General features: G+C 33.2%; 157 protein-coding genes, 2 other RNA genes and 1 pseudogene. 69 read left to right on the forward strand and 91 right to left on the reverse strand.

Annotated elements, in window-relative coordinates; translation table 11 throughout:
- Positions 1-235: 235 nt before the first annotated feature.
- The 3 genes from capB to HM984_RS09360 form a co-directional block, all read right to left on the reverse strand.
- Positions 236-1495, reverse strand: coding sequence for a cysteate-C-fatty acyltransferase (gene capB / locus HM984_RS09350; protein ID WP_115808607.1), 1260 nt, complete (start codon positions 1493-1495; stop codon positions 236-238).
- Positions 1496-1741: 246 nt separating this feature from the next.
- Positions 1742-2779: a cysteate synthase gene (gene capA, locus HM984_RS09355; RefSeq protein ID WP_115808606.1), complete on the reverse strand. Its 1038-nt coding sequence runs from the start codon at positions 2777-2779 to the stop codon at positions 1742-1744.
- Between the two features lie 73 nt (positions 2780-2852).
- Complete coding sequence (locus HM984_RS09360; RefSeq protein ID WP_179348985.1) at positions 2853-4916, reverse strand: S9 family peptidase; 2064 nt, start codon at positions 4914-4916, stop codon at positions 2853-2855.
- A 74-nt stretch (positions 4917-4990) separates the two neighbouring features.
- Here HM984_RS09360 and HM984_RS09365 point away from each other — a divergent pair, with 74 nt between their 5' ends.
- Positions 4991-5314 carry a YbaB/EbfC family nucleoid-associated protein gene (locus HM984_RS09365; protein ID WP_115808604.1) on the forward strand — a complete coding sequence of 108 codons (324 nt, stop codon included), beginning with the start codon at positions 4991-4993 and terminating at the stop codon, positions 5312-5314.
- Here HM984_RS09365 and HM984_RS09370 read toward each other — a convergent pair.
- Entirely contained in the window at positions 5307-6323 is a 1017-nt protein-coding gene (locus tag HM984_RS09370; protein WP_179348986.1) for a threonine aldolase family protein, read from the reverse strand. The two genes, HM984_RS09365 and HM984_RS09370, sit on opposite strands and share 8 nt — an antisense overlap.
- Before the next feature lie 209 nt (positions 6324-6532).
- Here HM984_RS09370 and prfB point away from each other — a divergent pair.
- The 4 genes from prfB (at position 6533) to HM984_RS09390 (ending at position 11229) form a co-directional block, all read left to right on the forward strand.
- Positions 6533-7643 (forward strand): peptide chain release factor 2 gene (gene prfB, locus HM984_RS09375; protein ID WP_115808602.1). Its coding sequence is split into 2 segments (ribosomal slippage): positions 6533-6595 and positions 6597-7643, totalling 1110 coding nucleotides; the frame shifts between segments, so codons are not numbered across the junction.
- A 32-nt stretch (positions 7644-7675) separates the two neighbouring features.
- Positions 7676-8017, forward strand: coding sequence for an arsenate reductase (glutaredoxin) (gene arsC / locus HM984_RS09380; RefSeq protein WP_115808601.1), 342 nt, complete (start codon positions 7676-7678; stop codon positions 8015-8017).
- 97 nt (positions 8018-8114) lie between these two features.
- Complete coding sequence (locus HM984_RS09385; RefSeq protein ID WP_179348987.1) at positions 8115-8564, forward strand: hypothetical protein; 450 nt, start codon at positions 8115-8117, stop codon at positions 8562-8564.
- 121 nt (positions 8565-8685) lie between these two features.
- Positions 8686-11229: a TonB-dependent receptor gene (locus HM984_RS09390; RefSeq protein WP_179348988.1), complete on the forward strand. Its 2544-nt coding sequence runs from the start codon at positions 8686-8688 to the stop codon at positions 11227-11229.
- A 75-nt stretch (positions 11230-11304) separates the two neighbouring features.
- Here HM984_RS09390 and HM984_RS09395 read toward each other — a convergent pair whose 3' ends face one another.
- The gene (locus HM984_RS09395) at positions 11305-13893 is read right to left on the reverse strand and encodes a zinc-dependent metalloprotease (RefSeq protein WP_179348989.1); all 2589 of its coding nucleotides are present in this window, start codon (positions 13891-13893) and stop codon (positions 11305-11307) included.
- A 242-nt stretch (positions 13894-14135) separates the two neighbouring features.
- The gene (locus HM984_RS09400) at positions 14136-14798 is read right to left on the reverse strand and encodes an HAD family hydrolase (protein WP_179348990.1); all 663 of its coding nucleotides are present in this window, start codon (positions 14796-14798) and stop codon (positions 14136-14138) included.
- 127 nt (positions 14799-14925) lie between these two features.
- Here HM984_RS09400 and HM984_RS09405 point away from each other — a divergent pair, with 127 nt between their 5' ends.
- Positions 14926-15081 carry a hypothetical protein gene (locus HM984_RS09405; protein ID WP_020897871.1) on the forward strand — a complete coding sequence of 52 codons (156 nt, stop codon included), beginning with the start codon at positions 14926-14928 and terminating at the stop codon, positions 15079-15081.
- Between the two features lie 78 nt (positions 15082-15159).
- Here the strand turns inward: HM984_RS09405 and acs are convergent, their stop codons facing one another.
- The 3 genes from acs to HM984_RS09420 all read right to left on the reverse strand — a co-directional run bounded on the left by acs (position 15160) and on the right by HM984_RS09420 (position 19375).
- Entirely contained in the window at positions 15160-17067 is a 1908-nt protein-coding gene (acs, locus tag HM984_RS09410; RefSeq protein ID WP_179348991.1) for an acetate--CoA ligase, read from the reverse strand.
- Positions 17068-17101: 34 nt separating this feature from the next.
- Entirely contained in the window at positions 17102-17458 is a 357-nt protein-coding gene (locus HM984_RS09415) for a DUF779 domain-containing protein (protein WP_115808594.1), read from the reverse strand.
- A 417-nt stretch (positions 17459-17875) separates the two neighbouring features.
- A complete protein-coding gene (locus HM984_RS09420) occupies positions 17876-19375 on the reverse strand; it encodes an aldehyde dehydrogenase family protein (RefSeq protein WP_115808593.1) in 1500 nt (499 codons plus the stop codon).
- 172 nt (positions 19376-19547) lie between these two features.
- On the opposite strand from HM984_RS09420, the gene HM984_RS09425 reads away from it, so the two are divergent.
- Complete coding sequence (locus HM984_RS09425; protein ID WP_115808592.1) at positions 19548-20462, forward strand: AraC family transcriptional regulator; 915 nt, start codon at positions 19548-19550, stop codon at positions 20460-20462.
- Here HM984_RS09425 and HM984_RS09430 read toward each other — a convergent pair whose 3' ends face one another.
- Positions 20463-21839, reverse strand: a complete 1377-nt coding sequence (locus HM984_RS09430) for an alanine/glycine:cation symporter family protein (protein WP_179348992.1) — start codon at positions 21837-21839, stop codon at positions 20463-20465.
- A 177-nt stretch (positions 21840-22016) separates the two neighbouring features.
- Between HM984_RS09430 and HM984_RS09435 the strand changes: the two genes are divergently transcribed.
- The 8 genes from HM984_RS09435 (at position 22017) to HM984_RS09470 (ending at position 28739) form a co-directional block, all read left to right on the forward strand.
- Complete coding sequence (locus HM984_RS09435; RefSeq protein WP_115808590.1) at positions 22017-22856, forward strand: helix-turn-helix domain-containing protein; 840 nt, start codon at positions 22017-22019, stop codon at positions 22854-22856.
- A gap of 210 nt (positions 22857-23066) precedes the next feature.
- Positions 23067-24569, forward strand: coding sequence for an aldehyde dehydrogenase family protein (locus tag HM984_RS09440; RefSeq protein WP_179348993.1), 1503 nt, complete (start codon positions 23067-23069; stop codon positions 24567-24569).
- Between the two features lie 101 nt (positions 24570-24670).
- Positions 24671-25189 (forward strand): YqhA family protein, encoded by a 519-nt coding sequence (locus HM984_RS09445; protein WP_179348994.1) that lies wholly within the window; start codon positions 24671-24673, stop codon positions 25187-25189.
- Positions 25186-25686 carry a GreA/GreB family elongation factor gene (locus HM984_RS09450; protein WP_115808587.1) on the forward strand — a complete coding sequence of 167 codons (501 nt, stop codon included), beginning with the start codon at positions 25186-25188 and terminating at the stop codon, positions 25684-25686. The genes HM984_RS09445 and HM984_RS09450 overlap by 4 nt, the downstream gene beginning before the upstream one ends.
- Before the next feature lie 229 nt (positions 25687-25915).
- Positions 25916-26452, forward strand: coding sequence for a hypothetical protein (locus HM984_RS09455; RefSeq protein WP_179348995.1), 537 nt, complete (start codon positions 25916-25918; stop codon positions 26450-26452).
- 84 nt (positions 26453-26536) lie between these two features.
- The gene (locus tag HM984_RS09460) at positions 26537-27634 is read left to right on the forward strand and encodes a heparan-alpha-glucosaminide N-acetyltransferase domain-containing protein (RefSeq protein WP_179348996.1); all 1098 of its coding nucleotides are present in this window, start codon (positions 26537-26539) and stop codon (positions 27632-27634) included.
- Positions 27635-27669: 35 nt separating this feature from the next.
- A complete protein-coding gene (locus HM984_RS09465; protein ID WP_179348997.1) occupies positions 27670-28122 on the forward strand; it encodes a hypothetical protein in 453 nt (150 codons plus the stop codon).
- Positions 28123-28265: 143 nt separating this feature from the next.
- Positions 28266-28739 carry a nuclear transport factor 2 family protein gene (locus tag HM984_RS09470; RefSeq protein WP_115808583.1) on the forward strand — a complete coding sequence of 158 codons (474 nt, stop codon included), beginning with the start codon at positions 28266-28268 and terminating at the stop codon, positions 28737-28739.
- A 36-nt stretch (positions 28740-28775) separates the two neighbouring features.
- Here HM984_RS09470 and HM984_RS09475 read toward each other — a convergent pair whose 3' ends face one another.
- From HM984_RS09475 to HM984_RS09510, 8 genes are all read right to left on the reverse strand, one after another.
- Positions 28776-29816, reverse strand: a complete 1041-nt coding sequence (locus tag HM984_RS09475; protein WP_179348998.1) for a hypothetical protein — start codon at positions 29814-29816, stop codon at positions 28776-28778.
- Between the two features lie 317 nt (positions 29817-30133).
- Positions 30134-30682, reverse strand: coding sequence for a 1-acyl-sn-glycerol-3-phosphate acyltransferase (locus HM984_RS09480; protein WP_115808581.1), 549 nt, complete (start codon positions 30680-30682; stop codon positions 30134-30136).
- Positions 30683-30790: 108 nt separating this feature from the next.
- Positions 30791-31873, reverse strand: a complete 1083-nt coding sequence (locus HM984_RS09485) for an iron-containing alcohol dehydrogenase family protein (protein ID WP_257018484.1) — start codon at positions 31871-31873, stop codon at positions 30791-30793.
- Positions 31874-31914: 41 nt separating this feature from the next.
- A complete protein-coding gene (locus tag HM984_RS09490; protein ID WP_179348999.1) occupies positions 31915-32538 on the reverse strand; it encodes a CatA-like O-acetyltransferase in 624 nt (207 codons plus the stop codon).
- Between the two features lie 4 nt (positions 32539-32542).
- Positions 32543-33247 (reverse strand): HAD family hydrolase, encoded by a 705-nt coding sequence (locus HM984_RS09495; protein ID WP_179349000.1) that lies wholly within the window; start codon positions 33245-33247, stop codon positions 32543-32545.
- The gene (gene kdsB, locus HM984_RS09500) at positions 33238-33966 is read right to left on the reverse strand and encodes a 3-deoxy-manno-octulosonate cytidylyltransferase (RefSeq protein WP_115808578.1); all 729 of its coding nucleotides are present in this window, start codon (positions 33964-33966) and stop codon (positions 33238-33240) included. The genes HM984_RS09495 and kdsB overlap by 10 nt, the downstream gene beginning before the upstream one ends.
- Positions 33967-34012: 46 nt before the next feature.
- Positions 34013-34588 carry a DUF4126 domain-containing protein gene (locus tag HM984_RS09505; RefSeq protein ID WP_179349085.1) on the reverse strand — a complete coding sequence of 192 codons (576 nt, stop codon included), beginning with the start codon at positions 34586-34588 and terminating at the stop codon, positions 34013-34015.
- A 56-nt stretch (positions 34589-34644) separates the two neighbouring features.
- Positions 34645-36078, reverse strand: a complete 1434-nt coding sequence (locus HM984_RS09510; RefSeq protein WP_115808576.1) for an ATP-dependent DNA helicase — start codon at positions 36076-36078, stop codon at positions 34645-34647.
- A 155-nt stretch (positions 36079-36233) separates the two neighbouring features.
- On the opposite strand from HM984_RS09510, the gene HM984_RS09515 reads away from it, so the two are divergent.
- The 3 genes from HM984_RS09515 to rsmD are packed head-to-tail and all read left to right on the forward strand — an operon-like array spanning position 36234 to position 38315.
- Complete coding sequence (locus HM984_RS09515; protein WP_115808574.1) at positions 36234-36959, forward strand: hypothetical protein; 726 nt, start codon at positions 36234-36236, stop codon at positions 36957-36959.
- 1 nt (position 36960) lies between these two features.
- Positions 36961-37767, forward strand: a complete 807-nt coding sequence (locus tag HM984_RS09520) for a DUF3822 family protein (protein WP_115808573.1) — start codon at positions 36961-36963, stop codon at positions 37765-37767.
- The gene (gene rsmD, locus HM984_RS09525; protein ID WP_179349001.1) at positions 37767-38315 is read left to right on the forward strand and encodes a 16S rRNA (guanine(966)-N(2))-methyltransferase RsmD; all 549 of its coding nucleotides are present in this window, start codon (positions 37767-37769) and stop codon (positions 38313-38315) included. Before HM984_RS09520 ends, rsmD begins: the two co-directional genes overlap by 1 nt.
- Before the next feature lie 54 nt (positions 38316-38369).
- Here rsmD and rnpB read toward each other — a convergent pair.
- Positions 38370-38705: RNase P RNA component class A (rnpB, locus tag HM984_RS09530), an RNA gene on the reverse strand.
- Between the two features lie 101 nt (positions 38706-38806).
- On the opposite strand from rnpB, the gene dnaX reads away from it, so the two are divergent.
- The 4 genes from dnaX (at position 38807) to HM984_RS09550 (ending at position 41972) form a co-directional block, all read left to right on the forward strand.
- The gene (gene dnaX / locus HM984_RS09535; protein ID WP_179349002.1) at positions 38807-40531 is read left to right on the forward strand and encodes a DNA polymerase III subunit gamma/tau; all 1725 of its coding nucleotides are present in this window, start codon (positions 38807-38809) and stop codon (positions 40529-40531) included.
- 77 nt (positions 40532-40608) lie between these two features.
- Positions 40609-40779, forward strand: coding sequence for a hypothetical protein (locus HM984_RS09540; RefSeq protein ID WP_179349003.1), 171 nt, complete (start codon positions 40609-40611; stop codon positions 40777-40779).
- Between the two features lie 24 nt (positions 40780-40803).
- Positions 40804-41388, forward strand: coding sequence for a hypothetical protein (locus HM984_RS09545; protein WP_179349004.1), 585 nt, complete (start codon positions 40804-40806; stop codon positions 41386-41388).
- 2 nt (positions 41389-41390) lie between these two features.
- Positions 41391-41972 (forward strand): MiaE family protein, encoded by a 582-nt coding sequence (locus tag HM984_RS09550; RefSeq protein WP_179349005.1) that lies wholly within the window; start codon positions 41391-41393, stop codon positions 41970-41972.
- A gap of 74 nt (positions 41973-42046) precedes the next feature.
- Here HM984_RS09550 and HM984_RS09555 read toward each other — a convergent pair whose 3' ends face one another.
- The 4 genes from HM984_RS09555 to HM984_RS09570 all read right to left on the reverse strand — a co-directional run bounded on the left by HM984_RS09555 (position 42047) and on the right by HM984_RS09570 (position 46129).
- Complete coding sequence (locus HM984_RS09555) at positions 42047-42577, reverse strand: porin family protein (RefSeq protein WP_115808568.1); 531 nt, start codon at positions 42575-42577, stop codon at positions 42047-42049.
- 104 nt (positions 42578-42681) lie between these two features.
- Positions 42682-43587: a Ppx/GppA phosphatase family protein gene (locus HM984_RS09560; RefSeq protein ID WP_115808567.1), complete on the reverse strand. Its 906-nt coding sequence runs from the start codon at positions 43585-43587 to the stop codon at positions 42682-42684.
- 2 nt (positions 43588-43589) lie between these two features.
- Positions 43590-45644, reverse strand: a complete 2055-nt coding sequence (gene ppk1, locus HM984_RS09565; protein ID WP_115808566.1) for a polyphosphate kinase 1 — start codon at positions 45642-45644, stop codon at positions 43590-43592.
- Entirely contained in the window at positions 45641-46129 is a 489-nt protein-coding gene (locus tag HM984_RS09570; protein ID WP_179349006.1) for a SixA phosphatase family protein, read from the reverse strand. Before HM984_RS09570 ends, ppk1 begins: the two co-directional genes overlap by 4 nt.
- A 327-nt stretch (positions 46130-46456) precedes the next feature.
- Between HM984_RS09570 and HM984_RS09575 the strand changes: the two genes are divergently transcribed.
- The 5 genes from HM984_RS09575 to HM984_RS09595 all read left to right on the forward strand — a co-directional run bounded on the left by HM984_RS09575 (position 46457) and on the right by HM984_RS09595 (position 56107).
- Positions 46457-46717, forward strand: coding sequence for a hypothetical protein (locus HM984_RS09575; protein WP_147298323.1), 261 nt, complete (start codon positions 46457-46459; stop codon positions 46715-46717).
- Positions 46718-46742: 25 nt separating this feature from the next.
- On the forward strand, positions 46743-52196 hold the full coding sequence (locus tag HM984_RS09580; RefSeq protein WP_179349007.1) for a DUF6923 family protein: 5454 nt from the start codon (positions 46743-46745) through the stop codon (positions 52194-52196).
- Between the two features lie 15 nt (positions 52197-52211).
- Positions 52212-53147: a PorP/SprF family type IX secretion system membrane protein gene (locus HM984_RS09585; protein ID WP_115808563.1), complete on the forward strand. Its 936-nt coding sequence runs from the start codon at positions 52212-52214 to the stop codon at positions 53145-53147.
- A 12-nt stretch (positions 53148-53159) separates the two neighbouring features.
- Entirely contained in the window at positions 53160-55082 is a 1923-nt protein-coding gene (locus tag HM984_RS09590; RefSeq protein ID WP_179349008.1) for an OmpA family protein, read from the forward strand.
- Between the two features lie 407 nt (positions 55083-55489).
- On the forward strand, positions 55490-56107 hold the full coding sequence (locus HM984_RS09595) for a hypothetical protein (protein ID WP_179349009.1): 618 nt from the start codon (positions 55490-55492) through the stop codon (positions 56105-56107).
- Positions 56108-56130: 23 nt separating this feature from the next.
- On the opposite strand, the gene HM984_RS09600 is transcribed toward HM984_RS09595, so the two are convergent.
- Positions 56131-56628, reverse strand: coding sequence for a CAP domain-containing protein (locus HM984_RS09600; RefSeq protein WP_115808560.1), 498 nt, complete (start codon positions 56626-56628; stop codon positions 56131-56133).
- A 258-nt stretch (positions 56629-56886) separates the two neighbouring features.
- Positions 56887-57534 (reverse strand): pyridoxamine 5'-phosphate oxidase, encoded by a 648-nt coding sequence (gene pdxH, locus HM984_RS09605; RefSeq protein WP_179349010.1) that lies wholly within the window; start codon positions 57532-57534, stop codon positions 56887-56889.
- 82 nt (positions 57535-57616) lie between these two features.
- On the opposite strand from pdxH, the gene HM984_RS09610 reads away from it, so the two are divergent.
- Positions 57617-58048, forward strand: coding sequence for a hypothetical protein (locus HM984_RS09610; RefSeq protein ID WP_179349011.1), 432 nt, complete (start codon positions 57617-57619; stop codon positions 58046-58048).
- Here HM984_RS09610 and HM984_RS09615 read toward each other — a convergent pair.
- From HM984_RS09615 to rpsA, 6 genes are all read right to left on the reverse strand, one after another.
- Entirely contained in the window at positions 58035-58943 is a 909-nt protein-coding gene (locus HM984_RS09615) for a ribonuclease Z (RefSeq protein ID WP_179349012.1), read from the reverse strand. The genes HM984_RS09610 and HM984_RS09615 overlap by 14 nt on opposite strands.
- A 78-nt stretch (positions 58944-59021) precedes the next feature.
- A complete protein-coding gene (locus tag HM984_RS09620; RefSeq protein WP_179349013.1) occupies positions 59022-59354 on the reverse strand; it encodes a ribonuclease Z in 333 nt (110 codons plus the stop codon).
- A gap of 3 nt (positions 59355-59357) precedes the next feature.
- Positions 59358-60287: an aspartate carbamoyltransferase catalytic subunit gene (locus HM984_RS09625; RefSeq protein ID WP_115808555.1), complete on the reverse strand. Its 930-nt coding sequence runs from the start codon at positions 60285-60287 to the stop codon at positions 59358-59360.
- 36 nt (positions 60288-60323) lie between these two features.
- A complete protein-coding gene (locus HM984_RS09630) occupies positions 60324-60674 on the reverse strand; it encodes a hypothetical protein (RefSeq protein ID WP_179349014.1) in 351 nt (116 codons plus the stop codon).
- A gap of 112 nt (positions 60675-60786) precedes the next feature.
- Complete coding sequence (gene pyrR, locus HM984_RS09635) at positions 60787-61326, reverse strand: bifunctional pyr operon transcriptional regulator/uracil phosphoribosyltransferase PyrR (RefSeq protein WP_179349015.1); 540 nt, start codon at positions 61324-61326, stop codon at positions 60787-60789.
- Positions 61327-61508: 182 nt separating this feature from the next.
- Positions 61509-63344 (reverse strand): 30S ribosomal protein S1, encoded by a 1836-nt coding sequence (rpsA, locus tag HM984_RS09640; protein ID WP_115808552.1) that lies wholly within the window; start codon positions 63342-63344, stop codon positions 61509-61511.
- 287 nt (positions 63345-63631) lie between these two features.
- On the opposite strand from rpsA, the gene HM984_RS09645 reads away from it, so the two are divergent.
- Positions 63632-64009 carry a LysM peptidoglycan-binding domain-containing protein gene (locus HM984_RS09645; RefSeq protein WP_115808551.1) on the forward strand — a complete coding sequence of 126 codons (378 nt, stop codon included), beginning with the start codon at positions 63632-63634 and terminating at the stop codon, positions 64007-64009.
- A 68-nt stretch (positions 64010-64077) separates the two neighbouring features.
- Here the strand turns inward: HM984_RS09645 and HM984_RS09650 are convergent, their stop codons facing one another.
- The 6 genes from HM984_RS09650 to lon all read right to left on the reverse strand — a co-directional run bounded on the left by HM984_RS09650 (position 64078) and on the right by lon (position 69334).
- Positions 64078-64479 carry a hypothetical protein gene (locus tag HM984_RS09650; protein ID WP_179349016.1) on the reverse strand — a complete coding sequence of 134 codons (402 nt, stop codon included), beginning with the start codon at positions 64477-64479 and terminating at the stop codon, positions 64078-64080.
- 63 nt (positions 64480-64542) lie between these two features.
- Positions 64543-65232: a (d)CMP kinase gene (gene cmk, locus HM984_RS09655; protein WP_179349017.1), complete on the reverse strand. Its 690-nt coding sequence runs from the start codon at positions 65230-65232 to the stop codon at positions 64543-64545.
- 2 nt (positions 65233-65234) lie between these two features.
- On the reverse strand, positions 65235-66254 hold the full coding sequence (gene porQ / locus HM984_RS09660) for a type IX secretion system protein PorQ (protein WP_147298322.1): 1020 nt from the start codon (positions 66252-66254) through the stop codon (positions 65235-65237).
- A 73-nt stretch (positions 66255-66327) separates the two neighbouring features.
- On the reverse strand, positions 66328-66687 hold the full coding sequence (locus HM984_RS09665; RefSeq protein ID WP_179349018.1) for a LysM peptidoglycan-binding domain-containing protein: 360 nt from the start codon (positions 66685-66687) through the stop codon (positions 66328-66330).
- Positions 66688-66705: 18 nt separating this feature from the next.
- Positions 66706-66843 carry a hypothetical protein gene (locus HM984_RS09670; RefSeq protein ID WP_179349019.1) on the reverse strand — a complete coding sequence of 46 codons (138 nt, stop codon included), beginning with the start codon at positions 66841-66843 and terminating at the stop codon, positions 66706-66708.
- 37 nt (positions 66844-66880) lie between these two features.
- Positions 66881-69334 carry an endopeptidase La gene (lon, locus tag HM984_RS09675; protein WP_115808547.1) on the reverse strand — a complete coding sequence of 818 codons (2454 nt, stop codon included), beginning with the start codon at positions 69332-69334 and terminating at the stop codon, positions 66881-66883.
- A 230-nt stretch (positions 69335-69564) separates the two neighbouring features.
- Between lon and HM984_RS09680 the strand changes: the two genes are divergently transcribed.
- The 4 genes from HM984_RS09680 to HM984_RS09695 all read left to right on the forward strand — a co-directional run bounded on the left by HM984_RS09680 (position 69565) and on the right by HM984_RS09695 (position 72615).
- Positions 69565-70113 carry an RNA polymerase sigma factor gene (locus HM984_RS09680; protein ID WP_179349020.1) on the forward strand — a complete coding sequence of 183 codons (549 nt, stop codon included), beginning with the start codon at positions 69565-69567 and terminating at the stop codon, positions 70111-70113.
- A 98-nt stretch (positions 70114-70211) separates the two neighbouring features.
- The gene (locus tag HM984_RS09685; RefSeq protein ID WP_115808545.1) at positions 70212-70769 is read left to right on the forward strand and encodes a hypothetical protein; all 558 of its coding nucleotides are present in this window, start codon (positions 70212-70214) and stop codon (positions 70767-70769) included.
- Positions 70753-71844: a hypothetical protein gene (locus HM984_RS09690; protein ID WP_179349021.1), complete on the forward strand. Its 1092-nt coding sequence runs from the start codon at positions 70753-70755 to the stop codon at positions 71842-71844. Before HM984_RS09685 ends, HM984_RS09690 begins: the two co-directional genes overlap by 17 nt.
- 45 nt (positions 71845-71889) lie before the next feature.
- Positions 71890-72615 (forward strand): head GIN domain-containing protein, encoded by a 726-nt coding sequence (locus HM984_RS09695; protein ID WP_179349022.1) that lies wholly within the window; start codon positions 71890-71892, stop codon positions 72613-72615.
- 125 nt (positions 72616-72740) lie between these two features.
- On the opposite strand, the gene HM984_RS09700 is transcribed toward HM984_RS09695, so the two are convergent.
- From HM984_RS09700 to HM984_RS09735, 8 genes are all read right to left on the reverse strand, one after another.
- Positions 72741-74093 (reverse strand): MFS transporter, encoded by a 1353-nt coding sequence (locus HM984_RS09700; protein ID WP_179349023.1) that lies wholly within the window; start codon positions 74091-74093, stop codon positions 72741-72743.
- A gap of 98 nt (positions 74094-74191) precedes the next feature.
- On the reverse strand, positions 74192-75019 hold the full coding sequence (locus HM984_RS09705) for a M48 family metallopeptidase (RefSeq protein ID WP_179349024.1): 828 nt from the start codon (positions 75017-75019) through the stop codon (positions 74192-74194).
- Between the two features lie 90 nt (positions 75020-75109).
- Complete coding sequence (locus tag HM984_RS09710) at positions 75110-77527, reverse strand: glycoside hydrolase family 31 protein (RefSeq protein ID WP_115808541.1); 2418 nt, start codon at positions 77525-77527, stop codon at positions 75110-75112.
- Between the two features lie 241 nt (positions 77528-77768).
- Positions 77769-78623: a hypothetical protein gene (locus HM984_RS09715; protein ID WP_115808540.1), complete on the reverse strand. Its 855-nt coding sequence runs from the start codon at positions 78621-78623 to the stop codon at positions 77769-77771.
- Positions 78620-79027 (reverse strand): hypothetical protein, encoded by a 408-nt coding sequence (locus tag HM984_RS09720; RefSeq protein ID WP_115808539.1) that lies wholly within the window; start codon positions 79025-79027, stop codon positions 78620-78622. The genes HM984_RS09715 and HM984_RS09720 overlap by 4 nt, the downstream gene beginning before the upstream one ends.
- Positions 79028-79106: 79 nt before the next feature.
- A complete protein-coding gene (glgB, locus tag HM984_RS09725; protein ID WP_179349025.1) occupies positions 79107-81017 on the reverse strand; it encodes a 1,4-alpha-glucan branching protein GlgB in 1911 nt (636 codons plus the stop codon).
- A gap of 3 nt (positions 81018-81020) precedes the next feature.
- Positions 81021-82286, reverse strand: coding sequence for a glucose-1-phosphate adenylyltransferase (locus HM984_RS09730; protein ID WP_179349026.1), 1266 nt, complete (start codon positions 82284-82286; stop codon positions 81021-81023).
- Positions 82287-82326: 40 nt separating this feature from the next.
- The gene (locus HM984_RS09735) at positions 82327-83733 is read right to left on the reverse strand and encodes a glycogen synthase (RefSeq protein ID WP_179349027.1); all 1407 of its coding nucleotides are present in this window, start codon (positions 83731-83733) and stop codon (positions 82327-82329) included.
- 166 nt (positions 83734-83899) lie between these two features.
- Here HM984_RS09735 and msrB point away from each other — a divergent pair, with 166 nt between their 5' ends.
- From msrB to lpdA, 3 genes are all read left to right on the forward strand, one after another.
- Positions 83900-84385 carry a peptide-methionine (R)-S-oxide reductase MsrB gene (gene msrB, locus HM984_RS09740; RefSeq protein ID WP_179349028.1) on the forward strand — a complete coding sequence of 162 codons (486 nt, stop codon included), beginning with the start codon at positions 83900-83902 and terminating at the stop codon, positions 84383-84385.
- A 220-nt stretch (positions 84386-84605) separates the two neighbouring features.
- Positions 84606-85160: a DinB family protein gene (locus tag HM984_RS09745; RefSeq protein WP_179349029.1), complete on the forward strand. Its 555-nt coding sequence runs from the start codon at positions 84606-84608 to the stop codon at positions 85158-85160.
- 144 nt (positions 85161-85304) lie between these two features.
- A complete protein-coding gene (lpdA, locus tag HM984_RS09750; protein WP_179349030.1) occupies positions 85305-86681 on the forward strand; it encodes a dihydrolipoyl dehydrogenase in 1377 nt (458 codons plus the stop codon).
- A gap of 93 nt (positions 86682-86774) precedes the next feature.
- Here the strand turns inward: lpdA and HM984_RS09755 are convergent, their stop codons facing one another.
- From HM984_RS09755 to HM984_RS09775, 5 genes are all read right to left on the reverse strand, one after another.
- Positions 86775-87203: a hypothetical protein gene (locus HM984_RS09755; protein ID WP_179349031.1), complete on the reverse strand. Its 429-nt coding sequence runs from the start codon at positions 87201-87203 to the stop codon at positions 86775-86777.
- A gap of 377 nt (positions 87204-87580) precedes the next feature.
- The gene (locus tag HM984_RS09760) at positions 87581-88219 is read right to left on the reverse strand and encodes a porin family protein (RefSeq protein ID WP_115808532.1); all 639 of its coding nucleotides are present in this window, start codon (positions 88217-88219) and stop codon (positions 87581-87583) included.
- Between the two features lie 182 nt (positions 88220-88401).
- On the reverse strand, positions 88402-88884 hold the full coding sequence (locus tag HM984_RS09765) for an outer membrane beta-barrel protein (protein WP_179349032.1): 483 nt from the start codon (positions 88882-88884) through the stop codon (positions 88402-88404).
- 65 nt (positions 88885-88949) lie between these two features.
- Complete coding sequence (gene aroQ, locus HM984_RS09770; RefSeq protein ID WP_115808530.1) at positions 88950-89372, reverse strand: type II 3-dehydroquinate dehydratase; 423 nt, start codon at positions 89370-89372, stop codon at positions 88950-88952.
- Positions 89373-89538: 166 nt separating this feature from the next.
- Complete coding sequence (locus HM984_RS09775; RefSeq protein ID WP_179349033.1) at positions 89539-90159, reverse strand: outer membrane beta-barrel protein; 621 nt, start codon at positions 90157-90159, stop codon at positions 89539-89541.
- 381 nt (positions 90160-90540) lie between these two features.
- Here HM984_RS09775 and xerA point away from each other — a divergent pair, with 381 nt between their 5' ends.
- Together xerA and HM984_RS09785 are read left to right on the forward strand one after the other, a co-directional pair.
- Positions 90541-91449 carry a site-specific tyrosine recombinase/integron integrase gene (gene xerA, locus HM984_RS09780; protein WP_179349034.1) on the forward strand — a complete coding sequence of 303 codons (909 nt, stop codon included), beginning with the start codon at positions 90541-90543 and terminating at the stop codon, positions 91447-91449.
- Between the two features lie 64 nt (positions 91450-91513).
- Positions 91514-92701, forward strand: coding sequence for a PAS domain-containing sensor histidine kinase (locus HM984_RS09785; RefSeq protein WP_179349035.1), 1188 nt, complete (start codon positions 91514-91516; stop codon positions 92699-92701).
- A 96-nt stretch (positions 92702-92797) separates the two neighbouring features.
- Here HM984_RS09785 and rny read toward each other — a convergent pair whose 3' ends face one another.
- From rny to HM984_RS09805, 4 genes are all read right to left on the reverse strand, one after another.
- Positions 92798-94375 carry a ribonuclease Y gene (gene rny / locus HM984_RS09790; RefSeq protein ID WP_115808526.1) on the reverse strand — a complete coding sequence of 526 codons (1578 nt, stop codon included), beginning with the start codon at positions 94373-94375 and terminating at the stop codon, positions 92798-92800.
- A 56-nt stretch (positions 94376-94431) separates the two neighbouring features.
- Positions 94432-94562: non-coding RNA, 6S RNA (gene ssrS, locus HM984_RS09795), on the reverse strand.
- A gap of 59 nt (positions 94563-94621) precedes the next feature.
- The gene (locus tag HM984_RS09800) at positions 94622-94909 is read right to left on the reverse strand and encodes a cell division protein ZapA (RefSeq protein WP_020897946.1); all 288 of its coding nucleotides are present in this window, start codon (positions 94907-94909) and stop codon (positions 94622-94624) included.
- 20 nt (positions 94910-94929) lie between these two features.
- The gene (locus tag HM984_RS09805; RefSeq protein ID WP_020897947.1) at positions 94930-95220 is read right to left on the reverse strand and encodes a coiled-coil domain-containing protein; all 291 of its coding nucleotides are present in this window, start codon (positions 95218-95220) and stop codon (positions 94930-94932) included.
- Between the two features lie 178 nt (positions 95221-95398).
- Here HM984_RS09805 and HM984_RS09810 point away from each other — a divergent pair, with 178 nt between their 5' ends.
- The 3 genes from HM984_RS09810 (at position 95399) to HM984_RS09820 (ending at position 101747) form a co-directional block, all read left to right on the forward strand.
- Positions 95399-97087, forward strand: coding sequence for a M23 family metallopeptidase (locus tag HM984_RS09810; RefSeq protein ID WP_179349036.1), 1689 nt, complete (start codon positions 95399-95401; stop codon positions 97085-97087).
- A 299-nt stretch (positions 97088-97386) separates the two neighbouring features.
- Entirely contained in the window at positions 97387-99810 is a 2424-nt protein-coding gene (locus HM984_RS09815) for a TonB-dependent receptor (protein WP_115808524.1), read from the forward strand.
- Between the two features lie 143 nt (positions 99811-99953).
- The gene (locus HM984_RS09820; RefSeq protein WP_179349037.1) at positions 99954-101747 is read left to right on the forward strand and encodes a T9SS type A sorting domain-containing protein; all 1794 of its coding nucleotides are present in this window, start codon (positions 99954-99956) and stop codon (positions 101745-101747) included.
- Here the strand turns inward: HM984_RS09820 and HM984_RS09825 are convergent.
- Positions 101737-102882, reverse strand: coding sequence for a cysteine desulfurase family protein (locus tag HM984_RS09825; protein WP_179349038.1), 1146 nt, complete (start codon positions 102880-102882; stop codon positions 101737-101739). The two genes, HM984_RS09820 and HM984_RS09825, sit on opposite strands and share 11 nt — an antisense overlap.
- A gap of 125 nt (positions 102883-103007) precedes the next feature.
- On the opposite strand from HM984_RS09825, the gene HM984_RS09830 reads away from it, so the two are divergent.
- Positions 103008-103982, forward strand: coding sequence for a hypothetical protein (locus tag HM984_RS09830; protein WP_115808521.1), 975 nt, complete (start codon positions 103008-103010; stop codon positions 103980-103982).
- Here the strand turns inward: HM984_RS09830 and HM984_RS09835 are convergent.
- Positions 103979-104536, reverse strand: coding sequence for a DUF8465 domain-containing protein (locus HM984_RS09835; protein WP_115808520.1), 558 nt, complete (start codon positions 104534-104536; stop codon positions 103979-103981). The two genes, HM984_RS09830 and HM984_RS09835, sit on opposite strands and share 4 nt — an antisense overlap.
- On the reverse strand, positions 104526-104741 hold the full coding sequence (locus HM984_RS09840; protein WP_115808519.1) for a hypothetical protein: 216 nt from the start codon (positions 104739-104741) through the stop codon (positions 104526-104528). Before HM984_RS09840 ends, HM984_RS09835 begins: the two co-directional genes overlap by 11 nt.
- Before the next feature lie 92 nt (positions 104742-104833).
- Between HM984_RS09840 and HM984_RS09845 the strand changes: the two genes are divergently transcribed.
- Entirely contained in the window at positions 104834-105130 is a 297-nt protein-coding gene (locus HM984_RS09845) for a DUF2752 domain-containing protein (RefSeq protein ID WP_115808518.1), read from the forward strand.
- Positions 105131-105144: 14 nt separating this feature from the next.
- Positions 105145-105477, forward strand: coding sequence for a CCC motif membrane protein (locus tag HM984_RS09850; RefSeq protein WP_115808517.1), 333 nt, complete (start codon positions 105145-105147; stop codon positions 105475-105477).
- Positions 105478-105559: 82 nt separating this feature from the next.
- On the opposite strand, the gene rocD is transcribed toward HM984_RS09850, so the two are convergent.
- Complete coding sequence (gene rocD, locus HM984_RS09855) at positions 105560-106804, reverse strand: ornithine--oxo-acid transaminase (RefSeq protein WP_179349039.1); 1245 nt, start codon at positions 106802-106804, stop codon at positions 105560-105562.
- 140 nt (positions 106805-106944) lie between these two features.
- Positions 106945-107016 (reverse strand): annotated as a pseudogene (locus HM984_RS17750) (DUF6768 family protein); the annotation flags it as partial.
- Between the two features lie 238 nt (positions 107017-107254).
- Here HM984_RS17750 and rlmD point away from each other — a divergent pair.
- The 4 genes from rlmD (at position 107255) to HM984_RS09875 (ending at position 110801) form a co-directional block, all read left to right on the forward strand.
- Positions 107255-108709 (forward strand): 23S rRNA (uracil(1939)-C(5))-methyltransferase RlmD, encoded by a 1455-nt coding sequence (gene rlmD, locus HM984_RS09860; RefSeq protein WP_179349040.1) that lies wholly within the window; start codon positions 107255-107257, stop codon positions 108707-108709.
- Positions 108710-109282, forward strand: a complete 573-nt coding sequence (locus tag HM984_RS09865; protein ID WP_179349041.1) for a DUF6452 family protein — start codon at positions 108710-108712, stop codon at positions 109280-109282.
- Positions 109263-110006 (forward strand): DUF6048 family protein, encoded by a 744-nt coding sequence (locus tag HM984_RS09870; protein WP_220347452.1) that lies wholly within the window; start codon positions 109263-109265, stop codon positions 110004-110006. The genes HM984_RS09865 and HM984_RS09870 overlap by 20 nt, the downstream gene beginning before the upstream one ends.
- Before the next feature lie 231 nt (positions 110007-110237).
- Positions 110238-110801 carry a DinB family protein gene (locus HM984_RS09875; protein WP_179349042.1) on the forward strand — a complete coding sequence of 188 codons (564 nt, stop codon included), beginning with the start codon at positions 110238-110240 and terminating at the stop codon, positions 110799-110801.
- A gap of 38 nt (positions 110802-110839) precedes the next feature.
- Here the strand turns inward: HM984_RS09875 and HM984_RS09880 are convergent, their stop codons facing one another.
- The 3 genes from HM984_RS09880 to HM984_RS09890 form a co-directional block, all read right to left on the reverse strand.
- Positions 110840-111784, reverse strand: a complete 945-nt coding sequence (locus HM984_RS09880) for a phosphoribosylaminoimidazolesuccinocarboxamide synthase (protein WP_179349043.1) — start codon at positions 111782-111784, stop codon at positions 110840-110842.
- A gap of 121 nt (positions 111785-111905) precedes the next feature.
- Positions 111906-112421, reverse strand: a complete 516-nt coding sequence (locus tag HM984_RS09885; protein WP_179349044.1) for a hypothetical protein — start codon at positions 112419-112421, stop codon at positions 111906-111908.
- A gap of 131 nt (positions 112422-112552) precedes the next feature.
- Positions 112553-113506, reverse strand: coding sequence for a PhoH family protein (locus tag HM984_RS09890; RefSeq protein WP_115808508.1), 954 nt, complete (start codon positions 113504-113506; stop codon positions 112553-112555).
- 121 nt (positions 113507-113627) lie between these two features.
- On the opposite strand from HM984_RS09890, the gene HM984_RS09895 reads away from it, so the two are divergent.
- The 6 genes from HM984_RS09895 (at position 113628) to dnaN (ending at position 119200) form a co-directional block, all read left to right on the forward strand.
- Entirely contained in the window at positions 113628-114464 is an 837-nt protein-coding gene (locus tag HM984_RS09895; RefSeq protein ID WP_179349045.1) for an SAM hydrolase/SAM-dependent halogenase family protein, read from the forward strand.
- A gap of 3 nt (positions 114465-114467) precedes the next feature.
- Positions 114468-114764 carry a putative quinol monooxygenase gene (locus HM984_RS09900; protein WP_115808506.1) on the forward strand — a complete coding sequence of 99 codons (297 nt, stop codon included), beginning with the start codon at positions 114468-114470 and terminating at the stop codon, positions 114762-114764.
- Between the two features lie 216 nt (positions 114765-114980).
- Entirely contained in the window at positions 114981-115703 is a 723-nt protein-coding gene (gene gldF / locus HM984_RS09905) for a gliding motility-associated ABC transporter permease subunit GldF (RefSeq protein WP_179349046.1), read from the forward strand.
- 1 nt (position 115704) lies between these two features.
- Positions 115705-116202, forward strand: a complete 498-nt coding sequence (locus HM984_RS09910) for a hypothetical protein (protein WP_179349047.1) — start codon at positions 115705-115707, stop codon at positions 116200-116202.
- Positions 116189-117859: a gliding motility-associated ABC transporter substrate-binding protein GldG gene (gene gldG / locus HM984_RS09915; RefSeq protein WP_179349048.1), complete on the forward strand. Its 1671-nt coding sequence runs from the start codon at positions 116189-116191 to the stop codon at positions 117857-117859. The genes HM984_RS09910 and gldG overlap by 14 nt, the downstream gene beginning before the upstream one ends.
- 222 nt (positions 117860-118081) lie before the next feature.
- Entirely contained in the window at positions 118082-119200 is a 1119-nt protein-coding gene (gene dnaN / locus HM984_RS09920) for a DNA polymerase III subunit beta (RefSeq protein WP_020896601.1), read from the forward strand.
- A gap of 79 nt (positions 119201-119279) precedes the next feature.
- Here the strand turns inward: dnaN and HM984_RS09925 are convergent, their stop codons facing one another.
- A complete protein-coding gene (locus HM984_RS09925; protein ID WP_115808502.1) occupies positions 119280-119642 on the reverse strand; it encodes a DUF4870 domain-containing protein in 363 nt (120 codons plus the stop codon).
- 265 nt (positions 119643-119907) lie between these two features.
- On the opposite strand from HM984_RS09925, the gene HM984_RS09930 reads away from it, so the two are divergent.
- On the forward strand, positions 119908-121305 hold the full coding sequence (locus HM984_RS09930; protein WP_179349049.1) for a nicotinate phosphoribosyltransferase: 1398 nt from the start codon (positions 119908-119910) through the stop codon (positions 121303-121305).
- 39 nt (positions 121306-121344) lie between these two features.
- The gene (gene pncA, locus HM984_RS09935; protein WP_179349050.1) at positions 121345-121950 is read left to right on the forward strand and encodes a bifunctional nicotinamidase/pyrazinamidase; all 606 of its coding nucleotides are present in this window, start codon (positions 121345-121347) and stop codon (positions 121948-121950) included.
- 14 nt (positions 121951-121964) lie between these two features.
- On the opposite strand, the gene HM984_RS09940 is transcribed toward pncA, so the two are convergent.
- The 13 genes from HM984_RS09940 to HM984_RS10000 all read right to left on the reverse strand — a co-directional run bounded on the left by HM984_RS09940 (position 121965) and on the right by HM984_RS10000 (position 141550).
- Positions 121965-122273, reverse strand: coding sequence for a hypothetical protein (locus tag HM984_RS09940; RefSeq protein ID WP_179349051.1), 309 nt, complete (start codon positions 122271-122273; stop codon positions 121965-121967).
- 15 nt (positions 122274-122288) lie between these two features.
- Positions 122289-123362, reverse strand: a complete 1074-nt coding sequence (cydB, locus tag HM984_RS09945) for a cytochrome d ubiquinol oxidase subunit II (RefSeq protein WP_179349052.1) — start codon at positions 123360-123362, stop codon at positions 122289-122291.
- Between the two features lie 2 nt (positions 123363-123364).
- Positions 123365-124696, reverse strand: coding sequence for a cytochrome ubiquinol oxidase subunit I (locus tag HM984_RS09950; protein ID WP_115808497.1), 1332 nt, complete (start codon positions 124694-124696; stop codon positions 123365-123367).
- A 122-nt stretch (positions 124697-124818) separates the two neighbouring features.
- On the reverse strand, positions 124819-124971 hold the full coding sequence (locus HM984_RS09955) for a hypothetical protein (RefSeq protein ID WP_179349053.1): 153 nt from the start codon (positions 124969-124971) through the stop codon (positions 124819-124821).
- 83 nt (positions 124972-125054) lie between these two features.
- Positions 125055-125348: a thioredoxin gene (gene trxA, locus HM984_RS09960; protein ID WP_115808496.1), complete on the reverse strand. Its 294-nt coding sequence runs from the start codon at positions 125346-125348 to the stop codon at positions 125055-125057.
- A gap of 47 nt (positions 125349-125395) precedes the next feature.
- Entirely contained in the window at positions 125396-126175 is a 780-nt protein-coding gene (locus HM984_RS09965) for a 4'-phosphopantetheinyl transferase family protein (protein ID WP_179349054.1), read from the reverse strand.
- On the reverse strand, positions 126165-127049 hold the full coding sequence (locus HM984_RS09970) for a thioesterase domain-containing protein (protein ID WP_179349055.1): 885 nt from the start codon (positions 127047-127049) through the stop codon (positions 126165-126167). The genes HM984_RS09965 and HM984_RS09970 overlap by 11 nt, the downstream gene beginning before the upstream one ends.
- 1 nt (position 127050) lies before the next feature.
- Positions 127051-131040: a non-ribosomal peptide synthetase gene (locus HM984_RS09975; protein WP_179349056.1), complete on the reverse strand. Its 3990-nt coding sequence runs from the start codon at positions 131038-131040 to the stop codon at positions 127051-127053.
- 41 nt (positions 131041-131081) lie between these two features.
- A complete protein-coding gene (locus HM984_RS09980) occupies positions 131082-137768 on the reverse strand; it encodes a polyketide synthase (protein WP_179349057.1) in 6687 nt (2228 codons plus the stop codon).
- Positions 137769-138164: 396 nt separating this feature from the next.
- Positions 138165-139259 (reverse strand): alanine racemase, encoded by a 1095-nt coding sequence (locus HM984_RS09985; protein WP_179349058.1) that lies wholly within the window; start codon positions 139257-139259, stop codon positions 138165-138167.
- Between the two features lie 91 nt (positions 139260-139350).
- The gene (locus tag HM984_RS09990; protein ID WP_115808490.1) at positions 139351-139788 is read right to left on the reverse strand and encodes a GNAT family N-acetyltransferase; all 438 of its coding nucleotides are present in this window, start codon (positions 139786-139788) and stop codon (positions 139351-139353) included.
- Between the two features lie 73 nt (positions 139789-139861).
- Complete coding sequence (locus tag HM984_RS09995) at positions 139862-140716, reverse strand: class I SAM-dependent methyltransferase (RefSeq protein ID WP_179349059.1); 855 nt, start codon at positions 140714-140716, stop codon at positions 139862-139864.
- Between the two features lie 33 nt (positions 140717-140749).
- Positions 140750-141550, reverse strand: a complete 801-nt coding sequence (locus HM984_RS10000) for a hypothetical protein (RefSeq protein ID WP_179349060.1) — start codon at positions 141548-141550, stop codon at positions 140750-140752.
- A gap of 462 nt (positions 141551-142012) precedes the next feature.
- Here HM984_RS10000 and HM984_RS10005 point away from each other — a divergent pair, with 462 nt between their 5' ends.
- Entirely contained in the window at positions 142013-143011 is a 999-nt protein-coding gene (locus HM984_RS10005; protein WP_179349061.1) for a metal-dependent hydrolase, read from the forward strand.
- 12 nt (positions 143012-143023) lie between these two features.
- Here HM984_RS10005 and HM984_RS10010 read toward each other — a convergent pair whose 3' ends face one another.
- A complete protein-coding gene (locus HM984_RS10010; protein ID WP_179349062.1) occupies positions 143024-143890 on the reverse strand; it encodes a phospholipase A in 867 nt (288 codons plus the stop codon).
- Between the two features lie 208 nt (positions 143891-144098).
- On the opposite strand from HM984_RS10010, the gene HM984_RS10015 reads away from it, so the two are divergent.
- Positions 144099-145904 carry an SLC13 family permease gene (locus HM984_RS10015; protein WP_179349063.1) on the forward strand — a complete coding sequence of 602 codons (1806 nt, stop codon included), beginning with the start codon at positions 144099-144101 and terminating at the stop codon, positions 145902-145904.
- A 36-nt stretch (positions 145905-145940) separates the two neighbouring features.
- Here the strand turns inward: HM984_RS10015 and HM984_RS10020 are convergent, their stop codons facing one another.
- The 9 genes from HM984_RS10020 to HM984_RS10060 form a co-directional block, all read right to left on the reverse strand.
- Positions 145941-146873: a sterol desaturase family protein gene (locus HM984_RS10020; RefSeq protein WP_179349064.1), complete on the reverse strand. Its 933-nt coding sequence runs from the start codon at positions 146871-146873 to the stop codon at positions 145941-145943.
- Positions 146874-147331: 458 nt separating this feature from the next.
- Complete coding sequence (locus tag HM984_RS10025) at positions 147332-147793, reverse strand: heavy-metal-associated domain-containing protein (RefSeq protein ID WP_179349065.1); 462 nt, start codon at positions 147791-147793, stop codon at positions 147332-147334.
- 36 nt (positions 147794-147829) lie between these two features.
- Entirely contained in the window at positions 147830-149614 is a 1785-nt protein-coding gene (locus HM984_RS10030) for an efflux RND transporter periplasmic adaptor subunit (RefSeq protein WP_179349066.1), read from the reverse strand.
- Positions 149604-150086, reverse strand: coding sequence for a DUF305 domain-containing protein (locus HM984_RS10035; RefSeq protein ID WP_179349067.1), 483 nt, complete (start codon positions 150084-150086; stop codon positions 149604-149606). The genes HM984_RS10030 and HM984_RS10035 overlap by 11 nt, the downstream gene beginning before the upstream one ends.
- 10 nt (positions 150087-150096) lie before the next feature.
- Positions 150097-152865 (reverse strand): heavy metal translocating P-type ATPase, encoded by a 2769-nt coding sequence (locus HM984_RS10040; protein ID WP_179349068.1) that lies wholly within the window; start codon positions 152863-152865, stop codon positions 150097-150099.
- A 76-nt stretch (positions 152866-152941) separates the two neighbouring features.
- Positions 152942-153499 carry a helix-turn-helix domain-containing protein gene (locus HM984_RS10045; protein WP_179349069.1) on the reverse strand — a complete coding sequence of 186 codons (558 nt, stop codon included), beginning with the start codon at positions 153497-153499 and terminating at the stop codon, positions 152942-152944.
- A 1-nt stretch (position 153500) separates the two neighbouring features.
- The gene (locus HM984_RS10050) at positions 153501-154742 is read right to left on the reverse strand and encodes a TolC family protein (protein ID WP_179349070.1); all 1242 of its coding nucleotides are present in this window, start codon (positions 154740-154742) and stop codon (positions 153501-153503) included.
- Positions 154743-154760: 18 nt separating this feature from the next.
- Positions 154761-158480 carry an efflux RND transporter permease subunit gene (locus tag HM984_RS10055; protein ID WP_179349071.1) on the reverse strand — a complete coding sequence of 1240 codons (3720 nt, stop codon included), beginning with the start codon at positions 158478-158480 and terminating at the stop codon, positions 154761-154763.
- Between the two features lie 108 nt (positions 158481-158588).
- Positions 158589-159002: an HYC_CC_PP family protein gene (locus HM984_RS10060; RefSeq protein WP_115808469.1), complete on the reverse strand. Its 414-nt coding sequence runs from the start codon at positions 159000-159002 to the stop codon at positions 158589-158591.
- 387 nt (positions 159003-159389) lie between these two features.
- Between HM984_RS10060 and HM984_RS10065 the strand changes: the two genes are divergently transcribed.
- The 5 genes from HM984_RS10065 to HM984_RS10085 all read left to right on the forward strand — a co-directional run bounded on the left by HM984_RS10065 (position 159390) and on the right by HM984_RS10085 (position 163617).
- Positions 159390-159902, forward strand: coding sequence for a GNAT family N-acetyltransferase (locus HM984_RS10065; RefSeq protein ID WP_257018486.1), 513 nt, complete (start codon positions 159390-159392; stop codon positions 159900-159902).
- A 163-nt stretch (positions 159903-160065) separates the two neighbouring features.
- Complete coding sequence (locus HM984_RS10070; protein WP_179349072.1) at positions 160066-160644, forward strand: DUF6624 domain-containing protein; 579 nt, start codon at positions 160066-160068, stop codon at positions 160642-160644.
- Between the two features lie 253 nt (positions 160645-160897).
- Positions 160898-162529 carry a S41 family peptidase gene (locus HM984_RS10075; protein ID WP_179349073.1) on the forward strand — a complete coding sequence of 544 codons (1632 nt, stop codon included), beginning with the start codon at positions 160898-160900 and terminating at the stop codon, positions 162527-162529.
- A 258-nt stretch (positions 162530-162787) separates the two neighbouring features.
- Positions 162788-162976 carry a hypothetical protein gene (locus HM984_RS10080; protein WP_040757007.1) on the forward strand — a complete coding sequence of 63 codons (189 nt, stop codon included), beginning with the start codon at positions 162788-162790 and terminating at the stop codon, positions 162974-162976.
- Between the two features lie 407 nt (positions 162977-163383).
- Entirely contained in the window at positions 163384-163617 is a 234-nt protein-coding gene (locus HM984_RS10085; RefSeq protein ID WP_179349074.1) for a hypothetical protein, read from the forward strand.
- A 344-nt stretch (positions 163618-163961) separates the two neighbouring features.
- Here the strand turns inward: HM984_RS10085 and HM984_RS10090 are convergent, their stop codons facing one another.
- Positions 163962-164237 (reverse strand): winged helix-turn-helix transcriptional regulator, encoded by a 276-nt coding sequence (locus tag HM984_RS10090; protein ID WP_115808464.1) that lies wholly within the window; start codon positions 164235-164237, stop codon positions 163962-163964.
- 157 nt (positions 164238-164394) lie between these two features.
- Here HM984_RS10090 and HM984_RS10095 point away from each other — a divergent pair, with 157 nt between their 5' ends.
- Complete coding sequence (locus tag HM984_RS10095) at positions 164395-164907, forward strand: VOC family protein (protein ID WP_179349075.1); 513 nt, start codon at positions 164395-164397, stop codon at positions 164905-164907.
- Between the two features lie 119 nt (positions 164908-165026).
- On the opposite strand, the gene HM984_RS10100 is transcribed toward HM984_RS10095, so the two are convergent.
- On the reverse strand, positions 165027-165383 hold the full coding sequence (locus HM984_RS10100) for a DUF983 domain-containing protein (RefSeq protein ID WP_179349076.1): 357 nt from the start codon (positions 165381-165383) through the stop codon (positions 165027-165029).
- A gap of 93 nt (positions 165384-165476) precedes the next feature.
- Here HM984_RS10100 and HM984_RS10105 point away from each other — a divergent pair, with 93 nt between their 5' ends.
- The 4 genes from HM984_RS10105 to HM984_RS10120 all read left to right on the forward strand — a co-directional run bounded on the left by HM984_RS10105 (position 165477) and on the right by HM984_RS10120 (position 168828).
- Positions 165477-166349: an AraC family transcriptional regulator gene (locus HM984_RS10105; protein ID WP_179349077.1), complete on the forward strand. Its 873-nt coding sequence runs from the start codon at positions 165477-165479 to the stop codon at positions 166347-166349.
- Between the two features lie 197 nt (positions 166350-166546).
- Complete coding sequence (locus tag HM984_RS10110; protein ID WP_179349078.1) at positions 166547-167044, forward strand: hypothetical protein; 498 nt, start codon at positions 166547-166549, stop codon at positions 167042-167044.
- A 169-nt stretch (positions 167045-167213) separates the two neighbouring features.
- Positions 167214-168359 (forward strand): T9SS type A sorting domain-containing protein, encoded by a 1146-nt coding sequence (locus HM984_RS10115; protein WP_179349079.1) that lies wholly within the window; start codon positions 167214-167216, stop codon positions 168357-168359.
- A 214-nt stretch (positions 168360-168573) separates the two neighbouring features.
- Entirely contained in the window at positions 168574-168828 is a 255-nt protein-coding gene (locus tag HM984_RS10120; RefSeq protein WP_179349080.1) for a hypothetical protein, read from the forward strand.
- Between the two features lie 655 nt (positions 168829-169483).
- Here HM984_RS10120 and HM984_RS10125 read toward each other — a convergent pair.
- From HM984_RS10125 to mnmE, 3 genes are all read right to left on the reverse strand, one after another.
- On the reverse strand, positions 169484-171811 hold the full coding sequence (locus tag HM984_RS10125) for a VPS10 domain-containing protein (protein WP_179349081.1): 2328 nt from the start codon (positions 171809-171811) through the stop codon (positions 169484-169486).
- A gap of 110 nt (positions 171812-171921) precedes the next feature.
- Positions 171922-173556 carry a tetratricopeptide repeat protein gene (locus tag HM984_RS10130; protein WP_179349082.1) on the reverse strand — a complete coding sequence of 545 codons (1635 nt, stop codon included), beginning with the start codon at positions 173554-173556 and terminating at the stop codon, positions 171922-171924.
- Positions 173557-173767: 211 nt separating this feature from the next.
- Positions 173768-175174: a tRNA uridine-5-carboxymethylaminomethyl(34) synthesis GTPase MnmE gene (mnmE, locus tag HM984_RS10135; RefSeq protein ID WP_115808455.1), complete on the reverse strand. Its 1407-nt coding sequence runs from the start codon at positions 175172-175174 to the stop codon at positions 173768-173770.
- Positions 175175-175312: 138 nt separating this feature from the next.
- On the opposite strand from mnmE, the gene HM984_RS10140 reads away from it, so the two are divergent.
- Positions 175313-176488, forward strand: coding sequence for a TlpA disulfide reductase family protein (locus tag HM984_RS10140; RefSeq protein WP_179349083.1), 1176 nt, complete (start codon positions 175313-175315; stop codon positions 176486-176488).
- Positions 176489-176599: the final 111 nt, after the last annotated feature.

Genomic DNA, 176599 nt, shown 5'->3' on the forward strand with positions numbered 1-176599 from the left:
GCACAGTTTAGAGGTGTTAAAAATATAGAATTTTTCCTTTTTAGATTAACAACCATTTTTGCTTAAACACAACTTTTAGTCTTGATCCGTAAGAATCGCTTTGCTATATTTTAAATAAGAACTAATTACATAATTAATCAAGTATCTTAACAATAAAACCAACATGATTAAAAATTAAAAGGTCGCCTAAATTGTTTTTAGACGACCTCTTTTTTTTGTTTATTAAGTAAATTAACTATTCACCCATAGCAGCAATTAAAGCTGCTGACATTCTTTTATAAGTACCGTTTACTAAACGTTCTCTAATAGCATCAAAAGCATCTAATGTTTCTTTTACATCTACTAATGTATGTGTAGCCGTCGGAATCATTCTTAATAAAATTAATCCTTTAGGAATTACAGGGTAAACTACTATAGAACAGAATATTCCGTAGTTTTCTCGTAAGTCTCTTACTAAAGCCATTGCTTCAGGAATACTTCCTTTTAGATACACAGGAGTTACACAACTTTGTGTTGTTCCGATATCAAAACCACGCTCTTTTAAACCTGATTGTAAGGCATCAACTATTGTCCAAAGATTCGCTTTAAGTTCTGGCATTGTACGCAACATGTCTAAACGTTTTAATGCACCAACAACAAGCTGCATTTGTAACGACTTAGCGAACATTTGAGAACGTAAGTTATATTTTAAATAATCTATAATTTCTTTATCAGCTGCAATAAACGCACCTGTACTTGCCATAGATTTTGCAAAAGTTGCAAAATAAACATCGATGTCATCTTGAACTCCTTGCTCCTCACCTGCTCCAGCACCTGTAGCACCTAAAGTACCAAATCCGTGAGCATCATCTACAAAAAATCTAAAGTTGAATTTCTTCTTAAGCTCAACAATCTCTTTTAAACGGCCTTGTTCTCCTCGCATTCCGAAGACACCTTCAGAAATAACTAAAATCCCTCCCCCTGTTTGCTCTGCCATTTTTGTAGCACGCTCTAAGTTTTTCTCTAAGCTTACGATATCGTTGTGCTTATAAGTAAAACGTTTACCCATGTGTAAACGCACACCATCAATAATACAAGCGTGTGCATCAACATCGTAAACAATAATATCATCTTTAGCTACCAAAGCGTCAATGGTAGATACCATTCCTTGATATCCAAAATTTAATAAGTATGCAGCCTCTTTATTAACAAAAGCAGCTAATTCGTTTTGTAATTGCTCATGTAAATCTGTGTGACCAGACATCATACGTGCTCCCATAGGGTATGCAGAACCGTACTTAACACCAGCTTCCCCATCTACTTTTCGAACTTCTGGATGATTGGCTAAACCTAAGTAATCATTGATACTCCAAGTAATAACATCTTTCCCTTGAAACTTCATTCTATTAGAGATTTCACCTTCAAGCTTTGGAAACACAAAATAACCTTCAGCCTGAGCTGCCCATTTTCCAAGTGGTCCTTTATCTTTATAAATCTTTGCAAATAAATCCTTCATGCACGCATACTTTGATATTAAAAATTGGTTCTATGCTTAGAAAGCATAAAACCAACGATTAATAATTGTTAATTTATCTAGTTAGTGTCTGCAAAATTAGGTAATAATATTATGAATGCATAATTTATTTAGTGAAGTATTCACAAGTTATAAACCGCTTTATTCAACATATTTCACTTAATTATTCTGCAAAAAAAAGCCTATTACAATTTTGGCAATAGGCATATGTTTTTTTTTAATTATAATCTATTTTATGTACTCTATAGTTGCTTGTACAACACTTTTAGCATCAAAAAAGCCTTGATCTTCCATCCACTTATCATTATAGACTTTACTCATATAACGCGATCCATGATCTGGAAAAATCACTACAACTTTATCCGTTGACTTAAATTCTCCTTCTTCTTGTAATTGTTTAATCGCTTGCATTGCTGCACCACTTGTATAACCTACAAAAAGACCTTCAGTATTTGAAATTTCTCTTGCCGTATGTGCACTTTCTTCATCTGTAACCTTGATAAACTTATCAATTAGATCAAAGTCCGTAGCCGTAGGAATCAAATTCTTACCTAAACCTTCAATTCTGTAAGGATAAATTTCTTTATCATCAAACTCACGTGTTTCGTGGTAGCTCTTTAAAACAGAACCGTAAGCATCAACACCAATAACTTTTACATTTGGGTTTTGCTCTTTTAAATACTTTGAGATTCCAGAAATTGTTCCTCCTGTACCACTACAAGCAATTAGGTGTGTAATTTCACCACTTGTCTGATCCCAAATTTCTGGACCGGTAGATTTGTAATGTGCATCAATATTTAATTGGTTAAAATATTGATTGATATAAATAGAACCTTTATTCTCTTCGTGTAAACGTTTTGCAACTTCGTAGTAAGAACGAGGGTCATCTGCTTTTACATGTGCGGGACACACATAAACTTTTGCGCCCATAGACTTTAACATGTCTATTTTGTCTGCAGATGATTTAGAGCTTACAGCCAAAATACATTCGTACCCTTTAATAATACTAACCATAGCGATACTAAAACCGGTGTTACCAGAAGTCGTTTCTATAATTGTATCACCAGGAGTCAAAATACCTCGACGCTCAGCTTCTTCTATAATATGTAATGCAATTCTGTCTTTTGAAGAATGACCTGGATTAAACGCTTCTACTTTGGCATAAAACTCACCATCGAAGTCAGCAGTCATTCTATTTAATTTGATTAAGGGCGTGTTACCTATTAGTTGTAACACATTATCAAATACATTTTTGTTTTGCTTCATAAATAAAATTTTTCAGTAACTAATCAAATTATTAGACACCTAAAACCTCACAAAAGTAACATTTTTTTTTGATTTAACTGGATATTCCTTCTAAATCAAGTAAAAAGGCAAACTCTTCAGCATCTTCTTTTAAGCTTTCAAATCGTCCGGATGCACCACCGTGACCCGCATCCATATTCGTTTTTAAATACAATTTATTAGCGTCTATTTTTAAGTCTCTAAGTTTGGCTACCCATTTCGCTGGCTCCCAATACTGCACTTGCGAATCGTGAAGTCCTGTTGTAATCAACATGTTGGGATACGCCTTCGCTTCTACGTTATCATAAGGAGAATACGATTTTATATAATCATAATAGAGTTTATCATTCGGATTTCCCCATTCATCATATTCACCAGTGGTTAACGGAATAGAATCATCTAACATCGTCGTAATGACATCTACAAAAGGTACCGCTGCAATAATACCGTTGTATAATTCTGGTGCGGTGTTAATTATAGCACCCATTAACAAACCTCCTGCACTGCCTCCCATAGCATATAAATGTTGAGACGACGTGTAACGCTCTTTTATTAAATGCAACGAACAGGCTATAAAATCTGAAAATGTATTTTTCTTGTTTAATAACTTTCCATTTTCATACCAATCACGGCCTAAATATTCTCCTCCTCTAATATGTGTAATAACATAAATAAATCCACGATCTAACAAGCTTAATCTAATCGTCGAAAAATAAGGATCCATTGTAGAACCATAACTTCCATAAGCGTATTGCAATAATGGATTCGTTCCATCTTTTTTAATGCCTTTACGATATACAACAGACATTGGGATTTTAGTACCATCTTCAGCAGTTGCCCAGATACGTTCTGAGATGTAATTGTCTTTGTCAAAATTCTTATCTAAAACCTCTTGCTCCTTTAATACCGTTTTAGTTTTAGTACGCATATTAAACTCAATAACCGAAGACGGAGTTGTCATGGCATTATAACCATAACGTAATATTTCAGTATCAAAATCTACATTGGTACCTGTATACGCTGTATAGGTTTCATTATCAAAAGGTAAATAGTAATCTTCACTTCCGTCCCAACGTTTTATTCGTATTTCGTTTAAGCCGTTTTTACGCTCAGAAATCACTAAATAATCTTTAAAAATATCAATACCTTCTAATAAAACATCATCTCTATGCGCTATGACTTCTGTCCAATTTTCAACTTTAGTATCAGTTTCTAAAGTCTTCATTAATTTAAAATTGGTCGCTTTGTCCTTATTCGTCAGCATATAAAAGTGATTATCATAATGCGAAATGCTATATTCTAAACCTCTTATTCTTGGTTGAAAAACTTGAAACTTACCTTCAGGATTATCCGCATCTAGAATATGATATTCATTAGTTAGCGTGCTATAACACGCAATAATAATATACTTTCTAGATTTTGATTTGTAAACCGCCGCACCAAACGTATCATCTCCTTCTTCAAAAACAAGTTCATCATCAGAATTGTCTCCTAAGCGATGTTTATAAACTTGAAACGCTCGTAAAGTAACCTCATCCTTTTTGGTATAAAATAAAGTGGCATTATCATTTGCCCAGCTTGAAGAACCTGTCGTATTTAATACACGATCTAAAGCCACCTCGTGTGTTTTTAAATTCTTTACATGAATCGTGTAATTACGTCGTCCTGTGTTATCAATTCCGTAGGACACTAATTTATTATCCGGACTAATACTTATACCTGCTAATTTGAAATAAGGTTCACCTTCAGCCATCACGTTACAATCAAATAACAATTCTTCAGGATTATCTAAACTGTCTTTTTTACGTGTATAGATTGGGTAATCTTTTCCTTTTTCGAATTTAGTGATATACCAATAGCCATTATATTTATAAGGTACAGACGAATCATCCTCTTTTATTCTGGCTTTCATTTCATCAAATAAATCTGACTGAAAATCTTTTGTATGTGCCATTTCAGAATCGCAATACGCGTTTTCAGCATTGAGATAATCGATCACTTCTGGATGCTCCCGATCCTTCATCCAAAAATAATTATCAACACGAACATCTCCATGTTTTTCTAATTGATGTGGAATTTTCTTGGCAATAGGAGGAGTGATATCCGAATTTTTTATCATTTGTTATGAAAATTTAGTCTAAAAAGAGGCGCAATTTAGTAATTTTGTATCTGAATAAATTAAAAGATAAGATTATGTTTGGAGATATGATGGGAATGATGGGCAAATTAAAAGATGCTCAAAAGAAAGTTGAAGCAACAAAAGAGCGCTTACATACCGTTTTAATTGACGAAGCGAGTACTGACAATAAATTGAAAGTAACGATTACAGCCAATAGAACAATTAAATCTATTGATATTGCTGATGAATTACTTCAAGATAAAGACATGTTAGAAGATTATTTAATCCTCACACTAAACAAAGCGATTGAAAAAGCAACCAACGTTCACGAAACAGAAGTAGCTGCTGTCGCAAAAGAAGGCATGCCAAATATTCCTGGAATGGATATGTTTAAATAGATTTTAGCTCACTTAAAAGTTTGTCGTGCATTTGGGTTGTATAATCCAAATGTGTGACCATTCTAAGTTTATTACTTCCCATTCCTATAATATGAATATTCTTTTCTTTTAAGTTATTCAGGAATTGTGCTTCATCCACACCATCATTTAATTCGAAAATGACAATATTGGTTTCAATAGGTTCTACTTTTCTAATTATGGATAATTTAGATAACTCCGCTCCTATTTCTTTTGCTCTTTTATGATCGTCTGCAAGTCGTTCAATATTATTATCTAACGCATACAAACCAGCAGCAGCCAAATAGCCAACCTGTCGCATATTACCTCCAAAGAGCTTTCTTAAACTCAAAGATTTTTTCATAATCTCGGCATCTCCTATCAGCACAGAACCTATTGGGCAGCCTAAACCTTTACTTAAACAAACTGAAACCGTATCGAAAAGCTGACCATATTGCATCGTCGTTTCGTTTTTTGCAACCATAGCATTCCATAAGCGTGCTCCATCTAAATGAAACCCTAGATTATTAGTTTTACAGACGTTTTTAATGTTTTCTAATTCCTCAAAATTCCAACACGCTCCTCCACCTTTATTTGTGGTATTTTCTACCTCAACTAAACTGGTTTGACTGTAATAATACTCTGAAGGATTAATAGCTTCCTTTACTTGTTCTGCCGTAAACATACCACGTTGGCCATCAATGAGTTTACAAGACGCACCGCTATGAAAAGCCACTCCTCCAACTTCATAATTATAAATATGAGCGTATTTATCGCAAATAACTTGTTCTCCAGGATTGGTATGTAACTTTATAGCGATTTGATTCGCCATGCTTCCTGATGGAAAAAATAATGCTTTTTGTTTGCCAAATAGTGTTGCTAACCGTTCTTCTAATTCATTAACTGTAGGATCTTCTCTAAAAACATCATCTCCAACTTGGGCAGACATCATAGCATCTAACATGCCTTTTGATGGTTTTGTAACGGTATCACTTCTTAAGTCTATTATCATATTTATGTCCCGAGAAAGCGGAAATCTTCTATTAAATTTTGAATTATATTCTTGACGCTAATCTATATTAATTCTTTCTTTTCAATTGAGAACAATTAAAACTAACGTCTTTTTTCTAAATCATAAAACTACGGAATTTCCAAAAAATCGATTCAAAATTATGGCACTTTATTAACGCGCCTTATATTTGTATAAAATTATCTTACACTATGATAACATCAGATCAAATAAAAGATCTCAATTCCCGTCTAGACGTACTTAGACAATATCTTTGACTTAGATGCTAAGCTCATAGAAATCGCCAACGAAGAAGAGCAAACGTTTGACCCCAATTTTTGGAATGACTCCAAAGCTGCCGAATTGGTTATGAAATCCATTCGTGAGAAAAAGAGTTGGGTTAATGACTATAATGATGCCAAATCACTTTTTGAAGATTTAGAAGTTATTTACGAATTCTACAAGGAGGATGAAGCTCCGATGGAAAATGTTGAAGCGCGTTATGAATCTGCAACTGATGCCATTGAAAAGTTAGAATTTAAAAACATGCTTTCTGAAGAAGGTGACAGTTTAAGTGCTGTATTGCAAATTACAGCTGGTGCAGGCGGAACAGAATCTTGTGATTGGGCAAACATGTTAATGCGTATGTATCTTATGTATGCCGAAAAAAGCGGTTATAAAGTTAGAGAGCTTAACATGCAAGAAGGAGATGTTGCTGGGATAAAAACCGTAACTTTAGAAATTGAAGGCGATTTTGCTTTCGGTTGGCTTAAAGGAGAGAACGGAGTCCATCGTTTGGTGCGTATTTCACCTTTTGATAGTAATGCGAAACGCCATACGAGTTTTGCTTCAGTGTATGTTTACCCATTGGTTGATGATACTATTGAAATAGACATTAATCCTTCTGACATTGAAATCACAACAGCCAGATCTAGTGGCGCTGGTGGACAAAATGTAAACAAAGTTGAGACTAAAGTTCAGCTTTTACATAAACCTTCAGGAATTCAAATTCAATGTTCAGAAACACGTTCTCAGCACGATAACCGAAATAGAGCAATGCAAATGTTGAAGTCTCAATTATACGAAATTGAGCTACAAAAACAGATGGCACAGCGTGATGATATTGAGGCAGGAAAAATGAAAATTGAATGGGGAAGTCAAATCAGAAATTACGTTATGCACCCTTATAAGTTAGTCAAAGATGTACGTTCTGCTCACGAAACAGGAAATGTTGACGCTGTTATGGATGGTGCTATTGAACCGTTTTTAAAAGCATACTTAATGATGATGGGACAAAAAGAAGATTCGGCATTAAAATTGTAATATTATAGTTACTAAAATAAAATCAGCATAAAATGATTGAAATATACCACAACCCACGATGTTCCAAATCGAGACAAGGCCTTTCTATATTAGAAGAATCCGGTAAAGCATTTGAAATCATAAAATATCTGGAAGAAGACTTAACATCTGTTGAACTACAAGACGTGATTATAAAATTAGGCATAAAACCTATAGATTTAATCCGAAAAAACGAAGCAATTTGGAAATCAGAATTCAAAGGAAAATCCCTTTCTGATAATGAAATTATTGCCGCTATGGTTAATCATCCAAAACTCATAGAACGCCCGATTGTAATTAATGGAGATAAGGCTGTAATTGGCAGGCCACCAGAAGCAATCAAAGACATTATATAACATTACAAACATGAAACATGCATGTTCAAATTTTTATCAACTAAGAAAATGATTTAAAGCGAACAGCATGTGACCATAAAACAATAAACTCAAACACATGAGAAAGACAATTTTATTAATTTTCACCATTCTCTTAGGCTTAAATATTAATGCTCAAAGACAAGGGAATAATAGGAGTAACATCCCTCAAACGAATAGAGAACCTTCGGAGCAAGAAATTGCAAAGTACGAGCGAGAAGCAGAAGAACGTAAAGAAGAATATATTGCTAATTTTCTAACAACTCTAGAGGCAGATGATTTTCAAAAGCAAATCATTAAGCTATCTATAAATAGTTTTTTTGAGGAAAAAATAGCCATATTTAAAACAAGATTTGAGCATTCTCTTGATCGTAAGGCAGCAATACAAAATTTAGAAGACACTCACTTTTCAGAATTAGAAGAACTCATTTCAGAAGATGACATGGCCAAAATAAAGGAAATGATATCAGGAAAATTTGATGAAAAAGAAGTTGCCAAAAAGAAGCGAAAAAGAAAAAAAAGGAACTAAAACTAATGTTATGTTAAAATCGCTTTCCATTTTATTGTCTTTAACACAAGATTAACCAATTTCAACTAAACTAAAGGTATTTTTGCGAGTCTAATAGACTAATAACCTTTAAACATTTGTGATGAAATTACGCCTTATTACCGCTTTCTTGTTAATTTTTTGTTTTAGTTTTTCTTTTGCTCAAAAAGACTTAAAAATTGAAGGAACCATTATTGAAGAAGACACTAATATTCCACTAGAATATGCTACAGTTGTCGTTAAAACTAAAACAGATAACAAAATTATAACTGGTGGTATTACAGATACTAAAGGTAGATTTAATATTGAAGTTCCTATAGGGACTTATATCATATCTGTAGAATACATTTCTTACAAAACAAAAAACTTCCCAGAACGAAATTTTGACAAAGACACCAATTTAGGGACCATTAGTTTGGCTTTAGATGTCGCTTCTTTAAATGAAGTTATGGTTGTTGCAGAACGTACTACTGTCGAAATAAAATTAGATAAAAAAGTTTATAACATTGGTAAAGATTTAACTACCGCTGGAGGAACCGTAAGTGATGCTCTTAATAATGTACCATCTGTTGCTGTAGATGTAGAAGGAGCAATTAGCCTTAGAGGTAATGAAAATGTTCGAATCTTAATTAACGGAAAACCTTCTGCTATGGCAGGTTTTGGTGATAGCAATATATTAAGTCAATTACCAGCAGAAGCCATTGAGCGTGTAGAAGTGATTACGTCACCATCTGCAAGATATGATGCCGAAGGTACAGCAGGAATTCTTAATATTATTCTTAGACAAAAAGAAACATTAGGCTTCAATGGGTCTGTTAATTTAACCGCTGGTAATCCTGATAATTTAGGCGTTTCTGCAACTTTAAATTACCGTAAAGAAAAATACAATTTATTTTCAAATTTTGGATGGCGTTATTCTGATGCACCACGTACAACGTTCACTGATGTTGATTACTATGATACTTATGATGAAGATGGACAATTAAGAGAACTTGAATTTAGAAAAATTATTGAAGACCAAAACGTAGATCGTTTAAGCAGAAACTACAATGCTAACATTGGTATGGAGTACTTTCTAAATGAATCTTCATCTGTAACAGGTAGTTTGTTTTACAACTTCGGAAATGACTCTGATATTTCTACAAATAATAGTGATCGTTTTAATGATAGCTATACTCTTATTGAACAAACCTTAAGAAGAGAAAGAGAAACTGAAAAAGATAACAGGTATCAAGTTGCACTTAATTATGTAAAGCGTTTTGGCGAGGATAGCGATCATAAATTGACTGCTGATTTTCAATATGAAAAAGATAAAGAAGATGGGCTTACTTACTTGAATGAAGATTACGTCTTCACAGATCCGTCTAATTCTGATGTATTTCAAATTGAACAAGAATATACATATGAAGATCAAAAAGAATATCTAGTTCAAGCAGATTACGTATTACCAATAGGTAAAGATTCTCGTTTTGAAGCTGGTTATCGTGGAAACTTTAAAAATAGCAACACAGATTATCAATTAGAGCAAGAAGATATAGAAAATGGAAACTTTGGAAACCTAGTCGTTAATGATACAATTTCTAATATTTTCGATTATACTGAAAACGTAAATGCACTATATACGCAGTACGGTTCAAAACTTGGACGATTCTCTTACCTATTTGGTTTACGATTAGAAAACACACAATTAAAAGGAAAAATTGATTCACGCCTTACAGAAGAAGAATTAAATGAAGAATTCGGTTTTCCTATCGATACTGATTTTAACAACAACTATTTAGGCCTATTCCCTACTGTTAACTTTATTTATAACCTGAATACATCTGATAATGGAAATGAAGAAAGTATTACACTTGGATATAATAGAAGAATTAACCGTCCTCGTGGTTGGTATATTAATCCTTTTCCTTCACGTTCTAGTAGAACTAATATATTTCAAGGAAACCCTAATTTAGATCCTGCATACTCTAGTACTTTTGATTTAGGGTATTTAAAACGTTGGGAAAAATTTACACTTACCTCTTCTATTTACTACCAACACGAAACAGATTCTTTTGAGCGTGTGCAAGAAAACACAGGTCAAACCACTACAGATGGTATTGACATTATTAGAACAATACCTATTAACTTAGCGACTAACAAACGAACTGGTGCTGAACTTGGTTTAATGTACAACCCTGAAAAATGGCTACGCTTAAACTCTAGTTTTAACTTCTTCCAATTTGAAACTGAAGGAGATTTTAACGGTGTAGATTATGGTGCAAAAAACACAAGTTGGTTCGCTCGTTTTAGTTCTAAAGTCACGTTACCTTTAGCTATAGATTGGCAAACTAGTGCATTCTACAGAGGAGCAAGACAAGATGCACAATCGGATACCGAAGGTATTTTCTCTTTAGACTTAGCATTCAGTAAAGAAATATTAAACAAAAAAGCAACGGTATCTGTAAATGTTAGAGATTTACTTAACTCTAGAAAATATGAATCTGTAACTACTACAGATTTCTACAGTCGTTATAGCGAATTTCAATGGAGACAACGTCAGGTTAATGTTTCTTTCATCTACCGATTTAACCAAAGGTTAAACAATAAAGACCGTTCTGGAGAACGCGGAAATGGTGGCGGAGACGACATGGAATTCGAAGGTTAAGAATTAAATTACAACTAAAAAAAAAGCACAAATTGCATTGCAATTTGTGCTTTTTTCTATTCTAAACTCTTCTATTTATTTTACCTCTTTAAGTGCATTATCTATTAGTGTGCGCAGGTGTTCCTTATGAGCTTTGCTAGACACATTACCTGTAACGGCAGCCATAGATCTAATTTGCTTTAAATTGTATAATGCCATTGATTTTGCATTATTAGAATAACGACTACTTTGTTTTCCTGTTAACATATCTATAAGGGTATTGGTATATGAAATTTGTAAATTTTGTCTAAACGAATTCACATTACCATTAATATCCGCATTAAAAACAGCTAAATTTAAATCCGTCATAAATGTAGACAAGCTATATTCGTTACCATACAACTCACTATCTGTGATTCTCTGTAAGGTATTATAATGTAAAACATGACTCAATACATTCTGTTGATATGTTAATACTTGTTGATGAATTTTAGGATCTTCGGTACCTCTCATAAAACCAAAGCCACGTCGTTGCATCGCTAAATCATTATATAACTCACTTGGTGCACTAAAAGCTGTAGGCGCAAAAGCATATTTAGTTAAAGCATTCATTGCACGTTTTTGATCTTCTAAACTAACAGGAGTAAACGGTTGCGATCCTCCTTCTTGTCCGATCATTGCTCTATCGACATAAACGCCACCAATAAATCTTGAAATGACATTTACAGCAGTTGCACGTTGCCCACTTAATAAGTAATAAGCACGTCTTAATTCTTGATATGATTCTCCAGTTTTAGCGAATTTAGTTTTAACACCACTCATCATGCTATCAACTAACTTAATTCTATCAATAGAATACCCAATTTGGTCGTTAGACAAATCCCCAATCATTACTCTCGGATCAATTGCTTTTCCTGGTGCACGCATATCATCTGCATCATTACCAAATATTAATTCTGGTTCCGTACTTCTGTTAAGCAACGCTACTTTTTCACCTTCAGATTTAAAAGGCGTGTATCCAAACTGAATTGCCCAAACATCATAAGGCCCAACAGATGTATCGTAATATTGACCTTGCTTGGCTCTGTCGTTAGTAATATTAATACCTGCATAATCCATAACAGAGCCAGTTAAACACTTCCCTTCTATAAATTCTTTATCTGCTAATTCCTCAGGTGAAAATAATTGACTTGCTTTCATGTTATGATTAAGTCCAAGTGTATGCCCCACCTCATGCATAATTAAAGCTAGCATCGATTCTTTTTTCATACGAGCCATTTCTAAATCTGAGCCACCTGTAGTTTCAATTAATGCTTGCCCAAATAAGCTGTTTTCGTGCATTACATGACCAAAAGAACATAGCACTTTATTCTTTTTTAAATACTCTGATGCATCAAATTCAGTATCTGCTTTTGCTAAATCAAATAACTGATCATAAAACACTCTATTTGTAAAATGCACATATTCTAACATAATGTCTGCACCAATTATTTCACCTGATCTAGGATTTACAAAACTTGGTCCATAACCTCCAAAAGGTGGATTTGGAGAAGACGTCCAACGTAATACATTATAGTTAATGTCACCAGCATCCCAATCAGCATCATCTGGCTGCATTTTAACCACCATGGCATTTTTAAATCCTGCTTTTTCAAACGCTTTATTCCATTCTAAAACTCCTTGTGTAATTGTTTCTCTCCATTCTACTGGTGTCGAATTTTCCATCCACCATGTAATTGGTTTTACAGGTTCTGAGATTGCCGCTTCAGGATCTTTTTTAATTAAATTCCAGCGGTGCACTAAATCTTTATATGGCGTAGAATTAGTCGCTGTTTGGTCTTCAACTTGAGTTGTAAAATAACCAACTCTTGGATCATCAAAAAGAGGTTCATAACTATTATCTGGCATTGCTATTAAACTATGAAACACCTTAATACTTACGTTTCTACCATCAGTTATAGCTTGAGATCCGCCATTTAACACAGAAGGACTTGAGTATACATATTCAACCTCAAGATTTGTATTATCTTCATAATTCTTTATTGAATTAATCTTTGTTTTTGTCTTATCTAGATTACCAAGACTAAAAGCCATTGGACTAGAGCCTGGAAAACGCGGTGGTTTTACCTGAGTAAACGTTTCTTTTAAAAATAAATCATCGGCTTTTATAAGGTATAAGCCTTCTTCTTTGTCATGTGCCTCAATTTTTACAGTTGCCATGATACCTTCACTAGTATTAGCATCTTTAGATTTAGAAATAGCACTTTCGGGATCGAAATAAAAGGATGTGTTTTGAGATACAAACTCTATTTTATCATAGTATTTCTTTACCTTAAAAACTTTGGAACCTCCATAGGCTCCTCTAAATCTACCAGCATCTGTAACTCCGTTTGAAACTTGATTAAAATGAATATAATCTTTATCTAAATGCGCTTCACTAACCACCATCTGTAAACTACCTGTAATGGTATCTCGATACATTGTAAAAAGCCCTTCAATCTTTTTGCTTGACTTGGTAAGATCTTTTATTGATTTCTTCTTTTTTGGTTTTGGCGCAGGCGTTTCCGTTTTACTCTTTTTGTCTTTCTTTTTACGCTGAGCTTCTAAATTTTGTGGTGCTATAAACACACACGCAAGTAACGCTAAAGACAATAGTCTAAAGGCATTTCGTTTTTTGATATTCATAATGATGAGTTATTTGTTAATATAAGTTTGACACTGTACAAGATAAGAAATATCTAAATAAGACACACATACAAACAAGCCTCTGCATAACAACTAGTTAGCACGAAGCCCTATTGCATTAAATATTAAAAAATTATACATGAATTGCGTTTTGAACCTATTGAAGCAATACAAAACAGCATAAAAACAAATGACATTAATAGGACATAAATAGCAAATTTAAACCCCATATTAGGCTAGCATTAATGCTTAAAAAAGAGATGCTCTTTTGAATACGCCAATTCTTTAAAATCAGAAATCACAACATTAGCTTTTGTATAATCTTGACCTGATGAATGTTCACTTTTAAAGCCTGCACAAAAAATACCTGCGGAATGTGCTGCTTTTATACCATTGGTAGAATCTTCAATCACCATACATTCCTTTTTATCGAATCCTGTGTGTTCTGCTGCTTTAATAAAGATTTCTGGATGTGGTTTTGATTTTTCTAAATCCGCGCCACTGAATTTACCGAAGAAGAATTGATTCAAATCAAAGCGATCGAAAATGCGGTTTATGTTTGGCATAGATGCAGAAGACGCAACTACAAGTTTTAAGCCATTAACATGGTAATCTTTTATACGTTCTAAAACCCCCTCAATCAAAGTGAGATCAGAATCGTTTTCAAACAAAAATTTAAAATGTTTTCGTTTAATACTGACTAAACGTTCTGGTGTATCATTTAAGTTAAAATGATCAACTAATCGTTTACAAATATTGATGGTAGATTGTCCTGTGAAGGATTCATAAAGTAAATCATCAACTTCTATGTTAACATTATTGAACATTTGATAGTAGGCTTTTCGATGTAAGGGTTCCGTATCAACAATGACACCGTCCATATCAAATAATACTGCTTTTAGCATAACATTTTTTAATTTGAAGCGAAGATAAAAAAGTAAATGGTATTCTTAAATCCCAGAACCAAACAATACTATTATGTTTATATTAAATTATGCTTAGTTTTACACCCTGAAAACAATTTTAAACACAATGGCAAAACAAGGCAAAGAGAAAAACACAAATAACAAAGCCAAGCATACAAAACTTATTAATCAGAAAAAGAATAAGAAAAAGTCTCAAGTTGAAGAGCGCAAAGCACGTTTAAAGGCTATTGTTCAAAAATCAAAAGATTCTAAATCTGAATAGATAACCCTACGGTTTCAAAAACAAAAGAATCCAAAACTTAAATAAAGTTTTGGATTTTAAATTTAATCTTAATACATTTTATTTCACATTATTAATAATATCCTGAACGACTTCGGGATTCAACAATGTACTTGTATCGCCTAATTGATCCGTTTCATTAGCCGCAATCTTTCTTAGAATACGACGCATAATCTTACCAGATCTTGTTTTTGGTAAACCTTCTGTAAACTGAATTTTATCTAGCTTAGCTATAGGACCAATTCGATCTGTAATAAGTTGATTGATTTCCATTCTTAAATTATCATGGTTTCGGCTTTCTCCAACATCTTTCAAGGTGACATAACCATATAATGCATTTCCTTTTACATCATGTGGAAAACCTACAATAGCAGATTCTGACACCGCTGGATGCTCATTAATGGCATCTTCAATTGGAGCTGTTCCTAAGTTATGCCCAGACACAATAATCACATCATCTACTCTACCGGTTATTCTATAATAGCCAACCTCATCTCTTAAGGCACCATCTCCTGTAAAATACATATTATCATAAGCAGAAAAATACGTGTCCTTGTAGCGTTGATGATTTCCCCAAATTGTTCTTGCCATTGCTGGCCAAGGGAATTTTATACATAAACGTCCTTCCACTTGATTACCTTTTAATTCTTGACCGTTTTCGTTCATTAAAGCAGGCTGAATTCCTATAAATGGCAAGGTTGCATAGGTTGGTTTGGTTGGCGTAGAAAATGGAATTGGTGTGATCATTATACCTCCTGTTTCCGTTTGCCACCAGGTATCTACTATCGGACTTTTCTTTTTCCCGACGTTTTCATCATACCAGTGCCATGCCTCTTCGTTTATAGGTTCTCCAACAGATCCTAACACTTTTAATGATGATAAATCATATTTTTCTATAAATTCCGTACCCTGTTTTGCTAGTGCTCTAATAGCCGTTGGTGCAGTATAAAACTGTGTTATTTTGTGTTTCTCTACAATATTCCAAAAACGTCCGTAGTCTGGATAACTTGGGACACCCTCGAACATTACAGATGTTGCTCCGTTTGCCAAAGGTCCATAAACAATATAACTATGACCAGTGATCCAACCGATGTCTGCAGTACACCAATAAATATCTTCCTCGCGATATTGGAAAACATTTTTAAACGTATAAGCCGTATAAACCATATAACCGCCGACAGTATGAACCATTCCTTTAGGTTTTCCTGTAGAACCAGAAGTGTATAGAACAAACAGTGGATCTTCAGCATCCATAACTTCAGCAACACAATCTGATGATGCTTCTTCTAAAAGCGGTGCTAACCAAAAATCGCGACCGTCTTTCATGTTAATATCAGACTGAATGTGCTTAGCTACTAAAACAGATTCAATACCTGGTGTTTCATTTAACGCTTCATCAACGATACTTTTTAAATCTATAGTTTTTGAACCGCGATAAGAACCATCTGAGGTAATCATCATTTTAGCGTTACAATCATTAATTCGAGACGATATTGCTGTCGCTGAAAAGCCAGCAAAAATAACTGAATGAATCGCACCTATTCTTGCACAGGCCAAAATTGAGATGGCTAATTCTGGAATCATAGGCAAGTACACACAAACCACATCTCCTTTTTTAATGCCTTTACTTTTTAAAACATTAGCGAATTTACAAACCCTTTCGTGCAACTGTTTGTATGTAATATGTTCTGCTTCATCATCTGGACTATTAGGTTCAAATAAAATAGCTGTTTTATCACCTCTGGTGTGTAAGTGCCTATCGATACAGTTTTCTGTAATATTAAGTTTGGCGTCTTCAAACCATTTGAATTCAGCTTTCTTAAAGTCATAACTTAAAACATTAGACCATCGTTTTTTCCACGTAAAATGTTCTTCAGCTATTTCTTCCCAAAATTGCTCAGGATTACGTACTGATTTTCTATATACTTGAAAATATTCTTCAAATTGTTTAATGTGATAATTACTCATGTTTTAGTCTTATTTTTTGAGTTTAAAAAGGTAGTTATTTTGGATTAAAAAAAGAAGCTTCTTCTTCAGTTAATAATCGTGAATGAATTAAAAACCGAAGACCTAAAGGTATTTCTAATGAAAAACTTGCGCCTCTACCTTCAGTAACATCAACGGTTAAGTGGGTGTGCTTCCAATATTCATACTGATCTTGGTTCATATAAAAATCAACACCTTCAACATTACCTAAAAGAATATCGCTTTCATCTAGATACATATCTCCTTTTTCAAAAATCATTGGAGCAGAGCCATCACAACAACCTCCACTTTGATGGAAAATTAAATCACCATGCTTGGTTTTAAGTTGTTTAACTACTTCTGCTGCTTTATCTGTTATTTCTACACGTTTCATATGTTTATTATTATTAAAAGATGATAGACCGCTTCGCTTCTAGAATAAAGAACAAAGACGTGATCCTTACTAACTGATAAAAAGTTCGTCTCATTTTAAAAACTCTTATAAACCAAATATTATTATAAAGACTCTAGAATTAAATAATTATTAATTGGATGCTTATGTTTTTAGTCTAAAAGATGAAAGACCGCTTCGCTTCTAGAACAAAGAACAAAGACTTGATTCTAACTAACTGATAAAAAAGTGGTCTTATTTTAAAAACCCTTGAGAACAATATATTATAATAACGATTCTAGAATTAAATTATTTATTATCAGATGTTTCTGTTTTAATTTAAAAAAAGAAGCTGCCTGAAAAAAGTGATCTATAATCTTATTTCTTAGACAGCTTCGAGTTGCTATTAATTATTTATTTCTAAAAGAAACCTAATTTGTTCTTATCGTAAGAGATTAACATGTTTTTTGTTTGCCTGTAATGACTCATCATCATAAGGTGATTTTCTCTACCAAATCCAGATTTTTTATACCCACCAAAAGGTGCATGTGCCGGATACGCATGATAACAATTTACCCAAACACGACCTGCTTTGATTGCTCTTGGTATTTGATATAATTGATGTGCATCTCTTGTCCAGACTCCAGCTCCGAGACCATACATGGTATCATTAGCTATCTCTAATGCTTCAGCTTCATCTTTAAATTTAGTGACACAAACCACAGGTCCAAAAATCTCTTCTTGAAAAACACGCATTTTATTATGTCCTTCTAATATGGTAGGTTTAATGTAATAGCCATTAGCCAAATTACCTTCTAATTTATTAGCTTCACCTCCAGTTAATACTTTAGCTCCTTCTTCTTTTCCGATTTTAAAATACGATTGAATTTTTTCATATTGATCATTAGACGCTTGTGCCCCAACCTGAGTATTTACATCATAAGGGTTGTCTTGAACAATAGCATTCGTTCTTGCTACGACGCGTTCCATAAAAGCATCATAAATATCTTCTTGCACTAAAATCCGTGAAGGACATGTACACACTTCTCCTTTATTAAACGCAAATAAAACAGCACCTTCAATGGCTTTGTCTAAAAAGGCATCATCCTCATCCATTACACTATTAAAGAATATGTTTGGCGATTTTCCACCTAATTCCATAGTCACTGGATTTAGGTTTTTAGATGCATATTGCATAATTAATTGCCCTGTAGTTGTTTCTCCTGTAAACGCCACTTTATCAATTTTAGAACTCGATGCTAAAGGTTTCCCTGCTTCTGGACCAAAACCATGAATAATATTTAATACACCAGGAGGAAAAACATCTGCAATTTTCTCCATTAATAATGTTGCTGATGACGGAGTTTGTTCTGCAGGTTTTAATACCACACAATTACCGGTTGCTAATGCAGGAGGTAACTTCCAAGACAACATTAATAACGGAAAGTTCCATGGAATAATTTGACCAATAACGCCCAATGGTTCTTTAATATTCATGGATAAGGTATTTTGATCTAACTCTGTAGCACTACCTTCTTCTGCTCTGATACATGCAGCAAAATAACGCCAATGATCTACAGCTAAAGGAATATCTGCATTCAACGTTTCTCGAATAGGCTTTCCATTATCACAGGTTTCAACAACGGCAAATTCTTCTAAATTCGCTTCTATAATATCTGCTACCTCATTTAAAAGTTTAGCGCGTTCAGCTGCAGGCGTATTTCCCCAAGCTTCTTTTGCCGCATTAGCAGCGTCAACTGCATTTTCTACATCTTCTTTTTGTGATCTTGGATATTTTGCAATGACACTTCCATCTATAGGAGATGTGTTTTCAAAATATTCACCACCAACTGGCGGCACAAACTTTCCGTTTATAAAATTGGAATACTTGTCTTTAAATTCTGGTTTTGAATAGCTCATACCTTAATACGTTTTATTGTTAATTACTTATTTATTTAGCATAAAAATTATCTATACTTTAATTTTGATAAAGTTATTTTATCAAATCCCAATTATCTTGAACATATTTATTATATTTTTGAACATATCTATTATTAACAATTTTTAAGACTATTTTTTTGTAATATTGAACATGAGAGGTTTATTAGATACACATAAAAGCCATAGAAAATTGAGCACATTAGTAGAAAATAGAACTACTTATAATGCTGAATATGCTGAATTGAACATTTATGAAACTCACGTTATCGCAGAACAAGTATCTCTGAAATTTGATTTTCCGATTATAGCAAGTATGCTTACAGGTAAAAAGGTAATGCACCTAGAAGGTTTTGATGCTTTTGATTTTTTTCCTGGGGAATCCGTTGTAATGCCAACCAATAAGGAAATGGTCATAGATTTCCCAATTGCTACAAAACATAAACCTACGCAATGTTTAGCTTTAGGTATTGATGCGTTTAAAATTGAAGAAGTCGTCGGGAAATTTAATCATCATGTTGCCATAGAAAATGAAAACAATAATTGGGACTTAGATGCGACCAGTTCTCATTTAATCAATAATGTAGATGTCAATCATTTAATTGAACGCTTAACCTATACGTTTACCAACAGCAACACGTCTAAAGATGTATTGTTAGATTTAATGATTCAGGAATTAATTGTAAGATTGCTTCAAACTAAAGCCAAATCTTTAATCACTAATGACAGTCATATATTTACAGATACCAGAATAGGAACTGTTATTAAATTCATAAAAGACAATCTAACCAATAAAGATATTTCCGTAGATCAATTAGCAGAGAAAGCCTATATGAGCACATCTCACTTTCATAAGCAGTTTAAAAACACCTTAGGCATTTCACCTATTGATTATATAAATTCGGAAAAGATTAAGTTTTCTAAAAAGCTTATTAAATCAACACCAAACTTACGAATGTCAGAAATTGCCTTTCAATCTGGATTCAATAATACGAGTTACTTCAACAGGCAGTTTAAAAAAACAGAAATGATGACACCTCAACAGTTTAAAGCTTCTGTAAGTAAATAATTAGTCTTCTTTCATTCGTTTTATATACGCTTTAAGCTCAACTAAAACTTTTGGTGCTAAGATTAGCGTTGCCAACATCGTCGGAATTGCCATTAAAGCAAAGATGCCATCAATAAGGTTAATCATCATACTTAAACTTGTAGTTGCACCAATGAGAATACTCAAAATATAGAAGTAATTATAGTAATGCTTTTTATCTGCTCCAAAGAGGAATGACATACATTTTGTGCCATAATACGAATAAGAGAACAGCGAGCTCATACTAAAAACAGCGATACAAACTAATAACAAGTATTTACCATAATTAGGCATAACATCTGCAAAGGCCGAAGCTGTTAGACTCACGCCATTATCGGAAGTGGTTTCCCAAACACCAGTAACTAAAATAGCTAAAGCTGTAAGTGTACAAACAATTAAGGTATCTATTGCAGGGCCCAGCATAGCGACCAAACCTTCTCGAATTGGCTCGTCCGTTTTTGCTGCTCCATGAGCCATTGGTGCTGTACCAATTCCGGCTTCGTTTGAAAACGCTCCACGTTTAATTCCATGTAGAATTAATGCTCCCAAAACTCCACCTAAAAAGGTATCGTCTTTAGGATAATAATTAGCCGCAAAAGCATCTGTAAATATCAATTTTAGATAGTACACTAAAACATCACTATGTGCTACAAGAATTATAATAACCAACACAAAATATAGAGCTACCATCGTTGGTACTAAGCGCGATGCTACATTTCCAATACGTTTTATGCCGCCTAGAATAACTAAAGCCGTAATACTGATTAAAACGAAACCAATAATAAGATTCGATTTTAAACCGACTTCTACTCCATTTGGGATTAATAAAATATCATTTAAAGCTTGCGTAAGCTGGTTGACATTAAAAACAGGTAAGGCTCCAATTAGTCCACAAAGACTAAAAAACACCGCTAAAGGCTTCCAAGATTTCCCTAAGCCTTCCATAATAAAATACATTGGACCACCTTGAATTTCGCCTGCACTATCTTTACCTCTATACATAATCGCTAAGCTAGAGGTGAAGAATTTTGTAGACATCCCAACTACGGCACTAATCCACATCCAAAACACGGCTCCAGGTCCACCAATAGAAATTGCTACGGCAACACCTGCAATGTTTCCCATGCCAACGGTTGCTGACAATGCGGTAGACAACGCCTGAAAATGAGAAATTTCCCCAGGATCATTTGGGTCGTCATATTTTCCACGAAGCACATTTAAGGCATGTCCTAAATACCGAAATGGTAAAAAGTGAGAGCGTATTAATAAATATAAACCTCCACCAATTAATAAAATAAGCAAAGGCAAACCCCAAGCTAATGATGAAAAGTCACTGAGTAGTTGATTTAAAAATTCCATAGATTATAAATGTAGTAAACGGTTTGAATTTATGGTATAATGTTTACAATTAATTTATAAATGAGACTTTATGCTATGGGTTTTAAGTTTAAAAAAAATTAACTTCGCTTATCAATCTATATAGTTCATTCAAACAGAACTATACCTCAACGTTACCTACAAGCTAAAAAAAAATAGATGCCAATAGAAAACATACCTGAAATTTTCATTAAAAACCAAAAAGTAAATCAAGACATATTTGTCTATGATTTTAAAATGATTAGTGATGTTGTTAAAAGCAAGGTCAATTTAGGTATGAATATGTTTAGTTTTTTACAGGTTGGAAAAAAGCAAGTACACTTTGCAGGAAAATCGGTTGCTGTAAATAAAGATCAATCATTGTTGCTCAAAAAAGGAAATTGGCTTTGGACAGAGTTATTAGATACAGAGGCCATTTATTACTGTAAGCTTTTCTTTTTTTCTGAAAAGAAACTCACAGATTTTTTAAGTAAGTACACGAGTAATGTAAAACCTTATAAGGAGGATGTACCATATTTTGTAATTGAAAATGATGATTATATTGCATCTTTTATAAGCTCTTTATCTTCTAGCACATTTTCAAATCATAGTTATAGCAATGCGCTATTATCATTAAAATTTGAAGAAATAATGCTCTATATGCTTAATAAGTATGGTCATGAATTCGAATATTATTTACACTCTTTAATTTCTAAAGAGATTTCACCATTCAAAAACACAGTTGAAAGCAATGTAGATTCCAATTTAAAAGTGGAAGAAATTGCCTTTCTCTGTAATATGAGTCTATCGACTTTTAAACGTCATTTTACAAACGAATATAAGGAACCACCTGGAAAATGGTTTCAAGACAAACGTCTTCAAAAAGCTAAAGAATTGTTGCAAGGAGGTGAATTAAAAGCTTCAGATATTTATTTAGATATTGGTTATAACAACCTGTCTAACTTTAGTGTAGCCTTTAAAAACAAGTTCGGAGTTAGTCCATCAGATATTTCTAGTTAAAAAATAATTTACATAAACCGCTATTTACTAGCTATTTAGATATTATATTTCATATTTATTCTTCACAAATATTCATATTGACCTTTTTTCATAAGTTATTGAACCATATCAATAAATAGAAAGGTAATAACCCAACATACATTTGCATCAAAATTACACAACGCTTGTTTTAGCAAGCATAAATTAAAATCAAATTTAAAAATTATAATTATGGCAAATGTAACAAAACCGGTATTCAAAGAAAGATACGGAAACTTTATTGGAGGTAAATTCGTAGCACCTGTTAAAGGTCAGTATTTCGATAACGTATCTCCAGTAGATGGAAAAGTATTTACGCAAGCTGCACGTTCAACTCAAGAAGACATCGATCTTGCTCTTGACGCTGCACACGAAGCGTTCCCTTCTTGGAGTACGTCTTCAGCAACAGAACGTAGTAATGCGTTATTGAAGATTGCACAAGTAATGGAAGATAACTTCGAGTACTTGGCAACTTTAGAGACTATCGATAACGGGAAACCTATTCGTGAATCTCGTGCAGCAGATATTCCTTACTGTATTGATCATTTCCGTTATTTCGCAGGTGTCATTCGTGCAGATGAAGGAAGTATTTCAGAACACGACAAAAACACGGTTAGTATTGTATTACACGAACCTATTGGTGTTGTTGGTGAAATCATCCCTTGGAACTTCCCAATGTTAATGTTAGCTTGGAAAATTGCTCCAGCCTTAGCTGCCGGTTGTACAGCGGTTGTTAAACCAGCAGAACAAACCCCTACTAGTGTTATTGCATTAATGGAACTTATCGGTGACATTTTACCTGCAGGTGTATTAAACATTGTAACTGGTTTTGGTGCAGAAGCTGGTGCAGCATTAGCTACTTCTAAACGTATTGCAAAACTTTCATTTACTGGTTCTACGGAAACAGGACGTAAAGTTTTACATAATGCAGCAGAAAACATTATTCCAGTAACTATGGAATTAGGTGGAAAATCACCAAACGTATTTTTCCCATCAGTAGCAGATCATAATGATGATTTCTATAGCAAAGCTATTGAAGGTGCATTAATGTTCGCATTGAATCAAGGTGAAATTTGTACAGCTCCATCACGTATTTTAGTACACGAAGATATTGCTGACGATTTCATCGAAAAAATGAAAGTGCGTTTAAAAGCAATCAAAACAGGAAATCCATTAGATCCAGAAACAATGATTGGATCTCAAGTATCTAAACCTCAATATAACAAAATTCTTGACTATATTAAAATAGGAAAAGAAGAAGGAGCCGAAGTTGTAGCTGGTGGAGACGCTGGAAACTACGAAGGAGAACTTTCTGAAGGATATTACATCCAACCTACCGTTTTAAAAGGAAATAACAAGATGCGAATTTTCCAAGAAGAAATTTTTGGTCCAGTTGTAGCTTTAACAACATTCAGTTCTACTGAAGAAGCAATCGCAATCGCAAACGATACACCTTATGGTTTAGGAGCAGGTGTTTGGTCTCGTGATGCTCACGAATTATTCCAAGTTCCTCGTGCTATACAAGCTGGTAGAGTTTGGGTAAACCAATACCATACGTATCCTGCTCATGCTCCTTTTGGAGGAGTTAAAGAATCAGGATTCGGTCGTGAAAACCACAAAATGGCTTTAGATCATTACCGTGTTGTAAAAAACATGTTGATCTCTTACGACAAGAAACCTATGGGATTCTTTTAATTAAAACTTTATAAAATAAGTTTATAATAAGACCCTGGATATTCCAGGGTTTTATTGTTTTAATCAAAGTCTTAATAAAAGATTTTAATCACTTTTTAATTATGAAAAAAACATTCTATCTTTTCCGTTATATCAGCTTGACTGCAATAATAGGTTCACTTCTTGGCTCACTGTTACTCTTTATCGTTGGTGCTTTAAAAACCATTAATGCTTTTAGAGTTGTCATCTTCAATTATATTCCAGAAAACAAAGCACATTTACATCCTGCAGATATAGCCACTACTTATCTTATAAAATCTTTAGATACGTTTTTAATAGCATTAGTGCTATTCATTTTTGCACACGGAGTTTATACTTTATTTATTTCAAACAAAATATATGATAATGGAAATGGTGTTTTAAAATGGATTAGAACACCAAATATTGGTCATTTAAAAAATGTGCTAGCTGAAGTCATTGTCATAATTCTTTTTGTGAAATTTCTTGAGGTAGTCTTTGTGAATATCAACAACCTTAAATGGGAAATTTTAATACTTCTAGCATCTATTGTGCTATTAGCATTGGGTTTAAAGTTTTTAAGTCTTAATAAAGAAGATAGCAATAACCTAAATAAGTCATGAGTAGAGGATTTGTAAAAGAAGATGACCAAGAGGAAATTCCTATGGTACCACCAAGAGCCGACTTACCAGAAGGTGTAACTAATTATGTTACGCAAGTTGGTATGGATGAACTTTTAGCTGAAAAAGAAAATCTCATTAATGAAAGAGATGGCATAGACACTACAAATGAAAAAGAAAAACGTATCACCACGAATTATATAAACGCTAAATTACAGTTGTTGACCAACCGAATTGCGACTTCAAAAACAATAAACCTAAGCAAACAACCTGTGGGCGAAATACGATTTGGAGCATTGGTAACTTTAAAAACCGGAAATAAAACAACAGTCCAACGCTATCAAATTGTAGGCGTAGATGAAGCTGATATTTCTAAAGGAAAAATTGCATTCATTTCTCCAATAGCAAGAATACTGACAGAAAAGAAAGTCGGAGACATTGCCATATTAAAACTAGCGAAGGAAGATAGAATTTTTAAAATTATAGAAATCACCTATTGAAAATAACACTTAAATGCTAAACTCAAAGTTTAGTTATTTTCTGCTATCTGTGATTTCATACTAAAAACGGTAGTAAACGGTTTGAATTTATGGTATAATGTTTACAATTAATTCACAAATGGGAATCTAAGTTATTGATTTTTAAGCAGGAGAATATTAACTTCACTTAGCACTTGATAACAGTCATAAAGAGTGACGGCAATTATTAAAGTTGTAAAACATTTGAGAAATGAAGAACATATTTATATATGCACTACTTTTAATTTTGACTTTCAGTTGTAATCAAAATGACTTTTCTGATACCGAAATGTTTTTCTTAACGGATGAAGCATCATATAGAGTTAATGACAACTTTGAAATAACGGCTATAGTATCTCCTAAAAGTGGAGAAAAGAAAATCAGAATTAAGAAAAATCTTGATAATTTAAAAATTTCATTTCATGCAACAAGCACGGAATTAGGATTCTCACAAGAATTAAAAAAACATTTCATTGAGGGACCAAGTTTGACGACCGATGAAAGCGAATATATCGATGAGTTTACCATCTCAAAAACTCAACCATTTAAAAAGACTTTTAAGGGCCTAATTTCAGAATCAAAAGAAAGCATCATTTTAGAAATACCTGAATTGAATATAATAGATAGTGTAGCTAAATCAGAACTTCTTGTAAACCCTAAACTAACTATAAAGGGAAATTTTCACACTATTTTTAGCGTAAAAGAAGAATACTTTACACCAAAGGACATCAACATATTAATAGAATAAAACGATAAACACAAACCCAAAAAACCGTCATATTATTTTATTCCAACTCTAAAATAGTACATTTGCACACCAACCAATTTCAACTTGAGCGCAAACCGTTTATATTTTATAGATGCTGTTAGAGCATTTGCTATCTTAATGATGCTACAGGGGCACTTTATAGATACACTGCTAGAACCTTCATATAGAAACCATAGTTATACCGCTTTTAAAGTTTGGGAATATTTAAGAGGTATTACTGCACCAACCTTTTTTACGATTTCGGGTCTCATTTTTTCATATTTATTAATAAGAGCGAAGCAAAACGGAACGATTAAGAAGCGTATGCAAAAGGGCCTAATGCGAGGATTTATGCTTATTGGTATTGGTTATTTGTTGCGTGCCCCAATTTTTGAATGGCTAACGGGTAAATTTTCAAGTTATTTTTTAGTTATAGATGTACTGCAATGCATCGGACTCTCACTTATACTTATTGTATTTATCTACAGGCTCGCATTAAAAAAAACATTGCTGTTTTCAATCATTATGTTACTTCTAGGTTTGGCTATTTTTATGACCGAACCCCTATATCGCTATTTGGAATTACCTGAAATTCCTGTAGTGTTTTCAAACTATTTTTCTAAGGCAAATGGTTCTATTTTTACTATAATCCCATGGTTTGGTTATGTGGCATTTGGTGCTTTTATAGCCACGTTATTTTATCGTTATGTCGAACGACCTAAATTCAAAATAGCCATTGTATCTAGCTTTTTTGTCTTCGGAATTGCGTTCATTTTTGGATCATCTGAATTATTAATGAAACTCTATTACGTCTTAGACTTTTCAATTTTAAAAGAGGTTGCTTATTATAATTATTTGTTCACCAGACTAGGCAATGTGCTAATTCTCTTTTCCTTATTCTATTTAGCAGAGAACTATATAAAACAACCGTTAATTCTAAAAATTGGACAGAAAACGCTATCCATTTACGTTATTCATTTTATAATCATTTATGGTAGTTTTACTGGCCTTGGACTACACCAGCTAATTGGTAGAACTTTAGAGCCTTGGCAAGCTGTAATTGGAGCTATACTATTCCTTTCTGTTGTTTGCTTTATCTCGTTTTATTATGCAAAAACGAATGAATTTGTTTATTATAATTTGCAAAAGATTATTGACAAGATTAAGAAATACACACGCTAAATTCACTATTTTTAGTACGTCTAAACACCGTTATTATGAATTCATTCCGCATACTAATTTTACTTAGTGCCTTAAGCCTATTCTCTTGTAATCGCATTGCAAACAAAACTAAAGAAGGTTTAAATAAAGGCGGTGAAATCGTTGGTGAATCTGCCACAGAATTCTTTGATGGTGTTTCGGAAGGCGTTGACAAAACCTTAGAATGCAAAATTATATTATCAGATAGCTTGTTAAAAAAAGGATTAAAAACAGGAGTCTACACTATTGATACTCAAAATCATAGTAACAACAACAAACTCACCTTATATTTCATTTTTAAAACAGCGCTTAATGCCGAAGTAATCGCCAAGGCTTATAATAAATCTGGATTAGAAATCGGTAGAGCAAAAACCACAATACAAGGACAAAAAGGCGATGCTGGTTATTTTGAGTTTTTATTTGACCAACAGACAGACATCGGTTATAGAAATACAATTACTATCGACTAAAAAAAGACCATCTCGTTAAAGATGGCCTTTCCTTTTCATAGCAATTAAATCCCATTCGAATAAAAGAACATGAGTTAATAGCACTCTACTTACGTACTTTTGTACGGAATGGTTTTATAAATCTTTAAATTAATTTGAATATTATGGAAAACATCATAGAAAAATTTTATACAGCCTTGAATAATTCGGACGGTACAACCATGGCATCTTGTTATCATGATGATGTGGTTTTTGAAGATCCTGCATTTGGAATTTTAAAAGGAGAACGCGCCAAAGCCATGTGGCTGATGCTTTGTGCTTCTCAAAACGGAAATGGATTTAAAGTTGAATTCTCTAATATAACGGCTAACAACAAAACGGGTTCTGCACATTGGGAAGCGCACTATACGTTTAGCAAAACAGGACGACAAGTACATAATAGTATTGATGCGTCTTTTGAATTTAAAGAGGGCTTAATTATAAAGCACACTGATGAATTCGACATACATAAATGGGCAAAACAAGCAATGGGAGTAAAAGGTATTTTCTTTGGGGGCATGCAGTTCTTTAAAAATAAGCTTCAAAGCCAGACTAATTCTATGCTAGATAAATTTATGAAAGCAAAAAAAGCCGTATAAAATACGGCTTAGTTTAAACTTATAAAAAGGCTCTTTTTAATCTTCTAAATATACTGCAGATGCAGAAGCAAGTGTACTATTAAAAGAAGGCGCTATATTTCCACCAGCTGAAAAGTTAGAAAAACCTAATATACGACCACCACCGTTTCCGGCTTCTGCGATATAAATAACCTCATTATCAGAGTCATAAGCGACATCAACAGGATTCCCCATCAACGTTGAAGATCCAGACACTCTTACTTGATTTCCTGAAACCGCCATGACATCACCATTTGCTACAGCATTAAATTTATTAGTAAAACCTGAAATGATATGAAACCCTCCATCGTCTTCAACGTTTGTAGCATCTCCAATATCTGTCATAATTAAAGTATCCGAAGAACCATCGTAAGTTATACCATGTGTTCTAACAATACCTTCAATAGTAATTCTTTTAGTTGCACTAACTGTAGCGTCAGTAGTATTGGCCAAGAAATCATTAAATACTGCTAAATCACTAGTGGCATCCACTACAGCATATAAATCGTTACCAATAAATGTAATTCCCCAAAGTTTGAAATCTGTGGTAATCACATTTCGTAATAAGAAACTGCTGCCAGAATAAGTATACACAAATAACCTTCCATCGGGAGTGGTATCATCACCATCTACATCAGCATTATCTGCTACGACAAAAAGATTTCCATTTACAGCCATTTCTCTTGGACTAGACATGTCGTTTGTTCCTAAAAAATCTGCGTTTAATACACTTCCGCTAACCAAATCATCAATATTGGCAAAACCTTCTATACTATTGTTAGATCTTGATACTTGATAAACTGATTCAGAATCATCGTCATAAAATATTCCATCAGCTGCAGTAGAGGATGTTATTAAAGTTTTTGTTTCAATATTTTGTTCAGATTCAAAATCATAAACAGAAATATTTCCATTTGAATTATTGGAAGCATATAATGTAACAGAGTCGTAATTATCGCCCCCATCATTGTTGTCGTCATCATCATCACTACACGATGTAAATGTTACACCAAGTGTTAATAATAAAACGAAAATTGAATTGAAATTCTTGTTAATCATAATTGTGTTTTTTTGAGTTAATACTTTGTACTTATATATACGAAAAAATCAAGTTTTGGTTTTTTTAAAATTTAAAACCAAGAAACACAACACACACAAAAGCCTAATTATCAATAAATTAAGTTGATAGTTTTTTGCTAACTTTAACAAATAGAAATGTAAGAAATATCCTAAAAAATGATACTAATGAAAAAAGCCATCTAATTAAATCAGACAGCTTTTTGGGGCAATGTTTCTTTTTAGGGACTTGGAGTTTACTTTATGTTTCATTGCAATATGAATACTTCAATTCTCGTGCCAGAATATATATCGGAATTCTAGCTGTATTCTTTTACCTTTCCTTCAACACCCTTAAAATAGGATTTCATGTATTTAAAATCAGCTTCTAAATTATCTGTTGGATAGAATGGTTCTGACACTTTATTCTGTTTATTTTTAAAATCGAAAGTGTACATTATAATTGGCACGTTAGCTCGTTTAGCGATATAGTAAAACCCTGTTTTCCAGTTCTCAACTTTTTTCCTAGTCCCTTCTGGTGATAATGCCAATCTAAACTCGTCTTCTCCTTCAAATAATTTAGCTATCGTTTCTACTTTATTTTGGCCCGAAGTTCTATCTAAAGCTTTTCCGCCTACTGCTCTAAAATAATAGCCAAATGGCCATACAAAGAGCTCCTTTTTTCCTACAAAATTAGTTTTTACCTGGGTGACACTTCGTAACAAAAGAGACAAATAAAAATCAACCCAACTCGTATGCGGAGCTGCAATGATTACAGCTTTCTTAACGGTATCTTTAGAAAAGTTGGTATTTCCAACCACTTTCCAACCCATGACTTTAAAATATATGAATTTAGCTAACCAACGCATCTAGCACTATTATTTATTAATTTTTAATAACTTCTTAAAAGTGTTCTGCCGATACCATTGACTTCTATAAAAATGAATTTATCGAATATACTTAAAGCCCTATCAGAATTACATTTTTTTGTAAAGCTCTAGAAGCTTTTCTCTGGTGATAATGGTTTTCCAGTTTTTACCAATAGCATTTTCCCATAATGGTTCTAAACTTAGCGCGACATCAATCATAATATCAAACTGAGCTTGTTCTAAATCTGCACAAACCCCTACAGGTATTTCAATATTATGCTTGGCTTTCATCTGTTTAAAGATAGCTACTCCTTCAGGATAAAACTCTTCTAAATGATCAAAAACGATACAGTTTCCAATACCATGTTTTACACCTAAGAGATATCCTAAACCATAACTCATAGCATGTGCGACACCAACTTGCGAGTAAGCAATACTCATACCGCCATGCCAAGACGCCATCATTAATTTGTCTTGTGCTTCTTCGACACTTAGGGAATCTCCTAAAAATATTTCTTTACAAAGTTCGTAGGCCTTTTCACCATAACTTTCACTAAAAGCATTGAGATATGTTCCTGTAAGCGACTCTACACAATGTACAAAGCAATCCATACCTGTATAAAACCACTGATCTTTTGGAACATCTTTAGTTAATTCTGGATCTAAAATCACTTGATCAAAAGGAGTAAAATCACTATTGATACCCAGTTTACGCACTGGGCCAGTTAAAATTGTGGTTCTAGACACTTCTGCACCTGTACCAGAAATTGTTGGAATACCAACATGATAAATCGCAGCATGTTTAATTAAGTCCCAACCTTGGTAATCTTTTGATTCTCCTTTATTGGTTAGCATTAATGATACTGCTTTGGCAATATCTAAAACGGTACCTCCACCAATACCAATAATACCAGAAGGCAATTCGCTATATTCTAATATGATATCTTCAACTAACTGATCGATTTGACCTGTGCTTGGCTCTTCTTTGGTCGGTACATATATAATCTTATCCTTATAAGACAATGTAATGCGAGACGTTAACCAATGATTGCCTTTAAAGACATCATCAACATAAAATATAAATGGTGCATTGCGTCCTTTGCGCTTTAGAGAGAGGATCTCATCGAGTTGATTAAAACTTCCTCGTCCAAAAACAACTCTGGACACCATTGGATAATTTTTGAATATCATTTACTTTCTATCTTTAACAAAAATAACAACTTAGTTTATATTTAATAACTATTTAAATGAAATTGTAATTTTTCATTAAATAGCCCAATATGATAGCCATCTACCAAGGCATGATTTACACTGATAGCGACTTGCATTTCTTTTTTTGACCCTACACTTTCCATTTTGCTAAATGCTAATTTTGGTATAGATTCTTTATCTCCTTTAAACGGTTCTTTATGACCTGTAAAATTCACCCATGGCAAAGACGAACAATGCACACAATCTATTGAGTTTACAGGTGGAAATAAATCATTAGAACCGAATATTCTTTCTTTTTCTTTTAAAAAATTATTCTGAAATTTAAGAATATCTTTATCATACTTTACAAATGAAAAACCAAAGGTTTTATTAGGCCTTAAAATAGTTGGTGATGCATGAATGGTATCAAAAACTACAACTTCATTCGATTCATTTATTCTGTATTTTAAATTCTCAACGTCATTTATAGCCAGCATTGTAGCATGTAAATAGGTTACAAAAAATGAAGGTTCGTTATGACGTGAATACGCATAAGCATTGGTTACATCAACTTTAAATGTGACGCCAAAATAAGGATCTTCAAATGTATTAAAGAACTCAAAATGCGCCTGTCTATTCCATGTATGCTTATCTATTACTTTCAATTTCTTAATTAAAATGTTTTAAAATTTCGGTTAAACTATGCTCTGTTTTATATTCTGCACCATTCGATTCTTGTTTAGAAACTTGTTCATGTTGCCACGTTGTATGAAACGGTACATGAATAGCTTTTGAGCCAATTTTCACTAAAGGCAAAATGTCTGATTTTAATGAGTTCCCTATCATTAAAAACGATTCTGGTTCAATATCTAATCGTTTTAATAATTGCATATAATTAGTATCATGCTTTTCACTTAGCACTTCTATGTGATGAAAATATTTTAACAATCCCGATTTTTCTAGTTTTCGTTCTTGGTCTAATAAATCACCTTTTGTGGCAACAATTAACTTATAATCTTTAGATAATATTTTTAAAACCTCTTCTACTCCATCTAACAGCTCAATTGGCTTATTAATCATGTCCTTACCGATGACCAATATTTTAGATATAATTGCATTAGATACTGTTCCATTAGATAGTTCAACGGCCAATTCAATCATAGATAAAATAAACCCTTTTACACCATAACCGTATGTAGGAAGGTTTTTAATCTCCATTCTAAATAGCTCTTGGTCTATCTTATTAGGTGTTTCATAATGCGATAATAATTGACCGACTTCTTCTTCCGCTTCTCTAAAATAGGTTTCGTTGACCCAAAGCGTATCGTCGGCATCAAAGCCTATTACTTTTATGTTACTATAATCTACTTCCACAAACGCTTCGCTTTTTCTAAATCTTCTGGTGTATCAATTTCTACACCTTGAATTTTGGTTTCTACCATTTTTATACGTTTGCCATATTCTAAATATCTGATGCATTCAATTTTCTCAGAAGCTTCAAGAAATTGCATTGGCAGCACCGTAAAATCCAATAAAGCTTGTTTTCTAAAGGCATAAATTCCTTTGTGCTTAAAATAACGCGCGCCAACATTGGCATCTCTAGGATACGGAATTGGACTTCGAGAAAAATACAAGGCAAAATTCTGCTGATCTACGATGACCTTTACAGTGTTTGGATTATTAATTTCTTCTAAATCTTCAATTTCTACCATTAAAGAAGCTAAATCAATTTCCTTCTCCTTATCATCTTTAAAAACCTCAATCACTTTTGCTAGACTTTCACCCTCTGTAAAAGGTTCATCTCCTTGTACATTTATGACAATATCACAATCGACATCAGCAACAGCTTCAGCGATTCTATCGCTTCCAGACTCATGTTCATTAATACTCATAATGGCTTTACCACCATTACTAACGATTTCGTTAAAAATAATATCGCTATCGGTCACCACATACACTTCACTAAACAACTTAGTCGCAACAGTGGCTTCATAAGTTCTTAGAATTACAGATTTACCCGCTAAATTTTGCATCAATTTACCTGGAAATCGGGATGCACTATAGCGTGCAGGAATCATGGATATAATTTTCATCTATGTGATTTGTATAATGAACGAATTCAATTTCAAAAATAAGGTTTTAAGATGATTTTGGTCTATTTGGTCGTATCTTTTTATAGAGTTTATAAATCAAATAAAATATAAATATGACTAAGATTATTGCTAAAATCGGTAAGAATATAGAGACAATAGACATTACAACTGATGTACCTGTTTCAATTGTTGAAACAATTGGGTTTCCAAAGCCTGCAGTAGAGACGGTAGACCCTAAACGTGTTGCACTTGCTGAGCTTTTAACAGCAGCTGCAGTTCCTCCGCCAGCTATAATTGCTAAAGCCCAAGTGATTACAGGACTTAAATCTGCCACGGTCGAAACCATAACAGCTGTACCAGCTACAGTTGCTAACGGAATAGCGATGCTATCTAATAAATTATCGACCACAGGAATGTAATAGGCCACAATTTCAACCAAAGTTGCTATACCTAGAGTAATTACAGCAGTTACACTACCAATCCATTGCCAAGACTCATTAAGTTCCCAGACATTAAAATAGGCAGCTAAACTTAACGCAAACAACGGTAAAAAGACTCTAAAACCAACAGAAGCTGAAAGTCCGATGCCTAAGAAAATGCTTAAAATTGTTTCTGTCATGATTTTTAGATTAGCTAGATTTTTAGATTTTTAGATTTTTAGATTTTTAATCTAAAAAATCATTCTTTCTCTACAAACATTTCGTCTTTAAATCCAATTAAATAAAGTTTTTCTTTGGCTCTCGTAATGGCAGTATATAACCACCGAATGTAATCTCTATCCATACCATTTGGCAAATAGGGTTGTTCTACAAAAATAGTATTCCATTGACCACCTTGTGATTTGTGACAAGTTATAGCATACGAAAACTTGACTTGTAAAGCGTTAAAAAACTTATTGTTCTTTACTCCTAAAAAGCGTTTATATTTTGTTTCACCTTCATAATCTTTAGACACTTCTTGGTATAGTCGGTTAGATTCTTCGTAACTTAATGAGGCACTTTCTACATCTATGGTATCTAATAGTAGTACCGTTTCAAAAGGAGTCATATTGGGGTAATCTACCATTCTTAACTTTACTTCTGCAAATCTAAAACCGTATAATTCTTTGATGCTAAAAATCTCTAAGACTTCAATAATATCACCATTGGCAATAAAACCAGCTTCACTTGTGGGTTTCAACCAAAAATAGTTATTCTTAACTACCATTAGGTAATCTCCTGCAGACAGCTCAGTCTCATTAAATAAAATACGTTGTCTAATTTGTTGGTTATAGGCATTTGCACGCTTGTTGCTTCTTACAATGATTGCCGTTTCCTCGTAACCATCGGCACTATACGCATCGTTAATAGCGTCCATAATTTCATAACCATCTATTAAACGTACACTATCTGTAAAACCATTGAGGTCAAATTTAAAACTCTCGTAAAAATTAGATTCTAAAACCGCTCTGAGCTCGGTTGCATTACTTAGAATCCCAGAGCCCTGTTCTTGTCTTACAACTTCATCTAGCTCAATTCCGACAACATCTTTACTGTAGTTTAAACTGAGTTTATTTTCATCTAGCGCCGGACTTAAATCAGACTTTACTGGAGGTAACTGTGCTTTATCTCCTATTAATAACAGTTTACATTCGTGACCAGAATATACATATTGCATAAGATCATCGAGCAAAGAACTGCTATCAAATGATTTTGTATCCGAAGGAGTATCCGGAATCATAGAAGCTTCATCTACAATAAAAATAGTATTGCGATGCTTATTTGGCTGCATTACAAAATTGACACCTCCTCCTTTATCTTTTTTGGGGAAATAGATTTTTTTATGAATCGTAAAGGCTTCTTTTTTTGAATAATTTGAAATAACCTTAGCTGCTCTACCTGTCGGAGCTAACAAAACAGCACTTTTTTTTGCTTGCCACAAATTTGAAACAATGGTACCAATTATACTTGTTTTACCTGTACCTGCGTACCCTTTTAATAAGTAAATTGAATTTTTATTAGTATCAAAAATAAACTGAGACAATTGCATTAACACCATGTCTTGCTTAGAAGTTGGCGTAAATGGAAATTTAGATTTTAGTAGCGAATAGAATGCAGATGCATTAGAAATCATAGAGAAAATAAATATATAGCAAGATAGTATTATTCTCTCTTTTTAAAGCGCATATTTCAATTAGTTCGTTATTTTTAATCTTTTTTAATTTGATAGTTTTAACGAACAAAAAAAAATTGTAGATTTGCGATAGACCTAAATAAATAAAAACTAATATGAAAGTAATTATAGCAATTGTAGTTATTATAGCATTAACCATTGGAATTGTATGGTTAATAGACAAATTTGTACCAAAAAAAATAAAACCAGTAATCAATATATTACTATGGGTCTTAATTATTTTCTTAGGCTATATAACTTACATGTCTGTTTATAGAGAAATAGAATTTAACGAATTAAAACAAAAGCGATTTGCTGTAGTTATTGATCGTTTAATTGATATTAGAGATGCACAATTAGCATATAAAGATGTTAACGGAACTTACACAGATAGCTTTGATAAATTAATCGGTTTCGTTGAAACTGGAAAAGTGCCAATTACACAAAGACGTGATACTTTAGTCTTAGATGAAGAAAAGACAAAAGCATTTGGTGGTGTAGAAACTATGAAAACACTAACTTTAATTGATACCTTAAGTTTTTACTCTGTTAAAGACTCGTTATTTAAAGGTAGCGATCGTTACAAAAAGATGATGGATGTTGGTATTGGTAAAGAAGGAGCTAAATTCACACTTAAAGCAGGTAAATTAGATGAATTTTCTGTATTTGAAGCAAGTGTAGAAAAATCTGTTATCTTAAATGACCAAGAGCCTTACTTAATTCAAAAAGAAAATCAAGTAATGTCTGTAGATGGTGTTAACGGACCAACCTTAAAAGTAGGATCTATGACCGAGGTATTTACCAAAGGAAACTGGCCAAAGAGCTACACAAATAAAGAATAGTTTGAAAATAAACGATATTAAAGAACTGTCCATTCAAATTAATTTGAATGGGCTTTCTTTTTGTATTCTAAATAGAACTCTAAATACTATTGAGTTTCTCAAAACCATTCCGTTTGAGCAGAAAACAACTCCTGTAGAAGTTCTCAATCATTTAAAAGCAGAATTGAGTAGCAACACTGCTTTTTCAGAAGATTTTAATGCTGTTTTAGTCATTCATCAAAATGAGTTAGCGACATTAGTTCCTGAAGAATTATATAATGTTGAACATAAGGCCGACTATTTAAAATTCAACTCAAAAATATTGAGAAACGATTTTATTACAGAAGATGACATCTCTATTAATAAAACTGTAAATGTTTATGTTCCTTATGTAAATATCAATAATTATATCTTTGATACGTTTGGTGAATTTGTTTACAAGCACTCATCAAGTATCCTAATAGATTCGCACTTACAAAATATTGAAACCAAAGATGAACCAATAGTTTATCTTAACATCAATAAAAGCACTGTTGAAGTCTTAGTCATTGAGAAAAACAAGCTGCAACTCTTTAATGTTTTTGAATACCACAGTAAAGAAGATTTTATCTACTATATTTTATTTGTGTTTGAACAATTAAAACTAGATGTAGAAACGACAACTATTGAATTAAGCGGCAAAGTAGAAAAGAATGATGACTTATACACTGTACTTTTCACTTACGTAAGACATGTTAATTTTGTTGAAAAAAAATACAAGTTTTCAATTTCTAATGATATCGACAGACGCTATTTACACAAACATTTTTTAATCTTAAATTCCTTTTAATGCGCATTATTTCCGGATTGTTTAAAGGCAGACGTATTACAGCTCCTAAAAAATTACCTGTTAGACCCACAACTGACATGGCAAAGGAAGCGCTATTTAATATTTTAAATAATCAGTATTATTTTGATGATATTTCGGTCTTGGATCTGTTTTCTGGAACAGGAAACATAAGCTATGAATTTGCATCAAGAGGTACTGAGCACATTACAGCTGTTGATGAAAATTTCGGTTGTATCAAATTTATAAACGAAACCGCTGAAGCTTTTGAAATGACGATCAGCACTATTAAAAGTGATGTTTTTAAATTTCTTGAAAAATCGAAACAAAAGCATAGTATTATTTTTGCCGATCCGCCTTATGACTTTGAATTGGACGCTTTTTCTAAAATTCCGGAATTAGTTTTTAAGAATGAACTATTAGAAGACGAAGGAGTATTGGTTGTAGAGCATTCTAAACATACCGACTTAAGTCAGCTAGAACATTACTCACATTCCAAAGGCTATGGTGGTAATATGTTTAGTTTTTTCGATTATACAGCTAAAAGCTAATTCACAAAGAAACGATATAAAAACAAAGCTTCATGTTAAAACATGAAGCTTGTTTATTTAAGTAAATCTATAAGCCGAATTCTGTACATTTTCTTTATAGGAAATGAATTCCTAATAAAGAAAAGCCCTTATCATTTATCTACGTTTACTGTTGCCAGCAAACTTTAGCTGCCTACCCTCTAACAATCGCGCGTGTACGCTCAAACGTTAGTATACATGACATTGCACCACATAGAGTTTACCTGGTTTCACTACAGCATTACCTGTACATACTTTCTGTTGCACTTTTCCTCACCTTACGATGGATGGCTGTTAACCACTATGATTGCACTATGGTGTTCGGACTTTCCTACCCTAAATAAATTTAGAATCGATAAGGCGATCTACTTGGCGCAAAAGTACACAAATTGTTAATAACTCATGTTAAATTTTGACACTAACAATCGCCTATTTAAAGGTTATTCTTAAATTTGTAATTCAGTAAATTTTTAATGGAACACTTTGTAGTATCGGCTCGTAAATACAGACCACAAACCTTTAAGGATGTTGTGGGTCAGCAGGCTATTACAAACACATTACTCAATGCCATTGAAAACAATCACTTAGCCCAAGCTTTATTATTTACAGGTCCTCGTGGAGTTGGTAAAACAACATGTGCTCGTATTTTAGCTAAAATGATAAATAGTGATGGCAATACAAGTGAAGATGAAGATTTTGCTTTTAATATTTTTGAATTAGATGCCGCTTCTAACAACTCAGTAGATGATATTAGAAGTTTAACAGATCAAGTTCGTATTCCTCCGCAAGTTGGAAAATACAAAGTATATATTATTGATGAGGTACACATGTTATCTCAAGCTGCCTTTAATGCCTTTTTGAAGACTTTAGAAGAGCCACCAAAGCATTGTATTTTCATTTTAGCAACGACTGAAAAACATAAAATCATTCCGACCATCTTATCGCGTTGTCAGATTTTCGATTTTAAACGTATTACCGTTACCGACGCTAAGAATTACCTAAAATATATAGCGAAAGAACAAGGTATTGATGCCGAAGATGATGCGCTTCATATTATTGCTCAAAAAGCGGATGGTGCCATGCGTGATGCCTTATCGATTTTTGATCGTGTCGTAAGTTTCTCGGGTAAAAACTTAACGAGACAAGCCGTTACTGAGAATTTAAATGTTCTCGATTACGAAACCTATTTTACAAGTACTGATTTTATCTTACAAAATAAAATTCCAGATTTACTGATACAATTCAATACCATCCTTTCTAAAGGATTTGACGGTCATCATTATATCGCTGGTTTAGCGTCTCACTTTAGAGATTTAATGGTTTGTAAAAATCCTGCAACTATTCCGTTGTTAGAAGTTGGTGAAGATACCAGTCTAAAATATATGGAACAGTCGCAGAAAACGACACATACTTTTCTAATGGAAGGGATTCGGTTAGCCAATGACTGCGATTTAAAATATAAGACTAGTAAAAATCAACGTTTACTCGTTGAGTTAACACTTATGCAACTTGCCTCTATCACTTTTGATGGAGAAAAAAAAAATCTTAAGCACTTCATAATTCCTCCTTCGTATTTTAAAGCGAGAGGCATTACACCTATTCCTGTTACGAAACCCAAAACGGATGTGAAACCATCTGAAAATCCTGTTGCCACAAAACCAATCGTAGCAAAGAAAGAACCGGTTTCTGTAGTGGCAGAACCTGTAGCTATTCCTAAAATATCTATAAATCAGCCTAAAAAGTCAACTTCAGGGTTATCTTTAAAAAGTATTAGAGAAAAGAAGGAGCATCAATTACGCCAAATGGAAGTGGTTATTGATGAAGAAAACCTTCCTAAAGAGCCCGTAACACAAGAAGCTTTAAGTGAAGCATGGAAACTTTACACCGATCAGATGGACAAGAAAGGTGAAAAAATTATGGCGTCTATTTTACAAATGGATCACCCTAAACTAGAAGGCACTACACTTTATTTAACTTATTCTAATAACACAAATAAGATTGAATTAGAACGTGCTGAGTTTCCTTTAATGGCTTTTTTGAAGAAAAAACTTCTTAATTATGATCTTAAATTAGATATCACAGTTAATGAGGAGGTTGCTAAGAAATATGCCTTTACACCAATAGAGAAATACGAAAAGCTTAAAGAAAAGAATCCGAACATTGAAGTGTTACGACAGATGTTTGGGTTAGATATATAACTTAATATTAGTGATTTATTCACTTTAACCTAATTGATTATTATTTTTGATATTAGGAATCATTAAAAAATAATAAGATGAATAAAAAAAACCTACCTTTAATTGTTATTATCGCTAGTGCTATTTTAATGGTTGCCAATTTCATATTCTCAGAAAAATTTGATCGAGGTTTTTGGATGTCAACGTTATCAAGTGTTTTAATTATTATTTCCATGGTTTTAACCATCAGAGAAAGAAATAAAAAATAAGCTATTTTTTAAAAATTTAATGAGATGAAACATTTACTCACATTTTTAATCATTACAATAATTGGTTTCACAAGCTGTGAAGGCAGAAAAACGCAAAGCCAGGCTCTATCTGAAAGCATTGCAGAATTCAAAAAAACAGTGAATTTTGAAACCAATGTTTATATCCCTGAAACCTATTTAGAACAAGAAATTGACACCTTAATGAGTAATGGTTTTCGTGTAAAGATAAAGACCTATTCTGACATGTCTAATGCCGTTCGTTTTTCTAAGATAAAAGACACTATTAATCATCAAACTCACTATAGAAATTTCAAGTTTGATGTTAGTGTTACTAAAGACAACAAACTAATTTACAATGAGAGCTTTGACAAGAAAAAAGTAAATAAAGACTTTAATTACAATGCCAATTTAGTTGCCGGCTCTGATTTATATAATTTTGATACTTTGGCGGTTTTAAAATCTATACAAGTTAACGACGACCCTACCTATATAAATATGGTCTTAATAGATATTATGCATGCTATTCCTGAATCTGATAAATACGCTTTGCATACCTTGTTTATAAATAAAAACGGAAAGTCGAATATTGTTCAAGTTGAAGTTAAATAATTATGTTAGGACTAAAATTACCAACCGATCCAAGATGGGTTAATATCGTTGAAAAGAATATTGAAGATATTTTAGTAGACCATGCCTATTGCGAGCAAAAGGCTGCAAGTACAGCGATTTCATTAATTGTCGGTTTCCCAGAATACACAGAACTCGTACAAGAAATGGTAGAACTCGTCAACGAAGAAATGAGCCATTTTAAAATGGTACACGATTTAATATTAGAAAACGGCTGGACACTTGGAAGAGATCGTAAAGATGATTATGTGATTTCTCTAATTACGTTTTTTCCAAAAGGTGGAAGCAGAACGACGCAATTAGTCCACAGATTATTATATGCAGCGCTAATAGAAGCACGAAGCTGTGAGCGTTTTAGATTATTATCTGAAGAATTAGAAGATAAAAAACTAGCCAAGTTTTATAAAAAGCTTATGATTAGCGAAGCTGGTCATTACACAATGTTTTTAAATTTTGCTAGAAAGTATGGAGATCGTAAAGACGTTGACCAAAAATGGGAAGCACTTCTCAATTTTGAAGCTGATATTATGAGTAACTTAGGAAACAAGGAAACTATTCATGGATAATCCATTTTATTTTTAAGATAACAAAAAAGCCTTAACATGTGTTAAGGCTTTTTCAGTATTATAAGTTCAGTATTTTACATTTTGATTCCAAAACCAAATTGGATCACGTGATTTTTAGCTTCAACATCTGTTAAATCTTCATCTAAGATATTGGTTATGCCGTAATAATATCTTGCATCTAGGAATAGCTCGTCTGTAATCATATATTCAACACCAGCAACTCCAGAAAACACAAACGTAGAAAAGCTATCTTCATATTCCCACGTCTTTAAAGCGATTTGAGGACCAACACCTAACAAAAGATTATCTGATATTGAAAACCTAAGAAGTATAGGTAATTTAAGATAATCAGCTCTAAGGTTTCTTTCTTTCGCACCTTCAGCAGACCATTGTAATTCTGTTAATAATGACAAATTATCTGACAAACTAAAATCGGCAAAACCAGCAAAGGCAAAACCATTTCTGTGTTCGTTTTCAAAATCAGCGTCAGGTTCAAAGTCTAAATTAGAGACATTTAACGCTCCTCTAACACCATATAAAATATCTTGAGACATTCCTACAGATGTAAAAGCAACAAACAATAAAGCAACTACGTATTTTTTCATAATTTTCAATTTGAGATTACGAAGATAAATTAAATAATAATTTCAGATCAATTAATAGGTCTATATAGAGAAAAATCGGACAAATGGATGAATATCCCTAAAAACTAGACTATAACACTCGATACCGTTTCATAATACATGCTCTTTATGATACCATCTGAAAGTCCTATTTTTGGCACATATATATCTTTTGCTCCACTCCATTTCATAGCAGACAGGTATATTCGGGTTGCCGGAATTATAACATCTGCTCTATCTTGATTTAGATTTAACTTTGTTATACGTTCCTCGTATGAATAGTTCTGAAGCATTTTATAATAACTTGTTAAATAGAAATAGGTTAATGGCTTACCGACATCTTTTCCCGATATTTTAAAAATCTTGTTGATGTTACCACCAGACCCTATCAATTCTATTTTATCGTATTGTTTAGTATTTTCTTTTATCCAATGTTCTACTTCTTGCCAGGTTTCACTCTTTACAATATCGTTTAGTAATCTTACAGTTCCGATTTTAAACGATTTAGACATTTTTTTATCACCATTGTGAATGATTGAAAACTCTGTACTACCACCACCAACATCGACATAAAGATAGGTTCTATTAGGGTTTATAAAAGATTGTAAGTCGGTTGCAGCAATTATAGCAGCCTCTTCTTCCCCATCAATAGTTTCTATACTGATACCGCACGTTTCAAGTATTTTTTCAGATAAAGGAGCACTGTTTTTAGCTTCTCTCATCGCCGATGTTGCACATGCTTTGTAACGCGTCACTCCATGAGATTTTATAATAAGACTAAAAGCTTTCATGGTATCTATCATTCGTTCTTGGTTATATTCTGAAATTTCACCTTTAAGAAATACATCTGCACCTAATCTAATAGGCACACGAACTAATGAGTTTTTTTTAAAAATTGTGGGTTCATCATCTTGTTCTATGATATTAGAAATTAATAACCTTACGGCATTCGATCCAATATCAATAGCTGCAAACTTCTGTATCTTCAACATAATTATCCTTCTAAATTATTTAAGTAATACTTATACGTATCAAATTGTGCTCTTACCTTAGGATTGTCATTTCTTCGATAGGTATTATCTTGATTTTCGTTGATAATCCTTGCTTTTACATTATCATTCCAACAAATATCAAACAAGTGTTTTAACTCTACTTTTATATCTTCATCATAGATTGGGCAACTGACTTCCACCCTATTATCAATATTTCTAGTCATCCAATCTGCTGAAGAAATGTAAATTTTAGGATCGTTTTGGTTCGAAAAAATATACAGACGTGTGTGTTCTAAGAATTTATCAACGATACTAATAATTTCAATATTTTCACTCATACCTTTAACTCCAGGTACCAGACAGCAAATTCCTCGTACAATCATTTGTATTTTTACTCCTGCTCTACTCGCTTCATATAACTTATCTATCATTTTATAGCTACTTATGCTATTCATCTTAAGTTTAATATAAGCAGGCTTGCCATTTTTGGCACTTTCTATTTCTTTATCAATTAAACCAAATAATTTAGACTTCGTATAATGTGGTGACGTAATGAGATGTTTATATCTATTGATTTTATAATTAACTTCAAAAAAGTCGAACACTTTATTGACCTCCTTTAATATTTTTGGACTTGCAGTCATTAAGGTAAAATCCGTGTAAATTTTAGCCGTAGATTCATTAAAGTTACCTGTACTTATAAAACCATATCTTACTAATTTATAGTCTTCTTCGCGTTCAATAACACACATTTTACAATGTACTTTTAAGCCCGTAACACCAAAGAACATCTTAATACCTTCATCTTGCATTTGTTCAGCATAAGTAATATTTGCTGCTTCATCAAAACGAGCTCTAAGCTCTATTGACACGGTAACCTTTTTCCCATTTTTTGCCGCATTAATTAAAGAACTAGCAACATGAGATATTTGAGCTAATCTATAAATCGTAATTTTTATGGTTTTTACTTTTGGATCTAAAGCTGCTTCTCTTAAAAACTTAACGATATAAGAAAAGGTATGATAAGGCGTATAAACCAAATAATCCTTTTTAGCAATAGTTTTAAAAATACTCTCTTCTAGACTTAATCCTTTTACAGGTAGTGGTTTAATCTTTGCGTAAAGCAAATCCGTTCTCCCCAAGCTCGGAAAGCTCATATAATCTCTACGATTATGATATCTACCACCAGGAATAAGACTCTCTTTTTCATCGATAGACATTAATTTGAGAAGCAGATTTAGCGTTTTCTGTTCGATATTCATGTCGTACACAAAACGTACAGGAGCACCACTTTGTCTATCTTTAACACTTTCTGAAAGCTTATCAATAAAACTTTTACTCAAATCGCTATCAAAATCTAGTTCACCATCTCTAGTAATCTTAATCATATGAGCACTGATACTGTCATATTTAAAGATGTTAAAAATATCATCTAAACAATACCTTAAAATATCATCGACCATAATAATATAGTTACTACCGTTTTTACTTGGTAGCACTACAAAACGATCCATTGCTGTAGAAATCTCAATCAATGCCACTTGATCTTTGTTTTCTTTGCTAGACATTTTTACCGTTAAATAAGCTGAAATATCCATAAGTTCAGGCAGAGCAACATCCTCGTTAAGCATTATGACTACTAATGCTGGACTTATTTCTTGATAAAAGTAATTTTTGATAAACTCGTGATGATCGTCATCAATTTCTGTTTCATTTATGACATAAATATTTTCATTTTGAAGCTCTATATCAATCTCATCTAAAATCTCTAAACTATAACTTTGTTGCTTAATAACAATTTTAGTTATTTCTTCTAAAAGATCACCTGCCTTAATACCGCCTAATTCTGATTTACCACCTTTTCCTGCTTCGTAAATACGCTTAACTGTAGCATATCTAACTTTAAAAAACTCATCTAAATTATTAGAGAAAATACCTAAAAATCGTAACCGCTCAATGAGTGGCACATCTTTGTCTGCAGCTTCTTGCAAAACACGCTCATTAAACTTTAACCAACTTAACTCTCTATTTATATAAATGTTTTTATCTTTTGTCATTCTCTTAAATCCTTTGGAATTATAATATACTCTGTAGTTCCTTGTTTCAGGTCTTTCCAATCTTCAATATCAAAATTAATTTTAACTAAACCACTTGTAGGAAGATTATCTATAAATGTATCCCCAAATATATTAGAAATTGACGTGAAAGCATGATTGTGACCGAAAATCATAACCTCTTTTAAGTCATTCGGTAAGTTTTTTATGAAATTAATTACATTTCTCCCATCAAAATCATACAAATCTTCATTTACAATTATATGATTTTCAGGTATTTTTAAAGATTTCATGAAGACTTTACACGTACTTAATGCTCTATTTGCTGGACTTGAAAATATAATATTGGGAACACAATCTTTGATATAGAGCTCCTTAGCTACCAACTTAGAATCCTCAATACCTCTTTGTTTTAAAGGCCTATCGTAATCTATAACATCGTATTCCCATGATGATTTACCGTGTCTAACTAGTGTAATCGTTTTCATACTTTATCGATTAAGTGTAATTATTTTCGACAAAACGTTGCATATGTCCGTTTTGACGAGTATATTGCCGCTTTAACTTTATTATTTGCCTATGAATTTAGTTATAGGTTAATTTGCTATGTAAAATTAATGTAAAACACCCCAAATTAAAAACTATATTAATAAATCCATGCTTTGGTATTTAACCACCAAAATCCCTTCCCTCTAAATATTTTGATTGCCCAATTGAACATAATAATATATGTTTAATAAATAATTGATGTATTACATTATCAAAAAAAAAAGACATCGCTAAGCGACCATAAAATTTGTTAATCAATTATAAATATGAAAATAATTTTACCTATAATGTTTATTGCGTCAGGATTTTCATCATCGAGTAAACTAGACTTCAGTCTGTCTGCGGTTAGTACTACTACTGACCATGATGTAGCGACAATCTGTTTTAATTCGACTCTAGTTGCTACAACGGAAAATCTCAGTTACTTAAATAAAAGAATTAACATCGACCAAAACTACGCACCACTCTATTTTCAAAACAACATTACAACCTATATAACTCACAATCATATTTTAAAGCAATCATAACCTGATTAACTTAAAAAAGCTTAAGATGAAACATTTATACTATCCCAAATCTAAAACACCACGTAAACCTCTAATGAGTTTGGTGTTTATCATGACTCTAGTTGTGGTCAATTTTTATTCTTTTGGTCAAACACTAAAGACAACTAATAATAAAGGACTCAAAACCCAGCAAGTTCCTTCAGAAATTTTTAGTTCCAATGAAGAGGCCTTTCCTCTTCATAAGTCTTCAAATTATACGGATTTACAAAAGGCAAGCATAGGGCAGGCCAATGTTGCTTTTAATTGTGATGATGGTTTTGGATATATTCTAACAAATGTTTCAAGTCCTAACGGTAACGTTACGGGCTTATACTCATTTGATTTATCTACAAATACATTAGCCTTAATTAAGGATCCTATAATTGCTGAAACTAACACGTCTCAATTTATTAATGCCATTGGATACAATATAGTTGATAATTACTTATATGGTATACTAAGTGGTAGTAGTAAAGTTGTTAAAATTGATCGTAACGGTGATATAGAATTATTAGATACTACAGGTTTTACAGGCACTAATTATGCCTCTGGAGATATCGACGAGAATGGAATTTTATATGTATATGGGAACAACAAATTTGTAGCTATTAACTTAAATCCAACTAGTTCAGATTACTTAGTAGCTAACACTGTTTTACAACATTCTAACTCTGTTAATGATATGGCGTTTAGCCCTGTTAATAACAAGTTATATATGTTAACAAGTTCAGGTTCAAGATCATTATATGAATTTGATCCCGTAACTAATACCATTACAAATTTAGGTAATGTCTCAGGGCTACAATCTGAATCTTCTAATTCATTTGGAACTGCTTACATGGATGCCCTAGGGAATATGTATGTTGCAAATAATTCATCAGGTAATACGTATAAAATAGCAACACCTCACTTAGGTGGAACAACTGCAACTTTCTATAGTAATTTACCAGGCGTTAGTCCGGGTGATGGTGCACGTTGCCCTTCACAACCAACTAAACCAATTGCTATTGCTGATGATATTTGTGTGACTTCTGATATTAGTAATATTACGCTTAATGTCGCTGAAAATGACTCTGAAGGTACATACGCAATTGATCCAAATTCTGTACAACTCATCGACCCTAACACTTCGTTACCGGCAAATAGTGTAACAATTTCTGGTCAGGGTACTTTTACATTAGGATCGAATGGAGACGTTACATTTGAAGCTTTAGCTAGCTTTACAGGTGTCTCTATTGAATATACAATTTTAGATGTTATAGGTTTTACGTCTACGCCAGGGGTTATAACTATTAATTTAAACGATACTGCAGCACCAACAGGAGCAACGACACAAGAATTTTGTGAAGATGAAAATGCTACGATAGCAGACTTAGATGCTACTGGAAATAACATCATTTGGTATGCTGATGCAAATAGCACTACCCCATTAAATTCAGATGCAACGTTAAGCGATGGAGATATCTATTATGCATCTCAAACAAGTACAACAGGATGTGAAAGTACCGAGAGATTAGCAGTTATTGTTAATTACAGTGCTGAAATCGCTTTAGTTGCGCCAGAGGAAACAAGTTGTACAGTTGTACATGGTACTTTATACACTATTGAAGCGACCTATACAGGTACGGCACCATTTACAGCTTCTGGTGATGGACAACCAGGTATTTTTACAGATAATAACGACGGCACAACTACTTGGGTATCTAGTCCTATTGAAAGTATAATTGAAACTTACAATGTTACTATTCAAGACAATTGTGGTTCACTTACTTTAACTGGAGCGTCTCCAGCTGAATGCTTAAATACTCCTTTTGATTGTGACGATGGTTTTGCTTATATTATTGTTAACGAAAGAAACGGTGAAGGTGATTTTATTTCCGGATTATACTCTTATGATTTAGCAACACATGCACAAACCTTAATAAAGGCACCGTTAATAACAGATGCTTCTACATCTCAATTTGTTAATGGAATTGGTTACAATGTATTAGACAATAATATTTATGGAATACAACAAAACACTAATAACATCGTAAAAATTGATGCCTCAGCTAATGTAGAATTTCTACCTATTGTAGGACCATTTACTGTTGGAGATTACAGTTCTGGTGATATCAATGCAAATGGCACTTTATTTCTACATGGTGAGAGCAAATTCGTTGCTATTGATTTAAACCCATCTAGTCCAAACTATTTAACATCAACTACGTTATTAAATTATCCTGTTTCTGTTAATGACATCGTAGTTAGCCCTGCAGACGGTAACATATATATGGTAACAAGTACAAGTAATAGAAAGTTATTACGCTTTAATGTTACTAGTAATACTATAGATGATCTTGGTTTAGTAACGGGTTTAAGTTCAGAAACAACCAACGCTTTTGGAACAGCTTATATGGATGCACTTGGAAACATGTACATTGCCAACAATGCTTCAGGAAATATTTATAGAATAGCTTTACCTCATACTGGGAATTTAGTAGCCACGAATCATGGTGATTTAATTGATATTGAACCTGGAGACGGAGCGCGTTGTCCTTCTCAGTTAATTGCTCCTGTTACAGTTAGTGATTCTATCTGTGTTACTTCTGATGAAATAGCAGCAGAAATAGAAATTAATGTTTTAGACAATGATTCTGCAGGAACTTATAATTTGGATATAACGGGCGTACAATTTATTGATCCTATAACATCATTACCAACTAGTACAGTTACAATTCCTGGTCAAGGAACATTTACCGTAAGTGTTGATGGTGTCGTATCATTTGAAGCAGTATCAGGTTTTTCCGGAACTTCTGTAGATTATATTATTACAGATATTATAGGAACACCATCTATGCCAGCAACTATAACTGTTAGTTTAAATACAACTGATGCTCCTACAGGAGATGCAAGTCAAGAATTTTGCGAATCTAGTAACCCAACAGTTGCAGACTTAAATGTGACAGGTGAAACAATTCAATGGTATGCAACTGAAACGGAAACATCCCCGATCGATGCTACTGAAGCTTTAATAGATGGAAACACCTATTATGCTACTCAAACTTCTGCCGAAGGTTGTGAAAGCTTAGAACGTTTGGCGGTAATAGTAAGCATTAACGCTGATGTTACTTTAGAAACTACAGAAGTAACATTATGTTCAGATGATAATATGACATATACAATCGTTGCTACATTTACAGGTTCTGCTCCTTTTACTGCTATCGGTATTGGACAACCTGGTACTTGGGTCGCAAATGTTAATGATACTTTTACTTGGACATCAGATGCAATTCCTGCTGACCAACCTTATAATGTAGATATTCAAGATGAAAATTCTTGTAATACCATTACATTATCAGGTGAAGCTGCTATTTGTTGTGAATTTATTGTAAGCTGCCCTACTTTCGAAGAGACTACTGTAGCTTGCTACGGAGAGCTACCTACTGAAACTACTTATTCTATTGAGGAATTTGAAGCATTAGGTAACGCAGATGGGATTATCGGTGATGACGCTTGTGGTATAATAGAAATTACAGCTCAAAATAGCGCTAACCAAAATACTTGTAACCAAACCATTACACGTACTTATACTGTTACTTCTTATGAAGATACCAACGGTAATGGAGTACGCGATAACAATGAAACTACAGTTTTAAATAGTACAGAGTGTACACAGATTATTACACTAAACGATAACATTGCTCCGACATTTACTGTACCTGAAGATTTTACTATTGAATGTGATGAAGGGACTCTTCCTCAAACTACGGGTGACGCGACAAACATATCTGACAATTGTTCTAATGATCTTGTTGCTTCTTATACCGATATTTATACCGCTGGAATCTGTGCTACCGCTTCAAGCATAACTAGAACTTGGTCTGTAACAGATGCTTGTGGCAATACAACATCTAAGGACCAAACGATATGGATTCAAGATACAACCGCACCAACCTTTACGGTGCCTGCAGATATTACTATTCAATGTGCTGATGACGCTACGAACCTAAGTATTACTGGTGATGTTACTGATGAGGTAGATAATTGTATTGAAGTTCTTGAGGCTACTTATACAGATAGTGTTGAAGAAGGTACTTGTCCTGGGGCGTCAGTTATTACAAGAACATGGACTTTAGCCGATGAGTGTGATAATACAACCATACATATACAAACCATTACTGTTCAAGATACAACTGCACCAACATTTAGTGTGCCTGCTGATATCACTATTGAATGTGATGTAGACGTTACAGACCTATCTATAACAGGTGATGTTACGGACGAAACTGATAATTGTGCTACTAATCTTGAAGCTGTTTTTACTGATAGTATCGCTGATGGCTCTTGCCCAAGCTCATCTATTATTACGAGAACATGGTCTTTAACCGATGAATGTGATAATACCACAACATTTGTTCAAACGATTACAGTTCAAGATACCACTGCACCAACTTTTAATGAAACTCTACCGGTAGATATAGATGCAGAATGTGACGCTGTACCTACAGCTGAAACATTAACTGCAACTGATAACTGTGGAACTGCAGAAGTTACTTTCTCTGAGGAAATAACTAATGGTTCTTGTATGGGATATTACATTATTGAACGTACATGGACTACTACAGATGATTGTGGTAATGACGCAGTACATACGCAATTTATCAACGTACAAGATACTACAGCACCAACTGTTGTTACGGCTTTTGATGAGACCTTAACTGTCTTGTGTGATAATATTCCTGAGGTGCCAAGTTTAGTGTTTGAAGATTCGTGTTCTAATGATATTGATGTTAGCTTCAACGAAGAATCAACACAAATCAATAACTCAGAAAACTATGATATTATAAGAACATGGACAGTTATTGATGATTGTGGAAACGAAGCTTTATTTACACAAACAGTTACAGTAGAATTAACCAATACAATGCAAGCCACAGATGCTAATCGTTGTATTCTAGATTCTGAATTTAATTTATTCGACCTGTTATCTGGTGACTTTAATGAAAATGGAACATGGAGTGTTGTTTCTGGTAATGCTACTGTTAATGGCAGCTTATTTGACCCATCTTCTGCTGAAGTTGGCGAGTATACTTTTATGTACTCAATTGCAGATGCTGCTTGTCCTGCGGATATAGAAGTTAACGTTACATTAGATGATGATTGTGTGGTATTAGCTTGTGGTGAAGATGATGTTGTTATATCTAAAACAGTAACTGCAAACGGAGATGCTTACAATGAAACATTTACAGTTACAGGTATAGAAGATTGTGGATTTGTAATTGAGCTTCAAATATTTAATCGTTGGGGTGCAGAAATTTATAAATCTAACAATTACTTAAATGATTGGCGAGGTGAAGCACACAGTTCTTCAATTGGAAGTTCTGGAAAAGTTCCTACTGGTACATATTATTACATTATTAATCTAAAAAATAGTGGATTAGAGCCAATCGCTGGTCCTATCTACGTAGCAACAAATTAACAAAAAACTTAACCAATGAAGTTATCAAAAATTATAAGTATTGCGATACTATTTTTGAGTGTTTCTACAGCTTTTGCTCAACAGTTACCTCAATTTACGCAGTATATGTTTAACACTATTTCTATTAATCCTGCCTATGCAGGAAGTAGAGAAACACTTAGTGTCGTAGGTTTACATAGAAGTCAATGGGTTGGTTTAGATGGTGGACCAGAAACACAAACCCTATCGGTACATGCGCCATTACGTAACGAAAACATGGGTTTAGGAGTTTCCTTTATCAATGACAAGTTAGGTTATGAAAATTTCTCATACCTCTATGCCGATTATTCTTATACAATTAAGGCTAGTGAAACTGTAAAATTAGCATTTGGTATTAAAGGTGGTCTTACTCATTATAGCTTAGATGAAGAGTTATTAAATGATCCTTCTGTAGTAAGCGATCAGTTTTTTAATGATGTTTCTAACCGTTGGAGTCCAAACTTTGGTGCTGGTTTATATTTACATTCATCGCGTTGGTATCTTGGACTATCTGCTCCAAGAATATTAAACACCGATTATAATAACGGTGGTAGTGGTTCTGTTGATTATGTCGCTCTAGAACGTATTAGTTATTATGCGACTGGTGGCTATGTTTTTGATTTAAGTGAAAACACCAAATTAAAACCATCAGCTTTGTTAAAGGCTACAAATGGTGCTCCATTATCTTTTGATATCTCTGCAAACTTCTTATTCCATGATAAAGTCTGGTTAGGAGGTGCGTATAGAGTTAACGAAAATGCAGCAGCTATTGGTGGTATAGCAGATTTCCAAGTCTCAAAACAACTGAGAATTGGTTATGCTTACGAATATCCAATTTCAGATATAAGACCTTACACTAGTGGTACACACGAAGTATTATTGATGTTTGAAGTCTTTAAAAGTAAACGTATTAAATCGCCTAGATATTTCTAAAAAGATCCCATTATGAAGACCAAAATATTAGCGTTCGTTATAGTTTTTAGTAGTGCATTCTCTTTTGCCCAAACAAAATTAGCAGATAAGTTTTTTGAGAATTATGGCTATGTAAAAGCCATTGAATTGTACGAAAAAGCTGTTGAAAAAGGAACAAATAGCGCCCACGTATTAACAAGACTAGGTGATGCTTATTACAATAATTCTGACTCTAAAAAAGCAGCTTATTGGTATGAGAAAGCCTTAACTGAACATAAAGACATTGATGCTGAGTATATTTATAAATATATTCAATCTCTAAGAAGTATCGGTAATTATAAAGAAGCCGATGTGTGGTTTAAAAAACTTAGTGATGCTCAACATGGAGATAGCAGACTTAAAGGGTACAATCCTGATGAAGTCGATATTTTTGATAAGCTAAATTCTAAGAACGATGATCTAATTGTTCAGATTGAAAATTTACCTTTCAATACTGAGAACTCTGATTTTGGATCTTACATGTTTAACAATACGCTTTATTTCGCTTCTTCAAGTAGTAGTGATAGTAAAGTGTACAATTGGAACAAAGAGCCATTTTTAGATATATTTCAATTAGACGTTACCACTGAAGATGATGGTTCTGAATCTTATGGTGCTTCTTCTGAAGTCAACGCCGATGGTATAAACACAGATTATCATGAGGCTTCTGTTGCCATTACTAATGATGGAAACACAATGTATTTTACTAGAGATAACACAACCAAGCGTAATAGATTAAAATACGATAAGGAAGGTACAACACATCTTAAAATTTACAAAGCTACTTTAGTAGACGAGCAATGGTCAGATGTTGAAGAATTACCATTTAATGATGATTTATATTCAACTGGTCACCCTGCATTAAGTCCAGATAACAAAACTTTATACTTTGTATCTGATAGAGACGGTGGTTTAGGACAAACGGATATCTATTCAGTAGTCATAAATGAAGATGGCACTTATGGTGAGCCTCAAAATTTAGGTGATGATATTAATACTGAAGGTAGAGAAATGTTCCCATTTATTAGCGATGATAATACGTTCTACTTTTCTTCAGATGGTCATTTAAACTTAGGTCTTTTGGATATTTTTCAATCTAACATATTGAAAGGAGACGCTACAAAAGCTCCGGTTAATATTGGTGCCCCATTTAATAGTGGTTACGATGATTTTGCTTATTTCATTAACAGTGAAACTCAAAAAGGTTATTTCTCTTCAAACAGACCAGGAGGTAAAGGAAGTGATGATATCTATAGTTACTCAGTAACAGAGTGTCGTCAGCAAATTACAGGTATCGCTAGAGAAAAGAGAACAGATATTATTTTAAGCGGTGTTACAGTGCAACTTATTGACGAAACCGGTAAAATATTAGAAGAGGTTATTACTGCCGATGATGGATCGTATACTTTTGATGTTGAATGTGGAAAAACATACACCATACTAGGATCTAAAACAGATTACGTAGATGATAAAGGGACTGTTACAACGACTAATGAGAATGAAAAAGTAAATGAATTAGATTTATCCTTGAGACCTTTAATTATGGACAATCAGATTGTTATTAATCCAATATTCTTTGATTTTGATAAATCTAACATCAGAACAGATGCTGAATATGAATTAGAAAATATAGTTGATGTATTACGTAAGCATCCTGAAATGATTATTAAAATCGAATCTCATACAGATAGTAGAGGTCGCGATAATTATAACTTAAAGTTATCTGATCGTCGTGCAAAATCTACTAGAGACTACCTTTTATCTAGAGATATCGGTCCTGAAAGAATAGAAAGTGCAATTGGTTATGGTGAAACACAACTTTTAAATGATTGCGGAAATAATTCTAAATGTACAGCAGAAGAACATCAGTTAAATAGACGTTCGTACTTCTACATCATAGATAGAGACAAGAAGTAAATATCACTTTCTTAAAAATTAAAAAGAGCAAGCTTTATAAGTTTGCTCTTTTTTTATGTCTAAAAAAATCATACCATTTTAATAGAAAAGTATTTAAAGAAAGTAATTTTGGCATGAAATTAAAATATACTAAATGAAAATTGCGGCACTCCTATTTACAGTAATATCAAGCCTATCAATTTACTCACAAACGATAAAAGGGTGCGTTACAGGCAGCCTAAGTAATGATAAATTAGCTTATGCTAACTTAGTTATTAAGAATACATGATCGGAGTTTAAACTAATATAGGTGGGACTCTTAATTTAGATAGTTCTAAAATTAATTAAAGAGATCCCTTGATAGTATCATTGATTGGTGCTTATAAACAAGGCATAGCATTAACTGGCTATAACAGTCAAATGATTATGTGTTAAACATTCAATTATTACCAAAAGTAGAAACCCTGAATGACGTTCTAGTTTTAAGTAAAACGAAACAATATAATAAGCACAAGACCAATCTTTCTACGAGTAAGAGAAAACAAGTATTTCCTACATCTATACCTTTTGGTTATGAAATAGCCACGTTAATAGAAAACCCAAAGCAAAAAAACGGTAAATTGATTGCAGTAGAATTGAAATTTAGAGATTCAAGTAGAGACCTCTATGAAACGTATTATCGCTTAGTTTTTTATAATGTACATGATTTTGGTTTTTCGGAAGAGCTCATATATTATGAAAGCATCATTATTAAGCCCGAAAAAGACACTAAGAATTATAAAATAGATTTAGAAGATAAAGCTATTCCATTCGGTATAAAAGGAATTTTTGTTGGTATAGAAACTATAAAGCCAGACCATATTGAAATCACCAATTCAATGTACTTAACAACGCCCAGTATTCTGCATACTCATGGTAAAAAACAATTAAAGTTTACGCGTTTTCGTTCCAATAACTGGTCTAAGCACTCTCGGAAATCTGTTTTTAAAAAGAAATATTATGCAATTCCTTTTATAAAAACTAAAGTTGTGTTCGAAAAACAGTGAGAACTGTCTGCACTAAAAGCAAACTAGCGCTTAATAAAAATATTAGTAAAATACCACTTCCCTGCACTATTCTGTTCTGCTGAGACATCAAAATCGGTATAATCACCTTCAATATTATCTCTATGACTAGGACTAGCTATCCAAGCATTAACAACAGATTCTGCAGAACTAAAACCATAACCAACATTTTCAGTAACGATATTAGCATTTGCATTAGCCTGTAAACTTTGTTTTCTTAGGAAGAAATTATCATGAGATACGTTATTAACCTCAATCATATACTCGGTATGTGTAGAGGCCACAGCTTTAACCGTATTATGATTATTAAGAGCATTTAATCCTTCGTTAATGCGATATGCATTAATAAGCTCCATAATTTCAATCTCTATGGATTTAGCTTGAGGTGCAACAGGAACTTCAATTGAATTTAGGGCTTCTTCTTCTGTGTTGTCTTTGGCACAAGACGTAAAAGTAAAAAGGGCAACAATAGCCAAAAGTGGCAAGAGTTTAGCTGCTTTCATAATGTAGGTTATTTAGGTTTGGGACTGCTAAATTAACCACACAGCTAAGTTAAACTGTTAAGAAAATGTTAAAATCGACAAACAACACGCCGTTAATCGAAATTTAATGTAAATCATCGATGAAATACGTTTTCGAACACAAAAAACATGTTTTTCAACATCTGATAATTGTATTTCATCGATATTCAAACATATTGACTTACCTAATCTGTAGCGTTAAATTAAATTGTTACAATTATTATAACGTCCATCTATAGACTACGGTGCCAAACGCTCAATTTTCCAATTATAATCCTCTTGAAGTTGGTAACGGATTCTATCGTGAAGCCTATTGGGTCTACCTTGCCAAAATTCTAGCTCTACGGGTTTAATTATAAATCCTCCCCAATTTTTAGGGCGTTCTATATCCTTACCTTCAAATTCAGCTTCAAGATCTTGCAGTTTACCTTCTAATTCTTGTCTATTTGCAACCACTTCACTCTGATTAGAAACAATAGCTCCTAATTGACTACCTCTTGGTCGCGATTCAAAATAACCATCGCTTAAATTTTCTGAAATTTTTTCGGCTTTACCTTTAATAATAACCTGTCGCTCGGCAGCATGCCAAAAGAAAGATAAACACACATTAGGATTATCTGCAATAGCTTTACCTTTTTCACTGTTGTAATTGGTATAGAATATAAACCCCTCGTGTGTGTACTTTTTAAGTAGCACTACTCTACTCTTTGGATAACTGTCTAAACCTACAGTAGAAATGGTCATGGCATTCGTTTCTCCCACATTAAAATGAGTATCTACTTCTATAAACCAATCTCTAAACAACTCAATCGGATTTTCTGGTACACTATTTAATAATAACTCACCTTTTTCGTAAGATTTTCTATAATTACCTAAGTCTGCATCCATTACGTTTTTATTTTATTTTTTCTCCTTCTATTATTTTTTACATCGCAATTTTCACTATAAATTTAAGGATTAAAATATATAAATGAAGTTTGAAGACTGTAAATATTCTAAGCAATTAGCTTATAAAAAAGAAGCGTTTTCTTTTGGCACCGTATATGTAACAGAACATTTTTTATTATCTGAATTTAATGAAGGTATACATGTTGATCATAAAATTGCCAGTGAGTTAATTTCTAGATTTAGTAACCTCATTTCTAAAGGCATTAAAATAGGCTATATCGCTAATCGTTTTAACTCGTATTCTTTTGATCCACAACTTTGGGTAGATTTTAATAAAGACTATGATGCTTTTGTAGCGTCGGCTATTGTGACGTACTCTAATTTTAGTTACTTAAATGCTTCTTTAGAAAAGAAATTTTTTAATAAAAGCCTAAAACGTTGTAAAAATATAGAGGAAGCTATAGGTTGGATTATGAATTTAAAAGAGTTTAAAACTGATATTAATCAAAATTAAACGTTTTACCATCTTTAGATAATAGTGTGTTTTCAAACACGGTTTTAGCTTCCGTTTTAAAGTCATCATAACCATTATATCGCGTAGAGTAATGTCCTAAGATTAAAGTTTCAACATTGGCTTTCTTAGCTATTGTAGCTGCCTGTTTAGCTGTACTATGTTTTGTGGGAATGCATAGCGATTCGTTTTTATCTAAAAATGTCGATTCGTGATACAAAACAGTACAGTCTTTAATAATTGGTATTATGTCTTCATTATAAATAGTATCACTACAAAAAGCATAACTTTTGGTTGGTAATGGATCTTTAGTAACCTTTTCGTTACTAATTAATACTCCATCTTCATTCTCTACATCAAATCCTTGTTTTAACTTTCTGAAATATGCTTTATCAATATTAGCTTCAGTAACTAAATTAATATCAATTTTACGATCATTTTTTTTCTCTTTAAACAGGAATCCATTAGTGTAAATACGATGTTTTAATGGAATGGTATGAACTTCAACTTTATCATCTTCGTAAATTAATTCGGACTCATTAGCATCTAATTCATGAAAAATAAGTGGATATTTTGTCCAACTCGAAGATAACTTCATTTGAAGTAATATAACTTCCTTTAAGCCTTTTGGTGCATAAATATGAAGTTCTGTTTCTCTAGTTAACAGACTAAATGTATTCACTAACCCAATCAAACCAAAATAATGATCTCCATGAAGATGTGAGATAAAAATATGTTTAATCCTCGAAAACTTAACCTTGTTTCGTCGCAATTGCACTTGCGTACCCTCTCCACAATCAATTAAAAACATATGGTTCTTAATCTCTAATACCTGAGCCGTTGGGTTGCTATTAATACCTGGTGTGGCACTATGGCAGCCGAGAATGGTTAATTTCATTAATTAATTTTTGTGAAGCTCATAAGCGGTTTAATCGTTAGATATAGGTTATAAACACTTTTAAGTCGAACGCTATTTTTACAATTCTAAATCGCGTTCAATATCTTCCATTTCAATAATATCAAAAGCTTCTTTCATGGTTGGTACGACAACTATTTCGTCTGGCATTTGATTTAAATCCACCTTTTCAGATACAATAACAAAACTCCTTTTGTCGCCTCTATGATTATTACTTAATCGTAAAAACTCTATTATATCTTCTAATGTAATTTTATCTAAACTCGATAAATTTACAATAAGATGATCATTTTTATATGTATCGTAAGCTTGTTCAATATTATGAACTAGTGTTTTTACAGTTGCTGTTTCTTGTGTAATTATGGCAATGTTACCATCTCTATCTATTATCATATCTTATTGTTTTATTTTAGACGCCAAAAGATAAATTACTGCCATCCTAACTGCAACTCCATTTTCTACTTGATTTAAGATAATGGCTTGTTTAGAATCTGCGACATCACTTGTAATTTCTACTCCTCTGTTTATTGGTCCAGGATGCATAATTACAATCTCTTTATCTAAGCTGTCTAATAGTTCTTTAGTAACTCCAAATTGTTGTGTATATTCTCTTGTAGAAGGAAAATAACTAATATCCATACGCTCGTTCTGTACGCGTAGCATATTAGCGACATCGCACCACTCCAACGCTTTTTTGAGGTTAGTTTCTACTTTAACCCCTAAATCTTTAATATATTTTGGCAGCAAGGTTTTAGGTCCACAAACCATAACATTAGCTCCTTGTAATTGTAATGCATAAATGTTTGAAAGCGCTACACGACTGTGTAAAATATCACCAACAATAACAACATTCTTGCCTTTAACACTCCCTAATTTCTCTCTAATTGAATACGAATCTAATAAGGCCTGTGTAGGATGTTCGTGTGCTCCATCACCTGCATTAATAATACTTGCGTTAACGTGTTTTGAAAGAAATACACCAGCTCCAGGATTTGGATGACGCATAACCACCATATCTACTTTCATAGATAAGATATTATTAACGGTATCGATAAGCGTTTCTCCTTTTTTTACCGAAGATTGTGAAGCCGAAAAATTAATTACATCTGCTGACAATCGTTTTTCTGCCAACTCAAAAGATAATTTTGTTCGCGTTGAATTTTCAAAAAATAGATTCGCAATAGTAATATCTCTAAGTGATGGTACTTTTTTTATGGGTCTATTAATAACCTCTTTAAACTGATCGGCAGTTTCAAAAATAAGGTCGATATCTTCTTTTGTAAGATATTTAATTCCTAGTAAGTGATTGACACTTAATTCGCTCATAATTAATAGTATTCAGTTTTCAGTATCAGTGTTCAGTTAACTTGCGCTTAATTTAAATTCTAAATTTCTAACTATTTTATTATTATCTGTAAAGCTTAAATAAACTTCCGCATTTTTCAAGAAGTCAAATTCATCTAAAATAGGTTTCATTATTTTAAACAGTTCTTCAGCGTTATTTCCATAGGTAAAAAATTGACCTTCTGTATCATCTTCCAAGGTTACTATGTGTCCGTCGTGTCGCCCTATTTCTTCTGGAATTTCATCAAAAAGCTTAATATCTACAGCGTGAATTTCATCAATTCCATTGAATGTTCCAAAACTTATAATAACACTATCTGTTACTTCCGTTTTTTCAAATTTGAATGATTCTAATTCTTCGAAATTCATTTTATCTTATTCTAATTCATCTTCTGTCTTCTGTCTTCTGTCTTCTGTCTTCTGTCAAAATTATCTTTTTCAACTTCAACTTCAACTTCAACTTCAATGTCAAACTAACCTTCTACTTATCAACTAAGTAAACGGCATCTTCTTCTTCATTCTCAACCCATTTCACTATGACTTTCTGATTATCGATAGCATCTACTTGTCGTCCTCTATAATTGGGCTGAATTGGTAAATGTCTACTAAAACGTCTGTCTATTAATGTTAGTAACTCAATGTCTTTTGGTCTTCCAAAAGATTGAATTGCTGTTAAGGCAGATCTTATGCTTCTGCCTGTATATAAAACATCATCAATAAAGACGACGTTTTTATCTTCGACTATAAAATCTATTTTGGTTGTGTTAGCTTCTAGTGGTTTGTCTCCTCTTCTAAAATCGTCTCTAAAAAACGTAATATCTAAGTGACCGAGTTGAATATTTTTTATATTATAATCGTTAGTGAGCATTTGCGCTAAACGATCTGCTAAAAATTTTCCTCTTGGTTGAATACCGATTAATACGGTTTCAGAAAAATCATCATGATTTTCAATGAGTTGACAAGCCAATCTGTGAAGGGTAATATTGACTTCTTTAGAGTTAAGTAGTACTTTCTGACTCATATAGTTTCCAAACGTTGTTGCCTTACAAAGTTAGGATAAATTATTTTGTTGGCAATGCTTTTTTATTGCAAAGGCAGTGTGTTGCATGGCAGACTAATCTATAGCATAAAAAAAGCCTCTCGAAAAATCGAGAGGCTTTAAATTATAGATTAATGAGATTCCTTTTTTCAAAGGAATTGGGATTATTTCTTCCCGTCCATTTTATCTTTAAGCGCTTGTAAAGCATCATTTGCATCACCTAAAGTTGGTTTAGCTTCTGCCGCTTGAGCTTCCTGTTTTCTAACAGCTTGCTTAACGATTTTAGCTTCTTCTTCTCTAAATACTGCTGTATGAGATGCTACAACACGTTTGAATTCTTTATTAAATTCAATGATCTTGAATTCAGCTTCTTCACCTTTAGCGACTTTAGAACCATCTTCTTTTTCTAAATGACGTGCTGGTACAAAGGCAACGATATCTTCGTTAAAATCAATTGTTGCTCCTTTATCTACCATTTCAGTGATAGCAGCTTTATGTACTGTACCTAAAGCGAACTCAGTTTCGTACTTGTCCCAAGGGTTATCAGTAGTTTGTTTATGACCTAAAGATAATTTACGTCCATCTACATCTAACTCTAATACAACTACATCTAAAGTATCACCTACGTTACAGAACTCAGATGGATGCTTAATTTTCTTAGTCCAAGATAAATCTGAGATATAAATTAATCCGTCGATACCTTCTTCTAATTCAACAAATACACCAAAATTTGTAAAGTTACGTACAATACCAGTATGCTTAGAATCTACAGGATACTTAGTAGTGATGTCAGTCCATGGATCTGGTGTTAATTGCTTAATACCAAGAGACATCTTTCTGTCTTCTCTATCTAAAGTTAAGATAACAGCATCGATTTCATCTCCAACAGATACGAAATCTTGAGCTGAACGTAAATGTGTTGACCAAGACATTTCACTTACGTGAACTAAGCCTTCTACACCTTCTTCTACTTCAACAAAAGCACCGTAATCAGCGATAACTACTACTTTACCTTTTACTTTATCTCCAACTTTTACACCTTCACCTAAAGCTTCCCAAGGATGCTTAGATAATTGCTTAAGACCTAATTGGATTCTTGATTTGTTTTCATCAAAATCAAGGATTACAACATTTAATTTCTGATCTAACTCAACAATCTCATTTGGATGGTTGATACGAGACCAAGATAAATCTGTAATATGAACTAAACCATCTACTCCACCTAAATCGATAAACACACCATAAGAAGTAATATTTTTTACGATACCTTCTAATACTTGTCCTTTTTCTAGTTGACCAATGATTTCTTTCTTCTGTTCTTCAATATCAGCTTCGATTAACGCTTTATGAGACACTACTATGTTTTTGAATTCGTGGTTGATTTTCACAACTTTAAACTCCATAGTTTTGTTTACATACTGATCGTAATCTCTAATAGGCTTCACATCAATTTGAGAACCTGGTAAGAATGCTTCAATACCAAATACGTCAACGATCATACCACCTTTAGTTCTGCATTTTACAAAACCGTTTACAATTTCACCTGTATCGTGTGCATTATTAACACGTTCCCATGCTTTAATTACACGCGCTTTTCTGTGAGATAATACTAATTGACCAGTTGCATCTTCACGCACATCAATTAATACTTCAACCTTATCACCTACTGCTAAGTTTGGGTTGTAACGAAATTCGTTAAGTGAAATTACACCTTCAGATTTTGCGTTAATATCAATAATTGCATCACGATCTGTGATAGTAATTACAGTACCTTCTACAACTTCGTCATCTAAAGTGTCAACGAAATTTTCTGATACTAATTTTTCAAATTCTTCTAATTTAGTATCCGCTACTTGCTCAATTCCTTCTTCGTAATTGTGCCAATCGAATTCTTTTAAGAATTTTTCTGGGTTAGCTTGAGCTTCAGATACTACTGGAGCTACTGCTTGAGTTGCTTCAGTTGCTTCAACTTCAGCTTGGTTTGTTTCTTTTTCAGACATGTGTGCTGAATAAAAATTTGTATTCTGTACATTTTGAAAGATTTGCGAAAAATCTACAGAAGTTATTATTAGTTTTGTTTTATCCCTTTCCTTACTTTCTTTAATTCGCTAAAAAGGAGTGCAAAAGTACTATATATTATTCTGAATACCAAACACTAAATGATGTGACTTTATATTAATATATGTGTCTAAAATAATAGGGTATCAATTTGAGGCTTAGAACACTAAAAATTAGCACATAAATTGGTATCTTTACGAGAGTATTAATATTTTAAAAAATTATAAAAATGGTTAGAGCTAAATACCAAGACGTTTTAGACTTAGGTGAAACGTTAAACATCCAAAATGGAGATGTTAATGAAAAAGATGGTGTACTTCAAGTAACAGGAACTGCAGCTACACAATACGATAAAAACTTAATCTGGGACAAGATTAAAGAAGCAGGTGGTGATAACCCAACTGATATTATGGCAGATATTAAAGTGGCAGACGAATCTGTGTACGCAAGACATACCGTTGCCTCTGGTGAAACTTTAGGAAAAATTGCTAAGCAATATTATGGAGAGCCTGGTAAATATCAGAAAATCTTCCAAGCGAATACTGACATTTTAAAGAATCCGGATGTAATTCATCCTGGTCAGGAATTAATTATTCCTAATTTGTAATTAGATCATTAAAAATTTTAAAAGCGACTTTATTGGGTTACAACTAGTATCCTAATAAAGTCGCTTTTTTAGTTTCTCTCAAATATTAAATCAGGTCCATCAACATGAGATAATCCTAATTTCATTATACCATTAGTTAAATCATAGGCCCAATACGTTTGATCTATTTTTACAGTAAAAATAACTAAGTCAGAAATACCTTCTACCACTCCTTCTTCTATCTCGTACTCGTATGTTCCATTGTTGTAAATACCTTGTTCTACTCCTGACACTACCAAGGTTCCATCGTTGCGAAAGTCATAAACAATATTAACATCTGAATAAGCAATTATGGAATTTCCTGAAGGGGTATAATATCGTATTTCAGTTAATTTCCATTCATCAACAATTTTATTTACAGAAGAGAACTCGTCATCAGAACAACCAAACACGGTAACTAACATTACTATTAAAACAAGTCTGTTTTTCATGTTGTTCTTATTTTGTTAATTATATAGATGTACCTTAATAAAGGTAAAGAGATTATTCTACTCTTATTTAGAGATCAACGCTTCAGCCAAGCCTACAATGGTATCTAACTGCTCTTCAATCGTCAAATCTGAATTATCAATTTCAATAGCATCGGCTGCTTTTACTAAAGGAGAATCTTCTCGTGTAGAATCGATATGATCTCTAGTTGTTACATTTTCTAAAACATCTTCATAGCTCAACTCGTGGCCCCGATCAGTCAACTCTTTATAACGTCGTTTGGCTCTTGTTTCCGCAGAAGCGGTCATAAAGATTTTTAATTCAGCCTCAGGAAAAACTACAGTTCCGATATCACGGCCATCCATTACAATGCCCTTGTCTTTTCCCATGAGCTGTTGTTGCTCTACTAACTTTCGTCTTACTGCAGACAACGTAGCTACAGGACTCACGTATTTAGAAATTTTAAGCGTTCTAATTGCCGCTTCGATATTTTCTCCATTTAAATAAACTTCAGCAAAACCGGCTGTTTCATTAAATTTAAATGTAATACGGATGTCTTCTAACCTATTTACTAAATCATCTTCTTTAAAAAAACCATCACCAATTAAGTTATTTTCTAAAGCAAAATAAGCCACCGCTCTATACATGGCCCCGGTATCTACATAGATATAGTTCAGATTTTTTGCTAATTGTTTAGCTACCGTACTTTTTCCTGTAGATGAAAATCCATCTATGGCGATAATTATTTTACTCATATTTATTGTAAATCTATTTGAAGTCCGAAAAAGCTAGAATTTGAAGCTCCATTATATCTTGCATGCGTATAACTAAAACGCATTTTGTTTAATTTAATTCCAACACCTACAGAGAGTCCTGAGAAGTTTCTTTGGTCTTCTATTCGTAATTCTTCTGCTCGTCTAAAGTTATACCCTAATCTAACATTAAAACCACCTTCTGGAAATAACTCTGCACCCAAAATTAAATGTCGTAATCCTTTATTTAAAAACCCAACTTTTTCTTCTGTTTGATTACCATCTAAATCGGTTGTAGCACGTGCTGGATTAGATACTGCTATTGGCCATTTTTGTAAATTCTCTAAAGTTAAATGCCATCGCAAAGGCACATTTTCTAAAGTTTGCGACATTCCAAAATTAACTTCAAATGGTAATGGTTCGTTTTGACCTGCGTAAGTTGAAAACTGAGTCCCTATATTTCTTACGGTTAACGCAGCATGAAAATCGAGCTTTTCGTTAATATACATCGCACCAAAATCTAGGGCGCCACCTACTGAATTGTATTGTTCTAATGCCGATGTAATCACTTTAACATTGGCGCCAATATAAAAATCCGTATATGGAATTTTATAATTGTAACCTGCAGATATCGCTGTTTCATTTCCACTAAAAGTTCCAGTAGAATTCCCATTAACATCATAACCATCAAAACTTCCATAGTTAATATAAGTTACACCAAAATGAAAGGTTTGTAATCGTCTATCCCAAGTGTAAGCATACGCAGCTGTACCGTAACTTATACCTCCTAAATAGTTGGAATAATTTACAGCCAATTGATTGTTCATTTTGTAATTAATAGACGCCGGATTGTAAAGTGCTTCGGTTACATCGTGGTCGAAGTTGGTAATTATTTTTCCACCTAAAGCGGCTTGCCTTGGCGATGATACTAAGTTCAAAAACTGGTAAGTCGCTTCCCCACCCAATTGCGCGAACAATGGTAGAGCCGAAAGCATTAAAAATAAGGTAGTAATCCTCTTAATCATAGATTTTGCAAAATAACTAAATCTATCTTAAAACGATGATATGATTTTTTTATTTTTTGAGCGTGTTAATTTTCTATTTTAATTGCAACTTTTGACCGATTTTAATAACATCACTCTTTAAGCCATTAATGCGCATAAGCGCTTTTACTGTTGTTCCTTTTTCTGTTGCAATTCTGTATAAATTGTCACCTTTCGTAACAATCCATACTAATGATTGCTCTTCCTTAGTCACTGTATCAAAATTTTGGACTCTTAATTTTTGTCCTACTTCTATAAGTGTCGTCTCTAAATTATTAGCTTTTTTTAATTCGCTTAAACTCGTATTATACTTTATAGATAATTGAAATAAATTGTCTCCTTCTTTTACAATATGAAAATCAGAATCAACATCTATAGATTTTGACGTCTTAAGAATACTAGAATCAGTAACCAATATGGGTTTTGTTTTAACCTAATCTATTTTGGTCTCAACCACTTTACCTTCTAATTTCACAAGGGTAATTTCCCCTGTAACTATATTTAATTTTGCAGGCTTTCCATCTAATATAACATCTTTAAATTTTACTTCGTTTTGAGTAAATACACTCATTAACGAAGTAAAACTTATTAAAAATGTCAATATTAGTTTAAAGCTTTTTTGCATTATTTACTTTTTGCTTAGTAAGTGCTAGTTTTAAAACATCACTCATATCCTTAACATAGTGAAACGTTAAACCTTTTAAATATTCAGGTTTAATTTCCTCAATGTCTCTTCGGTTATCTTCACAAAGTAAAATCTCTTTAATACGAGCACGTTTGGCTGCTAAGATTTTTTCTTTGATACCACCAACAGGTAACACCTTACCTCTTAATGTAATTTCACCTGTCATCGCTAAGCTCTTCTTAACTTTGCGTTGTGTAAACAAAGATACTAAAGAAGTTAACATAGTAACACCTGCACTTGGACCATCCTTTGGAGTTGCTCCTTCTGGCACGTGAATGTGTACATTATATTTACCAAAAACCTCTGGGTCAATACCAAATTCATCTGCATTTGCCTTAATGTATTCCATAGCAATAGTGGCAGATTCCTTCATTACTTTACCTAAGTTTCCTGTAATAGATAAGGTTCCTTTTCCTTTTGATAAGATCGATTCTATAAACAAAATATCTCCACCAACACTCGTCCAAGCTAAACCTGTAACAACTCCGGCAACATCATTGTTCTCGTATTTGTCGCGCTCCATTCTTGGGCTTCCTAGAATCTCAATAACATCTTCGTTAGAAATCTTGATGTTATACTCCTCTTCCATTGCAATATTCTTAGCCGCATAACGCACCATTTTTGCAATTTGCTTTTCTAAGCCTCTAACTCCAGATTCACGTGTGTAACCTTCAACAATTTTTTCGAGTTGTGGCTTCGCAATTTTTAAGGCTTTATCATCTAAACCATGTTCTTTTAATTGCTTTGGTAATAAATGACGTTTAGCAATCTCTACTTTTTCTTCAATAGTATACCCTGTAACATTAATGATTTCCATTCGGTCTCTTAATGCTGGCTGAATGGTATTCATGCTATTAGACGTCGCAATAAACATCACTTTAGATAAATCATATCCCATTTCTAGGAAATTATCGTAAAACTCATTGTTTTGCTCAGGATCTAACACTTCTAACATTGCAGACGAAGGATCACCTTGGCTACCTGTAGATAATTTATCTATTTCATCTAATACAAATACAGGATTAGACGTTTGTGCTTTTTTCAGACTCTGAATAATTCGTCCTGGCATCGCACCAATATAGGTTTTTCTATGACCTCGGATTTCAGCTTCATCACGTAAACCACCCAATGAAATTCTAACATATTCTCTACCTAAAGCTTCTGCTACAGATTTACCTAAAGATGTTTTACCAACACCTGGAGGTCCGTAAAGACATAGGATTGGTGACTTCATATCATTACGAAGTTTTAAAACCGCTAAATATTCAATGATTCTTTTCTTTACATCTTCTAGTCCGAAATGATCACGGTCTAAGATTTTCTGTGCGCGCTTTAAATCGAATTTATCTTTGCTAAACTCATTCCAAGGTAAATCTAAAAAGAGATCTAAATAATTACGTTGAATAGAATACTCAGCAACCTGAGGATTCATACGTTGCATTTTAGCCAACTCCTTATCAAAATGTTCTTTTACTTTATCGTCCCATTTCTTTTTCTTAGCACGTGCACGCATATCTTCAATCTCTTCACCAGAAGATACACCTCCACCCAATTCTTCTTGAATGGTTTTCATTTGTTGATGTAAGAAATATTCGCGTTGTTGTTGGTTCATATCACTTTGAACCTTATTCTGAATATCATTCTTAAGCTCCAATTTTTGAAACTCAAGATTCATAAATTTTAAAGTTTGAAGCGCACGTTCTTTAAGATCATTAATCTTTAATAATTCTTGCTTCTCCTCTACTTTAAGATTCATATTAGACGATACAAAGTTGACTAAGAACGAATCGCTTTCAATATTTTTAATCGCAAAACTCGCTTCAGACGGAATGTTTGGACTTTCTTTAATGATGTCTAAAGATAAATCCTTAATAGAATCTATAATGGCTCTAAACTCTTCATTTTCTTTTGCTGGTTTTGCTTCAGGAATATCAGAAATTGTAGCCGTTAAATAAGGCTGTTCTGAAATCACTTCATTGATCGCAAATCGCTTTTTACCTTGTATAATAACAGTTGTGTTACCATCAGGCATTTTTAGCACTTTTAAGATGCGAGCAACAGTACCTGTTTTATAAATGTCTTTTGCTGTTGGATTTTCAACAGATTCATCCTTTTGAGACACCACACCTATTACTTTTCCTCCTTTATTCGCATCATTAATCAGTTTAATCGATGCATCTCTACCTGCTGTAATCGGAATGACAACACCTGGAAATAAAACGGTATTTCGCAACGGTAAAATTGGTAACGATTCTGGTAAAGATTCGTTGTTTATTAACTCTTCATCTTCAGGTGTCATTAATGGAATTAATTCTGAATTCTCATCAAAATCCTGAAATGACAGATTGTCTAAATTTAAAAAATTTGATTTTCCCATATATATTTTCTAGCCATTCTGTCATTATTAAAAACAGAATAACATTAGTTTAAATGTATTAATAATTAACTTTACACTGAATATCAAAACGTTAGAAGATATTCAAAGTTATTCACACTACAGTAATTTCAATTGTTATGCCATTACCTTTATAACGGCATTAATTTTTTTTCATTTCAACTGTAACAAAAAATAAAAGTAGCGCTCTATAAGTAAAAGCAATTGTTTTTTTGACATCAACCAATCAAAATATCGAACAGTTATTACAGCTTTGTCAATCTGGAAACCAACGTGCACAGTTGGAAATTTACAACAGATATAACAAAGCCATGTATAACACAGCCATTAGAATTGTAAAAGATTCTTTTAAAGCTGAGGACATTATGCAGGAGTCTTTTTTAACGGCTTTCACAAAATTGAACACCCTACAAGACACCAATTTATTTGGCGCGTGGCTAAAACGTATTGTTGTAAACAACAGCATTGGATACTATAACAAAGCGGTAAAGCTAAATGAAGTGCCTTTAGATAGTGTCATCTATAAAGTTGAAGACGATAACGGCATTAATGAAAATGAGCAGAATAACGAAAAAGTAAAACTGATTTTAGACGCTATGAAAACCTTAAAACCAAATTATAGTTTGGGCTTATCATTACATCTGATTGAAGGTTACGATTATGAAGAAATCTGTGAGATTATGAATATTTCTTATGCCAATTGTAGAACCTTAATCTCACGAGCAAAAGATAGTTTACGACAAAAAATAATGCTTAACTAATTGTCTGTCTGAGCGCAGTCGAAGACATTAAAATGCTAATCTTAATTGCATTTCGCCTGCTCTCAATGTGACATTTGTATTTTAATAATAAGTTAATAATGGAAAAAGATAATTTAGAACACTTATTTGATGATTTAAAAGGTGAATTTAATATTGAAACACCTCAAAAAAATCATGAGCAACGCTTTTTAGACAAACTGAAAGCTGAAGACTCAGTTGTAACTGAAACTAAAAAACAATCTGGTTTTAACTGGAAACCTTTTTTAGCCATTGCCGCTTCTATCGTTATTTGTTTCGGGCTATTTACAGCATTACAACAGCAACCTGATGATTTAGATTTAGCAAGCGTATCTCCAGAAATGTCCGAAACACAAGACTTTTTCACGATTACCATTGAAAATGAATTAAAGCGACTTAATAAAGAACGTTCGCCATTAACAGAGCAAATTATTAATGATGCATTAGTCCAAATTCAACTTTTAGAAACCGATTACAAAAAATTAAAAACAGATTTAACCGAAAGCGGAAAAAACCAACGTGTTATTTATGCGATGATTTCCAACTTTCAAACTAGAATAGACATTCTAAACACCGTATTAGAACAAATTGAAATCGTTAAACAATTCAAATCCAATTCAAATGAAAATATTTTATAATATATGCTTTCTTTTAGTACTGATGCCAACTCTTATTTTAGCATCAAATGAGCAACCAAAAGCCGTAAAGCACGAAAAACAAAAAACGATAAAAAAATCCTTCAATGTAAATGCTGACGCTACATTTAACATTACCAATCGTTATGGGAATATTGATATCATTACATGGAATGAAAACCGTATTGACATCCAAGTCATCATAAAAGTAGAAGGTAATAATGAAAGTAAGGTCAACGAAAAATTGAACGAATTAGATGTTGCTTTTCAATCTGCACCTCATAAAGTTTCAGCAATTACAGCAATTGATGGTAATAGTTGGGATACCTCTTGGTGGAATAAAAAATTAGGCAATAACGTAAAAATAGAAGTTAATTACGTGGTTAAAATGCCTATTACAAATCATGTTAGGTTGTTTAACGATTACGGCTATATCAATTTAGACAAGCTTGAAGGCAACGCCTATATAAAATGTGATTATGGAAAAGTAACCACTAAAGAACTCATGGGAAAATCGAATACACTACGATTAGATTACACTAGAAACAGTTATTTTGAATATATAAACAACGGAACCATTGAAGCTGATTATAGCGAATTTACCGTCGCTAAAGCTAAAGATTTAAACTTAGAGGCTGATTATACCACATCCGTAATTGAAATTGCTGAAAACGTTGTTTATGAATGTGACTATGGCTCACTCAAAATAAACAGTATTAACAACTTAGACGGAGAAGGAGACTATTTATCTTTAAGACTTGGAACCATTTATAAAACAGCAAAAATAAGAGCCGATTATGGTTCTATAAAAATTGACCGCTTAACTCCAAACACTAAAAAATTAGATATTGATACTGAGTTTGTTGGGATTACTATCGGAATTGATAGTGATTACAATTTCGATTTTAATATCGATATTGACTTTGGGTCGTTAAGAGAATCTGACGGTTTCAATTTTACAGAAAAAAATACAGACAACTTTGGTAAGAAATATATTGGCTATCATGGCCAACCAAATTCCAATAATTCTGTACTTATAAAGTCTGAATACGGCAGTATCACTTTTAAAAACAACTAAGAAAAAAAATCAAATATTACATCAATCAATTAAAATCGAACACTTATGAAACTATTAAAATCAATTACAATCTTAACGTTTCTTTTAAGCACTACATTAGCTTCTGCACAATGGGGAAAATCTAAAAAGATTAAAGGCGATGGCAACATTACAACCACAACCGTTTCTACAGACTCTTATGATGACATAAAAGCCTCGGGATCCATGGACTTTAAACTTGTTAAAGGCACAGAAGGTAAAATTTCAATACAAGGAGATTCTAATTTAATGGAGTATATTATTACTGAAGTTAAAAGTAATTCGCTCCGCGTTAAAATTAAAGACGGCTATAATTTAAAACCTAGCCAAACCATCGTTATCACTATACCTTACGAATCTATTAGCTCTGTATCGCTTGCTGGGTCTGGTGATCTTGAAAATTCTGGAATCATAAAAGCAGATACATTTAAAGTGGCTTTAGCGGGTTCTGGAGATATTGATTTAACTATTGAAGCGGAAGATATCGAAAGTAAGATCGCAGGTTCTGGTGACATAGAACTTAAAGGCACCACTAGAAATTTAATCACAGTTGTAGCTGGCTCTGGAGACTTTGATGGAGATGCTTTAAAAAGCACGAATGTGGACGCTAAAATCTCTGGCTCAGGAGATATATCTGTGGTTTGTAACGGAGAGCTTACTGTTAAAATAGCAGGCTCTGGTGATGTAAAATATTCAGGAAAACCAACAAAGAAGAACACCAGTATTGCAGGATCTGGTAGTGTTCACAATTAAATCTTGTCATTACATATTCAATAAAAAAGGACGAGCGTTTGCTCGTCCTTTTTTATTATAATAATCTTATACATCAACTTTTATCATTCAAGTGTTTAAAAACCTAAAATAGTGACATCAAACTCCTATGCTTTATTTTTCTCATCTAATCTTGGCACTCTAAACAAGAGTACAATTCCTGCCACAAAAAAGACGACCAAAAACAAAATAGCATTTCTCATACTACCAGTAACTTGGTCTATCGTCGCAAAAATGACCATTCCAATAACGATTCCTATTTTTTCTGCTACATCATAAAAACTAAAATATGAGGTGGTGTCTTCGGTTTCTGGTAAAAACTTAGAGTATGTCGATCTCGCCAAAGCTTGTACTCCCCCCATAACCAATCCTACAAAACCCGCTGCAATATAAAATTGAAATGGTGTTTCCATAAAATAAGCATAAAAACAAAGTAACATCCAGAAGAAATTAATAGCGATAAGCGTTTTAATATTCCCAAATTTAGAAGACGCATAAGAAGTTACTAATGCACCGATTATAGCAACCAGTTGAATAACTAAGATACTTACAATAAGTCCAAAGGTTTTGGCATCATCATCTCCCCAAGCAATTTCTTCTTCACCAAAATAAACCGCAACTAGCATAATTGTTTGTACTGCCATACTAAACACAAAAAATGCGACTAAGTAGCGTTTTAATCTTAAGTTCTGTTTTAATTGAAGCCAGACTTGCTTCAATTCTCTTAAACCATTAAAGACAACATCCTTTGTAACTTTTCCGCCTTTTTTAACCCCCTCAGGTAATACATGAAACGTATATTGGCTAAATAAAATCCACCATAAACCGACCATTATAAAGGAATATCGCATTCCCACTTGTGCAGCTGTTTCAATTATTTCACCATTTTCACCTATGTTATCAGCTATATAAAAAAAGTTTGGAAACATTACCATAGCTAAGTTTAACACCAAGAGTAATACACTTCCAAAATAGCCTAAACTAAACCCTTTGGCACTAATACTATCTTGCTGTTCTGGAAAGGCAATATCTGGCAAATACGAATTGTAAAACACCAAACTTCCCCAATATCCTATTAATCCCATAAAATAAAATAGAAGACTGATATGAATACTTTCAAGGCTAAACCAATACAACCCGATACAACCTAAGCCACCAACATAACAGAAGAATTTCATAAAACTCTTTTTATTGCCAACATAATCTGCTATTCCAGAAAGAATAGGTGATGTAAAAGCAACGACTAAAAAAGTAAATGCGGTAACATAAGTAATCAATGCTGTACTTTTAAAAACCATTCCAAAAGCAGGAACCGTTTTTTCTACTTGTGATATAAATAATGCGGAATAAAATATCGGAAATATAGACGACGCTATAGTTAAGGTATAAACTGAATTTGCCCAATCGTAAAATGCCCAGGCGTTAAGAAGTTTTTTACTTCCTTTTTTAAGTTCACTCATAAATGTTGGTTAATTATCTCGTATAGATATTAGAAAATTTCATAAAAAAAGCTGCCCAAATTGAGCAGCTTCTAAAGTAAACAAATATATTTATAATCTTAGTTTATTGGTCTAAATGATGTGACACCAAATTTCTTTGCTTCGACTTTAGCTTTCTCAGATAACGATTTTAAATTCTGAATTCGAGAATCGTTACTTGGGTGAGAACTTAAAAACGCTGGAGGAGATTCGCCTCCACTATTCGCTTTCATACGTTCCCATAACACAGAAGCTTCATCTGGATTGTAACCTGCAATTGCCATTAAATAAATACCAATTTGATCTGCTTCAGTTTCATGCGATCTACTAAAAGGTAACATTCCTGCTACATTAGAAACAACTCCATAAGATTGATTAAATATCCCCAAGGCCTGATCATCATTTGATAAAGCAACGTTACCTACAACTGCTAAACCTTGTTGTACATAAGCAGCACTCATACGTTGTTGACCATGATTAGCCAAAGCATGTGCTACTTCATGTCCCATAATAGCAGCAATACCTGTTTCATTTGCTGCAATTGGTAAAATACCTGTGTAAAACGCAATTTTACCACCTGGCATACACCAAGCATTTACTTGCTCTGATTGTATTAGTTTATATTCCCATTGGTAATCTTCTAAATACCCTTCAAAACCATTTGCTGTTAAATAACGTTCTGCAGCAACTGCAATACGTTGTCCGACACGCGTAATCATTTCGGCATCTTTAGTACCCGTAATCACATTACTTTCGGTAAGAACTTGGTTGTACTGTGCAAATGCTGATGGAAACAACTGATCGTTACCAACAAAGGCCATCGTTTTTTTTCCTGTAAAAGGATTCGTTGCACATGAAGCCACAAAGGCAACTATTGCAAGACTCAATATTAATTTATTAAATTTCATAGCTAATTGTTTATTAAACATTACTAAAATATAAAAATTATTTTTCCTGTATTTTAGTAGTAATAGGACACTAAAATAAGTAAATGGTCACTATGAGCTTGACTTTATACCGATTATATGTAGCTCAGAAAAATTCTTATCTACAACAATAGATTCTACTCCATTAACTCTTAAGCTCTTATGAGCTATTTTCTCATTATCTAACTGAACTTCTACAATATCAAATGGTAAACCATGAAATTGAATATTAAAGGTTTGATAAGGTGTTGTAAACTTTCCTTCTTTGTGTTGGTTGATTATTAATTCACTAGATTTCCCTGTCAATTTAAAGTTTCTTAAACTATAACGTCCTTTTGTATAATCGAAACCATCATTAGCATCACTATAGAGTTCACTTTCTTCTTTACCTTTTTTATAATACACATCTAAAGTAACTTCAGTAATTTCCTTTTCACCAACATATTGTTGAATCGGAAACTTAGGAATAATTGCTCCTTCTTTTATAAAAATTGGCATACTATCAATATCAGCATCAACCCACATTTCTTTACCTCCTTTAATGATAGTATCTGTCCAAAAATTATACCAATTCCCTTGTGGTATATACATACGTCTACCTTTAGCATTTGGCTCTAAAACCGGACACGCTAATATTTGTTCTCCAAAAATAAATTCGTCCGTTCTGTAATGTGTTTGTACATCTTCTTGATCGTACAACACTAAAGATTTTAATAAAGGTTTACCATGGTCTGTATAGTTCCAAAAAGCAGTGTACAAGTATGGTAACAATTGATATCTAATTTCAATAAACTTCTTTACAATTGCTGTGACATCCTCATCAAAAGCCCAAGGTTCTTGGTCTCCATGGTCGCCAGAAGAATGTACTCTGAAGAACGGATGAAAGATTCCTAATTGAATCCATCGTGTAAACAACTCTCCTTGTGGTTGCTCTGCAAATCCACCGATATCACTACCAGCAAAAGAGAAACCAGACATCGCCATACGTTGTGCTTGTATATTTGCAATCCAAAGATGCTCCCAAGTTGCCACGTTATCACCTGTCCAAGTTGATGTATAACGTTGTGTACCAGAATAGGCTGCACGTGTAATAACAAATGGACGTTTAGGGTATGAATATTTCTTTAACCCTTGGTAGGTTGCCCTTGCCATCTGCATACCATAAATATTATGAGCTTTTCTATGACTACATGGATTTCCATCATAATCGTGACGCACATCATCTGGGAATGTTTTATTTGGCACTTCCATAACGGCAGGCTCATTCATATCATTCCAAACCCCTTTAATACCGATATCTTCAATTAATTCTTGAAATAATCCAGACCACCAATCTCTCACTTTAGGGTTTGTAAAATCTGGAAAATAACATTCTCCAGGCCAAACTTTTCCTTTCATATAATCACCATCTGCACGTTTACAGAAATAATCGTTTTCTAAAGCTTCCTGAAATACCGAATAATCCTTATCAATCTTAATACCTGGATCTATAATAGCAACAGTTTTAAATCCATCGTCTAACAATTCCTTAACCATACGTTTTGGATCTGGGAAATATTCTTTGTTCCAAGTGAAACAACGGAAACCTTCCATATAATCGATATCTAAATAAATAGCATCACATGGAATTTGAAGTTTTCTAAAGGTTGATGTAATTTCTTTTACTTTACTTTCTGGGTAATAACTCCATTTACATTGGTGAAAACCTAATGCCCAAAGCGGTGGTAAATGGTGTGGCTTTCCTGTTAAATCGGTATAACTTTCTACAACATCCATCATTTTAGGACCATAGAAAAAATAATAATTCATTTCGCCTCCTTGTGCCCAGAAACTAGTAACGCTTCTGCGTTCTTGTGCAAAATCAAAAGATGTTTTAAATGTATTATCAAAGAAAATTCCATAAGCTTTACCATGATGCAAACCTGTATAAAATGGAATCGTTTTGTATATAGGATCTGTATCTTTTCCGTAAGCATACGAATCCGTAACCCAATTACTATAGCGCTTTCCTTTTAGATTTAAATGATTTGGTTTATCTCCCAGACCGTAATAACTTTCACCATCGTTTGATGTTTTACTCATCTTAACGATATTTCCTCCATGCTCATAACTTTCTTCCCAATGAAAACCACTTTCATCTTCATTTATAAGCACACCATCAATGGCATCATAAATAGAGACTCTCATATCTTCTTTAGAAATCTTACATCGCAATTTGGAAGTTAAAATTTCAAAACAATCTGTCTTCTCTTCAATCTCTAATTTGTTATAACCAATACTTGCGTATTTAGTAATAGCGTATGAAAAATCATTATCAAAATTACCAACAGTAGTATATCGAAAACGAAGTAAACTATCTCTAACGACAGTTAACTCTAAAATAACATCATTATCCGCCGTAAAATACAGTTTATCAACGTCCTTTTTAAAATCTATTATTTTTGAAGGAAATAAATTTCCTTTATTTTCTAATTCAGTATTTACAATCATAGGTTAATTTTTTGTCAAAATTACCAACAAAAAAACGGAAAAATTTAAACTTTTGAAAGGCTTAGTTCTCGTTATTGGCAATTGTTGCTAACTATATCGTTTTCGACATGAGTTTTTGCGATTATGTGAATTTTAAAGCGGTATTTAACAGTATTCGTAAAGCCCAATTGCTTCGGTTTTCAAACATTAAAACACGGTTAACAGACCAGATTAAACGAACAAAAAGCACGTGATAATATTATCAATGGTACCCAAATTTAGTCATAATCAATGTGATACAGCCTAAAATAATAAAAACATATAACAGTCTCAATTTAATAGTCTTACATAAATAAAGTCCACTTATAGCTAATAACGAAATAAAGCCTGTTTCTAGTCTTGTCAATAGGATTCCAAAAAGTAGGATAATAAAAATAATATGCGTCCCTATTTTCTTAGGTTTCCATAATAGCGCAACAGCAGCCAAAAATTCGAAAAGTACAGTAAACCAAGCGAAAACACGACTAACAAAACTAAGGTTAGGAAAAACATCCTTTAAAACGATATGTTCCGTAAGATTGGGATTTAACTCTTTTAAACTCATTAAGCTTTCAGAATTCATTTTTGCAATCTCTAAACTCTCAGGAAAAATAGGGAAGAGAAACTTAAATAAGCCACCTAGATTAATAGCATGGTAATAAAAATCACCACTCATAAATTGGTTAGATGTTATTTTTTGAACGACTGAAACCAACAGCACAATCACTAAAAGTAACTGGATGTTTTTTAAAAGAATATCTCCCTGTTTATGATAACTAAAAAGAATCACTGAAAGCACCATAAAAACTAACATAAAATGATGATTAGCAACCCAAAAATAAGCGTAAAAAAGATCTATAATGAGAAGTAATAAAAACACCATCCAAATGATAGGGTGTTTTGTTTTATTTCGAAAAAGGAACCCTGTTATAAGTCCTAAAAAAATGACAGGGATTTTCCACAACTTATGATCTTCTGCTAATATAAAGACATAAGATCCTAATACCAAAAGCAGTAATTGAGACGCTAAAGTAATTTGGTCTTTCAATTTAAGTTTTATGACTGACCAATAGTTCATAATTCTGATTTTTTTAAATGAATTTCATTGGCTAAAATTCTTTTATAAATACCATTTTCTGAATTGACCGTGGGCTTCCAAATTTGTAAATAGACACTATCTTTATTTGTTGTTTTAAGTACCAACTCTGCCGCTTTTCTGATGTTTTCATCATTGGGCATTAGCATTAAATACCCTAAAGTAGATTTCATATTAGGATCATCTTTAATTAAAGAATCAACAGATACCCCTGAAATATGGATTTGATTATAGATGTAATGGATTTCGGTGTACATGCCAAAACCTCCACCTTTCCATCTATTTAGGCTTTGAAAATGGACTAAATATAATTGAATAGCAACAACGATAATAGCAAGGCTAGGGACGCCATATTTTAAGATTAATTCTTGTTTTGCCTTTATCATTTGTTAATTTATTTTAAGCAAAAACCTTTCTGATTTTTTAAAACCAGAAAGGCCCTTATGATAATTACCTTTTTTTATTTTACTTAACGTATCGAAAAGCAACCATTCCTAATGGCGGAATATCGATATCTACCGAATCATCTCTAAAATGCCAAGCGTCTGCTTTGGTCTTGTTTATTTTATTTTTGTATTGACCAGTACCGAAGTATTTTTTTAAATCACTATTAAAAATCTCTTTTAGCTTCCCTTTTCGAGGAACACCTATTTTATAATTTTCTTTAGGAACCGGAGTCATATTACAAGCAATAATAACATCGTCTTTTTCTTCATTTCCTTTTCTAATATAGGTAAATACAGAATTCTCAGCATCACCATGATCTATCCACTCAAAACCTTCTACATCAAATTGTTTTTGATATAATGCAGGCTCTTTTGCATAAAGCGTATTTAGGTCTTTAATGAGTTGCTGTACTCCTTTGTGCGGCTCATATTGTAGTAAATGCCAATCGAGACTCGTTTTAAAATTCCATTCACTACTTTGTCCAAATTCGGCCCCTTGAAATAATAAATTAGTACCAGGATGGGTAAACATATAACTATAAAGCAATCTTAAATTGGCAAAACGTTGCCACTCATCGCCTGGCATTTTACCTAACATGGAACTTTTACCATACACAACCTCGTCATGACTTAACGGTAACATAAAATTCTCTGTAAAGGCGTAGGTCATAGAAAACGACAAATCATTCTGATGGTACTTTCTATATACTGACTCTTTACTAAAATATTGAAGCGTATCATGCATCCACCCCATCATCCATTTCATACCAAAGCCTAAACCTCCAATAGACACAGGTTTAGAAACCATAGGAAATGCTGTAGATTCTTCAGCAATAGTTTGTACATCTGGAAAAGCAGAATACACGGCCTCATTCATTTCTCTTAAAAATGACATGGCTTCCAGATTTTCTCGTCCACCAAACATATTTGGCTCCCATTCCCCATCTTCTCTACTGTAATCTAAAAATAGCATCGATGCTACGGCATCTACTCTAAAACCATCGGCATGATATTGGTCTAACCAAAAAATAGCATTACTGATTAAAAATGATTTTACTTCGTTACGTCCATAATTAAAAATTAAACTTTTCCAATCTTGGTGGTAGCCTTTTTGTTTATCTGGATGTTCATAAAGCGCAGAACCATCAAAAAACCCAAGTCCATGCGCATCTTCAGGAAAATGTGATGGTACCCAATCGAGAATAATCCCAATATCGTTTTGGTGAAATTTATCTACTAATAATTTGAATTCTTCAGGATAACCAAAACGCGATGTTGGTGCAAAGTAGCCCGTAACCTGATAACCCCACGAAGGATCATACGGATACTCCATCACCGGCATAAGCTCAACATGTGTAAAGTTCATGTCTTTTACGTATTGTACTAATTCATCAGCCATTTCTACGTAAGACATAAAACGATTTTCTTCTATCTTCTTTTTCCAAGATCCTAAATGAACTTCGTAAACTGAAAACGGAGCGTCTAAAGCGTTATTCTTTTTACGCTTTTTCATCCATTTTGCATCCTTCCACTTATAGTTATCATCCCAAACAATTGATGCCGTGTTCGGGTTGTGCTCTGCACGCCTAGCATAAGGATCTGCTTTTTCTGTTACTATATCGTTATTACCACTAAGAATCTTGTACTTATACTTGCTACCTTTGCCTGCACCGGGAATGAACCCTTCCCAAATTCCGCTAGAATCCCAACGTACATTTAGTTTGTGTTCGCCCTCGGTCCAAAAATTAAAGTCGCCAATTACAGACACCATTTTAGCGCTAGGAGCCCAGACTGCAAAGTATACCCCCTCTACACCATCTAAGGTCGTAATGTGAGAGCCAAAATTTTCATATAAACGATAATGCTTTCCAGATTTAAATAGATTAATATCAAAATCTGTAAAACGACTGTGTGCTATGACTTCTCCCATAGGTTAAAGTACAAAACCTTTAGGGATAACTGCACCTTTTTTAATGACCACAATACCTTCTTTGACTACATAGGTCTCTGTTTCTGTATCTTCAAGATGAGGACCTCCATTGATTCTTACATCATCCCCAATGCGAACATTTTTATCTATAATTGTATTTTTAATAAAACAACGCTCACCTATTCCTACTAGAATTTCAGTATTATTTTGATAAATTCCTTCTAACGATTCGTAATCATCATTACCCATCATATAGGTATTAATAATCGTAGAATCTTTACCAATACGTGAACGAATACCAATAACTGACTTTTCTATTTTAGCTGCTCCAATAATACAGCCTTCTGAAACTACAGCTCTATCTAAGCTAGTACCTGAAATCTTAGAAGTAGGAAGTATACGCGCATTAGTATATACGCGTTGCTTAGAATCGTAAAGGTTGAATTGAGGTATATCATCAGTTAGTCCAATATTAGCTTCAAAAAATGAATCTATATTTCCAATATCTGTCCAATACCCCTCAAACGGATAACTTACGGTTTTATACTTGTTGATAGACTGTGGAATGATTTCTTTTCCAAAATCTACAGTGCTTTCATCTGCCATAAGCTTAATTAGTAACTCTCTATTGAAAACATATATGCCCATCGATCCTAAATATTCTCGACCTTGATTTCGCATTTCTTCTCCAACATCAGATTTCCAATCAACTAATAAATCTGAAGATGGTTTCTCTATAAACGATGTAATAACATTTTCTTCATTAGACTTTAAAATCCCAAATGATGTTGCATCTTTTGCATTTACAGGATATGTTGCAACAGAAATATCTGCTTTACTTTCTATATGCTTTTGAATAATATCATTATAATCCATTTGATATAATTGATCTCCTGATAAAATTAAAGCATACTCAAATTCGTGTTGCAGAAAATGATCCATACTTTGTCTCACCGCATCAGCTGTACCTTGAAACCATTTATCACTTTTAATAGTTTGCTCCGCTGCAAGTACATCTACAAATGCAGAACTAAAAAAACTAAAATGATACGTATTTTTAATATGTCTATTTAGAGAGGCTGAATTAAACTGCGTTAAGACATACATACGCTTCATATCAGAGTTTATACAGTTTGAAATTGGTATATCAACCAATCTATATTTACCTGCAATTGGGACTGCTGGTTTAGAACGTTTTTCTGTTAATGGATATAGTCGAGACCCTTGGCCTCCTCCTAAAATAATAGACAATACTTTATCGTTTATCATAGCTTATATTTCGTTTTTAGATTAGCGTGAATTCTTTAGTTTAGTTTATTGATTGGTATAGATTTATATAGGCCTTAGCCGAAACCTTCCAAGAATGGTCTATATTCATCATACGTTTTCTATTGGCTTTAAATTCCTTTTCTTGGTTGTAAAAGTCTTTTCCTCTATTGATAGAATGCACTATATCATGCACTGAGACGTCGTTATGACAAATACCAAAACCATGATCTCCTATATCTATTACTGTATCTTTTAGTCCACCAATTCGGCGTACTACAGGCACAGTTCCATACCTTAAGGAATACATCTGATTTAATCCACAAGGCTCTACGCGCGATGGCATTAATAAAAAATCTGCGCCAGCATAAATGATATGCGAGAGTTTTTCATCATAACCAATAAAGGCATTATAATTTCCGGTATGGCGCGGTATTAAATCAAACAATTGTTGCTCAGTTTCTTTAGACCCAGAACCTAAAACAATGACTGATATATCTTTAGAGCGCAATGCATAGTCTAGAGCATGAGGTAAAAGTTCGGCGCCTTTTTCGCCTACTAAGCGACCAATAAAGGCAAATAAAGGTTTGCTTTCATCTAAATTGAATTGAGAACATAACCATTTTTTATTTTCTTTTTTACCAGCTTCAACCGTTGCTTTTTTATAATTTTTAATAATGTACTTATCTGTTTCTGGATTCCAAACATCAGAGTCTATTCCATTTAAAATACCAATGGCTTTAGAATTTTCATGCAACAATAAAGATTCTAGTCCATTCGCGTTATATTTTAATTCTTGCATATAGCTTGGTGATACTGTTGTAACACGCCAAGCACACTTTATTGCTGCAGCTAATGGATTAATCATGCCTTCCCACATTATTAACCCTACTTTTTCAATGTTAAATTTTGGTATTTTATACAAGTTATCATAAGCCATCCAGCCTTGGTACTGTGCATTATGAATTGTAGTTATAACAGGTATTTTATTTAAGGATTCATATTTATAACTTTCTTGAGCCATAAAAGGAATTAAACCAGTATGGTGATCATGACAATGAATAATGTTTGGTTTATGCTCTAAACTCAATATCCAATCTAAAGCCGCAATTTGAAATGCTAAAAAGCGATTGGTATCATTCTCTGTGTAGACGTTCTCAGTGTAAAGTAAATCACCAACATGAACAAAGAATATATCGAAGTCTAAAACCGAGGCATCTTCAATTTTTAAAATAGTATAATTTAACTCGTGGTTACCCAATCTTAAGCTAGCCTCATATACTGACGTGAATTTATGTGATTGCGTAAACTTATTATTATAAAAAGGCATTATAACAGAACTATGCGCACCTATTTCATTTTGGTATTTTGGTAAGGCACCTACAACATCAGCCAAACCACCTACTTTAGCAATAGGATAGCATTCTGCGCTTATATGTATTATTTTCATTAAAAATCTATTCATTAATTGTTGTTGCTGTTAAATTTAACAATAATTAAAATAAAGTCAAGTTTATTTTGAATGTAATTTCAAATAAAAATATCTATCATTTCGTAATGAATAAAACTTCTTAACGACTCAATCAATAAACAACAATTTAAAAAAAAATTAAATTTTGAAAAAGATAGCACTACTTACAATAATTGGTTTATTTCTTAGCTGTAATAGCTCTGCTCAAAAAACCGAAACGAAAGCAAAAGAAACCTTTGAGATTACTAAAACAGATGCCGAATGGAAAGCACAACTTACCGATGCTGAATATAACGTTTTACGAAAAGCAGGAACGGAACGCCCATTCTCTAGTCCTTTAGATAAAAACTACAAAGAAGGTGTTTACCATTGCGCTGCCTGTAACACTCCTTTATTTAAAAGTGAGCACAAATTTGACTCAGGTACAGGCTGGCCAAGTTTTGACCGCGTCATTGAAGGAAATGTTGCCTTCGGTACAGATACTAAAATTGGTTACACCAGAGACGAAGAGCATTGTGCCACTTGCGGTGGTCACTTAGGGCATGTCTTTAATGATGGCCCAAAAGAAACCACAGGTAAACGTCACTGTATTAACGGTGCGGCTTTAAGATTTGTGCCGGCTGAAGATTAATTAGCAAAAGCAAAATTCCATTTTTAAGAATTAACGTTTCTTAATTGTTAGGTCTCTTTTCTCATAACGATCTAAAAGAAACACTATTAAAAATAATCTCAAGCAAGCTTAAGTTTTAAGTTAAGTTTCTAGATTTAAATGGCGATATAACATCAAACTATGGTAAATTATAGTTTATTTGATGTTGTATCGCTAATTTTATAGGACTAAATTCAGTGATATGGATCAGTCTTACTTACCTAGTGTTATCAAACAATTTGAATACTACAAATCTCTTGGCGATAAAACCATCGCGCAACTTTCTTTTGATGACTTACAAAAAGAGTTTGCCCAAGTCTCTAATTCCATCGCCATAATTGTAAAACACCTTGTTGGTAATATGTTGAGTCGTTGGACTCATTTTTTAACTGAAGATGGAGAAAAAGAATGGAGACAACGCGATGACGAATTTAATGATGACTTTAAGTCTAAAGATGAATTACTAGCCAATTGGAATAAAGGTTGGGATTGCCTATTTAAGGCTATCAAACCATTATCCGAAAATCAATTAGAGCAAGTTATTTACATCAGAAATCAAGGTCACACTGTTACTGAGGCTATTAATAGACAAATGATGCATTACGCTTATCATATTGGTCAGGTTGTATTTATTGGTAAATTAATAAAAGGGCCTCATTGGGCATCGTTATCCATAGCCAAAGGACAATCTAAAGGTTATAATATTGATAAGTTTCAGCAAGACAAACAGCGCACACATTTTACGGATGATTTATAGTTGTAACCCCTTAATAACAAGCTCTAAATTCCATATATCAACATAGAAAACACTTATGGCAATTTAAACGTTTTGGAATTTGGCATTTTCTTTTTGGAATTTGTTATTTTTGTAACTTCAAAAATTCAATAAAAAAACTTACCCATGAGTAAATACGATATTATAGTATTAGGAAGTGGTCCTGGTGGCTACGTAACTGCAATTAGAGCGTCGCAATTAGGATTTAAAACTGCTGTTGTAGAAAAAGAAAGTCTTGGTGGTGTGTGCTTAAATTGGGGTTGTATTCCAACAAAGGCCCTTTTAAAATCTGCTCAAGTATTTGAATACCTTAAACATGCTGAAGATTACGGACTTAAAGTTTCTGGTGCTGAACACGATTTTGACGCCGTTGTAAAACGTAGTCGCGGTGTTGCTGAAGGCATGAGTAATGGCGTAAAATTCTTAATGAAAAAGAATAAAATAGACGTTATTGAAGGTTTTGGAACACTAAAGACTGGAAAGAAGATTGATGTTGACGGTACTATCTATTCTGCTGATCATATTATAATTGCTACCGGAGCTCGCTCTCGTGAGTTACCAAGTTTACCACAAGACGGTAAAAAAGTAATTGGCTACAGAGAAGCGATGACTTTAGAAAAGCAACCCAAAAAGATGATCGTTGTAGGTTCTGGAGCTATTGGTGTAGAGTTCGCCTATTTCTACAATTCTTTAGGAACAGACGTTACTATAGTAGAATATTTAGACAAAATAGTACCTGTTGAAGATGACGATGTCTCTAAGCAATTAGAGCGTAGCTTTAAAAAATCTGGTATTAAGATTATGACCTCTGCCGAAGTAACTTCTGTAGATACGTCTGGATCTGGTGTTAAAGCTACTGTAAAAACTAAAAAAGGAGAAGAAGTACTAGAAGCCGATATCGTATTATCTGCTGTTGGTATTAAATCTAATATCGAAAACATTGGTTTAGAAGATGTAGGTATTGCTGTTGATAGAGATAAAATCTTGGTTAACGATTTCTACCAAACTAATATTCCTGGTTATTATGCTATTGGAGATGTTACTCCAGGGCAAGCACTAGCACATGTTGCTTCTGCCGAAGGTATTCTTTGTGTAGAAAAAATTGCTGGTCAGCATGTAGAAGCTTTAGATTACGGTAATATTCCTGGTTGTACGTATTGTTCACCAGAAATTGCAAGTGTTGGTTTAACTGAAGCACAAGCTAAGGAACAAGGTTTAGATGTGAAGATTGGTAAGTTCCCATTCTCAGCATCTGGAAAAGCAAGTGCTAGTGGAGCAAAAGATGGATTTGTTAAAGTAATTTTTGATGCTAAATACGGTGAATGGTTAGGTTGCCATATGATTGGTGCTGGTGTTACCGATATGATTGCAGAAGCTGTTTTAGGTCGTAAACTAGAAACTACAGGTCATGAAGTACTAAAAACAGTGCATCCTCACCCAACAATGAGTGAAGCTGTTATGGAAGCTGTTGCAGCTGCTTATGATGAAGTAATTCATTTATAAGCCCATTCCAACCTTCCCTTTAGGAAGGAGTTCTTATTCGGATGGTTCAATATATTATAAATGCGATTCAAAATTGAATCGCATTTTTTTTGTTTAAAACTTAAGTCCGGATTTTAAAATAAAGCTAGAATTATTGCCATAGTTATAATTGTAACCATAACCTGTGTTATTTATTTGGTAATTAAACCCTGCATTAATAAAAGCATTCTTATTTATATCGTATTGTAAGCCCGTAGATATTGAAACACCTACATCAGAAGACAGACGTTGCTGTACTTTGTAAAAATCTATTTTAGCACCAGACAGCAGACTCAATTTTTCTGATATCTTCACTTTAAATAACAAAGGAACCTCTATTAAGCTCGCTTCAGCATTTAAAAATTCAAACTGACTTGCGGTAAAAGAAACAGTTTTAGTTAAGAAAATCCCATTAACTGCTAAATCCCAATTTTGTGACGCTAAATCTTCTTGAAAGGTAGCAAATTGTAAGCTCTGCTGTCCAAAACATGGTGTCGTAGACATTAGATACATACTTAAAAAAGTAATAAGGCATATCTGGTGTTTTAAAGAAAATGTCATGGAGTCAATAGTTATAGCACTATCAAAAATAGCTCATTTTCAATTATATCAAACAACTGCTTAGTTATAAATTAGTTAAATAATCTTAATACGTAATTTAAAGTTAAAAAGGGAACTTTAACACCGCTGTTAATCTCTTTTCGAATAATGGCCTTTCACTGATACTAAAATCGTGTAGCCTACTCCAAAACCTATGCTTCTATTTTTACCAAATTAGAAGGATAGCATTTCTATTATATTCAAAGGTTTAGCTGTAAAAAACAAAAAAGTTCCAGATAATTCTGAAACTTTTTTTATGCTATTTTTTTAGGATGGCTAGATTAAAACATGAATCCAACACCAAATTGCCAAACTTCATTTTTTCCATCTACGTTTTCAAATAAAGTATCGTCTTCAAAAATACTAGTTAAGCCCATTGTATAACGTGCACTTAAAAAGAAACCACTATCAAATTTATACGAGGTTCCTAATGCTAAACTGGTGTCAAAATCCTTAACGTAAGAATCGTCTTCATCAATTTCAAAATCTCCACCATCAGAATTTGGTTCTAAATCAAATTCTTCGTGAATCTTAAATCCAAATTGTGGACCCGCCTCTACACTTAATCCTTTTACTAAATACACTTTAAGTAATAATGGTACTTGAATATAATCTAGTTGATATTCTACATTTTGATCGGTATCAAAAACGTTATCCTGATCTCTTTCTAAGATATCAAAACCTTGTCCTGAATAAAATACCTCTGGCTGAAATGAAATACGCTCAGAAAGTGGAATTTCTGCAATTAAACCAGCATTGAAACTTGTTCTTGAATCCACATCATCAAAATCGTCACCAGTAAGTTTAGAAAAGTTAACACCTCCCTTGGCCCCTAGCTGAATCGTTTTTGAATCTGATTGCGCACTAACAGATGTTAATGCAAATAAAAATGCTCCTGTAAAAACTATTAATTTCTTCATAATTTATGATTGTTTTATTGGGTTTAAAACAACAAAACTAATAGCCAAAACAGCAGTAACAATAAGGCTTAACAGCAGTTTAACAAGTTTTAAGATTTACCTAAAAAACAATCGGGAATGTTTAATAATTACATCAACTCAATGACTAAAATCATTGACTCTATTGAAGAAATTATCGGAATTCACAAGCGATACCCCAAACCTAAAAACAACCCATTTGGAGTAATTTCTTGAAAACCTATGGTGTATTTCATGTGTAAATCTACACTCGGAGTAAAATTATAAGCAAATCCTAAATCAGCTCTAATTTTAAGTTTCGCATTAAAAAAATCGAAGAAATAATTGATACTCGGACCGACGAGAATGTTAAAACGTTCGTCTATATTATATTTTAAATATATGGGCGCATTCAAAAAATTAAAATCGCCGAGACTTATAAAAAGTAATTCGGGTTGTAGGTGAAAATCGTTTTCTACTTCAAAATCGGCAAACGCACCCGCATAAAATCCTAGTTGTACATCTGTATTCTCTCCAAAATTGGACTCCACCACTTTAAAAAAGGTAAAATTAAGTCCACCTTTAATACCAAATTCAGTTTGAGCTTGAACACCAAACGAGCTACTTATAACACTAAAAATTAATAGGATTTTAATAAGATTCTTCATGCAAATCAATTTAAATAGTTTCAAAAATTACAGTTCTCAATTCTTTGAGATTATTATAGTAAGCGTTAATTAGAGGTAAAACTCTCTATAGCTAACTCATAACTCTGTAAACCAAAACCTAAAATAACTCCTTTAGCATTAGGAGAGATAAATGATTTATGTCTAAATTTTTCTCTTGAAAATGTATTAGAAATATGCACTTCTACAACTGGAGTTGTAATAGCTTTAACGGCATCACCAATACCTACAGACGTGTGTGTATAAGCTGCTGCATTTAAAATAACACCATCATAAGTAAAACCAACCTCTTGTATTTTATCTATAAGTTCGCCTTCTATATTAGACTGAAAATGCTCTAGAGCGACATTAGGATACTTTTCTACAACAGAATCAAAAAACTCCATAAAAGTGAGGTTACCATATATATTGGTTTCGCGCTTACCTAATAGATTAAGATTAGGACCGTTGATGATAATTATTTTTTTCATATGTTTTTCTATTTTTTAATTAACGTCACATGCTGTGTGCTATTAAACACTTCATTTGAGACAAAACTCTCAACATGCTAGTTTCATGTAGTAAATATATAAAATATGCGCATAAAAAAACCGAAGCAGATGCTTCGGTTTTTAATATAATAAATTGTTTTGTGTCTTATAACTTGAATAAGATACCAAAAGCAGCATTACCACCAAATGGGTTAGCAACATCACCAAAACCTAAGTTAAAGTTTGAAGTAGCTTCTGCTCCATCGTAATCACCTTTTTCAGTTGAGAAAGATAATACATTCTTTAAACCGAATGTTAAAGCGATTTTTTCAGTTACGAAATAATTGATACCTAAATCTAAACCTGCATTTACAGAATTGAAAGCTACATCAGATAATTTATCTTTATCATTATTGTAAGCAACTCCAAATTCAGTATAAGTTTTAAAACGCTCACCTAAATCTAAAAAGTAATAACGTGCAAATACGCCTACTCCAAAACCATTTCTTTCAGCAATATCAACACCATTATCTTCTGTTTTTGAAGAATTGAAAGACAACATACCACCAATAGCTAAATCTTCGCTCATGAAATACCCTACTTTTGGGCTAACATTAAAGCTATTAGACTTTAATTCAATTTCTTTATCATTTGTACTGTTAAAACCAACCATACCTTCAATAAAGATATCACCTTCAGTAAAACCAAAAGTCTTAGCTTCTTCTTGTGCACTTACACTTGTAAATCCTAATACTGCAACTGCAGCTGTAAACAATAATTTTTTCATAATTTAAGTTTAAATTTGATAATTAATTTGGTCGGCAAAAGTAGACTTTACTCCCATAGTACAAATCCTAATTATGTTAAAAAATAGTGCGTTTCATCGATAATAATTCTATTTTCATCTGTAAAATTAGCTAAATAGCTCATTTCTAAAATATAAAAATTTTCTACTTCCCTCTATTTATTCCTTAGAGTTAGTTAAAACTTGGATTATGAATCGACATCATTATTAGGTTGTTATTCAAACAAAACAAGAGAGGATCTTTACCGCTTTAATAGTTGTAGTTTATTACAAGTTTAAATTAGTAATCATTTTAACTAAAAAGCAAGATAAAATAGATGCTGCTTTTACACCTTTATATATCGCAAATTACTATTTTTAACCATGAATTGGCAACAAGCATTAACGGATTACAAACACTATCTTAGAATAGAACGTGGCTTGTCTCATAACTCTATTGAGAATTATAGTTACGACATTAAAAAACTCATATTATATATTGAAACACATGCCATAAAAGTATCACCTATTACCATAGACATTCATACAGTTAAAGATTTTATTTATTCCGTATCAAAAAGCCTAAATCCAAGATCGCAAGCGCGGTTAATTTCGGGGCTTCGTAATTTCTTTGATTACCTCATTTTTGAAAATTACAGAACAACCAATCCTTTAGATTTAATAGAATCCCCTAGAATAGGTAGAAAGTTGCCCGATACCTTATCGATTTCTGATATTGACAACCTCATTAAAGCCATCGATTTAAGTCACCAATATAATGGAGTCAATCTTGGCGAACGCAATAGAGCTATTATTGAAACCTTATATAGTTGTGGTTTGCGCGTTAGCGAATTAATAGAATTAAAAATTTCGGATCTATTTTTTGAAGAAGGCTTTATTAAAGTTACCGGTAAAGGAGACAAACAGCGTTTTGTACCCATTGGAGGAACCACTCAAAAACTCATTAATATCTGGCTTGCGATTAGGAACCATATTGATGTACAACCCCATTCTAAAGACATCGTCTTTTTAAATTATAAAGGAGGAAAACTGACACGAGCCATGATATTTACCATCATAAAAAAGCTTGTAGAAAAAACCGGATTACAGAAAAATGTATCACCACACACCTTTCGGCATTCCTTTGCTACACATTTATTAGAAAACGGTGCAGACCTTAGAGCTATACAAATGATGCTTGGTCACGAAAGCATTACTACCACTGAAATATATATGCACGTCGACCGCTCACATTTAAGTGATATACTAAATAAGTACCACCCAAGAACATAATGTAAAAAAACATCATTATTTTTGTGACAATCGTATTGCTTTGGTGTCTTAAAACAAAGAGAAAATGATGAAACTTCCAAGTCTACATATAAGAAATTACAGGTCAGCCTTTTATAAAACCCGAGAAATCTCCGAACCTACAATAGAAGACGAGAAGTATAGAATAGCGTTAGAATTATCTAATGTTGGTATTTGGGATTGGAACATTGTTACCAACAAAGTATTTTACTCAAAAGAATCGAAACAAATCATAGGATATTCGAACAATGAATTAAAAAACACCTCTGAATTTTGGGATAGTAAAGTACATTTAGATGACAAAGAAACGTATTATAATGAATTTAAGTCTCTATTAAAAGGCCATATTGAATTATACGAGAACGAATACCGTATTCAATGTAAAGATGGTAGTTATAAATGGATTTTAGATAAAGCAAAAGTTGTAAATAGAGATTCTAAAGGTAAACCCTCTCATATTATTGGTACACATACAGATATTACCAATTCTAAAGATAAGGAAGCCCAACTTAAGAATAACTTACAACTTATAACGAGCCAAAATAAACGTTTATACAGTTTTACCCATATTGTTTCTCATAATTTAAAAACACATATAGGGAATCTAAAAAACATATTAGAATTTTATGATGAAGCTGGTTCGGAAACTGAGAAAGTAGAACTGGTTGAGCATTTAAAGTCTATATCAGATTCTTTAACCACAACGATCGTCGATCTTGATGATATTGTAAGTATAAAATCTAAAATTAATATTAGTCAGCTTAACGAACGTGTAGACCTGCATGACTTTACAAATAAAATTATTGAAAGTCTAAAAATAGACAGCGACAAACAAGGGGTTACCATACACAATGCTTTGAGGAAAGATGAATCGATGCTAACGAATAGATCTTATTTAGAAAGTGTGTTTTATAATTTGATTTCTAATGGTATTAAGTATTCAGATCCTAATAAAAAATCTCAAATCGTCATTCAATCCATTCACACTAAAGATTCGGTTAAAATTCTTATCTCTGATAATGGTATTGGTATTGACATGAAGAAGTATAAAGATCAAGTATTTCAAATGTATAAAACCTTTCATGGCACTGAGCGATCCGATTCTAGAGGTATTGGTCTATACATTACAAAAACGCAAGTTGAAGCTTTACAAGGGGAAATTTTAATGGAGAGCACACTAAACGAAGGCACGGCTTTTTCTATAACCTTCAAAAACAAAAAGAACTCTAATTAAGGAATCACTAACGATCCCACATTTTAATTAGCTTAAAATAAGGCATAAAAAAATCCGGTTGTATACCGGATTTTTTCATTTTATATATGTTAATTACTATTTAGCAATATTCACTGCTCTAGTTTCTCTAATCACTGTAACCTTTACTTGACCTGGATACGTCATATCTGTTTGAATCTTTTGAGAAATCTCAAATGATAAACTTGCCGCTCTCTCATCAGTTACTTTTTCGCTTTCTACAATAACACGTAACTCTCTACCTGCTTGTATTGCATAAGCTTTCTTTACACCTGTAAACCCAAAGGCAACATCTTCTAAATCCTTTAAACGTTGTATGTAAGAATCTAAAACTTGGCGTCTTGCACCTGGCCTTGCACCAGAGATAGCATCACATACTTGAATAATTGGCGCCAACAATGTTGTCATTTCAATTTCATCGTGGTGAGCTCCAATAGCATTACAAACCTCTGGTTTTTCACCATGTTTCTCCGCCCATTGCATACCTAGGATAGCGTGTGGAGTTTCAACATCTATTTCAGATGATGGTACTTTTCCGATATCGTGTAATAATCCTGCACGTTTAGCTAACTTAGGATTTAAGCCTAATTCTGCAGCCATTACACCACAAAGTTTAGCAACTTCACGCGAGTGTTGTAGTAAGTTTTGTCCGTAAGATGAACGGTATTTCATACGCCCTACCATTTTAATTAACTCAGGGTGTAAACCATGAATTCCTAAATCGATAACTGTACGTTTACCTACTTCTATAATTTCTTGCTCAATTTGCTTTTCGGTTTTCTTTACAATCTCTTCAATTCTTGCAGGATGTATTCTTCCATCAGTTACCAATTTGTGTAATGATAAACGTGCTATTTCACGTCTTACAGAATCAAAACAAGATAAGATAATCGCTTCTGGTGTATCATCTACAATAATCTCTACACCTGTTGCAGCTTCAATAGCTCTAATATTTCGGCCTTCTCTACCAATAATTCTACCTTTAACGTCATCCGATTCAATATTAAAAACAGACACACAGTTATCTACTGCTTCTTCTGTTCCGATACGCTGAATAGTGTTAATTATAATTTTCTTAGCTTCTTGCTGCGCTGTTAATTTCGCCTCTTCTACGTGGCCTTGTATAAAAGCCATCGCATCCGTTTTGGCTTCTTCTTTAAGCGATTCTACTAATTGACTTTTAGCCTCTTCAGCAGATAATGAAGAAATGACTTCCAATTGTTTTATTTGGTTCTTGTGCGCCTTTTCAATTTCCTCTTGTTTCTTGTCTAAGAATTCTAATCTAAAATCATAATCCTTAATTTTATCCTCAAGCGATTGATTAGACTTCTTTGACTTACTCAGTTCGTTAGACACATGAGATTCTTTATCTCTAATACGCTTTTCAGCTTCAGCCATTTTTTTATCACGAGATAAAATCACCTTTTCGTGTTCTGATTTTAACTCAATAAATTTTTCTTTAGCCTGTAGTATTTTATCTTTTTTTAGAGATTCTCCATCTGATTTTGCTTGTTTTAAAAGCGATTGAGATTCTCGTTCTGCATTTTCAATTATTTTTGAAGCTTTTCCTTTTTCTAAAGATTTAGCGATTATATATCCTAGTATTACTCCTAATATTACTCCTCCAACAATATATATAATTGTGTTAGTGTCCATGTTCATTATTTAGTTTAGTGTATAAAAAAAGCCTACATCAGTTATCGGTTTTGTATAAACTCCTTAAAAACAAGTTTAGGGCTAACAAGCTGATCAAAAATCTGTCTAAGATACTGAAACGAGTTCAGCACTAACAGCACGATTTTACAACTTAAACTCACCCTTTTTAAAGAATTGATCGTTGAGTTTATCAAAAAATGTAACTAATGTAGGCAGTAACCTTATGTATTTAAAAGAACGTACGAGTTAAATATGTTGATTTAAAAGTTCATTTAAAGCTTCAAGCTTTTCCTGTACTTCTTCATTTACATACTCTTTATCTATTGACTTTTGCTCTACTTGAGCGGCAAATTGCAAGGCACACATGGCCAAAACATCTTGCTTATCTCTTACAGAATAATTCTGCTCAAATTGTCCAATCATAGCCTCAATCTTTTTTGTGGCTTTACGTAAACCTTCCTCTTGGCTTGGGTTTATCGTTAACGGATAAACTCTATTTGCTATAGAAAGTTTAATTTTTAATTGTTCTGACATTATAATCTAAATTTACAATATTATTCTGATAATTGTCCAATACAATGGTCAATATCTCTAATAAGTGCATTTATTTTGAGCTTCGTTTCTCGTTTATTTTCGTCACTACCAAGCATTGAATTTGCCATTTTGAGTGTATCATGTTTTTCTACCCAAGCAGAAATTTCTTCTTGCTGTTCTAGAAGCCTTTGTTGTTGCTGTTCTAATTGATCTGAGAGTTTAGCATTCGTTTGTTTTAAAACCTCCTGCTTGTGTAAAATCTTACTGATTTTATTCTCTAACGCATCAACAATGTCTTCTATTTTACTCATTAAAGCAATTCAATACTATTGAAACAAAGTTAACATACCTAATGAAAAAATACAATTCTTTTACGTTTATTTTTTAATATTATAAGTTCAACGAAATTAAACCGTTAATAAAAATAATACGGTTTTAGAATTTGCAAATCGTAATCAAATTGATATTTTAGCTGTAATAGTTGATTTTATGAAACAATTTTTGGCCCTTTTTTTAATAACATGTTCACTACATGGACAATCCGAATATCCTCAAGATTATTTTAGGCATCCCTTAGATATTCCATTAGTACTTTCTGGCACATTTGGAGAATTACGATCTACACATTTTCATGGTGGATTAGATATAAAAACACAACAAAGACAAGGTTTAAAAGTTTATGCTGCCGCTGAAGGCTATATAAGTCGGATTAAGATTTCTCATTTTGGCTACGGAAAAGCCATCTATATTACACACCCAAATGGTTACACTACAGTTTACGGCCATCTTAAGGCTTTCTCAAAACGTTTAGAAGATTATATAAAACAATGTCAGTATGATAAAGAAAGTTTTGAGGTCGAAGTATTTCCTCATACTGAAGAACTTTTAATTTCGCCAGATGAAGTCATTGCATTTTCTGGTAATACGGGTAGTTCTGGTGGACCTCACCTCCATTTTGAAATAAGAGACAATGAAGAACGTCCAATGAATCCATTATTATTTGGTATGGAAGTTAAAGACTCTAAGGCTCCTTACATTTCTGGTGTTTTTGCCTATCCTAAAGATAAAAATGCTATCATCAATGGAAAAAACGAGCGCGTTCCTTTACGATTAATCCCTCAAAAAACAGGAGATTATGCTGTAGAGAAAATATCCGCTTATGGTAATGTTGGTTTTGGAGTGATTTCTTTTGATAAACAAGATTTAGCACCAAACAATAATGGTGTTAGTAATATTCAAACGTTCTTTAATGGAAATAAAAGTTTAGAAATAGATTTTAAACGCATTAGCTTTGATGAAACCAAACATATTAAACGTATGGTGGATTACGAGTATTATGTGCGAAAGAAAGCTAAAATTCAGAAACTTTTTATTGAAAAAAATAATCCGCTAAGCATTTATAAAGATGCTTATGATAACGGGTATGTTGAAGTAAAAGACAGCACCTCATCTGTATATAAAGTAAGAATAAGAGATTACCACCAAAATGAAGCTTGGGTAGTGATACCCATAGACGGAAAACTTGAAACGATTAAGAAAGACAGTGTCTCGGATGTATCTAAAAAATCATTGGTTAGCAGTGATAGCAATACTAAATTAACCTCAGGAAACATTACTGTAGATTTTTATCAAAATACGGTATATGATGATTCTTATATTGATTTTAGAGTGAGTTCTGACACCCTTTTCCTTGGTGATGACAACATTGCTATGCAGAAAAACTTTTATATTAATTACGATTTAAGTAATTATAAGACAGAGCACCAAGACAAACTTTATATTGCTAGGTTTTATGGTAGTTACAAAAAGCCATATTATGTGTCTACCTCAAGAAAAGGTAACACCTTATCAGCAGGAAGTAAAGCTTTAGGAACTTATGCCTTAGCCATAGACACCGAACCGCCAACAATAACACCTATTAACTTTACGGATAAAAAATGGATAAGCAATTATCGTTATCTAGAACTTAAGATTGATGATAAACTTACAGGTATTAGTAAATACAGAGCAACAGTTAATGGTCAGTGGATTTTAATGGAATATGATTACAAAACAAACACACTTACACACGATTTTAATGATAATATCGTTAAAGATACCAGAAACGAATTAAAAATAATTGTAACAGATAATGTGGGAAATAGTTCTACATTTGAAGCAACGTTTTTTAGAAAATAGATGAAAAATAGATTTAAGACCACTTTACTTCTAGAATTAAGAAGTAAGACGCATGGTGTTCCTGTTAAAATTCAGATTTAGATTTTTAATAAAAATAAAATTATATTCTAGTAAGATTTCTTCTCTAATATGTCCTCTTAAGGTGACTTTAGAGGGGTGTTTTTTTAGGACAAAAAAAAATATAATAACAACCATAATATATAAGATTGAAATATAATCTCTAATTTCAACTTAACTAAAAAAATTATAACCATTTGAAACGCTTACATTTTATAGTCTTAATAAGCTTACTGTTTAGTATGCTTTCCTTTTCACAATCCGCAATTATTAGAGGTGTTATATTAGATGAAGGTAACTTACCTATCGAAGGTGTAAACATTACAACTAGTAATGGAGAAGGCACTTCCACCAACAATAATGGTTTTTACGAACTTAAAATTCCTTTTGGAGTTGAAGTCACCGTAATTTTTACTCACGTTTCTCACAAGCGTGTAGAACAGAAATTTGACTTAAAAAACGGACAGGAGATTGAATACAACCCCGTAATGTTAATTGAAGTTGAACAAATTGCCACTGTAATTATCAATACAAACACCAGACAATCGGTTGATGGAGTCACCTCCATTTCTCCGCAAATGATTAGAACAATTAAAGGAGCACAACCTGGCGTTGAGAACATTTTAAAAACATTACCGGGAGTTAACATTTCTAATGAGTTAAGTACACAATACTCTGTAAGAGGCGGAAATTTTGACGAAAACCTAGTTTATGTTAACGAAATTGAAGTGTATAGACCGTTTTTAATTCGTTCTGGAAATCAAGAAGGTTTGAGTTTTGTAAATACCGACATGGTTCATAATGTCGATTTTTCGGCTGGGGGATTTCAAGCGAAGTATGGAGATAAATTATCATCTGTTTTAGATATCACTTATAGAAACCCTGTTGACTTTGGTATACGCGCGGATTTAAGTTTACTTGGAGGAAGTCTTACTGCTGAAACCGTTTCGAAAGATGGTAAGTTTTCTGGTATTGCGGGTGTACGTTATAGAGATAATAGTTTATTATTAAATAGTCTTGAAACAGAAGGCAATGTAGAACCTGTCTTTGCAGATGCACAAACCTATTTAACGTATCGTTTTTCGAGTAAATTTCATTTAAACTTTTTAGGAAATATCTCTTCAAACAAATACAATTTTCAACCCGAAAACAGACAAACTAATTTTGGAACCTTACAAGATCCGGTGGCTCTATTAGTGTTTTATGACGGTCAAGAAAAAGATCAATACCAAACTTATTTTGGGGCTTTTAAAGCTAATTATTTTGCTAGTGATGATTTAACGCTTAAACTCGTTGCTTCCGCTTATCATACCACAGAACAAGAATACTTCGACATCTTGGCACAATACCGTTTAGGCGAAGTCAACACAAATATTGGAGATGAAAATTTAGGAGACGTCGAATTTAGTGAAGGTATTGGTTCGCAATTAACACATGCACGTAACGATTTAGATGCGTTCATTGTAAATGCAGAACACCGAGGTGATTATAAAATTGATGACGAAAGTACTGTAGAATGGTCAGTAAAATACACTAATGAAGATATTAGAGATCGTTTAGTAGAATATGAAGTTATTGATTCTGCTGGTTTTTCAATTAGACCTCCAATATTTAGCCAAACCAATCCACAACCTTATACTCCTTTTTCTGGACCACTAGTTGCATTTGAAGATACTAGAGCAACAAATCGCATACAAATTAATAGATTTCAAGCTTTTGTGCAATACAGCAAACGAACAGATTGGAATGGCAACGAGGTATTTTATAACGCTGGTGTAAGAACACATACTTGGAATGTCAGTGGCGATGGCATTACAGATAATAAAACACAAACCGTTATTAGTCCTAGAGGACAGTTTGCTATTAAACCTAGTTGGGAAAAAGACATGCTCTTTAGAGTGGCGGCAGGTTTGTATTATCAACCTCCTTTTTATAGAGAGTTGAGAGATTCTGAAGGTGTTGTAAACCCCAACGTAAAAGCACAAAAATCATTTCATGTGGTGTTAGGAAACGAATATAGTTTCGAAATATGGGACCGACCATTTAAACTAGTTACCGAAGCTTATTATAAAGGCATGACTGATGTTAATCCTTACACATTAGAAAATGTTAGAATTCGTTACAGTGCAGATAACAATGCAGAAGCTTATGCTTATGGTTTGGATTTAAGGCTTAATGGCGAATTTGTACCAGGTACAGAATCGTGGTTTAGTTTTGGTTATTTAAAAACCGAAGAAAACATTGACGACCGTGGCTATATTGCACGGCCAACAGATCAACGTTTAAAATTTGGTGCGTTATTTCAAGATTACGTGCCTAATATGCCAGATTTAAAAATGTATTTGAATTTAGTGTATAACACAGGTGTTCCTGGTGGTTCTCCAAGTTATGCAGATCCTTATAATTACCAATTGAGACTACGTGATTATAGACGTGCCGATTTAGGAATTTCATACCAAGTGGTTAATCCTGAAAAGACATACAATTCAAAATGGAAAGAATCCTTTAGAGAATTGTCTATCGGTTTTGAAATCTATAACATGTTTAACAACCAAAACTCTATTACCAATACTTGGGTTAGGGATGTTTATAGCAAGCAACAATATGCGATTCCAAATTATCTAACTCCACGTGTCTTTAACGTGAGACTGTCTGCTCGTTTTTAGATTACATCCCTGTTTTAGAGCGAAATGAGTATGCTTTTGGATGAATTCAGCAAAGCGAGACCATTTTATATAACTAATTTTGACTAGCTAAATTTATTTAGGTACTTTACTATCTTTAAACTTTAGTTCAAAATTTAAGAATTATGAAACGATCCCTCTACTCATTACTACTACTTTGCTCCTACATATCTTTTGCCCAACTTAGTGTACAAAATGATGCTTATATCTTTGTGAAAAATCAATACGTTTATGTTACTGATGATGTAAATATTGATGACGTAGATTCTAAAATCTATCTAAGAGACGAAGCGCAGCTACTTCAAGGGGATGGGACGACAGGTAATTCTGGTAGTGGGCAATTAAGTGTTTATCAAACAGGAACCGTAAACCAATGGAGTTATAATTATTGGTGTTCACCTGTTGGAAATAATTCTGCCGCTTTTGGAAATGAAGATGCACGTGTTAATTTAATTGATGAGGCTACAGGATTAATATCTAGTACCGAGGCATTATTTACGTCTAGCTATGATGGCTCTTCTAGCCCATTAACTATAGCCCAACGTTGGTTATGGACGTATCAAACGTCTGATCAATATCTCGATTGGGTTTTTGTAGGTGCTACAGGAAATATTAAACCAGGACTTGGTTTTACTATGAAAGGTAATGGAACCGGTTTAACCGGAAGTCAAGTATATGATTTTAGAGGCAAACCAAACAATGGTATTATTACGAATGATGTTGCTAATGGCTTAAATACTTTAGTTGGTAACCCGTATCCTAGTGCTATGGATTCTGCTGCGTTTATTCATGACCCAGCCAACCAAGCATCAATTAATGGCACTTTACAATATTGGGAACAAGATGGCAATGTGCCTTCGCATGTATTGCAAGATTATATTGGAGGGTATTCTTTATTTACCATAGATGAATTTGGTGGAATTATCACTAACACACCTGCTGTTTTCTTTACATACGATGAGCAAGACAACATAAATCCTTTACCTCCTCCCGGAGGCTCTGGAACAAAACAAGCTTTACGCTACATACCAATCGGTCAAGGATTTATGGTAGAAGGAATAGCTGGTACACCAGAAGCTCCAGCAACGGTATATGTAAAAAATGAGCATCGTGCGTTTGCAAAAGAATCGGATGGTGAGAGTTATTTCTTTAGAAATAGTAATGATAATGGTACAGCTGAAAACACAGGAATTCAATATCAAACTAATGGGCTTTCTATAATTCCTGAAGATTATAAACGTTTTAGAATTAATGTCGATTTTAGTGATGAAGAATCGCAATACACAAGACAATTAATTTTAAATTTTCATGATTCTGCAACTGCCGGATTTGACTATGGGTTAGAATTAATCCGAACAGAAAGTTATAACTCAGACGCCTATTTTTCTTTAGAGGACAAGGTGTATTCTGGTCAGGCATTTCCTTTTGAAGAAGCTTTAGTAATTCCTGTAGCCATTAATATTGAGCAACAGCAGCCGCTGCGTTTTAGAATTTTTGATATTCAGAATTTTGATGATTCTCAAGGCATTTATATTCATGATAATAACAATGACACTTATACTAATTTAAGGCATTTAGATTATGAATTAAATATTGAACCTGGAAACTATACAGATCGTTTTGAAATTGTATTTACCTCTCAAACTTTAAGTGTTGACGAATTTGATACCAACACACTAACTCTAAACCAAAACAATACGCTTCACCAACTTTCGGTACAAAACCCTAAAGGTTTAGACATTAAGAGCATTGAGGTTTATGAAGTTACTGGTAAACGTATGATTCAAGTCCAGTTTGATGCCATCGAAGATGAATATAACGTATCGACGTTACGCTTAAGTGATGGTGTTTATGTCGTAAACGTATCTTCTGACACAAACCCTACAGCGAAATCGCAAAAGATAATTGTTAAGAATTAACAAATTTCTTCAAAACAGAAATCACATAATCTAACTCGTCTTTGGTGTTATAAATACTGAACGAAAAGCGCACAGAAGGTTGTTTTAGTTTATCATTAGTTAAAATTTCGGATAACACATGCGATTGTTGACTACTTCCGCTTTGGCAAGCACTTCCTTTTGAGCATGCAATCCCTTTTAAATCGAGTTGAAACTGTAACATCGGAGCTTTTGCAGGTGCAATTGGCAAACAGACATTAACTAACGTGTACGTACTATTTTCAACAGTTTCGCAACTACCATTAAAACTCGCGTTAGGTAAATGTGTCTTTATTTGTTGAATGAAATAGTCTTTTAAGTCCGAAACGTATTTTTTATCCTCATCAAGATTAGCATAGGCTATTTTTAAAGCTTCATCCATACCAACAATATTGTGTGTTGATTCTGTACCAGCCCTATAACCACGCTCTTGTTCACCACCAAAAATTAACGGTTTTAAACCCGATTCTTTTCGTATAAAACAAAACCCAACACCTTTTGGTCCATGAAATTTATGTGCACTTGCTGCCATAAAATCAATTTGGATTTCTTTTAAATCTATTTTGTAATGCCCAACAGACTGTACCATATCTGAATGAAACAAGCCGTTATGTGTTTTACAAAGTTGCGCTACTTTTGCTAAGTCTAAAATATTGCCAACCTCATTATTAATATGCATTAAACTTACGAGTGGCTTATTTGTAGATTGTAATAGCTGCTCTAAATGCAGATAATCTACGACACCACAATCGTCTAAATTTACATAGTGAATATCTATGTTGTATTCTTTTTGAAGTTGTTCGGCTGTATGCAAAACAGCATGATGCTCAATTTTCGTTGTAATAATATCTGTAACACCTAAATCTCTTACCGCACTTCGCATCGCCAAATTATCAGCTTCTGTGCCTCCAGATGTAAATACAATTTCTGAAGAAGACACATTAAAGTACGAAGCGATATTCTTTCTACATTGTTCTAAAAGCGCTTTTGACGAGCGCCCAAAACTGTGTGTGGATGAAGCATTACCATAACTCTCGTTTAAGACTTTTGTCATGCGTTCAACAACTTCTGGTCGTAAAGCGGTAGTGGCTGCATTATCTAAATATACTGAATTCATGTGCTTATAGGTATTGAAGTTTTATGGACACATGCGGTTGGGTATTCATCATTAGTTTAAATGATAAAATGTTAAACATGCCCATTTCGTCTTGCAAAAATATTGTAAATAAAATTATTTAGATAATGGAGCGTTATAATTTTACAAATCCGTTATTTTTGTTAAAAATTGAATCTATGATCCGTCGTTTTTTTATTCTATGTTGTTTTGCTTTTTTAACCACCTGCGATGATGGTGATATCTTAACTGTAGATTTAGAGTTTGATGAAATTTTGGCACAATGTGATAATTTTGAAGATTACCACCTTGTTTATGATACACGAGATGATCCAAATGAAGCACTTATTTTAATTTTCCCTAAGAATACGATCAATGATGCGCTATTTTCATCAGCTACAACATTAGATGTACCGACACAATTAACAATTAACGCCAGTACCACACGTTTTATTTACAGAACGTATAATAGAGAATTAAGTGCTAGCGATCTTTGCGCTGTAGTTCCTCCTGCAAATTTAACGATACGAGAAGATTATGAAGCACTATCAGGTGATGTGTACATAACCTCTACTATATTAGATGATGATAATGATGGAGTTCCTAGTATTGATGAATACGGCCCTGGCGGTATAGACAACCCACAAGATACAGACGGAGATGGCATACCAGATTATCTCGATATCGATGATGATGGTGATAATGTATTAACAGAAAATGAACTTGACGAATTGGATGAAGACGGGGATGATAACCCTTTAACCAATCCTTTAGATACAGACGGAGATGGTATCCCAGATTATTTAGATGATGACGATGATGGGGATGGAGTGCTTACACGCTTAGAAGACGCCAATGGAGAAAATGGTCCTGGAGATGATCGTATAGCTGTTAATGGTGTTTTAGTACTGCTGTACCTGAATCCTTTGGAAGATACAACCTATGACTTTGAAGATTATAATGCTTTTGAGAACACATACACAAGAACAGTAACAACTGATTTCATTATAAAAGATACAGATTTAACGATATTTAGATCAACAGAAATTAATCTTGGTACATTAACAACGGTTATTGACGACTTTACCCCTGAAGATAATTAAGGTTCTATATTCTGAAGAATCCTAACCTCTGTAGCACCTAAACCGTAGGTTTTATAATCGGCATCATAAAATTTCACGTTATTATAGCGACCAAAAAGCGTTTCTAATTCTTGGCGTAATACGCCTTCTCCTACTCCATGTATAAAAACAATTTTAGGAATTCGTTTTCGCATGGCGAATTCTAACTGACCTCTAGCGGTGTCTAATTGAAGATTGAGCATATCATAATTAGACATGCTTCGAGACGATTTTGTTAAATGGTGAATATGTAAATCTACTTCAAATTTAGGAGCGTGACGCTCTTTTGGTTTTACTGTAGGTTCTGACTTTCGTTTTTTAGATGCTTTCTCTTTTTTTACAGCTTCGAAATCGGTGTTGTAAACCGCATTTTCTAAACTATTACCAGAAGCCATTAACATAAGTTCTCTGGCTTCAAACTGAAAAACAAAACCATCGGAGTCTTCAACAGAAATCGTATCTCCTGAAATTTTTGTGATGACTCCATAAATAGCGTCATCAATCGTTTCTACGGTATCTCCTATTTTAAACTTCATCTTCTTTTTCTGTTTTAATAAAAGATTCCTCAAGATTATCGTGCTTACTAGGAATATTTCGAGAAGTTCTATAAATACCAAATACTAATAAAACAACTCCACCCATTAAGATATAAGTGTTCTGTTCTTCCTGCGCTTGTGCATAAAAAGCGACTAAGCCACCAACCACAATACTGATAAAATTTATAAGTCTAGATATATTCATCATTCAAATATTTAAAGCAGGCACAAAAATAAGGTTTAGAAAAATAGTAATAGCAATAACAATAGTTTTTAGCAAATTGTTAATTTAGCAAAATGTTAATACTCGCAAAAGGACTCGATGATTATATGTTACCATGTTTATGGAAACAAACGTTTAATGTAGATTGTATGGGTTGCGGTATGCAACGCTCTATTTCATTAATTTTAAGTGGTGATTTGGTTGCTGCTTTTTATATGTATCCTGCAATTTATTCACTTATTTTAATGTTTTCTTTTCTATTATTGCACCTTAAATTTCAATTTAAAAACGGGCACAAAATAATTCTTGGGCTTTTTATCTTAAATATTAGTATTATTGTAGTAAGCTTTTTAATCAAACATTTTAACTAATTAAATCAACACAAATGGAAAAACAAATGTTACCAAATGCAACCCTAGCACTAATTATGGGTATTTTATCAATAGTAGGATGCTGCTGTTATGGATTACCCGGAATAATTTTTGGTATTGTTGCTATAATTATCGCGAGTAAATCTGAAAAATTATACAAACAAAACCCTGAAGAGTATTTAGGCTATGGAAATGTAAAAGCTGGAAAAATAATGGGAATTATAGGTGTAGTTCTTGGTCTTTTATTTGCAGCTTATATGGCTTGGTTCCTTGGTCAAGTAGGATGGGATGCTTTAAGCGATCCTGAAATGCTAATGGAAAGAATGGAAAATATGCAAAACCAATAGGTTTTATATACTGTTCTAAATAACTAAAAAGCGATTTTCAATTAAGAAAATCGCTTTTTTTATACTTATTATCTAGTAAGTTCTAAACTTCAAATTCTTTTAAAGTCTTAGTGATAATAGACACACAATCTAATAATTGCTCTCTGGTCATTACTAAAGGTGGAGCAAAACGAATAATATTTCCATGTGTTGGTTTTGCTAACAAACCGTTATCTCTTAATTTTAAACAAATATTCCACGCAGTATCGCTGTCTTCGTCATCGTTTATTAAAATAGCGTTCAATAAGCCTTTACCTCTTACTGAATTTACAATAGAACTTGTTTCTATAAATTTAGATAATTCGCTTCTAAATAATTCACCCAATACTTGAGCATTATTTGCTAAATCTTCATTCTTTACAACTTCTAAAGCTGCAATAGCCACTGCTGCTGCAATTGGATTTCCTCCAAAAGTACTTCCGTGATTTCCTGGTTTTATAACATTCATAATGCTATCATCTGCTAAAACAGCAGACACAGGATAAGCACCACCTGATAACGCTTTTCCTAAGATTAAGATATCTGGTTTTACGTTTTCATGGTCTACAGCTAACATTTTACCTGTTCTTGCTATTCCTGTTTGTACTTCATCTGCAATGAATAAAACATTATGAGCTTCACAAATTGCTTTTGCTTTTGATAAGTACCCTTCTGTAGGAACATAAACTCCTGCTTCACCTTGAATAGGTTCTACTAAAAACCCAGCAACATTAGGGTTGTTTTTCAAGGTCTGCTCTAAAGCCTCTAAATTATTATATTCAATCTTTATGAAACCATTCGTATAAGGTCCAAAGTTTTTACGCGCTACAGGATCGTTACTAAACGAAATAATAGTTGTCGTTCTTCCGTGGAAGTTGTTTTCACAGACAACGATTTCAGCTTCATTTTCATCAATTCCTTTGACTTCATAAGCCCATTTTCTACAAATTTTCAAAGCGGTTTCTACAGCTTCGGCTCCTGTATTCATAGGTAAAAGCTTATCGAAATTAAATGTTTCGGAAGCATATTTTTCATACTTACCTAACATGTCATTATAAAAAGCTCTTGATGTTAAGGTTAGTGTTTGTGCTTGCTCAGTCATGGCAGCAACAATTTTAGGATGACAATGCCCTTGGTTTACGGCAGAGTAAGCAGAAAGGAAATCGTAATATTTTTTACCTTCTACATCCCAAACATATACACCTTCTCCTCTACTTAATACTACAGGTAGTGGATGGTAATTGTGCGCACCATATTTGTTTTCTAAATCTATCGCTTCTTGCGATGTTAATTGGTCTAAAACAGCCATTTTAAAAATAATTTAATAAATGAATAAAATATCCATTCCTTCATCACCTTTATTCTTTCAAACGTATTGAAAAAGCAGCGTGGGAGAGAAATCATCCCTAAGAACGTGCAAATTAATAAATATTCTTTTCGATTTAAAACTTACTCCGTTATTTTTCCTGACAATGATGAAACTTGAAGCTCTAACCTTTTTATTTCGTGTAAAATCACTTTCTTATCTACTTATATCCAAAACAACAATTTCAATAGGTCTGTTTCAACACTACTTAATAACCACACCTATTGCGTTTGGTAAGACTGTACAACATCTTTACATGCACGTATTAAATAGCACAATGCATAAAGTTTTTAAAGAATAAATCGTTTAAACTTAATCTAAATCATTACAGACCTAATTCAGTCTAACTATTTATAAAATAAGAATATCTTTGCACTCAAATTATTATAAGAAATGCCAAAAAGAGAACGGAATAAATTTGTAAGACGCGGGGAAATCATTGAGATTTTAATTGAAGACTATGCTTTTGGCGGCAAAGGTATTGGTCGTATTAGAAATGAACATGGAGAATTCGTTGTTTTTGTTCCTAATACGTTACCAGGTCAGTTGGTTAAAGGACAGGTAAAAAAGACGAGTAAAAAGTATGCCGAATGTAAACTTTTTGAAGTCTTAAAACCATCGGAAGATGAAATAGACATGCCTTACCAAACTATTCCTGGCGCTCCATATATAAACTTACCAATAGAAAAGCAACACGAATACAAAAAGCAAAGTACTTTAGAGTTATTTAAGCGCATTGGTAAAGTTGCTGATATTGAAGATAAATTTGACGAATTTGTAACCTCTCCAAACACGTTTCATTATAGAAATAAAATGGAATATGGTTTTTCTGCCATTGGTTATAATCACGAATTAAAAACCGATGTAGACGAATTTACATTAGGATTTAAAAAGCGTGGTACATGGTGGTGTGGTGACGATCTTAAAAAAGATTCTGGTTTATTTGATGCTGAATTTGAAAACCGATTAAAAGATATTAAAGCGTATTGCGTAGACACCGGATTAGCACCTTGGCATCCTCCAAAAAGAGAAGGCTTTTTTAGATATTTTGTCGTTAGAAAATCTTTTAAAACCAATCAATTACTTTTCAACTTAGTCACAACCTCCCATGATTTACCAGAGTTTGACTTAGATAAATTCGCGAATTATTTAGTCGAGTTATTTGGCGATCGTGTTGCTGGTTTACTACATACCATTAACGACGAAACCGGAGATAGAACAATTGCTACAACAGGAAGTATTTCTTTAGTATATGGAGACGATAAAATTGTTGAAGAATTATTAGGCTTAAATTTTGAAATCAGCATGAAAAGCTTTTTTCAAACCAATCCTAAATGCGCTGAGAAGTTATATTCTAAAGTGGTTGATTATGCTCTAGAAAACAAAGATGCCATTGATAATACGGTTGTCTTAGATTTATTCTGCGGAACAGGAACTATTGGTCAAATTATAGCTAACAAATCCGAAAACACTAAAATTGTTGGAGTTGATATTGTAGCAGCTGCTATTGAAGACGCAAAAGAAAATGCCAAACGAAATAATATTGAAGGTTTAAAATTCTTTGCAGCTGATGTTGGTAAATTCTTATCAGAACATCCTGAATACACCAATAAAATTAGAACCATTATTCTAGATCCTGCAAGGGCTGGTATTGCACCAAAAACTCTTAAAAAAATAATAAACCTAAATGCAGAACGTTTGGTTTATGTATCTTGTAATCCTGCAACACAAGCCAGAGATACAGAACAATTAATGGAGTCTGGTTACACCATTAAAAAATTAAGTTTGGTAGATCAGTTTCCGCATACAGCACATATTGAAACGGTTGTGTTATTTGAGAAAAAGTAAATGAAAAACTTAAAATTTTTAGTCCTGTTTATAGCTATAGCACTTGTTAATTGCGAACGCGATGACATTTGCCCTGCGACTACACAGACCACACCTAGATTAATAGTAGAATTCTACGATGCTTCTGATACGGATGAATTATTAAATGTATCTAGAATTACAGTATATGGAGATGGTTTATTAGAATTAGATGGTGATGGCAATCCTATTGAGCCAACGGTATCTTCGGATGCCACGCTGCTCTTTAACGAAATTGCAAATTCAGTAGAATTACCGCTTATAGTTGGAGCAGAACAAGAACTTATAACAACACGTTTTATCTTAGAAAAAGACACCGACCTTAGGCTAGATGATGATCCTTTAACGAATTCAAATATAGATATTATAGAAATCTCTTATAATACAGAATTTATCTACGTGTCTAGAGCATGTGGATACTCTAGTAATTTTAAGTCTTTAGGAATTACAAGAGTAACAGACGCTGACCAATGGATTACCAATATAGAAATTGAAGAAACCACACAAGCACTTATAGAAAATGAAAACACAACACATGTACGCATCTTTCACTAGAAGTGTAATCGTATTGCTGTTGTTTTCTGCAATGGCTTTTGCGCAAGAAAAGAAAAAAACAGTCAACGATACACTAGTATTTAAGCAAAAATACGGTCTTAGACTTGGTGCTGATATAAGCAAACTCGGAAGAACGTTTTTAGATGATGACTATTCTGGTTTTGAAATTATGGGTGATTACCGTTTAACCAAACGTATTTATATCGCTGGTGAAATTGGAAACGAAGAACGTATTCTCGAAAATGAAGTCTTAAGCAATACCACAAAAGGTAGTTATTTTAAAGCCGGATTAGATATGAATTTCTATCAAAACTGGCTAGATATGGAGAATATGGTTTATGTCGGATTCCGTATTGGAGCAAGCTCATTCAATCAAACGCGAAATAGCTATACCGTTTACGATATTAATAATCAATATTGGGGCGATCGCTTTACGGTTAATGAAGCGAAGGAATTTAATGGCTTAACGGCACTTTGGACAGAGTTACAATTTGGTTTAAAAGCAGAACTCTTTAATAATTTCTTTGCTGGATTCAACTTTCAACTGAAAGTCTTAATTACTGAAAAAGAAATCGATGATTACGAGAATCTTTATATTCCTGGCTACAACAGAACCTATGATAGTAGTCGAATTGGTGGTGGATTTGGATTTAACCTATCTTACTTAGTGCCCATTTTTAAGAAAGATAAAATCATAATTCAAGAGAAAGAGGTCGACGAATAGTTGTTGGTGATTGGTGATTGGTGATTGGTGATTGGTGATTGGTGATTGGTGATTGGTGATTGGTGATTGGTGATTGGTGATTGGTGATTGGTGATTGGTGATTGGTGATTGGTGATTGGTGATTGGTGATTGGTGATTGGTGATTGGTGATTGGTGATTGGTGAAAATTAAATTATACCAGATAAACTATTCAGTAAAAAGTCTTATCTTTTCTTTATTAAATAGTTTCAAATGCATAAAGATGATATTGCCGATTTAATTGACGCCAAGCATTCTGAGCTCATTACTTGGTTACAAAACCAAGCAGACGAATCTTGGACACTAGGTCCTGAAGGCAAATGGACAACAGGGCAGCAAACCTTACATTTACTACAAAGCATCATTCCTTTAAACAATGCTTTAAGTATGCCAAAAGTCTTACTACGATTTAAATATGGTAAAGCGAATAGACCTGTTAGATCTTACGATGCTATTGCAAAACGCTATAACGAACGCTTAAAAGATGCTAAGGGCACAACGTTTAAAGGTTCTCGCAACATGAAAATCCCAAAGCTTGAAGACAAACAGTATATTTTAAATAGACTACAAACCGAAGCAAAAAAACTACAATATAAAACGAGACGTATTAGCGATGCAAATTTAGATACTGTGGTGTTACCACATCCATTAATGGGAAAAATGCCTGTTAGAGAAATTATAATGTGGACGGCTTATCACGTTGAGCAGCACTTACAGACGCTAAGGAACCACTCAGAATTAGTCATAAATGAAAATAACCTTACATTAAAACAATAATGTTAAGGTTATAATCAATACAAGGCTTCGGCCTTATGTTACTTTAAATATTCTAATACATTCTTCTCAATACGATTCTGAATATCGGAAACATCACCTTTTACAAACGTATCTCCTGTTATATTTTCATACAACTCAATATAGCGTTCGCTAACAGATTGAATATAATCATCAGTCATTACCGGAACCGTTTGCCCTTCTAAACCTTGAAAGTCGTTAGCAATTAACCATTGTCTTACAAATTCTTTAGACAATTGTTTTTGTGCTTCACCGCTATTTTGACGTTCTTCATAACCATCTGCATAAAAATAACGTGAAGAATCTGGTGTATGAATTTCATCGATCAATACAATTTTTCCGTCTTTAGTTTTCCCGAATTCGTATTTTGTGTCTACTAAAATTAATCCACGAGCTGCAGCAATTTCTGTTCCGCGTTGAAATAATTTACGCGTATAATCTTCAAGAACGATATAATCGTCTTCTGAAACGATTCCCTTTTTAAGAATATCTTCTCGTGAGATATCCTCATCATGGTCTCCCATTTCAGCTTTGGTCGCTGGTGTGATGATTGGCTCAGGAAATTTATCATTTTCCTTCATGCCTTCAGGCATTGCAACACCGCATAGCATACGTTTTCCTGCTTTATATTCTCTAGCAGCATGGCCAGACATATAACCACGGATTACCATTTCAACTTTAAAAGGCTCACACAAATGACCAACAGCCACATTAGGATCTGGAGTAGCGACCAACCAATTAGGCACTAAATCTTCAGTCTCCTTCATCATTTTAGTGGCAATCTGATTTAAGATTTGACCTTTATACGGAATCCCTTTTGGCATCACCACATCAAAAGCACTTAAACGATCTGTAGCAACCATCACCAATTGCTCATCATTAATATTATAGACTTCTCTTACTTTTCCTTTATAAATATTTTTCTGATTCGGAAAATTGAAATTGGTATCTACTATGGTGCTCATTTAATCATCATTTATTTGTGAACTACAAATGTAATTTCTTTACTTGGCCCAAACAATAAACTCAATAAAAAAAGGAGAAATAAACTTTCTCCTCTTTAATTTAACTTTTATATGTTTTCTTTTATTTAAACCTAATATTATAGGTGGCTCCAATTCCTACAGATTGAACATCTAAGTCGTTCTCTGCAAAAGTGTTTTGATAGTAAGCGTAAATATTCCAATCACGATTATGGTAACCTATTTGTGGATTAACATAAAGTCCTCCTTCGTTGTCATCTATTCCGGTTAAAAAACCATATCCTAAATCGGTTCCGAAGAACAAACCATCAGGCGTAAAATAATAACGAATGAATCCTGCTAGTGGAACGATTCCGAAATCATCAGTATCATCTTTCCCAAAATAGTTGGTGTAACCAGAAGCTAAACCAACTCCTAAGTTAGGATTGAATAAATATTGCCCTCTCAAATCTAAACCTAAAGCAAAGGATGACGCATCATCTGCATCTCCAACTGGTATCCCTGCCGTTAAACCAGCTTTTAGCCAAGAGTTGTCTGCATTAAGGTCAATGTCTTCTTCTTGAGCAAATAATGGACATAATCCTAATGATAATCCGATAATTAAAAGTACTTTTTTCATGTTGTTTAAGTTTTGATTATATCGACAAATTTAAACAGGTTTACGTCTGAATATTTTACATGATTTCGCTTTAATTTTATATAATTCAAAGCAAAACCCCAATAACAACCTGACTTACAACACTTTCCTGACTATTCTATATTTTCAATACTTCTATACGCTGCAATCACTTTCTTAACAAGCTTATGACGAATGACATCTTTATCATCTAAATAGATAATACCAATACCTTCTACATTTTGCAATACCAAAAGCGCTTCTTTTAAACCTGAAATGGTACGACGTGGTAAATCCACTTGGCCTGGATCGCCTGTTAAAAGGAACTTTGCATTCTTTCCCATTCGGGTTAAGAACATTTTCATCTGTGCATGTGTCGTATTTTGTCCTTCATCTAAAATCACAAAGGCATTATCTAAAGTACGTCCTCGCATAAATGCTAATGGAGCTATTTGTATCACGCCCTTCTCCATGTAACTTTCTAACTTTTCATGCGGAATCATATCACGTAAAGCATCATACAACGGTTGCATATAAGGATCTAACTTTTCCTTTAAATCACCTGGTAAAAACCCTAAGTTTTCGCCAGCTTCAACCGCAGGACGCGTTAAAATAATACGCTTAACTTCTTTGCGTTTTAAAGCTTGTACAGCCAAAGCCACTCCGGTGTAGGTTTTACCAGTTCCGGCAGGTCCAATGGCGAATACCATATCATTATTTCGCATACTTTCTACCAGCTTGCGTTGGTTGGCCGTTTGTGCTTTAATAAGTTTTCCGCCAACACCATGTACCAACACTTCATCACTTTTAGCAGACGTTGAGTAATCATCGCTACTTTGACTTGTTAATACACGCTCAATAACGTTTTCATCGAGCTTGTTGTACTTTGCAAAATGCTTCATCAACATGGTCATTCTGCGATCAAACTCTTCAAGTAAATCTTCATCACCATAGGCCTTCAATTTATTACCTCTGGCTACTATTTTAAGTTTAGGAAAATACTTTTTAAGAAGTTCAATATTAGCGTTTTGTGCTCCGAAGAATTCCTTTGGAGATATTTCTTCGAGTTCTAGGATAAGTTCATTCAAAAGCGAGCTACATTTAGTGTGTTAATATGTTTTCTTTTATTAATTTTGTAATTCTGTTGTATACACACAAAGCTAATAATTTTACAACCATAATTCTTAAAAATATATCAACAATCAATTCATGGCTATAATCACTTTAACGACTGATTTTGGAGAGAAAGACCACTTTGTAGGAGCCATAAAAGGATCTATTTATAGCGAGCTTGAACAGATTAATATTGTAGATATATCACATTCTATTTCGCCTTTCAACATTTCTGAAGCAGCATATATTATACAGAACGCCTATAGCAGTTTTCCAAAAGGAACGATTCACATGATTGGTATTGATTCCGAGTTAAGTCCTGAAAACAAGCACATTGCCATCAAATTAGACAACCATTACTTTATATGTGCTAACAATGGTATTATGAGTATGATTTGTGCAGAAATTGCTGCAGAAAAGATTGTTGAGATTAACATACACGATAGAGTTGAAACCAATTTCCCTGTTTTAGATATTTTTGTTAAAGTCGCTTGCCATATTGCACGTGGAGGAACTTTGGATGTTATAGGAAAAGTTATTAACAGTATTAAACCAATTAAAAATTTAATACCGTTTGTAAACGACGAGCAGAATCAAATTATTGGTAGTGTGATCTATATCGATAATTATGGAAATGTGGTAACTAATATTAAACGGAAGTTTTTTGAATCGCTTCAACAAGGAAGAGTATACGAAATATCCGCTCGAAGTCATAAATTTAAAACCATATTTAATAAATACAGCGACATTTTAAACGATGATCAAAAAGAGTCTAAACGCAATATAGAAGGTAAAGGTTTGGTTGTTTTTAACTCCTCTGGTTATATTGAAATTGCAGTGTATAAAAGTAATAATAGTACCGTTGGTAGTGCTTCTACTTTAATGGGATTAAAAACTATGGATACCGTAACCGTTAATTTCTTAAACCCATAAGCTTTGTTAGTAAGAATTGTAAAAATGAGTTTTGAACCGTCTAAGATCGAAGAATTCTTGGCTAACTTTGAAGTCGTTAAAGACAAGATTCGAAATTTTGAAGGCTGTAATTTTTTAGAACTGTACCGCGATCAAAATACAACCAATATCTTTTTTACCTATAGCTATTGGAATTCTGAAGCTGATTTAAATAATTACCGACATTCTGATTTGTTTAAAGGTGTTTGGGCAAATACAAAACCAATGTTTAATGCTAAACCTGAAGCTTGGAGTGTGGATAAGCTCGCTTCGCTTGAGTAGGCAGTCTCAGTTTGCAGTTAAATTGAGTAAAAAATAAAGTTAAGACTATAAAACAAACTATTACGTCGCTCAAAAAGAAGAGTTATAGGACGGACAGAACGCTAAGTAAATTAAAATAATTCAAACATTTCACTTTACACTGAACACTGAACACTGAACACTGAACACTGAACACTGAACACTAAACACTGAACACTGAACACTGAATACTAATCTATGCTAGCAATCTTAAAAAAAGAAATAAATACCTTCTTCGCGTCACCAATCGGTTATTTGGTTATTGGCGTCTTTTTATTACTCAATGGTTTATTTCTATGGGTTTTTAAAGGTGAATTCAACATTTTAGATAATGGATTAGCGAGTTTGTCATCCTTCTTTTTACTCGCACCTTGGATTCTTATTTTTTTGGTACCTGCTGTAACCATGCGCAGTTTTAGTGATGAAAAGAAACAAGGCACTTTAGAATTATTGGTTACTAAGCCTATATCACATTTTCAGATTGTATTAGGAAAATACCTTGGTGCTTTTGCACTTATCCTAATGGCGCTTGTGCCAACCTTATTATATGTTTATACCGTTTCACAATTAGGAAATCCTGAAGGTAATCTCGATATGGGTAGCACTATTGGATCTTATTTTGGGTTGTTATTTTTAGTAGGAGCTTATACAGCGATTGGCGTTTTTGCCTCTACCCTTTCCGATAATCAGATTGTGGCTTTTATTATTGCTGTTTTTATCTGTTTCTTTTTCTATTTTGGGTTTGAAGGCCTTTCTAACTATACTATTTTAGACAACCTTGTTTATATGGAAAACCTAGGAATGTCAGCACATTATAATAGTATGAGCCGCGGCGTTATTGACACAAGAGATTTAGTGTATTTTATAAGCATCTCCTTCGCTTTTTTACTATTTACAAAACTCAGAATCCAAAAACAATAACATGATAATTACACCTTTATTAATTATATTCTTACTCATTGTATTTATACTACTGTTTTTGTTTCTAAACACGGTTGATAAACGCAAATGGCTATCTGGCTTAATCAGTTTAGTATTAACGCCTATTGTGTTTTTCTTTATGTTTTATCCGTTTTTAAATATTATAAGCAACTACCATTATCAAAAATATTTTGATAGTGAGGCTTGGACAGAAAGTCCTTCTCTACGTTATGAAATGATTGATAACACAGTTGAATCTGACACATTAATTACTGCTTCAAAAGAACAAATCACCACACTTTTAGGAAAAGAAGAATGGTTGACTTGGGATGACACAAAAAAAACTCACGACACCAATAAGTGGAATTATGGCCTTGGTATAGAACCCGGTGCGTTTACCGATAAAAGAGAATGTGTAGAAATTACGTTTAAAGATGATAAAGTCATTGCCGTAAGGCCTTATCAAGAAGAAATAACTTTTGAGAATGAAAAAGAATAAATCTATACTATATATAGTCGTTATTATTGTTGGACTCGTTATCGTTAATGCGATTTCAAGTTCTGTATATCAACGTTTCGATCTAACCAAAGACCATCGTTACACACTTTCGGATGCTTCAAAATCATTAATCAGCGACTTAGATTCTCCGTTAATTATAGATGTTTTTTTAGAAGGTGATTTCCCTTCTGAATTCAGATTACTTCAAACTGAAGTTAAACAAATTGTAGATGAATTTCAATTAGCATCTAACCAAATATTTGTCAATTATATTGATCCTGTTGAAGATGAAACCACACGCCAACAATATATTGAACAACTTACAAATGCTGGCCTAGAACCCTACATCAACACAGATAACAGCACAGGCAAAGTCACGCAAGACATTATTTTCCCATGGGCTTTTGCGAGTTATAAAGATCAAACATTAAAAATTCCACTTCTAAAAAAAAGTATCACGCAAGGTTTACAAGAACAAATTAATAATTCGGTACAAGCTTTAGAATATGCATTCGCAGACGGTTTTAGTAAACTGGTCAATGCAAAAGCTAAAAAGATTGCAATCTTAAAAGGTAACGGGGAATTAGATGATTTATACATCGCTGATTTTCTAAAAACTGTAAAACCGTATTATAATTTAGCGCAATTTACTTTAGATAGCGTCGCTACGAATCCACAAGGCACCTTAGATAATCTTACATACTACGATTTAATTATTGCGGCAAAACCAAGTGTTCCGTTCACTGAAAATGAAAAGTTAGTTTTAGATCAATATACTATGAATGGGGGTAAAAGTCTATGGCTTACTGAGTCTGTTGTTATGGATAAGGACAGTTTGCTAAATGATGCTGGTACTGGTGTTTCAATTATGCGCGATTTACATTTAAATGATTTCTTCTTCAAATACGGTGTAAGAATCAATCCTACTTTAGTAAAAGACCTCTATTCTGCTCCAATTATGTTGTCTATTGGAGAAGGCAGCCAAGCACAAATGCAACCTATACAATGGCAATATTCGCCTTTGGCAGCATCCAACCCTAATCATTCCATTACTAAAAATTTAAACTTAGTAAAATTTGATTTTGCGAGTCCGATTGACACATTAAAAAATGGTATTAAAAAATCAATCTTATTACAGAGTTCACCAAAATCAAAACTAGAAGGTGCACCAACTACAATTTCATTAGCAAATGTCACTAACTCACCAAATGAAGAAAGTTACAGTCTAGGCCCACAAAATTTAGCTGTGCTTTTAGAAGGTGAATTTTCTTCGGTATATGATCAGCGTGTTCTTCCTTTTAAGGTGAAGAACTTTAAATCTAAAAGTACTGCTACTAAAATGGTAGTGATTTCTGATGGAGACCTTATAAAAAATGAAGTCATTAGAAACAGACCACAAGAATTGGGCTTTGATCAACTCACCGGAAAATCATTCGGAAATAAAGAATTTCTGCTAAATTCGGTGAATTACCTCTTGGACGATTCTGGACTTATAAACATAAGATCTAAAGAAATAAATGTCGCTTTTTTAGATGCGGAAAAAATTAAAGATAATAAATCCACATGGCAATTTATTAATATTGCTTTGCCACTCATACTTTTAGGACTGTTTGGTTTTGTATTTAACTATTTAAGAAAACGTAAATATGCCGCTTAAATTTCGGTCATTTTCACCCTTGATTTCAGACCCTAAAGCGCATAATTTGTTAATAAGTTTGTTTTAAAAAACCCTTCTATTAGGATATATTTGTAATACCAATTAAAAGTATAAAACACATCTATTCAGCATGAAACATCTAACCAAATGAGGTCAGATTTTATATTAAACTTTCATTAAGGTGTTCTTTGTGTCGGATACAAAACAATTAAGATATAACACATGAAATTCATTGTTTCAAGTACCTATTTATTAAAACAGCTCCAAGTATTAGGAGGGGTTATTAATAACAGTAATACACTACCTATTTTAGATAATTTCTTATTTGAACTAAGCCTATCAAAATTAACGATTTCGGCTAGTGATTTAGAAACGACAATGTCTGCAACAATTGATGTTGAAAGTGATTCTGAAGGCAGCATTGCGTTACCTGCAAGATTACTTTTAGATACCTTAAAGACATTTCCTGAGCAACCTTTAACCTTTGTTGTTGAAGAAAACAATACGGTAGAAATTAGCTCTAATCATGGTAAATATGCTTTAGCTTATGCTGATGGTGCAGAATTTCCAAATGCTGTATCTATTGAAGATGCTAGTACAACAACCATTATGGGAGACATCTTAGCAACAGCAATTAGTAAAACAATTTTTGCTGCTGGTAATGATGACTTAAGACCAGTAATGAGTGGTGTATTCTTTCAGTTTTCTCAAGATAATTTAACCTTTGTAGCAACGGATGCTCATAAATTGGTAAAATATACTAGAAACGATGTTAGCGCAACTGAAACAGCAGAATTCATTATGCCTAAAAAGCCTTTAAATCTTTTAAAGGGTATTTTATCAGGAAGTGATGATGATGTATTAGTAGAATACAACGAATCTAATGCCAAGTTTACTTTTGAAAACTCAGTATTAATTTGTCGTTTAATCGATGGAAAATATCCTAATTACGAAGCGGTAATTCCTAAAGAGAACCCAAATAAATTAGTAATAGATAGAACACAATTTTTAAACTCTGTACGTCGTGTTAGTATTTTCTCTAACAAAACAACGCATCAAATTCGTTTAAAAATCGCTGGTGCAGAATTAAACATCTCTGCGGAAGACATCGATTACTCAAACAAAGCAGAAGAGCGTTTAACATGTGATTACCAAGGTGATGATATGCAAATTGGTTTTAACTCGCGCTTCTTAACAGAAATGATAAATAACTTAAACTCAGATAACGTTCAGTTAGAAATGAGTTTACCAAATAGAGCTGGTATTTTAACGCCAATTGATGGTTTAGATGAAGGTGAGCATGTTACAATGCTTGTTATGCCAGTGATGTTGAATAATTAAGAGCTTATTTCTTGCAACTTAATTCAATACAAAAAGGCTCACCAATTGGTGAGCCTTTTACTTTCCATATCTTTAACTACTAACTAATAAAATTAAGAGACAATGGATAGCTTGGTAATTCTCCGTTACTAGCTTTTATTGCATTTATAATTGGCATAACAAATGCCAAAATAGCAACTAATATTAAGGTTAAAATTCCCAATCCAACAACAAAGATTAACGGAATACTAATTATAGAATAGATAAGCATGCTTAATTGAAAATTCAGAATAGATTTTCCATGAGCATCCATACCTTCAACTTGATCTTTTTGAGTTGCCCAAATAATTAAAGGTGCTAATAGCCCTCCAAAACCTGTAACATAAGTTAATAATTGCGATAAATGTGTTATAACTAATAATTGATTGTCTGTGCGTTTAAGCGTGTGATAATTTGATTCCATAATTGATGATTTTACATTTATATGACGCAAATGGATTTAATTTGTTACACTTCATATATAAAATTAACAAAATTAAGAAATTCCATCCCACTTCCCGAAAACCTCACTTTACTAAAATAGTTTCAGATATGCGTAATCTTTATTAGTTCTTCCCTTTCCGAATGGCAAAATATCCTTAAATTTATTCTCTTATTTTTTTTTAAAATTCTTAACAAGACATCTTTTCACTTTTTGGATATCTTTTAAAGATATAATCTAGATTCTTATGAATATTACAGCTGCATATACCGACCTCTATCAAATCACAATGGCTCAAGTTTACTTTGGCACTAAACCCGATGGACGAGCGGTCTTCGATTATTATTTTCGACATAATCCATTTAAAAGTGGTTATTCTATTTTTGCAGGACTAGAAGATGTTTTGGAAATTCTTGAAACCCTTGAGTTCTCATCATCAGATATTTCATATTTAAAACAAAAAGGGTTTGAAAGCGATTTTCTAGATTATTTAAAGAACTTCCGCTTTAAAGGAAACATTTATTCGAGTAAAGAAGGTGATGTGGTGTTTCCCAACCGACCTATCTTACAAGTGGAGGCTAATATTATAGAAGCTCAGATTATTGAGACGCTTTTACTAAACATTCTTAATTTTCAAACTTTAATTGCTACAAAAGCTAGTAGAATAAGATTTAGCGCTAAAGACGGAATTCTATTAGATATGGGCTTACGTCGTGCACATGCTACTGGTGGCTATTATGCCTCTAGAGCAGCTGCAATTGGTGGGTTTGACAGCACAAGTAATGTTAAGGCTGCTGAGGATTATAATATACCTTCGTCTGGCACCATGGCACATTCTTTTATACAAAGTTATGACGAGGAATTACAAGCTTTTCGAGATTTTTCTAAAATGCGACCAGAAAATTGTGTCCTCTTAATTGACACCTACAATACGCTTAAAAGCGGACTACCAAACGCCATAACTGTGGCCAAAGAAATGGAGATACAAGGAGAGCGATTGCTAGGCGTACGTTTAGATAGTGGTGATTTAGCGTATCTATCTAAAAAAACGCGTGCTATCCTCGATGATGCTAATTTAGGTTACGTAAAAATTGTAGCATCGAACCAATTGGATGAATATGTCATAAAAAGTTTGAAAGAACAAGGTGCACCTATTGATATTTTTGGTGTGGGCACAAACCTAGTCACCGGAAAACCAGATGCTGCCATGGACGGTGTTTATAAATTAGCAGAATATAATGATACACCAAGAATTAAACTTTCTGAAAATATTATTAAAACATCGCTACCATTTAAAAAGCAAGTTTACCGAATGATAGACGACAATGGCATGTTTTACGGTGCTGATGCGATAGCACTTTTTTCTGAAGGCGACGTTGATCTTATGGAACACCCTTTTGATACAACAAAAAGTTTAGACCTTAATTCTTTTAAACATGAACCGTTGCTTGAACAAGTCATGAAAAATGGAAAACGAATAGTTCCATCTCGAACCGTGACTGAAATTTCGAAATATTCTCAATCGCGTTTAGAACAACTTCCTAATGAATACAAACGTTTTCAAAATCCACATATTTACAAAATCGGACTTAGCTCAACACTTAAGAAAGAACGTGATACTTTAATAAAAAAACATAAATTCTAAACGAGTCTAACAAATCAATTCAAAATAAAAAATCTACTGATGAAAACGCTACTGATAATTGATGTACAGAATGATTTTATGCCAAGTGGATCGCTTCCTGTTCCCAATGGAGATGAAATTGTACCTGTAATTAATAAGATTCGAGATAAATTTGATTTGGTAATTGGCACACAAGATTGGCACCCAAAAGATCATATAAGTTTTGCTAGCAATCACGAAGGAAAATCTAATTTTGATGTGATTGAAATTCATAATCAACCACAAATCTTATGGCCAGATCACTGCGTGCAAGGCACAGAAGGCGCAAAATTTCATCCCGGTTTAAATACCGAAAAATTTGAAGCTATTTTTAGAAAAGGAACAGATAAAACTATTGATAGTTACAGTGCCTTTTATGATAATGGCCATTTAAAGTCAACCGGATTAACAGGTTATTTAAAAGAAAAAGAAATCACCCAATTGTATGTTTGTGGTTTAGCGGCGGATATTTGTGTTTACTTTTCAATAATTGATGCCTTGCAGGAAGGTTTTTCTTGCTATTTTATTGATGATGCTTCTAAAGCTCTAGATACTAAAGAATTTGAAACGCTTAAAAAAGAAATGATTGCTAAAGGAATTCAAATCGTAAGGTCGGAATCTTTATAATAGAGACAGCACAATTAGTTCTCTGGTTTTTTATTCATTTTTAAGTAAATCCATTTGGCAAATACAAGTCCTAAAAGACCTCCCAATGCAGATACTACTATATTAATCAATAATCGAAGTCCATCAAAATCCCCATTATTCATTATAGACCAAGGATCAAAACCTAATCTGCCAAAAGACTTGATTAATAAAACACTTCCAAAAACGCCAATTAAAGTATTTCCCTTAAACCCAAACGTATATTTTTTATTAAAATAACCGAATAGATTCGCAGCAATTATTCCTACCAGAATACTAATTAATGAAATTAAAGTGCCTGTCATAATAACAACATTTTATTAATGTCCATAATCCATGTGATCTATTTTCCCACCCATTAATCTTTTTTGAATAATCATATATACAAAAAGAAGAATAAAACCAATAATTCCCCAAGTCATAGCCACAGACAAACCATATTCTGATGCAGCTGTATTGTATATGGTTAAATCCTCGTGAGTATCATTAATAGAAGGTAATATTACAGGAAATAATGATGCCAATGACGATGTGATTCCTCCCAATATTAATAAGGTTGACAATACAAAAGCATGACTATCTTTTTTGATTTTTTTTATAAAAAACAACCCTACTAATCCTATTATATAAATAAAAGGAAACACTAATAAATAAGGCTTATGAATAAAATTATCTAATGAATTAGGGTTCACTATTTGCCATACATATAATGAGAATAATGTCAGCACAGCAAGCGCGATATTCAACTTAAAAATAACACTTTTTAGCTTTGAATTGATTGAGGAATTCGTTTTTAAAATCACCCAATTAGCACCATGAATTGTTAAGGTGACTACAGCAATAAATCCTATAATAATTGTAAACCAATCTATAACTCCAGGGTGCTCTGTTAACGGACTAAAACTACTATCCCATAAAGGCAAGAAAAAATAATGCCCTTCATGAGCGGAAACTCCGTTTTCTACACTTCCTAAATTGACTCCTCTAACAATATTACCCAAAGCGATACCGAAAAACAAGGCTAATAACAAGCTAGAAACTCCAAAGGATTTATCCCAAATATCTTTCCACATTTGATATTTAAACTGTCCTCTAAATTCTAAGCCAATAGCTCTAAAAATAATTAGCCATAAAACAATTATTAAAGGCAGATAAAAGCCACTAAAAACAGAGGCATAAAATGTGGGAAACGCCATAAAAAGCATTCCGCCAGCTGCCACTAACCAAACTTCATTAGAATCCCAAAATAACCCTGCAGACTTTGTAATTACCTCTTTATCCTCTTCTTTTTTAGCAAAGAACAAATGAATGATGCCGGCACCAAAATCATAACCATCTAAAATAAAAAATACAGTTAAAACAATTCCTACCGCGATGTACCAAAATATTTCCATAATTAATGTGTTTTAGGCGTTGGACCTTCGTTAATTGTTTTGCCTACTAAGACTAGAAATAATAAACCTAGTAACATATATAAAGCAACAAAACCTAATAATGTAAATAAGGTATTACCAGATGATACTGTAGGCGAAATACCATCGCTTGTTCTTAATAAGCCGTAAACTAAATACGGTTGCCTACCCAGTTCTGCTGTGTACCACCCCGTAATGTTTGCGATATATGGAAAGGGCACTAAAAACATGATTGTCCAAAGTAGTGGTTTGATATTGTAGAGTTTTTTTCGCCATAAAAAGAACAACGCTAAAGCCATAACACCAATAAATATAGTTCCTAGACCAACCATTATGTGATACGAATAATATAAGGCAGGTATATTATCTGGCAATTCATCGGCATCAAACTGATCCATACCAGGAATTTGTTTGTGCCATTCTTGATAGGTTAAAAAGCTTAATATATTAGGAACTGCAATCTTATTATCTAACTTTTTTTCGACCATGTTAGGTTGTCCTATTAGAACGATTTCGGCCCCTGCTTCTTCGGTTTCAAAAATGCCTTCCATAGCTGCAAATGTTCCTGGTTGGTATTTTGCAACGTTTTTAGCATTCCAATCTCCTGTCGGAAAAGCAACTAACACACTAGAAATAAGTCCAAATACCACACCTGTTTTTAAAAACAATTTTCCATATTCTGAATGTTTGTTTCTTAAGATATAAAACGCACCTATACTAGACATCACAAAAGCGGACGTTACAACCGATGCCATTTGATTATGTAGAAAAGCAGGCAATAACCAAGGGTTTGTAAAAAGAGCAGAAAAGTTTTCTAATACAAATTTTCCATTGTCTAAAATTTCGTATCCAACAGGGTGTTGCATCCAAGCATTAGTAGCGAGGATAAACCAACCACTTGCCCAAGAGCCCAAGAATACTAAAAAGCCTGTTAGAAAGTGTAGCTTCTGCCCCATTAACTTTTCACCAAAAATGAATAGCGCTAAAAACGACGATTCTAGAAAAAAGGAGAACATACCTTCCATGGCTAAAGTTTGTCCAATAATGCCACCTGTTAACTCTGAAAATTTTGCCCAATTGGTGCCAAATTGAAACTCCATCGGAATCCCTGTTACCACACCCATGGTAAAATTAATAGCAAAAATTTTCATGAAAAATTTTGCTGCATTGTTATATTTATCAATTTTAGTTCTAAGAAATTTCCATTTAAAGTAGACGATCATCAACGATAGTCCCATGGTTAATTGCGGAAAAATGTAGTGAAATGTGATAGTAAATGCAAATTGCAATCTATCGTAAAAGATCATGTCTTCCATATCTGGATTTTAGACTATAAAAATACGAATGAAAAGCCAATAACTACGCAACTTTTGCGACATAAAAAGGCCACCTAAATCACTTTAGATAGCCACAGTTTTTCAAATGATTGCATTTATAATTATCTTTCTATTGAATCGTCATCTTTAGGTTTTCCGCTCATCATCATTTTAAGAACAACTCCAACTAAAGTCAGACATACTAATGCAAAAATAGCAATCATTACAACTCCGTTATTCCAATTATTAACAAGTGTCACTGCAGTATTAATCATAATCATGTGTTTAAATTATTACAACAAAAATATAGTACGCAGCTTAATTTAATTATGACATTTATCAGTAAAACCAACTTTAATTAATGTGTATTAATCACATTAATAATATCACTTTCTTGAAGTACACCCGATTGTCTCCAAACTTGCTTACCATTTTTAAATAATAACATTGTTGGCACTCCTCTCACTTGATATTTTGAAGCCAAAGCTTGATTTTTATCAACATCTATTTTTAATATAGTAATACCATCACCCAATTTATCTTTTACTTGTTTTAAAATTGGACTCAACATTTTACAAGGTCCGCACCAATCGGCGAAAAAATCAACTAAAACGGGCTGCTCTTGATTTATTATTTCTGAAAATTTACTCATATCTAACTTAATTTTTTATTGCTAACCAATATATAATATACTTAAGACTAAATTAAACTCCTTATTTCATCTACTGTTGGACTCGGATAGAACGCTATATTAGCGTTACTTAAAGTTTCATTTGTTAGCGCTAATGCTCCTATATGATTTTCGTTTACTTTGAAACTTATAACACTTACATTTTTAAAATTACAGACCAATGCACTCAATATATTGTGGAAACCATCTGTAACAGGGATTTTAATTAAATCCTCATCAATACCTTTTCCTATGGCTTTAACAATCGCTTCTTTTCGAGTCCAAAATTTATAAAACATAGATCTACTGTCTTTACTGCTCTGAATAGTGTCTATTTCGATAATATCGTAGACCACTGGAATAATTTCAGAATAATCAAAGTGTTGATCTATTTTTTCTATATCAACTCCTAACTCACAATTACCAAAGGCAATAATTGCAAAATCACCTGCGTGAGAGACATTAAAAAACAACGTTTTATCTAATGGAAAATACGGTTTATGGTTCTCTCCTTTTTCAAAATAGACTTGTGATACCTCTATACTTTTCTGTTTCGCAATTAAAATTTTAAGAAAACTTCGACAGATAATAAATCGATTTGAATCTCTTAATTGATGATATCTCTGCGCTCTTAGAACTTCTTGTGGTGATAAAAATTTTGATAAAACCTCTATAATATTATAGTATTGCGACAATTCTATTTTAAATAATTTAATAACTGAATTGTCATATACTGAAGCCTCACCTTGTGCCTGCACAACCTTAGACAATCCACAAAACAAACGACTTTCTAAATTCTTAATCTTCATTATTTAAAAGTGTTTGAAGTGTTTTACCAAATTCTTCAACAACAGGTGATAAAAACATTTGAGAATGATTTCCTGGTAATATATGATTTTGAACACCTCTTAAGGCTATTTTTTTCCAACCTAAATATTTGTAGTCGTGCGCAAAGTATATTTTATTAGTCGACCTAAACAATTCTACTTTTATATTTTGCGGAATTATATGGTATCTTTTATAAGCCAACGTATGCATCTCATCAATTGTTGCGGAGCGATTAAACTGTAATTGGTATTGTTTTTCACTTCCATGTTTTAGTTTTAAATATAAGCCAGAAAATTTTATTTTCAATAAGTTAACCCTACGTTTAAAATTAGAAACACTGCTAAACATGTTTAGGCCCATAAAACCTAATTGTCCTACCGCATACAATAAAGAGACTATTTTTTTCTTTTTGGGGTGTGAATAGAAGTAACTTGGATAGACATAACTATCAAATAAAAATAAGCCTTTAATATGTTTCCCTGAAGCCTTCAATTGTTTTACCATTTCAAAAGCGATAATGCCTCCAAACGAGAAGCCTGCTAATGCATAAGGTCCTTCTTTAGTTATATGAGTAATTTCTGAGATATATTGAGATGCCATAGCTTCTACTGTTTCATGTGGCTTTACATCTCCTTTCAACCCTTTAGCTTGCAAAGCGTAAACGGGCTGATCATCGTCTAAAACATTAGCTAAACTATTAAACTTTAAAATATCATAATCAGCACCATGTACAATAAAAAGTGGCTCTTTATGACCATTTTCTCTAATAGGAACCAAAGAATAAGACGTGACGTTGTTTTCAGAATTAGAAAGGTCTGAGGCTTTTAATGAACTATTTCCTTCAGATATTTTCATGTTAACTATCTAATATATTTTGTAAGATTCGTCCTAATTTTTTATCGTTTGGTGGTGAAAGCATGTTAATATGATTTCCTGGGATTTGATGCTTATTAACACCTTTGGTCGCTATTGGTTCCCAACCTAGTAACTCTGTATCATGCGCATAAAAAATATCATTCTCAGCGACTCTTAATAGATCGACTTTAATAGCTAGTGGTAAAATTTGATAATTATTTACAGCTTTATTGTGCATCTGATCTAACTTATAGGGCCAACTCTTAACTAGCTTATGCTGATTTTCTTTTCCTAATTTCAGCTTTAAATAGCTGTTCTTAATACCACCTTTAAACAATTGAATTCTCCGATCAAAATTTGCCTTATTACTAAACATTGTTTTAGTCATAAAAACAGCCATTGCCATTCTGTATTTGGTCTTAGCTATTTTCTTTGCAGTAGTGTTAGAACTGTAATAATGTGGGTACACATAACTATCTAATAACACCACCCTTTTAACATCCTTATTTTGTGCTAATAATTGTCTTGCCATTTCAAAAGCAATGACTCCACCAAAGGAATAACCAGCTAAAGTATAAGGTCCTTTAGGATTAGATTTAATAATCTCTGAAATATAATGTGTCGCCATTTCTTCAACTGTACCTAGTGGCTCATCTATACCATTAAGACCTTTAGCCTGAAGGCCATACACAGGTTGATCTGCATCTAAATTATTAGATAACAATTTAAATATCATCACATTATGATCTGCTCCATGCACCAAGTACAATGGTTCTTTTTTTCCTTTTGGCTGTATAGGTACTAATGAATTCCATGTTATAGAATTTTGATCCATATCTAGATAAAGCGCCAATTTCTCTATTGTAGAATGGGTCATTAAAGCAGCCAGTGGTAATCTTTTTCCTGTTTCTTTTTCTAAAAGAGACATTACTCGTACGGCGATTAACGAATGACCACCAAGCTCAAAAAAGTTACTGTAAATACTAATGTTTTTAATCTTTAAACAGTCTTCCCATATGTCCGCAACTAATTGCTCAACAATTGTCCTAGGTGCTGTATGTTCCTCAGAATTATTTATAGATAACGTTGAGTTTTTTAATAAAGTTTTACGATCAATTTTACCGTTTAGCGTTTTAGGAAACTCATTAATAAGGTTTATTTTTTGAGGTACCATGTGAGACGGTAACAAGGCTTTTAAATTAGTTTTCCATTTTTGATCTGAATTCTCTGAAGGACTATAGGATGGACTTGCGATGACAAATGCTTTTAATTGTTCTCCATCCATCATTACAACCGAAGATTCAATATCTTCTAGTGTATTCATAACCTCTTCTATTTCGCCTAACTCAATACGATGCCCTCTTATTTTAACTTGATCGTCTATACGCCCTAAACACAGAACTTCACCTGTATGAAGTAATTTTCCTAAGTCACCGGTACGATATAATATTTTATTTGAAGTCGTTTCAAATGGATTTGGAATAAATTTTTCTGCAGTTAAATCTGATCGTTTCCAATATCCCATAGAAACACCATCACCTGCAATACATAACTCTCCAATCGCACCTGGACTTACTAACATGTTTTGGTCATTAAGTAAATACAATTGCGTATTAGCTATAGGTTTACCGATAGTAATTAAATCATCATCCGCTTTAATTTGTTTTACGGCAGACCAAATTGTAGTTTCTGTTGGGCCGTACACATTCCAAAGTTCATCAACCTTGTTTAGAAGCTTTTTTGATAAAGCTAGAGGTAAAGATTCTCCTCCACATAATGCTTTTAAAGGAAAAGCAGTTTCCCATCCCGAATCTAATAACATTTGCCATGTTGTAGGTGTTGCCTGCATTATGGTAATATTTTCTTTTTTAAGAAGATCTAACATTAAACGACCATCTTTTGCGGTATCATCATCAGAAATAATTAATTCAGCTCCTTTTAAAAGGGGAAGAAATAATTCTAAACCGGCAATATCAAAAGAAATAGTTGTTATTGATAATAATCTATCAGATTCCTTAATACCAGGCTCTTTGGCCATGCTACTTAAGAAATTAACTAAATTTTTATGAGAAACTTGTACTCCCTTTGGTTTTCCTGTAGAACCAGATGTATAAAGTAAGTATGCTATATCATTTTGATTAACCTCAACATTTAATGAATCTTGTGAGAATTCATTCAAATTTGAAAACAAGTCTTCTATTAGTAGTGTTGATGCTGTTGTTTCTAATTTTGAAGCTAATCCTTGTGTGGTTATTAAAACTTTGGATTCAGAATCGTTTATCATAAAATTTAAACGATCATTAGGATAATTTGGATCTAAGGGCAGGTACGCTGCTCCGCATTTCATAATAGCCAATAAGCTAACGACAAGCTCTATAGAACGCGGTAAACAAACACCTACAAAATCACCTTTAGCTATTCCTTTTGACTTTAAACTGTGTGCTAATTGATTTACTTGTAGCTCTAAATCTCTATATGAAATCTCAGTATCTGTAAATTTTAAAGCCTTTTTATTATGAAATTTTTGAGCTTGTTTTATCAATAACTCATGTAATGGTAAATCAGAATACGAGGTAACTGTAGCGTTTAGTTTTTTATAATCAGTATCATCCGTTTTAATTATATCCGAAATAGAGTTTTCTGGATTTTCTACAATTTTTTCTATGATATCCTCTAGAGAATTCATCATTTTTTTAATTGTTGCCCCAGTAAAAAGAGATGCATTATATTGCCATTCTAAAACAAAATCATCTTCTGAACCACTCGCATTTAAAAATATTTCAAAAGCTTCATACGTTCTAGGATTAGCCTTTAATTTAAACGTCAAATCTTTAAAAAAAACTTGATTGCTCATCCCCATATCAATATTAAAGACAACGGGTACTAATGGAATACGAGACGGGTCTCTTGCAATAGGCAATTTTTGAAGTAGTTGACCAAAACTTAATTGTTGATGGTCATATGCATCAAACATTAAAGATTTGCGATTTTTTAGATAAGCATTAAATGGCTGATCTAAAACAACTTTACTTCGTAATGGTAATAAATTAACACAATGTCCTATTAATTGTGTTTTCCCTGTGACTGCTTGTCCGGCTGCAGGCAAACCTAAAACAATATCACTCTGCCCTGTTTGTTTACAGAGAAACAATTCAAAAGCAGTCATTAAAGTTGTTACAAAACTACTACCAACACGTACACCTGTTTTTTTAAGCTTAGCTAATAAATCACTATTTAAAGGAAAGTCTAGGCGATCACTTTTATAATTCCGTACCTCAGGCCTTGGAAAATTCGTTGGCATATTTAGCTCTGGTACGTTAGGCTGGTACTGCTTTAGCCAAAATTGTTCTGTGTCACGAAATTCCTCACTAATTAAAAACTGTTGGTGTTCATCTGCATAATCACTATATGGTATGGGATCTGGAATTTTTAGATTCTCGCTAGATACATTTGAAGAATACAACAACCCCAATTCTTCAATCATAATACCAGTAGACCAACCATCGCATATTATATGATGTGCGGTTAGTACTAATTGATGCTCATTTTTGTTTAATTTAATCAATCCTGCTCTCAATAATGGTCCACTAACCAAATCAAAAACTTTATTAGCATCTGTTAAAATATACTGAGCAACTTTATTCTTTTTTTCGGAATCAGTAAGGTGAGAAATATCATCAAAATCTAAAGGAATAGTCACCTCTTCTAAGACAGTCATAAAACGTCCATCTGTACTAAATATAGCACGCAAAGACTCATGCCTCTTAATCAACTGGCTTATAGCGTCCTCTAAGGCTAATTTATCTAAATCACCATTTAAGACAATAGAAACAGACTCATTATAGGATCTATTAGCGTCCTCACCTCCTAATCTACAACCAATCCAAATTTCAGCTTGCGATTGGGTAGCGTAAATGACCTTTTCAACTTTTGGTCCATCAAAAGGGTTGAATGCTTTTTTATTTATAGTATCAGTTGGTTGTAAAATCATTTTTATAAAACGGGTTGGGCGTATTATTTAAATTCTATCTCTTATAATTCTATACGAAGAAATTCTCCTTCATTCTTTTCATCTTTAACAAACCATGCTGGGTTACCATTATCATCAATTCCTAAACGCGCGTTAGAAACAGGCGGGTTGTTTAATTCTTTAGTTGAATAATTATTTTCATCTATTTTAGCACCACTATGACCATTTAACTCTGAATTAAAAATTCCAACAGCAATAAGCTCTTCAATACTTAAAACGATATTCTTAATTAACTTATCGATATCATTTTCAGAAAATGCTTCTGTCATATAACACGGAAAGCCATCCCAAATATGGAATCCTTTTTCTCGCATTAACACGAAGAATAACTCTGAATAAGGAATCTCTTCTAAAAATTTAAGTCGCCATAAAGAACGGTAATAGGTGATTTCTATTGGAAGACTATTATTTTTAAAGTATCCATTAAGTTCTGTAGCTAAGCGTTCTGTTAGTGCTGCCAAACCATCTTGAAGCGCAATTCCTTTATTTTTAAAGTGATGTAACGACGCTTTTGCTGCCGCTAGAGCTAGAGGATGACGTACAAATGTACCTGCGAAATAAGTGACTCCTATTTCGGGGAAAGAATCATCACCAAATTTCCAGAAACCACCATCTAGCGCATCCATGTATTTTCTTTTACCACATATTGCACCTATAGACATGCCTCCACCGATCACTTTTCCGTAAGTTGCAACATCTGCCTCAATACCAAATATGGCTTGCGCACCACCGGGATGCATTCTAAATCCGGTTATAATTTCATCAAAAATGAGAACTGTATCAGATGCTGTAGTCACTTCCCTTACTTCCTTTAAGAAATCAATCGGCTGAAATTCTGGTCTACGACTTTGTACTGGTTCTACAAGTACTGCTGCTATTTCGTGAGCACGTTCTTTGATAATTGCTAAACTTTCTTCGGTTCCATAGTCTAAGATTAGCATATTCTGAACAGCACCTGGAAGAATCCCTGGAGCCGCTGGGAATGTTCTTAATTTTTTTGATCCTCTTACAATAACCTCATCGTTAATACCATGATAAGAACTAGAAAAGGCTACAATAAGTGAGCGACCTGTTACAGTCCGTGCAATACGCATGGCGCCTAACACAGCTTCTGAACCTGTATTACATAACGCTGCACGATCATGACCAGTAAATTCACAAAGTAGTTCACAAACCTCACCAGCTAATGGATGTTGAGGACCAACCTCAAAACCTTGTTCTATTTGATGGTGTAAAGCTTCTTTTATAAAATCGGGTTGATGACCAAATAAACAGGCCCCAAAACCATTTAATATATCCATGTATTCATTGCCATCTAAATCCCAAAGTTTATTACCTGACGATTTTTCGATGACCAACGGATAGACCAACTCTTTAGTTAATGGCTTAAAACCAGAAACAACTCTTGGATCTGCCATTTTAGAACGATGGTGTTGAGCATAAGCTTTACTCTTAGCTGTTTTAGCATTATAACTTGCTGTTAAATTCTTTAAAAACAAGCTTTGGTCACTACTTAATCCTGAAGATTGTTTATCTATTTTAGGAGATGCTCCAAAAGGTTTTTGATGTTCTTTCTTTTCTTCTTCTGTTCTAATATCATCATTAGAGTTAACTAAAGGCGAAACGGTCTTTGTGTTATTTTTCACTTCAGCCTCAGGTGTATTTGAAACAACTGGTGCAGGAGCATTATTTGCATCTCCCTGAAGTAATTGCAGTTGTTGACCTAAAAGTTGCAACTGTTGTGCAATAAGGTTCAATGCCGGATTTTGATCTCTTTGAGGTGCCACATAAGTATTTTGTATGGTATTGGTACTAGGTGCTGACTGTTGAATTGGTGCTTGTTGCTGTACTTGTTGTTGTTGTTGTTGTACTGGCGCAAAAGCATCTGCTGGCAACACGCTGTCTAAATGCGTGGCCAATAGATTAGGTGACCCAAACTCATCATTAAGCTGTCTGAATGTTATAGGTACATTAAATTCATTCTTACACGTAATAGCCATTTGTGTTAGAACGAGCGAGTCGAGACCAAGTTCTAAAAAACTCTGATCTGCTTCATTTTCTTCAATTTCTATTCCTGAGTTATCTTCAATGATATCTGATATTTTTTTAAGAAGTAAAGGCTTTCTCATAATCTTAGTATTGATATTCGGTATGGGGTCAATAATTATATTTTCTTCAATTTTGATATTACTTTTAACGGTATTAATATCTGTAACAGCATTAACCGTAGTATCTACCACTGGAGGGTCTAACCAACACGGCTTACGATCAAACACATAAGAAGGCAACCAAACTTTTTGTCTAGCTTGGCCATCATAAAAAGATTTCCAATTAGGTTCTATACCATTCAACCATAAATCTCCTAAGGCAGATAATATGGTATGGTAAGCGTTTTCGCCTTCCTTTGGAATAGTTAAACTAGCGATAGAAGCTAAGGATTTTAATCCTTTCTTTTGCATCGATAAGGTTGTTAATGCACGACCAGGCCCCATCTCTAATAAAACAGGATCTTCTAAGCCTAAAACCGTTTCCATAGCGCCAGAAAAGTTTACTGCTTCTCTTAAATGGTTCGTCCAATATGTAGAACTTGTTGCTTCAGCATCAGTAAGCCAATCTCCTGTAACCGTAGATACAATTGGTAAACGCGGCACGCTTAAAGTCACCTTTTTCACCTCTTCCTCAAAAGCTCCTAAAACAGGGTCCATCATTGTAGAATGAAAAGCATGACTTGTTAATAAAAGCATATTTGCAATACCTTTATCATTTAAGACTTTTGCAAAATCTTCTACATCTTTATCAGGTCCTGAAATAACAATTAAGCGATCGGAGTTAATAGCTGCAATTGATAATGTCTCTGGCAGTAATCCTTCAAGGCTTTCAATATTTGTACGTACCGATAACATACTTCCGCCAGGTAACTCACTTACCAATTTTCCACGAACTGTTATTAAGTGTAATGCATCTTCCAAAGTGAAAATACCCGCTAAATGAGCCGCAACAAATTCACCAATACTATGTCCACAAAGTAAAGTTGGTTTAATTTCCCAGCTCATCCAAAGTTGTGACAGTGCATACTCTACAACAAATAATGCTGGTTGGGTAAACTTGGTATCCTTTAATTGTAATTCGGCCTCACTGCTATTATCATCTGGATAAATAATTTTTCTTATGTCTAATTTTAATTCCGTTTTTAAAAGTTCAGCACAATAATCCACGGCCTCTCTAAAAACAGTTTCGCTATCATAAAGCGCTTTACCCATTTGCAAGTATTGTGAACCTTGACCTGGAAATAAAAATGCAATTTCACTAGGAATAACCTTCAATGTATTGCTTTTAACAGCTTTAGAATCCTCGGAACTTAACAAATGACTAGCTTCTATAGCATCATTACCTGTTATGGCAAAACTGCGATATTGAAAGACATCTCTTGTTTTATTTAAAGAATACGCGGTATCAGCAAGCGCTATTTCTGGATTCGTCTTTACATAATCACCTAACGCCTTTTGGTAACCCTCTTGACTGTTTTGTGATTTAGCAGACCATGTTAGTAATTGTAACGGTCTACCTGAATCTGTTTCTTTTTCATTGGCTTCATATTCTTCTAGAACAATATGCACATTTGTACCACCAACTCCAAAAGAGCTCACTCCTGCAATTCTTGGAGTTTCAGATTCCCAAGGTCTTAACTTATTATTGACAAAAAACGGACTATTTTCAAAATCTATGGATGGATTAGGGTTTTCAAATCCTAAAGAAGCAGGAATCTGACGGTACTTCATTGCTAAAGTCGTCTTAATTAATCCTGCCACACCTGCAGCTGCTGTGAGGTGCCCTATATTACTTTTAATTGAACCTACGGCGCAATACCCATTGGTTTCTTGATCACCGAAAGCCAAACGAAGACCTTCAATCTCAATAGGATCACCTAGAGGAGTTGCTGTTCCGTGTGCTTCTATATAACTTACCTGTGAAGGTTTAATACCTGCATCTAATTGCGCACTGTTTATAGCACCTGCTTGTCCTTCTACACTTGGAGCTGTAAAACTTCCTTTATCACTTCCATCGTTATTAACACCTATTCCTTTAATAACACCATGGATTATATCACCATCGCGTTTTGCATCCTCTAAACTTTTAAGAAGTACCACGCCAGCACCATCGCAAAACATAGTTCCTGTACCATTAGCATCAAAAGATCGACACTGTCCATTAGAACTCAACATCGATCCTTCTTGATATAAGTGACCACTATTCATTGGCGACGTTACACTAGCTCCTCCGGCTAAAGCAACGTCACATTGCCCATTACGTATAGATTCTACAGCCTGAGCAATTGCTAATGAAGACGTGGAACATGCCGAATGTACACTTACCGCTGGTCCTTTTAAATTTAAATGGTATGCTGTACGTGTTGCAATGTAGTCTTTGTCATTAGTTGTATTGGCCTGTACTTCCCCGATTTGACTCATCAACTCTTTGTTCGGAAATACATTATTAAGAAAATATGTGTTGATATAAACACCTGCAAATACACCAATTTTACCATCGTAAAGATTTGGTAAATAACCAGATTGTTCTAATGCCTCCCATGATATCTCTAGAAATAATCGCTGCTGAGGATCCATTGCAGATGCCAATTTAGGGTTGAGTCCAAAAAATTTAGCATCGAACGTTTTTGCTGAAGGCACAATACCTCTCGCACCAACGTAAAGTGGATTATTACGTATCGATTCGGGAATACTTTTATCTAATTCTTCAGGTGTGAAAAATGAAATGGTTTCTTTGCCATCTCTTAAAACTTCCCACAATTCATTTATTGAAGAAGCTCCTGGAAAACGTCCTGACATTCCAATAATGGCGATATCACTATTGGAATGTCTCTTATTTTTTCGCTTTGATTGCGCAAATGTCGATTTATTCTGATCTAACTCAAAAAAATTAGCGAGTCCAGCAATCGTAGGATATTGATAAATCTTTGTTACTGGTACTTTTACTTTAAGGTTTTCAGCTATTAAAACGGCCACTTTTTGAGTTAAGAGAGAATTACCTCCCATTTCAAAAAAGTTATCGTCAATACCAATCTGTGGTATATGCAAAGCTTTACTCCAAATTTTTGCAATATCTTTCTCTATTTTAGTTCTAGGTTTTCTTAAAAGTGGAGCATTAGTAGATCTTTGAAACTCTGGAAGTGGCAGGTTCTTTTTATCAACTTTACCATTTGTTGTTGTAGGAAAATCGTCTATCCACATAATGAGCGACGGTATCATGTATTCTGGGAGAATTTCAGAAAGTTGATGGCGTACACTATTCGAATCTTTTATCGTATTTTCAGATTCTATATATGCTACTAATTTTGCTTCACCTGTATGATTACTAGAAATAACAGTGGCACGTTTAATATTTGGAAGTGTGTTAATTGCCGCTTCTACTTCACCTAATTCTAAACGATAACCGCTAATTTTAACTTGGTCGTCTTTCCTTCCTATAAATTCTATAGTACCATTAGGAAGCCATTTGGCTAAATCACCTGTTTTATACATCCTATCATTTTCTTCAAATGGATTTTCAATAAAGCTTTTTGTAGTCAGTTCTGGCAAGTTTAAGTACCCTTTTGCCAAACCTATACCCGACATGTATAAATCACCTGCAGTACCTACAGGTAACATTTCCATATCTTTAGACAAGATGTAAACTTTTGTGTTTTGTATGGGTTTTCCTATTGTTAATACAGTATTATGGTTATCAGTGGAAGAATATTTGTATAACATCGAGGTTACCGTAGTCTCTGTAAGTCCATACGCATTGTAAAAATCACATATTGTGCTTAATTTTTGAGCTAAGGTTAACGAGCATGTCTCGCCACCTGCGACAATTCTTTTAAGTGATTTTATTTCAGATAAGCCCTCAATAGTTTCGAGATAACTAGGTGTGCTATTAAGGTGTGTTATAGAATGTTTTTTTATAAAATCTGTAACGGCATGATCTTTTATGGTTTGCTTATCAACAATTACCGTTGTAGCACCATTGAATAACGCTAAAAATATTTGTTCTATTGAGGCATCAAAAAAATAGTTAGAAAATTGTAATATTCTATCTGTACTATTTAAACCATAATTTTGAGTTTCGCCGAGTATAAGACTCACAACAGATCTTTGTTTAATCATTACACCTTTTGGATTACCTGTGGTACCTGAAGTGTACATGATATAAGCAAGATCATCAGATTTAGATCCTACGTCTCTTAGAAGTTTATCACTGTATTTTTCTTTTGAATTGATAAAATCTTCAATAATTGAATCATCGATAGTAAATTTACAATTACTATCTTTTTTAATAAATTCTTTCCTAACAAGAGGAGCTTCAATATCAATGGGAACATAGGCTGCACCTACTTTAAGTATACTAAGAATACTTATTACAATCCATTCGCTTCGCTCAATCATTAGACCGACAAAGTCATTTAAACCTATATTGTGATTAGCTATTAAGTAGTTTGCAAATTGGTTAGAAATAGCATCTAATTCTTTAAAACTTATTTCTTTAGCACCAAAAATAACTGCTATATTGTTAGGAGTATTCTCTGCTTGTATTAAAAATAAGTCTACAATTGTTTTGTCTATAGGAAACTTAGCATCCGTATTATTAAACTCCCTTAATGACTCAACTATCTCTGGTTTGGTTAAATCCATAGTATAAAATTATAACTTTTAAAGAATTAAGCGTTTAGCTAATTCTTTAACATCAATTAATATTAAAAACAGAGGGGGTTTTTATTAGGGAAGAATAAAATTAACGTAATTCTTCATTTAGATGAAAAATTTTAGTCATAAAACAATTTTCTCTGTTAAAGAACACCGATTTAATTCATAAAAATATAACTAACATTAAAACCTATTAACCTGCTGACTAATAAAGCCCTAATATAAAGGTTTTTTATCATAAAAATATTCCAATTACAGCATTCTAAGTAAATATAGTGATGATAATTTACAACCTAACGCTATAGAACAAAACGTAAGTAAATTTCTATATTTTCTTTGATAAATACAAGAAGTATTATTAGAAACACATTCTCATATTAACACTCAAACATATACTTTATGAATAAATTTGGAACTTAACAACCGAGCAACAGCCATATAGTTTAGTCTAAACTTTATTTTATCTCCAACCTTGTACTTTATTGTATTTGCTTCTGTTTTATTGTCGCCCACATCAATAACGACCATATCTGAAGTTGCGCCTACAAATAAAAAATTATCTTCAGCCTCTAAATCATTTTTATCCACATCTAATAAACCGAAGTCTAAAATAGCTTTATAAGATTTAAGCGTACTACGATTACTATCATTATGAATTGCCTGTCCGTTGTTAGAATCAGTTATGACATCTCCTGGCACTACATTTTTTTCAATGAGCTCTATAATATTTGCATAGAATTCAAATGTGTCTTTATGCAAGCCTTTAAATTGTTGTCCTTCTAATGGACAAACACCTAAAAAAGCAGCCTCTCCTATCCTAAAGTGATTGATATCTTTTGGTACTAAATTATCTTCAATTAGCGGAAGGGTAATAGATGTACCACCAGATATAAGTTTTAGGTTTTTATTGAATTTTGAAGCAATAAGCGCTTTACTATAAGACAATTGCTCTAACTTATTATAGCTTGGCTCTATACCAAACATACATCCTAAGTTTGAACCAATACCTACGACTTCAATATGAGATAAATTGAAAACACTTTGATAAAATGCTACAACATCCTCATTATTTATGCCTTCGCGTAATTCACCCAATTCGATCATAATAATGATTTTATGAATCCGATTTTTTTGCTTTGCAGACGCATTTAATGCTTCAATTGTAGAAATCGACGTGTTCAATGAAATATCAGCATAATCAATGACATCATCAACATGGGCTAATGCTGGTGGATTAATATAAATAGTTTCTAAATTAGGATATACTGCTTTCAGGGTTTTTAAACTGCTTAATTTTGAGTCACTAACCGATTTTATTTTTTCAATAACATCTTTAGTTAAAATCGTCTTAATGAAAGTATTATCTCCAGAAAACACTTTGGTAACTAAACTCCATTCAATATTATGAGCTTCAAAATAATGACTTAAAAACTTAATATTTTCTTTTATTTTTTCTGAATGTATAATTAACTCTGCCATTGCAATTTGTTTTTGTCTATAGATTGAAAAAGCGTAAACTACTTAATGCTTAATACTTAAGCTACTTAGCATTTTTTTGTTGTCGCAACTTTTATTTTTCTAATCGCATTTCCAAATACTTATTAGTAAATCCTAACTTTTCATATAGCATTTTGGCAGGATTATCTTTTTCACAGTGCAAGGCTATACTACCTTCACAATTACTAATAGCATACTCCATTAATTTTTTCCCAAAGCCTTTTCTCCTATGGTCTTTATGAGTTGCAATGTAGACCAAAATATTCTCTGGTATATACTCATCCATTCCTGTTTTATTGATAACGACAACACCTACAATCTTCTCCTCCTCTTCCATTACAAATACATAACCTCCTAAACTAGGACGATCTTTTACAGCATAGTCTATTGCCTTTTTTATAGCAGTTATGGGGTCACCATATTTCTCTAAATGCGTAAATATAAAATTGGCAACGCGCTCCCTTTCTAAAGCGGTTATTTTATTTAAAGCATCGTATGTCGTTGTCTTCATTTTTAATTATTATGTTATTATTCAATAACCTCTAAAGAATTTATCATTCAAAATGATTGAATGAAAATTATTATTAAAAGTTTTTTGACCCTACAATTTTTATAATATAAGGGTGTCCTGACTCACTTTTCGCATCTGAATACCAAACGTTGAATCCCGTGTCTTTAAAAAGTTTTTCGTAATTATGAGAAAAAGATCCTTCTACTCCATAGACTTTAGAGTTTGGATTGGTCTCATAATTATGCTCTGAATCCGTAGGTTCTATCGCATAGAATATAATATTACCTAAAGTATTTAGTTTTTTAAAAAAAGTAATGAGCTGTTGTTGTGTAAAATATTCTAAAACTCCTCTAAAAGTTAAAAACACAAAATTACCTTGTTGCTGATTTTCTAACCAATCGAGAACATCTCCACCAATAAATTTCAACTTAGAATTATCTTTATAGTTGATTTGATTAATTTTGGTTTGTTCTTCACTTAGGTCTATTCCAATAAAATCTTTTATATCAGGATAATTTAATGACAAGTAATTTAAAACACTACCATTACCTGTTCCTATTTCTACTAATTTCTCGAATGCAATAGGTGCATTTGAAATTTCATTTTTAAGAACATCGAGTGTATCCTTATAAGCAGGCAAGTGAATATTCTTTAAATTATCTTCTGTGTTGTTTACAAAATGATCTCCTTGCTTGGCCCAATACGTCTTATGTAATTGCGCCAACTGATCATGGTCTTCATTCTTTTCAATTTTTTTAAGAATGGCTCTACGCATTAAGCGTTCAGATAAGCTTAAATTATCTCCCAACACTAGGGTTAATCCTTTTTCTGATAATTGCTTCACTTTTTGGGGGCGTAAGGTAACAAGCAGACTACCAACAGTATTTGTAAGAAACCCAACTAAAACAGACCTGATTTTTCCTTTCATAATAAAAGCTTAAACATTAATATTAGACATTATTTATGAGCGTTTTAATTGCAGCTTCTTCTTTTTATTATTTTTTATAAGGTAATCGGCACCCCATAATCCTAACATTGTTAAAAAATAAATGATACCAAAGGTCGTATATGTAGGTGCGCCTCCATTTGTTGGCGCTATTGGGAATGATACCAAAGTTAAATTCACCATAGATTGTAATAGCAGTACACAAATACCACTTTTAGTATGACTATAAATAAAAGCACACATTCCTGCAACACCAAACATAAAAATAAACGCAGATACTATTGGGATTTCAGGTAAAATACCCTCACCTAGAAGAATTACAGGAATAAACCATAACGTCCAAAAAACAGCTACAATTTGACCTGCATAAAATGGCTTTATACTTTTAGATAATTCTCGGATACAATAACTAACCCATACAACTTCACCTAGAAAAGCCCAAACAAAGAAAGCGAGATAAGCCCTAAGAGTTGTGGTTTTAATACTAATGAACGCATCAACCTCAACATCATAATAGGTACTTTTTAATACCAATGTAATAAGCGCTATTGTTGATGGAAAAATTAAACTTAAAAGATACCATTTAGGATGAACCTTCCAAGTTAGCATAGGCTTAAACAAATTAATTACACCTTTCAGCCCTCTAGTATACAGCAATAAGCAAATTAAAATAAATAATAGAATGCAAAAGCGACCTGTCATATATATAGATTCTGAAATAAAACCTTCAATTCTTGCCTGTACAAAAGGTACGTTTACCACAGGACAAAGAATTAGAAATATCCAAACTTCATATTTTTTTACAAAACTTCTCATACTTTATTTACATTAATTAATGCTTATAGATTAGAATTTCTTGTTATTTTATTTGTGCTTTTTTTAGAAAGAATATCATTCATTTTACAACTATAGATAGTGAATATACTTCAATAAAGTAGAAACTTTTACTTTCTTTATAACATTATTCCAACTTTAAAATAAGTAAATCAACTCTCCATCAAACAACTCAAAATCAAAAACTTAAACTCAAGCGACACACAAATGGTGAAAGTTCAAAAAAAAGTTTAAAACAACAATACATTTCCTATGAAAAGCGAGAATTTAGGCTGAGTGACTAAGAATCAATTAGCACACAAACAATCTGATCTTTTTTCAATACACAATGTAAACAACAACCTCCTTCTTCTATAAATTTAAAAATGCAAGTACCAAATTCTCGTTTACATCTTAACTAGTTTTCGTAGTATTTTCATTCTAAAGATTATCTTTGAACATATTATGGATTCACTCACACAAATCGTTTTAGGAGCTGCCGTAGGCGAGGCCGTTTTAGGTAGAAAAGTTGGAAATAAAGCTATTTTATACGGTGCTATTGCTGGTACTATACCAGATTTAGACATTTTTGCATCCCACTTTACGGATACCGTTTCTGCATTAGCCATTCATCGTGGCTTTACTCATTCTATTATATTCTCATTGCTCTTTGCCCCTATTTTTGGTTGGCTCGTCTCACGCTATGAAAGCTATAAAGATTTTAAAGGTTGGTCATGGCTGTTTTTCTGGGCTTTAATTACGCACCCGATGTTAGATGCACATACCACTTGGGGTACACAATTCTTTTGGCCTTTAGATTTAAGATTGGCCTTTAAAACCATTTTTGTAATTGACCCATTATATACATTGCCCTTTTTAGTGTTTTTAATTTTGACCATGTTTCAAAAGCGTACTTCTGAAAAACGCCGACTATATAATGGTCTTGGTCTTACAATCAGTACCGCATATTTAGCCTTAACGTTCATTTTAAAAGATGTTGCAATAACTCATTTTGAAGACGAATTACTAATGCAAAATATTGATTACAATGAATTAGACACGCGACCATCTCCACTTAACACCATATTATGGAATGCGAATGTGGAAACGAAAAACGCCTATTTATTGGGGACTTATTCCTTTTTTGACACTAAAGACATTACGTTTGAAGCCTACCCTAAAAATCATGAATTATTAGGAGACTTAGTTGAAAACGAAAAGGTAAAACGTATGATTGCGATTTCGGAAGGTTGGTATACCATTAATAAAGTTGATGACCAATTGTACTTTAACGATCTTCGTTTTGGATTACTAAGTATGGCACCTCAATCTCAAAATTTTGTGTTTAAATATTTAATAGATGTAGATTCCTTTGGAAATGTGAGCTTTATTGAACAAGAAAAAACACAGCGAGACGGTAAACAATTGATGTTAGATTTATGGAAACGTGTTAAAGGAAATTAAGCGGTTTGCTATTTACTTTTTTCTTCCATTAAACCATCTAAACTCATTAGTTCTAATAACGTAACCAATTCTAATCATACTTTGTGATTGTTGATAGTTTAGCAAACCTTCAGCTTGGCCAACATACCATTCTAACATTAAGTATTGATTAGAAATATTATTACTAAATGGGTTGTAATAAACTCGTGCTCTAACAGATCCTTTTCCTTCAAAATTTAAACCTTTCCGCAATCTTAAATCAAAAATTAATTTATCTGGTCGATAGGTATGAGACACGTTAATTTGCCCCAACCCAACGTATTCTAAAAGATCTGGATTACCTTCTTTATAAGTAAACGGCAACCAAGCTTTAAAACTAGCTACTGTATTTTTATAAATACCAGTAGTATATTCTACATTTATACGGTTCCAACTACGAGAGGCAATACTATCTCTACCGTTAGACTCATGCTCAAAAGATAGCGTCCCTACTCCTTTTAAACGATTCTCTTTATCATAGAAAAACTTACCTATCGCTATAGAAGGATTAAAATTAATATCCTTAAATGGAAACGAATCTTCATAGATATTCCAAAATGACTTCTGAGTGTAGGTTAAAAACAAATAAGTGTCTAACGGTAATTTACTTCGCGTCAAAATTTGTTTAAAACTTATTTGATATTTCGCATTAGCTGTGGCACTATTTATTGACTTATTGGTAGGTACACCTGTAACTAAAAAATTGTCTTTGTGTATAGAAAAATAAGGCTGCTGAGCAATAGAATCTTGTAGTTCTTCTTTCGTGTAGGCTTGTGAATGTAATGCGGTTGTAGCAAAAATCATCAAAAGAATAAGGCTTGCTGCTTTAAGGAATTTAAAGTTGTGTATAAATTTAGTCATAGGACGTTGTAAAATTTCAGATCGTATTAATTTTAAGAAACAAAGATGATTAATAGTAACCAACTTACTTAACTCAAATACAGATTACACTAATCTAAAACAAAAATATGATCATTTTTTTCAGTTTGTAATTAGAGTAATCAAATTTCTAAATGAGCACCCCTTCTATTTTTTCTGTAATTACATTTATATTTTATCTCAAAATTTTATGGAGCTCTCAATAATTCTAGTCTTTATCATCATTGGTGTAAGCATACTACTTTTTATCACAGAGCTCTTTCCTGTTGATAAAATTTCATTTTTCATCATAGTCGCGCTAGTTTTATTACAACTAACGACACCTGAAGAAGCGATTAGCGGTTTTGCAAATCCGGCAACAATCACCGTTTTAGCCTTAATGATCTTAGCTGTTGGACTCGAAGAAAACGGAGTAATTCAGCTGCTTTCTGATGGTATTAAAAAACTAAAAATATTACCACTCATTTTGTTAACGCCTGCGTTTATGATTATATCTGCTAGTATCTCTGCATTTATCAGTACAACGGCTGTAGTTATCATCTTTATAAAAATAGTAACAAGATTATCAGAAAAATACGGGTTCTCTTCATCGCGTTTATTAATGCCCATTTCCTTTGCTGGAATTCTTGGTGGGAGTTGTACATTAATGGGAACATCGACCAACCTAATTGTAAATGCCATTGCTAAAAAACATGGTGTAGAGGCTTTTAGCTTTTTTGAATTCACTTGGTATGGTATTATATTTTTCCTAATTGGATTGGTTATAATGACCTTTGCATCACGATTTTTACCTAAGAACAAAGAACGAAATCTATCTAGTGATTATAAAACTGAATCTTATGTTTTTACGGTTAAAGTAACGGAAGATTCACCGTTGATAGGCAAACGGTTTGGTGAGATTGAATTTTTAAACCAAGAGGATTCTAAGTTGCTCAAATTAATTAGAGACAATCAAGTTATTAATGACCCCGGAAAGTACATAAAACTTATGGCTAAAGATAATTTAGTATTGATGAGTGATTTAGATAACTTCCAAGCTCTTATGAAGGAAAACGGTTTTGTTTTAAATGAAGAACGACAAAAAAAACAACTCGAAAACTTAAGCGACATTGATGGAGATAAAGATCTAACCTATATTGAAACGCTTATCTTACCAGGTTCTAATCTTATAGGAAAAACGCTAAAAGGTTTACGTCGTATGTCTTTTGAAGGTGCGTTTCCTATCGCCATAAAAAAACGTAGAAATCTAAGAAATACGCAAGAGCGCCTATTACGTAAAAACATAGATGATATTAACCTTAAACCTGGTGACCGCGTATTACTAGAAATGCAAGAACACAAGATTTCAGACTTATATAATATTGAAAATATTGCCATTTTAAATGAGCATGAGTTTAAGCCCAATGTCTCAAAGTCTAAAAGAATGTTAGCGTTGCTGATTCTGTTAGGTGTAATTTCACTAGCCGCAACTAGCGTAATTACCATATTAACGGCATCACTTGTTGGAGTTTCAGCGATGTTACTTACCAATATTATTCAGCTAGAAAGTGTGTATCAAAAGGTGAATTGGCAAATCATATTTTTACTTGCTGGTATGATTCCTTTGGGAATTGCGATGACCAATAGTGGAGCCGATATTTGGTTATCCAATCATTTACTAAATATAATGAGCAACCAAGATCCAACCATTGTTTTAGGCTTACTATTTGGAATCACCATAATTTTGTCTGGCGTCATATCTAATAACGCTACTGCAATTATTATGGCACCTATTGCCATTGCTGTTGCGAGTGGCTTAAACCTAGACATAAAGCCATTTTTATTGGCTGTAATGTTCGGCTCTAATTTTAGCTTTTTCACACCTGTTGGCTACCAAACCAATACGCTGATTTATGGTACGGGTGCTTATAAGTTTAAGCACTTCTTAATCATTGGGGGTATTTTATCTATAACACTTTGGATTGTTGGTACACTTTTACTTTCAAGTAATTTGTAGAGCGTTAAGTAGTAAGAAATTTAGGTCGAGGTATTATTACTTCTCAACACTATTTCCTTTAGCCATCTCTCTCCTCATTTGTTTAATAGTCAATGTACTTCCATCATGACTCCAACCTGGAGGTCCAAATATATACATCAGCTTGTGATACCAATTCTTAGACTTTTTCATATCCTCCCAAATATTTTTGTATTCGTGAGTAAGAATAACGTATAAATTATAGGAATTTGGAGGAGTAGACACTCCGTATTCAATCTCAATAGTTTCGTCTAATTCTTTCCAAGTTCCAAAAATTCTATCAAAAACATTTAGAAAACCACCGTGGTTTTTGTCCATATATTCGATATTTCTAGCATGGTGTACTTGGTGCATCGTATGAGTATTTACAAACTTCTCAATAAAACCCATTTTCTTAACATACTGTGTATGCAATTGAAATTGCCATAAGGCTTCAATACCTAAACAAACAACAAGCATTTCTGGTGGAAAACCAATCATTACAATCCAAACATAGAAAAACGGCTTATAAAATATAGTAAACCAACCGTTTCTAACAGCAGTTCCTAAATTAAAATTATCTGAAGAATGGTGCACAATATGTGCCGCCCAGAAAAACCGAACCATATGATTTTGTCTGTGAAACCAGTAATATGTAAAATCATCTAAAAGCATGCAAATTACCCAAATATACCAGACATACCCAAAAGATTCGTACCCCATTATATTCGTACGGACACCATCAACGATAGGATTAAAAATATCATAGGCAAAATTAAAAATCACGACTATAGATACCGTTTTTATTAACGCAGCAAGCACAGCAGACCCAACACCAAGCGATACACTAGATATTAAATCTTTCCATTTGTAAAGTTCCTTATTATCTAAAACCTTGCTGTATGTAAGCTCTAAAGCAATAAGACCTAAAAAACACGGAACACCGTAAACTAAAGGGTTTGTAAAATCCATTTACTACTAATTTTGAAAAATTGGGTTGTTTATATGAGTCTAAATTCTGAAGAAAACAATTCGCTAAAACCTTTCATTAAAATTTAATAAAAATGATTAATAAAAAAAAATAAACGTCGTGTTACTAAAATTAATTTGTGAAGATACATCAACATCACTAAAAATCCGAATTTTTCAATCTTGGTTTTTTAAATTTCAAGAATTAACAAGAAAAATCAGTATCCATCTAAGGAGTTAACTGTTTGAGATTGATTTTATTTTAAATGAATAGTAATATCTACACTGCTACTAAATTTATAAAATCCAAAGAAAATTTAATTATGCTGATGATTACTTTAGACAGAGAGCAAACCTTTCACAAGGGGCAAAATTCAAATTAATTAATAGCATAAAAAAAGCCCTAAAAAGGGCTTTACTATTTATAATCTTGAAATTATGATTTTAATAATTTTCAGTGTCTAATTAGACGATTTATTCATTGCCATCTCGTGATCATATTTACAACAACCCGGTAAACCCTCATACGCTTCTAAATCTCCTGTAACTTTTTCCGTATCATAACCCGACGCTGCAATGGCGTTATGAATTGCCATTTCATCTGTTTTAGAATCATCAAAAGACACCTCCATTTTCTTTTTATCTACATCCCAAATAGCATTTGAAACACCTTCTACTCCATTAGCAGCTTTTTCAATTGTTGACTTACACATTCCACAGTTACCTCTAACACCAAAAGAAACATCGGCCATTGCGATGTCTTTCGATGCTTCCGTTGTCGTTGTCTTTGTGTCTTGTTTGGTTTCGTTTTTACAACTTGTGAAACCTAATGCCATTATTATAGCTACACTTAAAATTACGTTTTTACTCACGTTGTTTACATTACTGTTTTTGTGTTCGTGATTTTTCTTTGAAAAATTCATTGTTTAAAAATTTAATTGTTATTAATTGATTTCTGTTTATTCTATTATTTGTTTCACTTCTCCGCAAGTCAGCATTTCTCCTCCAAAATAAGGGTTAATCACTTTTTCTTCTTTACTCAACCAATAGGCTCCTTTATTATCATCTCCCATTGGGCAAAATTGATGATACACTTTTTCATTGATTCCAAATACTTCAATAGCATTTGTTAAGTGAGACGAAAGACTTTTAAAATAGCGACGTTGCTCTTCTATTTTAGAGCTCTTTGATAGTGAAGTCGCATCAGCTTTTATCTTTTTTTCAATATCCATCCAATGCTTATGCGTCTCTTTATCTGTTAATAATGCCATATTTACGTTAGATAAATTAGTCAGTAGTTGTTTTGACGCTACCACAACGTTTTTTAAATCATCTTTTACCAAAACATCTTTTAATTTGATATAATCATCAAAAACTACTTTTAGTTGCTTTTGAAATTCTTTTGTTACAGGTAATCTTTCATTAAGATTCAAAGGCTTTTCTTTAGCTACAGAAGCAGTCGTTTCCATGCCAAGATGCCCTTCGTGACCAGTCGTCATTTTACCTCCTGTTTTATTCATCATCGATTTTTTGCCTTGCAATTGTGCTGCTGCATCAATAGTAAACGTACCGTTCGTAACAATCTCGTCTCCATCATTTAAACCTTCTAAAACTTCATAATTATCTCCAATAGAATTGCCTAGAGTTATTTGTCGCATTTCAAAAATAGGTTCATCAGGGTTTGCTTTGATATAAACAACAGAGCGTTTTCCTGTCCATAAAACAGCCGTGGACGGTATTATTAATACGGTTTCTTTAGTTATAGAAGTGTTGCTTTTAACTTTACCTTCAACAAACATTCCCGGTTTTAATACATCATCAGTATTATTAAGCACGACTCTTAATTTTACAGTTCGTGTGTTAGTATCTAAAATAGGATCTATAAAATCGACTTTCCCCTTAAATACTTTATCTGGATAAGCTTTCGTAGAAACCATGACCTCTTGACCTACTTTAAATTGCCCGATTTGATTTTCATACACATCAAAATTTGCCCAAACGGTTTTTAAGTTCGACACTTTAAAAATGGGTTTCCCATCCATAATATGAGACCCTTCATTAATTGAAATTTCGGTAACCACACCAGAAACATGCGAGTAGATGGTAAAACTTGTTTTTACCTGTCCGGTTTGCTCAACCTCATCCAATTGGTTGCCATGGATCATCCAATTCTTAAACTTATTTCTCACTGCGTTATAAAGCTGCGGTTGCGACGCTTTTAACTTATAGGCTACAATTAATTCTTGTTGTGCTGCTATAAGTTCTGGTGAATATATCTTAGCAACAGCTTGTCCTTTATTGACCTTTTCTCCTAACGAATTCACATACAACTTCTCTACTCTACCATTAAAATGCGCCGGCATCGTTGCTGTTTCATTTTCATTCTCGGTAATTTTTCCAGATAAAACAAAACCTGCATCTTTATCTAAATGACCATTACCAACAGTAGACGTTTGGATATTAGCTAAGGCCAGAGCGTTTTCTGACAACTTAAATTGATCTGCCATTAAACCAACAGCACTAGTCTCTGCCGGAATTAAATCCATGCCACAAATAGGACAATCCCCAGCTTCGGGCTGCATAATTTGCGGATGCATAGAACAGGTCCACATTTGATTAGTTTCCGCTACGGCATTGTGATTATGAACCGGTTCTTTAGTTGTATTACCACCAAATACTAACCATCCTAATAAAACACCTACAGCAAGAATACCTAGATATATAATTATCTTATTATTTTTCATTTTCTAATCGTTTTATCATGGCTTTCATATCTTCTATTTCTTTACGCTGTGCTTTAATAATATCTTCCGCTAATTGTTTTACTTCTGGGTCTTTAATATCTGCGCGTTCACTTGTTAATATGGCTATAGAATGATGAGGAATCATACCTTTTAACCAAAGCACGTCTCCAACAATTGGTGCTTGTGTTCTTACCAAACTTAACGCGCTAATAAAAAGCACTAAGCTTCCAACAAGTATTGCTGTGTTCTTCTTTTTATTTTTATACATTTTCAGCATAAATAAAAGCATTATCACTGCCATTGCTGAAATACCTAAGCAGACCATATAAAAACGTGTCATACTAAAATACACGTGATCTATGGCATAAGTGTTTAAGTACATTGTAACGTACATAGCGACAAATGATAGCCCTAACATTAAAAAAAATGTATTGTAATTTCCTTTGTTTGAATGTTGATTTGAATGTTCCATAATTTTATAATTAAATTTTAATTCTTCGTAATCGTAAGGCGTTCGTAATAACAGAAACCGAACTAAAACTCATGGCTAGAGCTGCAATCATCGGTGACAATAAAATCCCGAAAAACGGAAACAAAACACCTGCTGCTATCGGAATACCTACAGTATTATAAATAAGTGCAAAAAACAGGTTTTGCTTAATGTTTTTCATCACAGAGTGACTTAAATTTTTAGCTTTTACAATACCATGTAAATCCCCTTTTACTAAAGTGATCATTGCACTCTCAATGGCAACATCTGTACCTGTACCCATGGCAATCCCGACATCACTTTTTGCTAAAGCTGGCGCATCGTTAATACCATCTCCTGCCATGGCAACGACCTTACCTTGTTTTTGTAGTTGCTCTACTTCTTTCATTTTATCTTCAGGTAACATACTCGCCTTAAAATCGGCTAGATTCAATTCTGAAGCTACAGCTTGTGCTGTATCATGGTTATCGCCGGTAAGCATCACAACAGCAATCCCTTTATCTTGAAGTTCTTTAATCGCTTTAGCACTTGTCTTTTTGATTTTATCTCCGATGACCACATAACCGCTCACCTTACTGTCGATTGCTAAAAACGATACTGTTTTACCTTGTTTTTGGTAGGTTTTAGCTTCTTCCTCCATTTGTGATGAGATGTCTGCATTCGCATGTGCCATCATTTCAGGATTACCTAAGGCCACTTTTTTACCATTTACGTTGCCTTCAACGCCTTTACCTGTAACGGCACTAAATCCGTCCGATTTTAAAACTTCTGTTTTCTGCGCTTTACCATATTTAACAGTTGCTTCTGCTAAAGGATGTTCACTATGAGCGTTAAGCGATACTATATATTGTAGTATCTCATTATTACTAAAACCATCATTAAAAGCCCCAACAGTTTCTACCGTAGGTTTCCCTTCAGTTATGGTTCCTGTTTTGTCAATTATAAGCGTATCTACCTTATCTAATTTCTCAAGGGCTTCAGCATTCTTAATCAATACTCCATTTTGAGCACCTTTACCCACACCTACCATTACTGACATTGGTGTTGCCAATCCAAGTGCACAAGGACAAGCAATGATTAAAACAGCTATCGCATTGACTAGTGCATAAACATAAGCAGGTTCTGGTCCCCAAATAGCCCAAACTGCAAAGGTTATTAACGAGATAATGACAACAACAGGCACAAAGTATCCTGAAACTTTATCGGCTAAATTTTGAATTGGTGCACGACTTCGACTAGCATTATTCACCATATGAATAATTTGAGACAATAAGGTATCACTACCAACTTTCTCCGCTTTCATTAAAAACGATTGATTGCCATTAATAGTCCCGCTACTGATTTTATCACCTGTCGATTTATTTACAGGAATAGGTTCTCCTGTAATCATAGATTCATCGATACTGGTATCACCTTCGGTTATAGAACCATCAACTGGAACTTTTTCACCTGGCTTTACTTTTAAAATGTCGTTCAGTTCTATCTTATCAATACTGACCTCAACCTCTTCGCCATCTACTATTTTTATAGCTTTATTTGGCGCTAATTTTAATAGTTCTTTTACTGCGGAATTAGTTTTACTATGTGCACGCGCTTCTAAAAGTTGTCCGAGTAATACCAATGTAAGTATAACCGTCGCTGCTTCAAAATACACATGTACGGATCCAGATTCTGTTTTAAACTGATTTGGAAAAAAGTCCGAAAAAAACATCCCAAAAACAGAAAACAACCAAGCCACTCCTGCTCCAATACCAATAAGCGTAAACATATTAAGATTCCATGTTTTTATACTATTGTAAGCACGTTCAAAGAACATCCACGTCGCATAAAACACGACAGGAATGGATAGTGCAAATTGAATCCAATTCCAGTTTTTTTGTTCCAAAACATCATATAATGGATTGTTAGGAATCATTTCACTCATGGCTATTAAAAATATTGGCAGTGTGAATACCACGGCAATCCAAAACTTTTTTATAAGCTTTTTATAGGTTTTCTCTTCTGAAGACATATCGGGTTGCATAGGGACTAAATCCATACCGCATATAGGACACGGACCAGACTCATCTTTTACGACTTCTGGATGCATAGGGCAAGTCCATTGCTCTGAAGCGTACGTGGACAGATTCTGTTCTTCAACTAAATCCATTCCACAGACCGGACAATCTCCTGCCTTATCATAGGTTTTATCACCTTCGCAATGCATCGGACAATAGAATGTGCCTGTGCCTTTTCCTTTTTCAATTCCCACGGAAGTAGGAATCTCATCCTTCACATGATGATGCTCACCTAGTTTATGAATACTATAACGTCCACCATCCTTTTTTAAAGCCTCTTGAAATTTTTCAATAGGAATATGGGATTCCATTTCAATAGTAGCTTCTGCGGTTTCTAAATTGACAGTTGCCTGGGAAACACCTTCAACTTTTGATAATGTTTCCTCAACATGACTGCGACAACCGTTGCAAGTCATTCCGTGTATGTGGTATGTGTGTTTCATTCCCATTCCCACGGAAGTGGGAATCTCATCCTTCATATCATGATGCTCACCTGGTTTATGAATACTATATTGTCCATTATCGTTTTTTAATGCGTCTTGAAACTTTTCTATAGGAATATGGGATTCCATTTCAATAGTAGCTTCTGCGGTTTCTAAATTAACTGTGGCTTGCGAAACACCTTCAATTTTTGAAAGTATGTCTTCAACATGACTGCGACAACCGTTGCAAGTCATTCCGTGTATGTGGTATGTGTGTTTCATTTTATTTGTTCTTTAAAATTTAATAACAAATGTATTACCGTTTTAAAGCATACGTTTTTCTAATTCTGGTTATAATTTATACAATTTGGTCTAATGCTTTCCGATCCCAATCTTGTAATTTTTTATAGTCTGTCATAGACATTCCTGTTACCGATTTAAACTGTTTTGCTAAATGGCTACTGTTGTTATAATTGAATTGGTATGCTATTTCAGAAAAATTGAGTTGATTCAATTGAATGTATTCTTTTACTTTTTCAATCTTTAAATTGATAATATATTTCTCAAGTGTAAGGCCTTCCGACTTACTAAAAAGCTTACTAATTGCCGAATCATTCTTACCAATCGCTTTTGTGATTTTTGAAATAATAGGTTCCGAAGTGTTTTCAGATATAAACTGAATGACAAGAACTTTAATTTGTTCTATCAATGCTTTCGATTCATCTTCAATTAACTCAAACCCTAAGTCTTTTAGTTCACTTTTAATAACGTCGTACTTGGGGTTGAAATCCTGTTTAACAACCGCTTTTCCTAGCGTTATAGATTCAATATCTAAACCATGACGTGTTAATAAGTCTACAATCGTTGATTTGCATCTCGCACAAACCATGTTTTTTATGATTAAGGTATGTCCCATTTTATTGAATTAAATAGTTAATACGCGTTGTTTGAATATAATACGAAAAGATCGCTTCAATTTGATTCATTTGAAACTTTAATTGTAATTCCTGAATATCTAATACATCATTAAAATCAATAGTTCCTGTTTCATAGCTTCGCATCAAAATGGCTTCTGCATCTTTGGCTTGTTTTAAGTTTTTAACCTGTGTATCATAACTTATTCTGGCAGAAATTCTATCGTTTATAGCAGTGTCCAAAAGCGTTTCTAAAGCGTTTAAACGTTCTTGTTTTTGGGCTTCAATTTCTTGTTGCTGTAAGTCGTTTTGCTTCGTTATCGATTTGTATTTCTTATTAAAAATAGGAATAGAAAGCGCTACCGTTGGCATAAAAATATCTTTGCCTTTTTCGCTAAACGTAATGTCAGAACCGGCTTGAATGTTAATATAATCAAAGCCAAAGCCAAATGACGGTTGACTTTCTTTCTGATTCAATAATTCGGATTGTTCTACCGATTGAAACAGTTTATCGTATTTCAACAATTCAGGATGTAATGCTAAATTTTCTGTATTAATTTCAAAATCATCAGAAGGCATTATTAGTTCGTCTACAACAGCAATTTCAATAGTTTTTTCTCTATTCAAAAGCTTATTAAGCGCAGTTTGTTCTGCTAAATATTGTTGTTCTAAAACCAACCTTAGTTGCTCTAATTCATTCTGTCGCATTTGCAATCTAAAAACATCTACAGCAGAAGCTTTTCCCACTTCAATCGAGGTTAATGCCAACGTTTCATAGGTTTTAAGCAGTTCACTGTTTTCAACCAAAACGGCTTGTTTTGCTTTGTTGACGTATAGTTTGTAATACGATTGCGACACAGAAACCATAAGTTTACGTTTGGCAATTACAATGTCTTCGTATTTGGAATCTGCCAAAGAACTTGCGTAGTTTTCGCGAGACGAAATCGTTCCAAACCAAGGTAACATTTGTTTTGCTGACACTTTAAAACGTTGTGTTCCTGTTCGGGTTTCTGGTTCTAAAACAAAATAGCCTGCACTAAATTCGGTGTTTGGCAATGTGTTGACTTCATTCACTTTCTCCGAAGCAATACGATACTGTAACTCGAATTTTTGAATTTCAGGATTGTTTTCTAGAGCCTCGTTTATGTAGGTTTCTAATTCTTGACTTTGAGCTGGAAGAGCAAAGAGTATAGAGCCAAGAACAAAGACTGTTCTGAGTATGATATGATAATTGTAGTTTCTCATTAGTGTTTCCTTTAAAATCTATATTCTATTCTCTTTTTTCTCTAATCTTTTTAATCGAAACTCTTCTCTCCAACTATATAAAACAGGAACGATAAAGTACGAGGTAATATCAATCACCATACCTCCAAAAATCGGGATGGCCATCGGAATCATAATATCACTCCCTTTTCCTGTGGACGTCAATACCGGAAGCAAAGCCAAAATGGTAGTTACGGTGGTCATTAAACATGGACGAATTCGTTTTTCAGCAGCTTGTAAAGCGGAAGCTCTAATGCTCATTTTATCTGATGGTTTTTCTCTATCAAACGTTTGTGTGAGATAGGTTGCCATCACCACACCATCATCGGTAGCGATTCCAAATAATGCAATAAATCCGACCCAAACGGCCACACTTAAGTTGATCGTTTTCATGTTGAAAAGATCTCGCATATTCTCACCAAAGAGACTAAAATTGAAAAACCAATCTTGTCCATATAACCAAATCATAATAAAACCACCTGCGAAAGCCACTGTGATTCCGGTAAAGACCATTAACGATGTGGTTATCGATTTAAACTGAAAATAGAGAATTAAAAAAATAATGGCTAATGCCAATGGCACCACAACAGCCAATGTTTTTTCTGCGCGTAACTGGTTCTCGTAGGTCCCAGTGAATTTATAACTGATCCCTTTTGGAACTATTAATTCACCAGAATCTATTTTCTCTTGAAACAAGGCTTGTGCATTTTCTACAACATCAACTTCTGCAAATCCGTCTATTTTATCGAACAACACATAACCGACTAAAAAGGTGTCTTCACTTTTTATCACTTGCGGACCTTGCTCATAACGAATCGTTGCCAATTCACTTAAGGGTACAGGACTACCTTTTTCAACAGGAATATAAATATCTTTTATATCTTCTGGATTGCCACGCAACTCTCTTGGATAACGCACACGAACTCCGTAGCGCTCTCTCCCTTCTACCGTTTGCGTTAATGCCATGCCGCCAATAGCAACTTTTAGCACACTTTGAACATCTTCAATAGAAATTCCATAACGCGCTATTTTTTCTCTATCAATATCGATGAGTAAATACGGTTTCCCTACAATTCTATCCGCAAAAACGGCTTCAACTTTAACACCTTCAGCTTGTTTTAAAAGTGTTTCTAATTGCAATCCGAACGCTTCAATTTGTTTTAAATCTTGCCCCTTCACTTTGATTCCCATTGGCGCACGCATTCCTGTTTGCAGCATGACCAATCGGGTTTCAATAGGTTGTAATTTTGGCGCCGACGTCACTCCTGGTAATTTGGTGACTTTTACGATTTCATTCCAAATATCATCAGGACTGTTAATTTCTGGTCGCCAGTTACGATAGTATTCACCATCAGCATCTTCTATAAGTTGTTTTGCTTTAATTGATGTTCCAGAAGTAAGAAAACGTCCATCTTTCAATTCAAACAATCCTTCGTCATTAACTTTATAACGTTGTCGTTTCCCTTCTGCATTTCGCATGTATTCAGATTTATACTGAATCATATTTTCATACATGGATAAAGGTGCCGGATCTAAAGCAGATTCTGTTCTACCCGCTTTTCCGACAACGGTTTCAATCTCTGGAATTGTCGCTACAGCCATATCTAATTGCTGTAGCACCCGCTTATTTTCTTCCGCACCAGAATGTGGTAATGAGGTTGGCATCAGCAGAAAAGAACCTTCGTTTAAGGATGGCATAAATTCTTTTCCGGTGTTATTCATAATCCACACTCCAGAAACCAATACGAATGTCGGAATTAATAAAAACAACAATTTATTAGCTAAAGCCCATGCTAAAATCTGACCATAAAAACGTCTTAACACAGAGAATATCCCTAATATTCCGAAGCAGATAATGGCCACGAAAACCAAGTTAATAAGGATGCTACGATCAAAACCTAAAGGCCTCCAATATTCAGCGAGAAGAAATACAATAGCTGCCGAAGAAATGATGATGTTAATGAGGTTACCTTTTTTAGTATCTAATTTTCCTAATAGCGTTAGTAATCCTGTGACTCCAAATGCCATCAGAACAAGGCCTAACCAATAACCGCTTATCACGACAGCAAGTCCTGCAACGATTAAGACGCCATTTAAAATATGTCTAAATGATGTTTTAAGCGTCGTTTTTCTAAATAAATAGGCTGCGAAAGGTGGAATTAAAAATAAGGCAATCACTAAGGAAGCCGTTAACGCCATTGTTTTAGTAAAGGCTAAAGGTCTAAACAATTTTCCTTCGGCACCGATCATAGTAAAGACAGGCACAAAACTGATAATTGTGGTTAATACGGCTGTTAAAATGGCACCAGAAACTTCGGAAGTGGCGTTGTAAACAACTTCGTTTATGGTGTATTCTGAACCATCATCTCGCAGTCGTAATTTTTTATCATCGAGGTGCCGAATCATATTCTCAGCCAGAATCACTCCGACATCCACCATCGTTCCTATGGCAATCGCAATACCAGAAAGTGCCACGATATTGGCATCCACATCAAATAATTTCATGGCCACAAAAACCATTAAAACAGCCACAGGTAATAATCCGGAAATTAAAATGGAAGCACGCAGATTAAAGACCATCACAATGATGACCAAAATTGTAATTAGTATTTCGAGGGTTAAGGCCTCATTTAGGGTGTCTAATGTTTCTACAATAAGCTCGGTACGATCGTAAAAAGGCACGACTGTTAATTGAGAGGTGCGGCCGTCTGCCAAAACTTTGCTTGGTAAACCACCTTTAAGTTCTGCTATTTTTTCTTTAACATTGGTAATCACTTCCATCGGATTAGCACCATAACGTGCTACTACAACTCCACCGACAACTTCAGCTCCTTCTTTATCTAAAATACCACGTCGTGCTGCAGGACCTAATGAAACGTTAGCAATATCTTTAATTTTAATAGCGGTGTAATCTTCGGAAGTCACAACGGCGTTTTCAATATCTTCTACCGACTTTACATAACCCAATCCACGAACTAAATATTCCGCTTGGTTAATCTCTAAAGTCTGAGCCCCTATATCTTGATTACTTTCTTTGACCGCTTTTACAACTTGGCTTAACCCGATGTTGTATTGACGCATCAATTCCGGATTCACATCAATTTGATATTCCTGCACATAACCACCAATAGAAGCCACTTCAGAAACACCACTTGCAGACGATAAGGCATATTTTACGTAGTAATCTTGAATGCTTCGCAGTTCGTGCAAATCCCAACCACCAGTAACGTTTCCGTTTTCATCGCGTCCTTCAAGAGTATACCAATAAATTTGACCTAAACCAGTGGCGTCTGGTCCTAAAGCAGGATTAACATCTTGAGGCAATAAGCCACTTGGTAAGGAATTCAGTTTTTCTAAAATTCGGCTACGCGACCAATAGAATTCAATATCTTCTTCAAAAATGATATAGATGCTTGAAAAGCCAAACATAGACGAACTACGAATGGTTTTTACGCCAGGAATACCGAGTAAAGACGTGGTTAATGGATAGGTAATTTGGTCTTCTATATCTTGTGGGGAACGACCATCCCATTTGGTGAAAACGATTTGTTGATTTTCGCCAATATCTGGAATAGCATCTACAGCGACAGAATCACTTGGCAAAAAGCCAGTATCCCAATCAAAAGGTGCATTTACAGTTCCCCATCCTACAAAAAGGACGAGCAATAAAACGGGTACGAGTTTATTCTCTATTAAGAATTTGATGCTCTTATTTAGCATGAAGTTTGATATTTAAAACAATTAGACATTGATGTTAGGAAAACATCGAATACAGAAAATCATCCTAATGAATGACATCACCGGATAATACAGTCTATTGTTTAAAAATCAAATTAAATACGTCTCGTCGAGCTTGAAGAGTTGCTTGCGGACGAGTGGCGGTTTATAGTCTTCATAAGACGATGTATTGTCATCTAAACTTTCGAAAAGATTGATATACGTATAAACAAATGATGCTATAAAAACCTGCTGTTCTATAGAAATTTTATCGAGTGCCAACTGTAGTTCATCTTGGCCATCAACGACGGATTGTTCATTTTTACAACAATCCTTTTTGGTAATTGCACAACCTTCTGTTGAAGGATTTGCCATGTCCATACCACAGCCTTTGGTTTTATTAAAAACCGCTGTTTCTACTAAAGCATCTCCACAATAATGCATATTAATAGTGAACGACAATGTAGAAAATAAAACTACAAACGCCATCACTAAAGACATTATTTTATGAGAGACTTTTTTCATATGAGTTGCGAAGTTACAAAAATTGAACAACTTATTTTTTTATTTAACAGAAGTTTAAATTATATAGCGCACTTTGAGGACATCTTGAAACGGTTTAAAAGTATAAAAAAGCTGCACCCACTTTTAAACTTATAAAGCGATTCCAATAAAAACGAACCTGTCTATAAATCATTAATTATCATAACACTACGTAAAGTTACGTATATAAAAACCGAAAGGATGTTGTAACTTTATAAACTTATAACAGCGTGTTAGAACATATCTTATCCGTAACGCATAAAGGGATGTGAAATGGAATTGAGTTGATATGATATGATACGTTGTAACCAATATAAAACCAACTATATGAAAAAATCAATATTAATTCTGACAACAATTATTTTATTTGTGCTTCCACAAATAGTTATCTCTCAAAGCAACTCATTTGTACCTGCCGATTTTAAAGTTCCAGATACATTAGAGAATGAACATTTCAGAATTAGGATGCTTACAGTTAACGATGTCGTAAAAGATTATGATGCGGTTATGACAAGTCTTAGCCATTTACAAGAAATGTTCCTTCCACTATGGAACTGGCCAACAGAGGATTTATCATTCGAACAGGATTTGATTGATTTGGGATGGCATCAAAAAGAGTTCCAAATGCGAAGTTCGTTTGCGTATACTGTTGTAAGCCTTGATGAAAGTCAAGTCCTTGGCTGCTTATATATTGAACCTTCTAAAAAGGCTGATTTTGATGCTGAAATTTATATGTGGGTACGACAAAGTGAGGTTGCAAACGGACTTGACTCAATTCTGTTTAGCACAGTAAAGAAATGGATTGACAACGAATGGACTTTTAAGAATCCTGCATATCCCATTAGGGAAATAAGTTTAGAGAAATGGATGTCAATGAAATAAATAATTACTGGCTACAACAATGGCTATAATTCATTGCTTGTTCTCGCCTACTTCTGAAAATCCTCACTGATATTTTATTCGGTTTTTATTTGCTAAATTAGGTGCTTAAACACGCCACTAATCATACACAAAACCGTTCTATGCAATTTAAAAAACACCGTGAATGAATTACAAACTTTTGATATTTAGCCTATTTATAATCCTTTCATCTTGTAAGGATCAAAATTATCAACCATTAGAATTAATAGATATTAATTGCAATAAAGTTCCGGAAATTTTGCAAAATGTTTTTGATAGTGACCAAGAAATGAGAACAAATAGAAGAGAAATTAACCCTAAAATAGATAAAGAAAATCTGATAACAGTAGTTAGTTTAATTGAAAAATGTGGGATGCCTACATTAGAAGAAGTTAACGATGTGCAAATGAGCGCAATTTGGGTAGTTTTCCAACACGGAGACAATACTAATCGAAAAAAATACTTACCTCTTTTAGAAAAATCAGCAAAAAATGGAGATTTAAAAGCGTCGCAAATTGCTTTGATGAAAGATAGAACAATGATGAATGATAACCTACCTCAAGTTTACGGAACTCAAGTAATTAAAAATGGGAATGAATGGATTTTATACGACCTTGCAAATCCTGAAACTGTAAATAAGAGGAGAACGGAAATGGGACTTGAACCTTTACAAGATTATTTAAAACGTTGGAATATTGTGTTTGACATTAAACAATCTGAATAAAAACTGCATAGAACAACGTATATAATTTATTGCTTGGTTCTCGCCTACTTCTGAAAATCCTAGCAGATATTCTATTCGGTTTTTATTTGCTAAATTAAGTGCTTAACCAGGCAATGAGTCCTATACAACAACAATTGCAACACTATTGAAAAAGCCAACTTCAAGCATTTAAAATTTTCTCAATTAAAGAATATTTAACGCTTTCTAAAATTAAATATATGTTCATTTATATGCTATAAAATCTAAAACTTATATGAAAAATAAAATACGTCTTATACTATTTTTATGTATTGTTGGAAATTCAATAAATGCGCAAAATGGGTTAACAGCAACTGAAAAATTAGCTTCTTTTGGAAAAATTTATGGATTCCTAAAATACTATCATCCAGAAGTTGCAAAAGGAAAATTTGATTGGGATAAAGAATTTATGAATTACCTTCCTCAAGTTGTAGCAGCTACAAATAAAGAATCATTATCAAAAGTATACATTGATTGGATTGAAAGTTTAGGTGAAATTAAAAAATGTAAAAAATGCGATTCCGATGAAAATTATTTTGATAAAAATTTTGATTTATCATGGACACAAGACACTGCGATTTTCACAAATGACCTTTCCTCAAAATTAAAGTATATAGAAAATAATAGAAATCAAGGAGACAACTATTATGTATCTACTGAACCAATAGGATATATTAAAATTACAAACGAACCTATTTATGAAGGTATCGAATACCCAACAGAAGAATACAGATTATTAGGGCTTTTTAAATATTGGAATACTATTGAATATTTTTACCCTTACAAATATCTCACAGACCAAGATTGGGATGCTGTTTTAAAAGAGATGATTCCTAAAATTCAAAACACTCTAAATAAAAGTGACTATCAATCTACGCTTAAAGAACTCGTTGCTAAATTAGATGATTCTCATGCTTGGATAAATTTTGGCGATATAGCAAATATCAAATCATTGCCTGTTAAAATCTCCAATATTGAAAATCAAGCCGTTATTTCCGGTTTTTATAACGATTCTATTGCAGACTTAAACAATTTAAAATTAGGAGATATTATTTTGAAAATCAATGGTTCTGATGTTAAATCAGAATTAGAGAAAAAACTAAAATTTGTTTCTGGTTCAAATCAGAATTCTAAAATCAATAAAGCTTATGACTATCTCTTTATTGGTATTGAAGATGCTGTAAAATTAACAGTTGCGAGAAACAGAGATACCTTAGAGTTAACAGCAAACAGATATGACTTTGGTGTTTTTAACTATTTAAAAAACAAGAAAAAAACAAAGTTGAAATCAATAACCGAAAATATAGGTTATATCAATATGGCTAGTGATTTTATCAAAAAAGATATTGATGACATATTTAAATCTTTTGAAAACAAAAGAGCTATCATTATCGATTTAAGACATTATCCTCAATTGAAATATAATTTATTCCTAAGACACTTAAATTCCGTTAAAAAAGAAATTTACAAAGCATATGATCCAAGTATTCATTACCCCGGAAACTTTATTTTTAGAGAAACTTTGAAAACAAGTGCAAGTAGAAAAACATATAACGGGAAAGTAATAATTTTAGTTAATCACGAGTCATTAAGTCGATCTGAATTTACAGCTATGGCTTTTCAGACGGTTGACAATGCGATAACGGTTGGGAATAAAACGGTAGGTACTGATGGATCAAATAAGATGATTGAATATATGGGTGGTTATAAAACGGCATTTACTGGTACTGGCATACTATACCCTGATGGAACAGAATCTCAGAGAAAAGGCGTTAAAATCGATGTAGAAATAAAACCGACAATAAACGGATTAAGACAAGGTCGTGATGAAGTTTTAGAAAAAGCAATTGAGATTGCGAATGAATAAAAATTACTGCTTCCAACAATTGTGTATTATTAATTGCTTTGGCAAATGCTTATTTGAAAAATTTCTTCAGAATTTTATCGTATTCGTATTTTTTTGCTAAATTAGTTGCTTAACCACGCCACTAATTATACACAAGATCGTAAGGTATTACTAATCTAAAACACGTTATAGTTCGCCTCTTTTTCTAAATAAAGATATTTAATACAAATTGAAGAAACACGTTGCCATTCCTTGAAAAACGAATAAATAAATTAAAATATGGAAAAAATGAAACCTTTATTCGGATTTGGCATTGCAATCGGAATTGTATTAGGGGGAATATATTTACTTAACACTAAAGATACTCTTCTAGCAAAAATTATTGGAATTGCTTGTATTGTATTTTTCGGAGGATTAATGATATGGGCAATTTTCAAAAAGATACAGCAGAACAAACAGAAAAAGTAAAAATAAGTTACGTCAAATTTTCAACGCGATTACCAACTCAACACTAAACTAATAATCAAAAGATGACTTGAATCCGGAATTTAGCAGATTATAGAATTGCTCACTATCGGAATTTAAAAATAAAACAACGAAATGGCAATACCCAATAAAAATCCATTGCCAACTCTAGCTTACTCACAAAAATCTTCTCGGATTTTTACTACGCACAGTTCGCTACGCTCGTGTCTATTCGGTTTTTATTTGCTAAATTACGTGCTTAAGCACGCAACTCGTCATACATAACATAGTTAGCGGTTATACGAAGGCGCAAACTTCTCAACAACCACTTTAACACTACTAATTTAGAAACTACCAAAGAAAATAAAGTACGAACCGCTAAGTTTGATGTATTACCATAAAAGAATAAAATGATTATAGAACAAGAACAAAAATTTAAAGAAGTCCTTACTAAAATAGAAGGAAAAATTAGTGAACAAAGTTTTTTCAATATGTTCTTGGAACTGTATCCTGACGTATGGAAAAAACATAAGGCTAATTATTTTAAATTTAATAGAAGTAAACAATTTGGACAAACAATTCCGTTGGCAAATCCTGAAGTTTCATTACGAAAAGAAATTAGGATATGGTTACGAAAGCAATAAAACCATTGTAACTAATGTTAGAAAAACGTAAAAAGTTACTACATTAATCAATGTGATAATCCTTAATTTAGAGCGCAAGAAGGCCGTTATCTAGAAATGATTTAAAATGAAGAAAAGATCTTAATCTTTTAGACTTCAGTAAACATATCAGCGAAAGTAACAATGGTCTAAGTAAAATATATATGACCGCTCTTAAAATTGAATAAAACGATTCTCAACACCACCTATGATTCGACATTTAAAACAACAAGTAATAAGGCATTATTTTTTAACTAAAGTACTTTTATCAATTTTGAAGCTCTATAAAAAAACGATGTTTCAAATTTAAAATAAAACACATCACATTACCGCTTACAATCGTCCAAACCCCATGCATCTAACCGCTTTAAAATATCCTCGAGCGATTTCCCTCTAGCGCTTAACGTATACTCTACTTTAGGCGGCACTACAGGATAAACTTTTCGAGAAATAAGGCCATCTTTTTCTAAATCCCTTACCGTTTGGGTAAACATTTTATTTGAAATCCCTGGGATTTTCTTTTGTAATATTCCCGATCGTAAACCACCTTCTAATAAATGAAATAATACTAAGGGTTTCCATTTGGTTCCTATTAAATTCATGGTGTAATTCAATGGGCAATTCGACTCTTTATTCAAAAATATATTTTTATAATATTGATTATCATTATTTTACTCGTTTAGGTAACTATACCACTATTTAGTAAGTTATTGCCCAAGAGACAAATATAGCTTAATTTTGCAATCTAAAATATAAGTTATGACAACTAATAAAAATTATCCAAAATCATTTTCACATATCGGACTCACAGTGCCAAATATAAAAGAAGCTGTAAAATTCTATTCCGAAGTTATGGGCTGGTATGTTATTATGGAACCTTCAACAGTAAAGAAGGAAACGGAAACCGCTATTGGACAAATGTGTATTGATGTCTTTGGCGACGATTGGACGGCATTTGAAATTGCACATTTGGCAACTTCTGATGGCATTGGCATAGAATTATTTTCTTTTCCGAATGGCATTAAAGAAGCACCAGACTTTAATCCTTTTAATACCGGTTTATTTCACTTTTGTATTCAAGATCCAAATATTGAAGATCTTATTGCTAAAATTTTAGTTTATGGTGGTAAACAACGCATGCCAATTAGAGAATACTACCCCGAAGACAAGCCTTTTAAAATGTGTTATGTTGAAGACCCATTTGGAATTGTATTTGAAATCTACACCCATAGTTATGAACTGACCTATTCTTCTGGTGCTTATTCAAAATAAAAATCTATCGGCTAGAGCATAAAAATTAAGAGTAGTTTTAGCCGATTTACACTACCACTCCAGCATATTATATCTGTGATTTATGTGCGACTTTTCAACACATTTCCATGACTTCAACTTTAGACCTTGTCTTTATAAAACAAATAGATCCAAATAGACCTCGACAATTTAAAATTAAAAGTACTTAATAGAAATGCCATCACCACAATAATTAAGAAAACACGTAAGGGCGAAAAATCAATAAGACTCCAAAATACAACCATACACGCCATCATTTCTGCTGCTGCAAGTGCATAACTAACAAACATAGCTCCAAAAAAGAAACCCACTTCACGTTCAAATTTATAATCACATATTTGACATCTATCGTTCATTTTAGGAATCTTCAACAATAGGATATTTCCACTCACACTAAAAATCTTACCGTCTTTACAATTCGGACATTTACAATTTAAAGCATTAATAACTTTACTCATCACATCGTGTTTATTAGTCCGCAAAATTCAGATTATAAATTGCTTTTAGACATATAGTATAAACACCAATTTTTGTACTTTTAGGACATTATTATGAAAATACCAGTTCTAAATATTAGTCAGTTTAAAGAATCCGCATCACTAAATGATGTGTATATCAATTCGTTTTCAAATCATATACAGCTCAATAAGCACTTAATAAACAAACCACACAGCCATAATTTCTATTTGTGTGTGCTCTTTAGTGAAGGCACAGGAACCCATGAAATCGATTTTAATTCTTATGATATAAATCCGGGGACAGTATTCTTATTAAAACCAGGACAAACACATTTCTGGAAATTTGAAACCCCTCCAGAAGGTTACATCTTTTTTCATTCTCAAGAGTTTTATGAACTCAAATTTTTAGAACATAAGCTTCAAACGTTTCCTTTTTTCTACTCGAATCAAAATCCACCTGTGCTAGAATTAACGGTAGATAAACGCATACAATTACAGCTCAAATTTCAGGATGTCTATACCGAATATCTGCAAACTAATCTATTAAGAGAGTTAAAAATAGTCAACTCTATAAACCATATTTATATCGAATTAACAAGAGCTTATACCGTTAACACCAATTTAGAAAAACTAAATTCTCCGCACTATGCTAACATTCTCGAAAAGTTAGAAACCCTAATTAACTCTCATTTTTACAATGAAAAATTACCAAAATTTTATGCGGATAAATTACATATAACCACAAAGCATCTTAATAGAGTCGTAAAAGAAACCATAGATAAGACCACAAGCCAGTTAATTTCTGAAAGAATAATCCTAGAAGCAAAACGATTGATTGTACATTCTAAAGACAATTTGGCCAATATAGCTTATACACTGCAATTCTCTGACTATGCCTATTTTTCAAAGTTTTTTAAATCTAAAACAGGTATGACGCCTTTAGATTTTCGGAAAAAGTATTTTTGATAATACCTCACAATTTCATAATACAGCACACAATTATAGACGCTATCACATTCATTTTTTAACTAAATCTTGTGTAATAGTCCATCTCTTGTTTATTTACTAAATTAGTTGCCCAGCCTTGTAACACCCAAAAAAGGAGAAGCAAACTGCCCAAAAATATTTTGTACGAAATTTGACTTACCCAAAATTGAAACCGATTGAGAAGACTATTACTTGTTTTAGGAATTATAATAATTAGTTTAGAAATCGTGCTTTATACATATTGGTATAAAGTGTTAGAATTTATGGAATTCTTTGTGGCTCTTGGACTTTGTCATTTGGCGAATTCAGCTATTATTCTTGGCTTGCTGACAGAATTACTCCCCAAAGACAAAAGAAAACTGAAACATAATATAGTACTAGGCGTTGCGATGACTTTCTTTCTCATCCTTTTTTTTAATGCTTCTAGAGTTAGAAATCGAATAGATAAAGATGGTATTTTAACACACGGCATCATTATTAAGAAAAAATATGGTGCTAAAACATCTCCATATGTCATTACTAAATTTAATTATAAGGGTACAAATTACAAATCAACCTTAACCATACCCGACTCAAGAACATTTGAAAAAATAAACTTAGGGGATTCAGTGGTCATCAAGTTTGTAAAAGAATACCCAAAAATGATGAATAGAACTGTAAGCTTATTGAACTAACCGCAGATCATAATGTTGCATATTTGAAGAATTACCTTCTTCTAGTCTACTCACAATCAAAGTACGCAAAGTCAGACACCACAACCTTCAAACCGTAAAATACCCGATACTAGGTATTGAATTCAATATAATTTAGCTCTAATATTGACTATTAACTAAATCTTATATCATGAAAACAAAACTACTTACACTTTTACTATTTGCATTGATTTTAAACACAATGCAATCGCAAACAAATACTACAGACTATGTTTCTGGTGTTATTGGTGCAAAATCCTTAACGATAAACGGAACCACAATGTATGCGCTAGGTGCTGAAAATATTTACAGCATAGATACGACATTAAATAACCCTGTACCAACGGTAATTTACACAGTACCACCAGACTTTTTTTTGGTAAATTTCACAATTAATGGCAATTTAATTTACATAATATTAGAAAACTATATACAAGCTACAGATACCTTTTTAGGTGGTAAAATTGTAGCCTTAGATGTAAACAACTTATCAAACCCTGTTCAAGATATTTATACCAGTAGTGAATACATCAGCGCTATTGCAAATGATGGTTCTACATTATACATTACCGCAGAAACATTAACAAATCCACCGAACTTTGACCCTTTTATAACCCATTTAGATGAAATCGATTCTAGCATATCAAACCCAACAGCGCAATTGGTGGTGAACAATGTAACGGATACTAGTGTTATAACAGGTATTACTTTTGATAACGGTGACATTTATTTAGCATCGAGTGATGCTAATGAAATTTTAAAAATAGATGTTAATCAAAGTAATCCAACGGTAGATCTATTAACGGACTTTACATTTTCTAGAGGTCTTTTTAAATCTGGAAATGAATTATACCTGTCTTACGGAAGCTTAATCACAAAAATTGATATCACAGACCCATCAGCCGGATCAACTGCTATTGCTGTAAACGCAACCTACCAAGATACTAACCCAAATGATGGCACTCAATTCTTCGCAAATTTCAGAGATGTTATTCTTGTCGGTAATAAGGTATACGCAACATTAGCCAATCAAAATAAAGTGGTGCAAGCGATTGATGTAACATTATCTACAAATGAATTTAATGTTCTTGAGACCAGTATCTATAACAATAAAAATTATGTTTATATTAATGGTTTAACCACTCCTAAGGACACACAGATTTTTAATGTCTCTGGCCAATTGCTAATTAATAAAACAGTATCACCAAATAGCAACTCAATTGATATTAGCACTTTATCTAACGGAATTTATATGGTAACTATAGACAATCAAAAAACATTCAAGTTTGTAAAGTAAACTTGTGAAAATTTAAAGAGTACCACCAATGACTTTTAAGGATTTGTTGGTGCTTTTTTACTCCTTCTAATTCCACTTATTTTGCTTGTCCACTTCATAATACTCGATTCTATTCGTTTTTTATTAAATTAGGTGACTAAAGTAAATTTGCAAAGCACAGCCATACACAAAACCGTTGACATCTATTGCAGGAACGCATTCAAAATCATAAAATATGAATAAAATAAAATTGACTTTAATTTTTGTACTAATATTCTCTTTAGACTGCTTCAGTCAAAACTCTGATAACAACGGAATAAGAAATACAGCAATTAGCAGTGGAATTGGATTAGGAAGTGTATTAGCTGTTGTCGTTTCTTGGGAAAGGAACAAGTCTGTTTTATTAGCATTTTTACACGGAATTTTTAGCTGGTTATATGTTTTATATTTTGTGCTAACAAGAAAGCCTGAAGAAAGGCAAAAAAAATAAGCCCGAACTTATACCAATTTATCTAAGCTGAATTGTGTGTATGAAAGGTAAGTTGCGGAATTAGATGAATTTGACCATTAAAAAGCCTGCAGGTAACCTCGTATATAAAGTATTGCTAGATTCTTGCCTACTTAGAAAGTCCTTGCTGATTTTGTATTCCGTTTTTATTTACTAAATGAAGTACAAACATCACACAATAAATCATTTATAACACCTTTATGCTTCATTACTAGAAACCGCTAACCAATCTAACATAATGCAATGCCCTATTCTTTGATCTAGCTTTAGTACAGAAATCGGTCTCGCAAATCATCCCTTAAACACATAACAGCACAAGCAGTTTTAAGCAAATCGTTCTCGGCATAAAAGATGCTTTGGTGTTCCCCAAGCAAACCCTTAAGTTTCTATCTAAGCCCTTAATAGACCATCTCATACATCGTATGCCTTCAAACCATTTTAAAGAAGAAATACAACTGTTTTCTAAGTAGTTATCACTTTGAACATAACTAATAGCTGGTTCAAAATGTAATATAAAAAAAGGAACCCTATTTTGTAATGTCATTTAACATTAAACAAAATGGGTTCCTAATCAATTTTAATTATTAAACAAAAAAGAACGCATCAGTTATAAAACGTTTAGGGAGACGTTCTAATACTAATTAGACTTTAATAAGCGTTTAGTAATTGTACCGTTAATAGTTTTTACCTTAACCAAATACACTCCTGAAGCTAAATCACTAACATCAATCGCAGCATTAGGCTGAGTAACTGTTTTAACGTTTTTACCCGAAATAGTATAAATAGTAACAGCCAATACATTAGTATCACTCTGTACTGAAAAACTAGTGTTTGCTGGATTAGGGTATAATTGAATTGGGTTATTATATAACACTTCTGAAGTAACCGATAAAGTTATTAAGTCAATATCGTATTTTATTAATCCTAAATCGTGTACTCCTAAGTAAACACTTACCTCATCTTCAGTAAAAAGAAAAGCAGAAGATTCTGTAAAAGGATAGTTTAACATCTCAGGTGATATTTCACTCCAAGTCTCTCCTAAATCAGTAGTAATCTTAATTTTTGCTTTCGCTATTGGCAACGGCACGTTAAACCCATCAGAGTAATGTGTAACTCCTACAATGGTGTTCTCGGTCACAGATGAAAAGGCAACATTATCTGTAAATTCCGCAGAAATAGAAACCCAAGAATCACCTTTATCTTCAGACAAATAGATACCATCAGTACTAGACAGCAACAATTGGTTTGCATTTAAAGGGTTTTGCTCTATATCTAATATTAAATGATCACGAGCATCCAAATGTTCTAAACCACTATTACTTAAAGTCCAGTTAGCACCATCATCAGTTGATTTATAAAAATCAACCCCTTGCGTAATAAAAATAGTAGTTGCAGCGTCACTATCTACTTGTACAGCTGTAATAACTTCTCCTAACTCAGGAATAGCAATATTCTGATCAATAATATTATCCATATCCGTTAAATCTACTTTGTGCACCTCTAAACCTGTAGATATCCAACTAATATTTGGATTAGCAATAGAAGTTGATACGTCTTCAAGAATTAAGAAGAACATAGAACTCGCTATCAATTTAGGATCTAATCCATGCGCTGAACTCACGTTAATGTAAGATGTATTCAGTGACCTATTCCCTGTAAAAACACGTCCAGGAACAACAGGATCCGCAAATACTTTCACTGCTGACCCAAAACCTTGTGTTAAAGATTGAAGATAATGCCCTTCCTCCGTATCGTTTTGCAAATCTTTATGCATATAACCTGAACGCATACCATAATAGACGTGATTTTCATCTGCCGATGAGTAGGTTGAAATAATTCCTGTTGCATTCACAAAAGGATTTTCTAATTTTTCAAGTGTTAAACCACCATCTGTAGTTAAGAACGTATAAAAGTTTGTTGTAATTAATAATTCATCTGCCGTAAAAGGATTATACGAAGCCGTTAAACCATAGTAATACGCCTCCGGATCTATTGTGGTGTAAACATAGTTTTCCCAAGTCGTTCCGTTATCAGAAGATACAACCATTTCATTTTCTTCTAAGATTATGATTTCATTAGAATTGTTAGGATTAAATTCAATTTTATTAATGTGATCAGAAGACATAGTTGTCCATGTAATTGGCACAATCGCCCAAGTATCTCCACCATCTAAAGAACGGTATAAATTTTCGACATGAGTATCGTAACCATAACTTGTACCTAATAAGATATCATCCGAATTATCTGGATTAAAAGCTATAGCATCGTAAGTGTTTCCTGGTATTTTATTTTCCCAAGTTTGCCCTGCGTCTGAAGACACAAAGACTCCTCCTAATTCTCTAGAGGTAGAACCACCACGCATTAGGAATAACTTGTCGTCATCTTCTGGTGAAATACTCACATTGTTTATAGCAACATTATCGTTAATAGCACTATAATAAATTGAGTTCCAATTAAGACCACCATTAGAGGTATAAAACACCTCATGAGTATACGCTCCAAGCAAAGAATACGTTGTATGCATCAACACCACATCATTATTAGAATCAGAAATATCATACGACTCTATTAAGATATCAGATTCAAAAGAGTTAGGTGGAGAAAACGTTTGAGTAATGGAAGCTGTAGCTAAATTAAACATTACTATTTTGTTGTAATCAGTACCTTCAGCTCTAACATTAAAACTTAAGACATCTCCATCATTAATAAGTTTTAAATCTCTTAATATCGCATAATTATCTAGTGGATCTGAATATAAAACAGTCCAAGTGTCACCTCCATCTATAGAAGTTACAACATGATTTGTTAATGTAAGAGCATAAATAACATCCTCTTGGGTTTTACTATACGTAACATCGAGCAATTGTCCATAAGCTTTTGAAGCTTCTAATTGAATTTGAGCAGTCGCTGTAATTGAAATAATAACGCTTAAGAAAAAGAATAATAAAGTAGTTCGTTTTTTCATAATATCTTATTTTAGATTAGGGTGATAAATATAGATACAAGAGATCATTAGAGGTGTATTTTAAGCGTGACATTCCGTGACACCATTAAGTTTTTAACGTGACACCCCAATTAAATCATTGACAAATAATTATGAAATGTAGTGTCTTCTGGGATATTTAACTTATTGGAAAGTCGCTCTTTACGCTTCCTGCAGGATTGCGGAGTGATGTTTAAAAGCGATGCGATTTCTTTATTTGACAAATTCATGTACAAATAAGTGATATAACGAATATCACTTGGAGTCAATTTTTCATGTTTACGCCTAAGTCGGTCTAAAAACCCTTGATTGATTTCCTCAAAGTGCGTAAAAAAACTATCCCATTGTGTATCTGTTTTAAGATGTTTTTTTAATTCTCTTATGTGTTGTTTTAATTCTGGGTTTTCTGAGATTAAAGTATTTTGAGATAATGATTGCACGACCTCTTCAATTAAATCATTTTTACTAGACAAAGACAAAGCTTTTGCTGTGAGCTTTCTATTTTTTACTTCTAATTCGTTTTTAAAACGTTCTTGTTCTAATAGCGCTAAGGTTTCTTGCTCTCGTAATTGTTTTTGGATAAGCAAGTAATCACTTTTCTCTTTCGCTAATTCTAATTCTACAATGGTTTTACGTTGTCTATGCTTAATAGAATTACTTCTAAAAACCCACAAAATAAAGCCCATACTTAATACTGTAATCCCAATGATGCTATAAAAGAAGCGACGTTCTTGTTTTAATATTTCTTTACTTTCGGAAAGTTCATGCTGATAATTTTGAATTTGAAACTTTACTTTTTCGGTTTCAAACAATTTTCTATTTCTGGTGGTCGTTAGTGAGTCTGAAGCCATAATTACAGAATCCTTATAAACTAAGGCCTTTTCTAGCATCCCCATTTTACCATATAAATTAGAGAGATAACCATAAATTTCTGAGCGGTTCTCTATGCCAACTTGCGTATACCGAGCTTCAATTACATAATGCAGCGCTTTATCTAAACGGTTTTGTTCTTCATTAATCTTTGCTAAAACAAATAGAATAAAAACCTTATTCTCTACTTGTGATATATCTTGAAACTTTTGTAATAAATTAAGAGCAATAGCTTCGGATTTAGCATATTGCTTTTTTAAAAGATACATTTCAGATTGGGCCATTTTTCCTTGTACCAAAACCTTTGGCTCGTTCTTTAATAAAGGAAAGGCCTCTTCAATATAACTTTGAGCAGAATCTGGTGCTTTCATTTTATTAGACACCAAAGCCAAATTTACCGCGTAATAACCAACTTTAACCTCATCTTCTATGTCTTTTGCTTTTTGATAAGCTTTGAAGAAATAATCCTTAGCTTGTACTAAATCCTCTTCTTGAAAATAAAGTATCCCTATGTTATTGAGCACCGTCATTTCCTGACGAGAATCTAAATGCGCAATCGCCACTTCATAAGCTCGCAAATAATACAACACCGCTTCGCCAAAATCTGAAAGCAAATAATAATTGGAACCGATATTTAAGGTTGACCTAAAGACCTGTTCATACCATTCATTTTTCTTGGCTATCGTTTCGGTAGTGATCAATAATTCAATAGACTGAGAATGTTCTTTTTGAAACATTAAGGCAATACCCTCTTCTATTTGAACATCTAAAGCCTCAGGAGTCTCAACTTGAGCGTAACTATGTATTGCCATCAATAAAGCAATACATTTGATGTATAAACGTCGTTTTTTATGCATTAAATCGTAGCCTTTTTTAAGGCTAAATGTAACTAAAATTTGAAGAATGCTTTATTAAAAACCTATTCCCCTATTTACAAACAGGTTATCTTTACATAAAATAGAAACTCTTAGCTACAATAATGTTCTTAGACGTAATTCCGGACAACTTAATATGAATTTAAATGATCAATTTAGTCTATTGAGCACCTCAAAATGATCTATGAGGATTCTACTTCCCGATACAAAAATTAGCAAAAATATTACCCAACAAATCATCATTAGTAATCTCACCTGTGATCTCTCCGAAGTGATACAACGCCTGACGAATATCAATCGCTAACAAATCTCCAGACAAGTCAGTTTCTAATCCATATTGAACTTTCTGAACTTCTTCAAAAGCTTTTAACAACGCATCATAATGACGAGAATTCGTGACAATAGTTTCATTATTTCGAAGGGCTCCTGTGTTTATTAAATCGAGAAGCTTATTAGTTAATTGTTCCACACCAAAACCAGATTTCGCCGAAATAGGAATCACTTGCGTATCTTTAGAGTGCAAAGCCGTTCTAATATCTGCCAATTCCGAATCCGTTATCTGATCTATTTTATTCAAAATAATCAATAACTGTTTTTGTGGGAACTTGTTTTTTACCTTTTCAATTTCAATAGTTATAGTTTTAATAGCTTCTTTATCTACAGCTAAATGTGCACTGCTCACTAAAAACATCACCACTTGGGCTTGTTCTATCTTTTCAAACGTCTTTTTAATACCAATGCTCTCTACCACATCTTCAGTTTCACGGATACCTGCCGTATCTATAAATCTAAACCCGATACCTCCAATGGAAATTTCATCTTCAATGGTATCTCGTGTAGTTCCTGCAATTTCAGAAACTATGGCTCTATCTTCATTTAATAACGCGTTCAATAAAGTAGATTTTCCAACATTGGGCTCTCCAACTATAGCCACTGGAATTCCGTTTTTAATCACGTTTCCAACCGCAAAAGAATCTATCAAACGCTTCAATACAAAATTGATGCGCTCTATTAATTGTTTAAATTGTGTTCTATCTGCAAATTCTACATCTTCTTCTGCAAAGTCTAATTCTAGTTCTATTAACGATGCGAAGTTTAAAAGCTCTTCACGAAGCTTAGCTATTTCAGAAGAGAAACCTCCACGCATCTGCTGCATGGCTATTTGATGCGACGCTTCATTATCACTAGAAATAAGATCTGCTACAGCTTCTGCCTGACTTAAATCTAATTTGCCATTTAAAAAAGCGCGCAGCGTAAATTCACCTGCTGTTGCCATACGACAACCTTCTCTTAAAAATAACTGAATAATTTCTTGTTGAATATAAGATGAGCCATGGCATGAAATTTCCACCACATTCTCACCCGTATAAGAATTAGGATCTTTAAATACGGATACCAAAACCTCATCAATAGTGCGATTATTATCAATAACATGCCCTAAATGAATGGTATGTGTCGCTTGCTTGTTTAAATCCTTATTAGAAACAGATTTAAAACATTTTGAAGCTATAGTTATGGCGTCATTTCCAGATAATCGTATAACAGCAATGGCACCACTTCCTGATGGTGTTGCTAAAGCGACAATGGTATCGTTATGCATCTTCTAATTCTTTGTTGCAAAAGTATTGTAAATTATGGGATTCTTTAACTATTAACGTCAACAACTTTAAGAGTTACCGTTTTATATTTTCCGTATTAAAGCTTTGTTTTTATATTTGTGATACACAAAAATAGTATTATGAAAAACGTATTTATCTTCACAATTATTGGACTTTTATTTTTAAGCTGTAAACCTGAAGAAAAACGAACAGATTACATTATTAATGGGAATGCATCAGGCGTTTATAATGGTGTTAGAGCGTATTTAAAAGAAAAAGACAGAACTGGTAGAGAACGGGTTGTTGATACGGCTGTTGTTGTTAATGAAAAATTTACGTTTACAGGTAAAGTTGATATTCCTAAACCTTCGGTAATATCTATTAATTCTGTAAATGGAAATCTCAATTTTATGTTAGAAAACAGTGTCATTGACATCTCTATTGACAAAGCAAATATATCACAATCACAAGTTTCTGGTTCGGCTTCACAAACAGATTTTGACGCTTATAACCAAGGTTACGCAAAACTTAAAAAGGAATCCGTAGATCTACAGAATGAATTACGAAATATACACAGACAATTAAGTAGTGGTAGCTCTGAACAATTACAGTCTAAAAAAGATTCTTTAACAAACCTTTTTATAGCTGCTCAGAAGAAACAGCAAAACTATCCTCTTAGTTTTATAAAAGCGAATACCAATAGCTATTATAGTCTCACTTTAATTGAGCAAGAAATCAACAAAAAAAATGCTAATATTAAAGATTACCAAGAGGCTTTTAATAATCTTAACTCAGAATTACAATCGACTTCTAAAGGTGCAGGCATCAAAATAAATCTAACTACACTCATGGTTGCTTTTGAAGCCAAATCTAGGGTTGATATTGGAAAAATAGCCCCAAACTTTAAAGCTCCAACTCCTGAAGGAAAAACAGTGAGTCTAAATGATATTAAAGGCAAAGTAACTATTATCGACTTTTGGGCAGCTTGGTGTGGCCCTTGCCGAAGAGAAAATCCAAATGTCGTTAACATTTACAATAAATATCATAGCCAAGGCTTAGAAATAATTGGGGTATCTTTAGATGGGACGCGTTCTCAAAAAGATCCAAAACAAGCTTGGGTAAATGCTATAGAACAGGATAAATTAAGCTGGACACAAGTATCTAATTTATCTTATTTTCTAGATCCTGTTGCACAACTCTATAACATTCAAGCTATTCCTGCGGTGTTTATATTAGATGCTGAAGGCAAAATTGCTGCCAAAAACCTTAGAGGAAACGCTCTAGAAGCTAAAGTAAAAGAACTCTTAGCTCTATAAACAGCTTACAATTCTATAGCTCTAGACTCGCAAAAAATAAAAGAGGTCGTCTAAAAACAATTTAGGCGACCTTTTAATTTTTAATCATGTTGGTTTTATTGTTAAGATACT

This window comes from Winogradskyella pacifica, from assembly GCF_013403915.1.
GTDB classification, from domain to species: domain Bacteria; phylum Bacteroidota; class Bacteroidia; order Flavobacteriales; family Flavobacteriaceae; genus Winogradskyella; species Winogradskyella pacifica.

Bases quoted from the DNA above. Each gene is read 5' to 3' on its own strand.
- HM984_RS09815 (WP_115808524.1), top strand. From the start codon at position 97,387: ATGCTTTCCTTTTCACAATCCGCAATTATTAGAGGTGTTATATTAGAT.
- HM984_RS09440 (WP_179348993.1), top strand. From the start codon at position 23,067: ATGGCAAATGTAACAAAACCGGTATTCAAAGAAAGATACGGAAACTTT.
- cmk (WP_179349017.1), bottom strand. From the start codon at position 65,232: ATGAGTAAAATAATTATCGCCATAGATGGATTTTCATCTACAGGAAAA.
- HM984_RS09745 (WP_179349029.1), top strand. From the start codon at position 84,606: ATGGATCAGTCTTACTTACCTAGTGTTATCAAACAATTTGAATACTAC.
- HM984_RS09390 (WP_179348988.1), top strand. From the start codon at position 8,686: ATGAAATTACGCCTTATTACCGCTTTCTTGTTAATTTTTTGTTTTAGT.
- HM984_RS09670 (WP_179349019.1), bottom strand. From the start codon at position 66,843: ATGAGTGTATTTACTCAAAACGAAGTAAAATTTAAAGATGTTATATTA.
- HM984_RS09560 (WP_115808567.1), bottom strand. From the start codon at position 43,587: ATGTTGAAGATACAGAAGTTTGCAGCTATTGATATTGGATCGAATGCC.
- HM984_RS10025 (WP_179349065.1), bottom strand. From the start codon at position 147,793: ATGAATTTTTCAAAGAAAAATCACGAACACAAAAACAGTAATGTAAAC.
- HM984_RS10060 (WP_115808469.1), bottom strand. From the start codon at position 159,002: ATGAAAAAAGTCTCTCATAAAATAATGTCTTTAGTGATGGCGTTTGTA.
- HM984_RS09475 (WP_179348998.1), bottom strand. From the start codon at position 29,816: ATGATTAACAAGAATTTCAATTCAATTTTCGTTTTATTATTAACACTT.
- HM984_RS09755 (WP_179349031.1), bottom strand. From the start codon at position 87,203: ATGTCTACGACACCATGTTTTGGACAGCAGAGCTTACAATTTGCTACC.
- HM984_RS09965 (WP_179349054.1), bottom strand. From the start codon at position 126,175: ATGAAGATTAAGAATTTAGAAAGTCGTTTGTTTTGTGGATTGTCTAAG.
- HM984_RS09950 (WP_115808497.1), bottom strand. From the start codon at position 124,696: ATGGAAGACATGATCTTTTACGATAGATTGCAATTTGCATTTACTATC.
- dnaX (WP_179349002.1), top strand. From the start codon at position 38,807: ATGGAACACTTTGTAGTATCGGCTCGTAAATACAGACCACAAACCTTT.
- HM984_RS09450 (WP_115808587.1), top strand. From the start codon at position 25,186: ATGAGTAGAGGATTTGTAAAAGAAGATGACCAAGAGGAAATTCCTATG.
- HM984_RS09720 (WP_115808539.1), bottom strand. From the start codon at position 79,027: ATGATAAAGGCAAAACAAGAATTAATCTTAAAATATGGCGTCCCTAGC.
- acs (WP_179348991.1), bottom strand. From the start codon at position 17,067: ATGAGTAATTATCACATTAAACAATTTGAAGAATATTTTCAAGTATAT.
- HM984_RS10115 (WP_179349079.1), top strand. From the start codon at position 167,214: ATGAAAACAAAACTACTTACACTTTTACTATTTGCATTGATTTTAAAC.
- HM984_RS09690 (WP_179349021.1), top strand. From the start codon at position 70,753: ATGAAAATATTTTATAATATATGCTTTCTTTTAGTACTGATGCCAACT.
- HM984_RS09800 (WP_020897946.1), bottom strand. From the start codon at position 94,909: ATGTCAGAACAATTAAAAATTAAACTTTCTATAGCAAATAGAGTTTAT.
- rlmD (WP_179349040.1), top strand. From the start codon at position 107,255: ATGCCAAAAAGAGAACGGAATAAATTTGTAAGACGCGGGGAAATCATT.
- trxA (WP_115808496.1), bottom strand. From the start codon at position 125,348: ATGAGTAAATTTTCAGAAATAATAAATCAAGAGCAGCCCGTTTTAGTT.
- HM984_RS10105 (WP_179349077.1), top strand. From the start codon at position 165,477: ATGAAAATACCAGTTCTAAATATTAGTCAGTTTAAAGAATCCGCATCA.
- rsmD (WP_179349001.1), top strand. From the start codon at position 37,767: ATGCGCATTATTTCCGGATTGTTTAAAGGCAGACGTATTACAGCTCCT.
- HM984_RS10125 (WP_179349081.1), bottom strand. From the start codon at position 171,811: ATGAAAAAACGAACTACTTTATTATTCTTTTTCTTAAGCGTTATTATT.
- HM984_RS09435 (WP_115808590.1), top strand. From the start codon at position 22,017: ATGCCAATAGAAAACATACCTGAAATTTTCATTAAAAACCAAAAAGTA.
- HM984_RS09545 (WP_179349004.1), top strand. From the start codon at position 40,804: ATGAAACATTTACTCACATTTTTAATCATTACAATAATTGGTTTCACA.
- HM984_RS10055 (WP_179349071.1), bottom strand. From the start codon at position 158,480: ATGCTAAATAAGAGCATCAAATTCTTAATAGAGAATAAACTCGTACCC.
- mnmE (WP_115808455.1), bottom strand. From the start codon at position 175,174: ATGCATAACGATACCATTGTCGCTTTAGCAACACCATCAGGAAGTGGT.
- HM984_RS09515 (WP_115808574.1), top strand. From the start codon at position 36,234: ATGAAAGTAATTATAGCAATTGTAGTTATTATAGCATTAACCATTGGA.
- pdxH (WP_179349010.1), bottom strand. From the start codon at position 57,534: ATGGATGCAGACTTAGGTAATTATAGAAAATCTTACGAAAAAGGTGAG.
- HM984_RS09370 (WP_179348986.1), bottom strand. From the start codon at position 6,323: ATGATAATAGACTTAAGAAGTGATACCGTTACAAAACCATCAAAAGGC.
- HM984_RS09840 (WP_115808519.1), bottom strand. From the start codon at position 104,741: ATGAATATATCTAGACTTATAAATTTTATCAGTATTGTGGTTGGTGGC.
- HM984_RS09895 (WP_179349045.1), top strand. From the start codon at position 113,628: ATGGCTATAATCACTTTAACGACTGATTTTGGAGAGAAAGACCACTTT.
- HM984_RS09400 (WP_179348990.1), bottom strand. From the start codon at position 14,798: ATGCTAAAAGCAGTATTATTTGATATGGACGGTGTCATTGTTGATACG.
- HM984_RS09775 (WP_179349033.1), bottom strand. From the start codon at position 90,159: ATGAAAAAATTATTGTTTACAGCTGCAGTTGCAGTATTAGGATTTACA.
- HM984_RS09395 (WP_179348989.1), bottom strand. From the start codon at position 13,893: ATGAATATCAAAAAACGAAATGCCTTTAGACTATTGTCTTTAGCGTTA.
- HM984_RS10120 (WP_179349080.1), top strand. From the start codon at position 168,574: ATGAATAAAATAAAATTGACTTTAATTTTTGTACTAATATTCTCTTTA.
- HM984_RS09540 (WP_179349003.1), top strand. From the start codon at position 40,609: ATGAATAAAAAAAACCTACCTTTAATTGTTATTATCGCTAGTGCTATT.
- HM984_RS09760 (WP_115808532.1), bottom strand. From the start codon at position 88,219: ATGAAGAAATTAATAGTTTTTACAGGAGCATTTTTATTTGCATTAACA.
- capA (WP_115808606.1), bottom strand. From the start codon at position 2,779: ATGAAGCAAAACAAAAATGTATTTGATAATGTGTTACAACTAATAGGT.
- HM984_RS09735 (WP_179349027.1), bottom strand. From the start codon at position 83,733: ATGAAAATAATACATATAAGCGCAGAATGCTATCCTATTGCTAAAGTA.
- rocD (WP_179349039.1), bottom strand. From the start codon at position 106,804: ATGGCTGTTTTAGACCAATTAACATCGCAAGAAGCGATAGATTTAGAA.
- HM984_RS09830 (WP_115808521.1), top strand. From the start codon at position 103,008: ATGGAGCGTTATAATTTTACAAATCCGTTATTTTTGTTAAAAATTGAA.
- HM984_RS10095 (WP_179349075.1), top strand. From the start codon at position 164,395: ATGACAACTAATAAAAATTATCCAAAATCATTTTCACATATCGGACTC.
- pncA (WP_179349050.1), top strand. From the start codon at position 121,345: ATGAAAACGCTACTGATAATTGATGTACAGAATGATTTTATGCCAAGT.
- HM984_RS09430 (WP_179348992.1), bottom strand. From the start codon at position 21,839: ATGGAATTTTTAAATCAACTACTCAGTGACTTTTCATCATTAGCTTGG.
- HM984_RS09880 (WP_179349043.1), bottom strand. From the start codon at position 111,784: ATGAGCACCATAGTAGATACCAATTTCAATTTTCCGAATCAGAAAAAT.
- rpsA (WP_115808552.1), bottom strand. From the start codon at position 63,344: ATGTCTGAAAAAGAAACAAACCAAGCTGAAGTTGAAGCAACTGAAGCA.
- HM984_RS09620 (WP_179349013.1), bottom strand. From the start codon at position 59,354: ATGATAATAGATAGAGATGGTAACATTGCCATAATTACACAAGAAACA.
- HM984_RS09445 (WP_179348994.1), top strand. From the start codon at position 24,671: ATGAAAAAAACATTCTATCTTTTCCGTTATATCAGCTTGACTGCAATA.
- HM984_RS09845 (WP_115808518.1), top strand. From the start codon at position 104,834: ATGTTAATACTCGCAAAAGGACTCGATGATTATATGTTACCATGTTTA.
- HM984_RS09510 (WP_115808576.1), bottom strand. From the start codon at position 36,078: ATGATTTCTAATGCATCTGCATTCTATTCGCTACTAAAATCTAAATTT.
- HM984_RS09865 (WP_179349041.1), top strand. From the start codon at position 108,710: ATGAAAAACTTAAAATTTTTAGTCCTGTTTATAGCTATAGCACTTGTT.
- HM984_RS09825 (WP_179349038.1), bottom strand. From the start codon at position 102,882: ATGAATTCAGTATATTTAGATAATGCAGCCACTACCGCTTTACGACCA.
- HM984_RS09485 (WP_257018484.1), bottom strand. From the start codon at position 31,873: ATGATATTCAAAAATTATCCAATGGTGTCCAGAGTTGTTTTTGGACGA.
- ppk1 (WP_115808566.1), bottom strand. From the start codon at position 45,644: ATGACAAAAGATAAAAACATTTATATAAATAGAGAGTTAAGTTGGTTA.
- HM984_RS09455 (WP_179348995.1), top strand. From the start codon at position 25,916: ATGAAGAACATATTTATATATGCACTACTTTTAATTTTGACTTTCAGT.
- dnaN (WP_020896601.1), top strand. From the start codon at position 118,082: ATGAAATTCATTGTTTCAAGTACCTATTTATTAAAACAGCTCCAAGTA.
- HM984_RS09405 (WP_020897871.1), top strand. From the start codon at position 14,926: ATGGCAAAACAAGGCAAAGAGAAAAACACAAATAACAAAGCCAAGCAT.
- HM984_RS09360 (WP_179348985.1), bottom strand. From the start codon at position 4,916: ATGATAAAAAATTCGGATATCACTCCTCCTATTGCCAAGAAAATTCCA.
- kdsB (WP_115808578.1), bottom strand. From the start codon at position 33,966: ATGAAAATTATATCCATGATTCCTGCACGCTATAGTGCATCCCGATTT.
- HM984_RS09985 (WP_179349058.1), bottom strand. From the start codon at position 139,259: ATGGCAGAGTTAATTATACATTCAGAAAAAATAAAAGAAAATATTAAG.
- gldF (WP_179349046.1), top strand. From the start codon at position 114,981: ATGCTAGCAATCTTAAAAAAAGAAATAAATACCTTCTTCGCGTCACCA.
- HM984_RS10040 (WP_179349068.1), bottom strand. From the start codon at position 152,865: ATGAAACACACATACCACATACACGGAATGACTTGCAACGGTTGTCGC.
- HM984_RS09785 (WP_179349035.1), top strand. From the start codon at position 91,514: ATGATGAAACTTCCAAGTCTACATATAAGAAATTACAGGTCAGCCTTT.
- pyrR (WP_179349015.1), bottom strand. From the start codon at position 61,326: ATGAGTCAGAAAGTACTACTTAACTCTAAAGAAGTCAATATTACCCTT.
- HM984_RS09940 (WP_179349051.1), bottom strand. From the start codon at position 122,273: ATGACAGGCACTTTAATTTCATTAATTAGTATTCTGGTAGGAATAATT.
- HM984_RS09600 (WP_115808560.1), bottom strand. From the start codon at position 56,628: ATGAAAGCAGCTAAACTCTTGCCACTTTTGGCTATTGTTGCCCTTTTT.
- HM984_RS10050 (WP_179349070.1), bottom strand. From the start codon at position 154,742: ATGAGAAACTACAATTATCATATCATACTCAGAACAGTCTTTGTTCTT.
- HM984_RS09645 (WP_115808551.1), top strand. From the start codon at position 63,632: ATGGTTAGAGCTAAATACCAAGACGTTTTAGACTTAGGTGAAACGTTA.
- HM984_RS09550 (WP_179349005.1), top strand. From the start codon at position 41,391: ATGTTAGGACTAAAATTACCAACCGATCCAAGATGGGTTAATATCGTT.
- HM984_RS09930 (WP_179349049.1), top strand. From the start codon at position 119,908: ATGAATATTACAGCTGCATATACCGACCTCTATCAAATCACAATGGCT.
- HM984_RS09610 (WP_179349011.1), top strand. From the start codon at position 57,617: ATGAAGTTTGAAGACTGTAAATATTCTAAGCAATTAGCTTATAAAAAA.
- HM984_RS09730 (WP_179349026.1), bottom strand. From the start codon at position 82,286: ATGATAAACGATAAAGTATTGTCTATTATTTTAGGAGGAGGCCAAGGG.
- HM984_RS09625 (WP_115808555.1), bottom strand. From the start codon at position 60,287: ATGAGCGAATTAAGTGTCAATCACTTACTAGGAATTAAATATCTTACA.
- HM984_RS09805 (WP_020897947.1), bottom strand. From the start codon at position 95,220: ATGAGTAAAATAGAAGACATTGTTGATGCGTTAGAGAATAAAATCAGT.
- HM984_RS09975 (WP_179349056.1), bottom strand. From the start codon at position 131,040: ATGATTTTACAACCAACTGATACTATAAATAAAAAAGCATTCAACCCT.
- HM984_RS10030 (WP_179349066.1), bottom strand. From the start codon at position 149,614: ATGAAAAATAATAAGATAATTATATATCTAGGTATTCTTGCTGTAGGT.
- HM984_RS09980 (WP_179349057.1), bottom strand. From the start codon at position 137,768: ATGGATTTAACCAAACCAGAGATAGTTGAGTCATTAAGGGAGTTTAAT.
- HM984_RS09765 (WP_179349032.1), bottom strand. From the start codon at position 88,884: ATGAAGAATCTTATTAAAATCCTATTAATTTTTAGTGTTATAAGTAGC.
- arsC (WP_115808601.1), top strand. From the start codon at position 7,676: ATGATTGAAATATACCACAACCCACGATGTTCCAAATCGAGACAAGGC.
- HM984_RS10130 (WP_179349082.1), bottom strand. From the start codon at position 173,556: ATGCATAAAAAACGACGTTTATACATCAAATGTATTGCTTTATTGATG.
- HM984_RS09955 (WP_179349053.1), bottom strand. From the start codon at position 124,971: ATGATTAATACTGCAGTGACACTTGTTAATAATTGGAATAACGGAGTT.
- HM984_RS09705 (WP_179349024.1), bottom strand. From the start codon at position 75,019: ATGAAATTTAATAAATTAATATTGAGTCTTGCAATAGTTGCCTTTGTG.
- HM984_RS09695 (WP_179349022.1), top strand. From the start codon at position 71,890: ATGAAACTATTAAAATCAATTACAATCTTAACGTTTCTTTTAAGCACT.
- HM984_RS09480 (WP_115808581.1), bottom strand. From the start codon at position 30,682: ATGCGTTGGTTAGCTAAATTCATATATTTTAAAGTCATGGGTTGGAAA.
- HM984_RS10085 (WP_179349074.1), top strand. From the start codon at position 163,384: ATGATTATAGAACAAGAACAAAAATTTAAAGAAGTCCTTACTAAAATA.
- HM984_RS10140 (WP_179349083.1), top strand. From the start codon at position 175,313: ATGAAAAACGTATTTATCTTCACAATTATTGGACTTTTATTTTTAAGC.
- HM984_RS09465 (WP_179348997.1), top strand. From the start codon at position 27,670: ATGAATTCATTCCGCATACTAATTTTACTTAGTGCCTTAAGCCTATTC.
- HM984_RS09470 (WP_115808583.1), top strand. From the start codon at position 28,266: ATGGAAAACATCATAGAAAAATTTTATACAGCCTTGAATAATTCGGAC.
- lpdA (WP_179349030.1), top strand. From the start codon at position 85,305: ATGAGTAAATACGATATTATAGTATTAGGAAGTGGTCCTGGTGGCTAC.
- HM984_RS10100 (WP_179349076.1), bottom strand. From the start codon at position 165,383: ATGAGTAAAGTTATTAATGCTTTAAATTGTAAATGTCCGAATTGTAAA.
- HM984_RS10045 (WP_179349069.1), bottom strand. From the start codon at position 153,499: ATGGGACATACCTTAATCATAAAAAACATGGTTTGTGCGAGATGCAAA.
- HM984_RS09875 (WP_179349042.1), top strand. From the start codon at position 110,238: ATGCATAAAGATGATATTGCCGATTTAATTGACGCCAAGCATTCTGAG.
- HM984_RS09425 (WP_115808592.1), top strand. From the start codon at position 19,548: ATGAGAGGTTTATTAGATACACATAAAAGCCATAGAAAATTGAGCACA.
- HM984_RS09650 (WP_179349016.1), bottom strand. From the start codon at position 64,479: ATGAAAAACAGACTTGTTTTAATAGTAATGTTAGTTACCGTGTTTGGT.
- HM984_RS09585 (WP_115808563.1), top strand. From the start codon at position 52,212: ATGAAGTTATCAAAAATTATAAGTATTGCGATACTATTTTTGAGTGTT.
- HM984_RS09685 (WP_115808545.1), top strand. From the start codon at position 70,212: ATGGAAAAAGATAATTTAGAACACTTATTTGATGATTTAAAAGGTGAA.
- HM984_RS09810 (WP_179349036.1), top strand. From the start codon at position 95,399: ATGAAACAATTTTTGGCCCTTTTTTTAATAACATGTTCACTACATGGA.
- HM984_RS09925 (WP_115808502.1), bottom strand. From the start codon at position 119,642: ATGGAATCAAATTATCACACGCTTAAACGCACAGACAATCAATTATTA.
- HM984_RS10075 (WP_179349073.1), top strand. From the start codon at position 160,898: ATGAAAAATAAAATACGTCTTATACTATTTTTATGTATTGTTGGAAAT.
- HM984_RS09995 (WP_179349059.1), bottom strand. From the start codon at position 140,716: ATGAAAGGAAAAATCAGGTCTGTTTTAGTTGGGTTTCTTACAAATACT.
- HM984_RS10035 (WP_179349067.1), bottom strand. From the start codon at position 150,086: ATGGAACATTCAAATCAACATTCAAACAAAGGAAATTACAATACATTT.
- HM984_RS10015 (WP_179349063.1), top strand. From the start codon at position 144,099: ATGGAGCTCTCAATAATTCTAGTCTTTATCATCATTGGTGTAAGCATA.
- HM984_RS10010 (WP_179349062.1), bottom strand. From the start codon at position 143,890: ATGACTAAATTTATACACAACTTTAAATTCCTTAAAGCAGCAAGCCTT.
- HM984_RS09590 (WP_179349008.1), top strand. From the start codon at position 53,160: ATGAAGACCAAAATATTAGCGTTCGTTATAGTTTTTAGTAGTGCATTC.
- HM984_RS10080 (WP_040757007.1), top strand. From the start codon at position 162,788: ATGGAAAAAATGAAACCTTTATTCGGATTTGGCATTGCAATCGGAATT.
- HM984_RS10005 (WP_179349061.1), top strand. From the start codon at position 142,013: ATGGATTCACTCACACAAATCGTTTTAGGAGCTGCCGTAGGCGAGGCC.
- HM984_RS10020 (WP_179349064.1), bottom strand. From the start codon at position 146,873: ATGGATTTTACAAACCCTTTAGTTTACGGTGTTCCGTGTTTTTTAGGT.
- HM984_RS10070 (WP_179349072.1), top strand. From the start codon at position 160,066: ATGAATTACAAACTTTTGATATTTAGCCTATTTATAATCCTTTCATCT.
- HM984_RS09885 (WP_179349044.1), bottom strand. From the start codon at position 112,421: ATGAAAAAAGTACTTTTAATTATCGGATTATCATTAGGATTATGTCCA.
- lon (WP_115808547.1), bottom strand. From the start codon at position 69,334: ATGGGAAAATCAAATTTTTTAAATTTAGACAATCTGTCATTTCAGGAT.
- HM984_RS09630 (WP_179349014.1), bottom strand. From the start codon at position 60,674: ATGAATTTCGAAGAATTAGAATCATTCAAATTTGAAAAAACGGAAGTA.
- glgB (WP_179349025.1), bottom strand. From the start codon at position 81,017: ATGGGAGAAGTCATAGCACACAGTCGTTTTACAGATTTTGATATTAAT.
- HM984_RS09870 (WP_220347452.1), top strand. From the start codon at position 109,263: ATGTACGCATCTTTCACTAGAAGTGTAATCGTATTGCTGTTGTTTTCT.
- HM984_RS09385 (WP_179348987.1), top strand. From the start codon at position 8,115: ATGAGAAAGACAATTTTATTAATTTTCACCATTCTCTTAGGCTTAAAT.
- HM984_RS09700 (WP_179349023.1), bottom strand. From the start codon at position 74,093: ATGAGTGAACTTAAAAAAGGAAGTAAAAAACTTCTTAACGCCTGGGCA.
- HM984_RS10090 (WP_115808464.1), bottom strand. From the start codon at position 164,237: ATGAATTTAATAGGAACCAAATGGAAACCCTTAGTATTATTTCATTTA.
- HM984_RS09820 (WP_179349037.1), top strand. From the start codon at position 99,954: ATGAAACGATCCCTCTACTCATTACTACTACTTTGCTCCTACATATCT.
- HM984_RS09570 (WP_179349006.1), bottom strand. From the start codon at position 46,129: ATGAAAACGATTACACTAGTTAGACACGGTAAATCATCATGGGAATAC.
- HM984_RS09580 (WP_179349007.1), top strand. From the start codon at position 46,743: ATGAAACATTTATACTATCCCAAATCTAAAACACCACGTAAACCTCTA.
- HM984_RS09990 (WP_115808490.1), bottom strand. From the start codon at position 139,788: ATGAAGACAACGACATACGATGCTTTAAATAAAATAACCGCTTTAGAA.
- HM984_RS09710 (WP_115808541.1), bottom strand. From the start codon at position 77,527: ATGATTGTAAATACTGAATTAGAAAATAAAGGAAATTTATTTCCTTCA.
- HM984_RS09970 (WP_179349055.1), bottom strand. From the start codon at position 127,049: ATGAAAATATCTGAAGGAAATAGTTCATTAAAAGCCTCAGACCTTTCT.
- HM984_RS09365 (WP_115808604.1), top strand. From the start codon at position 4,991: ATGTTTGGAGATATGATGGGAATGATGGGCAAATTAAAAGATGCTCAA.
- capB (WP_115808607.1), bottom strand. From the start codon at position 1,495: ATGAAGGATTTATTTGCAAAGATTTATAAAGATAAAGGACCACTTGGA.
- gldG (WP_179349048.1), top strand. From the start codon at position 116,189: ATGAAAAAGAATAAATCTATACTATATATAGTCGTTATTATTGTTGGA.
- HM984_RS10000 (WP_179349060.1), bottom strand. From the start codon at position 141,550: ATGAGAAGTTTTGTAAAAAAATATGAAGTTTGGATATTTCTAATTCTT.
- HM984_RS09615 (WP_179349012.1), bottom strand. From the start codon at position 58,943: ATGAAATTAACCATTCTCGGCTGCCATAGTGCCACACCAGGTATTAAT.
- HM984_RS09555 (WP_115808568.1), bottom strand. From the start codon at position 42,577: ATGAAAAAATACGTAGTTGCTTTATTGTTTGTTGCTTTTACATCTGTA.
- HM984_RS09835 (WP_115808520.1), bottom strand. From the start codon at position 104,536: ATGAAGTTTAAAATAGGAGATACCGTAGAAACGATTGATGACGCTATT.
- cydB (WP_179349052.1), bottom strand. From the start codon at position 123,362: ATGGAAATATTTTGGTACATCGCGGTAGGAATTGTTTTAACTGTATTT.
- HM984_RS09715 (WP_115808540.1), bottom strand. From the start codon at position 78,623: ATGAACTATTGGTCAGTCATAAAACTTAAATTGAAAGACCAAATTACT.
- HM984_RS09910 (WP_179349047.1), top strand. From the start codon at position 115,705: ATGATAATTACACCTTTATTAATTATATTCTTACTCATTGTATTTATA.
- aroQ (WP_115808530.1), bottom strand. From the start codon at position 89,372: ATGAAAAAAATAATTATCATCAACGGTCCTAATCTTAATCTATTAGGT.
- HM984_RS09420 (WP_115808593.1), bottom strand. From the start codon at position 19,375: ATGAGCTATTCAAAACCAGAATTTAAAGACAAGTATTCCAATTTTATA.
- HM984_RS09850 (WP_115808517.1), top strand. From the start codon at position 105,145: ATGGAAAAACAAATGTTACCAAATGCAACCCTAGCACTAATTATGGGT.
- rny (WP_115808526.1), bottom strand. From the start codon at position 94,375: ATGGACACTAACACAATTATATATATTGTTGGAGGAGTAATATTAGGA.
- porQ (WP_147298322.1), bottom strand. From the start codon at position 66,254: ATGATTAAGAGGATTACTACCTTATTTTTAATGCTTTCGGCTCTACCA.
- xerA (WP_179349034.1), top strand. From the start codon at position 90,541: ATGAATTGGCAACAAGCATTAACGGATTACAAACACTATCTTAGAATA.
- HM984_RS09415 (WP_115808594.1), bottom strand. From the start codon at position 17,458: ATGAAACGTGTAGAAATAACAGATAAAGCAGCAGAAGTAGTTAAACAA.
- HM984_RS09575 (WP_147298323.1), top strand. From the start codon at position 46,457: ATGAAAATAATTTTACCTATAATGTTTATTGCGTCAGGATTTTCATCA.